Origin of the sequence: Photobacterium carnosum (assembly GCF_021236965.1) — a bacterium.
In the GTDB taxonomy this organism is placed as follows: Bacteria; Pseudomonadota; Gammaproteobacteria; order Enterobacterales; family Vibrionaceae; genus Photobacterium; species Photobacterium carnosum.
Genome location: NZ_WMDN01000002.1, coordinates 1 through 230,686, shown reverse-complemented (window position 1 = coordinate 230,686; position 230,686 = coordinate 1). Strand labels below are relative to the sequence as shown.

General features: G+C 39.7%; 226 protein-coding genes, 1 tRNA gene, 1 other RNA gene and 2 pseudogenes (1 of these 230 cut by a window edge). 75 read left to right on the top strand and 155 right to left on the bottom strand.

The window, feature by feature from the left end; genetic code table 11:
• Together znuC and znuB are read left to right on the top strand one after the other, a co-directional pair.
• Positions 1–668, top strand: the 3' portion of a protein-coding gene (gene znuC / locus GLP24_RS03020) for a zinc ABC transporter ATP-binding protein ZnuC (protein WP_232615501.1). 97 nt of this gene lie to the left of the window's left edge; the window shows 668 of its 765 coding nt (coding positions 98–765); the start codon falls outside the window, past its left edge; its stop codon occupies positions 666–668.
• Entirely contained in the window at positions 668–1,453 is a 786-nt protein-coding gene (znuB, locus tag GLP24_RS03015) for a zinc ABC transporter permease subunit ZnuB (protein WP_101767174.1), read from the top strand. The genes znuC and znuB overlap by 1 nt, the downstream gene beginning before the upstream one ends.
• A 108-nt stretch (positions 1,454–1,561) precedes the next feature.
• Here znuB and sucD read toward each other — a convergent pair whose 3' ends face one another.
• The 8 genes from sucD to sdhC all read right to left on the bottom strand — a co-directional run bounded on the left by sucD (position 1,562) and on the right by sdhC (position 11,169).
• Positions 1,562–2,434, bottom strand: coding sequence for a succinate--CoA ligase subunit alpha (sucD, locus tag GLP24_RS03010; RefSeq protein ID WP_101767175.1), 873 nt, complete (start codon positions 2,432–2,434; stop codon positions 1,562–1,564).
• The gene (gene sucC / locus GLP24_RS03005) at positions 2,434–3,600 is read right to left on the bottom strand and encodes an ADP-forming succinate--CoA ligase subunit beta (protein WP_232602368.1); all 1,167 of its coding nucleotides are present in this window, start codon (positions 3,598–3,600) and stop codon (positions 2,434–2,436) included. Before sucC ends, sucD begins: the two co-directional genes overlap by 1 nt.
• Positions 3,601–3,745: 145 nt before the next feature.
• A complete protein-coding gene (gene odhB, locus GLP24_RS03000; RefSeq protein ID WP_101767177.1) occupies positions 3,746–4,966 on the bottom strand; it encodes a 2-oxoglutarate dehydrogenase complex dihydrolipoyllysine-residue succinyltransferase in 1,221 nt (406 codons plus the stop codon).
• A 26-nt stretch (positions 4,967–4,992) separates the two neighbouring features.
• Positions 4,993–7,824 (bottom strand): 2-oxoglutarate dehydrogenase E1 component, encoded by a 2,832-nt coding sequence (gene sucA / locus GLP24_RS02995; protein ID WP_232615500.1) that lies wholly within the window; start codon positions 7,822–7,824, stop codon positions 4,993–4,995.
• Between the two features lie 107 nt (positions 7,825–7,931).
• On the bottom strand, positions 7,932–8,645 hold the full coding sequence (locus GLP24_RS02990) for a succinate dehydrogenase iron-sulfur subunit (RefSeq protein WP_101767179.1): 714 nt from the start codon (positions 8,643–8,645) through the stop codon (positions 7,932–7,934).
• A gap of 15 nt (positions 8,646–8,660) precedes the next feature.
• Positions 8,661–10,427 (bottom strand): succinate dehydrogenase flavoprotein subunit, encoded by a 1,767-nt coding sequence (sdhA, locus tag GLP24_RS02985; RefSeq protein WP_232615499.1) that lies wholly within the window; start codon positions 10,425–10,427, stop codon positions 8,661–8,663.
• On the bottom strand, positions 10,427–10,774 hold the full coding sequence (gene sdhD / locus GLP24_RS02980) for a succinate dehydrogenase, hydrophobic membrane anchor protein (protein ID WP_152652919.1): 348 nt from the start codon (positions 10,772–10,774) through the stop codon (positions 10,427–10,429). The genes sdhA and sdhD overlap by 1 nt, the downstream gene beginning before the upstream one ends.
• Complete coding sequence (sdhC, locus tag GLP24_RS02975; protein ID WP_227990255.1) at positions 10,768–11,169, bottom strand: succinate dehydrogenase cytochrome b556 subunit; 402 nt, start codon at positions 11,167–11,169, stop codon at positions 10,768–10,770. The genes sdhD and sdhC overlap by 7 nt, the downstream gene beginning before the upstream one ends.
• Positions 11,170–11,557: 388 nt before the next feature.
• Between sdhC and GLP24_RS02970 the strand changes: the two genes are divergently transcribed.
• Positions 11,558–12,847 (top strand): citrate synthase, encoded by a 1,290-nt coding sequence (locus tag GLP24_RS02970; protein ID WP_101767183.1) that lies wholly within the window; start codon positions 11,558–11,560, stop codon positions 12,845–12,847.
• 138 nt (positions 12,848–12,985) lie between these two features.
• Here the strand turns inward: GLP24_RS02970 and GLP24_RS02965 are convergent, their stop codons facing one another.
• Both GLP24_RS02965 and GLP24_RS02960 read right to left on the bottom strand, forming a co-directional pair.
• The gene (locus tag GLP24_RS02965) at positions 12,986–13,744 is read right to left on the bottom strand and encodes a Nif3-like dinuclear metal center hexameric protein (protein WP_232603506.1); all 759 of its coding nucleotides are present in this window, start codon (positions 13,742–13,744) and stop codon (positions 12,986–12,988) included.
• A gap of 185 nt (positions 13,745–13,929) precedes the next feature.
• The gene (locus GLP24_RS02960) at positions 13,930–14,133 is read right to left on the bottom strand and encodes a DUF2517 family protein (RefSeq protein ID WP_101767185.1); all 204 of its coding nucleotides are present in this window, start codon (positions 14,131–14,133) and stop codon (positions 13,930–13,932) included.
• Positions 14,134–14,259: 126 nt separating this feature from the next.
• Between GLP24_RS02960 and GLP24_RS02955 the strand changes: the two genes are divergently transcribed.
• Positions 14,260–15,045: a DUF1853 family protein gene (locus GLP24_RS02955; RefSeq protein ID WP_232578361.1), complete on the top strand. Its 786-nt coding sequence runs from the start codon at positions 14,260–14,262 to the stop codon at positions 15,043–15,045.
• An 84-nt stretch (positions 15,046–15,129) separates the two neighbouring features.
• On the opposite strand, the gene pgm is transcribed toward GLP24_RS02955, so the two are convergent.
• Positions 15,130–16,776 carry a phosphoglucomutase (alpha-D-glucose-1,6-bisphosphate-dependent) gene (gene pgm / locus GLP24_RS02950; protein ID WP_232598718.1) on the bottom strand — a complete coding sequence of 549 codons (1,647 nt, stop codon included), beginning with the start codon at positions 16,774–16,776 and terminating at the stop codon, positions 15,130–15,132.
• 30 nt (positions 16,777–16,806) lie between these two features.
• Complete coding sequence (gene seqA, locus GLP24_RS02945) at positions 16,807–17,349, bottom strand: replication initiation negative regulator SeqA (RefSeq protein ID WP_101767380.1); 543 nt, start codon at positions 17,347–17,349, stop codon at positions 16,807–16,809.
• A gap of 104 nt (positions 17,350–17,453) precedes the next feature.
• Here seqA and GLP24_RS02940 point away from each other — a divergent pair, with 104 nt between their 5' ends.
• The 3 genes from GLP24_RS02940 to fur all read left to right on the top strand — a co-directional run bounded on the left by GLP24_RS02940 (position 17,454) and on the right by fur (position 20,084).
• Positions 17,454–18,218, top strand: coding sequence for an alpha/beta fold hydrolase (locus GLP24_RS02940; RefSeq protein WP_232615498.1), 765 nt, complete (start codon positions 17,454–17,456; stop codon positions 18,216–18,218).
• A gap of 352 nt (positions 18,219–18,570) precedes the next feature.
• The gene (gene fldA / locus GLP24_RS02935; protein WP_232615497.1) at positions 18,571–19,098 is read left to right on the top strand and encodes a flavodoxin FldA; all 528 of its coding nucleotides are present in this window, start codon (positions 18,571–18,573) and stop codon (positions 19,096–19,098) included.
• Between the two features lie 539 nt (positions 19,099–19,637).
• Positions 19,638–20,084 carry a ferric iron uptake transcriptional regulator gene (gene fur / locus GLP24_RS02930; protein WP_101767189.1) on the top strand — a complete coding sequence of 149 codons (447 nt, stop codon included), beginning with the start codon at positions 19,638–19,640 and terminating at the stop codon, positions 20,082–20,084.
• A gap of 134 nt (positions 20,085–20,218) precedes the next feature.
• Here the strand turns inward: fur and glnS are convergent, their stop codons facing one another.
• The 3 genes from glnS to nagE all read right to left on the bottom strand — a co-directional run bounded on the left by glnS (position 20,219) and on the right by nagE (position 26,424).
• A complete protein-coding gene (gene glnS, locus GLP24_RS02925) occupies positions 20,219–21,883 on the bottom strand; it encodes a glutamine--tRNA ligase (protein WP_101767190.1) in 1,665 nt (554 codons plus the stop codon).
• A 232-nt stretch (positions 21,884–22,115) separates the two neighbouring features.
• Positions 22,116–24,779, bottom strand: coding sequence for a beta-N-acetylhexosaminidase (locus GLP24_RS02920; protein WP_232615496.1), 2,664 nt, complete (start codon positions 24,777–24,779; stop codon positions 22,116–22,118).
• A gap of 175 nt (positions 24,780–24,954) precedes the next feature.
• Positions 24,955–26,424 carry an N-acetylglucosamine-specific PTS transporter subunit IIBC gene (nagE, locus tag GLP24_RS02915; RefSeq protein ID WP_101767192.1) on the bottom strand — a complete coding sequence of 490 codons (1,470 nt, stop codon included), beginning with the start codon at positions 26,422–26,424 and terminating at the stop codon, positions 24,955–24,957.
• A gap of 259 nt (positions 26,425–26,683) precedes the next feature.
• On the opposite strand from nagE, the gene nagB reads away from it, so the two are divergent.
• The 4 genes from nagB to asnB all read left to right on the top strand — a co-directional run bounded on the left by nagB (position 26,684) and on the right by asnB (position 32,916).
• On the top strand, positions 26,684–27,484 hold the full coding sequence (nagB, locus tag GLP24_RS02910) for a glucosamine-6-phosphate deaminase (RefSeq protein ID WP_101767193.1): 801 nt from the start codon (positions 26,684–26,686) through the stop codon (positions 27,482–27,484).
• 467 nt (positions 27,485–27,951) lie between these two features.
• Positions 27,952–29,166, top strand: coding sequence for a DNA-binding transcriptional regulator NagC (gene nagC, locus GLP24_RS02905; protein WP_101767194.1), 1,215 nt, complete (start codon positions 27,952–27,954; stop codon positions 29,164–29,166).
• A 160-nt stretch (positions 29,167–29,326) separates the two neighbouring features.
• Positions 29,327–30,922 carry a cation:proton antiporter family protein gene (locus GLP24_RS02900; RefSeq protein WP_232576817.1) on the top strand — a complete coding sequence of 532 codons (1,596 nt, stop codon included), beginning with the start codon at positions 29,327–29,329 and terminating at the stop codon, positions 30,920–30,922.
• A 323-nt stretch (positions 30,923–31,245) separates the two neighbouring features.
• Positions 31,246–32,916, top strand: coding sequence for an asparagine synthase B (gene asnB, locus GLP24_RS02895; RefSeq protein WP_232576818.1), 1,671 nt, complete (start codon positions 31,246–31,248; stop codon positions 32,914–32,916).
• 70 nt (positions 32,917–32,986) lie between these two features.
• Here asnB and GLP24_RS02890 read toward each other — a convergent pair whose 3' ends face one another.
• The 4 genes from GLP24_RS02890 to htpG all read right to left on the bottom strand — a co-directional run bounded on the left by GLP24_RS02890 (position 32,987) and on the right by htpG (position 38,318).
• On the bottom strand, positions 32,987–34,291 hold the full coding sequence (locus GLP24_RS02890) for an inosine/guanosine kinase (protein ID WP_101767197.1): 1,305 nt from the start codon (positions 34,289–34,291) through the stop codon (positions 32,987–32,989).
• Between the two features lie 151 nt (positions 34,292–34,442).
• A complete protein-coding gene (gene hemH, locus GLP24_RS02885) occupies positions 34,443–35,414 on the bottom strand; it encodes a ferrochelatase (protein ID WP_232615495.1) in 972 nt (323 codons plus the stop codon).
• 215 nt (positions 35,415–35,629) lie between these two features.
• The gene (gene adk / locus GLP24_RS02880) at positions 35,630–36,274 is read right to left on the bottom strand and encodes an adenylate kinase (protein WP_101767199.1); all 645 of its coding nucleotides are present in this window, start codon (positions 36,272–36,274) and stop codon (positions 35,630–35,632) included.
• 142 nt (positions 36,275–36,416) lie between these two features.
• On the bottom strand, positions 36,417–38,318 hold the full coding sequence (htpG, locus tag GLP24_RS02875) for a molecular chaperone HtpG (protein ID WP_232612708.1): 1,902 nt from the start codon (positions 38,316–38,318) through the stop codon (positions 36,417–36,419).
• 192 nt (positions 38,319–38,510) lie between these two features.
• On the opposite strand from htpG, the gene GLP24_RS02870 reads away from it, so the two are divergent.
• Together GLP24_RS02870 and GLP24_RS02865 are read left to right on the top strand one after the other, a co-directional pair.
• Positions 38,511–39,389, top strand: coding sequence for a winged helix-turn-helix domain-containing protein (locus GLP24_RS02870; protein ID WP_152652928.1), 879 nt, complete (start codon positions 38,511–38,513; stop codon positions 39,387–39,389).
• Positions 39,380–39,928 carry a regulatory protein ToxS gene (locus GLP24_RS02865; protein WP_101767202.1) on the top strand — a complete coding sequence of 183 codons (549 nt, stop codon included), beginning with the start codon at positions 39,380–39,382 and terminating at the stop codon, positions 39,926–39,928. Before GLP24_RS02870 ends, GLP24_RS02865 begins: the two co-directional genes overlap by 10 nt.
• A 90-nt stretch (positions 39,929–40,018) precedes the next feature.
• Here the strand turns inward: GLP24_RS02865 and recR are convergent, their stop codons facing one another.
• The 5 genes from recR to GLP24_RS02840 all read right to left on the bottom strand — a co-directional run bounded on the left by recR (position 40,019) and on the right by GLP24_RS02840 (position 44,574).
• On the bottom strand, positions 40,019–40,618 hold the full coding sequence (gene recR / locus GLP24_RS02860; protein WP_101767203.1) for a recombination mediator RecR: 600 nt from the start codon (positions 40,616–40,618) through the stop codon (positions 40,019–40,021).
• A 3-nt stretch (positions 40,619–40,621) separates the two neighbouring features.
• Complete coding sequence (locus tag GLP24_RS02855) at positions 40,622–40,951, bottom strand: YbaB/EbfC family nucleoid-associated protein (protein WP_101767204.1); 330 nt, start codon at positions 40,949–40,951, stop codon at positions 40,622–40,624.
• Positions 40,952–40,989: 38 nt separating this feature from the next.
• The gene (gene dnaX / locus GLP24_RS02850; RefSeq protein WP_232615494.1) at positions 40,990–43,185 is read right to left on the bottom strand and encodes a DNA polymerase III subunit gamma/tau; all 2,196 of its coding nucleotides are present in this window, start codon (positions 43,183–43,185) and stop codon (positions 40,990–40,992) included.
• A 283-nt stretch (positions 43,186–43,468) separates the two neighbouring features.
• Entirely contained in the window at positions 43,469–44,014 is a 546-nt protein-coding gene (gene apt, locus GLP24_RS02845) for an adenine phosphoribosyltransferase (RefSeq protein WP_101767206.1), read from the bottom strand.
• A 125-nt stretch (positions 44,015–44,139) separates the two neighbouring features.
• Positions 44,140–44,574, bottom strand: a complete 435-nt coding sequence (locus GLP24_RS02840; protein ID WP_101767207.1) for a YbaN family protein — start codon at positions 44,572–44,574, stop codon at positions 44,140–44,142.
• Between the two features lie 336 nt (positions 44,575–44,910).
• Here GLP24_RS02840 and GLP24_RS02835 point away from each other — a divergent pair, with 336 nt between their 5' ends.
• Complete coding sequence (locus tag GLP24_RS02835) at positions 44,911–45,258, top strand: conjugal transfer protein TraR (protein ID WP_101767208.1); 348 nt, start codon at positions 44,911–44,913, stop codon at positions 45,256–45,258.
• A gap of 125 nt (positions 45,259–45,383) precedes the next feature.
• Here the strand turns inward: GLP24_RS02835 and GLP24_RS02830 are convergent, their stop codons facing one another.
• The 3 genes and pseudogenes from GLP24_RS02830 to GLP24_RS02820 all read right to left on the bottom strand — a co-directional run bounded on the left by GLP24_RS02830 (position 45,384) and on the right by GLP24_RS02820 (position 47,179).
• Positions 45,384–46,025, bottom strand: coding sequence for a YccT family protein (locus tag GLP24_RS02830; protein WP_232615493.1), 642 nt, complete (start codon positions 46,023–46,025; stop codon positions 45,384–45,386).
• A 158-nt stretch (positions 46,026–46,183) separates the two neighbouring features.
• Positions 46,184–46,897: pseudogene (locus GLP24_RS02825) on the bottom strand (porin); the annotation flags it as partial.
• An 18-nt stretch (positions 46,898–46,915) separates the two neighbouring features.
• The gene (locus tag GLP24_RS02820) at positions 46,916–47,179 is read right to left on the bottom strand and encodes a hypothetical protein (protein ID WP_232615492.1); all 264 of its coding nucleotides are present in this window, start codon (positions 47,177–47,179) and stop codon (positions 46,916–46,918) included.
• Positions 47,180–47,714: 535 nt separating this feature from the next.
• Here GLP24_RS02820 and dinG point away from each other — a divergent pair.
• The 4 genes from dinG to rsmS all read left to right on the top strand — a co-directional run bounded on the left by dinG (position 47,715) and on the right by rsmS (position 51,422).
• Positions 47,715–49,799 carry an ATP-dependent DNA helicase DinG gene (gene dinG / locus GLP24_RS02815; protein WP_152652968.1) on the top strand — a complete coding sequence of 695 codons (2,085 nt, stop codon included), beginning with the start codon at positions 47,715–47,717 and terminating at the stop codon, positions 49,797–49,799.
• Between the two features lie 29 nt (positions 49,800–49,828).
• The gene (locus GLP24_RS02810) at positions 49,829–50,602 is read left to right on the top strand and encodes a TSUP family transporter (protein WP_101767211.1); all 774 of its coding nucleotides are present in this window, start codon (positions 49,829–49,831) and stop codon (positions 50,600–50,602) included.
• A gap of 24 nt (positions 50,603–50,626) precedes the next feature.
• The gene (locus GLP24_RS02805) at positions 50,627–51,178 is read left to right on the top strand and encodes a primosomal replication protein (protein WP_101767212.1); all 552 of its coding nucleotides are present in this window, start codon (positions 50,627–50,629) and stop codon (positions 51,176–51,178) included.
• Between the two features lie 70 nt (positions 51,179–51,248).
• Positions 51,249–51,422 (top strand): pleiotropic regulatory protein RsmS, encoded by a 174-nt coding sequence (rsmS, locus tag GLP24_RS02800; protein WP_101767213.1) that lies wholly within the window; start codon positions 51,249–51,251, stop codon positions 51,420–51,422.
• A gap of 72 nt (positions 51,423–51,494) precedes the next feature.
• Here the strand turns inward: rsmS and GLP24_RS02795 are convergent, their stop codons facing one another.
• The 9 genes from GLP24_RS02795 to nfsA form a co-directional block, all read right to left on the bottom strand.
• On the bottom strand, positions 51,495–51,989 hold the full coding sequence (locus GLP24_RS02795) for a hypothetical protein (protein WP_101767214.1): 495 nt from the start codon (positions 51,987–51,989) through the stop codon (positions 51,495–51,497).
• A gap of 429 nt (positions 51,990–52,418) precedes the next feature.
• Positions 52,419–53,042, bottom strand: a complete 624-nt coding sequence (locus GLP24_RS02790) for a MarC family protein (protein WP_101767215.1) — start codon at positions 53,040–53,042, stop codon at positions 52,419–52,421.
• Positions 53,043–53,220: 178 nt separating this feature from the next.
• Positions 53,221–53,694, bottom strand: a complete 474-nt coding sequence (locus tag GLP24_RS02785; protein WP_232576826.1) for a hypothetical protein — start codon at positions 53,692–53,694, stop codon at positions 53,221–53,223.
• A gap of 129 nt (positions 53,695–53,823) precedes the next feature.
• Entirely contained in the window at positions 53,824–55,284 is a 1,461-nt protein-coding gene (locus tag GLP24_RS02780) for a glutathione synthase (protein ID WP_152652935.1), read from the bottom strand.
• A 46-nt stretch (positions 55,285–55,330) separates the two neighbouring features.
• Positions 55,331–57,148, bottom strand: coding sequence for an ABC transporter ATP-binding protein (locus tag GLP24_RS02775; RefSeq protein WP_232576828.1), 1,818 nt, complete (start codon positions 57,146–57,148; stop codon positions 55,331–55,333).
• Positions 57,141–58,928: an ABC transporter ATP-binding protein gene (locus tag GLP24_RS02770; protein WP_232615491.1), complete on the bottom strand. Its 1,788-nt coding sequence runs from the start codon at positions 58,926–58,928 to the stop codon at positions 57,141–57,143. The genes GLP24_RS02775 and GLP24_RS02770 overlap by 8 nt, the downstream gene beginning before the upstream one ends.
• Positions 58,929–58,990: 62 nt before the next feature.
• Complete coding sequence (locus GLP24_RS02765; RefSeq protein WP_164838134.1) at positions 58,991–59,167, bottom strand: glutamate--cysteine ligase; 177 nt, start codon at positions 59,165–59,167, stop codon at positions 58,991–58,993.
• Positions 59,155–59,289, bottom strand: a complete 135-nt coding sequence (locus GLP24_RS19815) for a hypothetical protein (protein ID WP_268833261.1) — start codon at positions 59,287–59,289, stop codon at positions 59,155–59,157. Before GLP24_RS19815 ends, GLP24_RS02765 begins: the two co-directional genes overlap by 13 nt.
• A gap of 520 nt (positions 59,290–59,809) precedes the next feature.
• Positions 59,810–60,532 carry an oxygen-insensitive NADPH nitroreductase gene (gene nfsA / locus GLP24_RS02760; protein ID WP_232615490.1) on the bottom strand — a complete coding sequence of 241 codons (723 nt, stop codon included), beginning with the start codon at positions 60,530–60,532 and terminating at the stop codon, positions 59,810–59,812.
• A 424-nt stretch (positions 60,533–60,956) separates the two neighbouring features.
• Here nfsA and GLP24_RS02755 point away from each other — a divergent pair, with 424 nt between their 5' ends.
• The 3 genes from GLP24_RS02755 (at position 60,957) to GLP24_RS02745 (ending at position 63,296) form a co-directional block, all read left to right on the top strand.
• Positions 60,957–62,438 carry a SulP family inorganic anion transporter gene (locus GLP24_RS02755; RefSeq protein ID WP_232615489.1) on the top strand — a complete coding sequence of 494 codons (1,482 nt, stop codon included), beginning with the start codon at positions 60,957–60,959 and terminating at the stop codon, positions 62,436–62,438.
• Between the two features lie 141 nt (positions 62,439–62,579).
• The gene (locus GLP24_RS02750; RefSeq protein WP_232614189.1) at positions 62,580–62,963 is read left to right on the top strand and encodes a VOC family protein; all 384 of its coding nucleotides are present in this window, start codon (positions 62,580–62,582) and stop codon (positions 62,961–62,963) included.
• 129 nt (positions 62,964–63,092) lie between these two features.
• Positions 63,093–63,296 (top strand): LysR substrate-binding domain-containing protein, encoded by a 204-nt coding sequence (locus GLP24_RS02745; protein ID WP_227990257.1) that lies wholly within the window; start codon positions 63,093–63,095, stop codon positions 63,294–63,296.
• Positions 63,297–63,423: 127 nt separating this feature from the next.
• Here GLP24_RS02745 and GLP24_RS02740 read toward each other — a convergent pair whose 3' ends face one another.
• Both GLP24_RS02740 and GLP24_RS02735 read right to left on the bottom strand, forming a co-directional pair.
• Positions 63,424–63,618 (bottom strand): hypothetical protein, encoded by a 195-nt coding sequence (locus tag GLP24_RS02740; RefSeq protein WP_101767224.1) that lies wholly within the window; start codon positions 63,616–63,618, stop codon positions 63,424–63,426.
• On the bottom strand, positions 63,608–63,769 hold the full coding sequence (locus tag GLP24_RS02735) for a hypothetical protein (protein WP_167388489.1): 162 nt from the start codon (positions 63,767–63,769) through the stop codon (positions 63,608–63,610). Before GLP24_RS02735 ends, GLP24_RS02740 begins: the two co-directional genes overlap by 11 nt.
• Positions 63,770–65,034: 1,265 nt before the next feature.
• On the opposite strand from GLP24_RS02735, the gene GLP24_RS02730 reads away from it, so the two are divergent.
• Positions 65,035–66,072: a hypothetical protein gene (locus GLP24_RS02730; RefSeq protein ID WP_232615488.1), complete on the top strand. Its 1,038-nt coding sequence runs from the start codon at positions 65,035–65,037 to the stop codon at positions 66,070–66,072.
• Positions 66,073–66,542: 470 nt separating this feature from the next.
• Here GLP24_RS02730 and ffs read toward each other — a convergent pair.
• Both ffs and GLP24_RS02720 read right to left on the bottom strand, forming a co-directional pair.
• An RNA gene (gene ffs / locus GLP24_RS02725) (signal recognition particle sRNA small type) lies at positions 66,543–66,639 on the bottom strand.
• 161 nt (positions 66,640–66,800) lie between these two features.
• Complete coding sequence (locus GLP24_RS02720; protein ID WP_152653916.1) at positions 66,801–67,538, bottom strand: VP0952 family biofilm-associated protein; 738 nt, start codon at positions 67,536–67,538, stop codon at positions 66,801–66,803.
• An 88-nt stretch (positions 67,539–67,626) separates the two neighbouring features.
• On the opposite strand from GLP24_RS02720, the gene GLP24_RS02715 reads away from it, so the two are divergent.
• Together GLP24_RS02715 and tesB are read left to right on the top strand one after the other, a co-directional pair.
• Positions 67,627–67,935, top strand: a complete 309-nt coding sequence (locus GLP24_RS02715) for an MGMT family protein (RefSeq protein WP_232575876.1) — start codon at positions 67,627–67,629, stop codon at positions 67,933–67,935.
• Between the two features lie 64 nt (positions 67,936–67,999).
• Positions 68,000–68,857 carry an acyl-CoA thioesterase II gene (gene tesB / locus GLP24_RS02710; protein WP_221942739.1) on the top strand — a complete coding sequence of 286 codons (858 nt, stop codon included), beginning with the start codon at positions 68,000–68,002 and terminating at the stop codon, positions 68,855–68,857.
• Between the two features lie 78 nt (positions 68,858–68,935).
• Here tesB and GLP24_RS02705 read toward each other — a convergent pair whose 3' ends face one another.
• Positions 68,936–69,397: an Lrp/AsnC family transcriptional regulator gene (locus GLP24_RS02705; RefSeq protein WP_101767230.1), complete on the bottom strand. Its 462-nt coding sequence runs from the start codon at positions 69,395–69,397 to the stop codon at positions 68,936–68,938.
• A gap of 397 nt (positions 69,398–69,794) precedes the next feature.
• Here GLP24_RS02705 and GLP24_RS02700 point away from each other — a divergent pair, with 397 nt between their 5' ends.
• The gene (locus tag GLP24_RS02700; RefSeq protein ID WP_232615529.1) at positions 69,795–70,880 is read left to right on the top strand and encodes a PLP-dependent cysteine synthase family protein; all 1,086 of its coding nucleotides are present in this window, start codon (positions 69,795–69,797) and stop codon (positions 70,878–70,880) included.
• A gap of 325 nt (positions 70,881–71,205) precedes the next feature.
• Positions 71,206–71,904 carry a 7-cyano-7-deazaguanine synthase QueC gene (gene queC / locus GLP24_RS02695; RefSeq protein WP_232575877.1) on the top strand — a complete coding sequence of 233 codons (699 nt, stop codon included), beginning with the start codon at positions 71,206–71,208 and terminating at the stop codon, positions 71,902–71,904.
• Positions 71,905–72,010: 106 nt separating this feature from the next.
• On the opposite strand, the gene prmB is transcribed toward queC, so the two are convergent.
• Positions 72,011–72,943 carry a 50S ribosomal protein L3 N(5)-glutamine methyltransferase gene (gene prmB, locus GLP24_RS02690; protein ID WP_101767232.1) on the bottom strand — a complete coding sequence of 311 codons (933 nt, stop codon included), beginning with the start codon at positions 72,941–72,943 and terminating at the stop codon, positions 72,011–72,013.
• 53 nt (positions 72,944–72,996) lie between these two features.
• Between prmB and smrB the strand changes: the two genes are divergently transcribed.
• Positions 72,997–73,527 (top strand): endonuclease SmrB, encoded by a 531-nt coding sequence (gene smrB / locus GLP24_RS02685; protein WP_101767233.1) that lies wholly within the window; start codon positions 72,997–72,999, stop codon positions 73,525–73,527.
• Here the strand turns inward: smrB and GLP24_RS02680 are convergent.
• Together GLP24_RS02680 and sixA are read right to left on the bottom strand one after the other, a co-directional pair.
• Positions 73,524–73,883 carry a hypothetical protein gene (locus GLP24_RS02680; RefSeq protein ID WP_101767383.1) on the bottom strand — a complete coding sequence of 120 codons (360 nt, stop codon included), beginning with the start codon at positions 73,881–73,883 and terminating at the stop codon, positions 73,524–73,526. The genes smrB and GLP24_RS02680 overlap by 4 nt on opposite strands.
• A gap of 16 nt (positions 73,884–73,899) precedes the next feature.
• A complete protein-coding gene (gene sixA, locus GLP24_RS02675) occupies positions 73,900–74,373 on the bottom strand; it encodes a phosphohistidine phosphatase SixA (protein WP_101767234.1) in 474 nt (157 codons plus the stop codon).
• Between the two features lie 276 nt (positions 74,374–74,649).
• On the opposite strand from sixA, the gene GLP24_RS02670 reads away from it, so the two are divergent.
• On the top strand, positions 74,650–77,415 hold the full coding sequence (locus GLP24_RS02670) for an insulinase family protein (protein ID WP_232615487.1): 2,766 nt from the start codon (positions 74,650–74,652) through the stop codon (positions 77,413–77,415).
• A gap of 52 nt (positions 77,416–77,467) precedes the next feature.
• On the opposite strand, the gene fadJ is transcribed toward GLP24_RS02670, so the two are convergent.
• Complete coding sequence (fadJ, locus tag GLP24_RS02665; protein WP_232584007.1) at positions 77,468–79,570, bottom strand: fatty acid oxidation complex subunit alpha FadJ; 2,103 nt, start codon at positions 79,568–79,570, stop codon at positions 77,468–77,470.
• Positions 79,570–80,880 carry an acetyl-CoA C-acyltransferase FadI gene (gene fadI, locus GLP24_RS02660; RefSeq protein ID WP_232615486.1) on the bottom strand — a complete coding sequence of 437 codons (1,311 nt, stop codon included), beginning with the start codon at positions 80,878–80,880 and terminating at the stop codon, positions 79,570–79,572. The genes fadJ and fadI overlap by 1 nt, the downstream gene beginning before the upstream one ends.
• A 607-nt stretch (positions 80,881–81,487) precedes the next feature.
• On the opposite strand from fadI, the gene GLP24_RS02655 reads away from it, so the two are divergent.
• The 4 genes from GLP24_RS02655 to GLP24_RS02640 all read left to right on the top strand — a co-directional run bounded on the left by GLP24_RS02655 (position 81,488) and on the right by GLP24_RS02640 (position 85,894).
• Positions 81,488–82,051, top strand: a complete 564-nt coding sequence (locus GLP24_RS02655) for a sigma-70 family RNA polymerase sigma factor (protein WP_101767238.1) — start codon at positions 81,488–81,490, stop codon at positions 82,049–82,051.
• Positions 82,044–82,778 (top strand): DUF3379 family protein, encoded by a 735-nt coding sequence (locus tag GLP24_RS02650; protein WP_101767239.1) that lies wholly within the window; start codon positions 82,044–82,046, stop codon positions 82,776–82,778. The genes GLP24_RS02655 and GLP24_RS02650 overlap by 8 nt, the downstream gene beginning before the upstream one ends.
• A 274-nt stretch (positions 82,779–83,052) precedes the next feature.
• Complete coding sequence (locus GLP24_RS02645; RefSeq protein WP_101767240.1) at positions 83,053–84,270, top strand: outer membrane protein transport protein; 1,218 nt, start codon at positions 83,053–83,055, stop codon at positions 84,268–84,270.
• A gap of 358 nt (positions 84,271–84,628) precedes the next feature.
• Entirely contained in the window at positions 84,629–85,894 is a 1,266-nt protein-coding gene (locus GLP24_RS02640) for an outer membrane protein transport protein (RefSeq protein WP_232615485.1), read from the top strand.
• A gap of 72 nt (positions 85,895–85,966) precedes the next feature.
• Here GLP24_RS02640 and GLP24_RS02635 read toward each other — a convergent pair whose 3' ends face one another.
• The 10 genes from GLP24_RS02635 to ccmA all read right to left on the bottom strand — a co-directional run bounded on the left by GLP24_RS02635 (position 85,967) and on the right by ccmA (position 94,085).
• Positions 85,967–86,770 carry an MlaA family lipoprotein gene (locus GLP24_RS02635; RefSeq protein ID WP_101767242.1) on the bottom strand — a complete coding sequence of 268 codons (804 nt, stop codon included), beginning with the start codon at positions 86,768–86,770 and terminating at the stop codon, positions 85,967–85,969.
• An 80-nt stretch (positions 86,771–86,850) separates the two neighbouring features.
• Positions 86,851–88,140 (bottom strand): c-type cytochrome biogenesis protein CcmI, encoded by a 1,290-nt coding sequence (gene ccmI, locus GLP24_RS02630; protein ID WP_101767243.1) that lies wholly within the window; start codon positions 88,138–88,140, stop codon positions 86,851–86,853.
• Entirely contained in the window at positions 88,137–88,652 is a 516-nt protein-coding gene (locus tag GLP24_RS02625; protein WP_101767244.1) for a cytochrome c-type biogenesis protein, read from the bottom strand. Before GLP24_RS02625 ends, ccmI begins: the two co-directional genes overlap by 4 nt.
• On the bottom strand, positions 88,649–89,233 hold the full coding sequence (locus GLP24_RS02620) for a DsbE family thiol:disulfide interchange protein (protein WP_101767245.1): 585 nt from the start codon (positions 89,231–89,233) through the stop codon (positions 88,649–88,651). Before GLP24_RS02620 ends, GLP24_RS02625 begins: the two co-directional genes overlap by 4 nt.
• Positions 89,226–91,217: a heme lyase CcmF/NrfE family subunit gene (locus tag GLP24_RS02615; protein WP_152653926.1), complete on the bottom strand. Its 1,992-nt coding sequence runs from the start codon at positions 91,215–91,217 to the stop codon at positions 89,226–89,228. The genes GLP24_RS02620 and GLP24_RS02615 overlap by 8 nt, the downstream gene beginning before the upstream one ends.
• 3 nt (positions 91,218–91,220) lie before the next feature.
• Positions 91,221–91,703: a cytochrome c maturation protein CcmE gene (gene ccmE, locus GLP24_RS02610; RefSeq protein ID WP_101767247.1), complete on the bottom strand. Its 483-nt coding sequence runs from the start codon at positions 91,701–91,703 to the stop codon at positions 91,221–91,223.
• On the bottom strand, positions 91,700–91,906 hold the full coding sequence (gene ccmD, locus GLP24_RS02605; protein ID WP_101767248.1) for a heme exporter protein CcmD: 207 nt from the start codon (positions 91,904–91,906) through the stop codon (positions 91,700–91,702). Before ccmD ends, ccmE begins: the two co-directional genes overlap by 4 nt.
• A gap of 7 nt (positions 91,907–91,913) precedes the next feature.
• A complete protein-coding gene (locus GLP24_RS02600; RefSeq protein WP_101767249.1) occupies positions 91,914–92,645 on the bottom strand; it encodes a heme ABC transporter permease in 732 nt (243 codons plus the stop codon).
• A gap of 118 nt (positions 92,646–92,763) precedes the next feature.
• Entirely contained in the window at positions 92,764–93,432 is a 669-nt protein-coding gene (gene ccmB / locus GLP24_RS02595) for a heme exporter protein CcmB (protein WP_101767250.1), read from the bottom strand.
• Positions 93,433–93,437: 5 nt separating this feature from the next.
• Positions 93,438–94,085 carry a cytochrome c biogenesis heme-transporting ATPase CcmA gene (ccmA, locus tag GLP24_RS02590; RefSeq protein ID WP_101767251.1) on the bottom strand — a complete coding sequence of 216 codons (648 nt, stop codon included), beginning with the start codon at positions 94,083–94,085 and terminating at the stop codon, positions 93,438–93,440.
• A gap of 114 nt (positions 94,086–94,199) precedes the next feature.
• Between ccmA and GLP24_RS02585 the strand changes: the two genes are divergently transcribed.
• Positions 94,200–95,054 (top strand): hypothetical protein, encoded by an 855-nt coding sequence (locus GLP24_RS02585; protein ID WP_232576842.1) that lies wholly within the window; start codon positions 94,200–94,202, stop codon positions 95,052–95,054.
• 16 nt (positions 95,055–95,070) lie between these two features.
• Positions 95,071–95,382, top strand: a complete 312-nt coding sequence (locus GLP24_RS02580) for an EscU/YscU/HrcU family type III secretion system export apparatus switch protein (protein WP_221942748.1) — start codon at positions 95,071–95,073, stop codon at positions 95,380–95,382.
• 22 nt (positions 95,383–95,404) lie between these two features.
• Here GLP24_RS02580 and GLP24_RS02575 read toward each other — a convergent pair whose 3' ends face one another.
• The 37 genes from GLP24_RS02575 to flgK all read right to left on the bottom strand — a co-directional run bounded on the left by GLP24_RS02575 (position 95,405) and on the right by flgK (position 132,959).
• Positions 95,405–95,839, bottom strand: coding sequence for a DUF2802 domain-containing protein (locus tag GLP24_RS02575; RefSeq protein WP_101767254.1), 435 nt, complete (start codon positions 95,837–95,839; stop codon positions 95,405–95,407).
• Entirely contained in the window at positions 95,839–96,333 is a 495-nt protein-coding gene (locus tag GLP24_RS02570; RefSeq protein WP_101767255.1) for a chemotaxis protein CheW, read from the bottom strand. The genes GLP24_RS02575 and GLP24_RS02570 overlap by 1 nt, the downstream gene beginning before the upstream one ends.
• 20 nt (positions 96,334–96,353) lie before the next feature.
• Positions 96,354–97,073 (bottom strand): chemotaxis protein CheW, encoded by a 720-nt coding sequence (locus GLP24_RS02565; protein ID WP_232615484.1) that lies wholly within the window; start codon positions 97,071–97,073, stop codon positions 96,354–96,356.
• Complete coding sequence (locus GLP24_RS02560) at positions 97,066–97,842, bottom strand: ParA family protein (RefSeq protein WP_101767257.1); 777 nt, start codon at positions 97,840–97,842, stop codon at positions 97,066–97,068. Before GLP24_RS02560 ends, GLP24_RS02565 begins: the two co-directional genes overlap by 8 nt.
• A gap of 10 nt (positions 97,843–97,852) precedes the next feature.
• Positions 97,853–99,037: a protein-glutamate methylesterase/protein-glutamine glutaminase gene (locus GLP24_RS02555; RefSeq protein ID WP_101767258.1), complete on the bottom strand. Its 1,185-nt coding sequence runs from the start codon at positions 99,035–99,037 to the stop codon at positions 97,853–97,855.
• Between the two features lie 74 nt (positions 99,038–99,111).
• Complete coding sequence (locus tag GLP24_RS02550; protein ID WP_232615483.1) at positions 99,112–101,304, bottom strand: chemotaxis protein CheA; 2,193 nt, start codon at positions 101,302–101,304, stop codon at positions 99,112–99,114.
• 8 nt (positions 101,305–101,312) lie between these two features.
• Positions 101,313–102,035, bottom strand: coding sequence for a protein phosphatase CheZ (locus GLP24_RS02545; protein WP_101767260.1), 723 nt, complete (start codon positions 102,033–102,035; stop codon positions 101,313–101,315).
• 27 nt (positions 102,036–102,062) lie between these two features.
• Positions 102,063–102,437 (bottom strand): chemotaxis response regulator CheY, encoded by a 375-nt coding sequence (locus GLP24_RS02540; protein ID WP_232578445.1) that lies wholly within the window; start codon positions 102,435–102,437, stop codon positions 102,063–102,065.
• Between the two features lie 81 nt (positions 102,438–102,518).
• Positions 102,519–103,241 (bottom strand): RNA polymerase sigma factor FliA, encoded by a 723-nt coding sequence (locus GLP24_RS02535; RefSeq protein ID WP_232614179.1) that lies wholly within the window; start codon positions 103,239–103,241, stop codon positions 102,519–102,521.
• Positions 103,234–104,124: a MinD/ParA family protein gene (locus tag GLP24_RS02530; protein WP_232615482.1), complete on the bottom strand. Its 891-nt coding sequence runs from the start codon at positions 104,122–104,124 to the stop codon at positions 103,234–103,236. Before GLP24_RS02530 ends, GLP24_RS02535 begins: the two co-directional genes overlap by 8 nt.
• Positions 104,117–105,715, bottom strand: coding sequence for a flagellar biosynthesis protein FlhF (gene flhF / locus GLP24_RS02525; protein ID WP_232615481.1), 1,599 nt, complete (start codon positions 105,713–105,715; stop codon positions 104,117–104,119). The genes GLP24_RS02530 and flhF overlap by 8 nt, the downstream gene beginning before the upstream one ends.
• A gap of 51 nt (positions 105,716–105,766) precedes the next feature.
• Positions 105,767–107,863 (bottom strand): flagellar biosynthesis protein FlhA, encoded by a 2,097-nt coding sequence (gene flhA, locus GLP24_RS02520; RefSeq protein ID WP_232615480.1) that lies wholly within the window; start codon positions 107,861–107,863, stop codon positions 105,767–105,769.
• A 165-nt stretch (positions 107,864–108,028) separates the two neighbouring features.
• Entirely contained in the window at positions 108,029–109,159 is a 1,131-nt protein-coding gene (flhB, locus tag GLP24_RS02515) for a flagellar biosynthesis protein FlhB (RefSeq protein ID WP_232600740.1), read from the bottom strand.
• Positions 109,160–109,231: 72 nt separating this feature from the next.
• The gene (fliR, locus tag GLP24_RS02510) at positions 109,232–110,014 is read right to left on the bottom strand and encodes a flagellar biosynthetic protein FliR (protein WP_101767267.1); all 783 of its coding nucleotides are present in this window, start codon (positions 110,012–110,014) and stop codon (positions 109,232–109,234) included.
• 52 nt (positions 110,015–110,066) lie between these two features.
• Positions 110,067–110,336 (bottom strand): flagellar biosynthesis protein FliQ, encoded by a 270-nt coding sequence (gene fliQ / locus GLP24_RS02505; protein ID WP_101767268.1) that lies wholly within the window; start codon positions 110,334–110,336, stop codon positions 110,067–110,069.
• Between the two features lie 40 nt (positions 110,337–110,376).
• Positions 110,377–111,207, bottom strand: coding sequence for a flagellar type III secretion system pore protein FliP (gene fliP, locus GLP24_RS02500; RefSeq protein ID WP_101767269.1), 831 nt, complete (start codon positions 111,205–111,207; stop codon positions 110,377–110,379).
• The gene (gene fliO / locus GLP24_RS02495; protein ID WP_101767270.1) at positions 111,194–111,550 is read right to left on the bottom strand and encodes a flagellar biosynthetic protein FliO; all 357 of its coding nucleotides are present in this window, start codon (positions 111,548–111,550) and stop codon (positions 111,194–111,196) included. Before fliO ends, fliP begins: the two co-directional genes overlap by 14 nt.
• Before the next feature lie 9 nt (positions 111,551–111,559).
• The gene (gene fliN / locus GLP24_RS02490) at positions 111,560–111,946 is read right to left on the bottom strand and encodes a flagellar motor switch protein FliN (RefSeq protein WP_101767271.1); all 387 of its coding nucleotides are present in this window, start codon (positions 111,944–111,946) and stop codon (positions 111,560–111,562) included.
• Between the two features lie 42 nt (positions 111,947–111,988).
• Entirely contained in the window at positions 111,989–113,008 is a 1,020-nt protein-coding gene (gene fliM / locus GLP24_RS02485; RefSeq protein WP_101767272.1) for a flagellar motor switch protein FliM, read from the bottom strand.
• 7 nt (positions 113,009–113,015) lie between these two features.
• On the bottom strand, positions 113,016–113,483 hold the full coding sequence (gene fliL, locus GLP24_RS02480) for a flagellar basal body-associated protein FliL (protein WP_232615528.1): 468 nt from the start codon (positions 113,481–113,483) through the stop codon (positions 113,016–113,018).
• A gap of 103 nt (positions 113,484–113,586) precedes the next feature.
• Positions 113,587–114,954: a flagellar hook-length control protein FliK gene (locus GLP24_RS02475; protein WP_232615479.1), complete on the bottom strand. Its 1,368-nt coding sequence runs from the start codon at positions 114,952–114,954 to the stop codon at positions 113,587–113,589.
• A 130-nt stretch (positions 114,955–115,084) separates the two neighbouring features.
• Positions 115,085–115,528 (bottom strand): flagellar export protein FliJ, encoded by a 444-nt coding sequence (gene fliJ / locus GLP24_RS02470; protein ID WP_232615478.1) that lies wholly within the window; start codon positions 115,526–115,528, stop codon positions 115,085–115,087.
• A gap of 43 nt (positions 115,529–115,571) precedes the next feature.
• On the bottom strand, positions 115,572–116,888 hold the full coding sequence (gene fliI / locus GLP24_RS02465) for a flagellar protein export ATPase FliI (protein WP_232576849.1): 1,317 nt from the start codon (positions 116,886–116,888) through the stop codon (positions 115,572–115,574).
• A complete protein-coding gene (gene fliH / locus GLP24_RS02460) occupies positions 116,885–117,700 on the bottom strand; it encodes a flagellar assembly protein FliH (protein ID WP_221942764.1) in 816 nt (271 codons plus the stop codon). The genes fliI and fliH overlap by 4 nt, the downstream gene beginning before the upstream one ends.
• Before the next feature lie 45 nt (positions 117,701–117,745).
• The gene (gene fliG / locus GLP24_RS02455) at positions 117,746–118,786 is read right to left on the bottom strand and encodes a flagellar motor switch protein FliG (protein WP_221942765.1); all 1,041 of its coding nucleotides are present in this window, start codon (positions 118,784–118,786) and stop codon (positions 117,746–117,748) included.
• Positions 118,779–120,524 (bottom strand): flagellar basal-body MS-ring/collar protein FliF, encoded by a 1,746-nt coding sequence (gene fliF, locus GLP24_RS02450; protein WP_407951488.1) that lies wholly within the window; start codon positions 120,522–120,524, stop codon positions 118,779–118,781. Before fliF ends, fliG begins: the two co-directional genes overlap by 8 nt.
• Before the next feature lie 60 nt (positions 120,525–120,584).
• Positions 120,585–120,896, bottom strand: a complete 312-nt coding sequence (gene fliE, locus GLP24_RS02445; protein ID WP_101767280.1) for a flagellar hook-basal body complex protein FliE — start codon at positions 120,894–120,896, stop codon at positions 120,585–120,587.
• 61 nt (positions 120,897–120,957) lie between these two features.
• Positions 120,958–122,340 (bottom strand): sigma-54-dependent transcriptional regulator, encoded by a 1,383-nt coding sequence (locus GLP24_RS02440; protein WP_232615477.1) that lies wholly within the window; start codon positions 122,338–122,340, stop codon positions 120,958–120,960.
• A 38-nt stretch (positions 122,341–122,378) separates the two neighbouring features.
• Complete coding sequence (locus GLP24_RS02435; RefSeq protein WP_101767282.1) at positions 122,379–123,392, bottom strand: sensor histidine kinase; 1,014 nt, start codon at positions 123,390–123,392, stop codon at positions 122,379–122,381.
• 314 nt (positions 123,393–123,706) lie between these two features.
• Positions 123,707–125,152 carry a sigma-54 dependent transcriptional regulator gene (locus GLP24_RS02430; protein WP_232615476.1) on the bottom strand — a complete coding sequence of 482 codons (1,446 nt, stop codon included), beginning with the start codon at positions 125,150–125,152 and terminating at the stop codon, positions 123,707–123,709.
• 250 nt (positions 125,153–125,402) lie between these two features.
• Complete coding sequence (fliS, locus tag GLP24_RS02425; protein WP_101767284.1) at positions 125,403–125,804, bottom strand: flagellar export chaperone FliS; 402 nt, start codon at positions 125,802–125,804, stop codon at positions 125,403–125,405.
• Between the two features lie 55 nt (positions 125,805–125,859).
• Positions 125,860–126,159: a flagellar biosynthesis protein FliS gene (locus GLP24_RS02420; protein WP_232615475.1), complete on the bottom strand. Its 300-nt coding sequence runs from the start codon at positions 126,157–126,159 to the stop codon at positions 125,860–125,862.
• Between the two features lie 12 nt (positions 126,160–126,171).
• On the bottom strand, positions 126,172–127,557 hold the full coding sequence (gene fliD / locus GLP24_RS02415; protein WP_232615474.1) for a flagellar filament capping protein FliD: 1,386 nt from the start codon (positions 127,555–127,557) through the stop codon (positions 126,172–126,174).
• A 15-nt stretch (positions 127,558–127,572) separates the two neighbouring features.
• Positions 127,573–127,971 (bottom strand): flagellar protein FlaG, encoded by a 399-nt coding sequence (locus tag GLP24_RS02410; protein WP_232612680.1) that lies wholly within the window; start codon positions 127,969–127,971, stop codon positions 127,573–127,575.
• A gap of 87 nt (positions 127,972–128,058) precedes the next feature.
• Positions 128,059–129,432, bottom strand: a complete 1,374-nt coding sequence (locus tag GLP24_RS02405; protein WP_232615473.1) for a flagellin — start codon at positions 129,430–129,432, stop codon at positions 128,059–128,061.
• A gap of 299 nt (positions 129,433–129,731) precedes the next feature.
• Positions 129,732–130,997 carry a flagellar hook-associated protein FlgL gene (flgL, locus tag GLP24_RS02400; RefSeq protein WP_232615472.1) on the bottom strand — a complete coding sequence of 422 codons (1,266 nt, stop codon included), beginning with the start codon at positions 130,995–130,997 and terminating at the stop codon, positions 129,732–129,734.
• Positions 130,998–131,009: 12 nt separating this feature from the next.
• The gene (gene flgK, locus GLP24_RS02395) at positions 131,010–132,959 is read right to left on the bottom strand and encodes a flagellar hook-associated protein FlgK (protein ID WP_232615471.1); all 1,950 of its coding nucleotides are present in this window, start codon (positions 132,957–132,959) and stop codon (positions 131,010–131,012) included.
• 235 nt (positions 132,960–133,194) lie between these two features.
• Between flgK and GLP24_RS02390 the strand changes: the two genes are divergently transcribed.
• Positions 133,195–133,380, top strand: a complete 186-nt coding sequence (locus tag GLP24_RS02390) for a flagellar hook protein (protein ID WP_101767290.1) — start codon at positions 133,195–133,197, stop codon at positions 133,378–133,380.
• Positions 133,381–133,433: 53 nt separating this feature from the next.
• Here GLP24_RS02390 and flgJ read toward each other — a convergent pair whose 3' ends face one another.
• The 11 genes from flgJ to GLP24_RS02335 form a co-directional block, all read right to left on the bottom strand.
• Positions 133,434–134,426 carry a flagellar assembly peptidoglycan hydrolase FlgJ gene (flgJ, locus tag GLP24_RS02385; RefSeq protein WP_232615470.1) on the bottom strand — a complete coding sequence of 331 codons (993 nt, stop codon included), beginning with the start codon at positions 134,424–134,426 and terminating at the stop codon, positions 133,434–133,436.
• Between the two features lie 17 nt (positions 134,427–134,443).
• The gene (locus GLP24_RS02380) at positions 134,444–135,529 is read right to left on the bottom strand and encodes a flagellar basal body P-ring protein FlgI (RefSeq protein WP_373322842.1); all 1,086 of its coding nucleotides are present in this window, start codon (positions 135,527–135,529) and stop codon (positions 134,444–134,446) included.
• A gap of 87 nt (positions 135,530–135,616) precedes the next feature.
• Complete coding sequence (locus GLP24_RS02375; protein ID WP_221942837.1) at positions 135,617–136,339, bottom strand: flagellar basal body L-ring protein FlgH; 723 nt, start codon at positions 136,337–136,339, stop codon at positions 135,617–135,619.
• 91 nt (positions 136,340–136,430) lie between these two features.
• Positions 136,431–137,219, bottom strand: coding sequence for a flagellar basal-body rod protein FlgG (flgG, locus tag GLP24_RS02370; RefSeq protein WP_101767293.1), 789 nt, complete (start codon positions 137,217–137,219; stop codon positions 136,431–136,433).
• Positions 137,220–137,238: 19 nt separating this feature from the next.
• Positions 137,239–137,988: a flagellar basal-body rod protein FlgF gene (gene flgF / locus GLP24_RS02365; RefSeq protein ID WP_232598662.1), complete on the bottom strand. Its 750-nt coding sequence runs from the start codon at positions 137,986–137,988 to the stop codon at positions 137,239–137,241.
• Positions 137,989–138,149: 161 nt separating this feature from the next.
• A complete protein-coding gene (gene flgE, locus GLP24_RS02360; protein WP_101767295.1) occupies positions 138,150–139,535 on the bottom strand; it encodes a flagellar hook protein FlgE in 1,386 nt (461 codons plus the stop codon).
• A gap of 8 nt (positions 139,536–139,543) precedes the next feature.
• Positions 139,544–140,290 carry a flagellar hook assembly protein FlgD gene (locus tag GLP24_RS02355; protein WP_101767296.1) on the bottom strand — a complete coding sequence of 249 codons (747 nt, stop codon included), beginning with the start codon at positions 140,288–140,290 and terminating at the stop codon, positions 139,544–139,546.
• A gap of 17 nt (positions 140,291–140,307) precedes the next feature.
• On the bottom strand, positions 140,308–140,721 hold the full coding sequence (gene flgC / locus GLP24_RS02350) for a flagellar basal body rod protein FlgC (protein ID WP_101767297.1): 414 nt from the start codon (positions 140,719–140,721) through the stop codon (positions 140,308–140,310).
• A gap of 3 nt (positions 140,722–140,724) precedes the next feature.
• Positions 140,725–141,120, bottom strand: coding sequence for a flagellar basal body rod protein FlgB (flgB, locus tag GLP24_RS02345; protein WP_101767298.1), 396 nt, complete (start codon positions 141,118–141,120; stop codon positions 140,725–140,727).
• A 200-nt stretch (positions 141,121–141,320) separates the two neighbouring features.
• The gene (locus tag GLP24_RS02340) at positions 141,321–142,148 is read right to left on the bottom strand and encodes a CheR family methyltransferase (RefSeq protein WP_221942787.1); all 828 of its coding nucleotides are present in this window, start codon (positions 142,146–142,148) and stop codon (positions 141,321–141,323) included.
• 52 nt (positions 142,149–142,200) lie between these two features.
• Entirely contained in the window at positions 142,201–143,142 is a 942-nt protein-coding gene (locus GLP24_RS02335; RefSeq protein WP_221942788.1) for a chemotaxis protein CheV, read from the bottom strand.
• An 89-nt stretch (positions 143,143–143,231) separates the two neighbouring features.
• Between GLP24_RS02335 and flgA the strand changes: the two genes are divergently transcribed.
• The 3 genes from flgA to GLP24_RS02320 all read left to right on the top strand — a co-directional run bounded on the left by flgA (position 143,232) and on the right by GLP24_RS02320 (position 144,935).
• Positions 143,232–143,969, top strand: a complete 738-nt coding sequence (flgA, locus tag GLP24_RS02330) for a flagellar basal body P-ring formation chaperone FlgA (protein WP_193435445.1) — start codon at positions 143,232–143,234, stop codon at positions 143,967–143,969.
• Between the two features lie 139 nt (positions 143,970–144,108).
• Positions 144,109–144,417 (top strand): flagellar biosynthesis anti-sigma factor FlgM, encoded by a 309-nt coding sequence (gene flgM / locus GLP24_RS02325; protein ID WP_232578312.1) that lies wholly within the window; start codon positions 144,109–144,111, stop codon positions 144,415–144,417.
• A gap of 89 nt (positions 144,418–144,506) precedes the next feature.
• Positions 144,507–144,935 carry a flagella synthesis protein FlgN gene (locus tag GLP24_RS02320; protein ID WP_232614159.1) on the top strand — a complete coding sequence of 143 codons (429 nt, stop codon included), beginning with the start codon at positions 144,507–144,509 and terminating at the stop codon, positions 144,933–144,935.
• A gap of 3 nt (positions 144,936–144,938) precedes the next feature.
• Here GLP24_RS02320 and GLP24_RS02315 read toward each other — a convergent pair whose 3' ends face one another.
• Positions 144,939–145,385 (bottom strand): LPP20 family lipoprotein, encoded by a 447-nt coding sequence (locus GLP24_RS02315; protein ID WP_232575891.1) that lies wholly within the window; start codon positions 145,383–145,385, stop codon positions 144,939–144,941.
• 11 nt (positions 145,386–145,396) lie between these two features.
• Positions 145,397–146,032, bottom strand: a complete 636-nt coding sequence (locus GLP24_RS02310; RefSeq protein WP_101767305.1) for a FlgO family outer membrane protein — start codon at positions 146,030–146,032, stop codon at positions 145,397–145,399.
• A gap of 147 nt (positions 146,033–146,179) precedes the next feature.
• Between GLP24_RS02310 and GLP24_RS02305 the strand changes: the two genes are divergently transcribed.
• From GLP24_RS02305 to GLP24_RS02290, 4 genes are all read left to right on the top strand, one after another.
• Positions 146,180–147,304 carry a flagella assembly protein FlgT gene (locus tag GLP24_RS02305; protein WP_232615469.1) on the top strand — a complete coding sequence of 375 codons (1,125 nt, stop codon included), beginning with the start codon at positions 146,180–146,182 and terminating at the stop codon, positions 147,302–147,304.
• Positions 147,305–147,350: 46 nt separating this feature from the next.
• Positions 147,351–147,427, top strand: a tRNA-Arg gene (locus GLP24_RS02300).
• Between the two features lie 92 nt (positions 147,428–147,519).
• Positions 147,520–149,049: a tyrosine-type recombinase/integrase gene (locus GLP24_RS02295; RefSeq protein ID WP_232603066.1), complete on the top strand. Its 1,530-nt coding sequence runs from the start codon at positions 147,520–147,522 to the stop codon at positions 149,047–149,049.
• 124 nt (positions 149,050–149,173) lie between these two features.
• A complete protein-coding gene (locus GLP24_RS02290; RefSeq protein ID WP_232603065.1) occupies positions 149,174–149,638 on the top strand; it encodes a hypothetical protein in 465 nt (154 codons plus the stop codon).
• 170 nt (positions 149,639–149,808) lie between these two features.
• Here the strand turns inward: GLP24_RS02290 and GLP24_RS02285 are convergent, their stop codons facing one another.
• A complete protein-coding gene (locus GLP24_RS02285; RefSeq protein ID WP_232603064.1) occupies positions 149,809–150,258 on the bottom strand; it encodes a hypothetical protein in 450 nt (149 codons plus the stop codon).
• 148 nt (positions 150,259–150,406) lie between these two features.
• Between GLP24_RS02285 and GLP24_RS02280 the strand changes: the two genes are divergently transcribed.
• The 3 genes from GLP24_RS02280 (at position 150,407) to GLP24_RS02270 (ending at position 152,431) form a co-directional block, all read left to right on the top strand.
• On the top strand, positions 150,407–150,847 hold the full coding sequence (locus GLP24_RS02280; protein WP_232603063.1) for a hypothetical protein: 441 nt from the start codon (positions 150,407–150,409) through the stop codon (positions 150,845–150,847).
• 605 nt (positions 150,848–151,452) lie between these two features.
• A complete protein-coding gene (locus tag GLP24_RS02275; protein WP_232603062.1) occupies positions 151,453–151,725 on the top strand; it encodes a hypothetical protein in 273 nt (90 codons plus the stop codon).
• Between the two features lie 13 nt (positions 151,726–151,738).
• The gene (locus GLP24_RS02270; protein WP_232603061.1) at positions 151,739–152,431 is read left to right on the top strand and encodes a hypothetical protein; all 693 of its coding nucleotides are present in this window, start codon (positions 151,739–151,741) and stop codon (positions 152,429–152,431) included.
• A gap of 130 nt (positions 152,432–152,561) precedes the next feature.
• On the opposite strand, the gene GLP24_RS02265 is transcribed toward GLP24_RS02270, so the two are convergent.
• Positions 152,562–153,107 (bottom strand): recombinase family protein, encoded by a 546-nt coding sequence (locus GLP24_RS02265; protein ID WP_232603060.1) that lies wholly within the window; start codon positions 153,105–153,107, stop codon positions 152,562–152,564.
• Between the two features lie 819 nt (positions 153,108–153,926).
• Here GLP24_RS02265 and GLP24_RS02260 point away from each other — a divergent pair.
• Positions 153,927–154,466 carry a hypothetical protein gene (locus tag GLP24_RS02260; RefSeq protein ID WP_152653937.1) on the top strand — a complete coding sequence of 180 codons (540 nt, stop codon included), beginning with the start codon at positions 153,927–153,929 and terminating at the stop codon, positions 154,464–154,466.
• Between the two features lie 265 nt (positions 154,467–154,731).
• On the opposite strand, the gene gltX is transcribed toward GLP24_RS02260, so the two are convergent.
• Positions 154,732–156,156, bottom strand: coding sequence for a glutamate--tRNA ligase (gltX, locus tag GLP24_RS02255; protein WP_232615468.1), 1,425 nt, complete (start codon positions 156,154–156,156; stop codon positions 154,732–154,734).
• 374 nt (positions 156,157–156,530) lie between these two features.
• On the opposite strand from gltX, the gene GLP24_RS02250 reads away from it, so the two are divergent.
• Positions 156,531–156,680 carry a hypothetical protein gene (locus tag GLP24_RS02250; protein WP_232615467.1) on the top strand — a complete coding sequence of 50 codons (150 nt, stop codon included), beginning with the start codon at positions 156,531–156,533 and terminating at the stop codon, positions 156,678–156,680.
• 59 nt (positions 156,681–156,739) lie between these two features.
• On the opposite strand, the gene GLP24_RS02245 is transcribed toward GLP24_RS02250, so the two are convergent.
• The 4 genes from GLP24_RS02245 to zipA all read right to left on the bottom strand — a co-directional run bounded on the left by GLP24_RS02245 (position 156,740) and on the right by zipA (position 162,621).
• Positions 156,740–157,387 (bottom strand): YccT family protein, encoded by a 648-nt coding sequence (locus GLP24_RS02245; protein ID WP_232615466.1) that lies wholly within the window; start codon positions 157,385–157,387, stop codon positions 156,740–156,742.
• An 81-nt stretch (positions 157,388–157,468) separates the two neighbouring features.
• Entirely contained in the window at positions 157,469–158,629 is a 1,161-nt protein-coding gene (locus GLP24_RS02240) for a porin (RefSeq protein ID WP_232615465.1), read from the bottom strand.
• A gap of 534 nt (positions 158,630–159,163) precedes the next feature.
• Positions 159,164–161,182, bottom strand: coding sequence for an NAD-dependent DNA ligase LigA (gene ligA / locus GLP24_RS02235; RefSeq protein ID WP_232600725.1), 2,019 nt, complete (start codon positions 161,180–161,182; stop codon positions 159,164–159,166).
• Between the two features lie 137 nt (positions 161,183–161,319).
• Positions 161,320–162,621 carry a cell division protein ZipA gene (zipA, locus tag GLP24_RS02230; RefSeq protein ID WP_232615464.1) on the bottom strand — a complete coding sequence of 434 codons (1,302 nt, stop codon included), beginning with the start codon at positions 162,619–162,621 and terminating at the stop codon, positions 161,320–161,322.
• Between the two features lie 352 nt (positions 162,622–162,973).
• Here zipA and cysZ point away from each other — a divergent pair, with 352 nt between their 5' ends.
• The 5 genes from cysZ (at position 162,974) to crr (ending at position 167,895) form a co-directional block, all read left to right on the top strand.
• Positions 162,974–163,735, top strand: a complete 762-nt coding sequence (gene cysZ, locus GLP24_RS02225; protein WP_101767312.1) for a sulfate transporter CysZ — start codon at positions 162,974–162,976, stop codon at positions 163,733–163,735.
• Positions 163,736–163,984: 249 nt separating this feature from the next.
• Positions 163,985–164,953, top strand: coding sequence for a cysteine synthase A (gene cysK / locus GLP24_RS02220; RefSeq protein WP_101767313.1), 969 nt, complete (start codon positions 163,985–163,987; stop codon positions 164,951–164,953).
• Between the two features lie 321 nt (positions 164,954–165,274).
• Positions 165,275–165,562 (top strand): HPr family phosphocarrier protein, encoded by a 288-nt coding sequence (locus GLP24_RS02215; RefSeq protein WP_101767314.1) that lies wholly within the window; start codon positions 165,275–165,277, stop codon positions 165,560–165,562.
• A gap of 55 nt (positions 165,563–165,617) precedes the next feature.
• Complete coding sequence (ptsI, locus tag GLP24_RS02210; protein ID WP_101767315.1) at positions 165,618–167,342, top strand: phosphoenolpyruvate-protein phosphotransferase PtsI; 1,725 nt, start codon at positions 165,618–165,620, stop codon at positions 167,340–167,342.
• A gap of 43 nt (positions 167,343–167,385) precedes the next feature.
• On the top strand, positions 167,386–167,895 hold the full coding sequence (gene crr, locus GLP24_RS02205) for a PTS glucose transporter subunit IIA (RefSeq protein WP_045037603.1): 510 nt from the start codon (positions 167,386–167,388) through the stop codon (positions 167,893–167,895).
• 267 nt (positions 167,896–168,162) lie between these two features.
• On the opposite strand, the gene GLP24_RS02200 is transcribed toward crr, so the two are convergent.
• On the bottom strand, positions 168,163–168,579 hold the full coding sequence (locus GLP24_RS02200) for a hypothetical protein (RefSeq protein WP_101767316.1): 417 nt from the start codon (positions 168,577–168,579) through the stop codon (positions 168,163–168,165).
• A gap of 20 nt (positions 168,580–168,599) precedes the next feature.
• Complete coding sequence (locus GLP24_RS02195; RefSeq protein WP_101767317.1) at positions 168,600–169,046, bottom strand: DUF2919 domain-containing protein; 447 nt, start codon at positions 169,044–169,046, stop codon at positions 168,600–168,602.
• A 442-nt stretch (positions 169,047–169,488) separates the two neighbouring features.
• On the opposite strand from GLP24_RS02195, the gene GLP24_RS02190 reads away from it, so the two are divergent.
• Both GLP24_RS02190 and GLP24_RS02185 read left to right on the top strand, forming a co-directional pair.
• The gene (locus tag GLP24_RS02190; RefSeq protein ID WP_152653943.1) at positions 169,489–169,839 is read left to right on the top strand and encodes a DUF2956 domain-containing protein; all 351 of its coding nucleotides are present in this window, start codon (positions 169,489–169,491) and stop codon (positions 169,837–169,839) included.
• Complete coding sequence (locus tag GLP24_RS02185) at positions 169,836–170,306, top strand: DUF1499 domain-containing protein (protein WP_232615463.1); 471 nt, start codon at positions 169,836–169,838, stop codon at positions 170,304–170,306. The genes GLP24_RS02190 and GLP24_RS02185 overlap by 4 nt, the downstream gene beginning before the upstream one ends.
• Before the next feature lie 92 nt (positions 170,307–170,398).
• Here the strand turns inward: GLP24_RS02185 and GLP24_RS02180 are convergent, their stop codons facing one another.
• The 6 genes from GLP24_RS02180 to napF form a co-directional block, all read right to left on the bottom strand.
• A complete protein-coding gene (locus GLP24_RS02180; RefSeq protein ID WP_065193058.1) occupies positions 170,399–170,536 on the bottom strand; it encodes a TIGR02808 family protein in 138 nt (45 codons plus the stop codon).
• Between the two features lie 14 nt (positions 170,537–170,550).
• Positions 170,551–171,126, bottom strand: a complete 576-nt coding sequence (locus GLP24_RS02175) for a NapC/NirT family cytochrome c (protein WP_101767319.1) — start codon at positions 171,124–171,126, stop codon at positions 170,551–170,553.
• A 29-nt stretch (positions 171,127–171,155) separates the two neighbouring features.
• Entirely contained in the window at positions 171,156–171,683 is a 528-nt protein-coding gene (locus GLP24_RS02170) for a nitrate reductase cytochrome c-type subunit (RefSeq protein ID WP_232598839.1), read from the bottom strand.
• A 68-nt stretch (positions 171,684–171,751) separates the two neighbouring features.
• Positions 171,752–174,238 (bottom strand): periplasmic nitrate reductase subunit alpha, encoded by a 2,487-nt coding sequence (gene napA / locus GLP24_RS02165; RefSeq protein WP_232615462.1) that lies wholly within the window; start codon positions 174,236–174,238, stop codon positions 171,752–171,754.
• Positions 174,235–174,507, bottom strand: a complete 273-nt coding sequence (locus tag GLP24_RS02160) for a chaperone NapD (RefSeq protein ID WP_101767322.1) — start codon at positions 174,505–174,507, stop codon at positions 174,235–174,237. The genes napA and GLP24_RS02160 overlap by 4 nt, the downstream gene beginning before the upstream one ends.
• 26 nt (positions 174,508–174,533) lie before the next feature.
• Entirely contained in the window at positions 174,534–175,016 is a 483-nt protein-coding gene (gene napF / locus GLP24_RS02155) for a ferredoxin-type protein NapF (protein ID WP_232603054.1), read from the bottom strand.
• Between the two features lie 304 nt (positions 175,017–175,320).
• On the opposite strand from napF, the gene narQ reads away from it, so the two are divergent.
• The gene (gene narQ, locus GLP24_RS02150; protein WP_232615461.1) at positions 175,321–177,009 is read left to right on the top strand and encodes a nitrate/nitrite two-component system sensor histidine kinase NarQ; all 1,689 of its coding nucleotides are present in this window, start codon (positions 175,321–175,323) and stop codon (positions 177,007–177,009) included.
• A gap of 10 nt (positions 177,010–177,019) precedes the next feature.
• Entirely contained in the window at positions 177,020–177,646 is a 627-nt protein-coding gene (locus GLP24_RS02145) for a response regulator (RefSeq protein WP_101767325.1), read from the top strand.
• A gap of 61 nt (positions 177,647–177,707) precedes the next feature.
• Here GLP24_RS02145 and GLP24_RS02140 read toward each other — a convergent pair whose 3' ends face one another.
• Complete coding sequence (locus GLP24_RS02140; protein WP_101767326.1) at positions 177,708–177,989, bottom strand: winged helix-turn-helix domain-containing protein; 282 nt, start codon at positions 177,987–177,989, stop codon at positions 177,708–177,710.
• Between the two features lie 248 nt (positions 177,990–178,237).
• On the opposite strand from GLP24_RS02140, the gene GLP24_RS02135 reads away from it, so the two are divergent.
• The 4 genes from GLP24_RS02135 (at position 178,238) to GLP24_RS02120 (ending at position 180,718) form a co-directional block, all read left to right on the top strand.
• On the top strand, positions 178,238–178,591 hold the full coding sequence (locus GLP24_RS02135; RefSeq protein ID WP_101767327.1) for an ArsC family reductase: 354 nt from the start codon (positions 178,238–178,240) through the stop codon (positions 178,589–178,591).
• A gap of 13 nt (positions 178,592–178,604) precedes the next feature.
• Complete coding sequence (gene dapE, locus GLP24_RS02130) at positions 178,605–179,735, top strand: succinyl-diaminopimelate desuccinylase (RefSeq protein WP_232615460.1); 1,131 nt, start codon at positions 178,605–178,607, stop codon at positions 179,733–179,735.
• A 217-nt stretch (positions 179,736–179,952) separates the two neighbouring features.
• On the top strand, positions 179,953–180,183 hold the full coding sequence (locus GLP24_RS02125) for a DUF2897 family protein (protein ID WP_232614149.1): 231 nt from the start codon (positions 179,953–179,955) through the stop codon (positions 180,181–180,183).
• A complete protein-coding gene (locus GLP24_RS02120) occupies positions 180,176–180,718 on the top strand; it encodes an NUDIX domain-containing protein (protein WP_232575906.1) in 543 nt (180 codons plus the stop codon). Before GLP24_RS02125 ends, GLP24_RS02120 begins: the two co-directional genes overlap by 8 nt.
• A gap of 115 nt (positions 180,719–180,833) precedes the next feature.
• On the opposite strand, the gene GLP24_RS02115 is transcribed toward GLP24_RS02120, so the two are convergent.
• From GLP24_RS02115 to GLP24_RS02090, 6 genes are all read right to left on the bottom strand, one after another.
• On the bottom strand, positions 180,834–182,090 hold the full coding sequence (locus GLP24_RS02115; RefSeq protein ID WP_152653949.1) for a glutamate-5-semialdehyde dehydrogenase: 1,257 nt from the start codon (positions 182,088–182,090) through the stop codon (positions 180,834–180,836).
• A gap of 65 nt (positions 182,091–182,155) precedes the next feature.
• A complete protein-coding gene (proB, locus tag GLP24_RS02110) occupies positions 182,156–183,310 on the bottom strand; it encodes a glutamate 5-kinase (protein ID WP_232615459.1) in 1,155 nt (384 codons plus the stop codon).
• Positions 183,311–183,555: 245 nt separating this feature from the next.
• Positions 183,556–183,966 (bottom strand): sigma factor-binding protein Crl, encoded by a 411-nt coding sequence (gene crl / locus GLP24_RS02105; RefSeq protein WP_101767332.1) that lies wholly within the window; start codon positions 183,964–183,966, stop codon positions 183,556–183,558.
• Between the two features lie 248 nt (positions 183,967–184,214).
• Positions 184,215–185,474, bottom strand: coding sequence for an esterase FrsA (gene frsA / locus GLP24_RS02100; RefSeq protein ID WP_101767333.1), 1,260 nt, complete (start codon positions 185,472–185,474; stop codon positions 184,215–184,217).
• A 185-nt stretch (positions 185,475–185,659) separates the two neighbouring features.
• Positions 185,660–186,118 carry a xanthine phosphoribosyltransferase gene (gpt, locus tag GLP24_RS02095; protein ID WP_101767334.1) on the bottom strand — a complete coding sequence of 153 codons (459 nt, stop codon included), beginning with the start codon at positions 186,116–186,118 and terminating at the stop codon, positions 185,660–185,662.
• Positions 186,119–186,186: 68 nt separating this feature from the next.
• Entirely contained in the window at positions 186,187–187,476 is a 1,290-nt protein-coding gene (locus GLP24_RS02090; protein ID WP_101767335.1) for an NCS2 family permease, read from the bottom strand.
• Positions 187,477–188,554: 1,078 nt separating this feature from the next.
• Between GLP24_RS02090 and GLP24_RS02085 the strand changes: the two genes are divergently transcribed.
• Entirely contained in the window at positions 188,555–190,015 is a 1,461-nt protein-coding gene (locus tag GLP24_RS02085) for an aminoacyl-histidine dipeptidase (RefSeq protein WP_232600718.1), read from the top strand.
• A gap of 80 nt (positions 190,016–190,095) precedes the next feature.
• Here GLP24_RS02085 and dinB read toward each other — a convergent pair whose 3' ends face one another.
• From dinB to bolA, 10 genes are all read right to left on the bottom strand, one after another.
• Positions 190,096–191,169 (bottom strand): DNA polymerase IV, encoded by a 1,074-nt coding sequence (dinB, locus tag GLP24_RS02080; RefSeq protein WP_152653952.1) that lies wholly within the window; start codon positions 191,167–191,169, stop codon positions 190,096–190,098.
• A 267-nt stretch (positions 191,170–191,436) separates the two neighbouring features.
• The gene (gene nqrM, locus GLP24_RS02075; protein WP_101767338.1) at positions 191,437–191,658 is read right to left on the bottom strand and encodes a (Na+)-NQR maturation NqrM; all 222 of its coding nucleotides are present in this window, start codon (positions 191,656–191,658) and stop codon (positions 191,437–191,439) included.
• An 11-nt stretch (positions 191,659–191,669) separates the two neighbouring features.
• Positions 191,670–192,695, bottom strand: coding sequence for an FAD:protein FMN transferase (locus GLP24_RS02070; RefSeq protein ID WP_101767339.1), 1,026 nt, complete (start codon positions 192,693–192,695; stop codon positions 191,670–191,672).
• A 161-nt stretch (positions 192,696–192,856) separates the two neighbouring features.
• Entirely contained in the window at positions 192,857–194,080 is a 1,224-nt protein-coding gene (nqrF, locus tag GLP24_RS02065; protein ID WP_152653953.1) for an NADH:ubiquinone reductase (Na(+)-transporting) subunit F, read from the bottom strand.
• Between the two features lie 23 nt (positions 194,081–194,103).
• A complete protein-coding gene (gene nqrE, locus GLP24_RS02060; protein WP_045037580.1) occupies positions 194,104–194,700 on the bottom strand; it encodes an NADH:ubiquinone reductase (Na(+)-transporting) subunit E in 597 nt (198 codons plus the stop codon).
• A gap of 7 nt (positions 194,701–194,707) precedes the next feature.
• A complete protein-coding gene (locus GLP24_RS02055; protein ID WP_036795778.1) occupies positions 194,708–195,340 on the bottom strand; it encodes an NADH:ubiquinone reductase (Na(+)-transporting) subunit D in 633 nt (210 codons plus the stop codon).
• Positions 195,333–196,124 carry a Na(+)-translocating NADH-quinone reductase subunit C gene (locus GLP24_RS02050; RefSeq protein ID WP_232575910.1) on the bottom strand — a complete coding sequence of 264 codons (792 nt, stop codon included), beginning with the start codon at positions 196,122–196,124 and terminating at the stop codon, positions 195,333–195,335. Before GLP24_RS02050 ends, GLP24_RS02055 begins: the two co-directional genes overlap by 8 nt.
• Entirely contained in the window at positions 196,114–197,358 is a 1,245-nt protein-coding gene (locus tag GLP24_RS02045) for an NADH:ubiquinone reductase (Na(+)-transporting) subunit B (RefSeq protein WP_193435446.1), read from the bottom strand. Before GLP24_RS02045 ends, GLP24_RS02050 begins: the two co-directional genes overlap by 11 nt.
• A 3-nt stretch (positions 197,359–197,361) precedes the next feature.
• On the bottom strand, positions 197,362–198,702 hold the full coding sequence (locus GLP24_RS02040; protein WP_232576877.1) for a Na(+)-translocating NADH-quinone reductase subunit A: 1,341 nt from the start codon (positions 198,700–198,702) through the stop codon (positions 197,362–197,364).
• Between the two features lie 546 nt (positions 198,703–199,248).
• The gene (gene bolA, locus GLP24_RS02035) at positions 199,249–199,563 is read right to left on the bottom strand and encodes a transcriptional regulator BolA (RefSeq protein WP_232576878.1); all 315 of its coding nucleotides are present in this window, start codon (positions 199,561–199,563) and stop codon (positions 199,249–199,251) included.
• A 150-nt stretch (positions 199,564–199,713) separates the two neighbouring features.
• Here bolA and GLP24_RS02030 point away from each other — a divergent pair, with 150 nt between their 5' ends.
• The 8 genes from GLP24_RS02030 (at position 199,714) to GLP24_RS01995 (ending at position 206,782) form a co-directional block, all read left to right on the top strand.
• Positions 199,714–200,838, top strand: a complete 1,125-nt coding sequence (locus GLP24_RS02030; protein ID WP_232615458.1) for a methyltransferase — start codon at positions 199,714–199,716, stop codon at positions 200,836–200,838.
• 80 nt (positions 200,839–200,918) lie between these two features.
• Positions 200,919–201,494 carry a YajG family lipoprotein gene (locus tag GLP24_RS02025; RefSeq protein ID WP_101767344.1) on the top strand — a complete coding sequence of 192 codons (576 nt, stop codon included), beginning with the start codon at positions 200,919–200,921 and terminating at the stop codon, positions 201,492–201,494.
• Positions 201,494–202,045, top strand: coding sequence for a peptidylprolyl isomerase (locus GLP24_RS02020; protein ID WP_232615457.1), 552 nt, complete (start codon positions 201,494–201,496; stop codon positions 202,043–202,045). The genes GLP24_RS02025 and GLP24_RS02020 overlap by 1 nt, the downstream gene beginning before the upstream one ends.
• Before the next feature lie 53 nt (positions 202,046–202,098).
• Complete coding sequence (locus GLP24_RS02015; RefSeq protein WP_232576882.1) at positions 202,099–202,467, top strand: hypothetical protein; 369 nt, start codon at positions 202,099–202,101, stop codon at positions 202,465–202,467.
• 179 nt (positions 202,468–202,646) lie between these two features.
• Positions 202,647–204,035 (top strand): AmpG family muropeptide MFS transporter, encoded by a 1,389-nt coding sequence (locus tag GLP24_RS02010; RefSeq protein ID WP_232575914.1) that lies wholly within the window; start codon positions 202,647–202,649, stop codon positions 204,033–204,035.
• Positions 204,036–204,342: 307 nt separating this feature from the next.
• On the top strand, positions 204,343–205,167 hold the full coding sequence (locus GLP24_RS02005; RefSeq protein ID WP_232598831.1) for a nucleoside-specific channel-forming Tsx family protein: 825 nt from the start codon (positions 204,343–204,345) through the stop codon (positions 205,165–205,167).
• 108 nt (positions 205,168–205,275) lie between these two features.
• Positions 205,276–206,181, top strand: a complete 906-nt coding sequence (panE, locus tag GLP24_RS02000) for a 2-dehydropantoate 2-reductase (RefSeq protein WP_232615456.1) — start codon at positions 205,276–205,278, stop codon at positions 206,179–206,181.
• On the top strand, positions 206,174–206,782 hold the full coding sequence (locus GLP24_RS01995; protein ID WP_101767350.1) for a DJ-1 family glyoxalase III: 609 nt from the start codon (positions 206,174–206,176) through the stop codon (positions 206,780–206,782). Before panE ends, GLP24_RS01995 begins: the two co-directional genes overlap by 8 nt.
• Positions 206,783–206,882: 100 nt before the next feature.
• Here the strand turns inward: GLP24_RS01995 and thiI are convergent, their stop codons facing one another.
• The 3 genes from thiI to pomA form a co-directional block, all read right to left on the bottom strand.
• The gene (thiI, locus tag GLP24_RS01990) at positions 206,883–208,334 is read right to left on the bottom strand and encodes a tRNA uracil 4-sulfurtransferase ThiI (protein WP_101767351.1); all 1,452 of its coding nucleotides are present in this window, start codon (positions 208,332–208,334) and stop codon (positions 206,883–206,885) included.
• A 219-nt stretch (positions 208,335–208,553) separates the two neighbouring features.
• Positions 208,554–209,468 carry a flagellar motor protein MotB gene (locus tag GLP24_RS01985; RefSeq protein WP_152653959.1) on the bottom strand — a complete coding sequence of 305 codons (915 nt, stop codon included), beginning with the start codon at positions 209,466–209,468 and terminating at the stop codon, positions 208,554–208,556.
• Positions 209,469–209,477: 9 nt separating this feature from the next.
• Positions 209,478–210,239 carry a flagellar motor protein PomA gene (gene pomA, locus GLP24_RS01980; protein ID WP_101767353.1) on the bottom strand — a complete coding sequence of 254 codons (762 nt, stop codon included), beginning with the start codon at positions 210,237–210,239 and terminating at the stop codon, positions 209,478–209,480.
• 357 nt (positions 210,240–210,596) lie between these two features.
• On the opposite strand from pomA, the gene xseB reads away from it, so the two are divergent.
• The 3 genes from xseB to dxs are packed head-to-tail and all read left to right on the top strand — an operon-like array spanning position 210,597 to position 213,624.
• Positions 210,597–210,842: an exodeoxyribonuclease VII small subunit gene (gene xseB / locus GLP24_RS01975; RefSeq protein ID WP_036795796.1), complete on the top strand. Its 246-nt coding sequence runs from the start codon at positions 210,597–210,599 to the stop codon at positions 210,840–210,842.
• A complete protein-coding gene (ispA, locus tag GLP24_RS01970) occupies positions 210,832–211,734 on the top strand; it encodes a (2E,6E)-farnesyl diphosphate synthase (protein ID WP_232600714.1) in 903 nt (300 codons plus the stop codon). The genes xseB and ispA overlap by 11 nt, the downstream gene beginning before the upstream one ends.
• A gap of 24 nt (positions 211,735–211,758) precedes the next feature.
• On the top strand, positions 211,759–213,624 hold the full coding sequence (gene dxs, locus GLP24_RS01965) for a 1-deoxy-D-xylulose-5-phosphate synthase (protein ID WP_232584028.1): 1,866 nt from the start codon (positions 211,759–211,761) through the stop codon (positions 213,622–213,624).
• A gap of 95 nt (positions 213,625–213,719) precedes the next feature.
• On the opposite strand, the gene pgpA is transcribed toward dxs, so the two are convergent.
• The 12 genes from pgpA to purL all read right to left on the bottom strand — a co-directional run bounded on the left by pgpA (position 213,720) and on the right by purL (position 226,554).
• Complete coding sequence (gene pgpA / locus GLP24_RS01960) at positions 213,720–214,208, bottom strand: phosphatidylglycerophosphatase A (protein ID WP_101767356.1); 489 nt, start codon at positions 214,206–214,208, stop codon at positions 213,720–213,722.
• 9 nt (positions 214,209–214,217) lie between these two features.
• Positions 214,218–215,201 (bottom strand): thiamine-phosphate kinase, encoded by a 984-nt coding sequence (gene thiL / locus GLP24_RS01955; RefSeq protein ID WP_232615455.1) that lies wholly within the window; start codon positions 215,199–215,201, stop codon positions 214,218–214,220.
• 76 nt (positions 215,202–215,277) lie between these two features.
• Positions 215,278–215,751 (bottom strand): transcription antitermination factor NusB, encoded by a 474-nt coding sequence (gene nusB, locus GLP24_RS01950; protein ID WP_101767358.1) that lies wholly within the window; start codon positions 215,749–215,751, stop codon positions 215,278–215,280.
• Positions 215,751–216,221 (bottom strand): 6,7-dimethyl-8-ribityllumazine synthase, encoded by a 471-nt coding sequence (ribH, locus tag GLP24_RS01945; RefSeq protein WP_101767359.1) that lies wholly within the window; start codon positions 216,219–216,221, stop codon positions 215,751–215,753. Before ribH ends, nusB begins: the two co-directional genes overlap by 1 nt.
• A gap of 202 nt (positions 216,222–216,423) precedes the next feature.
• A complete protein-coding gene (gene ribBA, locus GLP24_RS01940; protein WP_233462219.1) occupies positions 216,424–217,524 on the bottom strand; it encodes a bifunctional 3,4-dihydroxy-2-butanone-4-phosphate synthase/GTP cyclohydrolase II in 1,101 nt (366 codons plus the stop codon).
• Between the two features lie 47 nt (positions 217,525–217,571).
• The gene (locus GLP24_RS01935; protein ID WP_152653962.1) at positions 217,572–218,228 is read right to left on the bottom strand and encodes a riboflavin synthase; all 657 of its coding nucleotides are present in this window, start codon (positions 218,226–218,228) and stop codon (positions 217,572–217,574) included.
• A gap of 23 nt (positions 218,229–218,251) precedes the next feature.
• Entirely contained in the window at positions 218,252–219,376 is a 1,125-nt protein-coding gene (gene ribD / locus GLP24_RS01930; RefSeq protein ID WP_269154938.1) for a bifunctional diaminohydroxyphosphoribosylaminopyrimidine deaminase/5-amino-6-(5-phosphoribosylamino)uracil reductase RibD, read from the bottom strand.
• Between the two features lie 27 nt (positions 219,377–219,403).
• Entirely contained in the window at positions 219,404–219,853 is a 450-nt protein-coding gene (gene nrdR, locus GLP24_RS01925; RefSeq protein WP_101767363.1) for a transcriptional regulator NrdR, read from the bottom strand.
• Between the two features lie 218 nt (positions 219,854–220,071).
• On the bottom strand, positions 220,072–221,322 hold the full coding sequence (glyA, locus tag GLP24_RS01920; RefSeq protein WP_232578250.1) for a serine hydroxymethyltransferase: 1,251 nt from the start codon (positions 221,320–221,322) through the stop codon (positions 220,072–220,074).
• Positions 221,323–221,608: 286 nt separating this feature from the next.
• Complete coding sequence (glnB, locus tag GLP24_RS01915; RefSeq protein WP_101767365.1) at positions 221,609–221,947, bottom strand: nitrogen regulatory protein P-II; 339 nt, start codon at positions 221,945–221,947, stop codon at positions 221,609–221,611.
• 105 nt (positions 221,948–222,052) lie between these two features.
• Complete coding sequence (locus GLP24_RS01910) at positions 222,053–222,457, bottom strand: hypothetical protein (protein WP_232615454.1); 405 nt, start codon at positions 222,455–222,457, stop codon at positions 222,053–222,055.
• 179 nt (positions 222,458–222,636) lie between these two features.
• A complete protein-coding gene (purL, locus tag GLP24_RS01905; RefSeq protein WP_232615453.1) occupies positions 222,637–226,554 on the bottom strand; it encodes a phosphoribosylformylglycinamidine synthase in 3,918 nt (1,305 codons plus the stop codon).
• A gap of 395 nt (positions 226,555–226,949) precedes the next feature.
• Between purL and mltF the strand changes: the two genes are divergently transcribed.
• Both mltF and GLP24_RS01895 read left to right on the top strand, forming a co-directional pair.
• Positions 226,950–228,425, top strand: coding sequence for a membrane-bound lytic murein transglycosylase MltF (gene mltF / locus GLP24_RS01900; protein ID WP_331254157.1), 1,476 nt, complete (start codon positions 226,950–226,952; stop codon positions 228,423–228,425).
• Between the two features lie 254 nt (positions 228,426–228,679).
• A complete protein-coding gene (locus tag GLP24_RS01895) occupies positions 228,680–228,847 on the top strand; it encodes a hypothetical protein (protein WP_164838133.1) in 168 nt (55 codons plus the stop codon).
• Between the two features lie 66 nt (positions 228,848–228,913).
• On the opposite strand, the gene tadA is transcribed toward GLP24_RS01895, so the two are convergent.
• On the bottom strand, positions 228,914–229,444 hold the full coding sequence (tadA, locus tag GLP24_RS01890; protein WP_101767369.1) for a tRNA adenosine(34) deaminase TadA: 531 nt from the start codon (positions 229,442–229,444) through the stop codon (positions 228,914–228,916).
• A gap of 13 nt (positions 229,445–229,457) precedes the next feature.
• Positions 229,458–230,348 carry a LysR substrate-binding domain-containing protein gene (locus tag GLP24_RS01885; protein WP_101767370.1) on the bottom strand — a complete coding sequence of 297 codons (891 nt, stop codon included), beginning with the start codon at positions 230,346–230,348 and terminating at the stop codon, positions 229,458–229,460.
• Positions 230,349–230,572: 224 nt separating this feature from the next.
• Between GLP24_RS01885 and GLP24_RS01880 the strand changes: the two are divergent.
• A pseudogene (locus tag GLP24_RS01880) lies at positions 230,573–230,686 on the top strand (S-(hydroxymethyl)glutathione dehydrogenase); the annotation flags it as partial.

Here is a 230,686-nt window from a genome sequence, read left to right as displayed (position 1 = left end):
CAACTCTTATTGGTCCTAATGGCGCAGGTAAATCCACGCTAGTTAAAGTAATCACTGGATTACAAAAACCAACATTAGGAAAAGTCATTCGTCAGAAAGGAATTCGCATTGGTTACGTACCACAAAAACTACACCTTAATAGTACGTTGCCACTTTCCGTCGATCGATTTATGCGTTTAGCTGGTCGTTATTCATTGGAACAACGCCAAGAAGCATTGACCATGGTTAACGGTTCACGCTTAATTGATAGTGACATGCACCGTTTATCAGGTGGTGAAATGCAACGGGTATTATTAGCTCGTGCATTGTTACAAAAACCTGATTTATTAGTCTTAGATGAACCCGTTCAAGGGGTTGATGTGACGGGACAATTAGAGCTATATCGCTTAATTCAGCAATTACGTGATTTACTCAATTGTGCAATATTAATGGTTTCACATGATTTGCATCTGGTCATGGAAAAAACCGATAAAGTAATTTGTTTACAACATCATATATGTTGCTCTGGCAGCCCATTTAGTGTGACCAACCACCCTAAATATATTGCATTATTTGGCCGTCAAGCCAGTGAACAACTTGCGTTGTACCAACATCAGCATAACCACCAACACGGTGATTCAACAACACCATCAACGTGCTGTAATAATCATCAGGATAATAATAAATAATGATTGAGTTTCTACTTCCCGCATTAATTGCGGGTATTGGGATTGCCCTATTAGCAGGTCCTTTGGGATCATTTGTTGTATGGCGAAAAATGGCTTATTTTGGTGATACGCTGTCGCATGCGTCATTACTGGGCATAGCTTTAGGATTTTTGTTTAATATTAACTTAAACCTTGCGTTAGTTATTTGCTGCTTAGTCCTCGCGGTTATTTTGGTAACCTTACAAAAGCAACGTTATGTTGCAACAGATACCCTACTTGGTATTTTAGCCCATAGTGCATTATCACTTGGCTTAGTCGCGGTGAGCTTTTTAGACAATGTTCGTATTGATTTAATGGCGTATTTGTTTGGTGATTTACTGGCTGTTACGACCAACGACCTAATGTGGATTTATGGCGGTGGCACGATTGTGATCGCATTACTTATCTACTTATGGCGACCATTATTATCAATGACCATCAGCGAAGAAATGGCACAAGTTGAAGGCGTCAATGTTGATTTAATGCGATTATTATTAATGTTAATGGTCGGTATGGTGATCGCTGTCGCGATGAAATTTGTGGGGGCGTTAATCATCACCTCACTGTTAATCATTCCAGCAGCAACAGCGCGACGTTTCGCTCAGAGTCCTGAATCAATGGCCGTTATTGCCTCTATTATTGGTTCAATTTCAGTGGTACTTGGACTGGCAATGTCATGGCACTATGATACTCCTGCTGGCCCTTCCGTCGTGGTATCGGCCGCAGCACTATTTATGTTAAGTCAATTTAAGCCGACCCAACGCTAACCGTATTCATTACATAAAAATCACCAATAAAAAACCCGCAACACAATTGTGTAAGCGGGTTTTTATTTACTTAATTTTTATGCACTAAACGTTATACTCAATATTAACTTACCAATTGGTCACTTCGCGTAATGCCTTACCAATATCAGCCAAGCTTTGGACCGTTTTTACACCCGCAGCTTCAAGGGCTGCAAATTTTTCTTCTGCCGTCCCTTTCCCACCTGAAATAATTGCACCAGCATGGCCCATACGTTTACCTTCAGGCGCAGTAACACCTGCAATATATGACACTACAGGTTTAGTAACATTGGCTTTAATATATACAGCTGCTTCTTCTTCTGCAGTACCACCAATTTCACCAATCATTACAATAGCTTCTGTCGCCGGATCTTTTTCAAACATTTCAAGAATATCAATAAAATTAGAGCCAGGGATCGGATCACCACCGATACCAACACACGTTGATTGACCAAAGCCTTCATCGGTTGTTTGCTTTACAGCTTCATACGTTAAAGTTCCTGAACGTGAAACAATACCCACTTTACCGGCTTTATGAATATGACCGGGCATGATCCCAATCTTACACTCATCCGGTGTAATAATACCTGGGCAGTTAGGGCCGATCATACGTACGCCTTTAGCATCTAAACGTACTTTAACATCCAGCATATCTAAGGTCGGAATACCTTCAGTAATAGTAACAATCAGCTCAACACCTGCATCAATGGCTTCTAAAATCGCATCTTTACAAAAAGGAGCAGGTACATAAATGACGGTTGCCGTTGCGCCCGTTGCTTTAACCGCATCACGGACTGTATTAAATACAGGTAAGCCCAGATGCATCATGCCACCTTTCCCCGGAGACACACCGCCGACAAGTTGTGTACCGTAAGCAAGCGCTTGTTCTGAATGAAATGAGCCTTGGCTACCAGTAAAACCTTGGCAAATGACTTTAGTATCTTTATTAATAAGTATCGACATTATTTACCCTCCGCAGCAGCAACAACTTTCTCAGCGGCTTCTGTTAACGAAGTGGCAGCAATAATATTGAGACCACTATCAGCCAGTTTTGCAGTGCCAACTTCAGCATTATTACCTTCAAGACGTACCACAACCGGCACTTTTACACCGACTTCTGCAATAGCACCAATGATACCGTCAGCAATCAAATCACAACGTACAATACCGCCAAAAATATTCACTAAAACGGCTTTTACATTACTGTCTGAAAGAATAATTTTAAACGCTTCTGTGACGCGTTCTTTGGTTGCACCACCACCAACATCTAAAAAGTTTGCTGGATGACCACCATGGAGATTAACAATATCCATCGTTCCCATCGCTAAACCAGCACCATTGACCATACAGCCAATATTACCGTCAAGTGCAACGTAATTAAGCTCCCACTGTGCAGCATGGGCTTCTCTTTCATCTTCTTGTGAAGCATCATGCATTTGGCGTAATTTAGGCTGGCGATATAATGCATTAGCATCAACATTCACTTTGCCATCTAAACAGAGAAGTGTACCGTCCCCCGTAATAATAAGAGGATTCACTTCAAGCAATGCTAGATCACACTCAGCAAACATCTTACCCAGCCCTAAAAATATCGTGGTAAATTGTTTTACTTGATCGCCTTGTAGACCGAGTTTAAAAGCTAATTCGCGCCCTTGATAAGGTTGAGGTCCCACTAAAGGATCTATCGCTACTTTATGAATGAGATGAGGTGTTTCTTCAGCTACTTTTTCAATTTCCACACCACCTTCTGTCGATGCCATGAAAACAATACGCTGTGAACTACGATCAACAACTGCGCCAAGATATAATTCGGTCGCAATACTAGATGCAGCTTCTACCAATACTTTTGTTACGGGTTGACCCATAGCATCCGTCTGGTAAGTCACTAAGTTTTTACCTAACCAACGTTGAGCAAATTGCTTAATACCTTCTTTGTTATCATGTAGCTCAACACCACCAGCCTTTCCTCGACCACCAGCGTGAACTTGACATTTTACCACCCATTTTTCACCGCCAATTTTACCTGTTGCTTCTGCTGCTTCTTGTGGGGTATCACAAGCATAGCCTTCTGGCACAGGTAAACCATATTCAGCGAATAGTTGTTTTGCTTGATACTCGTGCAAATTCATAATGTTTTATCCCTTTGGGACTCATTAAATCCATTTGAGATATTCTTTGATACCTCTTCATCACTACGTCATGTTTACTGTTTTCATTAAACGGGAAGGAAGTTAACCGAATAATGAGCACTGATTCGGTTAACTATTTAGTCCTTTATACGTCGAGTAATAAACGGGTTGGATCTTCAAGTAATTCTTTAATTGTTACTAAATAACCCACAGATTCACGACCATCAACTAAACGATGATCATAAGAAAGTGCAAGGTACATCATTGGCAAAATTTCAACTTGACCATTAACTGCCATCGGACGATCTTGGATTTTATGCATACCTAAGATAGCCGCTTGAGGTAGGTTAATAATTGGCGTTGACATTAACGAACCAAATACCCCGCCGTTAGTAATGGTAAAATTACCACCAATAAGATCATCAACCGTTAATTTACCATCACGACCTTTAAGCGCTAAGTCACGAATACCTTTTTCAATCTCAGCCAAACTTAACTTATCACAATCTCGCAACACGGGGGTAACTAAACCACGAGGTGTTGAGACGGCAATGCTAATATCAAAGAAGTTATGATAAACAATGTCATCACCATCAATCGATGCATTCACTTCTGGGTAGCGCTTTAATGCTTCAACAACCGCCTTCACATAGAACGACATAAAGCCAAGACGAATACCATGGCGCTGCTCAAACACATCTTTATATTGCTTACGCAGATCCATAATTGGCTTCATATTAACTTCATTAAATGTTGTTAACATGGCGGTACTGTTTTTCGCTTCCAGCAAACGTTCAGCAACGCGCTTACGTAATCGTGTCATTGGTACACGCTTTTCACTGCGGTGCGCTAAAGGTAATTCATGCTCAATTTTAGCTTCCACTGTTTTTGGTGTCGCAGCGACTGCTACAATATTTTTCAAGTAAGTATCAACATCTTCACGAGTAATACGTCCACCAACACCGGTACCCTTTACTTTTTCAGCCGCAATACCATGTTCACCTAATAAACGGCGCACAGCAGGGCTTAATGCTTCGCTATTTTCTTCGTTTAATGACGCTGTATTACGTTTATTTGGCGATGATTCAGCATCAGCCAACACATCTAATGTTGGTTCGCCTGCAACAGCATTAACTCTGATTTTACCAATCAATTGCCGAGTTAATACCGTTGTCCCTTCTATCTCAAAAATAGCCTCTAACACACCATCTTCAGGAGCTGGAACTTCAAGTACAACTTTATCAGTTTCAATGTCAACCAAGACCTCATCACGAGTAACAGTGTCACCGGGTTGTTTGTGCCATGTGGCTACAGTTGCATCAGCAACAGATTCCGGAAGGTCAGGAACCAGAATTTCGATTGTCATATCGGTATTGTCCTTTTGTTCTCGTTCTAATTATTAGAATGGTCTTGAGATTCAATAGTTAATGCGTCTTCAACTAACGCTTTTTGTTGTTTCAAGTGTACAGACATATACCCTACAGCGGGTGATGCTGATGCTGGACGTCCGGCATAACGTAATAGTGATCCGGCAGGTAAAGCAGAATAGAAATTATGTTGACTAGAATACCATGCCCCTTGATTTTGAGGTTCTTCCTGACACCACACGAAATCTGTTACATGTTTATAATCTGCAATAGCCGCTTCAACATCTTCTTTCGGGAAAGGATACAATTGTTCAATCCTCACAATTGCAACATTCGTCTGTTCATTTTTACGGCGTTGCTCTAACAAATCGTAATACACTTTACCTGAACAGAATACCACCCGCTGTACGTTTTGAGCGGGTAATTCATCCACCTCACCAATGGCAGCGAAGAAAGTACCGTTCGCCAATTCATCCAATATCGATGTACACAATGGATGACGCAACAATGACTTAGGTGACATTACAATCAGAGGGCGGCGCATTGGACGTACAACTTGACGGCGAATCATATGATAAACTTGAGCCGGTGTTGATGGCACAACTACTTGCATATTCTGTTCAGCACATAATTGTAAATAGCGTTCAAGACGTGCCGATGAATGTTCAGGGCCTTGACCTTCATATCCATGAGGCAATAGCATGGTTAAACCACACATCCGACCCCACTTTTGTTCGCCAGAACTAATAAATTGATCAATCACCACTTGAGCACCATTAGCAAAATCACCAAACTGCGCTTCCCAGATAGTTAAACCACTGGGCTCAGCGGTTGCATAACCATATTCAAACGCAAGCACAGCTTCTTCAGATAATACTGAATCAATCACTTCAAATGGCCCTTGACCATTATGAATATGAGTTAATGGAATATAGGTACTGGCATCTTCTTGATTATGTAATACCGCATGACGGTGGAAAAATGTACCACGACCTGAATCTTGGCCCGTAATACGAATACGATGCCCTTCATCAACCAATGTTGCATACGCCAAGTTTTCAGCCATCCCCCAATCAAACGCTTTCTCACCCGCAAACATGGCTAAGCGATCGTTATAAATTTTTTGAACGCGGCTTTGTAATTGATGACTGGCTGGATATTGGCACAAACGACTACCAAGCTCTTGCAAACGCTGCTCATCAACTTTACTGTTCCAATCAATTGTCCAGTCATGACCTAAATAAGGAGCCCAATCGACAGAATGTAATTTCATTGGTCGCCATTCTTTAACAACACACTCTCCACGATCTAATGCATCACGATATTCATTCACTAAACCTGTTGCGATATCTAAACCAAACGTGCCAATTTCAGTTAAATAGTCAGCATATAATTTACGTGGCGTTGGGTGCTTTTTAATTTTTTGATACATCAATGGCTGGGTAGCATTGGGTTCATCAGCTTCGTTATGACCATGACGGCGATAACAGACCAAATCAATCACCACATCACGCTTAAACTCATGGCGATAATCAAACGCCAATCGAGTCACAAAAGCAACCGCTTCAGGATCATCCGCATTTACGTGGAAAATAGGCGCCTGTACCATTTTAGCAATATCAGTACAGTATTCAGTTGAGCGTGTGTCTTGTGGGTTTGACGTTGTAAAACCCACTTGGTTATTGATAACAATACGAACCGTACCGCCAACACTATAACCACGAGCTTGAGACATATTAAAGGTTTCAGCAACAACACCTTGACCTGCAATAGCTGAATCACCGTGAATAGTAATCGGCAACACTTTATCGCCAGTATCATCACCTAAACGATCTTGTCGTGCTCGCACTGAACCGACAACCACTGGATTTACAATCTCAAGATGTGATGGGTTAAATGCTAATGCTAGATGAACATCACCACCAGGGGTTGCAAAATCAGCAGAAAAACCTTGATGATATTTCACATCACCGGTTCCCCAACTTTCACCATGTTTACCTGCAAATTCATCAAATAAATCTTGCGGCTTTTTGCCTAATACGTTAACTAACATATTTAAGCGGCCACGGTGAGCCATGCCCACAACTACTTCACGCACACCTTGTGAGCCTGCATGACGAATTAACTCTTTCATCATTGGAATCATGGCATCGCCACCTTCTAATGAGAAACGTTTTGCTCCTGGGAATTTTGCACCTAAATAACGCTCAAGACCTTCAGCTGCCGTTAATTCATCAAGAAAACACAATTGTTCTTCAGCAGTAAAAGACCCTGTACCCATGACTGATTCAAGTCGCTGTTGGATCCAACGTTTTTCATCAGTATCAGTAATATGCATATATTCAGCACCAATTGACCCACAATAGGTCTTTTTAAGTGCGGCATATATTTCACTGAGTTTCATGGTTTCTTGGCCAATCGCAAACGAACCAACATTGAATGTTTCATTGAAGTCATCAGCGGTTAACGAGTGAAACTCAGGATCGAGATCAGCAACATGATCACGTTGCCATAATCCCAAGGGATCTAGATTGGCATTTTGATGACCACGAAAACGATAAGCATTGATTAATTGCAATACTTTAACTTGCTTAGCATCAACATCAGGATCGTTAACGACAGCACTTAAAAAATGGGTTTCTTTTGCTAGACGTCTAAAGTAATCACGTACACGAGAGTGAGGCTGTTCAATAATTACGTTATTAACAATAGGCAGATCAACAAATACTTTTTGCCATTGGATATCAACTAACTCTGGATCGCTAAGATACAACTCGTAAAGATCTTCTATATAAGTTGCGTTGGCGCCAGCTAAATGTGAAGACTCAAGCCATGCCTTCATAACGCTATTCTGCATTATTTTCCCTTAACTACTGATTTATCGCCATTGGCATCGGTCTAATACCGAGCATTCCGGTTAGTGAGTCTTGCAAACAACATTGACTCACTAACATATCGATATTTTTAAACTGCTCGCTTAAGCAGCATAGATTTTATGTGTCCAATCGCTTTGGTGGGATTTAATCCCTTAGGACAAACATTTACACAGTTCATTATGCCATGGCAACGAAAAACACTAAATGCATCATCGAGATCAGATAATCTTTCATCCGTTGCCGTATCACGGCTATCAATTAACCATCGATAGGCCGCCAATAAACCGGCGGGGCCAATAAACTTATCAGGATTCCACCAAAATGATGGGCATGCGGTTGAGCAACAGGCACACATAATACATTCATATAGACCATCTAACTGCGCACGATCTTCAGGTGATTGCAGATTTTCTCTTGCAGGCGGAAGAGTGGCATTATCAATTAGAAATGGTTTTACTTTTTCATAGTTACTGTAGAACTGGCCCATATCAATGATTAAATCACGAATCACGGGCAACCCTGGTAACGGACGAATAACAATCGCACTGGTATTAATTAAAGCTGATAATGGCGTAATACAAGCTAAACCATTCTTACCATTCATATTAATACCATCAGAACCACACACTCCCTCACGGCAAGAGCGACGGAAAGACAAGCTAGCATCTTGTTCTTTAAGTAAAATTAACGCGTCTAGTACCATCATATCTGAGCCATCAGGTACATCAAGCTGATAATCTTGCATATACGGAACATCATCAGCATCTGGGTTGTAACGGTAAATTGAAAAATTCAGTTTCATCGTGGTGATCTCCCGTTAATAAACACGCGCTTTCGGCGGAAACGCTTCACGATGAATCGGTGCCATATTGACATCACGTTTCGTCATCGCTTCTGTTTCTGGATTATAAATAGAATGGCATAACCAATTTGTATCATCACGATCGGGAAAATCAAATCGAGCATGAGCACCACGACTTTCAGTACGGTAATTAGCGGCAATCGCTGTTGCCATTGCGGTTTCCATGAGGTTATCTAATTCTAAACATTCAATACGCTGAGTATTAAACTCGGTTGAAGTATCATCTAATCGTGCATGCTGCAAACGTTTACGAATCACTTTAAGTTCTTCCAAGCCCGCAGCCATTGCCTCGCCCTCTCTAAATACCGAGAAGTTATTTTGCATACACGCTTGCAAATCTTTACGAATTTGAACTGGGTCTTCGCCTTCTTGGGTATTGTTCCAGCGATTAATACGAGCAAGAGACGCTTCAATATCAGCATCTGTCGCGGGTGTTGCATCGGCTTGCGCTAATAATGTTTGACCTAAATGCAGGCCTGTTGCGCGTCCAAAGACGACTAAATCAAGTAATGAATTGCCACCTAAACGATTAGCACCATGCACTGATACTGATGCTATTTCACCACAGGCAAACAAACCTCGAATTTCTTCATCAACACCTGCTGCATTTTGTTTCAATGCTTGGCCTGATACTTGAGTTGGCACACCACCCATCATGTAATGACAGGTTGGAATTACGGGAATAGGCTCTTTAACCGGATCAATATGGGCAAATGTACGTGATAACTCACAAATACCTGGTAAGCGCGATTCAAGTACGTCTTTACCTAAGTGATCAAGTTTTAACTTCAAGTGAGGACCCCACGGGCCATCGCATCCACGTCCTTCTCGAATTTCAACCATCATTGAACGAGCAACTACATCACGACCAGCTAAATCTTTGGCATTTGGCGCATAACGCTCCATAAAGCGTTCGCCGTCTTTGTTAAGTAAATAGCCCCCTTCGCCACGACAACCTTCAGTCACTAATACGCCAGCACCAGCAATACCCGTCGGATGGAATTGCCACATTTCCATATCTTGCATGGGTACACCAGCACGCAATGCCATACCAACACCATCACCCGTATTAATATGGGCATTAGTGGTTGAGGCATAAATACGCCCAGCACCACCGGTCGCTAAAATTGTCGCTTTGGCATTGAAGTAACACACTTCACCCGTTTCCATACACAAAGCAGTACAACCCAAAATAGCGCCATCTTCATTTTTAACTAAATCAAGGGCATACCACTCAGAAAATATTGTGGTTTTATGCTTAATGTTTTGCTGATAAAGCGTATGGAGCAATGCATGGCCAGTTCGATCAGCTGCGGCTGCAGTACGTGCCGCTTGCTCACCACCAAACTCTTTTGATTGACCACCAAATGGACGCTGATAAATACTTCCATCATCAAACCGAGAAAAAGGTAAGCCCATTTTTTCAAGTTCAATGACAGACTTAGGTCCATTTTTACACATATATTCAATCGCATTCTGATCACCAATATAATCAGAACCTTTAACGGTATCGTACATATGCCATTGCCAGTTATCAGGATGCGAATTACCTAATGCAACAGTGATCCCTCCTTGTGCCGACACTGTATGAGAACGGGTAGGAAATACTTTTGATAACAAGGCACATTTTAAGCCTTGTTCTGATATTTGTAGTGCGGCGCGCATACCTGCACCACCAGCACCGATAACAACCGCATCAAATTCACGAATAGCAATAACCACTACACACCCCACACAATGAAGAAACCTGAAAATAGATAAATAAATAGAATCGTGACAATAACAAACTGCAAACAAGCTCTTAATACTGCAGGTTTAATGTAATCAGTCAGTACTTGCCATAAACCAATCCACGCATGAATTAAAATGGATACCAAAGCGAGCAGAGTAAAAACTTTAGTGGTCAGTTGCCCAAAAAATGCTTGCCAAGAAACAAATGTTATTTCAGGGCCAAACGCAAAAAAACCTACTAAATAAAAAGTATATAACGTCAGAATAATGGCAGTTACACGGATTAAAATAAAATCATGCACACCATTACGTCCAACAGAAGATACATTGGCTACCATACTAATACTCCTGCAAATAAGGATAATATGGCCACAATAATAAAGCTCACTTTGGTACTCGTAATACCTATATCCATTTCTTCAAAATACCCCAGATCCATCAATAAGTGACGAATACCTAGAACAATATGATAAAACAGTGCAGTTAATATTCCCCATAATACAAACGTCACTATCCCACTGTCAGTAATACTGACAGCTGTAGAGAAACCGTCGGGAGAAGATAAAGACAAGTTCAGGAGCCATAATAAAATAGCGATAGCAACGAACGTAATCACGCCCGATACTCGATGTAGGATTGATGCGATCGCCGTTAAAGGAAAACACATAGTTTGTAAGTCGAGGTTAACTGGTCTAGGTTTCTTTACTTTCACATTTTGCTCACTCAGCTTTATTAAAGCATTTTATTTTTATTAAACGCATTGATTGTTTCTATAGTGAGCCATCAAGAAACAGTTAAAAAATGCTACGCTATCATTAAAAGCAAAGTGTTGAGCAATATAATCGCTTTGTCTTTCAACCGCATTCCTTACGCAGTCCATTAACAACATTTCATCTATACTACAACCAAATATCAACGTAACTATACCTAGCGTAACATTCAAAAACAAACCTAGTTACATGTTATTACACGTCAAGTTCACAAAAAACATACAAATATAGAAAAGTTATTAACAATCGCACATTAATGAATACAAAAATTGACAATTGGCTTACCTAGCGGTACAACAAATATACATCCGTTTCGGATTCAGGATTCTACAAATAACAAAGGAGATTGTTATGGCAGATAAGAAAGCTACTCTTCATATAGAAGGGAAAGCACCTATCGAACTGCCGATTATCGAGGGCTCAGAGGGCCAAGATGTAATCGATGTGCGAAAACTAGGCGCAAGCGGTTTTTTTACATTTGATCCAGGTTTTCTAGCGACAGCCTCATGTGAATCTCAAATCACGTATATTGATGGTGATAAAGGAATTTTGTTACATCGTGGCTTTCCTATCGATCAATTAGCGAATAATGCTGATTACTTAGAAGTTTGTTACGTTCTGCTTTATGGTGAAGTACCTACCCGTGCTGAATATGAACAATTCCGTACTACCGTTACACGTCACACCATGGTTCATGAACAAATTGCGAGTTTCTTCCATGGCTTCCGCCGTGATGCCCATCCAATGGCAATTATGTGTGGTGTTGTCGGTGCATTATCAGCGTTCTACCATGATTCATTAGATATTAATAATGATCTTCACCGTGAAATAACCGCTTTTAGACTACTATCAAAAATGCCTACTTTGGCGGCAATGTGTCATAAATACACCACTGGTCAGCCATTTATTTATCCGCGTAATGACCTTGATTATGCAGAGAACTTCCTACATATGATGTTTGCTACGCCATGTGAAGAGTACGAAGTTAGCCCTATTGTTTCTCGAGCAATGGATAAAATTTTCACCCTTCATGCTGACCACGAACAAAATGCATCAACCTCAACGGTTCGTTTAGCCGGATCGTCTGGCGCTAACCCATTTGCTTGTATTGCAGCGGGTATTGCATCACTTTGGGGGCCTGCACACGGCGGCGCTAATGAAGCTTGTCTAAAAATGCTTGAAGAGATTGGTTGCGTAGAAAATATTCCTGAGTTTATTGAGCGCGCTAAAGATAAAGATGATCCATTCCGCTTAATGGGCTTTGGACATCGGGTATATAAAAACTATGACCCACGTGCAACAGTCATGCGTGAAGCCTGTCACGAAGTGCTTGACGAACTAAAGATTGACAATCCATTACTTGATGTTGCAATGGAACTTGAACGTATTGCACTGTCGGATGAATACTTTGTCAGTAAAAAGCTATATCCGAATGTTGATTTCTACTCGGGTATTATCCTTAAAGCGATTGGTATTCCAGTATCAATGTTTACGGTTATTTTTGCGATGTCACGTGTTATTGGCTGGATTGCGCATTGGAACGAAATGCATAGTGATCCGACGAACCGTATTGGTCGTCCACGTCAGCTTTATACGGGTTATTCACAACGAGAGTTTAAACCTCTCCATGAACGTGAATAACTGAGGTTCGAGGTTCGAGGTTCGAGGTTCGAGGTTCGAGCAGAATAAAAAAGGTTGAGACTAAGGCTCAACCTTTTTTATTCTATTAATGATAGGTTATTACACCATTTTGGAAATAATACCAATCACTGCAATTTGTTATACTGGATTATTAATATCTATAAATTCAACATCAAAACCATGTTCTTTCGCTAGCCACTCACCTAACGCCTTAACCCCATAACGCTCTGTCGCATGATGCCCTGCTGCAAAATAATGAATGCCAAGTTCACGTGCAATATGGGTTGTTCGTTCAGAGACTTCGCCAGAAATAAACGCATCACAACCTTGATCTACCGCAAGTTCAATATAATCTTGACCACCACCAGTACACCAACCCACTTTTTTTATTAGTGCTGGTGCATTATCACCGATATGTAGTGGTTCACGTTGCAATGCCATCGCAATACGCGCTGCAAACTCTTCCCCTGTTAATGGCGTATCAAGTTCACCATAAATAGCAATTGAACGAGGGTTATTAATTTCTAATCCACCACTAATATCTAACCCAAGACGCTGCGCTAACTGAACGTTATTACCCACCTGTTGATGTACATCGAGGGGTAGATGATAGGCGTAAAGATTAATGCCATTTTCAATTAATGCTTTAATACGACGATATTTCATTCCTCGAATTTCAGCAGACTCTCCTTTCCAGAAAAAACCATGATGAACAAGAATAGCATCTGCATGTTCTGCAATGGCACGATCAATCAATGCCTGACAAGCAGTAACACCCGTAATTATTTTAGTTATCTCGGCGTTACCTTCTATCTGTAATCCATTCGGACAATAATCTTTCATCAAGTGTGGTGATAAAAAATCATTTAACAAAGCTTCTAATTTAAGATTATTCATTGCCCATCCTTTTTTAATAACGTTATGCTATTGACTCTACAACATCTTATTCAAAAAATATCAGCCTTTAGTGACAATCTCAATCAACAAAATCAATCCCCCACAGTGCTTATATTATTATAAATACAAAAAAAGCCGCCATCGGCAGCTTTTTCAACAACAAATTGTCATTCTCAATAGACTCATTAGCGACGCTGAGTACCATGATCAAGTCGTGACAACCATAATGGTTTAGTGCTTGTCTGTGACCAATATCGGTACATATAACTGGTTAATCGTGTACGTTTATTAACAGGAATCAAAAGCAGCACAGGTAAACACACTAATCCTAATAAAACTGTATAAATACGACGAGAGATAATATTCGTCATTGAAAACTGGGTGTACATTGCTAGCTCCTGACCTTATAAACCTATTGGTACTTTAATCCAATAAATGAAAGAATACTACAGAAACTCGGTCAATGATTAGTCAACAATGGTAAAGAAAACGTTTACTTCGAGGAATGTGTCAATATGTTACAGAATCATGATTCTAATTATCAAACGACCGCTGATTTTCATGCGCTGTTGACGATGCCTAATCTTGTTACTTATGGTGATTACAGCATCAGCAATCAATGGCTACACCAATTTTCAAAAAAAGCCATTATTCCGACTAATGTTAACTACCACGGTAACACCCGTTTAGGCTTTTATTATCAATGGCTATGGCAACAATTAATCATTCATCATCCAGATTACAGCCTGATTGGCGAAGAAATTCAATTACAGTGGCAGCAACAAACTGTCGGGGCCATTGATTTTTTAGTTCATAACCATTGCAGTGATGAAATTGAACATTGGGAAGTGGCTATCAAATTTTATTTATGCTTCCAGCATCAATGGCCAGGTCCAAATGCTAACGATAATTTAGATAAAAAGACAAATAGAATGCAGGATCATCAGCTGCAACTTACCGCACATCCCGCCTTTGAACACCTTGATTATTCAATACCCACCCAACGTCGGTTAATTATGCAAGGACGTTTATTTGATGCGTGGCCAGAGACTCAATCAGGCTCTTCTATGGTTATTAACCCCACCAGCTTGAAAGGTCATTGGTGCTATTGTTCACAAGCATCGGCACTGACGCTACGCACATTAGAAAAACGTCAATGGATAGCACCGCCCCTCTTTTCACAATTAACAGCAACACTTGATATTGCTAACGTTACTGTTCCCACTCAAGCTATTGATAGTAATAACAACGTGTGGTTTATTATGCCAAATCATTGGCCTCTGCATAATCGCGAGCTATAAAAAAACGCCCTAATACTCTTTCAATAAAAAAGAGAGTAATTAGGGCGTTTTTTCGAATGCATTATCCGTTATGGTGCTGAATTATTATAAACCAGCATCACTAAAAACTTTACTTACGATATCTTGTGCTTCTTTTTCGATAAGGGCTAGATGCTCTTTACCTTTAAAGCTTTCACAATAAATTTTGTAGATATCTTCTGTACCTGATGGGCGAGCTGCAAACCAACCGTTTTCAGTGGTTACTTTCAAACCACCAATCGCTGCACCATTACCTGGAGCATGTGTTAGTCGAGCCAGAATAGGTTCACCAGCCAAGGTTTTAGCCGCAACCATTTCTGGTGACAACTTACTTAACACTGCTTTTTGTTCTTTATTAGCAACAGCTTGTAGGCGAGCATACTCTGAACTACCAAACTTAACGGCAAGTTCATCATAATATTGTTGTGGATTCTTACCTGTTACTGCCGTAATTTCCGCAGCAAGTAGACATAAAAGAATACCGTCTTTATCTGTTGACCAAGGCGTACCATCTTTACGTAAGAAAGAAGCTCCCGCACTTTCTTCGCCGCCAAAGCCCAAAGTACCGTTATATAGGCCATCAACAAACCATTTAAAGCCCACTGGAACTTCAACTAATTCGCGACCTAATGCCGCAACGACACGATCAATAATTGCGCTTGATACTAACGTTTTACCAACCGCAACTTGCTCACTCCAACCACTACGGTGACGGAAGAGGTAATCAATACACACAGCCAAATAATGATTCGGATTCATCAAACCAGCGGGCGTTACAATACCGTGACGGTCATAGTCAGGATCATTACCAAACGCTAAATCATAATTATCTTTATACGCAAGTAAGCCTGCCATCGCGTAAGGCGATGAACAATCCATACGCACTACACCATCTTTGTCCAATGACATAAAACGGAATGATGGATCGATAGATTCATTAACTAAAGTTAAGTCTAGTGCATAGTACTGTGCAATCTGACGCCAATATTCAATACCCGAACCACCAAGAGGATCAACACCCAACTTTAAGTTCGCTTTCTGAATAGCATCAATATCAATAACATTAACTAAGTCAGCTACATAAGGTGCAACTAAATCTTTCTGAATAACAAATTTAGAAGCAAAGGCATCTGTGATTGATACACGCTTTACGTCAACCATGCCATTAGCAATAATCTCATTAGCGCGCTGTTCAATCGCGGTAGTTAACTCACTTTCAGCAGGACCACCATGAACAGGGTTATACTTAATACCACCATCTTGAGGTGGATTATGCGATGGAGTAATGACAATGCCATCAGCTTTATCAGCATGCTCTTTATTATGACAAAGAATTGCATAAGAAATGCCAGGGGTTGGTGTATAACCCAACCCTTCTTGAACCACAACCGTAACGTTATTCGCTACCAATACTTCTAATGTTGAAGTAAATGCAGGCTCAGATAAAGCATGGGTATCCTTACCTAAAAATAGCGGCCCAGTCAAACCATTAGCAAGACGAACCTCAGCGATTGCTTGAGCAATAGCCCAAATATGATGCTGGTTAAAGGTACCTTTATCTGCAGTACCACGATGTCCTGAAGTACCGAAGGCTACTTTTTGTAACGGATCAGTCGCATTAGGCTCAATCAGAAAATAATTAGCAACAAGCGCTGGAATATTATGCATATCTTCTTGCTGAGCGCGTTGACCCGCACGAGGATGGATTGCCATTGTTTTATCCTTGTAAATACTCAATCGTGATTATATCTCACCACAAACTTTATCAATAATATCAGAGCCAAAGCCCATTTTTGTCATTAATTGATCAATCATCTGACGCTTTCGGTCAGTATTAGTATTTGTGATCACCCAAAATGGGGTGGTTGAGATAGCTTTTGGCTTCGTCGTTTTACCACTTGCGAGCAATGTTTCTTCATCATGGGCAAAATAAACACGCGTACGCCCTTTAATTGCTGCCGCTTCAGCAAAACCATCAGCATCAATATGATAAAGAGAAGATAAGATCAGCATAAAACGGCCAATTGCTTTTTCTTGCGCCGCAAATTCATCTGAAATTAACACCGTCCGCATTTCTTTAACGCGATCCATGGTTGGCTCATTGCCTGCATCTCTGCTCACAACAATCCCTTTAGGACGAACAGGCATCACAACTTCAGGTTGCTGCAATTGTTCCTCTGGCACCATAAGCAAGCGACGTAAAATATCAGAAGCGCTTTCACCAATATGTTGCGTTTGGCTAGCGATATAACGATATAGCTCTTCGTCTACCTCAATAGTCTTCATGGTATTATTCATTATCATTCCGTTTAAAATTCTGGGTACGATTATAGCCTGATCCGAGGTTATACTCTATGGTAAATACCACACCTAACTAGAGAAAATAGCCTGTGAATCTTCATTTTCGTGCTGAAGGCAAGGGTAAAACGATCGTTTTGATCCATGGCTTGTTCGGCAGCGCAGATAATCTTGGTCTTTTAGCCCGAGAATTAAAACTCCATTACCAAGTGATCAGCGTCGATCTTCGTAACCATGGTTTATCTCCACATAGTGATCTATTCAGCTATCAAGATCTGGCTCAAGACATTATTGATACTCTTGATCATTTAACCATTGATCAATTTGATGTTGTTGGTCATTCGATGGGCGGTAAGGTTGCGATGACACTATCAGCATTAGCGCCTCAACGGGTTAACCACTTAATTATTCTCGACATGGCACCTATAGCATATAAAGGTCACCGTCACCAAAATGTATTTACCGGTTTACGCGAAGTTAATCACCACGCAATCACTAAACGCAATGAAGCTGAACAATATTTAGCGCGTTATATCAACGATGCAGGTGTTCGACAATTTTTATTAAAATCATTAGTAAAAACAGAAACGGGTTATCAATGGCGATTTAACGTCGAGGGATTAATGACTAACTACGCCACGATTATGGGTTGGCAGCCAGCATCTCAGCCCTTCATTGGTAAAACATTATTTATTAAAGGGCAGCTATCTGATTATATAGAGCCGCAATATCGTGATGCGATAATGACGCAATTCCCTAACGCTAAAGCACATGTGGTTGCCAATACGGGTCATTGGCTTCATGCTGAAAAGCCAGACACTGTAAATCGCATTATTAATCAATTTTTGAATCAATAAACATAAATAACTTACTATCAGAATCAGTGGTTAACTACATTAGACGACAAGACTAACTATTAAACCCCTGACTCTACTGTGATATAGTGCGCTATAGTTTGATAGCAACGAAAGTAGGCTTACTGCTATCTTCTGCTCTATAGTAATACAATTAAAGCAGCCTCTAGACCAGCTAACGTTATTGACTAAGAGCTATCATGTCCTTTTGATGTAGGGCAACAATCACCAATGATAATATTTGGGCGAAAAAACACCAAATCGCCAGCAAAAAGTAATTATCGTTGCGTCGTTTATACTGATTTCTGTAAACTGCCCAATAGCAGTTAACAATTTAATATAGGTAATATCTACTATGGCGAGCGTTGGACTCTTCTTTGGTAGCGACACAGGTAACACCGAAGCTGTCGCTAAAATGATTCAGAAGCAACTAGGTAGCAAGCTAGTTGAAGTAAAAGATATCGCAAAAAGCAGCAAAGAAGATATCGACAACTTTGATCTGATACTACTAGGTATTCCTACTTGGTATTACGGTGAACCACAGTGCGATTGGGATGACTTTTTCCCAGAGCTTGAGCAAGTTGATTTTTCAACTAAGCTTGTTGCTATCTTTGGTTGTGGTGACCAAGAAGATTACGCAGAATACTTCTGTGATGCGATGGGTACAGTACGTGACATCGTAGAAAGTAAAGGCGGCACAATTGTGGGTAATTTCTCAACTGCTAGCTATGAGTTTGAAGCATCAAAAGCACTCGTTGATGATGCAAACTTTGTCGGCTTATGTATTGATGAAGACCGTCAACCAGAGCTAACAGCACCGCGTGTTGAGCAATGGGTTAATCAAATCTTTGATGAGATGTGTCTTGCTGAACTTGCTGACTAAGCACTGTGCAGTTAAAAGCATCAATAAAAAACGCGCCTAAAGCGCGTTTTTTATTATCTCTATAATCATTACTCTAAACATGCAATTTTAATATCAGTAATACAATTTTTAGAAATATAGCACAGCAAAATAACCATCATCTTTTTAATGTCTGAAAATCAATCTGTGCATACTTATCCCATACAAAATATTACTCACCTGATATTTTTATCTTTTTGATTTAAAATATAAATTCATAAAATAATCATCACCGCTAAGCAACATTATATGATTACCGGCTCCAAAATAAAAACACCAAATGTAATGTTAGCTTAGCTAAACAAAACAGCGAGTAATCAAACAAAGCGGCGCACTATATAAACGGATATGATAAGTTATTTTATTACATAATATTTACAATATTGCAAACTCAAGAAAAGTGACACTTCTGCTAGATAACTGACCTTTTAAGGTTTATTGTTATCGTTGCGTCACTTATAATGAATCTATATGAGAAAGACTACTGCAACATTTTTGCAGCTAGCCAACAGGAAAATCGGATGTCAGATAATAATCACGCGCTAAAGCAAGCTGGTCTTAAAGTAACACTTCCTCGTCTTAAGATTTTAGAAGTGCTTCAACAACCTGATTGCCAACACATCAGTGCTGAAGACCTGTATAAAAAACTCATCGATATCGGTGAAGAAATTGGCCTTGCGACCGTTTACCGTGTCCTTAACCAATTTGATGATGCAGGCATTGTAACTCGTCACCACTTTGAAGGTGGTAAATCAGTATTCGAACTCGCCACGCAACATCATCATGACCACTTAGTTTGTCTTGATTGTGGCAAAGTAATTGAATTTTCAGACGAAATGATTGAACAACGCCAAAAAGACATCGCGGCACGCTTCAATGTTCGTTTAACAAATCACAGCTTATACCTTTACGGTCACTGCATAGACGGCAACTGTAATGCTGATGAAACGTTGCATGATGAAAAATAACAATGACTAGTTATTTTCACCCTAAGAACCAGTGATCAATATCACTGGTTTTTTATTACAAGAAATAAGCATTATAAAAAAAGCGCCTATTCCATCACTGAAATAGGCGCTTTTTAACAAATATTAATGACTAATTAGTCACCAATTTTTGCCCAAGTATCACGTAGACCAACAGTGCGGTTAAACACTAAATGGTCAGCACTTGAATCTTTGTTATCGGCACAGAAATAACCAATACGTTCAAACTGGTATGCTTTTTCAGCTTCAGCCGTCACCAATGATGGTTCAATAAAGCCGTGTAATACCGTTAGAGATTCAGGGTTAATCACTGATACGAAATCATCAGCAGCACCTGGATTTGGCACTGTAAATAAACGATCGTATAAACGAATTTCAGCAGCAATACCCGCCTCAGCAGATACCCAGTGAATAACACCTTTTACTTTACGACCGTCAGCTGGGTTTTTACCTAGCGTATCTTTATCGTAAGTACAGTAAATAGTAGTGATATTACCTTCAGCATCTTTTTCAATACGCTCAGCTTGAATCACATAAGCACCACGTAGACGTACTTCTTTACCTAATACTAAACGCTTGTACTTCTTGTTCGCTTCTTCGCGGAAGTCTTCACCTTCAATATAAAGTTCACGGCTAAATGGAACCTCACGCGTGCCCATTTCTGGCTTATTCGGATGATTAGCAACCATTAATGTTTCAGTCTCACCGTCAAAGTTTTCAATAACAACTTTAACAGGATCTAAAACAGCCATTGCACGAGATGCATTTTCATTAAGGTCATCACGAATACAAGATTCTAATGAACTAATCTCAATGGTGTTATCTTGCTTAGTCACGCCAATACGCTTACAGAATTCACGCATAGAACCAGGCGTAAAGCCACGACGACGTAAACCAGAAATAGTAGGCATACGTGGATCATCCCAACCGTTAACTAATTTATCAGTCACAAGTTGGTTTAGCTTACGCTTAGACATCACAGTGTATTCAAGATTCAGGCGACTGAATTCATACTGATGTGGTGTGCAATCAATAGTGATATTTTCAAGAACCCAATCGTATAAACGACGGTTGTCCATGAATTCTAGCGTACAGATAGAGTGCGTAATGCCTTCTAGCGCATCAGAAATACAATGCGTAAAGTCGTACATTGGATAAATGCACCACTTATCACCGGTTTGGTGGTGATTTGCAAAACGAACACGGTAAATAACCGGATCACGCATAACCATAAATGGTGATGCCATATCGATTTTTGCGCGCAGGCACATTTTGCCTTCTTCAACTTCGCCGTTCTTCATTTTTTCAAACAAGGCTAAGTTTTCTTCGACACTACGATCGCGGTAAGGACTGTGCTTACCCGCTTGCGTTAATGTACCGCGATATTCGCGCATTTGCTCAGGACTTAGCTCATCAACATACGCTAAGCCTTTATTAATTAATTCAATGGCAAACCCATGAAGCTGATCAAAGTAGTTTGATGAATAACAAATCTCACCACTCCACTCGAAGCCTAACCAGTTAACATCATTTTTAATAGACTCAACGTATTCAATGTCTTCTTTTTCAGGGTTAGTGTCATCGAAACGTAAGTTACATTGACCCTGATAGTCCTGAGCAATACCGAAGTTCAAACAAATAGATTTCGCATGACCGATATGCAGGTAACCATTCGGTTCTGGCGGGAATCGGGTATGTATGCTTGTATGTTTGCCACTTGCTAAATCCGTATCAATAATTTGACGGATAAAGTTAGTTGGACGAGCTTCAGATTCACTCATCTATTACACCTCGTGTACTTACAGGATTGAGAATTATGTACAGTTCATCAATATGAACTATGACTTTACACTATACCTCAATGCCGCTACGCAAAAAATCAAAAACGCAGTTATAACAAACAATAGTTGTGAATTTAATTAATAACGCGCAATAAAAAGCCGACGATGGTCATCCCATCGTCGGCAATCGCGCGATCATATAATGATCGGAGCTTATATTGTTGTTAGTCGATTACAGTGATGTAACACGACTGAAACGTTTACCATTACCACTTACAGCACGAATTTCAACTTTACCTGTCACACTTGGTTGTGCTTTCGCATCATAAGTGTTCCATGTTTTACCTTCATCCGTTGAGTACTGTAGTGTTAGACCTGGCATACTTACGTTCATCGCAAGTTTACCATTTTCGATCTTAGCACCAGGTACTGGTACACGGTATTGAATACCCGCAGCATCAAGTTTCGCAAGTTCACGTTGACCTAATACGTTAGCAAAACGCTGCCATTCATTATGAAGTGCTTTCTTGTTTACATGGTTAGAATCTTGAGAATATTCAACACCCACTTGATATTCATTTTCCCACTCACCTTTATGCCATGCACGCTCAGCGGCGGCTAATACGCGAGGGAACACCATGTATTCATACTGCTTATCATTACCTACTGTCTCACTCCAAAGCTGAGCAGATAGACCATAGAAACCTTTCGATTTCACTGTACCTTTACTTGTAAAGCCATTGCCATCACGATCAAGTGATGTTTCAGCATTTTGGGGTAAGTTCTCTGGCGCAAAACCAAACATCTTACGGGTATCTGTTGCACGTGTTGCCCAGTAATAACCACGCTCAATTGGATCTACTTCGTATGGCATATCCATGTAAACATAATCAGGGTTTGATACTACAACATCGTAGCCTTTATCAGCCCATTCGTAAGCTGATGCACCGCCGCCCCAGTATAGAACGTCCCAGAAGTTTACACGCACATTATCAGTACCAAACGCTTTGGAATCTGAAGAGTGCTTTAAGCCATCTTGCCATGCTTGGAAGTTTTTAATCCCTTTACTATTAACCACTTCACTGATTTGCTCTGCAAAATGACTTGGTAGGTGATCATAATCAGCCACAACACCTTCTGCGATCAATTTCTGACACATTGGTGACTTCTGATATGGCTTATTTTGCTTAGATTGGTCAATAGAACCTGTCCAAGCTGTTTTCTCTGCTGCGTTAAGATCTTGAAAACCAGCATTTAACTTAATATTTTTCGCTTCATCACCACCGAAGTGCCATGTATTTAGCGGCATACCCGCTTCTTTATGCATCGCTTGAATTTCAGTAATTACTTTATCAACAAACTTTGTAGAAGAATCCATACATGGGTTGATGAAACTACGCTTATCGTAAAACTGTACTGTGGTTACGTTTGACGTATCTTGTGGATCCATTAAACGGTATTCGTTTGCTTCATCCATCTTGCCTTCAGCAGCAAGACGTTTATAACGCGCTTCCATCGCAACTACAGCTGCACGTGCGTGCGCTGGCATATCGATTTCAGGAATGACTTCAATACCACGGGCTTTCGCGTATTTCAGAATATCTAAGTAATCTTGCTTGCTGTAGTAACCAGAGCCATCGGTGTCTGACGTTGGACCTGAACCTAGTTGAGGTAGCAGACATGTTGTTTCAGATAGATCATGACAACGCTTACTACCAATGTCTGTTAGCTCAGGTAAACCTGGAATCTCAACACGCCAACCTTCATCATCTGATAGGTGGAAGTGGAATTTGTTCATCTTGTATGCTGCCATTTGGTCTAGCGTACGAAGAATCACGGCTTTTGAGTGGAAGTTACGGCCAACATCAACCATTACACCACGGTAATCAAAACGCGGTGCATCGGTAACTTCTAACGTAGGAATGCTGTTTTTAGCACCTGTACTCATTAGTGAAATCAACGACTGCATACCATAGAATGCACCTTGGTCATCAAAACCAATAACCGTTGCACCTGTTGGTGTTACATCTAACGTGTAAGCCCCTGCAATTTGTTGATCTTTAGCAAATGAACCCGGTAGAAGGCTCACTTTTACTGGGTATTGACCTTTAGTGTTAACACCTAATACGCCAAGACGCTCATTCACAGCAGCCATCATGTCAGCTGGCAGTGTGAAGTTGCTAATTTTAATACCGTTTGCTAATGAAACAGTTTTACCGGTTAGCTTAGTACTTAGTGGTGTAGGAACAATAGTTGCTGCCACTTCTGTCGTTGCTAACACATTAATGTCTTGGTTCTTTTTAAAACGTGTTTCAGCGGTTGCAAGCACATTATTATCTGCTTTAACTCGCTTAAATTGATCACCTTTCAGAGGAACAAGGTAATCACCTGGATTCGTAGAGTCAGTGCTCTTGATTGTTTGTGCTGCGGCATCGCCAGAAGTCACGTATGCACGAGGCATGTAATCATTTTCAAACAACGTCCAGTATTCGCCAATGTAAGGAATAACAACCGTCTCCCCTTCAGCAAATCCATCAAATTTATCCGTTGGCTCTAGCGTATGAAGATCACCCGTTACGTGTGTAACTTTGAATTGGTCGTTTTGAACATCAAGAATTTGACGAATACTGCTGAAATAAATTTTCCAATCAGTGCCCGTCACCGCTGGACCATTATTTTTTAGCGTCAAATTAATTAGATCACAAGATGCCCATTCTGCGCCAAGCGTCTTACACTGCAGGCCTTCTTCTGCACCATGTTGAGTAACGATTTCATAAGTAACATCAAGGCTATTAGCTAAATTTTCAACAACCTTCTCATCATTATTGCCTTGTGTTGCACAACCCGTTATGGCTAGTGCAATGAAAGATGCTAACGCTGTAAGTTTAATAGTCATGAAATATTCCTTTCTCCCGATATCCATCTAAATGAAGGGATAATCTATATAGAGCCCAAAAGTTGGGTACTCAAAATGCCGGTCTTGATATCTTATAATTAAAATATCAGGACCGGTCTAATTGAAAGTGTTGCGGTATTTCGTGTGTCGCTTAATTACTTAAAAATTCAAATAACTATGGAAGCTTTACTGCTGATAGGTCTTCTGATGCTGGGATCTTTTTCATCTCGCCAGCAACGATTTCAGCAAGAGGGCCAAGAATAACTTGTAGGTTGTTTGCACCTAATTTAACCACACCCATTGCACCTAGTGCTTTTAATGTCTTTTCATTAGCAAGGCTGCTGTCTTTTAGAGTCAGACGTAGACGAGTAATACAAGCATCAATATTTTCTAGGTTACCGTGACCACCAAGCGCTTTTAAATATTGCTTAGCTAATTCACCCGTTTCAGTTGAACCACGTACTGATGATACTTCTTCTTCGTCATCTTCACGGCCAGGCGTCTTAAGGTTGAACTTAAGAATAACAGCGCGGAAAATAAAGTAGTACAGAGCGAAGAACACAATACCTTGAAGGATTAGCATGTACCAGTTAACCGCCAGTGGATTACGTGCTGACAACACCATGTCGACAAGACCAGCAGAAAAACCAAAACCTGAAATCCAGTGCATAGACGCTGCGATGTATACAGAGATACCTGTTAGCGCTGCGTGAATAACATAAAGAGGTGGGGCAAGGAACATAAATGCAAATTCTAGTGGCTCAGTAACACCTGTAAAGAATGATGCAAAACCAGCAGCAATGAATAATGAAGCTACACGCTCTTTATTTTTCACTTTAGCTGTTTGGTACATAGCAAGTGCAGCACCGGGTAGACCAAACATCATGATTGGGAAGAAACCAGCCTGGTACATACCAGTAATACCTGGGGTACCTTTACCACTCAAGAAATTAGGAATATCGTTAATGCCTGCAACATCAAACCAGAATACTGAGTTTAGTGCGTGGTGAAGACCCACAGGAATCAATAGACGGTTAAAGAATGCATAGATACCAGCACCAGCAGCGCCTAGACCTTGAATACTTTCACCGAAATGTACTAGTCCGTTGTAAATAACTGGCCATACAAACAGTAATACTGCAGCAATACCAATACCAGCAACAGAAGTTAAAATTGGGATTAAACGCTTACCGCTAAAGAATGCTAATGTCTTATGCAATTCAACGTTAGAGTAACGATTGTAAATTTCTGCTGATACGATACCAACTAAAATACCAACAAACTGGTTATTAATCTTAGCAAAAGCAACAGGTACAGCACTTGCGTCAATACCTTGAATCATTGCTACTGTACCAGGTGCAAGTAACGTGGTTACAACAGTGTAACCAACAAAACCTGCTAATGCTGCTGCGCCGTCTTTATCTTTTGACATACCGTATGCAACACCAATTGCAAACAATATAGACATGCTATCAATAATTGAAGAACCCGCTTTAATCAAGAACGCAGCAATTGCTGAGTTTGCGCCCCAACCTGACGGATCAACCCAATAGCCGATACCCATTAAAATTGCCGCTGCAGGAAGTACTGCAACTGGCACCATTAGTGCTTTACCTACTTTTTGAAAATATCCAAGAATATTCACCCTTAGTTCCCCCTATGGTTTTCTTAGATGCGATAGTGATAGCTTTTTTTTGCCATCTCTTTTTTTTGTCCTTTGCAGTTTATGAATTTTATTTCGCTCCGCAAATTAAAACATCGTCATTTGTGATCTTAATCACCGACCGGAGATAGAACTGAGTGATTTTGCTAGCTCGATCATAAAACTTATTTTATCATTCGAAACAAAGGCGATATGCCACTAAGATTTTTTCTGTTTTAACTATCTTCAACGAGGTGTCAACGTGAGACTAATCCCGCTTAATAACGCTAAAGATGTTGGTTTATGGTCTGCTCGCTACATTGCTGACCGCATTAATAAGTTCCAACCAACAGCTGAGCGTCCATTTGTGCTAGGTCTACCTACAGGTGGTACACCACTTCCGACATACCAGCGTTTGATTGAATTATACCAAGCTGGCGAAGTAAGCTTTAAGAACGTCGTGACTTTCAACATGGATGAATATGTTGGCATGGCGTCTGATCACCCTGAGTCATACCGTAACTTCATGTACAACAACTTCTTTAGCCATATTGATATACAAGAGCAAAATATCAACCTGCTTGATGGCAACACCACAGATCACGAAGTTGAATGTCAACGTTACGAAGACAAAATCAAAACCTATGGTCGCATTAACCTGTTCATGGGTGGCGTGGGTAATGATGGTCATATTGCCTTCAACGAACCTGCATCATCATTAGCATCTCGTACGCGTATCAAGACGTTAACGCACGAAACACGTATTGCTAATTCTCGTTTCTTTGAAGGTGATATTAACCAAGTACCTAAATACTCATTAACGATTGGTGTCGGTACACTATTAGATTCTGAAGAAGTAATGATTCTGATCACAGGTCACAACAAGGCACAAGCACTACAAGCGGCTGTTGAAGGTTGTGTAAACCACCTATGGACAATATCTGCATTGCAGCTGCACCCTAAATCAATGATCATTTGTGATGAACCTTCAACTCAAGAACTTAAAGTGAAAACTGTTAAGTATTTCCAAGAGTTAGAAGCAGAAAACATTACACACATCTAAATAATAACCACTGTCTTTTTACGGAAAACCGCATTTATTGACAGCCGTTCTAAGACATTAAATAAACGCCGCCTTGTTGACGGCGTTTTATTTTTCACTTTAAAATCAAATACAAAAAAGCATAATTATCACTATTGACAATACAGTCATGGTCTACAATTCGATCCTTAGCGATACTTCACTTCTCGATAGCTCTCATTACGTATTTTACGTGACCAATACCACAGCCCCAGCAAGCACCGACAACGATTACTTTATTTTTATTCATAAGAAAGTATATTACGGTGATAACAAATGTATTGAAAACTGCAATACATTAAATAATTCGGCACTAATACTCATCAAAATCAATTAAACTAGTGTCGAACATATAGGTAGCGCTTTGATAAATAAAGATAATGAAAGCAAATCATCATTATCATCTTCAGGCGATAATTATTAACGCTAATTACGAGCAGAATTAAACTATGACAGGCGGACAAATTGGTAATGTTGATCTGGTCAAGCAGCTAAATAGTGCTGCTGTATACAGACTTATCGACTTGCAAGGCCCTATCTCTCGCATCCAGGTTGCTGATATTAGTCACCTCGCTCCTGCAAGTGTCACTAAGATTACCCGCCAACTGCTAGAACGTGGCTTAATAAAAGAAGTCGCTCAGCAAGCATCAACGGGAGGAAGAAGAGCAATATCTCTAACGACAGAATCAGTCGGTTTTCATTCGATCGCAGTACGTATTGGCCGTAATAATATTGAAATAACCCTTTATGACCTCAGTGGTAAACATATTACCGGTGCGGCCTATCCGTTTTTATATTCTGACCAAAATGAACTAGCCGAAGGTCTAATCAAATATATTCAAGAATTTATTGATAATAATCAGAATGTAATGAAAGAACTGGTGGCATTTGGCATTATTCTTCCAGGACTTGTTAATCCAGAAAGTGGCACGGTTACTTACATGCCAAACACTGAAGTGCATGATTTTGAGCTTGCACATATTATTCAAGACATTTTTGGTATTATTACTTTTGTCGGCAATGATATTCGAGGCCTCGCGCTGGCAGAACACTTCTTCGGTGCTAGCCGAGACTGTAAAGATTCAATTTTAGTCAGTATGCATAATGGTACTGGCGCTGGCATTATTGTTAATGGTCAGGTCTTCCTTGGTCAAAATCGCAATGTCGGAGAGATTGGTCATATCCAAATCGATCCACTAGGGGATAAATGTCAGTGTGGTAATTTTGGCTGCTTAGAAACGGTAGCCTCTGATCCTGCAGTGATTATGCATGTTCAAAATCTACTCAACCAAGGTTATCCAAGTAGTTTGCAAGACTTGGAAGAAGTCACTATGCCAGCGATTTGTGATGCGGCCAATAATGGTGATGAACTGGCCATTCAAGCGTTACTGAAAGTCGGTCACCACCTTGGTAAAGCATTAGCGATGACGATTAATTTATTCAACCCTCAAAAGATTATTCTGGCAGGTAATATTACTCAGGCACAAGCCATTGTATTGCCAGCAATACGTCGTTGCGTTGAAAACCAATCATTATCTGCTTTTAATCACGATTTACCGATTGTCGCATCAGAGCTATATAATCAACCCACTATTGGCGCTTTTTCAATGATCAAGCGTGCAATGCTTAATGGTGTACTGCTACAGCGCCTGCTAGAAGACTAAGTATCCGCGATACCAATTTATAAGAACAAATAACCACCGTTCTTATAAAACAACCATCATAAAAAAGGGGGGATTAATCTCAAATGATTAATCCCCCTAATGCTATTATTGTTATCAATTATATTTCCGAACACTATCTTGCAAGGATGTAGTCTAAGCTATGGAGTTACTGTATATTAGCGCGGCCTTTCTGGCCGGTTTCATCGCCCTTCGTTGTAAATTACCCCCTCTGGTTGGCTTTTTAGTTGCTGGCTTTATGCTTAATAGTTTTGGTTTTCAGTCTACTCCAGCATTAACGACTTTAGCCGATCTTGGCGTAACCTTATTATTATTTACTATCGGCTTAAAACTTGACATAAAAACCTTACTTAACAAAGAAGTATGGGGCGGCGCAACCATACACAATCTGTTATCTACCGCCCTTTTTACGTTATTTCTTTTAGTTCTAAAACAATTAGGACTGACAATGTTTGCCGAAATGGCACTTAGTCAATTAATACTGATTGGCTTTGCATTGTCATTTTCTAGTACTGTTTTTGCCGTCAAACTGCTGCAAGACAAAGGAGAATTAAACGCTAAATATGGCACCGTTGCTATTGGCATTCTGGTTATGCAGGATATTTTCGCAGTACTATTCCTCGCCATATCCAGCGGTAAAATTCCTGATATAACAGCACTTGGTTTATTTGCTCTGCCCTTGCTACGCCCATTGTTATATCGCATCCTAGATAAAGCAGGTCACGGTGAAATATTAGTCTTATATGCTGTTATGCTCGCACTGGTTGCAGGAGCGGGTTTATTTGAAATTGTCGGCATGAAACCAGATCTAGGAGCGTTGATATTAGGTATGCTAATGGCGGGTCATCCTAAAGCATCAGAGATGGCTAAGTCATTGTTTAATTTTAAAGAACTGCTATTGGTGTGCTTCTTTTTAAACATTGGTCTCGCGGAATCCCCTACCATCAACGGCATGTTAATGGCCCTCGTATTAATGCTACTACTGCCTCTTAAAGGAATTCTTTATTACGCAGTGTTCCATTTATGCCGCTACCGTGTACGAACCTCAATGTTAGCAACCTTAACCCTATTTAATTATAGTGAATTTGGCCTTATTGTGGGTGGCGTCGCCTATAAAATGGGGTTGTTACCCGGCACATTCTTAGTCGCTATGGCTATCGCCGTGTCATTATCGTTTTTACTGGCAGCGCCACTGAACAGTATGAGTCATAAACTCTATACTGAAGCCGCTAAACGACTAAAAGAATTTGATCCTGATCGCTTAAATTGTCACGACAAACTGATTGATTTAGGTAATGTCAGTATTCTTATTCTCGGTATGGGTCGTATCGGCTCTGGTGCTTATGACGAATTAGAAAGTCGTTATGGTAAACAGATTATTGGCGTTGAAACTCGTCGTGAATCGGTAGAGTTACATCGCCAGCAACAACGTAATGTCATTCATGGTGATGCGACCGACCCTGACTTTTGGGAACGGGTTATCAAAAACCACCATATTGAGCTTATTTTATTAGCAATGCCAAATGGTCCAGCGAATATCTATGCTTTAGATCAGCTCAAAAGTCGTAATTTCCAAGGAAAAATAGCCGCTATAGCAAAATACAGTGATGAAGAGACACAATTACACCAACAAGGTATTGATGCAGCCTTTAATATTTATAGCGAAGCGGGTAGCGGTTTTGCTCGTGATGTCTGTGATCACCTCCAACCTCAAATAATCCCACGAAAACCACACTAAATTACACTTCAAAACTTAGATATTTCGCAGAGAAAAATAAACAGTAGCGATGCTGTTGTTTATTTTCTCAATTAAAAAACTCTGCAAAAATAGATAATATTCATAAAAATCCAATTTAAATAGATAATATTCAGCAGCAATGCTTTATTTAAATATAATCATAATAAATAGTTGTAATTTATTAACGAATGCGTAATTTTAACAATCAACGAAAAGCAAAATCAGTATAAACATCAATTACCATAATGATAACTTATTCGCTACATGATACATTTTCATCAATTATGGATAATAAAAAATAAAACGTTTGGAGTAGTATTATTATGTGTTCAATATTCGGCATCCTTGACATCAAGAGCGACGCTTCAGTACTTCGTACAACAGCCCTTGAATTATCAAAAAAAATGCGTCATCGCGGTCCTGATTGGTCAGGAATTTATGCGTCAGACAACGCTATTCTAGTTCATGAGCGTTTAGCGATTGTTGACTTAAATAGTGGTGAGCAACCGCTATATAACACGGATAAAAGCCATGTACTTGCGGTCAATGGTGAAATTTACAACCACAAAGAATTACGCGCTGAGTTTGCACCTAACTACCCATTCCAAACAGAGTCGGATTGTGAAATTATCTTAGCGCTTTATAAGGAAAAAGGACCGGAGTTATTAGATTACCTCAACGGTATCTTTGCCTTTATTCTGTATGATGAGCAAGAAGATGCTTACCTTATTGGTCGTGACCACATTGGTATTATCCCGCTTTATCAAGGCTATGATGAACATGGTAACTTCTATATTGCTTCTGAAATGAAAGCACTAGTGCCAGTATGTAAAACAATCAGTGAATTTCCTCCAGGCACTTACCTTTGGAGTAAAAAAGGCGAACCTGTTCGTTACTACAAACGTGACTGGATGGAATTTGATGCAGTTAAAGACGCAACAACCGATAAAATAGCATTAGCAGATGCCCTTGAAAGTGCTGTTAAACGCCAGCTAATGACAGATGTACCTTATGGTGTATTACTGTCTGGTGGTCTAGATTCTTCTGTAATCTCTGCGATCACAAAGAAATTCGCCGCTAAACGTATTGAAGATGATGAACAATCACAAGCTTGGTGGCCAACACTGCACTCGTTTGCGATTGGTCTTGAAGATGCACCCGATCTAAAAGCAGCGAAAATTGTAGCCGATGCCCTTGGTACGGTTCACCACGAGTTAACCTATACTGTCCAAGAAGGCCTAGATGCCATTCGTGATGTTATTTACCACATTGAAACCTATGATGTCACCACGATCCGCGCCTCAACACCGATGTATCTTATGTCACGTAAGATCCGTGCTATGGGGATTAAAATGGTGCTTTCAGGTGAAGGTGCTGATGAAATCTTTGGGGGTTATTTATACTTCCACAAAGCACCTAACGCTAAAGAATTCCATGAAGAAACAGTGCGTAAGTTATTAGCGCTTAACATGTTTGACTGCGCACGCGCTAACAAATCAATGGCAGCATGGGGCATAGAAGCTCGTGTACCCTTCTTGGATAAAGAATTCCTTGATGTTGCAATGCGCATTAACCCTCAAGATAAAATGTGTGGCAACGGTAAAATGGAAAAACACATTCTTCGAGAGTGTTTTGAGCATTATTTACCAGAAGCCGTTGCATGGCGTCAGAAAGAACAATTCTCTGATGGTGTAGGTTATAGCTGGATTGATAGCTTAAAAGAAGTTGCTGAAGAAAAAGTGACTGATAAGCAGTTAGCAACAGCTGCATTCCGTTTCCCATATAACACGCCAACAACAAAAGAAGGCTATGTTTACCGTGAAATTTTTGAAGAACATTTCCCGCTAGAAAGTGCCGCTAAATGTGTACCAGGTGGTCCATCGATTGCTTGTTCTAGTGCAAAAGCCATTGAGTGGGATGAGAGTTTTAAAAATGCCGCAGACCCATCAGGTCGAGCGATTGCAGCGGTTCATAACCAAGCTTACAAGAAATAGATAAATTAACGTTATAAAAAAACCGCCATCGAAAATGGCGGTTTTTTTTATGGTTAATAACAACGTGTTATTAACGTTCCCAGTAAGCTTCTTCTAGGCTATCTTCACGCTCAGGTAAGCCGCGAGAAAGACGAGGTGAATACTGAGCTAATACTTCATAACTTACCCGGTTTGCATACAAACAAACCTGAGAGAATGATGAGTACGTTAGGAACGAATATTGGTGCTTACTTGAATTTGGCACGTTTTCTTTATGATAACGGTTAGCAGACATATCATGCAGTAATGCAGATAATGCACCATCACCGGCACCATTAGTATTTTTGATTCGCTCTGGGCCACCCATGTATGGAGCAATATGTGAATAAACCTTAGTTGGATTCTCACATGTCGATTTAATCATAGGACGGCTAAATTCATAACGGTTAAATTCAGCAATATCACCAGGTAATAACGGTAATGCAGTCTCACGTTTTGCTGATTCTTCAGTATAACCCGCAGTGTATAAACCAACAGGGCCAGCAGTACACAAAACAAGATCAACCCATTCTAGCGTTTTATCTGCTGCAACTAATGGATCAGACTCACCCGTTAACGCTTCACCTTCGTCTTCATTCATTGCAACCACTGTTACATGGTCGCGTAAGAAATCACGCCACCATTGTGGATCGTCTTGAATAACGAATTTAGTACCCAACGTTAATACCACTGGTACGTCATATTTCTTAGCGTACTCAATGGCTTTCATTGTCGCTGCTGGCATAGGATCGCCAGGCTTACAACGTACAAGATAAGCCGTTATAACTAATGCTGATGCATTTTCAAATACACACTCAGGAATGCTATCAGGTCTAAGTTGGTTCATGTTACCTTCGTTTATCGCGAAGGTACGCTCACCATCTTTAGAGATCAGCGCAAAACAACGGCCAATTGGACCATTGACAGGCTGCAGATAATTCATATCCATACGGCTTGAAGTATTACAAAGATAACGGTAAGCATAGCTACCAATTTCAATGTCTTTACTCATTACACCTAATAATACGGACTTATCATCAGCTAATACTGAGTAATTATGTAACGTATTACCAATCGTGCCACCAGCAAATTCATGAGTCACAAGATTATTATCTTTTAACTCATTATAAAGTGCTTCTGCTTTTTCATCGGTAATCACCAATGAATGGCCTTTACTCAGCTCATAACGTTCCAGAAATTCATCATCAACGTAGGCTTCAATATCAACCAATGTTTGATCGATACCCACAACATGAGTACGTGTTAAACGCTTCTCTATCTTCGTTTGACTTAGAAGTGGATCGCGAGCATGTACAGGGAAATAATGCTTAGATTTTCGTTGGCCTGGAAATTTCATGTCAATGGGCTGTCAAGTTGTAAATTTTGCGAATTCTATCACAGAATTTGGTACATAAAAGCAAAAGCTATCATCGGTTTTACGAATAATAGCCACAAACAACAACGCAAACGTTATCGTACATATAATGATGTTTATCTCTATATCAAGATTACCATCCTTGTGTATGCTGTTTAATCAAGTTTTCCATCATCAATATATGAGCAGGACTGTCATTTAAGCATGGGATCAAATTAAACTCTTTACCACCAGCTTCAATAAATACCGCTTTACACTGCTCTGCAATTTCTTCTAGTGTTTCCAAACAATCAACCGAGAAAGCAGGACACATCACATCTAAACGTTTAATACCTTTTTCAGCTAATGATTTAATTGTCGCTTCCGTATACGGCTTCAACCATTCTTCCCGTCCAAAGATAGATTGATAACTCATGCTCATTTTCTCACGTGGCATATCCAGTAATTGAGCCAATAATACCGTGGTTTGATGACAATGGTCTGGGTAGGGATCGCCATTATCTGCATAACGCTGAGGAATACCGTGGTATGAACACAATAGATAATCAGGTTGCCCTTTCTCTGCCCAAAACACCTCAACAGACTGAGATAACGCCGCAATATAATCAGGGTGATCATAGTAATGATTCACAAAACGGAGTTCGGGTAATTCAGGCACTGTTTTTAACTCTTTAGCAATACGATCAAAAACTGCGGCGGTTGTCGTTGCCGAATATTGTGGATATAACGGTAGTACGATAACGTGCTTACATCCCTGCTGTTTTAGCTGTTGCAAGCCTGATTGAATACTGGGCTCACCATAGGTCATACCTAATGCAACGGGAACATTTAAAGATTGTTGTAAGGCTTGTTGCTGACGACGTGAATACACCATTAACGGTGAGCCATCATCCATCCACACGGATTGGTATAATTTAGCCACTTTAGGTGAACGTATTGGTAAAATAATGCCATGTAAAATAGGACACCATAACCAACGCATCATATCAACCACACGCTTATCATGCAAAAATTCCGCTAAAAACTGTTTCACGCCAGCGGTTGTTGGTGCATCAGGAGTACCAAGATTAACCAGTAATACCCCATAGTTATTATTAATTGTCATCGGTATTTATCCTTTATCTTTTACTCATCACTGAAAACAACTTACTTCCAGCTTCTTTTTAATACATTTAAATAACAAAAAATACGCAATTTCGCTATAACATTTTATACTACTGTTATATTAAAACCAAAAAAAACGAGCATTACCAATTGGTAAGCCCGTTTATTTACATCGTTATTAACTATTATAAATAATTAGCTAATTAACAATGCTATTTATGCTAATGCTTTCTCAAGCTGTGCACTTACTTCAACAACAGGTAACGTACCATCAAACTTAAGGTACTTAGTATTACCAGCAGCCGCTTCTTTACCGTAGTATTCGATAAGAGGTGCAGTTTGGTTATGGTATACCGTTAGACGTGCACGAACTGTTTCTTCTTTGTCATCTTCACGAATAACAAGCTCTTCACCTGTTACGTCATCTTTACCAGCAACCTTTGGTGGGTTGTAAACAGCATGGTAAGTACGACCAGAAGCAAGGTGAGCACGACGACCCGCCATACGTTCAACAATCACATCGTCAGCAACGTCAAATTCAATAACGTAGTCAACAACAACGCCATTTTCTTTAAGACCATCTGCTTGAGGAATTGTGCGAGGGAAACCATCAAGTAGGAAACCTTTTGCACAATCTTCTGCAGTGATACGCTCTTTAACAAGACCAAGAATGATATCGTCAGACACAAGTTGACCTGCATCGATCACTGATTTTGCTTGCTTACCTAGTTCAGTGCCCGCTTTGATTGCTGCACGTAACATGTCACCAGTGGAAATTTGTGGAATACCAAATTTTTCCATGATGAATTGAGCTTGAGTACCTTTACCTGCACCGGGTGCACCCAGAAGGATAATGCGCATTGTGTTCCCCTTTAAAATAGAGTGGAAATTTGCAAAAAACTGAAAATACACTGATTAGCGCTCAGTCGCAAGCTTGGCACTATGACCAAGCCGCGATTGAATGATTTATCAGAATAGTCTGTGATTTTGATTAATTAATTGATTATTTAACCAACAACTTGTTTACGGCAGCTAAGAACTGTGAAGGATCATCCATCGTACCGCGTTCAGCAAGCATTGCTTCACCAAACAATAATTCAACCCAGCGACCAAAGACTTCTTCGTCAGCTTCATCCGCCATTTGCTTCACTAAGCTATGCTCTGGATTTAACTCAAAGATGTACTGCACCTCTGGCGCTTCATGACCAGCAGCTGCAAGCAATTTCGCCATTTGTGTACCCATTTCGTTTTCGTCTGTCACCATAACGGCTGGAGTATCATGCAGTTTAAACGTTGGGCGTACTTCTTTAACGCGCTCACCAAGGTATGTTTTGGTGCGATCAGTAACAGAAGTGAATTCTTTTTCTGTTTCTTTCTGCTTTTCTTTTTCTTCTGCATTATCAAATGAAGACAGATCAAGATCAGATTTTGTGATCGCTTGGAATTTCTTACCTTCAAATTCAGGTAAGTGACCCATTAGGTATTCATCAATACGATCGTACATCAAAATAACTTCTAAGCCTTTAGCACGGAATTGCTCAAGGTGTGGACTATGCTTAGCCGCGTTAAAGTTATCTGCCGTTAAATAATAGATCTTCTCTTGACCTTCTTGCATACGGCTAATGTAATCGGTCAACGAAACAGTTTGCTCAGCAGTATCATTATCTGTTGATGAGAAACGTAGCAATGCTGCAATTTTATCACGGTTGCTAAAGTCTTCTGCCAAGCCTTCTTTTAGCACCTGACCAAACTCTTTCCAGAATGATTGATATTGCTCTGGCTCATTTTTTGCCATGCGCTCAAGCATTTGCAATACACGCTTCGTACATGCTTTACGTAGAGCTTGAGTCACTTTATTGTCTTGCAATATTTCACGTGAAACATTTAATGGTAGATCATTTGAATCAATTAAACCGCGCACAAAACGTAAGTACGTTGGCATGAACTGTTGTGCATCATCCATAACAAACACACGTTGCACATACAATTTAAGACCATGCTGGCCATCGCGGTTATTTAAATCCCACGGTGCTTTTGATGGAATGTATAACAAACTCGTATAATCTTGCTTACCTTCAACACGGTTATGACTCCATGTTAATGGCTCGGCATAATCATGGGCAACGTGATTATAAAATTCTTTATACTCATCATTGCTGATATCTGACTTATTACGCGTCCAAAGTGCTTGTGCTTTGTTAATTTGATCCCATTTTGTCCCTGTTACCTTGCCTTCTTCATCTTGTTCTTCTGTTTGAATAAAGACAGGGATACCAATGTGGTCAGAATATTTACTAACGATTTCACGTAAACGCTGTTCATCTAAGAACTCTTGCTCATCAGCACGTAAATGTAAAATAATCTCAGTACCACGGTTTGCTTTAGTGATGGTCTCGATGCTGTAATCGCCCTCACCTGCTGATATCCAGCAAACACCTTCATCAGCTGTAACTTCAGCACTACGTGTATTCACCGTTACACTGTCAGCCACAATAAATGCAGAATAGAAACCGACACCAAACTGACCAATCAGTTGTGAGTCTTTAGTTTCATTTTCATCTAATTGTGCAAAGAATTCTTTAGTACCTGATTTCGCAATCGTACCTAAATGTTCAATCGCTTGTTCACGTGTCATACCAATACCATTATCACTAACGGTTAAGGTGCCAGCTTGTGGATTAATTGCCAGCTTTACACATAAATCTGCATCGTTACCGTATAAATCAGTTTTTGATAATGCTTTAAAACGCAACTTATCCGCCGCGTCTGATGCATTAGAAATCAGTTCACGTAAAAAAATCTCTTTATTAGAGTAAAGAGAATGAATCATTAAATGCAGTAGTTGTTTTACTTCTGATTGGAAACCACGTGTTTCCTTTTTGTTATCAACTGTTTGCTCGCTCATTTCGACTCCAAAAAAATTTATGAGTAGTATATAAAGATAAATATGGTCAAACTGTATGATTTCAACCTAAAATAACATGTTTTTTATTTTTATATTTTTTGAGTAACGGTTTTATATTTTTAGATTCAGACAGTATTCAGATAAAACAGATAATAATATTGTTTATATAAAACCCTTGGCAAGGCTAAACCAATGACAACAAATGCAACTAAGTATTTGATTGGAAATCGTTTTATTTTCGATCCTAATGACAACAGCTTAATAGATAAATGTGATAATAATGAATTAACTCGGCTTGGTAGTAATGAAAGTCGAGCATTAAGTTTGCTCATTGAAGATCCTAGCCTAATTATAACTCGCCAACGTATTCATGATTATGTATGGCGAGAACAAGGTTTTGAGGTTGATGATTCTAGTCTAACACAAGCAATTTCAACCTTACGCAAGGCATTAAAAGACTCAACAAAATCACCTGAGTTTGTTAAAACCGTGCCTAAACGTGGCTATCAAATGATTGCCAGTGTAGAAGGTTACATCTGTCAAAAACAACGATTAGAGCCTAATTCTGGTATCGATAATCCAGCGATTTTGTCTTCGCCACCAGCATTTGAACCGATTCTGTCTTCGCCGCGTAAAGAGGCTTACCTCAATACCATGACCTCGGTATATTGCTCGCAAGATAAAGAATCAACCCAAAGTAAATCAACGTTAATTTCGTGGAAAGGCTGGTTGGCACTCACGATTGCTTTTATATTACCGATTATTGTTAACATCAGCATGCCGCCAAAATCAGCGGCATTTACGCCTTTATTTAATGTTGATGGCGTAACGATCTATGTTCCAAAGAATAATCCAAAGATAAAAGAATGGCATAATATGATTCAACTGTGTGTCAGTAATTACATCAAGTATCACAATAATTCAGATTTAAAACCGTCTGAAGTAATTGTTACTGGCGGTCAAAACAACCAATTGTATCTAAACTATTTACATGACAGCAAGGTGCCAACAGAAAACGTAACCGTACGTTTACTGACGAGTGATAAGGATAATATAAACTTATGTCGCTAACGGCCTCTAACCAATTGACACACTTATTACACCGATACTGGCCATTTTTGATTTTAATTAGCTCTATTGTATTGTGCTCATGGGTGTATTTTTCAACCGACTACAAACAACAACAATTATTGATGTCACGTGAATGGCAAAGTACCACCATTAGTCAAATAGAGTCGTTACCACAAGATTCACTGAAAATGTTACGTAAAGTAAAACAAAGCAGCAATATGGTATTTTTACCTAATCACACTTATTCACGGATCACGATCCTTGAATTACACAGTGATGAGCCACAACCATTAATGATTCATATTTCAGAATCAGGTCGTTGGAATGTTAGTGGTGGTTATTTGCTCACCGAACCATTAGAGTTTAAAGATATTACCTCGGGTTCAAATCATGATTTTGATAGTAAACAATTAAAAATCATTAGAGATATATTTAAAATGAATGCACAAGAAAGTTGTCGTATTGATACCATTAATGAGCAGACGTTATTACTGACTAGCCTCACTCATGATTCTAAAGTGCTATTTTCAACCAAGTAATATAACGAAAGCATCAGCTATTCTTAAATAACAACCAATAAAAAACCGCGCTCAAAGAACGCGGTTTTTTTATTGCAAAAATAACGAGTGTTATAATCGCTGCCGTCCAGCAATAGAATGCGATAACGTGGTGCCATCAACCAATTCTAACTCACCGCCGACAGGCACACCGTGAGCAATTCTACTCGCGGGCACATCATATTCATGACAAAGTTCTGCAATATAATGAGCTGTTGCTTCGCCTTCAACCGTAGGGTTAGTGGCTAATATCAATTCATTAATTACTTCTTTTTGCAAACGAAACTCTAGTGTATCAAGACCAATATCAGCAGGACCAATGCCATCAAGCGGCGACAAATGGCCCATTAATACGAAGTAACGTCCTGAAAATTGGCCGGTTGCTTCTACTGCTACAATATCTGCTGGGCTTTCGACCACACAAATAATACCGTTCTCTTTACGTCGAGGATTATCACAAATAGCGCAAATATCATCTTCAGTAAACGTACGGCAATCACGACAATGACCAATTTCAGTCATCGCTTGATTTAATGCCTCAGCTAGCTGCAAACCACCCTGACGATTTCGTTGTAGCAAATTAAAAGCCATACGCTGTGCTGACTTAGGACCAACCCCAGGCAAACAACGTAAAGCTTCCATCAAATGCTCCAGTAAATGACTGGTTCGCATTGATTAAAATGGAAGCTTAAAGCCAGCTGGTAAGTTCATACCGCCGGTAACACCTGCCATTTTCTCTTTTTGTGTTTCTTCGATACGACGCGCTGCATCATTAAATGCGGCTGCAATCAAATCTTCAAGCATATCTTTATCATCTTCCATTAGGCTTTCATCGATTTCAACACGACGTACGCTATGGCTACCCGTGATAGTCACTTTAACAAGGCCAGCACCAGATTCACCAGTAACTTCCATGCCTGCAACTTCTTCTTGCATCTTTTGCATGCGCTCTTGCATTTGCTGCGCTTGCTTCATCATGTTGCCCATACCGCCTTTACCAAACATAACTCTTCTCTCTCTATCTGGTCTCTGGTTAAAAATCTTTAAACAGGTCGAATACTGTCTTCATCCAGTTGTGCAGCAAACCGCTGACAAATGAAATTAACATTAGGATCGTTGGTTAAACTCTCTCGTGCTTGTAGCAATTTTTGTTGATACAAGCTTTCACGTAATTCTAGGGGTGTTTGACCTTGCTCACCCAACACAACCGATAATTGTACTGGTGTTTGCAATACATCATTCAAAGCACTATTTAATTGTGCCGTTGCGCGCTCAGCTTGTAAGTGTTTCTGAGCTGAACGTAAATACAATGTGATGTGATCATCTATTCGCTCAAAAGCAGAGTTCAATGCTAATTGCTGAATTAATTTTGGCACATCGAGCTGAGTCACTAACTGTGACCAACTATCCTGATTTGCAGCTTCATTGACAAGTAATTTCGCCATCTCAGGTGTTTTTTCATGCTCTAAAGCGCGCTTCAATACTCGCGGCGTTAACTCTGGCTTAACCACCGTTTCAACAACGGGTTTTACCATCGGTTTCCAGCGATATTCATCATCATCTGCAACATTACCAGAAGCTGTCGACGCCGGCATCGCATTGGTTTTCATTGATGGCATTGCCGTTTGCTTATTCGCAATCCGATCCATCACAGAAGTTGCGACTTTTTTAGCTGGCGCCGTTAGGGGCTTTTTTAGCGATGTTGCTGCTGTTTGCCCTTCTTGACCACGTTTGGTTTGGCTACGTAACTGATTACGCGCTGCTAATAACCCAGAAGCCGCAGATTGTCGTGGTGGCGCACTATTTGTTTGTGGTTGCGATGGCGGCGGTGTTAATGGCGCTGGCTGCAATGCGGGTTCAGGTTGTACTGATGACTGTATTGATGGTGTTGACTGTACTGCCGGGACGGATTGCGGCTCAGACATCGGCATCGAAACGGCAGATGGTGTTCGCTGCGGTTCTGAGGTTGGCATCGTTGCTGGCGGTATGTTATTCGTTACAGGTGTTTGCATTTGTGCTTTTAATGCTTGTACCCGTGATACACCACTTACTGGCGTATTCACCGGTGCCGCTAGCGTACTTGGCATCACTTGATGGTTAGCTACAGGTTGGCTACTCGGTACTACAATCGTCTGTGGTGTGATACTCCCACCACTAACCGGACGGAAAGCAAGCATACGTAATAACACCATTTCTAAACCTGTACGGCCATCAGGGGCAAACGAAAGATCTTGACGACCTTGTAAGCAAATCTGATAACACAATTGTACATCTTGTGGTGTCATTAATTGGCTGAGTAAATTAATTCGCTCGGCATCAGGCAAGCTATCATCAAGACTCGCAGGAAGTGCTTGGAACATTGCAACACGGTGTAGCTGTGCGGCTAATTCTCGCAGTAAACTATCCCACTCAATGCCAATAGAGGCTAACTGTTGTAAGCTCGCCATCGCTGTATTAGCATCAACGGTTGCAACAGCTTCAAGTAATGCCAACGCTTGATCGGTATCTAATGTACCAAGCATTGCCGCTACAATTTCAGCAGTAACATGACCATTACCTAATGCGATAGCTTGATCTGTTAAACTTAATGCATCACGCATACTGCCTTCAGCAGCACGCGCTAATAGCGCCAATGCACGCGCTTCATACACGACTTTCTCTTCCGTTAGGACTTTATCCAGTTGTGCATGAATTTGTTGATGATCAAGATGCTTTAAATGAAACTGCAAGCAACGCGATAAAATCGTTACGGGTAATTTTTGCGGATCAGTCGTCGCCAAAATAAATTTTACATATTCTGGTGGCTCTTCTAATGTTTTCAATAACGCATTAAAGCTATGACGTGAAAGCATGTGCACTTCGTCAATCAGATAAACTTTAAAGCGACCACGTGCTGGCTTATATTGCACGTTATCCAATAATTCACGTGTATCTTCAACTTTAGTACGTGATGCAGCATCAATTTCTAGCAGATCAACAAAACGTCCTTCGTCGATTTCACGGCAGGTTGTACATTTACCACAAGGCGTCGATGTGATGCCTTGCTCACAATTTAACCCTTTCGCAAAAATACGGGCAATCGTCGTCTTACCTACTCCACGTGTACCACTAAACAGATAAGCATGGTGAAGCCGATTTTGCTCTAGGGCATTACCTAACGCAGTTAATACATGCGATTGTCCAACCACATCTGCAAACTGGTAAGGACGCCATTTTCGGGCCAGAACCTGATAACTCATTTATAAATAACCTTAATCAATCTGGACTGCATCTGGTGTAACGAAACTCGCCACTCTTTCTTTTATTCTCGCTATCGTAGCTATAATGATAATAACCGATATTACGCATTATAAAACAAAGAAAACAAACGAAATAGTAATGAGATAGGTAACACATTGAATTTAACATCAATGCTAACATAGTGCAGTTTAGTGAGCGAGAGGGCGCTAGAGTAAGCGCCCAATGATTAGCCAACTATCACCGTCATTTAAAATATAATCAGATGATATTGCTAATTAAATATTAGTGACCAGGGAAATCACAAATAGAATAGACGTTAAGCCCCAAACCTTGTAAGCGTGCTTCTCCACCGATATCAGGTAAGTTGATAACGAATGCAGCATCGCGAACATCACCGCCTAAACGACGCACTAAGTTAGTGGTTGCTTCAATTGTGCCGCCAGTCGCCAATAAATCATCAACCAGTAACACTTTATCACCAGCAACAATCGCATCTTTATGAATTTCTAGCGTATCTTTACCGTACTCAAGTTCATAACTTTCAGCAATCACTTCACGTGGTAGTTTACCCGGCTTACGTACAGGAACAAATGCTACACCTAATGATAATGCTAATGGTGCACCAAATAAGAAACCACGCGCTTCAGTACCAATAACTTTAGTGATACCTTGATTTTGATACTTTTCAGTCAAAAGAGCGATCGTAGCACGGTATGCTTCAGGCACTTCCATCAGGCTCGTTACATCACGAAAAAGAATACCTGGCTTAGGATAATCTTGAATTGATTTAATGCTATTGGTAATTAAATTTAATGTTTCTTGATTCATCATTCTTTCCGTACTTACTCTAACTACAAATAGAGTAATCTTAAGTTAAAGCCTGCTAATTGCAGACCAAGCATAAAAATAGAGCCGTTAATAACAGCCATATTTTTATGTGATAATCGGACATTTTATGGGTTTTCGTCAGGTTCAGCAACTGACGCAGGATCAAGTTGAATATCAACAACGGGTAAGCGATTAAAACAATATAATAAAATCGTCAAACCCACCAACAACATCAGCTTATGCCACCACAATGGCACCATAACAATGGAAAAAGTAAAACTTAGCACGATCATGATCAACCCACGCCGTTTTACTACCGACGTTACTGCCCCATGTTGATGCCAATTAACTAAAATCGGCCCTAATTGTGGATGTTGATGTAACCATTTATTTAACTTAGGAGAGCCTCTCATAAAACAGGCACTCGCCAATAATAAAAAGGGCGTTGTTGGTAATAACGGCAAGAAAATTCCTAGTACACCTAAGACAACTGCAACCCAACCAATCGCAACTAAAACATAACGTATAATTCGACTCTTCACTGTCACTTCTTCATTCAAGGTTTGTCACCTCAATCAATATATTTAACAACCCACAAGCATTTTTTATTACACAACCTATACCTTGTAACAATAATTAGCGTTAATGATTAGTATTTATTACTAATCATTGATGAACGCTATATCACAACAAAAAATAACTCATATTTATTAAATTCGTTTAAAGAATTGATTCAAATCACAACAGTACATTAAATCTCGATTAGACTAATAACACTTAGAGGTACTGCATTAGATTTTTATTTAGCCGCAGTATAACAACACTCAATCAAAGCTCTGCTTATTATATTTTTTGCCGACTTTCCTATTGAATATCATCACTATGGCTATCACGATATGAATTATAAAAATTTTCAGTATCCGCTAGAAACTGAATACTTATCTCTAGCAGAACAATTAAAAAATGAAATGTTAATCAATCATTTAAAAAACAATACTACCGAAATAAATACTACCGATCTAAATGATCTTATCGTTATGGCTAAATCATCTTTTATTCCTAATCTTTTTGATATGGCAATACGACTAGAAAAAGTAGATGCCGCTGTATGCTCATTTAAATTAGGTATGTATGGCTTATGTGCTGATTGCGAAGAAGAAATAGAATATAGCGATCTTGAACAAGACCCGGCTCAACCTCGTTGCCAATCATGCCGTGAACATAGCCGCTATCATCACGTTTAGTTATCGCTATAAACCACACGTTCAATACTAACAAATTCAAAAAAATAAAAGGCACTTTCGGTGCCTTTTATTTTTTAGTTACAAACTGGCTACATTTACATTGTACTATTAGTCAAATTGATAGCCTAATTAAAATCTTTTTCTGCCATCCAAATTTTAAATGCTTTTTTATCGTTATTTGAAGCTTTGGTATACCACATTTTCAGTTGTGTTAAAGCATCACCTGTAATTTCGATTTTTCCCGTCTTATTATCAACATTAACCGCAACTTGTTGTAAATCTACTGCATTACCTTTCTCAATAACAATACCATTATCACTATTATAAGCAGCAACAAGCGCTTCAATATCGCTATAGGCTGCAAAGCCCTCTCCTTGTAACTCAACGGCCGTCAATGGTTTTACAGACCCATCTTCCATTGCTAACTGCCACGTCGCACCACGGTCAAAGAAAGCTTTTGCTTGAGATTCCGTTGTTAAGCGAGGCAAAATAATTTCAGCATTCGTATTAGCTAAATCAATATCAAACAAATAAGGACGAGTGGTATAAATTGTTGATTTTGAGCCACGCTTAACTTCACCATCAAAACGTACCACTACTTGGTGTTTACCCTCAGACAGTTCAACACTATCTACCGCACTCCAACCTTGAGCTATCACCTCTTTACCATCAACCGCCAATAACTGAATCTTATCCGCCACAGCTAATGTTGCTGCTTGTGAACTTACTGAAAATAATGCCACTAATAACCATAATGTGTTTTTCATATTTGATCCTTAATTTCTTGTTTTTTATTGGCTGATCATTGTTATCACTACGGCCATAAATTAGCGTGATAACAATAACCATCCACTATTAAGTAAAACGAAAATCAGCAAAAAGCCGCCCAGAAGGCGGCTTTTTCTATCATTACGTCACTGCCGAATTAGAATTTAACTTCTAGGCCTGCAACGTAACCGAAATCTTCTAGCTTATCTTTCTTATCGTCAGAGTAACCTAGTTCAAGGTATGCACGTACATTGCTGTGCAATTGCTGTGTTACGTTTGCATACACATTATTGATTACGTTAGCGTCCTTGTTATTAGCTTTATCTTCGCCACGAACATAACCAAGTGCCAATGTTGTTTTGTCGATAGTGTAAGAACCGTTGATTTCGTATAGATCAATGTTCTTTTCCGTTACTTTAGTATCAGCTGCTTGGTACTTAACTTGACCAAAAGATGCGGCTAGGTTAATAGCACCCATTGCGTATTCAGCTTCAAGGTTATAACCACGGATATCTACACCCGCTTTACCAGGAATGATGATTGGTTTACCGTCAATAAACGCGCCATCATCAACTAAGCCTTTAAAGCCAATACGCTTACCGTCGTAACCGTAAACACGAACATCTAGACCATCAGTACGGAAGCCAACACGACCATCGGTAATTGTAGTGTTGTGGTCAGAGTCCATTTCATGAGAAACCGCAGTGTAGAAAGTACCGTTGTCGTAAACATACTTAGCAACACGGTCACCTTCAGTTTGTACAAAGTCAACTTGACCCGCACCTAACTCGTAATCTTTACCAATACCTGAATCATCCGAAATTAAAAGTTGACGACCAATAGTTATTGTTCCGAATTCACCAGAGAAACCAGTCCATAGCTCATAGTTCTATAAATCACGATCTTCATATTTAAACGCAGTACCAGAAACAACATTCAGATTGTCAGAAACAGCAACTGTTGCATGAAGAACTAAATCACCATCATCAATACGAATAGTTGAATCAGCATGTTTTTCAAAGCCATCATAAAGTTGCACTTCAGCTGCACCAGAAAGATCAACTTTAACGCCATTTTCATCGTAAAGGTTGATGCCCGCATTTGCAGAACCAGCTGCAGTTAGAACTGCTAGCGCTAATAGAGTTTTTTTCATGATATGTCCACTGCCTTTCTTATTGGTTGTAAATCTCAATCCTGAGATTCCCTGTCCTTATATTCCCCTGCGCTGTGCGCATTTTAAAAAACAAAACGCTAAAACATGCACGGGAGTAATTTATGGCTCACATCCTGACAGAAGTTCAATATTTTTGTCAAATCTTACAAATAAAACATAAAAAAACATAAAACACATCGCAAAAACAAATACTTAAGTTAAAAATGAGAGATATTAATCACAAATAAATAAGCAAAAAACCGCAATCAACATTAAATTAACACCTATGAACAACTGTGTATTACATAACTTATCAACTTTAAAAAACAAAAAAAGCAGCATAAAAAACCATTAAATGCTTATATATCTAGTGTTTTAATTTGCAGGAAGATAACTCGCTTTAAGCCAATGTAACGGGGATAAAAAATCGTGAGCAACCCCTCACTTTAAAATATAAATAGCGAGAATTTTGTTACCGCTCACATTTAATGCTTCATGCTATAATGCATTTCCCGATTCTGATGAAGTTTTCACCATGCTACACAACACCATAAAAAGCGATATCAAACAGTGTTACACCAACCTTAGTCATCAACTCGATAACTTTATTCCTCGTCGCGCACAAAACTATTTAGTCGCAGAAATAGCCAAAACACTGGCAGGCGAATACCATAAAAAAAATCGAGTTCTTGTTGCAGAAGCTGGAACGGGTATCGGTAAATCTCTAGCCTATTTAATTGGTGGGATCCCTTTTGCCTTATTCAATAATAAAAAACTATTGATCTCTACCGCCACGGTTGCACTTCAAGAACAATTAATTACCAAAGATCTCCCATTATTTAACCAAATCTTCCCTCGTGAATTTAGCTTTATTCTTGCTAAAGGTCGTCAACGCTATTGTTGTAATCACAAATTAGAGGCCAGTTGTTCAACAGATAGCGAACTGCAACTAGGAATGTGGGAAGAAAAACCGAAAAAGTCCGATCTCGATTTGCTTAAGCGAATGCTCAAAGCTACTGAACAAAACAAATGGGATGGTGATCGTGATAGCTGGCCAACAACGATTCCAGACAAAGTATGGCAACAAATCATGGCAGATAAACATAGCTGTCATGCAGGTATGCCTAAACACCGTAGCTGTCCCTTTGCTAAGGCACGTGAACACCTCGATAAAGCAGATGTTATTGTTGCTAACCATGCGTTATTAATGGCTGACATTGAATTAGGGGGCGGTGTAATTTTACCAGAACCTGAACAAACTATTTATGTGATCGATGAAGCGCACCATTTACCGCGAGTAGCACGTGATTTCTCATCGGCGGCTTCAAGTTTAAAAGGGGCTGCAACATGGCTTGAGAAGCTTAATCAAATTGTATCTAAATTTGCAGAATTAGCTGACTATCAAAAAGCCAATCGGTTCCAAAATGCAATTCAAGATAACATTCAACACTTAGTCCCGACCTTAAACCAAATTGCTAATAATATTGACTCAAGCAAATTCAATAAAGATGGTGTCTATCGCTTTGAACATGGTGAATTACCCGCATGGCTCGAAGAAGAAGCCAAAGGTTGTAAAGAAGCCAGTAAGAAAACATTACAATCGTTAGGTAAAATTCAAGATCTTATCACTGAACGTACCAAGGAAAATGCCATTATTCCACGGTTAGGTGAGCAAGCACTTACTGAGATCGGATTTTATCTACAACGTCTTGAAAATTTAGAAAAAGTTTGGTCTTTAATGGCACAACCAAACCATAAAAAAGGCGCACCACTTGCGCGTTGGATAGAAAAAAGCCCTGAACGTGAAAATGATTACATCATTGAAGTGTCACCATTAGAAGTCGGTTATCGACTTGATCAACTACTATGGAGCCGTGCGGCAGGCGCGATTTTGGTGTCAGCAACATTACGTGCATTAAATCAATTTACCTTCTTTTGCCGTCAAGCGGGCATATCAGAATCTGAAACAGAAGGTACACGCTTTCTTGCTCTTGCATCACCGTTTGATTACCAAAACAATGCTCGTTTAGTGATCCCAGATTTAAAATTGGAGCCACAAGCAGAGAAATTTACCGATTTATTAATTGAAGTGTTACCCGAATACCTTGAAGGTGAAACGGCCAGCTTAGTGTTATTTTCATCTTATTGGCAGATGAACAAAGTCACAGAAGCGCTACGCCCATTAGCCAAGAAAAATAAATGGCAATTATTGGTTCAAGGTGAACTATCTCGTAACGAAACCCTAAAAAAACATAAAGAAAATTGTAAAAATGGCATTCCAAGTATTTTATTTGGTACGGGTAGCTTTTCTGAGGGTCTTGATTTACCTGGTGATTTACTGAAAAATCTGATTATTACTAAAATTCCATTTGCGGTACCTACGTCTCCTGTAGAAGAAGCTCATGCTGAATATATTGAAAGTAAAGGCGGTAACCCTTTCTTACAAATTTCCGTGCCAGAAGCCAGCAAAAAACTGATTCAATCTGTAGGTCGTTTACTGCGTAAAGAACGTGACTCTGGTAGAGTAGTTATTTTAGACCGTCGTATTATTAATCGTCGTTATGGCAAGGCACTGCTTGATTCTTTGCCTCCATTTAAACGTGTGATTGAATACAACTAATCATCTTAACTATAATAAAAAGCACTAAAATGATTGATATGATTGAACCAAGTACATTATTGATACTTGGGGTTGTTGCATTAGCAGCAGGTTTTATTGATGCAGTAGCTGGCGGTGGCGGCATGCTTACCGTTCCTGCGCTGCTCTCCCTTGGCCTTCCACCCCATATTGCACTTGGCACCAATAAACTCGCCGCCAGTTTTGCTTCATCAACCGCGGGATGGGCATATTATAAGAAACAATTATTTAGCCCTACATTTTGGCGAGCGTCATTTATTGCGACCTTTATTGGGGCCATTATTGGTACACTTGTTGTTAATCTCATCAGCGGCGCGTGGCTAGAAAAAGCCTTACCTTTAGTTATTTTTGCTGTCGCTATTTATAGTTTATGGCATCCGCACCCTAACCCAGATCAAACGCAATTACCGGAAGTAACCACAACGTTTAAACGCAAGCAGTGGCTACAAGGGTGTAGTTTAGGGTTTTATGATGGATTTGCAGGCCCTGGAACAGGCGCATTTTGGACAGTATCAAGTTTAGTTTTATATCGGTTAGATATGCTACGCGCTTGTGGTCTTGCGAAAGCGATGAACTTTACCAGTAATATTACGTCTTTAATTACTTTCATTATTTTAGGTCATGTCAATATTGCGCTAGGGTTAACAATGGGCGTGTGTTTAATGGTTGGCGCGTATTTAGGTGCACACTCTGCGATTCATTTCGGTGCTAAATTTATTCGACCTGTTTTTGTTACAGTGGTCTTTATTCTTGCGGCTAAATTAGCGTGGCAAGCTTGGTTTTAACCATGCCCATTTATAGGTATAACAATGATTGATCTTTCTCGATTAAAAACGCTTATTGAGCAACTACAACATCAAGCAGAAGAAGCGGATCGCTTACGCGGTGAAGCACAACGTCCTTTATTTGATCAACAATTATTTCGTCACCGCAGTAAATTACTGGCACCTTGTGTAACCGAAATAGCGCAAGAACTGGCAACACTGCAAAAAGAGCAACAAGCAGGTCGATTATTACCTGAACGTACTCAACATCTGTGTGAGAAACTCATCGCGCAAATCAATGCCATTCAACGAGAACTCGCAACTCAACACATTCGTAAAAATGAACCAAAACAAGCGGCCAAATGGCAACGTTCGATCAATGACGTATATCAAGATCTTAATAAACATAAAGATTGGGAACGTCGGTTGAAATTAATGCTGCGAGAGAAAGAGTCATTACTCAGTCGTTGTAGTTCTCAATTTGAACAACAACAATCTCAAAAAGAGATCCTTGCACTGGAAGGTCGAATCAGCCGTTGCCAAGCCGCATTGATAACACTTGAAAATGAGATTAATCGTCGCGAAAGAAAAGGTTAATCTTAGTAATAATACGGTCATGACAATGACACTAAAATAGCGACTGATACCTAACTAAAGAGATTCATTCATGAGTAATGTTCCAACAGCATCATCATTAGATAATGCCCCTGCTGAGATTAAACTCGCGGTTGATTTAATCTGTCTATTAGAAGACAACGATATCGCACCTCAAACAGTATTATCTGCATTAGATATTGTTCGACATGATTTTGAAAAGAAACTCCAATCACAACCGTTATAATCATAACTAACGGCCATAAAAAAAGGCTGAATAAATCAGCCCTTTATAATATTTATTTATCTTAAAAATAAATTAGTTAATACCAGCACGCTTTAACAAACCAGCCATCAATGCTGAGCTTGATTTCACTTGCTTTGATTTATTTTTAAGATCTTTAGCAAGTGCGGTATCTTTTACATCGTTAGCAATGTAAATCATTGATTGATACATATCACGTGGTGTTTTAATACGCTCTTTATCGTTCAATGGCTTAAGCAATGTTACTACATCAGAGCCTTTCTTTTTATTTTCAGTTGTGTAACGTAAAATAGAATCAAGTAAACGATCCATATCAACCATAAATTCAGAGTTTTCAGTACCCTGTTTTTTCATTTCTTTAAGGTTTTTCTTACGAACCTGACTAATAACAAATGCTGGTTGGTTTATTTTACGATAAGCGAAGATACCCGCAAGCACCAATAACGCTACACTACCCGCTGCGACATAACCCCAGATAGAACCTGAAGATTCAGCAACAGGCTGAGCTACAGCGGCAATGTTTGCAACAGACTCTGGTACATCAGACATATTTGTAACCTTTTACTTTAAGAATTCGGAATGCGATGAGACCTTACCACCTACTCGATAAACTGCTATATATTTTATCAAAAATTAGTTCAAATAGGAGACAGAGCTCAAATGTACGCTCATTCTGCCGTTTTCAACAACAAAAATAAAGCACTGCTAGATTGATTTTCAATCAACAGATTGTAACTATTTGTCTAGCAATATAAAAACGTTAATTTGCATCGAAGTTTATTTTATTACTGAGCATAAAACCGCTAGCTACACCACAAATTAAGATTTTATTTAGTATACGTTAATCAGCACTAACAAACTGACTAACAACATACATATTTATGCTTAAAGTTTAGTTGCTTTTTCACATAATGATAGTATTCATATTTACATCAGTAGCAATGATACAAACCTAGGTTGTGCGTTTTTATTACCAAGCTAAATATAAAAATCTTTAATCCCTTGTAATAAGTTATTCACCGCAACAGCCGCTAAAATTAATCCCATAACACGGCTAATAATGGCAGCACCAATATTACCAATCCATTTTTGAATAGTTGTTGCGCTCAACAATAAGAATAACGTGACCAATAATACGCCGACCATCACGCCCGCGGTTATTGCTTGATCAATCACAGAGTAACGATGATTATCAGTTAACATTACCACCGCCATCATTGCACCAGGAGAAGCAATAGATGGAATGGCTAAGGGATAAACAGCAAGATCGGCTAACTCAGAATGACTGACATCTTGCGTTAATTTTTGTTCTTGTTCCGGTTTACTTTCACCAAAGATCATCGTTAACGCGAACAATAATAACACTAAACCACCAGCTGCTTGAAACGCAGGTAAGGGGATTTGCATCGCTTCAAGTAGTAATTGGCCGGCAACCAAGAAAAAGACTAATACTCCAGTCGCAATAGTGACCGCTTTTAATGCGACTTTACGACGTTGTTTGAGTGTCAAATGTTGAGTCTGTGATAAATAAACAGGCACCGAACCAATAGGATCAATGACAGCCCAAAGCACAACAAATTGCGTAATTATAATACCAAGCAAAAATCACCTCTCCGATAATGAATACAAATTCCATTTACTAATAAGAGCATTATCTTATTCTATTAAAGATTTTAGTTTTGGTTATAAACATAGCCTGACAATATTAAAAATAAACGTTATAGCTTCAATTTATTGATATCTTTCTGAAAGATATCAATAAAAAGATAATAACTCGATTTTATAATGCATCGACAGCGGTGGTAAATCCATTTGCAGATAAATTAAAACCTGCAATATCAACATATTCTTTCTTTTGAAAAAACGTCAATACTTTATCCATATTGCCGCTATTATTACCCGAATAAGCATATGCCGTACAATTATGCGTTGTAGAATTGTAGCTAGTACTCACTCGTAATACTATTTCATCACCAACATTTAAATTACTAAAGACAGGTACATATAACCAATTTTTACATGCTGTTGCTTGTGTTTGCATATGATCAAGAAAATCAATACGGGATAAGCGTTGGCCGTTATTAGTGAAATGAAAAATATAAGCTTGATTACCAAAATCTGTTTTGGTCATGATTTCATTTTTCGCAGAAAGCACTTGGTAACTATTGTGCTGGGTCGTACCAGCAAAGGCACTAGGAGCCATAAAACATAATGAAAGCAAAAATGAAGAAATAACGGTGGTTCGGTTAAGCACTGCGTGCACTCCAATGGCTAAATGTCGCTAATAGTCATCTAATATGACTATTAGCGATAATAACACAATAGCTTTTACGGCAATTTTATTTTTAGCGCTGGTATTTATACAGATTTTTATACTGCAGAGTTAATCAATCAATACTAAAGAATCTAAAATACCTTTACCGCTATGGATCCCACCTTCATTTTCACTCGCTGGTTTACTACGAATTAAATACCCAGCGTAACCATCGAGATCGGTTACTGGTTGGCCTTTGAAATAAGCGGTGAATAAACCTATTTCGCTGACTAAATCATTCACAACAGTGGCTTTAGCGTCGCGTATAGCAACAGTAGGTACATCTCGTTCATGAGGATATAAGCGCTGCATTAACGCCCAAGCATCATATTCAGCAACCGTTAATTTCGCTAACGTTGCGCTAATATCATCGCCAAAGACACAGTGACCACCGCCCTCACCTTGGTTTTTAAGTACCCACTCACTTTTTATCGCTTGAGTATTAAACCAATGAATCGTATCAGTATTAATCGGCTTCATTTCCGCTAATACACTTTTAATTAGCTGTGCTTCCTCAAGTGTAACGCCCCAACGAACATACTCTTGGGCCGGCATCATGGTTAACAACATTTGCATGGTTTTACTGGTTGCTAACTGCTGACCAACCGTGGCATTAAGAGCAACATGGTGCTGCTCAATAAAGACGCGCATTTGGCTTAACGTATAACAACACACCGCTTCATGAAGATCTGGCGCACAATAATCTGAATATTGATAACCCGCACGTAAATACACCACATCTATCGCGCCAACCCCGTCTAAGATCAAGCGTTGATTTGGGCCGGTTATTAATTGAGCACTTAATTGTTCAAAGGTACGTCTGACAGTACGCACACCTTGTTGCTGCAACGCTATTTCTAACAAATGCTGATCGTAAACGTTATCTTCATTTTTCTGCACCACCATTAAAAATACGGGTGAGCCTTGCTCGTTAAAATCGGCTTTTATTTGGGTTGCAGCGGTCACAATGCCATTGGCTAATTGTGTTAATCCTTCATTTTCAGCAGGTATGGCAGCGGCATCTTCTAACCATGATTGATAGGTTTCAGGCCATTGACGTTGCATAAAGGCATGAAATTCAGTTGCACGTTGTCCAAACGGAGCCATACCCGCAGCAATACCATTAAATTCAATGACTTTAGCGCCATATTGACGATCATCCATAAAATCAGTTCGCATTAACAGTAATGGCTGACGAGCAGGATCGAGAGGATGAGTGGCTGTGCCATGGATTTGCTGATGAAGCGCCATTAAGCGACCAAAAAAAGGATCCGCTTTTGCCATATCACTCAATGAGGATTGTAAAAAATCAGAATCTTCAGCCACATTGGTGATCAATTTAGTAAGAAGCGGCACCACACGACGTAAATGCGCATAAACCTCACGCTCAATTGTCATCGGAGCAATACTCAATGGGCAATGCTTAGCAGTATTATCCGCTTGACGAAAAGCCACACCATGCATAATTGCCCACTCACACACATCTTCAATAATCTGTGGTGCAATCACTGTTTTTTTATTGATATTCATACTTTAATCACTCTTTAATCTAGCTTAATTTAACACTGATTTTTATCTATAATGTCGATGACAGGGTTGCCGATGTGAGTCCAAAGGTTGTGGTTAATTGTTCATTTTGCTGCTGCTCTTGCTGTGCTAAATAGAGATCTCGATAATCACCGTCTTGAGTAATTAAAGCATCATGTGTTCCACTTTGAACAATTTCACCGTGATTCATGACTAAGATTTGATCTGCATTTTGAACCGTCGACAGTCGATGAGCGACAATAATGACAGTTCTGCCATCTTGAATATTATCCAAGGCTATTTTGACCGCTTCTTCTGTTTCACTATCAATATTAGCGGTGGCCTCATCTAATAAAAACACCTGTGGATTGTGAGATAACGCTCTTGCCAACGCTAATAATTGGCGCTCTCCAACCGATAACGATCCACCACCAATGCTTGGCCGATGATGATAACCGCCTTTTAAACGCTGAATAAAATCATGCGCTCGCACCTGTTTGGCAGCATTAATCGCACGATCTTCATTCAATATCGTATGTGACAATTCAATGTTATCAAGCACCGAACCACTAAAAATAGTTGGATCTTGAGACACTAAACCAACCATCTTGCGTAACTGTGATTCAGGGATCGACACTAACGGCTGTCCACCAACCAATACTTGCCCTTGCTGATGTTGATAAAAGCGCATCAATACATTGATAATAGAGCTTTTTCCACTGCCAGTATGTCCAACAATCGCGGTGAACTTTCCACCTTTAGCGACAAAACTAACATCTTTTAAAACGGGCTGCCCCTCTTCATAACTCAAGTTAACATTGCGAAATTCGATATCACATTGTTGTGGTATCGCAACATTCGTTGTTAACGGTGATTGAGACTCAGATTTATCATCAAACAGTTCAAAAATACGCTTCGATGATACCGTTGCGATCTGCAACTTTCGTAACTCCATTGATAACTGTCTAAAGGGGTCAAAAAAGCGTTCAATATAGTTTAAGAAAGCATATAACGTACCCACATCAATAACCGTCGTTAACGATCCGGTTGCAAACCATGCCACAATGCCCGCAGCGGTTAATGTAGACACTAAACGGGTTAATGGAATCAACATTAAGCTATCAATGCCGATAGATTTAGATCGAAACGCAAACCATCGCTGATTTTCCTGCTCAAACTTGTTTCGAAAAGCAGCCTGTTGTCTAAATGCTTGAATTAACGCCATGCCTTGTAACGACTCATTTAATCGACCATTGATATAGCTGATCTGCTCTCGAACCCCATTAAAGACTGGCATCGAGATTTTCCGATATAAATGCATCGTAAATAACAAGGTTGGAATCAGCACTAAGCTCAGTAACATCAGCCGCCAATCCAGCATTGCAATCGCAATAAAAATCGCGCTAATTCGCAATCCACCTTGAATGATCGTTGGAATGGTCGACACAAACATTTCGCGCATTGATTCAGTGTCATTAGTAATATATGACACTAAAACACCCGCCGGTTGTTTATCAAAAACACGAATCGGATAATTCAATATATGGCTAAACAAATTTCGACGTATATCATTGATAACCAATAATGCACTGTGACGAAATGTTATCGCTTGCCAATACGAAAAGATCGCAGCAATCACATAAGATCCCATCACTGCCGCAATAAGCCAACCAAGGTACTGCCATTCAAAGTGTTGCGGCACAATCACATCATCAACAATAATCTTCGCTAACCAAGGAATCGTCATCTCTGCTGCTACAGAGACAGCTAACAGCATAAACGCTACCAAAAAGCGGGCTTTATGAGGCAATGAATATGCCCATAATCGCCAGAATAACGTTGTTTTTACCGCCGTCGTTTTAAGCATGAGTCACCTCTACTTGCGATGTAGATTGTGCTTCCGCTGTATCTGCTGAGCTTAAGTCAGTTTGGCGATGATAAACTTTTGCATACCACCCTTGATGATGCATTAATTCCGCATGTGTTCCACGTTCGACTATCTGTCCTTGATCCAAAACCAAAATATGATCCGCATTAATCAAATTAGCTAAACGCTGCGTCACTAATACCATCGTTTTATGTCCGTAATGCAACCTCAGATTTTTACGAATTATCGCTTCCGTTTTCATATCTAAGGCACTAAATGGGTCATCTAATAACAAGATATTGGCACCAGAAAGCAATGCGCGTGCGAGGGTTAATCGTTGTCGTTGCCCACCAGATAAGTTAGTTCCACCTTCACGAAGCATGCTATCAAACCCCTGTGGCATTGCTTCAATTTCAGATTTAATCGCTGCCATTTCAGCAACACGAATAATATCTTCACGTGTTGCATTAGGTTTAGCAAAAGCAATATTTTCAGCAATTGAGCCGGAAAATAACAACGGCTTTTGAGGTACCCAGGCTAAATGTTGACGTAAGCTATCAAACGTCAGTGCATCAATACCATAGCCACCAATATAAATTTCAGAGGGCTTTGCCAGTGGAAATTGGCGCATAATTAAATGCAGCAATGTACTTTTTCCACTCCCCGTTGGACCCGTGACGCCAACCAACCCAGCCGCTGGCACTTTAACTTGAATATCTTGCAACGCACATTGATTGGCATTCTGATAAACAAATTCGGCAATATTGATATCCAAATTCGGTTCAGCATCTGCGGGTAATATTTGTTGTCCTTCTTTTACATCCGGTTGCTCTGCAAATAGTGCTTCTAAGCGTGACCATGATGTATTGCCACGTTGAAACACATTAAATTGCCAGCCAAACTGCATAAAGGGCCCCATTAATTGCCCCAGATAAAGGGTAAAGGTCGTAAATAAACCAATGGTTATATTGCCCTGTGAAATCAACCATGCGCCATAAGCCAATGACAACACAAAAGATAAGCCATAGATAACTTGAACCGTTGGCGCAAACGCTGCATCCACCTTAGCGACAGCAAGATTTGTCGTAAGCGTATTATCTAACGATTGTTCAAATCGCTGTTCTTGGCGCGCACGAATGCCGTGTGAACGAACAGCTCGAACCCCAGCGACGGTTTCACGCGCTTCTTCATTTAAATCAGAAAAACTGGCTTGAGCTGCATCAAATGCTTGGTGTAAGCGCGAACCATATCGATGCGTACAATAAATTAATAACGGAAAAGGCAACAAAGCAACCGCGGTTAGCTGACCACTAACAACAAATATCATTCCGAAAATAACAGTGAAGCCCGCAATAAAAGAATCGACTAACGTCATAATGCCCATGCCCGTAGATTCTTCTACCGCATTAAGATCATTGGTTGCGTGTGCCATCAAATCGCCAGTACTACGACGAGCATAGAATGACGGTGGCAACAAAGACAATTGATGAAACAGATCCCGTCGTAGCACCTGTGTTATAGCAATAGCAGCCCCATATAATCGGCTTTGCCACACATAACGCAAGCCGTACATCGCCAATGCCGAGCCAATAATTCCAGCAACATCAATCAGTAACGTTCTCAGATTCAATGTACCGTGACTAATACCATCGACAATATGACCGATTAACCACGACGGTATTAAATTAAGTAAAGCAACCACTTGTAAAGCAACGATTGCGATTAAATATTGACGCGCAAACATTCTAATGTAGTGGCGTAATTTCCAAATAATAGCCATAAATTATTTCACCTTAACCTATCTCTATTATTATTCGTAAATTTTCAGCCTGAAGATAACCATTAAAAGCCATGCGTTATTGTTACTCCATAGGTTGTTATTTTATGTGTCATGCTCCAACGATGACGATGACGCATTGCTGACGAGACTAACACTAACGGAGCCTCACCAATATCAGAGTTAATAGATGAATGTGTAAATGTCGCCCCTAAAGCCATAGGATGCGTTAATGATGACAAGTTCGATACTTAACAACAGCCATTGGTTCTGGGGGTATTCTTGGTTGATAAGTCATTTGACCGCCCCATTGTTTTGCCACATAGCGTCGTAGCTGATCTTGATCTTTGACCTCAACATTCATTATTTATAATTCCATGTTACTGGAATAATGGTTAGGATAGCAAGGTTGCCCTTCTCGCTACTAATGATAAGTTGATATTACTGATTACAGTTGCTAATGCTGGTTCTAATCTTATGACTAAAACTATTCATTCTTTTTTAGGTTCAGTATCCACTCTGCTTTTAATTGCTAAATATTAAATGCAAAAAAATACAAAAAAAATCACATATAACGCTATTCTTTTACTTCAAATCTTTTACTTCAAAAGTGTATTTTTATATTTTTGGATGCGGGATTTTTGATGAACTACCCACCTTTTATACTATTACGGGTGGGCTATTTATTATTGCGGTGGGGTTACTTATTACTTATTCCAATTATTTTCCTACCAATAAAAACAAAACCTATTCGTTATTATTTTAAAGACAATTAGCAGAAAGGCATTTCATCATGATCAGAATGGCGTTTTTAATACGTCACCTGATCATAATAATGAAAACAATGGGCTTAAATTAAACATCGCAATCTTGTTAGTACAATATTACTTTGTCATTAACCCTTTGCTGTTTAAATAACTCGCGATAAATGGGCGTGATTCTTTTGATAACGTTGCCGTTACCGCGCTAGACCAATCCTGTTGTTTATTATGGCTAGAACGCTGCTGATAATAGTCAATCGTTTGTTGATCATATTCAGCTAATAACGGTTTATTTAATGGCTGATATTCATTTTCATGCAAAATCATATCCATCGGTAAGCGTGGTTTTGATTGTGGATCTTGCGCAGGCACACCTAAGCACATACCAAATAATACCGCGCTATACGGTGGTAAATTCAATAAAGCATCAACCTCATGGGGATTATTACGCAATCCTCCAATATAAACCCCACCTAACCCCATAGATTCAGCCGCTAATAAACAGTTTTGCGCCATGATGCCGCTATCAATCGCCCCAATTAAGGCTAACTCTGTGTATTCTAGTTTTATCTCAGCACTAATAGAATAATGGCGTTGATAATCAATACAGAACACTAAAAACTCAGCCGCTTGTTTTACATAAGCCTGATCACCGGCAAGATGTGCCAATGCAGTGCGTTTCTCAGGATCAGTAATGCGAATAATCGATGTTGCTTGGATCATGCTTGAACTAGAAGCAGCAATACCTGCTGCAATAATCGTCTTTAATTGCTCAGCAGAAATAGCATCATCCGTAAATTGACGAATAGAGCGATGACCAAGCATGGTTTGAATAGTGGTATTCATTGATAGAGATCCATCCGAGTAGACATAAACCAATAGCGAAGAGCAACAGTACTTTGCTAACCCATCACTACAATAATTGTTATTCGACAAAACTAATAACAACATACTAAATAAGCAAGCGAAAAAAACGAATACAATCATTTCGTTTAGACTACTAACTATTTTGTTATCTATTTATTTCTATGTTAGCATCACCCACATCTAAAACGCCGAGTATGATTTCATCATCATATTCCCAAATAAAAGTAGTTAAACTTGAAGATTACGCCGCCTTAACCTCCCTCTAATGAGCGCCGGCTCATTACTCTAAAAATGCAGCTCTCTTGCTGTCACTCTGCTATGCCTGCCATAGCTAAAACTTCCTGATCCTAAATGTTTGCGGACTTTATCCGTGGCTTTTACACGTCTAAAATATAGAGATTACATGTTAGATTACATAAAAAACAACTGGTTATATAATATAAAGAAAGATCTCCTTGCCGGAATTGTGGTTGCCCTAGCCCTAATACCAGAAGCTATCGCGTTTTCCATTATTGCGGGCGTTGATCCTAAAATTGGTTTATATGCTTCTTTTTCAATGACCGTTATTATTGCCATTGTCGGAGCACGATCAGGCATGATCTCAGCGGCAACTGGGGCAATGGCATTATTAATGATCACCCTTGTAAAAGAACACGGACTGCAATACTTAATGGCCGTCACTATTCTTACAGGTGTAATACAAATAATTGCCGGATATTTAAAGCTTGGTAATTTAATGCGCTTTGTGTCTAAACCTGTTATTACTGGATTTGTTAACGCGTTAGCAATACTTATTTTTATGGCTCAACTTCCAGAATTAACACATACAACTTGGTCTGTTTATCTATTAACAGCCAGTGGTTTAGCTATTATTTACCTATTTCCGCTTATACCCATTATCGGCAAACTGATCCCTTCGCCTCTTGTCTGTATTATCTATTTAACTATCGTTGCAGTATTATTTGGGTTAGATGTCCGCACTGTTGGTGATATGGGGCAATTACCCGATACGCTACCTATCTTTTTATTGCCCGATGTTCCCCTTACGTTCCATACCTTACAAATAATCTTTCCTTATTCTTTAGCGCTTGCTGCCGTTGGATTACTCGAATCGATGATGACAGCAACCATTATTGATGACTTAACCTCAACTACAAGTAACAAAAACCAAGAGTGTAAAGGGCAAGGCATCGCCAATATTGGTACGGGTTTACTGGGTGGAATGGCAGGCTGTGCCATGATAGGCCAATCGATGATCAATATTAAATCAGGAGGACGAAGCCGTTTATCCACGCTATTTTCAGGTATCGCCTTATTAATAATGATTTTATGTTTAAGTGATATTCTAAAACTCATTCCGATGGCCGCTTTAGTCGCTGTAATGATAATGGTATCCATTAGTACATTTTCATGGGATTCCATTAAAAACATTAAACATCATCCGCTATCAAGCAACATCGTGATGTTAGCGACGGTTATCGTCGTTGTGACAACACATAATCTGGCGATTGGTGTCTTCATTGGCGTATTACTATCATCAGTCTTCTTTGCACATCAAGTTAGCCAATGCGTTGTCGTGAAATCAACGCTGGAAAATGAACAAATTTACAATGTTTATGGGCAAATATTCTTTGCTTCTGCGGATCACTTTTCATCGTTCTTTGATGTTAATAACGTTGCTAAGCATGTCAAAATTGATTTATCGTTAGCACATTTTTGGGATATCACTGCCATAACAGCATTAGATAAAATCATTCTTAAATTAAGATCACAAGGCGCAACCACTGAACTTATAGGTATGAATGAAGCAACCGCCAAAATAATCAATCAATTTGCTGTTCATGATGATCCAAACTTAAATCAAAAATTGTTAACCAGCCACTAATAATAGTGATTAAAAGGTTAGCTTTTAATCTTCGCTTATTCTAATAATATCAGTATAAACAGATTGCCAACCACGATACCTTACTTATTGAAAGTATATAAAGGTTGGCTTTCTTATTACAATATGGATTGGAGTAACATCATGAATATTAGCCATCTTGACCATTTAGTTCTCACGGTGAAAAACATTAATATTAGTGCTGATTTCTACCAGACAGTTTTAGGCATGGAACTGATAACCTTTGCCAATAGTCGATTTGGATTACGTTTTGGTAACCAAAAAATCAACCTTCACCAATATGGCGCTGAATTTAAGCCCACAGCACGAGCCGTACACATAGGGAGTGCTGACTTATGTTTTATTACCAATACTGATTTGGCTCAAGCCCAACAACATATTGAACAATGTGGTATCACTATTATTGACGGCCCTGTTGAACGCACAGGCGCGATGAGTAAAATTATGTCGATCTATTTTCGTGATCCTGACGGTAATTTAATTGAGATCGCCAATTACCGAGCTTAGAGCTATATTTAATTAGAATCACCCTATTATTTAGTTATATCTTTGCGTTTTATGCAAAACTGTTACGCTTATATATCGATTACATCGTTTAAAAATAATTAATATACTCTTTCCAACAAATCATAAACGATAAAAAGAAAGGTATTATTATTATCTGATTGGATGGTGACACCTTATATTGATAGTAAAGAATTAGAGATCTTACTACCAAAATGGACAGTCACGCATAATGAAAATAGCAGTGGTGAAATTTATGCCGTATATAAAAGCGCTCAATATCTAAAACCACAGATTAGAGCTTTTTTGGACTATTTAGCCGAACAGTTACAATAAAAACTGACTCTTAGTCGTAAGGCATGGCAATAGTCATAGCCTAATCGCGCTCGTTCCTTACGACAAGGAACGACGGATTCGAATTTATGATTTTCGTTGATATTTACGACGAATACAGCATTAAATATTACTGTATATTCGTTATTTTTCGACGTAATAATATTTTTTCAAATAAATCTAATTGTTTATCAGATAATTCGCCATGATTGATAACCGTTTGATAAAGATTACTCAAATAGTCACGTTCCCAATGGCTTAAGGATTCAGAATGTAATAGTAATACCGTGTTAATTTTATTCATCAACTCAATATTATTCGTCATTCTCCCATTCCTTATCCCATGCTTGTTGCGCTTTAATGTTTTCAATACGCTCGCGAATACTAACCGTTCTCTGATTTACTGTTAATGGCTTTTTTCTTTTAGGCTTAGCGTTGATTGATAAATTAGAATCTTTAACTGTAGACTTTGTCATGGTTTACCTTATTGATTTTGAACATACAAATTTAGTTTATACAGACAGATAACTAAGTCGTTGAAATCAATGGCTAATATAACAAAAATCAATAGATATCAGACAACGAACGTTTACAGGAAGATATTATTCAAATTAGTACGTAACTTATTGAATGCTATGGATATACATAGCAGTAAACAACTTAAATCTATATTGCACTACGGTATAACTTAGAATTATACCAATGAAGAATATTCAGCTGTAGCTCTCTTTTATTCTCAGGCTGTAATAAAATTTCACGCATTATAACACATTTTTTATACAATTGGCGGAGTGATATTTTCACACCTAAAACTAAGTAAATATTCAAAACAAATTTAGCGAGTAATGCATAAGCCTTCTTGATGAGAATTATTCTAAACACCCTAAAAGTAAGTTTTTTGTTTGCATAAATGTCATTGCATTTTTAAGTGATAGGCGCATATTAGAGAAAAGCGACAAGAACTGAATGTCGCTCTTTAATCCGTCGTTGGCCAAGATGACCAACCTCAAAAAAACAAGAGGTTAGTGTTATGAGTAAGTCTTTAGATACCAAGAAAGGTAATAAAAAACCATCTTTAACGACAAAAGAGAAAAAAGCCAAAAAATTAGCAAAAATCTCTAGCAAAATAGTGTCTAATGTTTAACGAACATCGTTAAACTGTAGCAAAGCTTCTAATACATTTAATCTATTAGAAGCTTTGATAGTGCTATCTTGCCAACTGTTTTCAAACCTTCTATTCTATCTGCCCTTCACGCTAAAACGTCATATCCTTCCCTGTAATATATTTCAATTAAAATCTGTTAATTTCACTTCAACGTCAGAACCTGTTTATATAAGCTCTAATATAAAAGCATCACAATTTAATAATATACGGATAATTATCCATAACATTAATTACATCACTCAATTTATTGATCATCGTAAAATCAGAAGTGTAACGCAGGTTATTATCCGTCATCTCGAAAGAGAGGCACGAGCTATCCGTGATCTATTCATCATGCGCTTGAGCATTAAAGACGCCAATAAACATGGTTTTTGTGTGATATACAACTCGTTAATTTCTGATATTTTGTTACTAAAAATGTGGAAGTAAAGTCAATTTACATCTGAATCTAAGTGACCAATTTAATGTACCACTACAATAACACTCATATGCTAGTAATATTAATGATAAAATAACGCTTCCACTCTTAACTTCAGATAGTTCCTAAATTGCTATCCACCAACGAGCAATAAGTAAATGGTAAGTATTCTTAAGCGTCTTTGTGTTTTCTTTGATTCATCTAAATTAACTAGAGATTGGGTATTTGTTGGTGTTGGTGTATCGGGAGTCATCATTAGTGTATATTTTTCTATTAAAATTAGAGGCTCATTTAATGGTGAGCTTATAGAGTGTTACACGTATCAGTGTTTTGATAACCTGTTAAGTTGGTTTTCATTCCCACTAAAAATACTAACAGCGACAGCCGCTATCATGGGTATCGTTGCAATGGTACATCGAAGTAAACAGACTGCGACTCAAATAGAATTATCTACAAAGCAAATACAAACCACTATTAATCAAAACATGCACCTTAATTATTTTAGTCACTTAAAAGAATTTAAAGAACGTATTAATTTTTTAGATTTTGAACACTTAGAAATAGTTAATTTAAATACTCTTTACAAAGAAATATACCCATCAAACACACCTAACTATTTTAATCATATAGGTAACTCCCAGCCTTTACTTGGTAGAGTATTAAATGGTTTAAAAAATGCTTATCTAGAAATAATCAGCTTAAACAGCTACCTATATAACAATGAAAATATATTACGGTATAAACCAACCATAGCAGATAATGATGTTTATTATGTAGCAAATGCTTTATCGTCATATCAGCAGCAAATTACAACACTATTTAAGTCATTAGGGGTATTAGTTAATTGGAATAACTTAGAAAAACAAAATCCAGAGTTATTAAAAAATAAATCAATCAAGTCTAATGGTGAAATAGTCGGCTTTTATATTAATATTGATAATATCACCACCCCAAATCCTGCTGTTTTTGATGGTATTTCGCATGAAATAAATTCATTATTAGACTGCTGCTTAGACATTGCAATGTCAGAGACTGAATACCCAATAGAAAAGAAAATGCTTCTTAGTACACTAATGCCATCTGATATAAATCTTTATTATATAACAGAAGAATTAATTAAGTGTATTGATACACTAAATGGCAAAATACTTGAAAATATAAAACAAGATTCGCCAACACTGTCAAAGGAATATTAAAGGATGAGGTAATAACATCCTCAATAAAAACAATTAGCTCTACAACACGCTAATAGTAGATTCCCTATCTCGTTCGTAACCTCCCTGATGGTTCTGTGGTTAGGTAACGCTTGGATCACATGATACTTGAACACATGACACTTGAATCCACATAACGCTTAGATTAAATGACGCTTGTAATACGCCTACAGGTCTAAATATGTGAGTAGTTTGGTAGTTTGGTAGTTTGGTAGTTTGGTAGTTTGGTAGTTTGGTAGTTTGGTAGTTTGGTAGTTTGGTAGTTTGGTAGTTTGGTAGTTTGGTAGTTTGGTAGTTTGGTAGTTTGGTAGTTTGAAGATTATAACGAAGTATTTATTATTGATAGTAATAAAAAGAGCAAAATAATAATATTGAACTACACTGTAAAGAGTGAATTAGAATGTAACTATTTGATAAGAAAGGGATTTGCTAAACGCTAGATGGGTGGAAGCTCCCACCAGCCACATCCCGGCACACACGACGCCTGCTGCGGTTGCTTCCTTCCGGATCTGGCCGAGTTCACAAGTTAGTGTTGCGGGAGGACCAATAGGAGCCTCCATAGATTCTTTGTCTCTCTCGAGAACGGGAAGGATTATCTATTAACCTCGCCCATAATGCAAGCGGTTATCTTACCCTTTTGATTGACTGCTGATTATTCAATCAAAACAAAGCAAATAGTAACAATTTCAAACTATTATCTGTTGGCAATGCTATTCATCTTCCTCTTCAGGATCATCTAATAACGATTCACCTAATAATCCCCCGCCTAATATTAATAACCATGAAACTAAAATCGGGTTAGCAACACTAAACTGTGGCAGCACCACTAAGGTCGTAAACGCTATTGCAGGTAACACACAGGCTAAACGTGGGATCCAATCTTGATGTTTCATTTTGACAAGGCTTTGCAACGCGGCAATTAAGCCCGTAACACACAACCCAACTAATGCCGCGGCTTCCATACCACCAAGCCATAGTGGCAATACGGCTAATAATGGCCACCATGTATTACCCGCAATAGGACGCCAACAACGCGCAGAATACCAAATTACCCCAATAGCAATAATTTGGATCACCGTGGCGCTAATACTACCTTCAAGTTTACCCTCACCTTGCAATGCCATTAGCCCTACATTCATTGAGAGTACAATCGAAACCATTAATGCGCCAAGCTGCCAACAGCCTTTAGCAGATGTACAAATCATCAAGATCGGTAGCATCATAAATAAGCTAATGGATAATGCTAGAGGTTGTTCAGGTAACATCGCACCATAAGCGCCAAAGCCACAGAGTAATAGCCAACCTGCAACACCACTTTGCGGCAATAACCACAGCGCAGGAATAGCAAGCGCCAACACAGGCAGTTCTCCCGCTGTTGGACCGAGAGCACTAACACCTAACACCGTTAAAATTAAGGTAACGGTAACCAATGCAGCAGCATACAACATGGCAACACCTCCTTGCGTTATCCTGTTGTTTAAAAAATGAGAGCCGCTATTATTTACCAAGCATATTATTTAACGACTACTTATAAATATGGACGACTTTTGCAATCAAATCTATAGCCAAGTCTACCAAATTCCATTTGGGCAAGTTTCTACCTATGGCGACATTGCAAAATTTGCAGGTTATTCGGGCTATGCTCGTCATGTGGGGCGCTTAATGGCAACCTTACCTGATGGCTCAAAAATACCATGGCATCGCGTGATTAATAGCCAAGGGCGTATATCATTGAAAGATGATGCATTATTAAAACAAATAGCAGCATTAAGGGCAGAAAACGTTGCCGTATCTGATACTGGGCGAATATCACTGCGTTATTATCGATGGCAAGGGCACTCATAGGCATATTGGCAGCAGCGTTAAATCAGCATACCATTCCCCTAGTTTTTATTTTTCAGGATATACCATGAGCAAACAATTAGATGAACTACTAACTCTACTGCAATTAGAGCAAATTGAACGTGAACTCTTTCGCGGTCAAAGTGAGAACTTAGGTTTGCCACAGGTATATGGTGGTCAGGTTATTGGTCAGTCTTTATCGGCATCACAGCAAACGGTAGATCCCGATCGTCATTTACACTCTTTTCATAGCTACTTTCTTTTACCTGGTAATCCTGAAAAACCGATTATCTATGATGTTGAAACGCTGCGTGATGGTAGAAGTTTTAGTACTCGCCGTGTAAAAGCAATTCAAAATGGTCGCCCTATTTTTTACTTAACCGCGTCTTATCAAGCTGATGAACAAGGTTTTGAACATCAGGCGACAATGCCAAATGTGGTGGGTCCCGAAGGCTTAGCGTCTGAAAGTGACTTGGTTGAATCGGTCGCACAATATTTACCACCAAAGATTGTTGAAATGTTTGGTCACACTCGTCCCATTGAAGTTCGTCCTGTAACAGTCGTGAATCCGTTAAAACCAGCGATTGAAGAACCTAAGCAATATTTGTGGATCAAAACCAACGGTGAGATGCCAAATGAATTAAGTGTTCACCAATATATGTTGGCTTACGCGTCTGATTGGGGATTTTTAACTACCTCATTGCATCCTCACGGGGTGACATTATTCAGCCCTAATATGCAAGTCGCAACTATTGACCATTCAATGTGGTTTCATCGTCCCTTTAAAGTTGATGAGTGGTTACTGTATGTGATTGAAAGCCCATCGGCTAGCGGTTCGCGCGGTATTGTTCGTGGTGAGATTTATAATCAGCAAGGGCAATTAGTGGCAACAGCTGTTCAGGAAGGACTTATTCGTCAACGCTAATTTATAACTGGCAACCTAAAAATAACCCCGAACCACTATTGCTAATGACTCGGGGTTATTTTTAGTCTATCTATACGCTTAAACAGGCAACGCTGTAGTGTATTTTAGTGGTTCCATTGCAAAAGTAGACGTTACATTAGTAAGGTCAGCAACCGAAGCGACTAACTTCTTATATAGATTATCAAAAGCTTGCATATCAGCCACTTGCACTTTCATCATATAGTCATACTCTCCCGCCATACGATAAAATTCCATCACTTCAGGATACTCAGTTACCGTCGCAACAAAGTGATTAAACCAATCTTGAGAATGGTTGCTGGTTTTAATTTGTACAAAAGCAGTAAAAGCGATGCCTAATTTTATGGGATCGAGTAATGCTACCCGTTGGCGCAAAATACCATCTTCCTCAAGACGCTTTAATCGCTTCCAACATGGGGTGGTTGTTAAATTCACAGCGTCTGCAAGTTCTGCCAGTGGCATGGTTGCATCATCTTGCAATAAACGTAATAACGTTCTATCAACACTATCTAAAACTGCCATTCATTCCACCAAATTACGATAAAAGAGTAAATACTTACTAAAAAATACCTCTTATTCAATAAAGAGGCAAAAAAAATACTCATAATACTGATCCCTACCACTGTATTTATGCAACCTCACAATAGACAGCCTGTGATTTTACACTTAAAGTGGTAACAGTTATGAATACACAACTTATACAAATAAAAATAAATTCTATATTAAAATAATAATATAGAAAATAAATTCAAAAATAATAATAAAAATAGAAAAAAATACTATTAAATTCCGGTTAAACAAAAAATAAGGCAAAGATTTTTTCAATAATATTGTTTACTATATACCCAATTGCTTCAAGGAAGTTAATTACGTAAATACTCGATGGATTCGAATTAAGCAAAGAGGTAATACAATGAATATGACTGCAAATACTGCATCAGTGCAAAATGCTTGGATCAGTCAAGCCATAAAAGCCATTGAGGCAGACTATCAACGTTCTGCAGATACGCATCTGATTAAATTAGATATTCCCAGCCTTGCAGGTATCGATCTTTATCTAAAAGATGAAAGTACGCATCCAACGGGCAGTCTTAAACATCGCTTAGCGCGTTCATTGTTCTTATATGCTTTATGTAACGGTTGGATCAACCAAGATACGACGGTGATTGAGTCATCATCAGGAAGTACTGCGGTATCAGAAGCCTACTTTGCACGTTTACTCGGATTACCCTTTATTGCCGTTGTCCCACGAAAAACAGCCTCTAAAAAAATTGAACAAATTGAGTTTTATGGGGGTAAAGCCCATTTTGTTGATTCATCAGCAGCCATTTATGATGAATCGCGCCGTTTAGCCGAAGAGTTAAAGGGTCATTATATGGATCAATTTACCTACGCTGAGCGTGCAACAGACTGGCGTGGGAATAACAACATTGCGAACAGTATTTTTAACCAAATGGCATTTGAGCGTTTTCCCATTCCGACTTGGATTGTGATGAGCCCCGGTACGGGTGGCACATCAGCTACGATTGGTCGCTATATTCGTTATCAAATGCACCCAACTCAATTATGCGTGGTTGATCCAGAAAATTCAGTGTTCTATGACTATTTTATGCAACGAGATGCCAATATCACATTAGAAGTAGGCAGCCGAATTGAAGGTATTGGTCGACCACGGGTTGAACCAAGTTTCATTCCTAATGTTATCAGTGAAATGCGAAAAATTCCTGATGCAGCAAGTGTCGCAACTGTCCATTGGCTAGAAAAGATCATTGGGCGTAAAGCCGGTGCATCAACAGGTACTAACCTTTATGGCGTACTGCAATTAGCAACTGAAATGAAACAACGCGGTGAGACAGGTTCAATCGTAACGTTATTATGTGATAGCGGTGAACGCTACTTAGAAACCTATTATAACGATGAATGGGTCGCGGCTAATATTGGCGATATCAGTGCTTACCTTGCCCAATTACAACACTTACAACAAACGGGTGAATGGCTGGTATAACAGATAAAGAACAGCCCCTTGAGTTGGTTAGCTACAGCGCCAACCCCCTCTTTCTATTGACACCCTTTATTATTGTATTTTTAGGCAAATACAGATAAACCTAATTGTCCTCTGCACTTCTGGTAATTAGATTTATATGGATAACGTACCATGCTTATTTTATGCCGCAGACTTAGTGCGGCTTTTTTTATCTATGCTATTTGTGATAGCTACTTTTCTATCGTCTTCAGCTGAGTTAGCATACCCCTTCATGCTAATAACATTATTATTCGCATGTTGTTATACCGACTGTTTCTCGGTAATCACTCACAAAGGATAATTCATCATGGCAAAAGCCGTAGTTGTTTTCAGTGGCGGTCAAGATTCGACCACATGTCTCATTCAAGCATTAGCGCACTACGATGAAGTGCACTGTATTACGTTTGATTATGGTCAACGCCACAAACTAGAGGTTGAAATTGCTGAACATATTGCTAAAGATCTCGGGGTTGCCGCTCATAAAATCATGGATGTTAGCTTACTCGGTGAACTTGCAATTAGTTCATTAACTCGCGATAGCATTCCTGTCTCCCATGAATTACAAGCTAATGGTTTACCGAATTCATTTGTACCAGGGCGTAACATTTTATTTTTAACCTTAGCGGGTATTTATGCCTACCAAATTGGTGCAGAAGCCGTTATCACTGGCGTTTGTGAAACTGATTTCTCTGGCTACCCTGATTGCCGCGATGAATTTGTACGTTCGCTTAACCACTCATTAGTGTTAGGTATGGATCGTCAATTTACTATCGAAACCCCATTAATGTGGCTGAACAAAGCAGAAACATGGGCGCTTGCTGATCAATATGGAAAACTAGATTACATTCGCGAGCAAACACTAACCTGTTACAACGGTATTGTCGGTGACGGTTGTGGTGATTGCCCATCGTGTAATTTACGTCGTGCTGGTTTAGATGATTATCTGCAACATCAAGCCACTGTAATGGCGTCATTAAAACAAAAACAAGCACAGCATAAAGCGTGATTTTTTCGTTAATCTAAATAAAAACAGTATCAAAATTTCGATAAAAAAAGCCGACGTCAATTATATTGATGTCGGCTTTTTATTTAATCTGTTGTTTTAGTACTGATTAATCGCGGTAAAGTGCAAAATCTGCTGCACAATCAACTAGTTGTTCACGAGTTAACATGAATACACCGTGACCACCATTAGCAAACTCTAACCACATAAATGGAATGTGCGGATATTGCTCTTCCATGTGGATCATTGAGTTACCTACTTCACAAATCAGAATACCATCATCTTTAAGGTAATCTGGTGCGTTAGCAAGAATACGACGAACCAATTTCAGGCCATCACTACCAGCAGCTAAACCAAGCTCTGGCTCATGACGGAATTCTTCCGGTAGGTTGTCCATATCTTCTTGGTCAACATACGGTGGATTAGTAACGATCAGATCGTATTTATCTTTCGGTATATCACGTAAAAGGTCAGAACGAAGCGGAATCACTTGCTGCTCAAGGCCATGATCCGTTATATTCTGCTCAGCAACAGCGAGTGCATCTGTCGAAATATCAACGATATCCACTTCTGCTTCTGGGAACATATGCGCACAAGCAATACCAATACAGCCACTGCCCGTGCACAGATCCATGATGCGAGTTGGTTCTTGTTGTAAAAATGGTTCAAAACGGTTTTCAATGAGCTCACCAATCGGTGAACGTGGCACTAATACACGTTCATCAACGAAGAACTCCATACCGCAAAAGTAGGCAACATTCGTTAAGTATGAAACGGGTGTACGATCATTGATTCGACGCATAACACGTTCAACAATACGATGACGCTCACTGCTTGTTAAACGCGAATTACGCACTTCCGGTGGAACATCCAACGGTAAGTAAACTGTCGGTAGTACCAGTTGCACGGCTTCATCCCACGCATTGTCTGTACCATGACCATAAAATAGGCCAGCAGCGTTAAAACGGCTTACCGTCCAACGTAGCATGTCCTGCAATGTGTGAAGTTCGCTGACAGCTTCGTCGACAAAAATCTTATCCAAAATAGCCTCCGATAAACGCTACAATACCACTATATAATTGTTGGAATTTCATTATGAGTAATAAAAATTCACAGCTTGAAGATGATTTTGACCTCTTCAAGGCAGAGGTAAAAGGCGTAAAAAAGTTCGTGCATGATACCATAATCACGCCACGTCGACAGAACTCAAAAGCGGATAAAGCAAAAGTGATGGGTAAAGAGACCCAAAATCATGAGTTTTATTTCTCAGATGAGTTTGAACCACACCTTAGTGATACTGGCCCAACTCAATATGCGCGTGATGGTGTGTCTAAGTATGAAGTAAAAAAACTACGTCGTGGCGTGTATGTGCCTGATATTTATCTTGATATGCATGGTATGACACAACAAGAAGCAAAACGAGAATTAGCAGCAATGATTGCAGCGTGCATCAAAGAACATGTGTCATGTGCTTGCGTTATGCACGGCATTGGTAAATATATATTGAAACAAAAAACACCAATGTGGTTAGCACAACATCCGGATGTGATGGCTTTTCACCAAGCACCATTAGAATTTGGCGGTGCGGGCGCATTGCTAATGTTAATTGATATACCGGAGCGCTAATATCTTGATTTTACCATATGCCCAACTTTGACGACTTTACCACGGTTAAATAACGTCACTTCTCCTGTCTCACAGACTTTAAGACGTTTTTTAACTGCGGTTTCAACGTAAAAATATTCACAATTATCATTCTTTGCACTATCAATTCGCGCAAAAATAACTAATGCCGTAGCACCAACTTCATTGGAATAATTGGCAAAAGTTATACTACTGCCCGTTTGTGAAATATGCATACCTTCAGTATGCCCACCCGTCCATTTCACCATACCGTTAGCAGAAATACGAACCGGCTCACCCACACTGCATCCAGCGGTAAACAATAAACCTATCAGTGCCACAATTCCAAATTTAGCCATGATCATTTCTTGTCCATTATTTATGCGGTTGGTGCTGCCACAACAATTTATTTTGCCCTGATTGAGGATCGTAATCTACCGCTGCAATGGCTGAGGTTAGGAACATCGGCGGTTGTAAACCAGCCACCAACTCAGCGGTTAAATAGCCAACTAAAGGCAAATGTGAAATCAGCAATAACGATTGTGGCTGCTCAGTTTCAATGGTCGCTTTAATATAATCAGCAACCGTTTCAGCATCACCATAAGGGGTAATATCTTCAACACTACCCAGTTGTGTTGGTGTTGGTAAGATATCCGCCATTGCTTGCCATGTTTGTTGAGCACGTAGATAAGGGCTAACCCACACGTGATCTAACTCCCCCTTTAAATGCGAAGCTAGTAATGTTGCCATTTGCTGTGATTGCGCAATACCGCGTGCGGTTAATGGACGTTCGGCATCACTGGGTGCAAAATTTTCAGCTTCACCATGACGCATTATATAAATTTGCATAGATCTTTTATAACCTCAGTTAAACAATTGCTGTTCCGACTCTCATTTGGAGTTGGTCGATCATTATTACACGCTTTTATTATTGGCATAACTACATAGTTTCATTCTGTGGTTAAGCCTGCCATTAATCAATACTTCAATTGATTAAGTAATGACGACTTCATCAATTTATTAACAAAAATACGACGTATAATTCATCTAATCGCATCTTCAATTTGCCAGCCTTAATATTGAACGTCATACTTACGTTAATTCCCTCAAAAATAGGCTCTTCCTGTGCATACTAGTCCTAACGATTATAAGCAGTATCGCTACCTCACTTTAGCGAATGAACTTCGAGTATTACTCGTACATGATGCTGAAGCACCTCGTTCTGCTGCTGCCTTATCGGTAGAGATTGGTCATTTTGATGATCCTATGGATCGCCAAGGTATGGCACACTTCCTTGAGCATATGCTATTTCTTGGCACTGAAAAATACCCGCGTGTTGGTGAGTTCCAAACGTTTATCAACCGTAATGGCGGTAGTAATAATGCGTGGACAGGCACCGAAAATACGACCTTTTTCTTTGAAATCAGTCCCCATAATTTTGAGGAGGGACTCGATCGCTTTGGGCAATTTTTTACCGCCCCATTATTCAATGAAGATGCCGTTGATAAAGAACGACAAGCCGTTGATTCTGAATATAAACTAAAAATAAAAGACGATGTTCGTCGTTTATATCAAGTGCAAAAAGAAACCATCAATCAAGCGCATCCTTTTGCCAAGTTTTCTGTTGGCGATCTCACCACCCTTGATGATCGTAATGGTCAATCAGTACGTGATGATTTACTGGCTTTTTATCATCAACATTATTCTGCTGATGTCATGGGGCTGGTGCTACTGGGTCCACAGTCATTAGATCAACTAGAACAATATACACAAGACTTCTTTAGCAAAATCCCCAACGCTACCACTAAAAAGGTAGCAATAGACATGCCATTTATTACTGAAAATGAATGCCAGAAGTTCATTCAAATTGAACCTATAAAGGAATTGCGTAAGCTAACGTTATCGTTCGTAATGCCATCCGTTGATGCATATTATAAAATCAAACCATTATCCTATATTGCCCATTTATTAGGTAATGAAGGCTCTGGTAGTTTAATGGCGATTTTAAAACAACGGGGCTTAATCAATACTCTTACTGCGGGCGGTGGTGTCAGTGGTAATAATTTCCGCGAATTTACGATTAGTTTAAATTTAACACCTAAAGGTCAGCAACAAACCGATGAAATCGTTCAATGTGTATTTGCCTTTATTGCGCTAATAAAACAGCAAGGGTTAAATAATTGGCGTTATCAAGAAAAGAAATCAGTATTAGAAATGGCTTTCCGCTACCAAGAAAAAAGCCGTCCTCTTGATACTGTTAGTTATTTGGTGATGAACCTTCTTCATTACAACGCTGAAGATATTATCTACGGTGACTATATGATGGAAGGCTACGATCAAGACTTACTTGAACAATTATTGGCTTACTTTACTGTCAGTAATATGCGACTAACGTTAGTCGCACAAGGTGGGTATTACGATCGTGTAGCCGCTTGGTATGACACACCCTATTCAGTGACACCATTAACACCATTACAAATTGAACGCTGGACTAATGTTAGCCTTGATGATGAATTATTATTGCCTGATGCTAATATCTATTTGTGTGAACAATTTGAGCCATTACCGCTGGAGGCTGGATCAGAACTGCCTCCACAGTTAATTCAAGACCTGCCAGGCTTTCGATTATGGCATAAACAAGAACATGACTTCCGTGTACCAAAAGGCATTGTCTACGTTGCCATTGATAGCCCACACGCCGTCAGTTCAACGGCTAATATCGTTAAAACTCGCCTGTGTGTTGAGTTACTGTTAGAAGCGATTAATGAGTCAGCTTATCCGGCTGAAATAGCAGGAATGTCTTATAATCTTTATGCTCATCAAGGCGGCGTAACTCTACAACTTTCAGGCTTTAGTGAAAAACAACCCCAGTTGATGCAACTGATTTTAGCGCGTTTTAAAAATCGTCATTTTACCCAACAACGGTTTGATAATATCAAAGCCCAAATGTTACGTAATTGGCGTAATGTGGCTGAAGATAAACCCATTTCACAGCTATTTAATCAACTAACGGGGTTATTACAACCCAACAATCCACCGTATCCACACCTCATTAAAGCACTAGAAACCATTACTATTGATGAACTGCCGCCATTTGTTGAGGCTATGTTTGCAGAGATACACATTGATACGTTTGTCTATGGTAATTGGGTCAAAAAAGATGCGTTAGCCCTAGCTGAAACATTAAAAGATGCCTTTAGAGTAACCGATCAATTATACGGCGAGTCTCAACGCCCGTTAGTGCATTTAGAAAACAGCGGAACATTAACCTATGAGTTAGATTGTCACCATGAAGACTCTGCTATTTTAATGTATTACCAATCACGCCAAACGACACCTAAAAAAATCGCCATTTATACGCTGGCAAACCATTTAATGTCGACTACGTTTTTCCACGAATTACGTACTAAACAACAACTCGGTTATATGGTGGGTACGGGTAATTTACCGTTAAATCGCCACCCTGGATTGATCTTATATATTCAATCCCCCGTAGCGGAACCCAGTTACTTATCTGAGGCTATAGATGATTTTACCAATGCTTTTGCACTCGTATTATTAGAGCTAAATGAAGCACAATGGCAAGCCAGTAAAAAAGGACTCATTGCACAGATATCTGAACCCGATACTAACCTACGTTCACGTGCACAACGATTCTGGGTCAGTATTGGTAATAAAGATGAAGATTTTAATCAGCGTCAATTAGTGGTTGAACAACTAAAAAAACTAAGCCGTGCAGACATGATTAAATTTATTGTTGATACGGTAAAGCCTCGAACAGCTAACCGTTTAGTGATGTATTACACAGGTAAAACGCATCATGATGCCGAGCCATTAACGATCGGCAAAGCAATTGAATCAATAACGGATTTCCAGAAAAACGCATACTAAATAAAAAACCCCATTTATATTCAATAAATGGGGTTTTTATCATTATAAAGCATTAATAAAACCGCTGTTCCGCTTGCGCCATCTCGACTAAATAATCACATGGCGCAAACCGATCGCCATAAGAATCACTGTATTGCCGCATCATATCAACCACTAAATCGATACCTAAATGATCCATATACCTAAATGGCCCACCGAGAAAGGGTGGAAAACCAATACCGAAGATAGCCCCAATATCACCATCACGAGCAGATTTAATTACCCCTTCATGTAAACAGCGCGCGGCTTCATTCAACATCATTAGCGTACAACGAATTGCAATATCCACTTCCGTTAATTGTTGTTGAGGCTCAACACCGAGCACGGTATAAATAGATTTATCTACTTCTTTATTGTTAGTGTTATACAAATAGAACCCTTTGCCGCTTTTACGACCTTTTCGTCCATCTTGTTGTAACACATCAAACAGTGCAGGAGGGGCAAAACGCTCACCTAGCTCTGTGACCAAAATAGGACTGATCTTAGCGCCAATATCCACTCCAACCTCATCAAGTAATGTGATGGGTCCAACAGGAAAACCAAAATTAAGTAAGGCGGTATCTATATGCTCAATCGGCTCGCCAGCTAATAATATTTGAGCCGCTTCATTCACATAAGGCGCTAAAATACGATTAACATAAAAACCTGCTTTATCGGCAACCACTATTGGCGTTTTGCCCTGTTTTTTTGCCAATGCAACCACGGTCGCAATGGTTGTTGCAGAGGTTGTTGCATGTGGAATAACTTCTACTAATGGCATTTTTTCAACGGGGCTAAAATAGTGTAAGCCAACAATATTTTGTGGTCGCTGCGCGTTTACCGCAATTTGATGAATCGGAATCGACGAAGTGTTAGTGGCAAAAATCGTGTGCTCTGATGTATTAGCTTCGACTTCTTGAACCATCTGTTGTTTTAGGGCGATATCTTCAAACACAGCTTCGATCACCACATCAGCATGCGCCATACCACGGTAATCAGTACTACCAGTAATACGTAACATCTGCTGTTGAAGTTGTGATTTTCGAATAATATGCCGCTGACGTTGTTGATTCAAAATAGCGTAGTTATACGCAAGCGCATGTTGAATACCGTCATTAGTAATATCTTTAATTCGCACCGCATAGCCAGCTTTAATAGCAGAAACATAAGCAATACCCCCCCCCATTAAACCGCCACCAAGTACGGCAATTCGCGTAATGGGATTAGGTTTAGCATCTGCCCCTAATTCTTTTTTCATCGCTGTAGTAGCAAAGAAAATACTACGTAATGCACGTGATTCAGCGGTCATCACTAAATCACCAAACACTTTTGCTTCTTGCTCAAGCCCCGCTTCAACCCCTTTTTCTAAGCCATATTTTACAGTATCTAAAATCGCATCAATAGCAGGGTAACAACCGCGCGCCTTTTGTTGGGCTTTTTTGGCTGCTTGATCAAACACTACACTTCGACCAAATGCATTGCCTGTCATCGCCCAATCTTGAAATGAATGGGTACGGATCGGTTTAGCGGTTAAAGCTACTTGTTCCGCCGCCTGTAGTAAAATACTCTGCGGGACAACTTGATCGACTAACCCTTTTTGTAATGCTTGCTTTGCTCGTACTTGTTTACCCGTTAACATTAATTCTAAGCCATGTGCAACACCAATCAACCGTGGTAGACGTTGGGTTCCACCAGAGCCGGGTAATAAACCTAATTGCACTTCAGGTAAGCCTAAACGTGTAATATCATCATCCGTACAAATTCGACTATGACACGCCAAAGCAAGCTCTAATCCCCCGCCTAAACACGGTCCATGAATAGCCGCAACAACATGAACAGGCAAATCTTCAAGAGCAGTAAATAACTGTTGGCCTTTAATCGCTAATGCTTCGGCCTCGGCTGCCGTTTTACATTCAGCCAGCATGCGAATATCAGCACCTGCAATGAAATTATCAGATTTACCTGAATAGACCACTAATCCTTTGAGATCGGTATGGGTGCTCAATTCCATAAAAACAGCACTGACTTGATCAGCAAAAGCCGCTTGTAAAGTATTCATTTTGTCATTGGCAACATCGATTTTAAGCCAACCAATGCCATTATCACCATAAGATAAACTAAATGCAGATTGCGTCATTATTCTACCTCCAAAATCATTGCCACCCCAAGACCACCAGCGGCACAAGCCGTATTTAATGCAAAACCACCGCCACGACGTTGTAATTCATGTAAGGTTTGAATGATCATTCTTGCGCCAGTCGCAGCAAAAGGATGACCATAAGCAATCGAACCACCGAGAACATTAAACTTGTCCATATCTATATCGCCAATAGCGTTATCTCGACCCAGTTTTTGTTGTGCAAATCGCTTAGAACCGAACATCTTTACATTAGCTAATGTTTGAGCTGCAAACGCTTCATGCATGTCAATTAGGGTTAAATCACCAAGGGTCAATCCGGCACGTTCAAGAGCTAACGGGCTCGCATAGGCTGGCCCCATTAGCATATCTTCAGCAACATCAATCGCAGCAAAAGCATAAGAACGAATATACCCAAGTGGCGTTAGACCAAGTTCTTTTGCCCGTCCTTCACGCATTAATAATATTGCCGCAGCACCATCCGTTAATGGGGTCGAATTAGCCGCAGTAACACTGCCATATAGACGATCAAACGCAGGTGTTAACTTAGCGTATGCTGCCAATGTTGAATCTTGGCGAACATTATTGTCACAATCAATCCATTGTTGATAAGGCGCAAAAAATGCTGTCATAACCTCATTTTTGAGCAAACCATCTCGCCACGCCTGCGCAGCTAAACAGTGAGAACGGTGGGCAAAAGCATCTTGTTCTTCACGACTAATAGCATGATTTTTTGCCATTTGTTCCGCTGTTTGTCCCATGCTTAATCCGGTGGAATATTCAGCAACAGCGGGAGGAATAGGCATCAAATCTTTAACACCCAAGGTCGTGATTAATTTTAAACGTGCTGGCATTGTTTTAGCTTTACTGAGCGCTAATAATGTTGCTGCCATCTTTTTACTTACCCCAATAGGAAGCATTGAGGTTGAATCAGCGCCGCCAGCAATACCAATATCTATCGTACCTGCCATAATGCTTTCTGTAACATTAACGGCAGCCTGAAAACTGGTTGCACAGGCACGGGTGACACTATAAGCATCAGTATGGGCACTCATTCCCGTCCCTAATACGATTTCACGCGCAATATTGGGCGCTTCTGGCATTTGTACAACCTGTCCAAATACAAGTTGTTCAATTAACTGGGGATCAAAATCAGCGGTTTGCAACATTTCGTTAATAACTAATTTGCCCAAATCAAGGGCTGATAAACGATCAAATACGGTTGATTGACGTGCGAATGGCGTTCGTAAACCGCTAACAATAGCAATACGCTCACCGTTACGTGTGGTGATATGTTGAAGACCCGTCATCGCAACTCCTTGTCACAATTATAATTAACCTACATCGTGAGGTCAGACCACCTAATTGTAACCATAAAGTTATATAATTAAAAATATTTGTTTAAACTTTGCGATTAAATGACTTTAAAAGTAAAAAATACTCATGTTTAAATGGGTAAAAATATAGAAAAGATCAATACTATTTAAAAAAGGTATTGTTATGATGGAAGATCTATTTGCAAGGAATAATAATGCATATAATTAAGATAAAAAAAAACCACACCCTTAGGTATGGTTTGAATTGATGCAGAAATAAATCTACATAATAAAATAATCAATTAACATAAAGCCAATTGCAAATCAGGAAAACCCTGATAGGAGAAAGTAAAGTCAGCCTTCAAAAGGAAGTTGTCATCTTGCTCAACAGACGGTATTAACTATTATTAAGTTATTCAACTTAACCATAGCCGTACCATCAGATGACGCGACCACTATAACCTACCACTCAAAACAGAATTTGCACCAGATCAATTTTATTGCGGTTTATGCTATCTAAACTAGAAAAAACATAATACATCATCCAAAGGCTATTAGATGACATCATTAATTGATGCAATAACGCTAAACAGGCACATCAATGATAAAAAAATTTTTTAGTAACAAAAAGACTTCTACTACGGTCTGTTTAAATATGGATAAACAAAAACGTTATGAAGCCCTTGTTAGAGCTTGGCATCAAGACCTATATCGCTATGCGTATTGGCTCTGCCATGATCCCCATATTGCCGAAGACTTAGTGCAAGAAACATGTCTCCGCGCATGGAAATCATTAGATAATTTACAAGATGATAACGCAGCAAAAGCATGGTTAATCACTATTTTACGTCGTGAAAATGCACGTAGATTTGAACGAAAGCAATTTGATTTAGTCGATATTGATGATCACCATATAGCCGATACTAAAGCCAGTGTTGAAATGGATACCGAACAATATTTACTGCATCGATTAATTATGAAACTAGCCCCTGAATACCGAGAACCTCTGATACTACAAGTCATGGCTGGTTTTAATGGTGATGAAATAGCCGAAATCTTAAATCTTAATCGTAATACAGTAATGACTCGGCTTTTTCGTGCTCGTAACCAATTAAAAGAACAACTTGAAAAGAAAACAACTCAACGGGGGAATCATCGTGGATGATCTAGAGTTTCGTCGCCGCCTTTTCGCGGATCCTAATGATAATGACCCGGAGCTGATTAAGACTAAAAATCAGTCTACGACTAATCGTCATTTCTCTAATGAGTTGCAACAATTAGATCTTAAATTAAAACAAACGCTTAATGTTGATATTCCAGAAAACCTTGCCGATAGAATCTTGTTTCATCAGTCGAGTCAGGCACAACCTAAAAATCACTCGCCTTATAAACGTTATTTATCTTATGGATTAGCAGCATCAGTGATGTTTATTGTAGGAGTAATGGTCGGTCAGCAAGGTTTCTATCCTCAGCAGCCACAACAGCACGTTTTTGCGCCGGCATCAATGGCAACGATTGCTTTGCAACATGTTAGTGCTGAAGCACAATTTGTTGAACATACAGATGAAGCTGTCACGTTACAGCAAGTGAATGCCAAACTTAAACCTTTTGGTACTAGTATGAACCAATTACCCGGTCATATTTATTATCTTAATTATTGTGGCTTTGATGGTAACCGTGCATTACATATGGTTGTTGGTACGGATACAGGGAAAATGACGGTATTTATAGTGCCGCAAACAAGTTCAAAAATAATAACCGGCAGAGATAAAAGCAACCAAAGCTTATTATTGCCACTGCAAGAGGCAAGCTTAATTATTGTTGGTGATAAAGGCGATAAATTGATGCCCGTTGCAGAAAAACTAAAATCTGAACTTTATTGGCAAATCTAACTTAGCCCTCCTTTCAGATAACAGCTGAAAACGCGATATTAATAATTAAGTATCAAGTTTTCACTGTTATTTGTCATACGAATAGTAGCGAAAACTGCATAAATTCCGCGTAAAATGATACCAAATAAACCCAAATGTTCGCTAGAAAGTATTTTTAACCACCTAAAGTACTGGTCAGCTTTGATCGAGTCCTCTCCCCCCCTACAATCATCGCCAATCAGTCATACATAGACTGGACTTATAAATATAAATAGATGATCAGGAATCATAAAGCATGAACAAGAAGCAGATATTCACACGCTCAGTTATTACTGTAGCCATCGCCTTAGCATCGTCACAAACGATGGCTGCGGGTTTTCAATTAAATGCCCAATCGGCAACAGGTTTAGGTCGAGCATTCTCTGGTGATGGTGTTATTGCTGATAACGCATCAACCATGGCAAAAAACGCCGCTTCAATGGCTCTTTTTGACGCACCAGCATTATCATTAGGTGTTATTGCCATTGATACTGATGTTAATGTTAAAAATACGTTATATAATAACAAACCAATTAATGACGCATCAATTGGTGGTACTAGCTATGCACCTAACATCTACTATATTCAACCAATTAACGATAAATTTTCAGTAGGTGCTTCGCTGTATTCAAATTTTGGTACTAAAACAGAATTTAAAGAAGGTTATAAAGCTGACCTTTTTGGCGGCTTAACGGACGTTAAAAGTGTTAACTTAGGTTTAAGTGCTGCTTACCGTATAAATCAACACTTTAGCGTGGGTGGTGGTTTAGACATTATTCATGGTAGCGGTAAACTACAACGAGGCCGTAATAACCCTCTTTTAGGTGGAAAAAATACGGTTGATATTGATGCAGATGGTATTGCACTAGGATATAACCTTGGTGCTATTTATGAATACAATCAGAATAATCGTTTTGGTTTATCATACCGCTATAGCCCAACAATAAAAGCCAAAGGTGATATTCACGCCCCAGGTAATTACAGTAATGAAAAATTAAAAATACCATTACCATCAATACTTGAGTTCTCTGGCTTTAATAAACTTAACGATAAATTTGCCGTTCATTACAGCATTCAGTGGATTGAATGGAGTGCATTTGATCAATTAAGCACTACGGGTGGTAACTTTACTAAAGATTACCAATGGCAAAATAGCTGGCACTACTCAGTCGGTGGTACTTATTATCTAAACAACGATTGGACATTACGTGCAGGTTACATGCACGACACCAGTGCTCAAGGTAATATTACTTCTATTTCAGTACCAGATTCAGACCGTAACTGGCTATCTGGCGGCTTTAGTTACCACTTAGATAGCAAATCAACTATCGACTTTGGTCTGACTTACCTAATTGGTAAAGATGTTGATGTTAGTGAAAGTCAATATTTAGCTCCTGGAATAAAGCCTTCAGTTAGTGCAACGACTCGTGCTAACGCATGGCTATACGGCCTTCAATACAGCCGTTCATTCTAATTTGAGCGTACAGCAACAACTGATTCTAAAAAAGAAGCCATCATGGCTTCTTTTTTTATACGCGAAATAACATCTAATCTTTATTTTACCCATAATAACCAACCAAAAAACAAAGAATAACGGGCAATTAACTACAAATATAAACGACTGTATTAACATTTTTTTTAGTACAGGTGTACGCTCAAATATAACTTCATTATAATTATCGAATGAATACTACCCGATAAAAAACTATAAAACCAAACAACTCCAGCATAACACATTTAATGAGGCTATTTTATAAGATAGCTTTTAACGCAATTTATTGCTGCGAGTATCATTTACGTTATTATTTCCGTGAACAATAAATTTTTCTAATATGACTAAAAATAAAATCACTTTAGCCTTAGCGATTACTGCAGCTATTGGTATCAGCAATCAAGCTTCTGCTGCTGGTTTTCAATTAGCCGAATACTCTGCTACAGGTCTAGGACGCGCTTTTGCCGGTGAAGCCGCAATGGCAGATAACGCCAGTGCTCAATTCCGCAATCCAGCCATGCTAACGTATTTAAAAGGTATCCAAATTTCTACGGGTGCTATTTATGTTGATCCCAATATTGATATTTCTGGTACCCATACATTATTAGGCCCAACAGGTAGTTCTGATTTTGCTAATAATGCGATTATCCCTAATTTTTATTTTTCTCGCCCATTAACAGATAAAGCAACGATTGGTATTGCGTTTGGTACTCACTTTGGTATGCGCACCGATCTTGGTACCGATTTCAAAGCATCGATGTTTGGTAACCAAGCAGAAGTGCATACGGTTGAAATCAACCCTAACCTTGGTTACAAAATTAATGATCAGTTAAGTGTGGGTGCGGGTGTTCGTTATGTTATGGGTAAAGGCCATTTTGGCGCAGCACTGCCAACTAATGCATCATTAGGTATGATGCAACCTTTAGCTGGAAAAAAACTAAAATACATGGAAGGCGAAGATAACGCTTGGGGCTGGCAAGCAGGTACAGCATGGCAGATTAATGCTGATAACCGTATCGGTCTTAGCTACCAGTCAGCGGTTAAATTAAACCTTGAAGGTCATGCTTCCGGCATTGGTTTTGATGGTACAGGCAAGGGTTCATACGCAGGATCGTTACCTATAGAATTACCAGCGTCAGCTGAAATTGCAAGCTTCCATCAAATCGATGCTCAATGGGCAGTTCATGCAAGTGTTAACTGGACCGATTGGAGTACCTTTGAAAAGCTAGAAGCTAATATTCCACAACTTGGTGGCAATAAAAAAATTAAAGATGAAAATTGGAAAGATAACTACCGCTTTGCAATTGGTACCACTTACCAAGCCACCAATAAGTTAGTCCTTCGCTCTGGTGTTGCTTATGACACTTCAGCGGTTAATGAAGCAAACCGTACCCAAACAATCCCTGAAACTGACCGTACATGGTTAAGTGTTGGTGCAGGTTATGCTTGGTCAGAAAACCTAACCCTAGATGCTGGCTTTACCTACATTTTCGCTAAGAATGCAAAAATGAAAGAAACAGATAAAGGTTTAGGTAATCAACAATTCAATGGCCAAACATCCGGTCACATTTGGTTAGCGGGTGTACAAGCAAGTTACCGTTTCTAACACAGTATTATTGACAGAAAACAAAAAGACCGCCGAAATGGCGGTCTTCTTTTATAGCTCTAACAAATAAAATTAATCGTTATCAATTTCATCTAAATAACTATCATCAAACGTTGCAGCTGCTGGTTGATCGCTGACTTTACCATCACTCGCGGTAAAATTCTTATATTGAATATAAGCATCACGCGTAAATAAATATGGATCAGGTGAATTATTTAACATCGATTCTTGATTAACTAAGGCTGCGCGATCTTCCATACCTTCAAAGATCCACTTACCTAAACCTTCCCAGAAGTTTAATAAACTTAATGGCAGATAAAGATCATCAACTGAATCAGTAAAACCACGGAAAGTAATCGGTCCATAAACAGGTAACATTAAATAAGGACCATTACCAACACCGTAATAACCCAATGTATCGCCAAAATCACGATCTTGCACTTTGTTAATATCCGCCGCTGATGCGATATCAATCAGACCCGCTAACCCAAAAACAGTATTAATCCAAAAGCGGTTAAAATGCGTTAGAGCGTCTTTACCATGCAATGTCAATAAGCTATTTACCATACCTGCTGGCTCATCAAGATTTGATAAAAAGTTAGTGATCCCCGTACGCGCAAATGAAGGCGTATAGTTCACATAAGCAAGAGAGACAGGGCGAGCAACATACGGATCTAAATAATTAAAGTTAAAATCCCACATTGCGCGGTTAAAACCTTCAAACGGGTCATAAACTGTATTTACTGCTGTATTATCACCATCAATATGATCAGCAACATTGGTTGATACTGTTTGCTCGGTCGCTTTATCGGGTGATTGAGCACACCCCACCATGCCGAGGCTTAATATAATTATCAATAATAACTTTTTATTCAAAACATACACCTAATAAAAAACAGGCTGAACATCAATATTCAGCCTGCTTTATTCACTTTAGCAATAAATCAATTAATTAATTAATATTGCTTATTAATGACAAACGCTGTTTCTCCACCTAAGGGAGTTTGGCTGCTTTGGCCGTACCAATCACCCTGTTTAGTCATTACGTTACCATCGCTATCCACACGTGCTTTAATAATCATCTCTGATAATGATGATAGTTGTCGTTGTGGGATCATGCTGTCTTTATCTGTTAACGTCACCGTTAATGGAAATTTAGTTGATAATGGTAATTTCACTGCAGCAATGGGCATTGGTGAACCATCAGCATCATGTACCGAGATAATAATATCTCCCTGCTTTGGCAACACAACATTTTTACCTAGCGCTATAGTAGCAGTAACTTGCTTATCTGTATCGAGATTTTGCGTTTTAGGTTGTGTTGTTGTTTCATCAATTGCCGTTGGATCGGAGACAACTGCTGAGCCATCCGCACTGTTGATACGCATTTTTGCACGTTCAATACTACGGGTTAGCATTGGCGTACGTGAATCATTAGGACCGATAAGGGTTTTCATCATCGTCCAATAATCGACCGCTTGCTGATAATTTTTCTGCTCAAAGGCATCAAAGGCTAATAACGACAATGCTTGAACGTTAGTATGATCGCTCTTGATCACCTGACGTAAAAGTTGACGAGCTAACTCACTTTGACCCGGCTTACCACTTAACATTAATGTTTGCGCATAACCTAAACGAATAGCGAGATCAACAGGATTAAGATCATAAGCACGTTTCATTGCCATTTCAGCCGTTGCACCATCGCGATTAGCAATAGCAATTCGACCTAACAGTAACCATCCCATTGGATCATCACCGTCTTTGTGCAATTTAGTCCGCAATGCCAACGTAAGATCCGACATGTCTTGATCAGACAGTGGTTCATTCGCTGCATTATCACCCATTAGACGTTGTGTTAGCTCTGGTAAGCGATTTACAGCCTGATGCCATGCCTCAACTTTAGCACTGCTACCAACTGCGCCATAAACACCGTAACAAATACCCACAATCAAAATCAAACCCGGTACAAGCATTGCTGGGCTAACATGTATTGATTGTTTCTTTTCAGTAACAGGCAAGTCATCCAGTAATGTTTGTTGTAAGTCAGACACCATATCTTGCTGACTATCGACCAAACCTTCTTGGGATTCTTCTTCAAGCTCATGAATACGATCTTTAAAGAAGGCTTTATTAAGCTCATCTCGGCTTGCCGCATCGTCATGCTCTTTACCGATATACATCGGAATTACAAAGATGGCGATCGCAATTAAAACCAAGACCGCGGTTAAAATCCAAAACAGCGTCATTTATTTACCTTTGTCTGATTATTGGTAGCTTCAGTATCTTGCTGCGCCATTTCAGCCAACAACCCCTGCAAACGTTCCGACTCAACATCATCAAGTGGCTCATCTTTGGCTAGCTCACTTTTTTTGCGTGAACGATAAACCAAGATGGTAAAACCAATCACAATAAAGCCAATGGGACCAGCCCATAAGATTATTGTTGATGCTGTCACTGCAGGATCATACGTTACGAAATTACCGTAACGAGCAATCATATAATCAATGACTTGCTGTTTGGTTTTGCCTTCTTTTAACAGCTCGTAGCTTTTCAGACGCATATCTTCTGCTAAGGTCGCATTAGAATCAGCGATGCTGTTATTTTGACATTTAGGACAACGTAAAGTCTCTGTTAACTCTTGAAACTGCTTCTCTTGTGCTGGATTTTTAAAATCATACACATCAATTGCAGCCAATGCGGGTGCAACCATCGAAAAAGTCAGTCCAAGTGCAAACATTAAAGCAAAGAAGCGTTTCATTGTGCTTTTGCCTCCGTTTGCATAGCCTTATTTTTTGCTTCCGCTTGTAATTTCTTATAAAGCGGCTCAAGAGTCTTGTTCCAGTTTTCTGGATTCACATCACCTACATGGCGGTAACGAATAATACCATTCGCATCAACCAAGAAGGTTTCAGGTGCGCCATAAACGCCAAGATCCATGCCTAACATGCCATTGCCATCAAACAAAGAGATCATGTAAGGATTACCTAACTCTTTAAGCCATCTAATCGCTTTAGGTCGCTGATCTTTGTAGTTTAAACCAATGATCTTCACCCCTTGCTTCGCCAACACGTTTAAGTATTGATGCTCAGCTTGACATGTAGGACACCACGTCGCCCATACATTTAATAGCAGTGGTTGGCCTTTAAAAATCGTTTGCTGATATTCTTTACCTGGCTCAAACAAATCTTCCAGCTTAAAGGCAGGAACAGGTTTCCCCACTAACACCGATTCAAGCTTTGTCGGATCATCACCCGCGGCATTGCGGCTTAGCTGGACCATAAACATCACAACTAACCCTAAAAACAATACTAAAGGAATAAATAATAGCTTCTTATTCATTAGTTAGCTTTGCCTCCGATTTTTTGTCATTAGCAGCAATGTTAGCAGGCTTACGGAATCGGTAACGCTTATCGCTGATTGCAAAAGCACCACCTAGCGCCATTAAGAACGCACCCATCCACATCCAATTAACAAATGGCTTGTAGTACATACGCACAGCCCACGCACCGTCATTACCTAAACGCTCGCCCATAGCGACATAAAGATCACGCGTAAAGCCGCTATCAATTGCTGCTTCTGTCATCATTGAGCCAGCAACGGTGTAATAACGTTTTTCAGCATGTAGCGTTGTAATATCAATACCGTTACGGCTAATTTCAAAGTCAGCCACATAACCGTCATAGTTAGGACCATCAGCGTCACGTAAACCGGCAAAATGGAAATCATAGCCTTTCACATTAACAGATTGACCTGGTGACATCCGTAAATCACGTTCGATACCGTAATTTGATACTAATGTCATACCAATAATAGCAACCGCTAAACCAAGATGGCCTAACATCATTGCCCAATGACTACGTCCTAGCTTACCTAATCCATCAAGGAAAGAGTGACGGTGAGTCGCACGACGGTAGATTTCAACAAGGTGGAGAACAATAATCCACACTGCCATCATCACACCGACAACCGCTAATGGTTCCACAACGCTTGCTGTTAAATAAATAACTAAGAATGAGAATGGAACAGTAAATAAACCACACCACAACATTGGTTTCGCGATTGAAGCAAAGTTATCACGCTTCCAGCGAACCAGAGGACCGATACCCATTAAGAATGAGAATGGCACCATTAACCATGTAAATAGAGTATTAAAGAACGGTTCGCCAATAGAAACAGAACCTAAGCCTAATTGCTTATGAACTAACGGCAGTAATGTACCAATCAATACCACTAATAACGCAGCAACTAATAATAAATTATTGGCTAATAAGAAGTTTTCACGTGAGAACAGCGCATAGTTGCCACGAGAACGGATTTGACCACCACGTAAGGCGTAAAGCAGTAATGAACCGCCAATAACCACCACTAAGAAGCCAAGAATAAACATACCGCGTGAGGGATCAGATGCAAACGCGTGCACAGAAACCAACACACCAGAACGAACTAAGAACGTGCCTAATAGACTTAATGAGAAAGCAGAAATCGCCAGTAATACTGTCCACGCTTTAAATGTACCGCGTTTTTCAGTTACTGATAATGAGTGCATTAGTGCCGTACCTGCAAGCCATGGCATTAATGATGCGTTTTCGACTGGATCCCAGAACCACCAGCCGCCCCAGCCAAGTTCGTAATAAGCCCACCACGAGCCTAGTGCGATACCTAATGTCAAGAATGACCATGCAGCAATTGTCCAAGGACGCGACCAACGAGCCCAAGCCGTATCTAAACGGCCAGTCATTAGCGATGCAATAGCAAACGAGAATGCAACCGAGAAACCAACATAACCCATGTACAACATTGGTGGGTGAACAATTAAACCGGGATCTTGAAGCAATGGGTTTAAGTCACGACCTTGTACTGGGAAGTTTGGCAATGTGCGCAAAAATGGATTCGATGTTACGATGATAAACAGTAAGAAACCCACTGCCACCATACCCATAACGGAAAGTACACGCGCCACTGCATCTAGAGGCATACCACGGCTAAATCGAGCAACAGCTGCTGCCCAACCCGCTTGGATAAGTACCCATAGCATCAATGAACCTTCATGCCCGCCCCATACTGCGGTTAAACGGTAATACCATGGCAGTAAACTGGTTGAGTTACTGGCAACATACGCTACCGTAAAATCATTGCTATAGAACGACCAGCTCAAAATACCAAACGACAATGCAAGCATGCCGAATATTCCGTAGGACAGTGGTCGTGCCATACGCATCATTGCTTGGTTACCAACCGTGGCACCATACAATGGGTAAATGCTGGCCAGCACCGATAGCGCAAGTGCGGCTATAAGAGCGAATTGGCCTAATTCAGGGATCATTGATCACTTACCTTGTAGTTGTTCTTCAGTGTATTTAAGTTGTTTATGGTTTATCTTCATTGCATCTGCCACTTCAGGTGGCATATAGTTTTCATCATGCTTTGCAAGCACTTCACTTGCTTTAACTGTGGTTGGGTTAATCAATACACCCTGTGCCACAATACCTTGGCCTTCACGAAATAGATCCGGCAGAATACCATCATAAATAACGGTAACTGAAGGACCAATATCAGCAACTTTAAATGTAATGCGTAATGATTTAGGATCGCGTTTAACTGACCCTTTTACAACCATGCCACCAATACGTAATCGCTGCCCAATTTCAGGTCTAGCACCACCATCAGACTTACCGTTAATTAATTCTGAAGGTGTATAGAATAAATTCATATTTTGGTTAAGCGCGTATAACACGAGTCCAACCGTAGCACCGAGTCCAAGCACTAACGCCAGTACAATGACTAAACGTTTTTGACGTCTTGGGGTCATAGTGTGTTCTCCAATGTTTTTGCTTCTTGAATGCGTTGTTCACGCGCCATTTTATTTTTAATTTCGCGTAACAAACGGCGTTTCGTTGTTAAGCTTGAAAATAAAACCCATAACATCGATAGAAAAGAAATAGCGTAGGCACTCCAAACGTAGCCTGCATAACCGCCCATCGCAAAAAAATCATTTATAGAATCAAAATACATAACGATCTCACTTCACCAACTTCTGCACCCAAGGGCGGTGGCTCTCACGTGATAGAATTTCATTGCGTAACCGTATCAACGTGACAGCAGCAAAGAAACAACCAAAACCAAGTAACATCACCAACAATGGCCATAACATATCATTTGACATTGAAGGTTTGCCAAATTTAGAAATCGTTGCACCTTGATGAAGGGTATTCCACCATTCAACAGAATAGTGAATAATTGGAATGTTAATCACGCCGACAATTGACAATATACCCGCCGCTTTGGCTGCTGTTTTGTGATCATCAAACGCGTTATACAATGCAATAACACCAAGATATAAAAACAATAGAATCAATTCAGACGTTAAGCGAGCATCCCAAACCCACCAAGCACCCCACATAGGTTTACCCCAAATAGCCCCTGTAATTAGAGCAATAAAGGTAAATACGGCACCAATAGGAGCCATTGCAGCGGCAGCCATATCCGACATTCGAATCTGCCACACAAGGCCAACAAAAGAAGAAATAGCCATGGTGACATAAATACTCATCGACCAAATGGCTGCGGGTACGTGAATATAAATAATCCTAAAGCTATCGCCTTGTTGATAGTCAGCAGGAACAAATAAGAGTCCCCATACCGATCCCACTAAAATAGAAATCAAAGCGATAATAGAAAACCAAGGCAACAACTTACCGCATAATCGATAGGTGTTTTCTGCTTTAGCGTAGGGATGTAGCCACTTCCACATAATGCTCTCAACTTATAATAAATAATAAATACGTCACTGAGAGCAACATTATCACTCTCGCTTTCTTCACCACCTCACACTTGAATATCGTGTAAGTGCTAAAGAAAAAATTCATTGGTTAATTAACACTGATCCTGAGTGAGGCTGCCACAGCAAATGGCGCTAAGGTCAACGACCCAGCTAACATCGCCCCCATGATGGCTAATTGACCATCATAAGCCATGCCCAAACTTGCCGCCTCAATCGCAGAGGTTGCGAATATAAGCACAGGTATATACAAAGGCAGTATGAGCAAGCTCAATAAAACGCCACCTTTTCGTAATCCAACCGTTAATGCCATTCCAATTGCGCCTAAAAAGCTCAATGTTGGCGTACCAATCAGTAACGTTAATAACACTGCGATCCAAGTATGTAAATTGAGTGACAATAAAATCGCTAATAACGGACTAATTAAAATCAACGGTAATCCGGTAAGTAACCAGTGAGCAATCATTTTACCAAAGGCCGTAACCGACAGTGGTATTGGCATTAACAACATTTGTTCTAATGAACCATCAAGATAGTCATCTCGAAATAAACGCTCCATAGAGAGCAATGCCGCTAATAATGCTGCTACCCAAATAATACCAGGGGCAATACGGGCTAATAAATTAGGCTCAGGCCCTATGCCTAAAGGAAACAACGTGATAACAATAATAAAAAACCATAACGGATTAAAAATATCCGCTTGTCGACGATAAGCTATCAATAACTCACGACGAATAATTTGGATAAGGGTGTTAAGCATTATTATTATCCTAGCTTAATTTTTCTTAAACGATCACTGTCAACAAACATGTCTTGGTGGGTGGTTAATAATACCATTCCACCACGTTCTGCATGAGCTAAAAAAAGCGCTTCAAGCACCTTTATACCTTGCTTATCGATTGCAGTTAACGGTTCATCAAGCACCCACAATTTATGATTACTTAACCATAATCTCGCCAAAGCAACACGACGTTGTTGACCTGCGGATAACTGCCCAGCACTAATATCTTCACGCCCAGCTAAACCAACATGTGCTAAAGCTTGCCACAGAGCACCCTCACCATTTACTGCAGGTGTTCCTTTGAGATCTGAGCCTTGCTCACTCGTATGCATTGATTGAAAAAAAGCCAAGTTCTCAAAGGCCGTAAGCTCACGCTTTACGCCTGTTTGATGCCCTAAAAACAATAGTGCTTGATGATAATCTTCACGGGCAGTCGTAATATTTTCATTACACCACTGCACTTCACCACTGTCTGAATGACCTAGGCCAGCAATAATCCTTAATAAGGTTGTTTTGCCCGCCCCATTTGGACCTTCAATTTGAACTAATTCACCACTTGAAATCGTGAAATTTAATTCATCAAATAATACGCGTTCATCACGAACACAGCTCAAATTTGCTACTGACAACATAAAATAATGTATCCTAGGTGTCACAAAATAGCCGCATAATACCACAATGGCTAACAAATTGACTAAACTGCTCTGCTTCTTAATCGTTAACTAACGTAAGTAAATGTGAAACAAATGCAAACAAAAATATCACCAAATCAATCTATATTTATAGAAAAACCATCAAAAATTGAAATGGTTAACATAGCATCTAAGACTTCACATATAGAATTACCAACAATAATTACCAGCAGCAACTCAAAACTTATATCTCAACTGCCACAATTATTATTATTTATGAATAGCTTGCAACAATTAGTTACAAATTTATTGATTCCGTTAAACTTAGGTACAGTTAAGTCAACCCATGTGGCACCACAACCACTACAACAGTTATTTAACCAATTATTACTACCCAATAATCAACCCGCATTAATCAATTGGCTACAACACAATATTGGCAATAAAACCTTAGCGACGTTATTACTGCAACTATCGCAATCGTCAAGTCCTCTAAGTCAGTGGTTAAATCAGCTTAGCCCTGAACAACAGCAAGAATTCACTGCATTATTACGCCTTGCGGGTGAACAACGAGGACCAGAAAATCAACGTTCACCAGATAATAACAATATCCATCTACAATGGGTGCAAGCCAACGGCCAAACTATTTCACTACAAGTGAACAATCACCAACCAAAGAAAACAAATACTGTTAAGAATAACAATAACAAATGGACCGTCAAATTGAGTTTACCTATTGGTACAATAGATAAGATGAATGTTATTGCTTGTTGGCATCAACAACAGTTAAGCACTCGCTTTGAATGTGCCAATCAAACGTTATTACATCATATTGAACGGGTTACACCTTATTTAATTTCACGATTACAACAATTAGGTATAAATAGCACCCCGCCACACTATAAACTGATCATTCAGCAACCACAAAATATGCCACCAGCGTTATCGGGTTTATTAATAAAAGTATAATTATTAGAAGATAAATATGACAATCAAGTCAACATCCGACCCGCAACAAGCGATTGCGTTACGCTATGATGGTAAGCAAAGCCCCTATATAGCGGCTAAAGGCTACGATCAATTAGCACAGCACATTATTGAACAAGTAAAACAACAAGGTGGGCTAATTCATCAAGATCCAGTATTAGCGCAATACCTCAATAGTTTTGATCTCAATGATCATATTCCACAGGAGTTATATCTCATCATTGCAGAGTTAATTGCATTTTCATGGTACCTAAACGGAAAAACCCCTCCAGGGTGGGAAGGGTTTGAAAATATTGATCTTACAGCATAGTGTGATGGTTAAATCTAACGAGTTAACGCCGATAATGTTGGGACATACTTTTTTGTAAGCTCAGCATTAATTCCGCTTCCGCTTTTGGCAAGTCGCATTCAGTCATTAGCTCGTTAACATCCGCCCCAAGTTCGACCATCTTGCTGGCGCGACTGTATAACCGCCCACCAGAGTCATTCATGGCAATCTCATTTTGACGTTCTTCAACCTGTTCAAGCTGCTCAATCAAATCAACTAACTTATCACTCATACCAATGCTGCCAGTACGTAATTCATTAAATTGCTTAGTTAAACTTTCATACTGTAAACGTGAATTTTTTAATACTGTTTCAATAGCTGAAAATTTTATTTCTAATGCTTTTCGGGCTCGACGCTCACGGCTAATTAATACCGTTGCAGTTATCGCAATTAACACCGAAATAGCAACAGGTAGCCATTGTTGAAGTATTATATCCATTACAAATATGCGACCTCATCCCACTCGTCTTCAGACAACAGTTTATTTAAGTCAACTAATATCAATAATTGATCGTCATGGTTACTGACACCTTGAATAAACTTGGCACTTTCTTCTGTTCCGACACAAGGGGTACTATCAATTTCAGAATTACGCAAATAAACCACTTCAGCGACACTATCAACTAAAATACCGATCACTTGCGTTTCTGCTTCAATGATGACAATACGTGTGCTATCTGAAATCTCACCATGCTGTAAACCAAAACGAGCACGAGTATCAATAACGGTAACAACATTGCCACGTAAATTAATAATACCAATCACGTAATCAGGCGCACCTGGCACCGGTGCTATCTCTGAATAGCGTAAAACTTCCCGTACCTGCATAACATTAATGCCATAGGTTTCATTTTCTAATTGAAAAGTAACCCATTGCAATACCTGATCATTAACGCCGTCTTTTTGTTTTTCCGTTATATTTACTTGGGACATACTATTTCCTTTTTGACGCCTCAACTCGCGCCACTATTAACATCTAAGCCTTTATTCAACATTTGAATTAATGCATCAACATGGATCAGAGCACACATCTTTTGTTTTACCATTCCCGCTAACCACGGCCGCTTACCGGCTTGTTCTCGCCACCGAATATCTGTTGTCATTAACGTTTGAGTACCATGTAACTTATCGCAAGCTAGGCCCCACTGACTATTCCCTAGCATTACCATATAACGATAATTATCACGATAATGGTCATTAGTTAACTTATCAGCCATTACCCAATGCGCCGTATCAACCACATCAACATTGTATTGTGGTAACGGAGCTAATCCTAAATACCATGCTGGGCGACCCACTATATGGTTCAATTCACCAAGCTGATAAATCGCACCTAACTCGGTTAATGCCACCGCAAACATCATCCCATTCACTTCAAAAAACAAAGATTGAAATGGTTGTTGTTGCCCATGATGTTGCCATGCGACAAACTCTGGTTCTGGTTCTGGTTCTGGTTCTGGTTCTGGTTCTGCATCAATCACAGCCACAACCAGAGGTTCAACATCAAGTTGTGGTGGTATTTGCGCTAATAATTGTTGTAATTGTTGTGACGCTGATGGCTCACAAAATACCGTCGGTTTGATCTCTGCTATCGGTTGTGGATCAGTCTCTAACAGTAAATCACCGAAATAATCATCTAATGCTTGTTCACTTGTTAACGGTTTATTATTCATTGTGCACTAATCTTGTTAAGTGATTCAGTAACGTTTTATAAGCAAAAACCCCTCGACAATTAGGAGCATACAATGAGGGCGGCATATGTTTAATACTGGCATCACGAAACTTAGTATCAATGGGAATAGCAGACATCCACACTTGATCAGAATAACGGGTTTTTAAGTCTTGTAACGTTTGCAATGATGCACGAGTACGCTTGTCATACATAGTTGGTACAATAGTGACATCAAATTCAGTCGGTTTTGAACGTTGCATAATCTGTAAAGTACGCAACATCCGTTCTAAACCTTTCATGGCTAAGAACTCTGTTTGTACCGGAATTAAAATACGATCACTGGCCGCCAATGCATTGACCATCATCACCCCAAGAATGGGCGGGCAATCAATTAATACATAGTCATAATCAATGGCGACACTGTGTAAGGCTTTCTTTAAGACTAACCCCATTCCACTACGATTACCCATCGATCGATCTAAGGTCGCCAATGACATATGGGCAGGAATAATATCAATATTGTTAAATGTGGTACTTAAGATCAATGATCTTACGCCATCTCGATTAATCTCAGGCAATTGAAACAAATCAAATAAACTGGCAGGCACATAATCAGCATCAAAATTCAAATAGGTTGTTAATGAACCATGGGGATCAGTATCAACTACCAATACCCGTTGATTTTGCTCACTTAATAATCCTGCTAATGCTATGGTAGTGGTCGTTTTCCCTACTCCACCCTTTTGGTTTGCAATACTCCAAACAACCACCGGCAACTCCTCATGACAAACCTAATTCAATTAAAATACATTCAGCAATACGGTCGAGGGGAAGATCATGACTAGAAATGCCAGCTTTAGCAACTGCTTGTGGCATACCATATACAACACAGCTCTCTTCATCTTGAGCCCAAACGGTCGAACCATTGGCTTTTAGCATGCGAGCACCTTCACGCCCATCAGCACCCATGCCCGTCAGCACTATTGATAACACCCGATCATTAAACACTTTTGCAGCTGATCCAAACGTCACATCAACACAAGGTTTATAATTCATTCGATCGCCACCATCAATAATTCGTAGTCGTGCTCCGACGTTACGTCCATCGACCATCATCTGCTGTCCGCCTTGCGCTAAATAAGCAACGCCAGCACGTAGTATATCGCCATCTTGGGCTTCTTTTACTTCTATACGGCACAAGTTATTCAATCGAGCAGCAAAAGCGGCAGTAAATGTCACGGGCATATGCTGTATTAACACAATCGGATGAGGAAAATTAGCAGGTAATTGGGTCAATATTTTTTGCAAAGCAACTGGGCCACCCGTAGAAGTACCAATGGCGAGTAGCTGATATTTTTTTCCTGATGCGCGAAAATGAAATGGCATTGATGGGGTCATTGCCGAGCCTGCCATTGCAGACCCCGTTAGCGCACGTCCAGCGGTCGAAGTAACCGTGGTGTTCGGTGTTGCCATCACTTTAGCCGTTATGGCTGGAGTATGACGAACAAAGGGCGTTGATGCAGATTTAATTGACGAAGCTAGACTGCTATTTCTACGCAAATAAAAGCGCTTACCCGCTAACTCCGCTACGCGTTTTTGTAATAAATCGACGGCATCATCACGATTACGGGCAATATCTTCAAATTTTTTCGGCAAGAAATCTAATGCGCCAGCATCCAATGCATCTAAGGTTGATTTAGCGCCAGCTTGCGTTAAAGAAGAAAACATCAAAATAGGTGTTGGGGCAATTCTCATTATTTCACGAACAGCGGTAATCCCATCCATCACCGGCATTTCAATATCCATGGTAATAACATCAGGCTGTAAATGTTTAACCATTTCACATGCTTCTTTACCGTTAGTGGCATTACCAATAACCGTTAATCGTGGATCAGCATTAATGATTTCACTAACGCGACGACGAAAAAAACTTGAATCATCAACGACTAACACCTTTATTGCCATTTTCTTTTATTCCTTTACTTACACAACACTGTAAACATGAACACCATGGATAACATGACCATTATTTTTAATAATTAGCGTCTTACATAATGATTTAATAGATTTGGCACATCTAAAATAAGTGCAATATGACCATCACTGGTAATCGTTGCCCCAGCCATACCCGGCGTTCCTTTTAGCAATTTATCTAATGGTTTAATCACCACTTCTTCTTGGCCAATCAAACTATCAACAACAAATCCGATCCGTTGAGGCCCCGTTTGTACAATCACTACATGACCATAACTATTATGTTGTTTATTAGTCTTTGATTTTTTTGATAACCAATCTTGTAAATAAAATAACGGTATCGCTTTTTCACGCACAATAATCGTCAATTGACCATCAACTGTGTGCGTTTTAGTTAAATCCAAATGAAAAATTTCATTCACATTTGCCAATGGTAAGGCAAAGGGTTGTTGTGCGACCCCAACCATCAATGTTGGTAAGATTGCTAATGTTAATGGTACTTTAATATCAATCCGTGTCCCTTTCCCTAAGGTAGAATCAATCACGATTGAGCCATTAAGTTGGTTAATGCTGGTTTTCACCACATCCATGCCAACACCACGTCCTGAAATATCAGAAATCTCTTTTTTAGTTGAAAATCCTGGTGCAAAAATCAGGTTATAAGCATCATTATCACTCAAACGAGAAGCCGCATCGTGATCCATCATGCCACGATCAATCGCAATCTGACGCAATTTATTAGCATCCATACCCGCACCATCATCAGCAATGGTTAAACGAATATGATCCCCTTCTTGTGACGCGGATAACAATACTTTACCAGTCGATGATTTACCTGCTTGTTCTCGTACAGCTGGCATTTCAATACCATGATCAACTGAATTTCGAACCAAGTGAACTAACGGATCAGCCAAAGCTTCGACTAAGTTTTTATCAAGATCGGTATCTTCACCCACCATCTCAAGCACAATTTCTTTATTGAGGCTACGGGCTAAATCACGTACAACACGCGGAAAACGACCAAAAACTTTCTTAATCGGCTGCATACGGGTTTTCATGACCGCCCCTTGAAGATCAGCAGTAACAACATCCAGTGTTGATACCGCTTTTGACATTTCTTCATCGGTAGTATTTAAGCCTAAACTCACAAGTCGATTGCGCACTAAGACTAACTCACCCACCATATTCATAATGATATCAAGGGTTGAGGTATCGACACGTACCGTAGTATCAGCCTGTGGCTTAGGTTTATCTTTACTAGGTGGCAATGGCGAACGATTAGCAGGCTCACTTATTACCGTTGGCGGCGTAACTAACGCCGAATTTTTAACAGCAGCTACTTCGATAATTGGCGTACTGTGTACAACTTTATCCGTAGATGTAGATAGATCATGGTCAACCTGGGGTGCGCAACCAATACCATGTAATTCATCTAATAGATTTTCAAACTCGTCATCCGTCATTACATTTTCACTAACACCCATGCTATTTTCATTCGCAGTTATTGGCGTTACAGTGATCTCAGCCGACGTTGCTGTTGAAGCTATTGTTGCAGCGGTTACCACAGAATCGGCAGCGCCAGGGGCATTACCACTACCATGTAACTCATCTAATAAACGTTCAAACTCATCATCGGTAATATCATTACTTTCAACACTTGCAACAGTATTAGCGATAACAGCAGTTGGTGATGATGATGGTGAATGACCCACACCATGTAATTCATCTAATAAGCGTTCAAATTCATCTTGGGTAATATCATCAACAGAATTAGCCGCAATCGCACTTGCCGATAAAGAAACCGCGGGGGGTTTACTGCTTACTACCGGAGTTTCAACTACAGCGTCAAGCGTCACGTCAACAGTCACTGGCGGTAAACTATAATGATGTAATTGCCCCAATAATGCGTTATCTGCTTTGATCAATGGCTGGTGTTCTTGTACTTGAGCAAACATCACATTAATACAATCTAGCGCTTCTAAAATCACATCCATTAATTCGGAGGTCACTTTACGCTTACCTGTACGTAAGAGATCAAATACATTTTCAGCGCCATGACAAGCTTCAACCAACTCCGTCAATGATAAAAAACCAGCCCCACCTTTTACGGTATGAAAACCACGAAAGATGGCGTTTAATAATTCACTATTATCAGGACTACGTTCAAGCTCAACCAATTGCTCAGACAGTAATTCAAGGATCTCTCCGGCTTCAATCAGAAAGTCTTGTAGGATATCTTCATCTAAATTAAAACTCATAAAGTTCTCTAAAATCCAAGAGTTGAAAGTAAATCATCAACATCGTCTTGTGATGAAACCGTATCTTCACGCTGCTGAGGATTTATAATAGGTCCTTCAGCTATAACGCCTAACGGTAATCGCTGTTCTGCCGTCGAAATAGAGGCTTGCTCAAGACCAAATGCTTGTAAAACATCTAGCATTCGCTCTTCAACTTCATGCACTAACGTGATCACTCGTCGAATCACCTGTCCGGTAAGATCTTGAAAATCTTGAGCCATTAAGATATCGGTTAAATGCTCACGTAACAGTGAACTATCTTGATCAACTTGGAGCAATAACGCATTAATATCATGACAAAGCTGTTTAAAATCGGTCAACGCAATTTGGCCAATCATTAATCGCTGCCATTGCGGATGAAGACTCTGCAATGTTTGTTGTAATTGTTCAGCAATAGGCAAGGTTATTTCAACCGCGTCCATAGTGCGGTTAGCAGCAGCTTCAGTTTTATCAATAACATAAGATAAACTATCTCGTGCATCTGGAATATCCGTTTCCGCTAAATCCCGCCAACGTAGATCTTGTCGAAAACTGGCTAAACAATCATGCAATTGGCGAGTCATTTTCCCCACTTCCTCATACATAGGCGCATGATGACGTTCAACTAAAGTCTGCACTAACGTGTTAGCTTGTTGTTGTTGTCTTTGCTCAAGCAACACCACTAACTGCTGTGCTTGCTCTAATGAAATCATGGTTATCTTTCCCTATGCCAAACATAATTACTGCTGTAATCGTTCAAAAATCTTCGCCAATTTTTCTTTTAATGTCACTGCATTAAAAGGCTTAACGATATAGCCATTGACGCCAGCTTGAGCGGCTTCAATAATTTGATCGCGTTTAGCTTCAGCGGTAATCATTAATACAGGCAAATGTTTCAATTGCTCATCAGATCGGATTTGACGTAACAAATCAATACCTTGCATACCTGGCATGTTCCAATCAGTCACCACAAAATCAAAATCACCACGCTTTAGTAATGGTAATGCGGTTAAACCATCATCCGCTTCTACGGTATTATTAAACCCCAAATCCCGCAGTAAATTTTTCACAATTCGACGCATTGTTGAAAAATCATCAACAATAAGAATTTTCATATTAGTATTCAAAATCACCTCCACAGCGAAACCTGTGTTGTTCTTAGTTATAAAATAATTGTTTTGTTACTATTATCGAAATTATGCAGCCCAAACCTTTAACTTAGCCCGCAAACGTTGCATTGCTTGACTATGAATCTGACAAATACGCGATTCACTCACACCAATAACAGCACCAATTTCCTTTAAATTCATTTCTTCGTCGTAATACAGTGATAACACCAACGCTTCTCGCTCGGGTAATGTTTTAATCGCTGCCGCTAAACTGTGACGAAAACTATCATCAACAACATCTTGAAATGGCGTATTTTGATTGATGTCATCTGCATGCATCATCGTTTCTTCACCACCAGCAAGATCAGCGATCCCAACAATGCGACCACAATTAACATCATTTAATGCCTGATGATATTGATCTAACGGCATTTCAAGAAACTGTGATATTTCAATATCTGTTGGATCTCGTCCAAGGCTATGTTCAAGTTTTGAAATAGCATCACTAATTCGACGATTATTTTTATATACAGACCGCGGAACCCAATCGCCACGTCGAATATCGTCTAACATCGCGCCACGAATACGGATCCCAGCAAAGGTTTCAAAACTCGCACCTTTAGTCGGATCATAATTTTGGTGCGCTTCTAACAAACCGATCATGCCTGATTGAATCAAATCTTCGACCAAGACACTGGGTGGCAACCGTGCCATTAAATGATGAGCTATCCGTTTAACCAATGTCGAATAACGTTCAATAAACGCCTGTGGACTTGGTTGATAACGGCTATACGTTAACGTTTTATTCACGAATAAAAGCCTCCATGGCTCGTGGTTTATGCACTAACAATCGTTCAACAAAAAACTCCAAATGCCCACCAGGATGATGAGGTAGTGGCCATGTCATCGCTTTTGATGCGAGTGAATTTAATGCTAATGCCGCAGGGCTATGTGGAAATGCCTCAACCACGAGTTTTTGACGCTTAACCGCTTGGCGAACATTATCATCAAGTGGTATACATGCCGCTAGCTCAAGGTTGGCATCAAGAAAACGTTCGGTTACTCGGGTTAACTTAATGAATAAATCACGCCCTTCACGATAACTACGAACCATATTGGCAACAATCTTAAATCGTTGAATATCATACTCACGACTCAGAATTTTCATTAATGCATATGCATCTGTGATCGAGGTCGGTTCATCACAAACCACAATAACAACGTCTTGAGCAGCACGCGCAAAACTCAGCACCATGTCAGAAATACCGGCTGCGGTATCAACAATAAAAAAATCAAGTTCATGCTGTAAATTACTAAAAGCTCGAATCAAACCCACATGTTGAGCTGGGGTTAATTCCGCCATATTTTGCGTACCAGAAGCTGAAGGGATAATTTTTACGCCATAAGGACCTTCGATAATAATATCTTCAAGTTCACATATCCCAGCCAGTACGTGCGACAAATTTCGTCCCGCACGTAAACCAAGCATCACATCAACATTCGCCAGTCCAAGATCAGCATCAAGTACCATCACTCGCTTACCCTGACGAGCCATTGAAATAGCCATATTAAGAGTGATATTGGTTTTTCCCACGCCTCCTTTACCGCCAGTAACCGTAATGACTTTCGTCGATGTTAATTGGGTCATTCGACGCAAACCACTCGCTTGATCGTACATAATGTTCTCAGTCATAAAAATCGGCCTCATTATTATCGGGGCTATCACTAGACCAGACATGAGATTGCTGTGACAGTTCTAACTCTAACAACTCATTGGCGCGCGAAACGAGATAATTCCCGGTCGCTACTTTTAAGTCTTCAGGAACCCGTTGGCCATCAGCTAAATAAGCAATGGGTAACGCATTTTGAATAGCAACCCCAATGATTTCCCCTAAGCTTAACGATTCATCAAGCTTGGTTAATACACAACCTGATAATGGAATACGGCGAAAATGCTCAAGCGTTTCTTGAAGTACTCGCCGTTGTGATGTCGCTGGCATAACTAAATAACTGCGGATCTTAGCGCCGCTATTTTGCATTAATGTATCTAATTGTTCAGATAGACGAATATCCCGTTGACCCATGCCTGCGGTATCAAGCAGCACTAATCGACGATGACGTAACTGATGAAGTATATCGGCCAGTTCCTGTGCATCTTTAGCAACTCTTACTGGACATCCCATAATTCGACCATAAGTGGCCAGTTGTTCATGGGCACCAATACGATAATTATCGGTGGTAACTAACGCAATTTGATGTGGTCCAAATTCCATAGCAGCACGTGCAGCCAGTTTTGCTATCGTGGTGGTTTTTCCCACTCCGGTCGGTCCAAGTAGCGCCACAACACCACCCACTTCTAAAATACAGTCATCAGTGGTGATCAATTGATCGGCTAATAAATCTAGCAAGGCTGGCCATGCTTCATTAATCGGCAAATCTTCAGATATATAGCACGCAAATTGATCGGCCAATTGATCAGATAAACCCATCGTCTTAAGCCGTTTAATCATCATTGCTCGCATCGGTTCTTGGCGTTCAACTTCTTGCCACATTAGTCCCGATAATTGATGCTCTAATAAACGTCGAATAGAGATAATTTCGGCACGCATACCCTCTAATTCATCGTCTTTTCTCGTCCCTTTGGCTTCATAGCGACTCGGGTCTAAACGGGGCTTACGACCAACTGACGCTTCTCGTTCATAGTGTTTTGATGATGGGCGGGTATAGTCACCAATATTGAGATCTTGAGGGTGATCATCATAACGGCGTGCAGATTTCGACGGTGACGATAAGCTTTGACGCTCAGCGGTCAGTTGCTGACGCTGTTGGTCATGATTATCATTATGATAATCATGCTGACGCGCTTGCCCTCGATCACCATCATTCGTATGGTTAGGTTGTGATTGCTGTTGATTTTGATGCTTAGATTGGCGTTGCAACAATGCCGTTAATGAATCAACTGATGCCATCTCATCGGGTACATTTGTTGTCGCTGCATAATTTTGTAATACACTGGCAAACTGCTTCGATACTAAAGGGCTAACATTAACTTTATCATCGGCAAGTTTGCGTCGAGCTTGACCTAAACCTTGTTCTAATTCATCACGTGCTACATGGTTATTTTTAATATTTGATGGATGAGGTTCAGGATCGACCGCGGCAACAATCTCAACTCCACCAGACACTTTTTTATTTGACATAATCACCGCATCGGGGCCGAGCTCTTCTTTGACTTCGCTAAGTGCAGATCTCATATCCTTGGCAAAAAATCGTTTAATTTTCAAACTTAATTCCCTATCAGCAAGTGCTTAAATTAGTGTTCACTTTCAACATTATTAATGACCTACAGCATTAACAATTCGAATTTGCTTTTCATCGGGCACTTCTTGATAAGAAAGTACTCTCAAAGTCGGAATGGTATTTTTGACAAATTTTGCCAAGGTAGAACGTAATACACCGGAAGTTAATAACACCGCAGGTTCACCTTTTAATTCTTGTTGCTGAGTCGCTTCTGTCAGTGAATTCTGTAAACGTTCGGCTAGCCCAGGTTCAATACCTGACGACTCGCCCCCCGCAGACTGCATCGTTTGATGCAATATCTGTTCCAACTCAGGAACTAAAGTAATGACGGGTAATTCTACTTCTATTCCATTGATTTCTTGACAAATTAAACGTTTTAATCCGATACGAGCTGCTGCGGTTAAAATGTCAGGATCTTGACTCTTGGTTGAGTACTCAGACAAAGTTTGAACAATGGTTCGAATATCTCGTAATGGAATAGCTTCGTTAAGTAAGTTCTGCATCACTTTCACCACCGCCCCAAGAGGCAATTGTTCTGGTACAAAACCATCAACCAATTTAGGGGTTGATTGACCTAGCATTTCAAGTAGATTTTGAACTTCTTCATGACCCAACAATTGTGCCGCATGATTGGTAAGTAATTGACTTAAATGGGTAGCTAGCACAGTGGCAGAATCCACCACGGTGTAACCTAAAGCTTGTGCATGTTCACGTTGTGAGACTTGAATCCATACCGCTTCCAAACCAAACGCGGGATCAAGCGTGCGTTCACCATCAATATTGCCAAATACTTGACCAGGATTAATGGCTAAATCCATATTGGGGTGAATATTAGCTTCACCACAGGTGACACCCATAAGGCTGATACGGTAGCTATTAGGCGGGAGTTCTAAATTATCGCGAATATGTACCGGTGGAATGAGGAAACCAAAATCTTGAGACAGTTTTTTACGTACCCCTTTAACGCGCTCTAACAACTCACCGCCTTGGTCTTTATCAACCATCGAAATCAACCGATAACCGACTTCAAGTCCAATCGTATCGACAGGCTGAACATCATCCCATGACAACTCTTTCATCGGTTGAATCATCGCCATATCATGCGTGGGTGGTTCTTTTTCAACTAACGCTGCGATCTGATCTTTTTTGTAGCGCCAATACGCCGCGCCACCAATAATAGCGGCCAAAAATAGAAACGGCACATGGGGCATGCCAGGAACAATCCCCATGACAAATAAAATAACCCCAGTAATAATCAATGCTTGAGGATTATTAAACATTTGGAAATACATCTGCTGGCCCATGTCTTCGTCAGTATTTTGACGAGTTACCAGCATTGCCGCACCAATCGACAACAATAATGATGGGATCTGTGCGACCAAGCCATCGCCAATAGTAAGCAGGCTATATATTTCTATCGCTTCCATAAAGGCCAAGCCATGCTGGCTCATACCAATGATTAATCCACCTATAATATTAATAAATAAAATCAAAATACCCGCTATTGCATCCCCTTTAACAAACTTAGATGCACCGTCCATCGAGCCATAAAAATCCGCTTCTTTTGTCACCTCAAAACGACGTGTACGTGCTTGATCTTGATCAATCAAACCTGCATTTAAATCAGCATCAATTGCCATTTGTTTACCGGGTAAAGCATCAAGAGTAAAGCGAGCACTAACTTCTGAAATACGCCCCGCACCTTTAGTAACAACCATAAAGTTAATGATCATTAGAATAAGAAATACCACCAAACCGACGGCATAATTACCACCAATCACCACCGAACCAAAAGCATCAATAACCTGTCCTGCAGCATCAGATCCTTCATGACCATGTAATAACACCACACGAGTAGAAGCTACGTTGAGAGCTAAACGTAATAAGGTTGCGATAAGTAATACGGTCGGGAAAGCGGCAAAATCGAGGGGGCGACGGGTGTAAACAGTCACTAACAACACCACTAATGACAACGCAATATTAAAGGTAAATGTCATATCCAATAATAATGGCGGCATTGGCAGAATAATCATCGCCAAGGTGGCTAACACCATCACCGGAGCGCCCATTGCAGGCATATTCTGTAAACGCGCTAACGGTAAGCGTGCAGCAAAAGGAATTGAAAGCTTCATTCTATTTTTATTACATCACGATTATTGGCATGAACGTGAAAGTTACAGATTGACGTTAATCTATAACTCATCACAAAGACATTAGCTTAAGCAATTATCATGCCGCATAATTCTGCCATTATTTTGACAGTAAATTTAGACTGTTAGTGTTCAGCTCTATTTTTATTAATGACGTAATTCTTCGGGGATATCCGTGGCAGCAGCTGACAATATTGGCTTTTGTCCTTTACCACGTCGATAGGCTTTTAATTGAAAAACGTAAGCAAGCACTTGCGCTACTGCAACAAACAACCCATCAGGCACTTGCTGATCTAATTCGGTAGTGTAATAAATCGCACGTGCTAATGGTGCAGCTGGCACAATATCAATATTGTGTTTATTGGCAATTTCACGAATTTTGAGTGCTAAATGATCACCACCTTTTGCGATCACTATTGGTGCAGCATCTGATTTAGGATCATAACGCAATGCCACTGAAAAGTGTTCAGGGTTAGTGATCACAACATCTGCCTGAGGGACATCTGCCATCATCCGTCGTTGTGCCATTTCACGCTGTAGCATTCGAATACGACCTTTTACTTCAGGTTTACCTTCTGAGTCTTTATATTCATCTTTAATTTCTTGCTTGGTCATTTTTAATTGATCACTAAAATGCCAAATTTGATAAGGTACATCAATCGCCACTACCACCAGCAACGAACAACAAATTAATAAAATAAAATTCAGCAGAATATCCAAGGCATGGAAGTAATTAGACGGAAATATTTCTATACTGAGCTGAAAAAAATCATCTAAACTCGAATAAATTAAATAACCTGCCACACTGGCTACTAAGCCAACTTTAAGCACTGATTTAATTAATTCAACCCAACTTTGACTACCAAACATGCGTTTAAGGCCGCTCATTGGATTCATTTTTGATAATTTAGGCATCGCGGCTTCAGAAGAAAAACGTACTCCACCTAAACCAACTGCCCCGATCAAAGCGGCAGTAAATAAAAACACCAAAATAATCACTAATGGTAAAAACACCTGCCATACTGCATTAGAAATCACTGTTAACAATAAATGCACATCAAAGACTTCTTCACGGCTTAGAGTAAACATTCTACTCATAACCTTGCCTAATGCCGTCCCTAAACCTTCACCGAACCACATTAAACCCACAGCACCGGAAACCAATACTGCTACGGAGGCTAATTCTCTTGAGCGCGGTACTTGACCTTTTTCTCGCGCCTGCTCACGTTTTCGCGCGGTGGCGTCTTCGGTACGTTCTTGACCGTCAGCATCCGACATGATAGTTCGTCCATGGTAAATTTCAGAAGAAATAAACAGCGAAATAAACCGCTATAAAACAGAGGATTCTCTTTAACAATCAAGCCTAACTAAACGACACACTTGATCTAATCCTGTTTGCCAGATCGCTTCATATTGCGGCACGATCCCCAGCACAATAAACCAACTTATTGCTAATCCAAGTAACAACGCAAATGAAAAACCTAACGAGAAAATATTTAACTGTGGCGCAGCACGGGTCATCACGCCAAATGAAAGGTTAACGGTCAATAATGCAATAACGCCAGCCAGTGCCATATCAACCCCAGCTTTAAATATATGTCCAAACCAACCCGCTAATTGATAATAGTCTGCTGCAACCAACATACTGTTTCCGATGGGAAAAGTAGTAAAACTCATCACCACCACATTGAGCATGGCTAAATGACCATCGGTAGCCAAAAACAATAATATTGCCAGAAACATATAAAATTGCCCCAGTACTGGCGTATTTTGACCATTAGCAGGATCGACCATAGAGGCAAAGCCTAAACTCGACTGCATACCGAGAATTTGTCCTAATAACACAAAAGTTTGTGTAATAAACTGCGTTACCAACCCCATCGCTACCCCAATCATGATTTGTTGGGTAGTAATAATAAACCCAGCCAAAGAGAACAATTCAATATCGGTCGGTACCTTAGGTAACATTGGCATTACGGTAAAAGTAATCGCTAATGCAAGGTATAGACGAATTTTAGGTGACACAAAGCGCGCTCCAAAAAAGGTCATTGCCATCATCATTGAAGAGATACGAGTAAACGGCCAAAAATAATTGGCAATCCACTCTAATAACACGCTGGAGGTATAGTGCATAAACGGTTGTTACTCACGAAACAAACACGGTGACGTGCTGCTATCAATACAATTAGTACAATAGTTGTGGAATTTGATCGATGATACGAAAAAAATAATCCATCAACATCCGTGTCATCATATGACCAAAAAACATCAACGCTAATAACGTCACAATTAAGCGAGGTAAAAAACTCAAGGTCTGTTCGTTAATCGAGGTTGCCGCTTGGAATACTGCCACCACTAAACCGATTAATAAGCCGGGAATAACAATCACGCACACCATAATCAAGACCATGAACAATGCTTCTTGAAAAATACCGACAAAGGCTTCTGGAGTCATCTTCTGTTTATCCTTACCATTTCAGCTATCTTTATAAGACTCAAAAACTGGCCGCTAACGTAGAAAGAATCAAATTCCAGCCATCGACTAAAACAAACAACATTAACTTAAACGGTAACGATACAATCATAGGTGACAACATCATCATACCCATTGCCATTAATACCGATGCCACCACTAAATCAATAATTAAAAAGGGTAAAAACAACATAAAACCAATCTGAAATGCAGTCTTAAGTTCCGAGGTAATAAATGCTGGCACTAACACCGTAATAGGAACAGTTTGTGGATCTGTGGCGGTTGAACCTGAAATATTGACAAACGTTTCCAGATCTTTAACCCGCGTTTGTTTTAACATAAATTGTCGCATCGGGGCTTCAGCTTTAGTTAATGCTTGCTGGGCGCTGATCTGCTCATTAATATAAGGCTGGACTGCATCAGTATTAATTTTATCGATAACCGGTGACATCACAAAGAAAGTCAAAAACATCGCGATGCCAATAATGACCTGATTTGACGGTGTTTGTTGTAATCCCATCGCTTGACGCAAAATCGACATCACCACCACAATACGAGTAAATGACGTCATTAAAATCACCACCGCAGGCAAAAACCCCAATGCAGTCATTAACGCTAATATTTGCAATGTAATTGAGTAGTCTTCACTACCATCAGGATTCATGGTGACCGATAATGCGGGAATACCACCATGGCCTGTTCCCGTAATTAAATGGGCGGTACTACTTTCCGCTGCCATTGCAGCTTGAGTAACACTTTCTGTCGCCCAAACGGGTGTTGTTATGATCCAACTGCTGGTCAACAACAGTAATAATGCTATTTTTAAATACATTGAAGGGCTATTTTTTATCATTAGTGGTCATCAATCGGCTCAGCTGAGAAGCAAAATCCTTGGCTGGCACATCATCCATGATTAAAGGTTGTTCAAGCTTACTCAGCAACGAAATATTATGCTGGGTAATACCGACTAATAGTTGTTCATCACCCACCTGAATCAATGCAATTCGTTCCCGTTGTCCGAGAGTTAACTGCTTCACAATAGTGAGTCGATTATCATTACTATGCACACCCACTAAGCGCATTTTTTTTAGCACCCATGCCAAAAATAGTATAATGACAATGACCAATACCAGTGACGCTAAAGTAGTGGCTAAATTAAGATCGGGCGCTTGCCCTAATGCAACTGACTGATCCATTATTCACTCTTAACGTAATTTTTTAATGCGTTCGGTTTGGCTAATCACGTCGGTTAAACGAATACCAAATTTATCATTAACCACCACCACTTCACCGTGAGCAATTAAAGTACCATTAACCATCACATCCAATGACTCACCGGCAATACGATCAAGCTCTACCACTGAACCTTGATTAAGTTGTAGTAAGTTACGAATGCTAATTTGAGTACGACCCACCTCCATTGAAATAGTAACCGGAATATCCATGATGGTATCCAGTTTACGGCGTTCATCATCAGAGATAGGTGAAGTATCATCGGTTAACTCTTCCAGTGGTGCTGGTTGAACGTTATCTTGTTGCTCAGCAAGGGCGGTAGCCCAGTCATCAGCCATTTGTTGATCAGTTTGAGACATTATTATTCCTCCTAATGATTAGGTTTATGGGTATTCTTATCGCTATTCATCTCTAATAAGGTCGCGATCTAAAAAAGCCAAGTCGGTTTTTACTATTTCTGGACGTTTCAATTTATCGGTAATTTTAAGTGCAACATTATCGCCACTACGCCCCATTTTGGCGCGATAAGTCGGTAAATCTTCAACGAAAATAGTTGCAGTTTCAGGCATGGTAATTGGAATGACATCGCCCGTTTGCAACTCCATTAAATCGCGTAGTGAAATATCAATATCTAATAATTTTGCCCGTAGATTTACTGGCACATCCATGATCTCATCACGCAAAGCATGACTCCAACGAACATCAGTATCCATCTTGTCGCTTTGCACACCCGCATCGAGTAATTCACGAATTGGCTCAACCATTGAATACGGCATCACCACATGAAAATCGCCACCGCCGCCATCGATCTCAATGTGAAATGAACTCACTACAATGACTTCTGTTGGGCTAACAATATTAGCCATGGTCGGATTAACTTCAGAATCGATATATTCAAACTCAACCGACATCACTGGCGACCATGCTTCACGGTAATCTTCAAATACCAGTTTCAACAGCATCTGGACAATACGGCGCTCAGTCGGAGTAAATTCACGGCCTTCAATTTTGGCGTGAAAACGGCCATCACCACCAAAAAAGTTCTCGACCAAAATAAACACTAATCGTGCTTCCATGGTAATCAATGCCGTCCCTTTTAGCGGCCTAAAGCGCACCATATTTAAACTTGTCGGCACATAAAGCGTGTTTTGATACTCACCAAATTTGATCATTTGCACGCCATTGATCGATACTTCAGCCGTCTTACGTAGCATATTAAATAAACTGATCCGCATATGACGGGCAAAACGTTCATTGATCAATTCAAGGGTCGGCATTCGTCCACGAACAATCCGATCTTGCGAAGAGAAATCAAAAGCTGTTATACCTGAACCTTGATCGTCATCATTCGCATCATCTTCAGGTTCATCCACACCATGTAACAATGCATCAATTTCATCTTGGGTTAATAAATCACTCACAGGGCACCTATTGCATTACAAAGCCAGTAAATAACACCCGTTCAACCACAGGCATATTCGTCATCTTATTCATTGTTGCTTGTATTGCAGTCAATGCCTGCTGACGTAACTGTTCACGTCCTTGTGGTTGGCGTAATTGCTCAACCGTAGTTGCCGCAAAAATCTGCAACAACACACTTTCAACTAATGGCACGTGTTTTTTGGCTAATGCTTCATTTTTTTCACCTCGAACCATCAGTTGTACTTTTATTTGAACCACTCGATCTCGTTCTTTACCACTAACATTAAAAATAAAAGGCTCAGATAATACGATGTAATAAGCCGACATTTTTAATGGTGTTTGGGTTGAGGAAACCTCAGCAGCTTTAACCTCTGTCGACGCTAAAGAAAAAAGCCAAATTCCACCGCCAATCGCCGCAATAACTAATAGAATCACCATGCTAATAACGATCTTTTTTCTATTTCCAACCACCATCATTTATCCTGCTCACTATTTATTACGGTTTTTATTACCACATGACATTGCTGCATGTTTTTCCTTATTGATTAAACGTGTACTATTAATATGACCAAAAACGCTAAGCGTAATAATCAACTTGGTCTTTGTGTTTTGTTACGAGCATACTGATGGGTAAATCACTGGGATCACTCTCTGTTAGGGATGATCCATCCTCAGACATGACTCTCAAAGAAGGTGACTGTCCTGAGTGTGACTGGGAATGCGTTGAATTATTACTTTGATGGCCTGATGATTGCTGACTATTGTCTTGCTGTACTGAACTTTGAGCTAATTGCAGCCCTTGCTGTTGTAGCATTTCTCTTAACCGTGGCATCGCTTGTTCAATAATGTCGCGCGTTTGATGGTTATTCACCGTAAATTGCACCGAGGCTTGATCTTGGTTAATACTCAATTTAATGTGAAGTTTGCCAAGTTCAGGTGGATCTAACCGAATATCGACATATTTAAGATTCTTCGCCATCATCATATTAATTCGCTCATGAACCTCTTCGCCAGCTTGTTCACGCGTAAGGACTAAAGGTGATTGAAGAGATTGAGTAATGAGAGGCTGCTCAGGTTTCAGCATTGATGTTGTTGATGTTGGCGTTAATCCCGCCAGCTGTTGAGCCAACGAGTCACCCTGAGCATTACTATTAATACCTTGATGAGATGATCGATTGTCATCATTCAATAAAAGAGAACTATCAACCATAGATGGGTTAATTAACATCTCCGAATTGGATGTTGTCGCAGATAAAGGTCGTGCAGACGTTAATAGTGGCGAATTATTGACACTATCATTAGTAATGAGATTTACGTCACCATCTGCGTCAGATTTTTGTCCATCAGCATTATCAGTCACTTTTGTCGCCGATGACGTTAATATCGCAGTTGTTGTCGCTGATCCTGCCGTTGCAGGCATGATAAACGCAGCACTTCCATCTATAGTTTTGATTGTCGGTTGAGCTGATAATAATACATCCTCAGTCACCACAGCATCGATGGTGGGGATTGCAGAAGATGGCAAGCCATTGCCACTCGCATCATCGCTATTCGTTGCTGTTTTATATGAAGAATTAAGCTGCTGATTAGATTGCATTAGCTGCTGTAAAAACACATTACCAGCCGTAATTAACTCTACTGCATCATCAATCGCGATTACGCTGCCATCAGCACTCATCAACGATTTATCTATTGCTACATCATCTATTGTAGAATCATCAGCTAACGCTTCAGTATCTACATCAATAGTGTCAGGAACATTTGTTGCTGCAGGATTAGTTTTACTCTCAATAGTCTGTAAAGTAGGTGTTTCATCAATCGCTTGCTGATATTGTTCTGAAAACTCACCATTACTCAACGTTACCATTTCAGATGGTGTGCTAGAAACCGAGCCGACAGCGACGGGTTTTGCCGATGATGCAGATGACACATTAAATAGATTCATAGTAACTCTTTTAATACGTGTCGCAACAGACGACAAATAAATGAATAACTGTTTGATTAAAGCGTCAAAAAAACGTTTCATTCAAAGCTAATGTCTATCCTAATGCAAAAAGCAAACCAGTTTTTTAATTCTAGCGTTGTTGACGCCGCGCAAATTGTAATGTCACAAATTCATCCATCATTTTTTGTTCTTGTTTATCCAAAAAAAGCTGTCGTTCACGCTGTTTTTTTTCCAATAACCATTCAATCCCGCGTTTTTTTTGCTGCATGGCTTGCCAGTGCTGGCGGCATTGTTCAATTTGATTAGCAAAGTAGCCACCCGCCTGTTTTTGCTTCTCTAATGTGGTATCAAGTTGGGTTAAGCATTTTTGTAAATGGCTATATTGACTCGCAGTTAACCCTTGTTGTCCACGTTCTGAAAGTTGACGACAATAATCTAATCGGTACTGTTCGATTTTGGCTAATTGCTGTAAATAATTTTGTTGTTCAAGTTGTGCTTGATTAAGCGCAAGGCTGGCTTGATGTTCTTGTTGTTGTGCTTGCTCTATTAATAATTCAAATGTTCTCAATGGCATACTATAACGACCTTGTCTTCGATTACCTTATTGTCGAATCCCACTAACCGCTTAATGTGGATCGCAACATATTGACGCACATTTCATACGGTACGGCTTCTTTCATTTCTTGTTGTAAATAACTGTCTAACTTAGGTTTAAAGCTAAAAGCTTGATCAATGGTTGCATCAGTTCCCGGTTTATAGGCTCCAATCGCAACCAAATCTTGATTTTTACGACAAATAGATAAAATTTGACGGACGGCTTTAGACATCAGCATGTGTTCATCACTAACAATGGCAGGCATAACACGGCTAACGGAACGTTCAACATCAATCGCAGGATAATGCCCCGCATCCGCCATTTCGCGCGATAACACAATGTGACCATCAAGGATCGCACGTGAAGCATCCGCAATAGGATCTTGCAGATCATCACCTTCACTTAATACCGTGAAAAAAGCGGTGATCGAACCTTGATTTTCATTACCATTACCCGCCCGTTCCACCAGCGCAGGTAACTTAGCAAATACCGATGGTGGATAACCTTTGGTTGCTGGTGGCTCACCGACGGATAACGCAATTTCACGTTGCGCTTGAGCAAAGCGGGTTAATGAATCCATTAGCAATAACACATCAAACCCTTGATCGCGAAAATACTCGGCAATGGTGAGTGAGGTTTGACAGCCTTTTAAGCGCATCAACGGCGAAGCATCGGCAGGAGCCGCAATCACTACTGCCCGTTCACGCCCTTCTTTACCTAAGATTTCATCAATAAATTCTTTTACTTCTCGACCACGTTCGCCAATAAGCCCCACCACCACAATTTGCGCACTGGTACCACGAGTCATCATGCCTAACGTGACCGATTTACCCACACCAGAACCAGCAAAAAGACCAATTCGCTGTCCTTTTCCGACAGTCAATAAACCATTAATAGCCTTAATACCAACATCAAGTGGCTCTTTAATGGGCTTGCGTGATAAAGGATTTATAGGTGTCGAAGTAAATGCAGCCCGTTGTTCGGTAACAATAGGTCCTAATCCATCAAGAGGATTACCAATGCCATCAATAACACGCCCTAACAATTCAGGTCCGACTGGAATACCATTGTTATGCAAAATAGGGGTAACTTTAGCGCCCGGCATTACCCCTAACAATTGCTCACTTGGCATTAAAAAAAGCGTTTCTCCGGCAAAACCAACCACTTCAGCTTCTAACTCCCCGTTAAGGGTTTCCACTTTACACACACTACCAACGGGAGCGCGGCAGCCAATCGCTTCAAGGGTTAACCCTACAACACGATCCAAGCGTCCAGAGGCGACGGGTTTACAAGCGGTATTGGTCGTTTGATAGCGACCTAAACGTTCAGCAAGTGTCATAACGAAGGTTCTTTTAAGTTACTGTTCAACTCATTAAACATCGTGAGTGAATGTTGAATACGATCATCGATTAAATAATCAACACTAGAACTGCCGCACGCCAACTGTAAATCCCCTCGTTGTAAACTAGGCTCCGCAATCAATGACCATTTACGTTGTTGCAGATCAGCCTCATCAAAACTGGCATGAATTAACGCAACATCTTCTGGATGTAAATGCATTTTAATTTCTCGCTCAGCTATCGGTAGTGTTGCTACAACTTCGCGAACAGTATTGAGTAAGACTTGAGGATTAGTTTTAACTTCAACGCGAATCAATGCTTTGGTTAAGCCATTCACCAATAACAATAATTGTTGTTCTACTTCACTATCGACTTTGGCAATCGGATCAGTAAATTTATCCATCACCGCAACAAGTAACGCCACTTGTTGATCAATTTGTGCTTGTGCTTGTTCAAGCCCTTGCTGTAATCCTTGCGCAAGCCCTTCATCATGCCCTGCGGTAACACCTTCAGCATGACCTTGACTCAATCCCTCGCTATGCCCAGCTTGACGACCTTGTTCAACCCCTTCGTCATAAGCGGATTGCTGCATGGCTTCAAGTTCTGCAGCGGTTAATGGTGCAGGTACGGGTTCAAGCTCATGTTCTGGCTCGGGTTGTTGCTGTTCAAGATAATATTGATGATCATAATTAAGTGCATTTTCAAGCTCTCGATCACCATCTTGGCTGTAATCAGGATATGCCCAGCGTTCAAGCTCTTGCGCTTGATGTTCTGAGACTCGCATAAAACCACGACGACGTTCATTGCTCATGATAGACATTCACATCGAGTAGCGATGAAGAACATAACCACGCTATTATAAAAAGTCATCAGAGCCACCATTACCCGTTAGTACTAATTCGCCTGAATCAGATAAACGACGCGCAATAGATAAAATTTCTTTTTGTGCCGTTTCGACATCAGCCACACGAATCGGCCCCATGGTTTCTAAATCTTCTTGTAGCATTTCACCCGCACGTTTAGACATATTGCGATAGAACTTATCACGCAACATATCATCGGCCCCTTTAAGGGCTTTTTGTAATAGCTCTTGAGGGACATCTCGCAAAAGAATTTGAATACCGCGATCATCAACTTCAATTAAGTTATCAAATACAAACATGAGATCTTGAATTTGAATCGCTGTTTCTTCATCATTTTCACGAATTTGATCCATTAACAATCCTTCAACGTTATTATCGAGATAGTTCATGATTTCAGCTGCCGCTTTTAAACCACCAATTTTGGCTGCTTGTGCGCCCGCTTGACCCGCAAACTGTTTTTCCATAATGTCGTTTAATTCATGCAATGCTGCTGGCTGTACTTCTTCCAAATTAGCAATACGCATCATCAAATCTAATCGCACTCGTTCAGGAAATTGCGATAAAATTTCAGCCGATTGTTCTGGTTCTAAATAGGACAGTACAATAGTTTGAATCTGTGGGTGTTCATTAAGAATAATGTTGGCAACTTGACGTGGGTCCATCCATTTTAAAGAATCAAGTCCACGCGAACCACTCCCCATTAGAATTTGATCAACCAAGTTATTGGCTTTATCTTCACCTAATGCTGCCACTAATGCATTACGAACAAAATCTTCACTACCCATACCAATGCTGGTGTATTTTTGAATTTCTTCCAAAAATGATCGATGAACACTAGAAACTTTATCTTGATTTAAGCTCTTCATGCTTGCCATCGATCCCCCCACTCGTTGCACTTGTTTTGGCTCAAGATGGCGAATAATACTAGCCGCATCTTGCTCATTGAGACTTAATAATAAAATCGCGGCTTTTTCCGTACCATTAAGGCTTTTAATATCAAATTTATTATCAATTGTTGCTACGTCATTAGCCATCTTCATTCATCCAGCTTTTCACTACTTGTGCCGCAAGATCAGGTTCATTGGCAACCAATGCCCGCACCGCTTTAAGTAAATCTTCATCTTTATGTAAATTAGGTAAATCTAAGTTACTACTGCTTAATTCAAAACTTTCGTGAGAATCTAAATCACCACCAATTAAACTGGTGCCATCACTATGGCTATTATGAGTTAAAATCGGTACTCCATTTTCATCTAACAGCGTGCCATTGGCTGTTTGATTTGGATATAACAGTTTATTCATTGCTGGACGCACCAATACCACAATCACAACGATAATAACTAACGCTGCCGCTAACCATCGAACCCAGCTACTAAAATTAGGATTTTCCCAAATAGGTACATCCGTCAACAATAACTCTTCCGGCAAAGCAAATGGTACTGATAGCACTTCTAATAAATCACCACGCGCCTCTGAAAAACCAATCCCTCCCATTAATAAACGGCGGATTTTAACAATTTCAGCTTCAGATATTGGCACCCGTGTGATCTCGCCCGTTTTAGGATCAACAATCGATTTATAATCAATCGCAACCGAGACTGTTTGCCGATCAATAACACCAGTTTGAGCACGTTTATGGCTTATCGTGGTGTCTAACTCATAGTTACGGGTGGATTCACGGTGCATGCGACCATTGCCGCTGCTTGTACCAGCTTGCATGTCTTTTATATTTTCAGGAATAGCACTACTGACGGGAGGTTGGTTGCTTAATGCCCCTGGAATACCTGCCACCACTTGACCACTATTGCTATCTTCACGCGTAAACTCACTTCGAGTGGCAGCTGTTGCGGGATTATAACGTTTACGGGTTTCTTCTAGCGCAGAGAAATCCATCGCTATATCGACTTGGGATGTGTAATTACCTAAGCCTAAAACAGGCATTAAAATGGCGTCAATTTTTTCACGTAATGCTTGTTCTTGTTTATGCTCTAATTCGTATTCTTTACGTTTAGCCGTTGAGGAAGGATCTTCAGTACCAGAGCTTAATAAGCGCCCATGTTGATCAGTAACGGTGACACGGGTTGGCCGTAAACCGGGTACTGCGGTGGCTACCATATCAACAATAGAATCAACTTCTTGCTGACCAAGTGCAGCACCTGATGCTAAGGTCAGAAAAACAGTGGCGGTGGCATCTTGATTATGACGAACGAACACACTTTGTTTTGGCATCGCCAGCAGCACTTGTGCCTTGCGTACTTGACTGATTTGTTCAATTGCACGGGCTAATTGACGTTCACGACTTAATTTTAAACGCTCATTTTCGAGCCGCTGTGAAACACCAAACCCCATGTCTTTTAATAAAATATCATCGCCCTCAGCGGCACGACTATTTAGGCCACTGCGGGTTAAATCTAATTTAATACTGCTATATTTATCCGCAGGAACACGAATAGTATTACCATCAAGTTGATAATTGATTTTCTTTTGATCAAAGTGATCCAAAATAGGGATCAATTCTTCAGTTTCATAGCTACCCAATGGGCGCATTTCTGGTTCTTTTATCCACACTATCATCATCACGATTAATGCAACACAAATCGCAACCGATAGCACTAAAATAACCTGCCGTAACAGATCAAGATTGCCTAAAATACTGTCAGTACGCGATGCTTTCTTTTCTGTAAGATCGGGATCCTGACCAGCAGCGCGTAATATCGGCGAAGTATTACTATTTGCAATCGTAACTTGTTGATTAACAATTTGATCTGACACTTTTATTTCTCACACATATAACAAATTAGGCGCTATCACACCGACAGATAACGACGATACTTATACCGGCATATTCATTAATTCTTTGTAAGCTTGCACCATTTTATTTCGCACTTGTACAGTAGCTTCAAACGCAACACTGGATTTATTACGCGCAATCATGACATCAGATAACGACACACTACGATCACCTTGATCAAAGCGAGTGGCTAAATCACTCGATTGACCTTGAAGCGTATTCACCGACTTAATGGCATCATTTAATAAATTACCAAAATCAGCACTAACTTGTTGCCCCGTCGCAGGGCGAATACTATTTTGAGCATCTAAACGCATCGTCTGCATTTCGGCCGCTAATCCATTAACTTTCATACCAGAATCTCACTATTTTTATTGCTACTAAAAAGATATTCATTGTGTCTCACCAATCACTTTATGCTGGCAGTTCAATACCCGCATCGCGCATTTTGGCTAATTTATAACGTAGTGTTCTCGGACTAATACCCAACCTATCGGCCATGTTTTTACGGTTACCTTGGCAAGTCACTAGCGTGTCTAAAATAATGTTAAATTCTTGGCCGCGTAATTCATTACCTAAGCTATCTGTTGTACTTGATGCCACCACAGCCATCGTTGAAGTGTCGACAACCGCAGTTTTAGACGCTACAGCCATATTAGTCATCTGTAACCAATCAAGCCCTTCAATCAGAATATGTTGCTCAGTTATCATAAGGTTATCGTGAATGATTAACGCGCGTTGAATCACGTTATCAAGTTCACGCACATTTCCAGGCCATGTATATTGTAATAATTTATTGAGCGCACATTGCGCAATTACAGGGATAGCCATCCCTTGTTGACTTGCATGGCGTTGTAAAAATAACTGTGCTAATGGCATAATATCGCCTTTACGTTCGGTTAAGGCGGGCCATGTGATTGGAAAGACATTTAAGCGGTAATACAAATCTTCACGAAAAAGACCATCGGCAACATGATTTTTCAAATCACGGTTACTGGTCGCAATAATACGCACATCCAACTTAATGCTTTTACGTCCGCCTAAGCGTTCAACTTCACGCTCTTGTAATACTCGCAATAATTTAGCTTGTAAGTTAACATCCATTTCACTGATTTCATCGAGTAAAATCGTACCAGCTTGGGCTTGTTCAAACTTGCCAGGACACGCTTGTACCGCGCCTGTAAATGCCCCTTTTTCATAGCCGAATAACATCGCTTCTAGCATATTTTCAGGGATCGCCGCGCAGTTAATGGCAACAAAAGGACCATTACTGCGTGAAGAGTGTTCGTGAATATAACGTGACAGCACTTCTTTACCCGACCCACTGGGGCCTAAAACCATTACGCTAGCATCTGTTTTCGCAACTTTTTCAGCCATCGCTAACAAATGCAGACTTTTAGGATCAGCAGCCACAGTATTGGTAGGGTTAGGTCTGATCGGCGCATAACGGCCCACCATATTGAGTAATACTTGTGGGGCGAACGGCTTCGCCATGTAATCAATCGCACCGTCTTTCATCGCTGCAACAGCATCTTCAATATTGGCGTAGGCGGTCATTAATAACACTGGCATTTTCGGCCACTGTAATTTAATACTGCGCAGTAAGGCTAATCCGTCCATACCCGCCATTTGCACATCCGAAATAACGATATCAACTGACTCAGATTTCAGTAGTACTAACGCGTGTTCCGCACTTTCCGCTTCGATCCATTGATAGCCAGCTAATGCTAACGTATCGACTAATGCTTCACGCAAACCTTCGTCATCCTCTACGACTAATACTCGCGTTTGACTCATGCTTTACTCTCCATAGTTAAATCGATTCATTATGCAGTTTAAGCGGATAAAACTAAGGGTAACTGCAAGGTAAAAGTTGCCCCAGATCCAAGTTGTGAACTTAATCTCAAGCTACCGTTATGGGCTGATACCACCATCTGTACAACAGCTAACCCTAATCCTGTCCCTTGTTGGCGAGTGGTATAAAAAGGCTCTAACACCTTTTGATGATCTTCTTCCGCAATCCCGGGGCCATTATCAGTCACACTCAGTAGTAACATTTGATCTTGTTGCTGACAGTACACTGCAACTCGACAACCTTTCCCTGCCATTTGAATTGCATTAGTGATCAAATTACCCACCGCGCTCGCTAACGCATTTTCATTGCCCATTAAGCGTAATGTTTCATCATCACAATCAATACTAAAATCGACATCATGGCTCAGAACTTGTGCTTCTATCATTGCTTCTAAACTGTTGAGTAAACTTTCAATCGTAAATTCACTCACCACTTTATTATCGCCACCCTTGGCAAATAACAGCATATCGTTAACTTGTTTTTCAAGATCGTACAGTCTATCCACTAGCTTAGTTTGAAAACGATGTCGAGTAGCGGAGGTTAACCCTGATGACGCTAAGTTAGCCGCATACAATAATGCACTTGCTAACGGAGTACGCACTTGATGAGCTAAAGATGCCACCATCCGCCCTAGTGATGACAACCGTTGCATTTCACTTAACCGTGATTGTAATTGCCGAGTTTCGGTTAAGTCAGTGATCACAATTAACTGCCCAGCCGCTGACGCTGAAATGGCTAATTTTACTTTACGGCCACTACGCAGGGAAACTTCATGCCCATCATCATCTTGAGGTGCAAAACTGCGTTGAATAATATCGCCCCAACGCTGCCCGATTAATGGCTCGCCAAGTAAGCGTAAGGCTTCTTGGTTAGCTTCACTAATCACGCCTTTTTCATCCAATAAAATAACGGCAACAGGCATCACTTGTAATACTTGTTGATAACGCTCAACTTGTTGGTTTAACGCCAATAATGTTATGGATGGCTCATTCATGATTAACCTACAACAGACAGCAACAACAAGATTTAAAGCAATTTGCATGCCATTTTTAATCGTTGTTTATCATGTGGTTACAATTAAAAACAATAAAACATAGTGCCATTTTTATGACACTAGTGACATTTTTATGATTATGCGCAGTGTTTTTTATTTTTCAATGCTAATTTATTATCGTGTTAACCCATTAAATATAACTATCAACAATATTTCATCCGTACTTATATAAATATCTATGTTTAAAATGACATAAAAAAAGCCATCGTCAAATTAATGACGATGGCTTTTTTTATCAATATGGAATCTGTAAATTAACTGTCTTTTGATAACCCATATTTACGCATTTTTTCAACTAGCGTTGTACGACGCATACCTAACATATCTGCAGCACGCGCAACAACACCTGATTGCGCATCTAATGCTTGGCGGATCATTTCAACTTCCAACTCAGCCAGCATCTCTTTAAGGTTGAGACCTTCTGGTGGTAAATCACTACCCAATACGGTGGTATCCGCATCGACAGCTGCAAACATATCCGCTAACGCTTGCTGCTCTTGTTCTTCAATTGAAACAATACTATTTTCAGGTACAAAATCAGGTAGCTGACTATGACGGTATTTCATAGGTAGATGATTAACATCCACCATTTCACCAGGATAAAGAATCGTTAACCGTTCAATTAAATTGGCTAACTCACGAATATTACCCGGCCAATCATGCAGCATTAATGAGGCTATCGCACGAGGCGTAAAGTGGATCCGTTTCGCACCTTCAGCTTCCATTCGAGTTAACAACTCTTGCAATAATAACGGAATATCTTCAATACGATCCCGTAAAGCAGGCATCTCTATTGGGAATACATTTAAGCGGTAATATAAGTCTTCACGGAATAATCTATCCGCGATCATTTTATCAAGATCTCGGTGCGTTGCCGCTACAATACGCACGTTAGCTTTAATGGTGTGATTGCCACCCACGCGCTCAAAACTACGTTCTTGCAATACACGTAATAACTTCACTTGCATCGACATTGGCATATCACCAATCTCGTCTAAAAATAATGTACCGCCTTCTGCTAATTCAAATCGACCTTTACGGGTTGAAATAGCCCCAGTAAAAGCGCCTTTTTCATGATCAAATAATTCACTTTCAAGTAAATTAGCAGGAATAGCGCCACAGTTAACCGGCACAAACGGACCTTTGCCTCGTTCAGAATGATAATGCACATTACGCGCAACCACTTCTTTACCCGTACCCGATTCACCTAAAATCAACACACTCGCATCGCAAGCAGCCACTTGTTCAACCAAGCGACGAATATTACTAATATCTTTACTTCGCCCTACCATGCTTCTAAACAGCATGTTTTTACGACCTAACGACGGTACTTGATGGGTAAGCTTACCTAAATATTCTTGGCAATGACGAAAGGCATCAGCTAATTGATTATAATGTAACGGGAATTTAAGGTCGCCAATATAATTGGGTAATTCTACCAATAACTCATGGTGATTAGTTAATGCAACTACAGGGATCTGCGGATGCATTTTAAATTTTTCTATAATGCTATTGAGCTTTTTAGTATTGGTAATTGTTCCCAGCAGGCACACACCCCATGGCTGATCCCATAATGACATGGACAAATCTTGCGATGACAGCGCGCTATGATGCTCCCCCATAAAATTAAGAATGACACTTAAATCATGACATTGCTGTGGGTCGTCATCAATAACAAGCGTATTTACTAAACCGTCCATAGATGGATATTGCCTTTATAAGAGTACACCCTGACGGTATATTCAATGTAATGAATAGAACAACAATCAAGAAGAGAGTGGTTACATTGTAATTAATGCATATCATAAGGCAAGATTTGACATGTAAAAGCTGTGACACCAATACAAATAACAATGAAATTGATCATGTTTTATACCAATTTAAAGCTAAAAATACTAAAAAAAAGGGTTATCGATAACACTGATTATGGTTACCGACACCCAAAAACAGTTAATTTGTTTCAGTAAGATAGTGATATTCCGCTGGAATTTGATCCCAAGCTGACTTTATTTCACGTAGCATACCAATGACATCATCAATAGGCTGAGTGACATTTTCAGCATTAGCACGAGAAATTTCACTGCCCATAAAATCATAAAGCGCATCAAGATTTTTAGCGATATCGCCGCCATCTTCCATTGATAAACAATCACGCAGGCTTAATACAATATCTAACGCTTTCGTTAAACGTTCACACTTAACCGCAATATTACCTTGTTCCATTGCAGCCTTGCCCTGAATCAGGCGTTCTATCGCCCCAGCGTATAACATTTGAATGATACGGTGCGGAGAGGCGCTGGCGAGTTGTGCATTCACTGAAACTTGCTTATATGCCTGAAGAGAACCACGCATGTTGTTATCCTTTGTTTAGTTGCGAGACATTATCAATAAACATTGGGTTTAGAGGTTATTGTCCGTGTTGTTGAATATTGCTGTAGAGCGATAATGATTTTTGGCTTTTTTTCGAACGTACTAACTGCGCGCCAATACGATCTTTATGTTGTTGTAATAACGCTTTCATTGCTTGAGTACGTACCACCACATCATCAAACACTGCCCGTGATAGATCTGCTTGTTTAAGCACAATTTCCACTTGTTGATGACGCAAGGCGACTAAGTTTTCAAGCTGCTGCGGAAAATCATCAGGGTAATCTTCCGCGAGTAATAATTGTTCAATTTGGTGTTCTAATTGGGTTAGTTGCTGCATGTGTTATCCATTTTAAAAGACCATCAAGCTCATCATAGTATTGAGCTGATTATTCATTTTCCCTATCGCTGCATCCATCGCAGTAAATTGCTGATAAGTACGTTCTTCATAAGCTTTCATGCGCTCATTGAGTGACGTCATATCATCTTCAAGCCGAGTTTGTTGTTCTTTAATGGTTTTTTCTTTATTGGTTAACACACCATCCGTTGAACTGGTAAATGATTTAAAAATACCTTCTGCTTGATCAAGAAAACCATCATCTTCAGTATGAAAAAACGCATTAAAGGCTTTAAAATTATCTTTTAATGCTTCGTCGAACTTTTTATCATCAATTTCAACTTTGCCATAACGATCAGTGGTGATTCCAAGATCACTCAAGCTATAGCTTTGACCATCAACTTCAATGGTTTTATTCATCAAATTTCGCATTTGACTACTGATCGAACGGGTTAAACTGTCACCATTTAGCGGGCCACTGGTTTTCTTTTCAACATCGTATTTACTGAGATTATTGGCGGTATCAATCAAACCATTATAGGCTTCGATAAAACCTTCAAGTGACGATTTTGCATCTTTGGTATTATCGGAAATATCAATCGTAACGTGCTTAACATCATCGGTATCTGTTAGCTTTTTCAGATCAAGCGTTACACCTTCAATCGCATTTTCAATCTTATTACTACCACTACTAATGACAGTATGATTATCAATCCGTATTTGAGCATCTTCACCTGCCTGCATTTGTACCATTTCAGCATTAGCAGTTGGATTAGCAGGATCAAAACTTAATTTAGCTAACTCCCCAGTCATCTTAGAAGCATCAATCGATATTTGTTGATCTTTTCCTGTTTCTGAACTTGAGAAAACGATCTTCGCGCCCTTATCATCATTGATAACGGTTGCGGTCACACCGGGGTTATCTTTGGCATTATTAATCGCATTAACGATATCTTTAAGGCTGCTTTTTTCTTTATTGATATCCAGTGATAGCGTTTTTCCATCAATGGTAATATCTAATGTTCCCGATCCAAGTTCCGCTTTAGGATCAGAATCAAATGAATTATTTGACATCACTTTATGGGATTTAGCTAACGCAAGCACTTCAATGTTATAGCTACCATTTTGTGCATCAGCAGAGGCTTCAACACCAACAAAACCACTTTCAGATGAGGTTGCCGATTGACCAGCAAAGACTTTATCTTCGGCAAATTTTTTGACCATTTCCTCTAAACCAGAAACCGTAGATTTAATTTGCCCATAGCCACTCAGTTGAACTTCTAGCTTTTGCTGCTGTTCTTTGATCCGCTGTTCTTTCGGGGCACGTTCTGCTGCGACTAATTGTTGCGTCATTCCAGCAACATCTAATCCAGACGCTAAACCACCTGCACTTAATCCCATAATTTGCCTCTTTAACTACACAGTACGGCTTAAAGAACTCAAGCTATGCTTGGCTAAATTTTTGTTTAAATCTAGCAATTCTTGTGCCGGAACTTGGCGAATAATATCACCGGTTTCTTTATCAACAATAGTGGCTATTTGTTTGCCACTGTCATCATCAATATGAAACCGCAAGCTGCGATTAACCTGTTGTAATACTTGTTCAATCTGCTTAATTCGCTCTTGCTCTTCGTGATTATCAAGATTGAATGAATTAAGCGGATTGTCATCATTATTAGTCGTTTCGGTTTTATTGACAGTTTGCTGTAATGGCAAGTTATTACCGAGAGCCTCTGACAGTTGAATATTATCAACAGGAGATTGAACATCATGAGGATGATATAGAGATAAGGGCGGAAGAGGATTGATCGCCATAGCCAGTTCCTTGAGCATATTTGTTAGCGATTAAAATACAACAATGCCCTGCTTGATATACCAAGCAAGGCACGACACGATTACGAATTAACCTAGTAGGCTAAGCGCAGATTGTGGAATTTGTTTTGCTTGTGCAAGAATCGAAGTACTTGCCTGTTGCAAGATTTGATTCTTGGTCATGTTGGTAGTTTCTGATGCGAAATCGACATCTTTAATACGACTGTTTGATGCTGTTACGTTTTCAGTAATGTTCGCTAAGTTGCTCAACGTATGGTTAAAACGGTTTTGTACCGCACCTAAATCTGCGCGTTGTGAGTCGATACCGGCGATTGCTGCGTCAATAACTTCTAATGCATCTTGTGCACCACTGCCATCAACACCAGACGTTAAGTCAACTTCTGCAATAGAAACTAATTTTGAAGTTGCAGAACCAGCTATCACTGCCTTATCTGTACCACCTAAAGTAATATCATCGCCAGATGTTAACTTTAATGTAGAGTTTAGTGTTGCATTATCAGTAACAGCCGTTCCTCCTAGACTAACAGTGCCCGCAGTCTTACCCGTAATTTGTACACCATCGACCCCAGTTGCTGATAGTGACATTTCCTTTGTAGTACTATCAAACTTAGCTTTATGTCCTGCTTTATTAATATCTTCAGCCAACTTCTCAGTATCACCAGCATAAGTTGACAAATCAAAAGTATCAGTACCAATTTTTAAAATACCATCTGTAGTAGAATCAAAGTTAGAAATTTTTGTATCTACTTTGGCTTCAGCTTTTACACCTGTACCTGAACTATTTATCGCACCAGCAACACCAGTAACACCAGTACCAACAGCTACAGGTACAGCTTTACCATTAATAGTAAGATCATCAGTCGCAGTTTTAGCTAAATCTGCAGTCGCGGTTTGTGCACCAAATCCAGTTCCTGCGGAATCTATTTTATGATTTCCAATTGATGTTGACTTCATATCCATTAAAGAAACTTCAATAGTTTCATTTGCATTAGAACCAATTTGGAATGATTTAGTGCCAAATGATCCATCAAGTAAGTTTTGACCACCAAACGTTGTTGTCTCAGAGATACGTGTTAATTCTTCTTGCAGTGCACTGACTTCTGTTTGCATAGCTGCACGATCATCACCAGAATTTGAGCCGTTAGCTGCTTGTAATGATAAATCACGCATACGCTGCAAAATATTTGTTGACTCTGACATCGCACCTTCAGCAGTTTGAGCCATTGAGATACCATCATTGGCATTACGCATTGCTACGTTTAAGCCGTTAGTTTGGCTAGTTAAACGGTTTGAAATTTGCAGACCAGCAGCATCGTCTTTGGCAGAGTTAATGCGTAGACCTGATGATAGTTTTTCCATGCTACTTGCGACGCCATTGCTTGCACCATTTAGGTAACGCTGGGCGGTCATTGCAGAAACGTTAGTATTAACTGTAACAGCCATAGTTGTTGCTCCTTAATTTGATACCCAGCAATCCCGGGCGAAGACAGTTTTATCTGTTGTGCTAAAGTTAACGGCACCGTTTTAAGAAGCTTTAGGATTATTTTTAGAATTTTAAATGTGGGGTTAATACAGGAATCACTCCCGCGTCATTCCCCACAGTACGGTTACGAAGGAGATAAGGGATATACTGTTAGTACGTTGTAGAATTAATATTTTGAATACCTATTAAAAGGCTTCACTGGCTTCTTTAAGGCTCAAGCACGCGTGAATAGATCACGGATAGCCCTCGCCCCTAAACCTTAAATATAATTAAACAATGACAATTGCTTGGTTTGCCCAAACGCTTGTTGCGAGGCTTGCAGCGCCATCATTTGTTGATTCATATCCATGATTGCTTTGCTGTAATCAAGATCTTCTAACCCACTTTGGGCCTGCTTTAAGGTCAACTCAAAATCAAGATGCTGCTCTTGTTGGCGATCAACCTGCTGCATGATGGTACCGACTTCTGAACGCTGTTGGTTCATATGCACAAAACCACTGTCGAGATCATCAATCACTCGTTGTAAGTTTGCTTCTGCCGCAGGGGATGAAGTTGGACGCTCTGCGTTATCAATCGCACTCTGAATTGAATCAAAAATATTGATGGTTTGGGCTGGCTTTAAGCTAATATTATCGCCACTGCTGATATCACCAAATTTTAAATTAAGAGTGGTGCTATCGGCAGCTACAGGATCTTTATAAACGATGCCTTGTTCTGAATCATAAGCTTGATTTGCAGCGACGACTTTGCCCCCAACGGTTAAGTTATATTGCATCTCTTTGGTTGTTGTACCATCCGCCGCTGCGACATCAACTTCATTGAAACTCACTTCAATAGCTTCAGCTGAACTAAAATCACTGGTAGTGGCAGAGAGTAAATGCAGTTTAGAACCATCAGTTAAGCCACCAGCAGTAGCGGTTTTATCACTAAATACTGGTCGAAAATCACCGTAATTATTAGGAACATCGGTAAATAATTGATCGCCGGGTAAACTGGTTTTTACGTTAACTGATTTATCTATTTGGGCATAACGCGACTGGCTATCACCGTGATAATCCATGCTGCCATCAGTGGATTCCATAAACGGCTTTGTATCCGATTGATTACCGGCAAACACATAGTTACCCGCTTCATCACGGCTATTAGCTAGTTCAAGTAAACCATCACGTAAGCTAATTAATTCATCTTTAAATGCAGTACGGTCGCTACTCGCCATTGCACCATTGATCATGCCGAGCACTTTTTGCTTAGTCGCACCAAGGTTGTCTTCAACCCCCGCAATCGCAGTTTCTATAGTCTGAAGACGATTATTTGCGAGAGTTATCGCACCGTTATATTGATCGATTTGAGTAAGCTGTTGGCGGTAATTTTGAATCGTCACTGATGACACCGGATCATCCCCTGCGGTTTCAACCCGTTTACCACTGGATAGTTGACCATTAGTTTGATTAAGCTCGCCTTGCTTACGCATTAAGTTGGAGGTCAGATTTTGGTACTGACTGGCGGTTGAGACGCGATTGATCATAACAACTCCTCGTTATACTGCGCGCATTAAGGTATCAAAGGTTTCTTTCGCCACCGACATAATCCGTGATGACGCCATATACGATTGTTGGAACTTCATTAAATTGGCCGCTTCTTCATCAAGATTGACGCCTGATAAATTAGACACTCGCTCTGAGGCTGAATCAAAATCAAGCTGATTCACTTCACTTAATTTATCGGCATTTTTTTTAAGCATACCAACATCAGTGGCTAAGCCTTCAAATAAATCAATCACACTTGATTTACCATTGGCCATGGTTTTTTGATGCTGCACTTGCTGCATCGCTAAGAAATTGCCATTACCACCTTGAGCATTTTTAACGCCCAATTCAATTTCAAAACTATCGTTAGCTTTTGCACCAGCAGATAAGGTCATAACGGGAATTGACGAAGTAGTGCCCGTTTTAAAAGCAATGGTTGCACCTTTCTCCGCAGAGTATTGATTATCGGCTAATTCAACATTGGTGTTAGTTTTTAAATCGGTAACGGTAACTTGATCGCCAGTGGCGTTTAACTGTAGTTGATACCGACCTGCGGCATTATCAGACACAGCAGTCGCTTTGGTGATGGTTGCCGAACCAAGATTAGATTCAGCCGCTATTGCTGTTAATTGACGGTGACCCGCCAGCCCTCGAGGATCAGTTATCGCTAAACTAATATCTGCCGCACCTCGACGCAAAGGTTGAATAATAGTGGTTTCCGTTTCACCAACCATTAACGTCGGGGGTTTATTAACGGTAATGTCTAAACCATCAACCTTCGCTTCAAATTTGCCTTTTGCATTCACTGTTAAGGCTGTTTTATTGCCTTGTTGATCAATAAGCGTATGGCTGGTCGCATCACTGACTAATTGATAATCACCGATTTTAAGCTGATTAATATCATCAATTTTAACGCTAATATCACTAGCACTACCAAACGGTTTAAGCGCCCGTTGTTGCATCGCATTAGGGCTATTAATATCATTGAACAACGCTTGCCCTTGCTGACCGTTAAGATCAACACCTTGCTGTTGAAGATCATTCATTTGCGACGCAAAGCCAATCGCCATTTGTCCGAGTTTATCCAAACTTTTATCAATAACATCATCACGCACTGTCAGCATCGCGCCTAAGCTGCCACCAATGGTGTCGCTTTTTATCGGTTTACTGTTATTGCCATTGATTAACGCGATTTGTTTATTGGCAATATCAGGATCGCCATCAATGAGTTTTAACTGTGAAGCACTCACGCCAGAGACTAAAGTATCCCCGCTACCAATTATTACCGTATTGGCTAAACTGCCTTTATCTGCCAAAACTGTCACTTGAGTATATTGGGCTAATTCATTAATCAGAGTACGTTGTTGATCAAACAAATCATTATTGCCATCGCTGCTAGGTTGTTGCTGCAAACTAGTATTCACTGCGGCAAGTTCTTGCCCTAATGTATTCACCCGATCTAAAGACACACTCAATTGCTGATTAACATCAGTGCGAATATTAGTCAGGGTTTCATGAGCATTATTTAAGTTAACCGCCGCTTGATTGGCATGTTCTAACACCGTTTGACGACTACCAAGATCGCTAGGATTATCAGCCAATGAGCGCACTGAATGATAAAAATCATTCATACTGTTAACGCTATTAACGGCACTTTTAGAGGTAAAATCATCTAACATTGCTAAGTGCTGTTGTTTAACATTAGCTTCTTTTAATTGAGTGGTGGAAAGCGTCAGTTCACGGGCAGCGAATTGGTCATAAGCACGACTAACATTATCAATATAAGCACCTGTGCCATAGTAACTATTACCGTTCCATTGCGCATCATCGGCTTTTTGTTCAACAACTTGACGACTATAACCAGGAGTATTAACGTTGGTTATATTATGACTTGCCACATCTAATTGTTTTTGAGATGTGCGTAAGCCACTCACACCAATTTGCATCAAATCTAACGCCATCGCTTGTTGCTCCCCACTAAAATTAAACCCATTATCGGCAACAATCGTGCGATAACGCTGCTGCTAACAAGCAAGATCTGAACCACTTTTAAATAAATTCTATTTATAACGTCATTGTTTAAATAAATACTGTTAATTGGCATTTATTTACTTATACTTTTGCCGTTGCTGCCGATATAAATAAAACACCCACAAAAGCAATGACAAAAAAGCCCTATAACAAAGGATATCGTTAATGAATATTTTACTTTCTGGATTAATTGGCTACGCAATAAAAGAAATCGTGGTGCCATTAATCACTGACAGCGACGACGATAAACAAGATAAAAAACAAGTCTCTGATAAGGAAGTAGATGGGGCGTTATTTGAGAGTAATGATCTAATTAAAATGGTTTCAAATTTAATTGATATTGTAGTGTGATAACTATTACTTCTTCCTGCTTTATTCTCCCTGCTATTGTTACACCTTTTAGGTCACAATAAACTTTGCACTTTTTTCATTACCGCTAATACTTTATTGCTGTAATTGGGATCAGTGGCATAACCTGCTTGATGAATTTCACGAATAAATTGTTGTGGTTGATGACTGTGCGTTAATGCTTTTGAATAACGAGGGTTATGTTGTAAAAAGCTCACAAAATCATCAAAACTGTGCTGATAAGAATCATAAGAACGAAATGCCTCCTGCTCTTGTACGGCAATACCATTATGAAATTCCAATGTCTTAGTGGCAACCTTTTGCCCCTGCCAACGTGGATCTGCTTTAATATTAAATAAATTATTGCTGCAACCAAGGGCATTATTAATCACCTTCTTCCCCCAGCCTGTTTCTAATGCTGCTTGCGCAATCAATAATGCGGGATCAGTACCTAATGTACGTGCCGCCTTTTGAGCGTAGGGCTTCATATAACTAACGAAATCTTCTGCAGAAGAAAAACTTGTCGGCTTTTCTGACTTAGTAGGCAAGATTTCTTCTGTAGCCTCAGGGGCTATCTTTAGTGATAACTGCGATTGAGGCAATGGTGGCAGTATTAATGATCTATCTTCCGTACGGGTTAATAGCGGTAAAGCGATCATATCGGCATTTATAGGACGAATAGAGAACGGTTGCGACTGTTGTTGTGGGTACAAATCAGTTGTTGGTTGATGCTGACTAATATCTTGCTGCTCGCCCCCTAACTGCTTAACAATCATATCTGCCAATCCGAGACTACCGGTAGTACTTAACTGAGATGACATTTGTTCATCATGCATCTGTTGATAAAATTTGCCGTTATTGCTGCTCATTAAATCAGATTCAAATGCACTGTTTGCGTCACGCATCGATTTAAATAACATCTGCGTAAAAATAGATTCAAATTGAACCGCGGCTTCACGTAAAGAGCCTTTTTTATCCTTACTAATGCCTGCCCGTAGGCGATCAAGGCTACTTAAATCATGAATAAAACCAGGCTCTATCTGTTTCATTGCCGTTCTCTTAAATATTAGATAATAATAAGCTGGCCTTCAATGGCACCTGCTTGTTTTAATGCTTGTAAAATAGCCATTAAATCTGATGGGGCCGCGCCAACCTGATTAACCGCTCTCACCAATTCATCCAATGTCACTCCGGGTTCAAATTTAAACATGCGTGCATCTGATTCATTAACGGTGATCTGAGAGTTAGGTACCACCACCGTATCGCCACCAGCAAAGGCATTGGGTTGACTCACTTGCGGATTCTCTTTAATTGATACCGTCATGCCACCATGAGTGATTGCTGCTGGACGTAATTTGACATGTTGCCCAATAACAATCGTGCCAGTACGTGAATTAACTATAATTTTTGCCGAACCTTCAGCGGGATCAAATTCTAAATTTTCTACCGTAGATAAGAAGGCGACTCGTTGACTGACATCACGCGGTGCACGGACACGAATTGAGGTTGCATCAACTGCAGCTGCCATTTGTGGCCCTAAAAATTGATTAATTGAATCGGACATCCGTTGCGCGGTGGTGAAATCAGACTCATATAAATTAAAGGTTAAGTAATCACCACGACCAAAAGGATTTGAGACTTCTTGCTCAACCATTGCACCATTAGTAATACGACCAACAGTAGGCGTATTGCCAACGACTTTAGAACCATCAGCCCCATCAGCACTAAAACCGCCCACGACTAAACTACCTTGTGCAATCGCATACACTTTACCGTCAAGTCCTTTTAGAAACGTTTGTAGTAATGTGCCACCACGTAAACTTTTCGCTGAACCAATGGAAGACACTGTGATATCAATGGTCTGTCCTTGCTTAGTAAACGCAGGTAAGGTGGCATTCACCGCAACTGCTGCAACATTTTTAGTCTTAGGTTTAGTTCCAACGGGTAATTGAATCCCAAAATTTTGCAACATCGCATTAAAAGTTTGCTCAGTGAAAGGGGTGGTCTCACCTGTTCCGGGTAAACCGACCACTAAGCCATAACCGACTAATTGGTTACTTCGCACGCCTGCAACCGCTGCAACATCTTTAATGCGTGCCGCCTGTGCTGTCGAGGCAAATAAAATGACAGCCAGTAAACATATTGTCGAAATTTTCAAGCAACTCTCCGAGACAAATTAAAACGATAAAGCAACCAACCTTATGCAAAGGCGATATGAATAATAAGATTAAAAATTCCATTAAAAAGCGACATTAAAAAAACGGGATAACCAATTTTGCTGCTGAACATCTTGGCGATCACCTGTACCTGAATATTGAATGCGCGCATTAGAAATACGGGTTGAGGCAATACTATTATCTTGGTCAATATCATCGGGACGGATATTGCCACTCACGCGAATATATTCCTCACCAGTATTAAGCAGTAGCCATTTTTCACCTCGAATCACTAAATTACCATTACTCAGCACATCAACAACTTCAACTGAAATAGAACCTTTAATGCTATTACTTTGATCAGCCGATGTTGACCCTTCAAAGGTATTATTATTTGCCATTGCATAAGATAGGGTGTAATCGCTTAAAGTAACAGGCTTACCCCCTAGTTCTATCGGCTTCATGTGAAGATCGGTTTTCTTATCAAGATCTGAACTGGCATTTTTCTTAGCTGTCATTTTTTCTTCAAGTAAAATCGTCACAATATCACCGATACCTCGCGGCTTAGTATCATCATATAAATCTTGTGCTTGATCTTGATTAAATAGCGATCCTGTTGCGGTAGCATAATGCTCAGGCTTATCTTGAGGGCGAACCGGATTCCATGCTGGATCGTTCATTTGAGCGTCATCACGACCACGTAAACGATCGATTAAACTCTTCGATTCAGTCTGCTTTCCTTCAACAGCATCAATATTAGTGGTCGCTTTTTTAATATCACTGCCCACAGCATCAGGCGTTGACATACAACCGCTTAAGCCACAAATAAGCGCAATAACGCCCCAGCGACAATAATAATTTTGGTGTACTTTCACAGCCATTCCTTTGCCAATAAAGTTATAGTTGCTGGTTAACGTAACTTAGCATTTGGTCAACAGTTGAAATCACTTTTGAGTTCATTTCATAGACCCGTTGCGCTTCAATCATATTCACTAACTCTTCAGTCACATTCACGTTTGACGTTTCAAGCATTGATTGACGAATAGAGCCAAAACCTTCTAAACCCGGCGTGCCTTCTTGAGGATCACCACTGGCTCCCGTTGATAAGAATAAATTCTGCCCAATAGGCTCTAAACCTGCGGGATTAATAAAATCAGTGGTAGTTAATTGACCGAGCACTTCGTTCTCTTGTTGATCACGAATACGTGCCGATACTTCACCATCAGTACCCACGGTAATACCCACCGCATTATCAGGCACTACAATTTCAGGCTGAACAGGATAACCGCTACCACTGGTAACTAAAATACCTTGATCATTAATGGTAAATTGACCATTACGGGTATAACCCATATTGCCATCCGGCAGTAACACTTGAAAAAAACCATCGCCTTCAATCATCATATCCATGGCGTTATTGGTGGTTTGGGTATTACCTTGAGTAAACACTTTTTGGGTCGCGACTACTTTGGCGCCCGCACCAAGCATTAAGCCACTCGGTAAGGTCGTATCTTGAGTCGATTTCCCCCCTGGCTGATTAATATTTTGATAAAATAAATCTTCAAAAACCGCGCGACTCTTCTTAAAGCCGATAGTTGATGCGTTAGCTAAATTGTTAGAAATAGTTGAAATATTAGCTTGTTGGGCATCTAAACCCGTTTTACTAACCCATAATGCTGGATGCATGCTGTTCGTCCTTTAATAATTAACTGATACGCATCAGTGAAGATGAGGATTTATCCATTTCTTCGGCTGTTTTCATTAACTTCACTTGCATTTCAAAATGACGCTGTAAGTCAATCATGCTAGTCATTTCAGCTACTGCATTAACATTACTGCCTTCAAGCATACCTTTCTCTAAGCTAACACTGGCATCCGCATCTAATGGGTCACGATTGCCAATTACTTTAAATAAACCATCGGTATCTTTAAATAAACTGCGATTATCAGGCTTTACTAATTTAATCCGATCAACCGTTACCATCGTATCTGGCGGTGCGCCCTTAGGTAATACTGAAACAGTACCATCATGACTAATTTCAATTTTATTAACAGGCAGAGGAATAAAAATAGGATTATCGTTACGCCCTAAAACAAGCTGACCATTGCTATTTTGAAGCATACCCATTTGATCAACTTTGAGATGGCCTGCACGGGTATAACCTTCTTGACCACCAATATCTTGGACAGCTAACCAACCATTGCCTTGTATCGCAACATCAAGATCGCGCCCAGTACTGATCACTGAACCTTGAGCAAAATCGTTACCTGTTCGTTCCGCCATGGTAAATACACGACTCGGCACCCCTTCACCAAACACCGGCATACTACGTGCTTGCTGTAAATCAGCACGAAAGCCTGTCGTGCTAACATTAGCAAGGTTATTGGCATGAACTCGCATACCTTGCATATCTTGTTTTGCCCCGCTCATCGCGAGAAACAGCGCCCGATCCATTTTTTTGACACTCCTCTATGCATTAACCGATTTAAAGCAAAAATTACGCCAAGATGTGGATAAAGAATAACAACTGATGAGAAATGAGAACTGGAGAAACAAAAACGCCACCAATAGCGGTGGCGTTGTTCAACTCACAACAATAATTAACGAATCTGAAATTAACGAATCTGAAGAATGTTTTGTTGAAGTTGATTATTAACATCCAATGCGCGTGAGCTGGCTTGGAAGTTACGCTGAGCACTGATCAAATCCACCAGTTCTTGGGTCATATCAATATTTGATTGCTCTAAGGCACCACTTTTTATTGCACCAAATGAACCTTGAGATGCATCACCCCAAACCACTTCACCTGATTCTTGAGTGGCATTCCACAGCGAACCACCCAGTTGCGTTAGCCCTTGTTCATTGGCAACTCGCGCCATTGCAACACGACCCACAACCAAATCTTTACCATTTGAATAAGACGCCATAATATTGCCATCAGGATCGATATCTACTTTCGATAAATATCCTGTTGAAGCACCATCAACATCTTGAAATTTGCGTACTTCAAACGCAGAAGCATACTGGGTTGGATCTTCATAATTCATAGTGATGGCTTGAGTACCATCAGCACCACCAACATCAATAGCCGCCTCTGCAAAACTTTCCATTTGAATATTTAGAGGTGTTCCTGAAATAGCAGCTTCAGGTGGTACTGCCGGTGTTCCTTTTAGTGGTTGTCCATTAGCATCAAACTTCATCATATAACCTAGATGACCATTTGAACCTGTCACTGAATACCCCGCTGGTAATGATCCTGCTTTAGCGTCTAATGCTTTTTCTTTACCATTATTATCAGTAACAGTTTGATAAACTTCCCATGAATTGGCATTGGTAGGAGTAGGAGTAACGGCATTAGGATCGTATTTAGCCACATAATAAGTGGTCATTTTATACGGCTTACCGAGTGAGTCATAAATCGTTGAGGAGGTAGAACGACTAAATGATTCTGGCTTACTAAAATCAAATGGCTGCGTTTTAGGTACAGTTTCTTTATTGGGTAGATTAAGTGACACCTTAATATTTTTAGATGCCGTTGGCTGCCCAAAAACGTCATCAATTTTCAATGACTTAGCCTCATAAGAAGCAATGGTATTTGAATCTTTGTTGACAGGATAGCCAAGTAAAAACTTTCCTTCCGCATTGACTAATTCATTTTCATTATTTAATTGAAACGCACCATTACGGGTTAAATTACTGTTCGATGCTTCATTTTTATTATTTGCAACCGCAAAAAAACCTGCGCCAGATACCCGTAAATCTAAGGGGTTATTGGTATAAATGCTTGAACCTTCATGAAACTGTTGTGCCACGGTTGAAGTTTGTACACCGCCACCGGTGGTCGTTTTAGCATTAGAGAAAATAGAATTAGAGTACACATCACCAAACTCTGCGCGTGACTCTTTAAAACCAAAGGTATTGGCGTTGGCAATATTATTACTGGTGGTATTTAAGTCCTTTTGTGCAGCACCCAAGCCACTTAATGCGATATTCATACTCATGAGTTCAATTATCCTTGTTGTGTACTAAGTGGTGCCGCTGATTGTGTACTTTTACCAATTTGTAAGACTTCAGCTAAATTGACAGGTTTCGTAACACCCGCCAGATTTAGCATCACTTTACCGTCACTATTACCCAGTAAAACACTGTTAACATTGGCATGAGTTAATACTTCAAATTGTTGACTCTCACCGCCTACATTTCCAGATACCGAGAAATTATATTTGCCTTGGGGCATCACATTACCAGCATCGTCTTTACCGTCCCATGCAAACGGGTGTTCCCCTGCGGATTTTGCGCCAAGAGTAACAGTCTTCACTAATACTCCTTGCTCATTTTCAACCCGCAGAATAGCGTTATCAACCCCTTGTTGCATGCGTACCATACCCGCCATTTCACCATCATTAGTTTTCAATGCCGACGCACTTGGAATAAGCACATCTTGCCCAACCAACGATGAAGCTTGCAGCGCTTGGTTTGATGTCATAGCACTATTGAGTGAACCGAATTGTTCATTCATTTTATTGATACCATCAACGGTAGCAAAAGATGCCATCTGGGCGATCATTTGATCATTACCTACAGGCTTAAACGGATCTTGTTGCGCTAACTGTTTAGTTAACAAAGATAAAAAATCGTTTTGTTTTAATTGATTAGTACCCGTTGTAGGTTGTTCTTTTGCAATCTTTTTATCTTGCATACCCTTTAACTGGTCAAGATAAGAAAGAGATTGCCCTGCGCCATTAATGGTTGTCATAACACAAGCTCCTTAGCTTATTTGCCCATCTGCAAGGTTTTCATCAACATTTGCTTACTTGCATCTGCCACTTGAACATTATTTTGATAAGAGCGTGATGCCGAGATCATATTGGCCATTTCTTCCATTACATTAACATTAGGTTTATAAATATAACCGGCACTGTTAGCCAATGGATGCTCAGGGTTATATTCCGCACTTAATGGCTCATTACTTTCAACAATCCCTTGCAGTTGCACTGGCACGCTAGCATCGCCTTGATAAACACTATCAAGCGCTGCCGCAAAAATAGGATAACGCGCTTTATAGGTTTCTTCTGCTGAACTACTAATACTATTGGCATTGGCTAAGTTACTAGAGGTGGTATTAAGTCGTACTGATTCTGCACTCATAGCAGAACCTGTAACATTGAATATATTAAATAAACTCATCCATTATTCCCCTTTCAATGCTTTAGTTAAATTCTTAAATTTAGACCCTAAAAAATCTAACGATGCTTGGTATTCAATACTGTTTTGCATAAACAAGTTTTGTTCTAATTGCGCATCAACGGTATTGCCATCGCCAGTATCAGGTTGAGTTGGCACTCGATATAGTTGCTCACCACTGGCGGCAGGAGAGGCAGTAATATGCCGCCGATTGGTACGACTAAGGCCAACGTTTGCCCCTGCAGTTGCCGATTGCAGGACGCGGCTAAAGTCGATATCTTTTGCCTTAAAGCCGGGAGTATTGACGTTAGCAAGGTTGCTCGCCAACGTTTCAGCACGTGTTGCACGTACGCCAACGGTATATTGATGAATACCTAATGCTTTATCAAAAGAGATCGACATGCTTTGCCTCTGCGTGAAATTCATTGTCACTATGACAACAACAGTAAAGCAAAGACAATGCCAAGATGGGAACGAGAGAGAAAAAGGTAGGGAAAGCAGGGAAAGCAGGGAAAGCAGGGAAAGAATATAGATATTGGAACAGGGTATCAAAACTCAAAACCTCGTCCCTCTTTCCTCGCCCCTTAATTTTGTTAATGAAATTATTTTAATTTGTAAATAATACCAGGATTACAACGCACCATTTCAAACCGATCACAGAGTCCCGTTAATGATTCTGAAGCGCCAAGAAATAAATAACCACCCGGATTTAAACTGGCCGCTAATTGATTTAGCACTTTTACTTTGGTTTCTGGTGAAAAGTAAATTAAAACATTTCGGCAAAATATCACATCAAATTTACCCAATAGAACGTAGCTGTCTTTTAAATTTTGAGTGCGGAAATTAACCAGTTGTTTTACGCGTTGATTAACTTGCATACCGCCACTGATATGCGCTTCAAAAAACATTCTTCGACGCTCAACCGATAAGCCGCGACTTAACGCAAGATTGTCATAAACCCCGTTGCGACACATATCAAGCATCGTTTGTGAAATATCTGTCGCAGTGATCTGAATGCTAGGTAATAACCCAGGTCGTTTCAATTGCTGCTCTAAAATAGTCATCGCCATTGAATACGACTCTTGCCCTGATGAACTTGCCGCTGACCAGATCTTTAATGGTCTTCTATTAGCTGCAAGCTCAGGCAATATTTTATCAGCCAACACAGTAAACGGATAACTATCGCGAAACCATAATGTTTCATTCGTTGTCATTGCATCGATTACTGCAACTCGTAATTCACGGTTTCGGCCTTTCAAGGTGTCTTGTAATAAATCGGATAAAGAAAGTAATCCAAACCGTTTAACCAAAGGACTTAAACGGCTTCGCACTAAATATTGCTTACTGTCTCCCAAAACGATGCCACACTGTGCTTCAAGAAAATGACAAAAGTCATAATAATCTTGATCATTTACCGTTAATGTTGTCATTAATCACTCTTTCTTATTTTTGTCATGTATTGCACGTCGACTATATTTATTATTAAGAGCTAACACTAACTGCTGTCACTGTGGTCATAGCATTTTTCACTGCACGTCCTAGCTCATCAGGATTAAATTTAGGAATAAAAGCATTAGCACCCACACGTTCAACCATCGCCTGATTAAATACCCCACTCAATGAAGTATGTAAAATAACATGCAGATCTTTTAACGCTGGATCATTACGAATAGCGGCAGTTAAGGTATAGCCATCCATTTCAGGCATCTCAATATCTGATATCACTAAGGCTAATTGTTGATAAATACTGCCATTTCCAGCCATCGATTGTAGTGTTCTAAGTGCTTCTTTACCGTCTTTGACACAAATACAATCACACCCTATTGATTCAATCGCACGTTGTACTTGTTTACGCGCCACCATTGAATCATCAGCAACTAATACGGTTTTTACTGTGGGTATAATCAGGCTAATTTCATCCAGTAATTCAATCGACAAACGAGTATCTACTGGAGAAATTTGATCTAGAATCTTTTCAACATCAAGAATTTCTACTAATTCATTATCAATTTCAGTGACTGCGGTGAGATAATTACTACGTCCAGCACCTTGTGGCGGTGGTAAAATAGCTTCCCAATTTATATTCACAATCCGCTCAACCGCTGAAACTAAAAAACCCTGCACCGAACGGTTAAACTCAGAAATAATAATAAAACAATTACTGATATCGTCGACCGGCCGACCGCCCGTTGCAAGACTCATATCTATCACTGAAATTGTCTGACCGCGAATATAAGCGATTCCTTTAACAAACGGATGTAAATTCGGCATCGATGTTAACTTAGGGCACTGTAAAACTTCTTTAACTTTAAAGACATTAATCCCATATCGCTGACGCCGATTAAGTCGGAAAGTAAGTAATTCTAATCGATTTTGCCCAACCAACTGTGTACGTTGATTGACGGAATCTAAAATGCCTGACATGTGAAAGGGTTCCCTGTCTAAAAATATTAACAAGACCAATACAAGCAATTTTTCGAATAATTACTTATGATAAGCCGCTTAATGACCAAATGACTACCACTAACAAAGAGTATAACGCCGTGATCACTCATCGATATTTAAACTTAATTTGCATTATTATCGGCAGTTTATTGCTGAACTTTAGTATTAATGTTCATGCCACACAAATCTCACAACAAAGTATTATTCAGCAAACGGCAGCAGATCATATAAAACACTCATTCACTCCATCTGATTTTGGTAGTGTCAATATTACTGCGGCGACATTAGATTCTCGATTACGGTTTCCAACCTGCTCTAGCCCTCTCGTTGCAACCACGCCGGGTAAACAAACGTTATCAGGTAATGTTACAGTACTGGTGCGGTGTAATAGTGAAGATTGGCAACTCTATGTTCCTGTCAATGTGCAACAAACACTGCCACAAGTGATCGCCACAACACACCTAGGCCGCGGCGCTTTACTCAGTGCTGCCAATATAAAAATTGCTATGATAGAAAACCGTTTTCAACGAGGGGTTAGCTTTACTGATCCACAACAAATTATCGGCTCAAAAGTAAAGCATACCGTGAAAGCAGGTGATGTCATTCAAGCAAATGATATCTGCTTAGTGTGCCGTAATGACAGTGTGTTAATTCGAGCAAGCCAAACAGGATTAGCCATTGTAACCACAGGCAAAGCATTATCAGATGGAGCAATCGGTGATGAGATTCGAGTACAAAACAGTAAATCAAAACGGATCATTGACGGGGTAATTACCGCGGTTGGAGAAGTGTCGGTAAAATATTAATTGCCTTATAAAATCGGCTTACTAAACTCAAAATAATAAGCCATAATATTTTGGTGTTAGTAAACAAAAAAAGCTAAAGTTTATAGTCTATACGTCGATAATTGACTATAACTCTATTGGCATCGACAGGTACTAAATTATGACAAACATTAATCACCTTCGAGGTGGACAACCTCTGAATACAACCCGTACGATTAACCACACCAAAACGGCAACCACGAATACTCCACAAACAACAATCGCTGAACCACAGCATGATGCTGTATCGTTAAGCTCTCAAGGTAAAGCTGTCGGTCAAATTCATCAGCAATTAGCAGCAGAAACCAGTTTTGACTCAGCAAAAGTAGCTGAAATAAAACAAGCTATCACAAATGGTAGCTATACTATTGATGCCGACAAACTCGCAAGTAATATGATTAAATTTGAAGATGAACTTAATGGTCTTTAATGCTGTTGTTATTAAAAGCTGATGTCATTAACAGCTAATGGTTATTAAAAGACGAATGTTATTGTGCATTCACTATAAGGGTCTTGGTTATGAAACACACTATTGAGCAATTGCTTGAGCTTCAACATACAGCTTTGGTATCACTTGCTGAATTACTCAACCAAGAGAAAATAGCCATCGCTCATCGACGTGCATTAGAAATAGAACAATTTGCGAAAGAAAAACTTACACTGATCAATAGTATTCAACAACATGATTATTTGATTGCTAATCACCCGCAACGACAACAGTTGCAAGATGATGAATTACTTAGTCAACATGTTGATGCGATTCAGCAATTAGTGACATTATGTAAACAACGTAATGACATCAATGGCGAAGTATTACAACGGGCACAATTAAGTTTTCATAAACTCAATAACCTGTTCCAACAAAGCCGAGGTCGCTACCAAATGACCTATAATTGTGATGGTAAGGCACAAAATGTTCGCTCATTAGGCACCAACCTTAAAGCCTAAGGATTAGAACATTATTTGCTGATTATTAGGCACATGAAACACTTCACCATGTTGCTTCATACGCTCCATCAAACCTAAATTTAATTCCATTTCAGTTACATAGCTATCACCCACAGGATAGCTACGGATCACTTTTGCACCACGAATAATACCATCAACCGCACCATCAGTATTTTCCGGCCCTAATTGTTGATTTGATAACGATGTCGTCGCAGATATCCGTAAGCCATAAATCTGCTCTGAAAGCTCTCGATAAGCATCAAGCTTTGATGCCCGCATTGCCCGTAAACTTTTATCTTCTTGAGTACGACCATTTTGCTCACTAATAGATGCATAACCAACCGCAAACACCCTTTCATTACTACGCGTTAAATCGGGATTAGTCGCACTATTTGACGCTGAACACCCAGATATAACAATTAATAACATCACTGCTAGCCATTTACTCATGAAGCTTATCCTTAAGGTCGTAACACGATATTATTAGTGGTTTGCTGTTGTTGTTCAGTACGTATAATAACGCCATTACGTATTTGAATCTTATTCATAAAATCTAAATCACGCCCAATACGTTCAGCAGGTAAAAAGCCTTGCGCAGTGGCAATCACAACATGTGAACGCATTCCAATAATACGCGCATTCACTAACACCCCGCCGCTTTGACGCAACATCGTCCCCGTTAATACATAATCAACAGGTTGTTGTGCTGATAATTCTTGCCAATTACGACTAATACTAAAATCACCATTCTGAGTAACTTTAATCACGCCTGTTGACTTGTAATCAACCACCGTAAACCCGCGTTGTTGCATCTGAAACATAAAATTTTCACTGACTACATTTCCTAGCCAATTAGTCACACCCATATCTTGTAGATCAACAAACGATGTCACAGCTAACGGCGTACTAGCAGTTAAATATTGATTTGATTCAATCAGCTGATTAGTCAACCCTTCAACGAAATAATCAACCGTATGACGCGGCGTCGTTGTTAACGAGTACCCAGGTAAAGAAAATTGCTCTTTACCGTTATAAACTTGGGGTCCAACACAGGCAGTTAATAGCAGCGCACACACCACTAATATAATTTTGTTCATTTTTAGCCACTCTTACGACGGGTGATAAAAGATATATAACTCACGAATACAATTTCTTTAATGAGAAACACCAATTGGGAACACTCTTTGCATTCCGTTATGGTTATGTCTCGATTAAAGCAAAAAACATACCTAAACTGGCCTTTTATGAATAAAAAATTATTACTCTGTTTAAGCGTCTTATGCCTATTCGTTTCACACTCCATCAATGCACAGTGGGTACAAGTGACGGGTGAGGCGACTATTCTTGAAAGTAAAGCTACCGCGCGAGTTAATGCCTTAGAGAATGCGCTCTTCCAAGCAATGAGATTTACTGGCGGTGAGATTGCGAGCCTACCCATGCTTAAAACTTATCTACAAGAAAATCGGCAGCAATACCGTTTTAGCGGCAATGAAATTCGGCATATTAGTGTATTAGAACAGAAAGATATTGGCGGCAAGATGTATGTCACCGCCAGAATAGATATTTACCCATCGGCAAAAAGTTGCCACAAGATACAATATAAGAAAGGGTTATTGCTGGGTAAATTTTCACTGACAGAACCGCAACAAGCAGCAATGGGCAGTATTTATCAATTAGGTAATGATTTCTCAAAGGTTTTACAAAAAAACATTCAACAACGTTCACAAAGTTTTTTAGTGACGGGGGTCACTCAAGTACCGTTTAGTGTCAATCACGCTGATGCGATGATGATGCTAGCAGAAGATAATGACGCACAATATTTGGTTAGTGGTGAGATCACCGATATATCAACAACAATTGATAATCGCCAACACATTAATCGTCAATTTGCGATTACGTTAGATATTATGGATGGAAAAACGGGAGAGATAATCTATCAAAATAGCTACCGAGATATAGGCTTATGGCCTTTTTCTCGTACGAGTTATGTAGATACTAAAACGGCACGCTTTTGGGTATCCCCCTACGGACAAAGTATTCAACGTGTCACTCAAAATATGATGTTAGATATTGAAAGTGCTCTTTCATGCCGAGCAAGTTTACCTGAAATAGTTAATATCCATCAGGGAGTTGCTCAAATCAATGTTGGCCGTGTACATGGCGTTCACAATGGCGATCAACTTAAATTATGGCATAGTGCGGGATTTATCGATCAAAAAGGTATTCCACGCAACCGCATGGTCGAAACAGCAATTACACTAACCGTTGATAGAGTCTATGAAAAATCTGCAGAGCTTCGTGTTAATCAACCACAACTGGCTTCTAGCATTCAACCTGGCGATTTACTGACCAAGCAGTTGAATCAATAACACTATTTTCTTAAACTCTGATGATTTTCGCGTATACTGTGCAAATGCTCTCTTAGCTCAGATGGATAGAGCGTCCCCCTCCTAAGGGGAAGGCCGCTGGTTCGACTCCAGCAGGGAGCACCATATTAAAAATCAAGGGCTTAGAGTTATTAATGTTTCTCTGAGTCCTTTGATTTCAAGTTCTGCTGCAATCTTGCTACATAGGTTGCTACACGATGCAGTACATACAACAACGAAACCACCAATACTATCTCCGCTTTAAAACACCCCAAAGTCTAAAGTGTTACTCTGTATTACCTCTAGAAATCACAAAAACACTGCATACAGACTCATACACAGAAGCTTGTGTTAAAATCGCTTCCAAACTTCATATCATTAATCGTATTAAATCAATGAGCCATAACATTAGTACCATCTCATCGCCTGAACTATTAGCTCTCTACAAAGAATTAACTGACTTTAAAGAAATTGACAGTGCTTCTTCTGCTTATCGTTCTTCGTGTGCCGAATATGGTGGCTACGATGCTTATAGTCACTCTGAAACAGATGTAAGACATGATTTACAAGATGGTGGTGGTAGATTCGATTTCTCAGATGTGACGGTAGTGCAACCAAACAGAGATAACATCACTAACTATCGTACCTTTGAATCTCTCTTTCTAAAATTAGTAGATGTTAGAGATGAAAGATTCTTTCATGGTCATACAGAAACATTTGATAATCTTTTATCTCAAGCAACCAAACTAATTCCTGAACTTAATGAAAAAGCAATAAGTACTAATATTACTCCCTCAGAAAAACCATATTTATTATCAGAGGCATGGAGTGATTTTAAAAAGCATAAGAATTGGACACCAACAAGAAATGCTAATAATGAACGATTCTATGAATTCATGCTCTGCTTATGGGGTGATATTAATGTTAGAACTATAACCAAACAAAACCTAAGACAATCTTTATCTAGATATTGTCAGCTACCGAAGACAAACGCTAAACCATATTATCAATGGTCAATGACTAAACTTATGTCATTAAAACCAGAAGATATAAAAGAAACGCAACTCATCAAAGCATCAACAGCAGAAGGTTACTTGAAGATATTGCAAAGCTTCTTCAATGCCTTCCTCTATAAAGAAAATGATATTTATAGTACACCTCCTGCTGACGGTATATCTCTAGAAATAGATGAGTGTAGATACGGGTGTTATACAGATAACGAAATTCAGAAGATAGAAAAACTAGCCTTACAAATAGATGAGCCATGGAAAAAATGGTCACTATTGTTAGCTATATATACTGGTGCTCGTCTTTCAGAGATTATCAAGTTCTTAAATGATGGTTATAAAACAGATGATACAACAGGAATTAACTACTTCTATCTAGAGGCAGGAAAAACAAAACATGCGAAGCGTCCAATACCTATTCATAATAAATTAATAGAATACGGAATATTAGAACTTAACAGTATTAATTTAAAATCATCTAATATTTCAAGGTTTATGAAAGAAGTTAGAAATGAACTTAATATACCCAAACAGGATGATAACAACTACGATAAAGTGTTTCATAGCTTCCGTCATACGTTTATAACTAAATGCTTAGACCTAAATATACCAACACCATTAATTCAAACAATCGTGGGTCACAGTAAGAATTTAGGGATAACAGATACATATAATCATTCTGATTCATTAAAACAGCTTAAACAGCTAAACGAGGAAGTAATTCAGAAAATAACATTTTAGAAAACAACTCAGATAATTAAGCTAAGCATGCATATCAATAGAATGACAACACAATGATATTCTATTTTGAGATAATCTAAATTATTTAAGCTAAGACACATTTAAAAAGGGTTTAAAGATTATTATGAAAAAATCAATTATAGCTTTAGCTGCAATATTTACAGCAATAACATCTATGTCAGCGAATGCTACAACAACAGTAGATTCATTCACGATTGATGACGCAGGCCAAATAGCTTATTCATTTAACATTCAAGGTAATGCAGCTATACAAATTGTAGATGTAGGTTCAGATGTTGGTACCGAAATAATTGCGCCCGGTATCTTTTATCAGATTCAAGAAAAAGATGCAGCAAAAAACCTAACTTATAAAATTAATGGAAAGTACGTAAACTTAAAACAAGTATATTGTAATTCTATTGGTTGCAGCTTTACACCGACTTCATTAGCTGGTCGTAAATACTTTATGGATGCAATCCTAAATGGCAGCAATATTAACGTACAAGGTCAACACTTTTCATGTATGGGTGCAAAATCCGCAATTAAAATAATGAAAAGAAATTTTCACGAAAAATCTAATGCACTTTAATTAATTATTATTAGCTGTCTTTTATTTAACAAAGGCAGCTAATAACTAATCACACTTTTCACTTCCTAATGAACATTGCTACGCTATTCATATGGAATGTTCATAATTACAGAGTATTATAAATTTTTCACGTAAAAATTCATAAAAGGCACCCGTTAATACATATAAAATTATTGATACATAATAGAAAGCATATAATTATTAAATTTGGCGCTGCTTTTAAATGATGGGTACAGCACTCTTGAATGACATAAATCCATATAGTTTCCCGAATTTTTATTGGTGTTAAATTTCATATCTTTTAATGTCTTAAATAAACATTCTTCATTCTTTTTATTTCCAGTTAATTCAATTACTTCTTTTAATCCTTGTCTAAATATTTCTTTATTTTCAGAACTAACATTCTTAACTTTACCATAATAAGTTAATGTTATATCACTATCTCCAGTCTTTGAAATTTGAAAATTTCGATACTTACACTGCGTCATAAAATCATCCATATATTTAATTTCACCCTCATGACAGAATGTAGCACCAGTTAAAAACACTGTTGATTTTTCAGCAGCTTGAGAGCTATTTGCAAATAATAGCAAAGAGAAAACGACTATCATTTTTTTCATAAAAAAACCTTAATAATTAAATACACCAACAGTTTCATATTAATCACAAGCCTAAAATTTACCATATAACACTAATATACGAAACTGATAACACAGTAATTTTTCACTTCCAATAAAACAAACTTCTAATAAAACAGGACAATAAAACATGAACAATTTAAAAGAACTCCCAACACCATTTCAAACTAATCTAACAAATACCATTATTGGTAATTTATATGTGCGTGAAGCATACGAAGTGGATAACATCACATATCATGCTTGTCAGTGCTCCTGTGAGCGTTACTGTGTGATTCCTTATGATTATCTGAATGATGAGTTCACAACAATGTGCACATGCTGTATGGGGTCTTCACGGTATCATGCATCAGTTCTTCGTAACTATCGGAAGTATCATTTAGAGGATTTTGGGGTAACACCATTAAAAGTAAAAGATGTACTAACAAGAAGTACAATGATGGGTGGCTTTGCAAGTGTGTTAGATGAGGATATTCACGAAAGAATTGATGATGAGTTAAAGAAACTAAATCAGATAGAAAAACGTTACAATCCTTACAAAGGATGTGGGATAAATATATCTTTGCTATAAGCTAGTAAATAACTTCACATACCAACACAAGAAAGCCTATCACATACAACAAATGAAATCAATAAAATAAATAACCACCTAAAACAACAACTTAGCGTGGAAGTGATAATTAATATCATTTTAACTCTTGACTTTTTACTGGAAAAATGGTATTTTCAATACCTTGTGAAACACATTTAATAAACAAACAAATAAAAACGCAGTAAAACATAATAACTTATCTTCTTTTCTCTGTGTTTTCTTCTTTAGTTTAAAGGTACTTGAGGAATACTTCTGAAGAACTTATTAAATACCATCTGTAGTGATTCCCATAAAGTAGTTTAGTGATAGAGCTTATCTCTCCCCTCCCTTTATCTTAGATTTAAGCCATTTATAATTCTCATATAAAAATATACGTATACCAAAGCCTGAAATAGTTAATTATTTAAATTGACCTTTTACAGGCTTTTTCATTTATAAATAATAAAAGGTCAATTTAAACATGAATAAACCCAATCATACAAAGCTCGTTGAACTAGTACTCAAGGGTGTTAAGAAACAGCAACAAACTAGTAGTGATGCACATGCTGAAACTATCCGAAGGATTATTCAAGAGAGAAAAATCAATGACTGATAAATCTCCAACATTAAAAGATGTTCTAACCCTTCACGTATTACAAAAGCTGGTGGACTTATCAGCATCAGAGAGTGATACAGCAAGCGTTAGAGCCGCTGAAAAGCTTATAACACTGATAGAAAAGGATTTACTACCAAATGTAAAGGTAAGTGCTGTAAAAGGATTACAGGTTGATTTAAAAGCTTTTAAAGGGGTATCTAATGCCTCTAACCCAAAGGTACAAACACAAGCAGTATTCTCCGCAACACCAATTAAACAATAAGGACAATTTAATAATGCATAATTTTAATATCCCACCATCTCAACGTAAACAAACACCACAAGTAACAAAATTAGAATTAGAATCAAAACCAGCTAAATACCGCACAGATACAGATTATTCTAATAGTAATTCAAATTTAAACTTACTAGCTAAGAAACTTATATTAAAATCAGTTCCTGCATTTAATGAGGTAGTGACAGTTAATAATTTTGAATTTCTAAACGACCTATCAAATATCACATTAAATAAGCAAGTAAAAAAAGAACTGGTTTCTAGTTTAATTAACTTAGATTACTTAAATATTAATAAGTGTATTGCATTTGTTGATAGTGATTGGGCTACAGCCAGTGAATTAACCTCTAATGCTTTTATCTCTATTCTTCTTACTTATGGTGGTACAAGCCGTATTATCACCACTGCAAATGAGTTTTTAAATAAATACCCTTCATACACTTTAAATGAGAGCCTTACAGATAGCGCGTCCGTAAGTACATCATACACAAAACTTTATTTCAGTGATAATAGTGACAATTCTCTTAAAGCCGCCACAAAGCGATATGAGGCGTTAATTGATAAAGCCCTTCTAGTTATTAAGGATGATATTTCAAACGCTGTAGCATCGTTTAGAACTGCTAAATTAGCTGAAATTACAGCTATGGAGCAAGCGGAAGCTAAATGTACCAAGTTAAAAAAAATGCTAGGTTAATTTATTACTTACTAGATATTCCCTATTAATAATTCCCCAAAATCTCCCTCCCCCAGATTGGGTACGTAGGTATTTAGCATGCCTACCTGTGGCGTTAGTAATTCGCCATCTTCTTCAAATATGTAGAAAATTACTCTCCAAGTATTCGATACAGAGTAGCGCGACCGATGTTTAATTGTTTTGCAACAGTAGCCTTAGAATTACCTTTATCTAATAATGATAATATCTGTTCTTTGGTTACTGTAGCTTTAGGTCTACCGAATTTTTTACCTTTTGCTTGAGCTGCTGCAATACCTTCACTCTGACGCTCTCTAATCAACTCTCGCTCCATTTGAGCAACACTGGCTAAGATGCCTAATACACCTTTTTGAGCTGCTGACATCGAACCGTGGAAGATTAATCCTTCTTTTACGAATTCGATACCAACACCTTTAGTGTTGAGTTGTTCAACTATAGCTACCGCATCACCAGCCCCAGAACGACATACACGGTCTAAAGAGTGAATAACCAACGTATCACCCTCTCTCAGATAATCAACGCACTGAGTCCATACAGGACGTTTAATTGTTGATGCTGAACATTTCTCAGTGAAGATTTTATCTAGTTTTACTCCTACTAGTTGCCTGTCGGTGTTTTGTTCAACCGTTGAAACTCGGATATAGCCGATAATTGCCATAAGTTTTATTCCTTGTGATTCTTGATAGTAGTGACCTGTACTGTCTTAAAACATCTAAGAGATTTAGATAATAATGTCTCACAACTAAATAATCAATATTTTGAGACGCATTTTATCAGCGTATCAAAAGGTATACTTTTGGGACAATCAAGCCAATCAAGCCAATCAAGCCAATCAAGCCAATCAAGCCAATCAAGGATGATAATGATTTATATGAGGGTATTAAAAAATCCCCCAGAGTAGGGAGTGGGAAGATGTGACCAATAAATACAGCTCGGATAATACGATAAGGATTCTAAAACAAAATGGAACATATTTCAGATTTTCAGATAGGATATATTCTGGGGATGTTAACGCTTTTATTGTGGATAGTGATTATAAATTAACACATCAAATAGTAAGGCTTTAGCAACTACATATCTTGCTACACTGCACCACTAGAGCTATTATGTAACTTCTTAATTAACTGTTATTGCAGCAGTTCTTATTGCACTCCTAAGGGGAAGGCCGCTGGTTCGACTCCAGCAGGGAGCACCATATTAAAAAAAAGCCAACCACTAGGTTGGCTTTTTTACATTTCATACTTGCATCTCAATTTAATTAATGACACTAATAACTGTGCTTTTTATTACGATAAAATCACGTTCACTTAGGCAATTAAAAATTATCAGTTGCATCATTAAATCAATATAAAACTAATGTATTAACGTCATCTTGAAACATAACGTTACAATATTTGAACATTGTTTTTTATGCACATTTGTTTATACTGCCTAAAATTTATAAATTTCTTCTTATACATTTATTTTGGATATTTTTATGAAAATCAAATTAGCATCTTTTATTGTATCAACAATACTTCTTGCCCCTGCAACTGCAATGGCTAACACACCCGTTCAACTTTCTGTACCAGGCGTAAATCTACCAGCAGGTAATGTTTCTGGCGTTCGTTTAAACGTACTTTACGGACAAACAAGTCAAGTTGAAGGTGTTAACTTTTCATTGTTAGGTTTATCGTCTATTAATAACTTTACTGGTCTTAACTTTGGTTTGGCATTTGGTATTAACCACACCACATCAAGCATGACAGGTTTAGAATTTGGTTTAGCTAACTGGAACGAAGGCAATGCTACAGGTGCTGACTTTGGTTTAGTTAACTACACTGGCAACAATTTCACAGGTGCTCAATTTGGTACCTTTAACTATGCTGGTTCTCTTAATGGCCTTCAGTTTGGTTTTGTTAACGCAACAGATCACATTAATAAAGGTGTGCAGATTGGTTTAATTAACTACGATAAGTCAGGTACTTTTGTAAGTAAAAACCTGCCAATCTTCCCAATTATTAATGCGCGTTTTTAATCGTTACTAAACGCAAAAAACCTCGCCAGTTAACTGACGAGGTTTTAAATTTGGTGGAGCTAAACGGGATCGAACCGATGACCTCTTCGCTGCCAGCGAAGCGCTCTCCCAGCTGAGCTATAGCCCAATATACGGCTTATGATATTGATGTTTTTAAACAATGTCATTATCGTAAAACAAAAAATGTGATCAGCTTTACGTTCGTTATAAAAAAACGGAAGCATCAATGACGACACCTCCGTTCTTATTAACAATAAACTAATGTTTACACGTTAGCTTCACGAGCTGCAATATAATCTAGTGCCATCTTAATACGTGTAACCACACGCTCTTTACCAATCAATTGCATTACTGCATCAACTGATGGTGATTGACCTTGACCTGTAACCGCAACACGTAGTGGCATACCCACTTTACCCATGCCTAATTCAAGCTCTTCACAAACTTGAGCAATAACAGCATGTAGGTTTTCAGTTGTCCACTCTTCTAACGCTTCGACTTTCACAAGTGCTAATGCCAATGCATCTTTAGCGACTGGGCGTAAATGCTTCTTAGCCGCACCTGCTTCAAACTCACTAAAATCTTGGTAGAAGTAACGTGATTGCTCAGCTAATTCGATCAGAGTATGGCAACGCTCACCCACTAGAGTGATCACTTCAGTAATTGCAGGACCATTTTCAATTGAAATTTGTTTTTGATCTAAATGCCATTGTAGGTATTTAGCAACATATTCAGGTGCTGCTGTTTTAATGTAATGGTTGTTTAGCCATAACAATTTATCAGTATTGAATGCTGATGCTGACTTGCTCACTGACTCAAGCTTAAAGCAATCAATCATCTCTTGTAGTGAGAAAATTTCTTGGTCACCATGAGACCAACCTAAACGTACTAGGTAATTTAATAGAGCATGCGGTAGGAAACCGTCATCACGGTATTGCATTACACCAACAGCACCATGACGCTTAGATAGTTTAGCGCCATCATCACCAAGGATCATTGCACAGTGTGCAAACTCAGGTACTGGAGCACCAAGTGCTTTATAAATATTAATTTGACGAGGGGTATTGTTAATGTGATCTTCACCACGAACAACTTGAGTAATGCCCATATCCCAGTCATCAATAACAACACAGAAATTATATGTTGGGCTACCGTCAGTACGACGAATGATCAGATCATCTAATTCACTGTTTGAAATTTCGATGTGACCACGGATCTTATCCTCAAAGATCACTGTGCCTTCTTTTGGATTACGGAAACGAATACAGAATGGAGAATCTACTGTTGCTGCCGCATTTGCTGCAATAATTTTAGGATGATTAGCATCATAACGTGGCTTAACACCATCTGCCATTTGTTGCTCACGAATCTCATCAAGCAATTCTTTCGGGCAGTAACACTTATACGCTTTATCTTCTGCTAGTAGTTGATCAACCACTTCATTGTAACGATCAAAACGCTTAGTCTGGTAATAAGGACCTTCATCCCAATTTAACTCTAACCATTCCATGCCTTCCATAATCGCATCAATCGCTTCTTGGGTTGAGCGTTCGATATCTGTGTCTTCGATACGTAATACGAATTCGCCGCCCATATGCTTAGCAAATAGCCATGAATACAATGCTGTACGCGCACCACCAACGTGCAAAAAGCCAGTTGGGCTTGGTGCAAAGCGAGTTTTAACCGTCATTGAGATTACCTTATGAATGATGGATGACACAGTAAAAGCTACTGTGCTAAATCTATTGCAGAGTATTTTAGCACTGTAACCAAGATCTACAATCTTTGATCTGTTTCACAGGCAGATATTCAATATTGTTGCTATTACATTGACAGTAATAAATCAAATTTAGCTTTATTTTTTAAACAACAAAAAATAATCATAATCGTAAGAATAATGGCAGGCGAATAAAACACACTTATTTAACACTAAAAATTAATATTATTAACTTGCAGTATTACAAATGCTCAACCAAAATAAAAGTGTAAATTTGCTAGCAACCTCTCAAAAAAAGGAACTTAAAGATGAAAAAACTTTTAGGGCTTTGCGCTGGAGCACTTTTAATGATGCCATTTACTCTACAAGCAGAAGGTTACTCAAATAGTGGAAATAGTGCGACAGGACCAAATGTTGAATGCCACTTACCAGATGGGACTAAAGATTATATGCCCGTAGTATTCTGCCAGCATCATGATGGGAAATACCACCTTTAATATGATGAAGAAAAAGCGTCAACATTATAATATTTGACGCTTTTTTTCTTTAATATGGATTATAAATGTTTTAATCCCCACGACATGAATTGCTGCTTTTCTTCTGGGCTTAAAGATGTGAATGCATTTTTCAAAAACACCATTTTAGCTTCTGGTGAAGGTTTTACATCTGAAGGAATGAATACAGCTTTAGTCTGTAATTGAGGCTCTGGCGATACTTGAGTTACAGCAGCAATACCACCTAATTCATTATAATTAGCAACTTCTCTTTCATAATCACGGAAATTCTGTAATCCATTGTTATCTAGTTGTTTTAATTCAAAAGGTACGTTCTCACCATTGCTATTTTTTAGTTTTATCTGTGGTGATTTATCAAATGATTTAGCTTGATCTAATGTTCTAATATTTGGGTAACTTAATGTAAGAACTGAATCTTGACTTTCAAATTTTATTAATAATGGTATTGAGTTAAATTTTTTCTTAGCGGCATCTTCTAAAACAATTTTACCCATTTGGAATAAAATCTGATTTTCGCCGTTTGGTAAAATAATATTATTAGTACCTTGAATAAAAGACCAACCTTCCGCTTTTCCATTCACAACAACGGCATTCATTTCTTTAGCCGATTGTAATTTAACATCAGCATAAATATTGCTAGAAAACAGCGATACAAGCGGTAACAAGCAACAAATTATCTTTTTTCTCATACAAAGTACCCTGTTTATATTTAAATAAAAGAACGAGCATTTGCTCGTTCTTTAATAATACTAATAATTAATAGTTGATTATTAGAAGTAGTATTCAACACCTACAGAGTATTCCATAAACTCTGGGTTTTCGTTATCTACACGCTTAGTGTCGCCTTCACCACGTTCAACATGACGAACACGAGTATAAACAACTGCTGACGGATCAATGAAGTACATTACTTGACCAGAAATTACAGAGTCATCAGTATGTGCGACTTTCTTCCCGCCATCTTCTAACTTGTCATTCGCTGCATAGCCGATTTTGAATTGGTAATCAGATACATTGTACATAACACCAGCGGTGTATGAATTTTGACTTTGATCATCAACACCTGCAATTTGTGAATCAGCTTCCATCATCTTATATTGAGCAAAGAAACCAAGACCATTCTCAAAGTTACCTTGAACACCGATTAAATAAGTATCATTAATCCAATCTTGAGCAGCTACTGCTGCTGTTGGTTTTGAATTACCAGTAGCTGGATCAAACTCAAAACCAGCAGACTTACCTGATTTTGATGAATCATTTCGCTCATATGCAGCTTGTAGAATAATTCCACCAAATGCATAATGTACAGCAGCGCCAGCCCAGTTACTATCGGCATCAGCAACGTTATCACCACGACCAAATGCTAAATCAACACTGAATCCACCCCAGGTAGGAGAATCCCAACGAACTGTGTCAGATTGGCGATCTTGATATGGTGCACCAGCGATACCATAACCCCAGTCATAAACATCGCCTAGGCCAGGGTTTGATCCAGGCCAGTCAATGATTTCATAAATTGGTGTTAGAACACGACCCACACGGATTTTACCCCAAGATTCACCTTCAAAACCAACGAACGTATCACGAACACCTAGTTTACCATCGGCACCAGGAGCGGCACTGCTACCACCAACATAACCAGATTCAATTTGCCAAATAAACGTTGGGCCTTTAGCTAAATCTTTACTACCACGGAAACCAATGCGTGATTCATTATTTAATTTCCAGTTACTATCTTCAGCCCAAAGAGCCTTACCCGCTTCATTGTAATCACGAGTTAAAGCTTGCATCGCAATAACACCGTATACTTCATACGAAAATGATTCTTTTAATTTTTCGATAGATACAGCATCTGCATCTGCAGAAAAAACAGAGCCAGACATAACTAGTGATGATATTGCTAATGCAAGTAAAGATTTTTTAATTTCCATGGAATAACTCCTAAAAGATATTAGCTGTTTACTTGCCCCTGAAAGGTTGGCCGCCGAAGGTGGCAAGTAAATCTCCTATATGTCGGTCGAATCATTTCAACCAATGCATATTATTTCTTTTTAAATTGAACTTTAAGTAACTTCGGTACTAAGACTACTTTCGCAGCGCAAAACATCAATAAGAACTTACTTTTTAATAGTGAAAATATGATTGAGTGCAAACTTTTGGCGCTATCGTGATCAATGTCATATGTTTTTACCATCAAGATAAAAATAAAAAATAATCATTAATAAACAACGTGTTAAATAATATATCATTTGTTATTGTGAACAGTGTCGTGTTTTTAGAATAGCGCCATTAGCAAGCTCACAAATAATCGGCTATGGATGTCAACCGAAAATTTTTTTCATTGTGACCATTAAATAAATACTAAAAATTAAGTTTACTCTCGATAATCAGTACACATATAGGTTAAATAGCAGTCACAAAAAAGCCTCACAAAAGTGAGGCTTCAATATTAAATGGTCGTAATTTTATGCATTAGCCATTAAATCAACCAGCTGTTGTTCATCCCAAATTTCAATATTTAACTCTTGAGCTTTAGCTAATTTAGATCCTGCCGCTTCACCAGCAACCAATAAATCAGTTTTCTTAGAAACACTACCCGTTACTTTAGCACCTAAAGCTTGTAAGGCTGCTTTAGCGTCACCACGAGTCAACTGTGATAATGAACCTGTAAGTACTACCACCTTACCCTCTAATGGCAATTCAACCCCTGCTTGAGGCTTTTCAATAGTAGGCCAATGAATACCTTGCGCTAATAACTCTTCAATCACCGTCATATTATGTGGTTCACGGAAGAAATTAAACAAATGCGCGGCAACAACGTCACCCACATCAGGGACTTTAATCAGTTGTTCTTTAGATGCCTGACTGATCGCGTCTAAAGTTTCAAAATAATTAGCGACATTGGCAGCGGTTGCTTCACCCACTTCACGAATACCTAATGAATAAATAAACCGTGCTAACGTCGTTTTTTTCGACGCTGATAACGCATCAATTAATTTTTGAGCTGATTTAGGCCCCATACGCTCAAGTACCGTTACCTCTCCAGCACTGAACTTAAACAAATCAGCTGGCGTTGAAACCATTTCACGATCAACTAATTGCTCAATGACTTTTTCACCGCAACCATCAACGTCTAATGCCTTCCGTGAAACAAAATGTTTAAGTGCTTCTTTACGTTGTGCTTGACAGAATAAGCCGCCAGAACAACGCGCAACAGCCTCTCCTTCAACACGTTCAACTTTAGACTGGCACACTGGGCATTCTGTCGGAAACACTATCGCCACGGCATCAGCAGGACGACGAGACTCAACCACGGCAGCAATTTGAGGAATAACATCACCTGCACGACGAATAATCACCGTATCACCAATCATGACGCCTAAGCGTGACACTTCATCTGCATTGTGCAACGTCGCATTACTGACGGTAACTCCGCCAACAAATACCGGTTCAAGTTTTGCTACTGGTGTTATCGCCCCTGTGCGGCCAACCTGAAATTCAACATTATTTAAAATAGTCATTTCTTCTTGGGCTGGGAACTTATAAGCAATCGCCCAACGAGGTGCACGAGCAACAAAACCCAGTTGCTGTTGCAGATCTAATTGATCAACTTTGATCACCACCCCATCAATTTCATAACCTAAAGATTGGCGTTTTTCACCAATCATTTGATGATATTCAATCACCGCCTCAATGCTATCAACACAACGAATTTCTGGGCACATTGGCAATCCCCACGCTTTTAACTGACATAAACGTTGATATTGCGTATCAGCTAACTCTCGCCCTTCTACGACACCCACCGCATAGGCATAAAAACTTAATGGGCGGGTAGCTGTAATCTTAGGATCAAGCTGACGTAAACTACCTGCTGCCGCATTACGTGGATTAGCAAACGTTTTAAGGCCTTTTTTAAGTGCGTTAGCATTGAGTTTATCAAAGCCTTTTTTGGGCATAAATACTTCACCGCGCACTTCTAGCCGTTGCGGCCAATCATCACCCCGTAAACGTAATGGGATCGCACCAATAGTACGTACATTATGAGTAATATTTTCACCCGTAGCACCATCACCACGCGTTGCTGCTTGAATAAGCACCCCGTTCTCATACAGTAAACTAACGGCTAAGCCATCTAATTTAGGTTCACAACAATAACTAATACTGCTGCTATCACGTAATCGATCTTGAAGTCGCTTTTGAAAATCACGTAAATCATCATCATTAAACGCATTACCTAATGACAGCATCGCAATCTCATGGGTTACTTGAGTAAAACCATCAAGCGCACTACCACCCACTCGCTGGCTTGGTGAATCATTGGTTATCCACTGTGGATGCTCAGCTTCAATCGCCAATAACTGTTGCATCAAACGATCGTATTCAGCATCAGGTATCTCTGGGTTATCTTCAACGTAATAACGATGGCCATGATAATCTAGTTGTTGTTTTAAGCTGGCAAGTTGTTGCTGAAGATCGGTGCTCATTTCAATTCCTACCTGAAGAAAATGTTGATTAATGACTCTGATTACAAAACAGTAAATTTTTATCGTTATATCAGTAGATACAATAAAATTCAGGCCCCCGAAGGAGCCTGAATTTTCATCAATAATAATCTATCAACTTAGCATTGATTATATTTTACTGATTTTTCTCGATATGCTGCAATACGATTTGGTGTGATCATGACACGATCTTGATCCATTACATCAGCATTAAGTTGATCAGCAATTTGCTGTGCTGTTTGTAACATCATATTGAAGTTACTTGATGCTTTACCATGACATGGCAACATTAAGAAAAAGCCAATGCCTGGTGTTTCAAAATGCTGGTAGTTCGTTTCAGGAAACGTACCGGGATTAAGCAAGTTAGTCACTGAAAAAATAACTGGCTCAGTACCTGCTAAATCAGCATGTCGATGGAAAACTGAATTTTCACCGAAAATCAAACCATTACGCTCTAAACATGCAAATAATGATGGCCCACGAAGTACCTTACCCTTACGTGCATGTACACAAACAGATAAATAACTTGGTGGTAACGGTTCAGGCTCAGGTAGCACTTCCGGCTCTAAAATTACTTCTGGCTCAGGAATAATTTCCGGTTCAGGAGTTACAACGGTAACAACTTCAGCGTCAATGTCTTCTTTATCATCTACAGGCGTAAAAATAGGCGTTGGCGCGACAGTCATTTTTTCAGTAACTGTTGGTTGAGACACAACACTTGGTTGAGGTGCAACACTTGGTTGAGACGCAACACTTGGTTGAGACGCAACACTTGGCTGAGGCGCAACACTTGGCTGAGGCGCAACACTTGGCTGAGGCGCAACACTTGGCTGAGGCGCAACACTTGGCTGAGGCGCAACACTTGGTTGAGGCGCAACACTTGGCTGAGGCGCAACACTTGGCTGAGGCGCAACACTTGGTTGAGGCGCAACACTTGGTTGAGGCGCAACACTTGGTTGAGGCGCAACACTTGGCTGAGGCGCAACACTTGGTTGAGGCGCAACACTTGGTTGAGACGCAGAACCAATATGCATTTGAGGCTCAATACGTTCATGAGTCACAGTTTTAGATGTTGCATTGATATTTTGAGACACAGTCTCACCTAACAATGGATCTTGTTGAGGACGTTCACCAAAACTAAAACCAGGTTCTTTACGCTTTGGCGCTGATTTTGTTGCAATAACATCAGGTTGATTTGACTTAGCTTCTGTCACTTCCGGTGCGCTATTCACAACACGGACGTCACTAATACTCTCTTTGGCAATATCTTGACTTTCAAGATTCGCTTCATCTATTTTACTTAGTGGTTTCTCACCAAATTTAGCTGGTTTCTCTTTTCTACTTGTCCATAGACCATGAAAAAGAAGCGCTGCAATTGCTAACGCACCAACAATAATAAGAACTAGACGCAATTCCTGCATATGAATACTCTAAATTAACTCGTTATCCCTTTACGGGGTTAATAATAGAAAAAAATCTACTAGGAAACTTAGTATCTAGTTAGAATTTCTCACCGAATGACTTACTGTACCAAAATTCACTTGACAATGAGAAGATGAATATTGAGATTCCATCAAGGATAGTGTCAGCTTGCAGTTTTTTGTACAGATTTACATCATTTTTGTATTGTGACTCATCATTTTTATTTTGTTGTTAAAGTAATGACAACAATTTTGTTATTTGATTCCATCCTACCTCTACCGTTAACATTGATAAAGAAACCTAAACAAATGAGCAGTAAAACACTAAAAAATGCTTATTCCGGAGAAAGAAATGTCACAACAGCATAATATAAGATCAACGACCAGCGGTGCTGGTTATTTTTTTCAAGGCTTAAAACTCGCCTCTCAACCAGGTACGCGACGTTTTGTTCTCATTCCTCTGCTAATCAATATTGTATTACTTGGTACAGCTTTTGCTACATTATTAAATCATTTAGGCGGATGGATTAACCATTGGTTAAGCTATTTACCTAGCTGGCTGGACTGGCTTTCTTATCTTTTATGGCCATTACTTGCTATTGCCGCCCTCGTCTCATTCTCATACTTTTTCAGTACCATCGCTAACTGGATAGCAGCACCGTTTAACGGACTGTTAGCTGAATATCTTGAAGCAAAACTTACAGGGCAAACACCACCAGATGATAGTTTCAAAGCATTAATAAAAGATCTACCTCGAACGATGGGTCGAGAATGGACCAAACTTAAGTATTATCTACCCAAAGCCATTGGATTACTCATTTTAATGTGGGTTCCGGTTATTGGCCAAACAGTTGCACCAATATTATGGTTCTTATTCAATGCTTGGATGATGACCATTCAATATGTTGATTATCCATTTGATAACCATAAAGTGCCATTCCCTACGATGCGAGATGCACTCAAACAAAAACGAGGACAAGCATTAAGCTTTGGCGCTGTCGTGATGCTATTAACGATGGTTCCTATCATTAATTTATTTGTCATGCCTATTGCTGTATGTGGAGCAACTGCAATGTGGGTTGATCATTATCGTACCCAATTTAAACGTTACTAGTCATTATTAATATTTCAAATATAAGGTCAATAGCTTCTCGCTGTTGACCTTTTTTGTCTTTTAGCGTTACCAATAAATACGATTTCAATAGCAATAAAATGCAACAAATAATAAACAACAATATAAAAATAATAGCAACTATCACATAATAACAATAAGATATAACCATTAATTACTTTGCAAATATAAAGACAGGTATATGCTTAATCTATTCAACATTAAGTCTAATTTGTCACGAAGGAATGAAGTATGAGCAAAATATACGAAGACAACTCTCTCACTATTGGTAACACTCCGCTGGTACGTCTTAATCGTGTCAGTAATGGCAAAGTGCTTGCGAAAATTGAAGCTCGTAATCCTAGTTTCAGTGTCAAATGCCGTATTGGTGCCAATATGGTGTGGGAAGCAGAAAAAAATGGTCTCTTAAAAGAAGGCATTGAACTCGTAGAGCCAACCAGCGGTAATACAGGTATCGCACTTGCTTTTGTGGCTGCTGCCCGTGGTTATAAACTTACCCTGACCATGCCAGAAAGCATGAGTATTGAACGTCGTAAATTATTAAAAGCCCTTGGTGCGAAATTGATTCTCACAGAAGCTGCCAAAGGTATGAAAGGTGCTATTGATAAAGCAGAAGAGATTGTCAATTCAGACCCAAATAAGTATTTACTATTACAACAATTTAATAACCCTGCTAACCCTGCTATTCATGAAAAAACCACCGGCCCTGAAATCTGGGATGCTACCGATGGTGAAATCGATGTTTTTGTCTCAGGTGTTGGTACTGGCGGAACACTAACCGGTGTTAGCCGTTACATAAAACAACAACAAGGCAAAGCAATTACCGTTGTTGCCGTTGAGCCCACAGAATCGCCAGTAATCACTCAAACCGTAAATGGTGAAACGATTCAACCAGGGCCACATAAAATTCAAGGTATTGGTGCAGGCTTTATTCCTGGCAACCTTGACTTAACACTTATCGATGAAATTGAGCTAGTCAGTTCAGAAGATGCTATTGAGATGGCACGTCGTTTAATGAATGAAGAAGGCATATTAGCTGGAATTTCATCCGGTGCAGCCGTTGTTGCAGCAAATAATATTGCCGCTAGACCAGAATTTTCCGATAAAAATATTGTTGTTATTTTACCCAGTTCAGGTGAACGCTACTTATCAACAGCACTTTTTGCGGGTGTCTTTACAGAAAAAGAAACCCAACAGTGATCACACTTTGTGATGTTATATAGGTATATCTACACTCAAAAAGGCCCTTTGCGGGCTTTTTTGTTGCATTTTATTCTCAGCTTTACTATAAAGCTGATGCGCTTTATTTTTAGCATCAAAATAAAAGGACAATTATTAGTCAATTTTGATTAATACCAAAAAAAAAGTTTCTCATAAAACTTTGACTTGGATTAAAGCTAAGACAGCATGTTATTAGGTAGTTTATACTACTTGAACAATATGCTGAGACTATAATCACAGCGGTTATAGTGCATAGAGCAAACTATTAATATAACAATTATATCTAAATCGGGGTGACATATGTATCAGAAGCAAGTTGAAATCACTGCACCAAACGGCCTACACACTCGTCCAGCGGCACAGTTCGTTAAAGACGCAAAATCATTTGAAGCAGACATCACAGTAACTTCAAACGGTAAAAGTGCAAACGCTAAGAGCTTATTTAAGCTTCAAACACTTGGCCTAGTTAAAGGTGCTGTTATTACTATCGCGGCAGAAGGAGCACAAGCTCAAGAAGCAGTAGATAAGCTAGTAACTCTTACAGAGCTACACGACGGTGCTGAAATCGCAATGTTCCGCGAGATCTAAACTAAGTTTGTATACAAACGCGTTTCCAGTTTTTAGTTAATTTAAAGGTAAGGCTATGATTTCAGGTATCCTGGCGTCTCCTGGTATTGCTTTCGGTAAAGCATTGCTATTGCAAGAAGAAGAGATTGTTTTAAACAAAACTCCTATCGCTGCAGACCAGATCGATAACGAAATTCAACGTTTCTTCGACGCTCGAAAAAAATCTTCTGAGCAACTTGAAGTTATCAAAGAAAAAGCACGTGTCACCTTTGGTGAAGAGAAAGAAGCCATCTTTGAAGGTCACATCATGTTGCTTGAAGATGAGGAGCTAGAAGAAGAAATCATAGCCCTTATTAAAGATAAGCATTCAGCTGATTATGCCATCTATTCGATCATTGAAGAACAAGCACAAACCCTTGAATCTCTTGATGATGAATACTTAAAAGAACGTGCAAGTGATATTCGTGATATCGGTAATCGTTTTGTTAAGAACGCATTAGGCATTAATGTTATCAATTTAAGTGCTATTAATGAGCAGGTAATTCTAGTCGCTAACGACTTAACACCATCAGAAACAGCACAAATTAATCTAGAGTTCGTTCTTGGCTTCATTACTAATATTGGTGGTCGTACTTCACACACCTCTATCATGGCGCGTTCACTAGAAATTCCTGCTCTTGTAGGAACAAATAATATTACATCTTTAGTTAAGAATGGCGACATGCTTGTTCTTGATGCAATCAATAACCAGATTGTTATCAACCCAACTGATGATGAACTAAATAAATTTAAAGCTATCCGTGATGCTGATAAAGCAGAGCAAGAAGAATTAGCTAAGCTAAAAGATCTTCCTGCTATTACACTTGATGGTAAGCAAGTTGAAGTATGCGGCAACATTGGTACAGTTAAAGACTGTAAAGGTGTAAGCCGTAACGGTGGTGAAGGCGTTGGTCTATACCGTACTGAATTCTTGTTTATGGACCGTGATTCTCTGCCTACAGAAGAAGAACAGTACCAAGCATACAAAGAAGTTGCAGAAGCAATGCATGGCGAGCCAGTGATTATCCGTACTATGGATATCGGTGGTGACAAAGATCTTCCTTACTTAGATCTTCCTAAAGAAATGAACCCATTCTTGGGTTGGCGTGCAATTCGTATCAGCCTAGATCGTCCTGAAATTCTTCGTGACCAATTCCGTGCTATTTTACGTGCATCCGCTCACGGTAAAGTTCGTATCATGTTCCCGATGATCATTTCGGTTGAAGAAGTACGTACGTTAAAAGCAGCAATTGAAGCGTTTAAGGTTGAATTAACAGCAGAAGGCTTGGCATTTGACGCTGACATCGAGATCGGTGTTATGGTTGAAACACCAGCAGCTGCAGCGATTGCGCACCACTTAGCGAAAGAAGTTTCTTTCTTTAGTATTGGTACCAACGATTTAACCCAGTATACTCTAGCAGTTGACCGTGGTAATGAGCTTATTTCTCATCTCTACAATCCACTATCACCTGCAGTACTTACTGTGATCAAGCAAGTTATTGATGCTTCTCACGTTGAAGGTAAGTGGACAGGTATGTGTGGTGAGCTTGCTGGCGACGAACGTGCTACCCTACTGCTATTAGGTATGGGTCTTGACGAGTTCAGCATGAGTGCTATTTCGATTCCTCGCGTTAAGAAAGTTATCCGTAATGCTAACTTTGCTGACGTTAAAGCAATGGCAGAGTATGCATTAACTCTTCCTACTGCGGCTGAGATTGAAGAACACGTAGAAAAATTCATCGCAGAAAAAACCATCTGCTAATAATATAGTAGCAGATAAAATAACAACGCTTAGGAGCAATGATATGGGCCTGTTTGACAAATTAAAAAAAATGGTTTCTGACGATAGCAGTGAAGCTAGTGTAATTGAAATTATCGCACCACTTTCTGGCGAAATCGTTAACATCGAAGATGTGCCTGATGTAGTGTTTGCTGAAAAGATTGTTGGTGATGGTATTGCTATCAAACCAACTGGCAACAAAATGGTTGCACCAGTAAACGGTACTATCGGTAAGATTTTCGAAACTAACCACGCTTTCTCTATTGAGTCTGACGATGGCATCGAGCTTTTTGTTCACTTTGGTATTGATACTGTTGAACTTAAAGGCGAAGGTTTCACTCGCATCGCTGAAGAAGGCCAAACTGTTAAAGTTGGCGACACTATCATCGAATTCGATCTTGCACTTCTAGAAGAGAAAGCTAAGTCAACATTGACTCCAGTTGTTATCTCTAACATGGACGAGATCAAAGAGCTAATCAAGCTATCTGGTGCTGTAAACGTTGGTGAAACACCAGTATTACGCATCAAGAAATAAGATAACTAATATCTTAATAAAAAACGCAGCTTTCTAGCTGCGTTTTTTTATATCTGCTATAAAGCGACATAGCCTATAACAACCCACCAGATAGCCTCTGTAACACTTTGCTTATTTCACTTGAACAATGTATCTAATAGCAGTAGTTATACTAGCCAATAGGCATATAGGCTCTATTCGTTTTATTAATTAACAGTCATAAAAAAACGCCACTAAAAAATAGTCGCGTTTCTTAAGTATAATTGTCATACATTATCAATTAATGGCTTATGCAGTCATCACCTCAACTTGTAATTTAACATGTTCACAATTAGGTCCAGCCGATTCAAATAACATTGGCATATTTAATCCAGTCGATAATGTCTGTGCTAGGATAGTCCGCCAACCACCATCGTCTAAGCGTTCTTGTACCTGTAATGCAATACTAACACTTTCAGCTGACACATCTAACAGTTGCGCACTACCTACCACTTCACGATACAAATGATGATTATCTTGGCTTAAACCTTCAAAAAAGATAGTTTCTTCACCAGGTAACAATGACAATGATGTATTAACTGATTGACGTAATCGACAAGCACTCTGCATTTCAAAACTAACATCTAGTAGCCAATCAGCCATTGCTAATGGACTCAATAATGTACTTAAAAACAATTGCCCTTTACCTATTGCTAATGGTTCCATTACGACTACCTCTCTACAAGCTAATGTGCAAACACATCTTTTACTCGCGAGCTTCGAACTAGATATAATCCTAGCCAAACTGTTAATAACAAGCTTAATGCACCTATCCAAGAAAATGCACCCTGACTCAATACGAGATGATATATTTGCAAAACAAAATCGATGCTGTAAGCAGCTATTAATAATTTTTTTCCATGCTGCCACAGATAATGTATAACTTTATTATTGTTATTGCGCTGACCTGATAACCACATTAATAATAGGGATGGACTTCCCAACACCATGCCTACATAAAGAGTCTCTCGCAGTGGATAAATCAACTCAAGCAGTTGCCCGCCTTGCGTTCGACTCACCCCTGCCATGATAAAAATCACCAATGCTTTCGCATTAAAAATCAGCACCAACCATAGCATTTTATTTAATTTTAACTGCCCATGATCATCGTAGGCATTGATAGGATAAAGCAAACAACTTTCCTCATACGTGTTCAACTCAATACACATCAATCTAGATAACATCAATATACGATGGCTTATTTCGACTCTAATCGATCAATGCATATTTAGTACTATTTAAGCGTTGTTTTTGTGGAATACCGCACTTTTCATTTATGCATATTGCCATGTAAGTCACGTTTTTTGATCTAAAACCAACAAGATGTGGTCATTTATTAACCAATTAATCATGTAAAAATAGACAAGTAAATTCTTTCTAATCATAAAGTTACAATATGAACATAGCATTAATACTATATTCATCTAAAACTGGAATTTTCATACAAAAAACTATAAATATATAAATTCCAACATAAATAACAACAGCCACACAGACAGTAACACTGCTGCTAAAATGAAGTAATCAGATATAATCACTCTTATTTATCATTCATCAATAAGGTCACTAGTGCGTATGACGACCATAAAAAAAAATGCAACCCCTTCAGCAGAAACACAAATAGAAGCATTACGGGTTGCGAAGGCCACGCAAAAAGAAGGTCAAACTAAAGAGCAAACAAAACTGATCGCACAAGGAATTCAGAAAGGTATTGAGCTATATAAGAAACAACAAAAAGCCAAAGCCAGAGAGCGTGATAAATTAAAGAAAAAAAACACCCAAACTAAAAATAATCAATCAGAAACTATCGATATTTCGCTGCCAGCCCCACAACTTATCTACAAGCAACATTGGTTACCATGGGGTATTGTTATTATCTCTTGGATTGGTTTTGGTGCTTATTTAGCGTATGGCAGCCTACTATGATGAGAAAAAACATGAAGATTATTGGCTTTATAACCGCATTAAGTGGATTAATCAGTGGCTGTGCTGATCCACAATCAACGCCATCGCAGCGTCAAATAGACACACCATGCGATAATAAATCCCATTGTGTATCCACGCTTGAACAGCGTGAAAAGTTTAAGCTAGCCCCTTTTACCCTTACTGCTAAAGGTATACAAAAGTGGTCCGATATTGTTGCTATTGCTCAAACATTATCAGGGGCAAAACTGATCGAGCAGGATGACCATTATTTTCATATTGAAGTTCGCAGTGCGGTGTTTGGATTTATTGACGATTTTGAAGTGAAACAACAAGCTCAGCAGCTCCAAGTAAGATCTATATCTCGCAGCGGCTATTCTGATTTTGGGGTTAACCGTAAACGAGCACAACAATTTAGAACATTATTAATCGACCAACAATTAATACACGATACATCCACCAGCAACTGATTCACTAACCACAATAAGCATAACAAAAAGCCATGGCCGCCTTAGTGTTAACTATGGCAGCCATGGCTTGACGATCAGACTGTTATAACTATTTAATCCAATTTTTTATCTTTACCTAACGACAATAGCCACACACTTACCGCAGCTACAGCCACAAAACCAGACAAAATAATCATTGGCATCGCGATATAACCCAGCGTATGCCAAATTACTGATTCTAGCGTACTCATCGTTTCTCCTTAGCTTATTGCCATCCAGCTACATCTTTCATATCAGGTAACTTATGGGCAATCCCTTTATGGCAATCAACACAGGTTTTATCACCCGATGCTAATGCGGTTGAGTGCTGTTTTGCACTACGAGGGGCTTGCTCAGAAAAATCCATATAGTTGAACTGGTGACAATTACGACATTCTTGAGAGTCATTATTTTTCATACGTTGCCATTCTCGTTCCGCAAGATGACCACGACGAGCATTGAATTTTTCAGGCGTATCAATCGTACCCATCATATGTGCAAAGATTTCTTTTGATGCCTGTACTTTACGGACAATTTTATCGGTCCAATTATGAGGTACGTGACAATCTGAACAAATAGCTCTGACACCTGATCGATTTGAAAAGTGAATTGTTTCTTGAATTTCTTTAACGATTGGCGCATGACATCCAGCGCAAAATTCTTCTGAGTTGGTTTTTTCCATCACGGTATTAAACCCGCCCCAGAATAATAACCCACCCATAAATCCCATAAAAAGCACTAATCCGACCGCAACTTTACTGGGTGTTTTTAGCCGTAACCAAAATGTTTTTAACCACTTCATAGATAAACCCTTTTACTACTCAGTCACGATTAACGTAATGCGCTTACACGTTTAAAATCATTCTCAACTAATGGCTTAGCGTCGGCTTGAGGCACATGGCACTGCAAACAAAAATAACGGCTTGGCGATACATCAGACAATACTTGACCTTGTTGTGGTGACACGTAATGGGTCACACTGATCTTAGTTGCACCCATCTCTTTGGCATTTTTCCAACTATGACACGCAAGACATTTATTGGCGTTAAGTGACACTTCATAATGGCGAATGGTATGTGGAATTAATGGCGGTTGGTAAACATAATCACTATCAATTACCCCTTGATCTCGAGGGTAACGTTTCATCAGATCTGCTGGGCGAGTTGCTTCTATTTCAGCAAGACCACGTAATGACTCAAGCCCACCAATACCACCGGGATTGTCTAATTTAGCCGCAGCAGAAATATTCGCTGTTGTCGTGGCAGCTTCAATTGTTGCTGCTACATTGTTATCGTCACTATGTGCAATACCGCTAAGCATCAACCCTGCAACTAATGCTGCAAAAAATAATCGTTTCATGCTGTTCTCCGTCTCTAGGCATATTCTAGTCACAGTGAACGACCACTGTCATTCACTGAATTAATGGATTAGATCTTGGTGATCTTAATCGGACATTTTTTAAAATCTGTCTGTTTCGACAATGGATCCGTCGCATCCAAGATCAACTTATTAACTAAAATATTGGCATCGAAAAACGGTACGAAAACGAGTCCAACAGGAGGACGATTACGACCACGAGTTTCTACTCGACAACGTACTTCACCACGACGAGAAGCTAATAACACTTCATCACCACGACGAAGATTTCGTTTTTTTGCATCTTCTGGATTGATATAACACCACGCATCAGGTACGGCTTTATATAATTCAGGAACACGACGCGTCATAGTGCCTGTATGCCAATGTTCAAGCACGCGTCCGGTACATAACCACATATCATAATCTTTATCTGGCACTTCTGGTGGTGCTTCATAAGGTGCTGAGATAATGAATGCTTTACCGTCAGGTTTACCATAAAAGTCCCAACCAGATCCTTTTTTAGCATAGGGATCAGTGCCTTCTTTAAAACGCCACTGAGTCTCTTTGCCATCAACCACAGGCCAACGTAGACCACGTACTTTATGGTAAACCTCATAAGGGGCTAGATCGTGTCCATGACCACGGCCAAAACTGGCATATTCTTCAAATAGCCCTTTTTGAACGTAATAACCTTGTGCTTGTGCATCATCATTTAATGGCTGCGCTTCGGTTAATGGGTACTTATCAACGTGGCCGTTAAGGAACAAAATATCGTACATTGTTTTACCGCGGTACTGAGGCATCTTATTAAGTAATGCTTCATCCCACACTTCTTCAACTTTAAAGCGCTTAGAGAACTCCATGATCTGCCATAGATCAGATTTAGCCTCACCCGGCGCTTTAACTTGCTGATACCAAACTTGAGTACGACGTTCAGCATTACCGTAAGCACCTTCTTTTTCAACCCACATTGCAGTCGGTAGAATCAAATCAGACGCTTGAGCAGTAACCGTTGGGTAAGGGTCAGAACAGACGATAAAGTTATCGGGATGACGATAGCCAGGTAAACGCTCTTGATTAATATTAGGACCCGCTTGCATATTGTTATTACACATTACCCAATAAGCATTTAGTTTTCCGTCATTCAGCATTCGATCTTGCTGCACAGCGTGATAACCCGGTTTTGGTGGGATCGTACCTTCTGGTAGCTTCCAAATATTTTCAGCAATAGCACGGTGCTTAGGGTTAGTCACAACTAAATCAGCAGGTAAACGGTGAGCAAATGTACCCACTTCACGGGCAGTACCACACGCAGAAGGCTGACCTGTTAATGAAAACGGACTATTACCCGGTGTTGAAATTTTACCCGTTAATAAATGCAAGTTATAAACTAAACTTTGCATCCACACACCACGGGTATGTTGGTTCATTCCCATGGTCCACAGTGACGTTACTTTAAGGTTAGGATCAGCATAGTATTTAGCTAACTCAACTAATTTCTCAGGTTCGACCCCAGACATTTGTGACGCTTTTTCAAGGGTATATTCCGCTACTGATGCTTTGTATTCCTCAAATGTCATTGGGAATAATTCGCCAGAGTTAGGGTTTGCCGCTTGCTTTTGTAATGGATTATCATCACGTAAACCGTAACCAATATCCGTTTGAGCACGCTTAAAGTGGGTATGTTTATTAACAAAATCCCAATTAACCGCATCATTTTCAATAATGTAATGCGCAATATAATTCGCGATAGCTAAATCAGTTTGCGGGTGGAAAATCATGCCGTTATCAGCTAATTCAAACGAGCGGTGCTCATAGGTCGATAACACATTCACTTTGACATGAGGATGACTCAAACGACGATCAGTCAGTCGTGTCCACAATACAGGGTGCATTTCAGCCATGTTTGAGCCCCAAAGCACAAACACATCCGCATGTTCAAAATCATCGTAACATCCCATGGGTTCATCAATACCAAAGGTACGAATAAAACCAACCACCGCTGATGCCATACAGTGACGCGCATTAGGATCAATATTGTTTGAACGGAAACCTGCCTTCATCATTTTAGAAGCAGCATAGCCTTCCATAACAGTCCATTGACCAGAACCAAACATACCCACACCCGATGGACCTTGCTTCTTCAATGCCGCTTTCCACTTTTCAGCCATCACATCAAAGGCGTGATCCCATGACACTGGGGTAAATTCACCTTCTTTATGATACTCGCCATCTTTCATGCGTAATAATGGCGCTTGTAAACGATCTTTACCGTACATTATTTTCGATAAAAAATAGCCTTTAATACAATTGAGACCTTTGTTCACCGGTGATTGTGGATCACCTTGCGTTGCGACTACTCGTCCATTTTTAGTTCCGACTAAAACCGAACAACCCGTACCACAAAAACGACAAGGCGCTTTATCCCATTTAATTTCAGTTTCATCAGAACTCACAATTAAATTCGTCGCTGATGCTGGTAACGAAATACCCGCTACCGCAGCAGCGGATGCTGCAGCATTTGCTTTCACAAATGCTCTTCTTGTCATTTTCATAGCTTACCCTCAGCGTGTGTATCGTAATACTCAATATGGTGATAGACCAAAAAAGTGATTAACACATGGTCTAAATTATTAATTTTATCAATTGCATCCGTTACGTAGCCTTGGTTCTCAGTCTCAAGTACTACGATAATTTTACCTTCTTCACTTGTCGCAGGGATTTCTGTATTTGGTATCGCTAAAATTTGTTGGCTAATCGTTGCTAAATATTGTGGCTTAACGTGAACGATAAGGCTTGAGGTATGCACTTCATTTAATGTCATGTTTACTCTCTAATAATTTTTTAAATTTAAGGCGTTATCATTTCAATCGCAGCCACAGGACAACCATTTATACACGCACCACAGCCACTACAATTAGCCTGATTAATAACGGGCTGGGCAACTTTTGCCACTTGCAAAGAAAAGGTAATTGCTTGTGTTTCACATTGATCGCCGCAACTACGACATTCAATGTTTTTCAATGCGATACAAGATGAATTAATGGTAGCGACTTGTGTCCATGGCAGCTGGTGCTGTGGTTCAAATAAAGGTTCAGGGCATATATCTGCACATTGATAACAGAAACTGCACTCACCTTCCCCATGATTAAAATCCACCACCGGAAAGCCACCATCACCTTTTACAATCACCTTTGTTTGACAAGCATCAACACAAGCACTGCAACGCAAACAATGATCAGTAAACGTGTTTTCGTCCTTTATCCAAGGCAAACGTTGTTGTTGAGAGGGCTGCTTACGCGTCAAAAAACCTCGACGTGAACGATTAATCACTGCCAACTCCTTATGCTTACCTATTAATGACAACAAATCACTTTGTTGATAGCCATTCACTTTCTATTAATTTTCTTTTACGTTATTTTTAAATATAGTCATAACTACGAACATACCCATTAAGGGGTAATTAACCCTATTTCTTGTTCTAGATCAAAAAAACGCCACGGATAATCTCTGATTTTTTATAATTTGATCGCATAATCACTCACAACATCATAAATGACGCTCATCTCTATTTATGTATAGCGGTTAAATCTCATTTTTACTCATAACTTTTCATATATTAGGTGGTTTATCATTAATGCAGCACCAAAAAGTAAATTCTGTTACCACTACCATTGGCCGTTCGATGGTTACAATTCTATTTTTAGTTGCAACAACAACTAGCTTAGCGTTATGTATGCTAGTTTCGAGTCTTAACGATGCTGCGGCAATCAACACTGCTGGCTCATTAAGAATGCAAAGTTATCGATTAGCCTTTGATATAGAAACTCAATCTCCATTACTTAATCCTCATACTATTGAGTTTGATCAATCACTGACATCACCAACAATGCAGGAATTACATCGTTGGTATACCCCTCAAAAAATACAACACCATTACACTGAATTACTCTTAACATGGCAGGCGGTACGTTCAGAATTAGATCAAATAGATAAAGATGGCTATTTAATTCAAGTCGCCCCTTTTGTAGAACGTATCGATCAATTTGTGTTTGAATTACAACAATCATCCGAAAACAAATTACATCTTTTAGCGCTTATTAGTGCGGTAGGTTTATTACTTATTTTGATGGTGGTGTTATTTACGATTCACTTTACACAGCGCCAAATAGTGGTACCGCTCAATCAATTAATGGCAGGATGTAAACGAATTAAACAGCACCAATTTTCATTAACCATCAATAATAATAGTAATAATGAATTAGGTATTCTTGCGCGTACATTTACTCAAATGGCAGCAGATTTAAATAAGTTTTATGCGGATTTAGAACATAATGTTCGAGAAAAAACACACCGTTTACGTCATGCAAATGAATCACTTAAAGTATTATATAACTGCTCACAACAGCTATCAGTCAGTCGTTTAACTCACCACCATTTTCAACAAATGTTAGAAACATTAATTGCGATTGATGGCTTAACTGCAGCCAAACTAATTATTGAAGAGGCTAATGGCACCACGACTGAAATTACTGTTGGTGAGTACCAATCAACAACGTGGCATCAACAGTCATTATTAATTGATGATGAAATAATGGGACAGCTATGGTGGCAATACCAATTACCTTGTCCTGATCTGGCTTTAATAGAAAATATCGCCAATATTTTAAGTCGTGGTATTTATTACAACCGTGCACAGAAACAAACTGAACAATTATTATTAATGGAAGAACGCGCGACCATTGCTCGTGAATTACATGACTCTTTAGCACAATCATTATCATATCTAAAAATTCAATTAACATTATTGAAGCGCCAACTCGCCACCAATATTAATGATAACCAACAACAAACGGTACAAACCATTGATGAAGAGTTATCAAATGCTTATACCCAATTACGCGAATTATTAAGCACGTTTAGATTAACTATCAAAGAAGCTAATTTTAGTGAAGCTCTCAATCAATTACTCGCACCATTGCGAGAGCAAACCTCTGCGACATTTAGTATTAATAACCAGTTACCCTCAATGGCACTAATTGCACATAACCAAGTCCATCTATTACAAATTATTCGTGAAGCCGTACTCAACGCAATTAAGCATGCTGATGCCAACCAAATTCAAATTCATTGCCACCAGCAACACGGCATTATTAATGTTGAAATTACTGATGATGGGATCGGATTTGATCCTTCAAACTCAAAACTTAATCACTATGGCTTAAATATCATGCAAGAGCGTACCTCTCGCTTAAAAGGGGAATTAATCATCCATTCTCAAGTCGGTGTTGGCAGTCAAGTTAAATTACAATTCGCATTATTATAGGAAAATAAATATGACACCTTGGAAAGTAATGATCGTTGATGATCATCCATTAATGCGTAGAGGTATTGGACAATTATTGAGTTTTGATGCTGAGTTTGATGTCATTAGTGAAGCCAGTAATGGTAACGAAGCGATTGCACTTGCTCATAAAATGCCAGCAGATCTGATCTTGTTAGATCTCAACATGAAAGGCATTTCAGGTTTAGATACCCTGATTACATTGCGCAATGAAGGCATAGATGCCTGTATTGTGATCCTTACCGTTTCTGATAATCATGCTGATATTAAAATGCTTCTTGACGCAGGCGCTGATGGTTATTTACTTAAAGATACCGAGCCAGATGAACTGGTCGCATTATTAAAAACGGCCTTAACTGGCACGAAAGCATACAGTAGTGCAGTCGTTGAATTTCTCAACAACACCAGTACTGAAAATACAGTATTTTCGAGCTTAACCGAGCGGGAAAATCAAATACTACAAGAAGTTGCAAAAGGTCATAGTAATAAAGTTATTGCTGACTCACTGTTTATTTCAGAAGCAACAGTCAAAGTGCACATGAAAAGCTTATTACGCAAACTGCAAGTCAAATCACGTACAGCAGCTACGGTACTTTATTTACAAACCTTAGGTTATTAAGACAATAAAAAACCGCAGTAATAAACACACTGCGGTATTTAATCATTATGATAGTTCTAGCTTACAACGCTAAAGACGTAATCAAATCCTGCTCTCGCAATTCAACCCATTGCAGGTCAAACGGTCCCCAGTCACTTAATTTATAATAACCATCATTATGACGTCGCCCATCTTGAATAAAAGTCAATTCAATACCTAGCCCAGGTAAGGCTTTTAATACATCTTGAATTGTCCGTCGGGGCCAACCTGTTTGTTCGATCAAGCGAGGAACATTAGGACGTTCCGTATGCTCAACAAGTAATGCCAAGTAAAGTCTACGAGCAAAAACTGGATTCAGTTCCATTGGGGCCTCCATAATATACTATGCCTATTATTGCCCCTTCTCGTATTAGGGTGTTGCGTTTGATCAACGAGACATTCGGTTTCATCATTATAGATACAAATAAAAGTGAACTTGATCACGTTATTATTATAATTATCGTTCGAATACGTTACCGTAAGTAACACCCAATAAAAGTACAACGGTTGCGATAAGTTAATAATCTCGCTATAAAAGACACCTTACTTACTATAAAAAAAAGCAGTCATAATATGAATACAATTGCTTACGGTATAAAAAATTGCGATACCATTAAAAAAATGAAGCAATGGTTAGCAACCGAAAATATTGCTTACCAATTTCATGATTACCGTATCGATGGTATTGATCTTGCGTTATTAGAAACCTTTGAAGCCGCCTTAGGTTGGGAAGCGATGGTCAATAAACGTGGCACGACTTTCCGCCAATTAACCGCAGAACAAAAAGCCGACTTAAACCGTGAAACAGCGTTACAATTAATGCTAGAACAACCCGCAATGATTAAGCGCCCGTTATTACAGCATAATAATAATTACTACTTAGGTTTCAAACCTGACCAATATAACGCTATTTTTCTTACTAAATAACAAGGATACAAGGATGTCAGACAGTCCCGTTATTACACTAGCAAAAGACTTAATGTCTCGCCCTTCAGTGACACCTGAAGACGCGGGTTGCCAAACTGTAATGATCAAGCGATTACAGGCGCTAGGATTTATTATTGAAACGATGGTGTTTGAAGATACTACGAATTTATGGGCTCGTCGTGGCACCCAAGCGCCGTTATTTGTGTTTGCAGGTCATACTGATGTTGTGCCGTCAGGTCCAGTAAACCAATGGCATACCCCCCCTTTTGAACCGACGATTATTGATGGCTATTTGCACGGACGTGGTGCTGCTGATATGAAAGGTTCACTCGCCTGTATGATCATTGCGATTGAACGTTTCATCGCAGAAAATCCAAATCATAGTGGTTCGATTGCACTGCTCATCACCTCAGATGAAGAAGGTCCATTTATAAATGGCACCACCCGTGTTATTGATACACTTGAAGCCCGTAATGAAAAAATAGACATGTGTATTGTTGGTGAGCCATCAAGTACCCATGCCGTTGGTGACATTGTTAAAAATGGTCGTCGTGGATCAATCACGGGCGATCTGATTGTTAAGGGCATTCAAGGTCATGTTGCCTACCCGCATTTAGCCAATAACCCCATCCATAAAGCATTACCCGCATTGGCTGAATTAGCCACAACCCATTGGGATAACGGTAACGACTTCTTCCCGCCAACCAGCTTTCAAATTCCTAATGTCGCAGCAGGAACTGGCGCATCAAATGTCATACCCGGTCAATTTAACGTACAGTTTAATTTCCGTTTCAGCACAGAATTAACCGATGTTGATATTAAACGTCGCGTCCATTCAATTCTTGACGCGCATGATCTCGACTACGATTTAAAATGGACCTTAAGCGGTCACCCATTTTTAACCGACAGTGGTACATTAGTTGATGCAGTTGTAGAGGCCATTACTGAAATTAATCATATTCCACCACAATTACTGACCACCGGTGGCACATCAGATGGACGTTTTATCGCATGTACTGGTGCTCAAGTAGTTGAACTTGGACCAGTTAATGCAACTATTCATAAAGTGAACGAATGCGTTAAAGTCTCTGATCTTGAAAAGCTAACGACAATGTATCAGCGTATCCTAAGTAACATTTTATAATCACTGATCATCTTTCTCCATAAAAATAGCTGTTTAGCTAACATCATTGAACAGCTAATCATGCAATATTTGATAGATAATTATGCATTGTTGTGATGCGTTAATCATCGCAGCTAACCCTTATTATTGATATTCTATCTACGCAGTTTGTGGTTCACGATCAATTGCATAAATCGCATTTGGTAAGTTGAATAAATATTATCGCTAGGAGGTGAGTATGGAATGGTTTTTTAATCCTTGGGTTATCTGCGTGATTATTATTGCCGTTATTGCCAGTAATATTGCCGCATTAAAGTACACCGCTTATATGCGAGCAGGACTGAAAAAACGCCAACCGCCTCAACCACCACAAGATGATCCTCAACAATCAGAACACTCTGATAATAGTGACAATAGTGACAATAGTGACAATCACAACAGCAATAACGCGCAGGATAAAAATGACTGATATAAAAACATTAGACAGCCGCATTGTTTATCAAAATAAATGGATGACGGTACGAGAAGATAAAATCCAGCGTCAAAGTGGTGCCGAAGGTATTTATGGGGTGGTAGATAAGCCTGATTGTGCCGCTATTTTGGCGATTGATAACGGTCGTATTCACTTAGTTCAGCAGTTTCGTTATAGCATTCAGCAACGGTGTTGGGAAATTCCACAAGGAGCGTGGGAAGCAAATCCTGATGCGGATCACCTTGATCTTGCGAAAGGAGAACTGCAAGAAGAAACAGGATTAATTACAGATAATATGGTCTACCTAGGTAGCCAATTTATCGCTTATGGCTTTTTAAACCAAACTTGCCATATTTATTTAGCGACCCAATTACACCCAGCATCAGAGCAACATCGAGACATTGAAGAAGAAGATCTCATTAGCCAATCTTTTTCTATTACTGAATTTGAAGCAATGATCATTAACGGTGAATTAAAAGATAGCGTCACCATTGCCGCTTATGGGTTAGCCAAGCTTAAACAAGCAATTTAAACCCTTAACTCATTATTTCACACAATAAAAAAGCTGCCATTTTGTAGCAGCTTTTTTATGTTTATCATCGTCTGATATCCATAATTTTTGAGTATTACTCAACTCGCGTCTTTTATTATGGACGGCTTAGATAATCAGCAATACCAACCCATTTATAACTGGTCAGTTCTTCTAACCCCATCGGGCCGCGTGCATGCAATTTTTGCGTTGATACCGCAACTTCTGCACCTAAGCCAAATTGCGCACCATCAGTAAAACGGGTAGATGCATTAACATATACTGCTGCGGAACCTGCCGCATTAACAAATCGCTCAGCGGCTTGCAGATTATTAGTTAAGATGGCATCTGAATGACTGGCATTATGTTTACGCATATGAAAAATAGCTTCATCTACATCAGCAACCACTTTAACGCCTAAAGTATAACTTAACCATTCAGTATCAAAATCACCCGCTTCCGCTTTACGTAATAAACTTGCTTTACCTTCAAATAAATTAAATGCCGCATCATCAGCAACTAATGTTACTTGAGCTTTATTCATCCGCTCAACTAAACGTGATAAGAACGTTGCTGCAACGTGTTCATTAACCAATAATGTATCCAGTGAATTACATGCAGAAGGACGTTGTACTTTTGCATTTTCAACCACATCTAATGAACGCGACAGATCCGCACTTTCATCAACATACATGTGGCTAATACCAAAACCACCAATGATCACAGGAATAGTGCTATTTTCTTTGCACATTTTATGTAAACCAGCACCACCACGAGGAATGATCATATCAACATATTGATCAAGCTTTAGTAGCTGCGATACATATTCACGATCCGGCTGTTCGATATATTGCACAGACGCTGCGGGTAAACCAGCTTTGGCTAACGCAGATTGAATCACTTTAACTAACGCCATATTCGAATGGAAAGTCTCACGACCACCACGCAAAATACTCGCATTGCCTGTTTTAAGGCATAACGCAGCGATATCTATAGTCACATTAGGTCGTGCTTCATAAATCACACCAATAACACCTAGCGGTACTCGACGGCGGCTTAAACGCATACCATTTTCAAGTACACGGCTGTCAAGTTCAGCACCAACAGGATCATTTAAGTTGATAACATTACGAACATCATTGGCAATAGCGCTAATACGTTCATCATTAAGTAATAAACGATCGATTAACGCATCAGACATACCACTCGCAATCGCAGCATCAGTATCTTGTTTATTTGCCGCAAGAATCACTGCTTGGTTTGCTTCTAATTCATCTGCAATAATCGCCAATGCAGTATTTTTTACTGCCGTAGCTGTCGTCGCTAATTCAAACGCAGCTTGTTGCGCTGCTTGTCCCATTATTTCAAGATTCACAATAATTCCTTACTTAAATTCGAATTCACTGATTGATAAGTGCTTAATGTGAATAATCACTGCAATTAAATAACAACCATATCATCACGGTGAATGGCAGCATGGCCGTATTCATAACCTAAAACCTGATGAATGTCATGGCTATGCTTACCCGCAATTTTAACCATGTCATCACTTGAATAACGGCTAATACCCCGTGCTAGTAATACATTTTTTCTATCAAAAATTCGAACGACTTCACCACGCTCAAATGTACCTTTAACTTGGGTGATACCTTTAGCCAGTAAACTACTGCCTTTTTGCTGCACCGCGATTACAGCACCATCATCAATCACAATGTCGCCAGCTGGCGGTGGACCCGCAAGGATCCATTGTTTACGCCCTTCAAGAGGAGATTCTAAAGGAAGAAAACGCGTTCCCACCGCTTTACCTGCAGCAATATCAATAATCACATCAACCCGACGTCCCGCTGCGATAATTACTTCAATACCCGCCCGACAAGCTACTTCAGCTGCTTGTAACTTGGTCGCCATACCACCAGTACCTAATCCACCAACCGTACCACCCGCTAACTTACGTAACTTATCATCAATGGTATGCACTTCATGAATTAATTCAGCATCAGGATTACTACGAGGATCGGCGGTAAATAAACCCACTTGATCAGTCATTAATAATAGTTTGTCAGCACCACCCAAAATACCTACTAATGCAGAGAGATTATCGTTATCACCCACTTTAATTTCAGTGGTTGCTACCGCATCGTTTTCGTTAACAACGGGGACAATACCATTATCTAATAGTGCCACTAACATATCGCGGGCATTTAAATAACGTTCGCGATCGTTTAAATCAGCGCGAGTTAATAACATTTGACCAATGTTGATCCCATAAATGCCAAACAAAGTTTCCCACTCTTGAATTAAGCGGCCTTGTCCAACAGCGGCAAGTAGTTGCTTACTTGCCATGGTTTTGGGGAGTTCGGGATAACCTAAATGCTCACGACCAGCAGCAATTGCGCCAGACGTAACAATGATAATTTTATGGCCTTGACTACGTAACATTGCGCATTGGCGCACTAACTCAACCATGTGAGCACGGTCAAGTTTTAGTGTGCCACCAGTTAGCACGCTAGTACCTAGTTTGACGACAATTGTATGTGTTGCAGCACCAGCGGCAACGTCTTGTTGGTGAGCGTTAGATTTTTTTGAATCAGCCATGAGATCAAATAGATTGAAAAAATAAAAGTCCTTTGTTGTATCAATCCCTATCGAAAAGCACAAGAAAAAAACAATAACAAAACCAATATTAACGGGCTTTAGGAGGTTGTTTAAGCATAAACACACTCAATTAATAATCATTGCACCACATAGCGACAATATTCATACTTATTTATTATCTTTTCATAACAACACCATTCAATGTCGCCAGTGGTAATAATATTTACACTTAATAGTAATCAAATTTACTTAATAGATAATTCAGTCAGCGGTGTTTGAGTTAATGTTACAGTAGGCACCAACGTTAAGTCACAGCCGTCAATAATAAATGGTGTTAATTTAGCGTAGAAATCGACTAACGATTTTAAGACCGCCGCTTTATGTTTAGCGGGTAATTTACCCGTTGCCCACTCACCTGAAACATTAAAGCGACCAAAATCATACTTATATTCATAACCAGTATCGGTTGCTGTCATCACTAACCACCAGCCCCAAAACTCACGCAGCTCTGGCTCTTTATCCGCATTGATACAACTGGCTAAACAATCAAAAAAGAACCGTTGTGGTTGTGATTTTTTCTCTCGAAGATAAGGACCAATTGCGGTCAATTTAGACATTAAACGTCCATGTGGTGGAAAGCTTGTTGCTATAGTCATTATATTGTCCATCCATAGTCAGTGGTATTTGATACGCAAGTAATACTTACTACCTTTCATTATCCATAACGTATTTAAAAACACGCTTAGTACAATAACAATTGACTATAGTATGGATAATATTTAACAAAATAACAAACCAAACATACCAAATTTGATAACAATATCATGACAATATATTAGATAAAAAAACGGAACCGTATTAATACGATTCCGTTATTATTAACAATCCTATCTCGCTGCGACAGTTACTTCATTTTGTCATCAAGCCATTCAACCACTTCAGTCATCACTCGGTGATAGCCATCATAGATAGGTTTTTCTGGTAATGTCATCGCCTTACCACCATAACTTGATAATGCAATCAGTTGATTATCTATTTCAGGGCAAACAGGATCATTTTTTAAGCCAATACCTAACATTGGAATATCAACTCGACGACGACCTAAAATACCCTGATTTTTTAATGACCACGCAGGTAAATGTGATTTAATACTTGCTTCTGCTTGACCGTTTTTACCCATGCGAGATGCCAATACATCCAAATACATTCGAGGGATTTTATCTAATAACTTTGGCTGAGTAAGAAAGCTATTGATCGCACCACCAATACTGACACAGGTTTTTAAGCGTGTAGGCTCCATAAAACCAAGTCGAATCGCGGCATTGCCACCCATACGTAACCCAAGCATCGCAACATTACGATTATCGACCCATGGCACATCACGAATTTGTTGTAATAGTGCTTGGTGTAAACGGCTAGTATCTTCCGTTAAATTCCAACGATCACTGTGACCTACCGATGGCATATCAAGTGTGACCATCGCATATCCAGCAGGACCTAAATAATCGGCATATAAACGCCACAAATCACTTTGTAATGTTGCTAAACCACCACTGACAATTACCGTTGGTAAAAGCTTATCAGTGCGCGGTAAATGAATGAATGCCTCAAAGGTCTTATTTTCATATTTAACATCAATTTTACGCATATCATGTGGGCGTAATTCAATCGCTTCACGATAACTTTGATTAGCTTGTAATTCCGCTTGATCAGCCAACTGATCACCTTTTATATAAGGATATGCGGCAATACTGTAGTGAGTGCTAGCTTTAAATAATAACTCTGATGCGGCTAATTTATCGCCATTATTAACTGCCGTACGGGCTAATTGCTGATAATTTGAAGCAAGCTGTGACCATTCATAAGTCCAGTTGCCAGGGCGATAACCAATAACAGTATCTAATAAGTGATCACTTGTACGTGGTGACGTTGAGCCTGCAATCCGCGCTAAAATAGCTTCTTGTTCAATCGGATCAACACCTTGCCAAATCCATTGTGGTCGACGTAATACACGATACCATCCAAGCTGACTTTCACCATCAAGTGCATTGTTTACATCACCACGACGGACATGTGCAATTTTAACAATATTCGATGTCTCTTTACTGGTTTGACGTGGAGCAAATAGCTTCTCTGATAAATTTTGTTTTAATGGTTCCGACATGGCATCCTCCAACGTATATATCACTTTTATTAATAGACTTAGATAATATACCTAAACCGTAGTCAATAACTAAAAACCATAAAAAAAGACGCCAACAACGTGGCGTCTTCAATAAAACTTAGTTTCCAACTGCGATTATCATTACAATACTATTGTATTAATTGATCTGCATTTAGATAAGTTAATTACTTTTTAGCAATAGGATCAACGAAAGTAACCGCCATATCCCAAGGTTGTTCAATCCATGTATCTTGCGGAATGCTAACAACAAAATCATCAACTAAATGCTGGCCTGCAGGTTTAGCACATACCGTTACAAATTTAGCACGAGGGTACATTTCACGAATCTTTTCAGCTGTACCGCCAGTATCAACAAGATCATCAACAACGATAAAACCTTCACCATCACCGTCTGCTTTCTTGATCACTTTCATATCACGTTGATGATCATGATCATAGCTTGCGATACATACCGTATCAACATGACGAAGACCTAATTCGCGCGCCAAAATAGCAGCTGGCACTAAACCGCCACGGCTAACTGCAATAATACCTGTCCACTGCTCAGCCGGTAGCAATTTTTCTGCTAACTGGCGCGTGTACATTTGCATGTTATCCCAAGTGATGACGAATTTATTACTCATAGTAAAACAACCTCTGAAACAGCGATTTAAAACCGCATAAATTTATGTAAGCATGAAAAATTTCACGCTTATAAGAAAATGATCTTCGCAAGAAACAACGCTGAAATAGCCCAAACACTGATATTAACGTCACGTCCCTTGCCACTCAATGCTTTCACGACCGCAAACGTAATGAAACCAAGACCAATACCTTCTGCAATTGAGTAGGTTAAAGGCATTAATAAACACACAACAACTACAGGAGCCGCTTCCGTTAAATCTCGCCAATCAATCGATACCAAGCCTGACATCATCAAAATAGCGACATAAAATAACGCTCCCGCCGTTGCATACGCAGGTACCATTCCAGCCAACGGTGCAAAAAATAACGCTAATAAGAATAACACGCCAACAGTAACCGCTGTTAGGCCTGTACGACCACCAACTGCGACACCCGACACACTCTCAACAAAAGATGTCGTATTTGACGTACCCAGTAATGCGCCAATAGAAGTGGCTGTACTGTCAGCTAATAAAGCACGATTTAAACGCGGTAATTTACCGTCTTCACCAATCAAATTAGCTTTCGTCGCGACACCGACTAATGTCCCTGCCGTATCAAACAAATCAACAAACAAAAAAGCAAATACAATTGAAATTAAACCCACTTCCATAGCACCTGAAAAATCAAGCTGCATAAAGGTAGGAGCAATACTGGGTGGCATTGACATAATACCGTTGTAATCAACTTCACCGACAATAATACTGATTGTTGTTACAACTAAAATCGCAATTAATACTGCCGCTTTAAAACCACGCTGTACTAAAGAAATCGTTAAGAAAAAACCTAAAGCCGCCATTATTGCAGGAAAACTGGTTAAATCACCCGCGGTGACTAACGTCGCAGGACTTGCAACCACAATGCCTGATGTTTGTAGTGCAATAAACGCTAAAAACAAACCAATACCAGCAGAAATACCAATACGTAATGAATGGGGGATCGCATTAATAATCCATTCACGTACTCGCATAACACTCAGAGCAATAAAGCAGAGGCCAGATAAAAATACCGCCGCTAACGCTACTTGCCAAGTATGTCCCATACCTAATACTACGGTATAAGTAAAAAATGCATTAAGCCCCATACCTGGCGCTTGTGCTACTGGATAGTTAGCATAAAAACCCATCACAAAACAACCAATCATTGCCGCTAAACAAGTTGCAACAAACACTGCACCTTGATCCATTCCTGTACTGGCTAACATAGTGGGGTTTACAAAGATAATATAAGCCATTGTCAGGAAGGTAGTTACACCTGCCATAATTTCAGTGCGTACGGTCGTTCCATGTTCAGTGAGTTTAAATAACTTTTCTAGCATGCTTCTCGGTTCCTTAGAGAGATACAATAAAGTAACAAACAACGCCAACAAATAGAAAACGATTGCGCAATCCATTTCGGAGCTGATTATAATCATGCGATCACGCAATTTCCAGATTTTATCGCCGAAAAGCGTAAAACAATAACTCACACGATAAACACTACCGAATAAATAATCATATTAAGCTTATTTATCATGATATTAACAACATAACAGGTCTGGTCAATTTTTGAACATTTACTTTTTGTAAGTATTAAATACGTGTTAATAAATACCGATAATTAAAGCAAAGAAATGAAGACAATATAAAAGCAGCTAAAAAAAACGCCACTTCAAATAGAAGTGGCGGCAGAATGTTATAGATAACTGGATAGCATTATCGAGATATTCTTAATATAAGGGGACGAACAAACTTGCATTTGTCTTGTTAAAAGCAACAAAACAATAAAATCTAATTAATAACGGTAAGGCGCTGGGTAATGGAAATTACTTGTATAAATAGCGCGGTTATTCCAAAAATGTGTCATCGAAGAAAATATTTTCATTTAAATCACCTTTATCATAAGCTCACCAACGTAATAGATGGTGGGTTGCCGTTATGGCTCACTTATTCTCGGTTCCTTGGAGGCGATATCTCGGGTTCATCCTGAACGTATCGTGTTAATTATTATGCCACTAAAATGGCCTGATCAAACTATAGCCAAAATGATATAAATTTACAACGTTTTTTTTAACCAGATCACACTTTTCACCTTTAATGCTTGAGAAATGGCTTTTACTGTAAATTTATTACATTATTTTTTGATTATTTTTCAATCTATCCGCTTTACATGTTTTTAGCATATTTAATTACATACAATGCATGACCATAGTAATAGCCGCGTATGGCATTAGCAGTAACGTAATAATCGCAGAAATCAGTGCTATAAGATTTTATTATTTGCGCTATCCCCCCTAAAGACAGAATGATATGCTAAAACCAAAGCGATAAAAATATTCGTTATCTATTTGTCATTTTACGGCTAACACCCTACAAAATGACACTAGCCCAATCTCGTATATAAAAAGGAAGGCTACCGTGTCTGAAATTACTCAACTATCACCAAAAGCTGTTTGGCATTTCTTTGATCAGATTTGTTCAATCCCTCACCCTTCTAAATATGAAGAGCAACTAGCACAATACATTGTGTCGTTCGCACAAGCTGAAGGGTTAGATGTTCGTCGCGATAATACAGGTAACGTTATTATTAAAAAACCAGCGACTGCTGGCATGGAAAACCGTAAAGGTGTCGTACTTCAAGCACACATTGATATGGTGCCACAAAAAAATGAAGACACCGTACATGACTTTACTCAAGATCCAATTCTGCCCTTTATTGATGGTGAATGGGTAACGGCGACAGGTACAACACTAGGTGCAGATAATGGCATGGGCATGGCAACCTGTCTTGCAATTCTAGCGGCTAAAGACATCGAACATGGTCCATTAGAAATATTATTAACCATCGATGAAGAAACTGGCATGACAGGTGCTTTTGGCTTGGAAGCTGGCTGGCTTGAAGGCGATATTCTATTGAATACTGACTCTGAGCAAGAAGGCGAAATTTACATGGGTTGCGCAGGCGGTGTTGATGTCGCGTTAACCATTGATATTCAACGTGAAGCTATTCCTGCTGAACATCAAGCAATCAAATTAGTCGTTAAAGGCTTAAAAGGCGGTCACTCAGGCTGTGATATTCACACCGGTCGTGGCAACGCTAATAAAATAATGGCGCGTTTCTTAGTCGGTCATGCTAATGAGCTTGATCTACGTATCAATAACTTCACTGGCGGTAGCCTACGAAATGCCCTACCTCGTGAAGCAACGGTAATTGCGACCTTACCAACAGCAAACATCGATAAACTTAATGCATTATTTGCTGAATACCAACAAATCGTTAGTGTTGAGTTAGGCCATGTTGAAACTGACATTACACTATTTACCGAAGTATGTGCACAGCCTAACGATGTTATGGTATTCGCTGATCAAACACGTTTAATCCATACGCTAAATGTTTGTCCTAACGGTGTTATTCGCATGAGCGATGATATTGAAGGAGTAGTAGAAACATCATTAAATATGGGTGTGATCACTACCGAAGCAAATAATGTAACGATCTTATGTCTGATCCGTTCATTGATCGACTCAGGTCGTAGCTACGTTGAAGGAATGTTGCAATCATTAGCAGCACTTACTGGCGCACAGTGTGACGTATCTGGTGCATACCCAGGTTGGAAGCCTGATGCTGATTCTGAAATCATGCAAGTGTTCCGTGATACCTACCAGCAAATGTATGGTAATAAACCAAATATTATGGTGATCCACGCGGGTCTTGAGTGTGGTTTATTTAAAGAACCTTACCCAGAAATGGACATGTTGTCATTTGGTCCAACAATCAAATTCCCTCACTCTCCTGATGAGAAAGTGAAAATTGATACCGTACAAATGTTCTGGGATCAAATGCTAGCGATTCTAAAAAATATTCCTGTTAAAAAATAACACGAATAGCTAATTTGACAACCAGTTCAAAAACGGGCCCTGCGCCCGTTTTTTATTATTCAATATAATCGTCCAGACAATCAAAAACCAAACGATAATTGTTGAGCCTTTAATCCTTGCTCTAAACCAACACTTAATCCAATTAAACGAATTTCTCGTCCTTGTTGACGAGTCAGTGCTTCTGTTAATAATGTCACAAATTGCTGTTTATCGAGTTTAGGACAACTATGCTCTACCGTTGTTTGCTGAAAATCTGCAAATTTTAGTTTTATCCCTTGTTTTGCAATATTCAGTTGTGGTCGTACTTTTCGTAACCGCTGTTCAAGCTCTACATGTAGAAGCTCAATTACCTGCCAACATTCATCAAAACTACTAATATTTTTATTAAACGTACGTTCAACTCCAACCGATTTACGCTGGCGCTCCACAATCACTTCTCGTTCATCAATACCATGAGCGCGTAACCATAATGATTGCCCAAACTTACCGAACTGTTGCAATAACTGCTGTTGAGCATAATTTTGCACGTCACGACCAACATATAACCCTTGCTGATGCAGTTTCTGAATAGTGACTTTCCCTACCCCTGGAATTTTCTCCAGTTTAAGCTCGGCGACAAAATCATCCACTTGATCAGGAGTAACGACATATTGACCATTAGGCTTATTAAGATCAGAGGCGACTTTTGCTATAAATTTAACCGGAGCAATCCCAGCAGATGCGGTTAATCGCAGTTCTTGCTCAATCGTTTGGCGAATATGTAGTGCAATCAAGGTTGCAGAACCATGAAGCATATCGCAATCACTGACATCTAAATAAGCTTCATCTAATGACAATGGCTCAATTTTATCGGTGTAACGAGCAAAGATAGCCCGTATTTGTTGAGAAACCTGACGATACACTTCCATTCGCCCATGCACTAACGTTAAATGTGGACACAGTTTCATCGCTTGTGCGGTTGGCATTGCAGAATGAATACCATATTTACGCGCTAAATAATTACAAGTACTCACTACGCCACGTTGTTCAGAGCGACCACCGATAGCGATAGGAATATCACGTAAGGCAGGGTTATCGCGCATTTCAACAGCCGCATAAAAACAATCCATATCAACATGGATAATTTTACGTTGGATTGGCAATGGATTAGTCACAGTAAATACTCATCAATGAACACAGCAAATAACTGTTTTTATATACAGTTGTTATACGCTAATTTACTTAATCACTGTCAATATAGCAATGATCTATTTGGATTGAAGGTAGCCACTAATGACGCGAGTTAGAGTATCTCAACTTAAATATCCATCACTTTAATCTTAGCTTAAATAACACATATAAAAAAACCTAGATATGACAAAGTCTTTGTCTAACCTAGGCTTTAACGTAAGTAATGACTTACATATTAATATTTAAATCAGTTAAATAATCTGATTTTTCTTCCATTCAGCTTGACGTTCTGCGCGGGCTTCACGCTTTTTACGCGCATCGCACGGTTCTGGGCAATCACATTCTTTCGCGATCCCAATCCCGTCTAAGCCACCACAACTGCCACTAACAGATTTACGTTGAAAAATATAGCCTACTGCCATTGCAATAATAACCAGTAAAAAAGCAGCAAATGTTACTAAATAAATTGCCATGGACGCCTCTATTATTTTTTATCTACGTATTGCTCAAAAGTCTTTGATTTGTATTCAATAAAGCCATCTTTGGTCTTTACAATCAACATGACTGGAATATTTTCTTGGTTTGCAAGCGCAATTGATTCATCCTCTCCCATTACCGAGAAGGTTGTCGCATAAGCATCCGCCGTCATGCATGATGACGCAATAACGGTTACAGACACGACATGATTATCAATCGGACGACCCGTTTTAGGGTTAATCAAGTGTGAGTAGCGTACACCATTCTCATCAAAGTAATTACGGTAATCACCTGATGTTGCAATCGCCATATTGCCCACTTGCAGAATTTCTTGCACTGCACGCTCATTCTCTACTGGTTTTTCAACTGCAATCCGCCATAAAACATTGGCTTGATTTTTACCTTGCAAGCGTAATTCACCACCAACATCGACCATGAAATTTTTAACGTGTAAGTCATCTTTTAGATAATCAGCAACAACGTCAACCCCATAGCCTTTCGCAATTGAAGATAAATCAACATAAAGCTTAGCTTCGTCTTTTACTAATTGATTACCCGCTAACACTTGCAGATGCTGATAACCCACTTCAGAAAGACGAGTAGTCACATCTTTATCAGTTGGAATTGATTCTGGACGCGCTTCAGGACCAAAGCTCCATAAATTAACCACAGGCCCAACAGTGACATCATAAGCACCATGACTAACGTTAGAGATACGTAATGCTTCAGTGATTACTTTTGCTGTCGCTGCTGAGACTGGAAAAGGTTTATTCGCTGGTGATTGATTAAATAGGCTTAATTCAGATTGTGGACGATAGGTCGACATTTGATCATTAACCAACTCTAAACGACGATCAATCTCTTGTTGGATCACTTTCGTTGTTGGTAAACCATCTTGATTAATTATTTTAATTGAATAATAGGTTCCCATTGTCGAGCCATTAATAGTGATTTGCTGACGCTGATCACCACAGCCGGCAAGCGCTAACAATGCTGTAACCACAACTACAGCCCGAATAAGGAACATTTTCATTCAACTACTCCAATGAAATAAAAGGTAATTTTTACTCTAGCGACCATAGTTAGTCATCACTAACTGATAATAACCACAATAAAAATAACATTACTATTCATTAATAATGAAAAAGGCTGACCTTAATAGGCCAGCCTTTTTTCAAGGCGAAGGGCTAGTAATTAGCCACCGAAATCATCCAATAGAATGTTTTCATCTTCAACACCAAGATCTTTCAGCATGCTGATAACAGCAGCATTCATCATTGGTGGACCACACATGTAGTACTCACAATCTTCAGGTGCTTCATGATCACGTAAATAGTTTTCATAAAGAACGTTGTGAATAAAGCCAGTGTAGCCATCCCAGTTATCTTCAGGCTGTGGATCAGACAACGCACAATGCCATACAAAGTTAGGATTTTCAGCTGCTAATGAGTCAAAATCTTCTTCATAGAACATTTCACGCTTAGAACGTGCACCATACCAGTAAGACATCTTACGCTTAGAGTGTAGACGCTTAAGTTGGTCGAAGATATGAGAACGCATTGGCGCCATACCTGCACCACCACCGATGAATACCATTTCATTTTCAGTATCTTTAGCGAAGAACTCACCAAAAGGACCAGAAATAGTACACTTGTCACCTTCTTTAAGTGACCAGATGAATGATGACATTTGACCAGGAGCGACATTAGGGTTATTTGGCGGCGGCGTAGCAATACGCACGTTTAGCAAAATAATACCAAACTCTTCTGGGTAGTTAGCCATTGAGTAAGCACGGATGATATCTTCATCAACCTTAGACTCGTAGCGGAACAAGTTAAACTTATCCCAATCGCCACGATACTCTTCTGGTACATCAAAGTCTGAGTATTTAATGTGGTGAGCAGGCGCTTCAATCTGAATGTAACCACCAGCACGGAAAGGTACTGTTTCGCCATCTGGAATTTGAAGCTTAAGCTCTTTAATGAAAGTTGCTTTGTTATCGTTAGAGATAACTGAACATTCCCACTTCTTCACACCAAAAATTTCTTCTGGAAGCACGATTTCCATGTCAGATTTAACGTTAACCTGACACGCTAGACGTTCGCCTTCACGTGCTTCACCTTTAGAAATATGATCAAGTTCTGTTGGTAGAATATCACCACCGCCAGATTTGATTTTTACACGACACTGACCACAAGAGCCACCGCCACCACATGCTGATGATACAAAAATACCGTTAGCAGAAAGTGCTGTCAGTAATTTACCGCCCGCACTTGTGGTGATCGCTTTTTCTGGATCGCCGTTTACTGAGATAGTAATGTCACCTGATGGTACTAGCTTAGATTTAGCGAATAAAATCACTAAAACTAGAGCCAGGATAATCAAGGTAAACATGCCTACGCCAAGAATAATATCCATTGACTATTCCTTCCTTATCCTGATTACAGCTGTACGCCAGAGAAAGACATAAAGCCTAACGCCATAAGACCAACAGTGATAAAAGTAATACCTAAACCACGAAGACCAGCTGGTACATCTGAGTATTTCATCTTCTCACGGATACCCGCAAGCGCAACAATTGCCAACATCCAACCAACACCAGAGCCGAAGCCATAGACAATTGATTCTGTGAAGTTGTAATCACGCTGCACCATGAAAGATACACCACCGAAGATTGCACAGTTAACTGTAATCAACGGTAAGAAAATACCTAGTGCGTTGTATAGCGGCGGGAAAAAACGGTCAAGAACCATTTCAAGGATCTGAACCAATGCCGCGATAACACCGATGAACGTAATAAAGTTCAAGAAGGTAAGGTCAACACCTGGGAAAATCGCACCATCTTTAAGTACATAGTTGTACACAAGATTGTTTAACGGTACAGATAATGTAAGTACTACGATTACCGCAACACCTAGACCAAAAGAGGTCTTAACTTTCTTTGAAACAGCTAAGAAAGTACACATACCCAAGAAGAAAGATAATGCCATGTTCTCGATAAAGATCGAGCGAACCAATAGGCTTAAATAATGTTCCATATTCCTCTTACTCCTTCGCTTCTATTTGTTCTGGACGGAAAGTACGAATAATCCAGATCATGAAACCAATTAGGAAGAACGCAGAAGGAGCCAATAGCATTAGACCGTTCGGGTGATACCAACCGCCATCAGAAGCCAGTGGCAATACCTGCATACCAAATAACTTACCAGAGCCTAAAAGCTCACGGAAGAAAGCAACAGTAATCAATACGAAACCGTAGCCTAAACCGTTACCGATACCATCAATAAATGCAGGTACTGGTGCAGATTTCATTGCATATGCTTCCGCACGACCCATTACGATACAGTTAGTAATGATCAAGCCAACGAATACAGATAGTTGCTTTGATACATCGTAAAGGTAAGCACGTAATACTTCGTCAACCACGATTACCAATGATGCAATAATCGCCATTTGCGCAATAATACGAACGCTATTTGGAATTTGATTACGAACTAATGATACAAAAAAGTTCGAAAATGCAGTTACTAATGTCACTGCAATTGTCATTACAAACGCAGTTTCCAGCTTAGTAGTTACTGCTAATGCTGAACAAACACCAAGAATTTGTAATGCAATTGGGTTATTGCTGATAAAAGGTCCAAATAGGATCTTTTTCATTTCTTTAGTATCAGCCATTATTCAGATCTCCTGCACGTAACTTAGCAAGGTAAGGACCAAAGCCCTGTGCACCGAACCAGAAATCGAAGGTATGCTGTACGCCATTACTTGTTAGCGTTGCACCAGAAAGACCATCAACACCGTGCTCGCCACCTGCAGGCGCGCCACCTTTAAGAATCTTAATTGCAGGTTTGAAGTTCATATCGTACAACTTCTTACCAACAAACTGCTCACGCCATGTTGGGTTTTCAACTTCACCACCCAATCCAGGAGTTTCCGCCTGATCGTAGTAAGTGATGCCGTCAATAGTATTACCATCAGTTGCAACAGCAACGAATGCATACATCATTGACCATAAACCGTTACCGTGAATAGGTAGGATTACTTTAGTTAACGTACCAGCTGCATCTTTAACAAGATAAACAGTCGCCACATTTGCACGACGAATGATCTTTGCTAAATCTTCGTTAGCTGGAAGTTTGATAGATTCTTTATCATTCTTCGCTGCGTCACGTTGATTATATTTAGCTGCATTTTCACCAGCAACTTCAGCCACATAATTACCAGTCTCAATGTTAACCAATTTAGGTTCAATGAAATCCGTATATGTTTGCTGAATGTTAGTGTCTTTATTTAATAAACCTGCAACAGCAAGAATATTGCGTTGTACGTCAAGTACGGCATTCTCTTGTTGTTTTGGGCGTAGAACCACTGCTGCTGTAGATACGATGATTGAACACACAAGGCTCAATACTACAACAAAAATCAGCGTTCTTGAGAAGCTATCCTTATTACTTGCCATGACGAGCCAGTCTCCGTTTGATGTTGCCTTGAACAACTAGGTTGTCAAATAGAGGTGCAAATAGGTTAGCAAATAGAATCGCTAGCATCATGCCTTCTGGGTATGCAGGGTTAACTACACGTACCATTACAGCCATTGCACCTATCAGTGCGCCGTACCACCATTTTGCTTTATTGGTGAACGCAGCCGACACTGGATCTGTCGCCATAAACATCATACCAAACGCAAAACCACCTAGAACTAGGTGCCATTGCCAAGGCATATTAAACATTGGGTTAGTATCAGAACCAATGATGTTAAATAGCGTTGCAACAACGATCATACCGATCAATGTACCAGCGATAATACGCCATGAAGCAATGCCCATAACAACAATGAATATGCCACCAATAAGGATAGCGAGAGTTGATACTTCACCAATTGAACCTGGAAGATGACCAACGAATGCGTCCATCCAAGAGATTGATTGACCAGTAATAGTGTTAACTACGTCTGCTTGACCACCTTGAGACCACTGACTTAGCGGTGTCGCGCCAGAAAAACCATCCGCCGCATTCCATACTAGGTCGCCAGAAATCTGACCTGGGTATGCGAAGAATAGAAAAGCACGACCAGCAAGTGCTGGGTTAAGGAAGTTACGACCGGTACCACCAAAAATTTCTTTTGCGACAACGACACCAAAAGTAATACCTAAAGCGGCTTGCCAAAGTGGTAGTGTTGGCGGAACGATCAAAGCAAATAAGATCGAAGTAACAAAGAAACCTTCGTTAACTTCATGCTTACGTACCATACAGAACATTACTTCCCAGAAACCACCTACCGCAAATACAACTGCGTAGATAGGTAAGAAGTAAGTCGCACCCAGTAGCATTTTGCTACCCCAACCAGCAGTCGCTGATAGAGTACCGCCTAACATCTGGGTAAACCAGTAATGCCAGTCAGCAGCAATTACTGCTGTTAGTTTGTCTGCTGTGTATAAATGGTTAAGACCAGCAATAGCTTGATCACCCACGTTATACATACCCCAGAACATCGCAGGGAATACCGCAAACCATACCATGATCATGATACGTTTAAGGTCAATACTGTCACGAACGTGCGCAGATGAACGCGTCACTTGTCCTGGCGTATACATAAGAGTGGCAAACGCTTCATACAACGCAAACCAACGCTCATGCTTACCACCTGGTTCAAAGTGGTGCTCGATGCCTTCGAGGAAATTCTTGAAACCCATGAATTACCCTTCCTTCTCAATTTTGTCCAAACACTCACGCATCATTGGACCAAACTCATATTTACCAGGACACACGAACGTACATAGTGCTAGATCTTCTTCATCTAGTTCTAGTAGGCCCAATTGTTGTGCACTGTCAATATCACCTGCACAAATGTCGCGCAGTAATAGTGTTGGTTCAATATCAAGTGGCATTACTTTTTCGTAACTACCAATTGGCACCATGGCACGTTCACTACCGTTAGTCGTTGTTGTCATGTTGAACAACTGACCTGGGAAGAACTGGCTCATGAAAGCACGAGTAACAGAAAACTTGTTTTTACCAGGAACAATCCAGCCTAAGAATTCTTTCTCATAGCCTTCACGTAATGCAGAAACTTGTAAGTGGTAACGACCAAGGTATCCATGAACACCTTCAGCTTTAACACCATTAAGTACTGAACCTGATAGCACACGCAGTTGACCAGGCATCATTTCTGAATCAGTTAAGTCAGAAATAGAAGCACCGATTTGCGTACGTACTAAACGTGGATTAGTAACCACAGGGCCCGCAAGTGCAACTACACGACCAGTGAAAATTTCACCAGTAAGGAATAACTTACCAAACGCAATCACGTCTTGGTAATTAATGTTCCATGCAATGTTCTTAGCGTCTGCACCGAACAACATATGAATATGTGTGCCGGCTAAACCTGCTGGGTGTGGACCATTAAATACGTGCTCTTCAACATTAGCTGCAGTTGAACGAGGCAGGCTTGCACCTGATTTACACACGTAAACTTTGCCACTAGTCAAACGAGAAAGCACAGTTAAACCAGCAATGAACGCTTCACCTTGTTCATTAATGATAACTTCTGGGTTAGCCGCTAATGGATTGGTATCCATTGCAGTAACAAAAATCGCTTTCGATTCAGAACCAACAGCAGGTACTTTACTGAACGGGCGCGTACGAAGCGCTGTCCACATACCTGATTCAACTAATTGATCAACCACAACCGCACGGCTTAACTGTGCTAATTGTGTTGCTTCATACTTGTTAAACGTAATTTGCTCATCACCTTCTACATCAATAACCACTGATTGTAGAACGCGTTTAGCGCCACGGTTAACTTCTATTACCTTACCACTAGCTGGTGCAGTGAATTTAACACCAGGATTCTTCTTATCTTCAAAAAGAATCTGACCTTTTTTCACTACATCCCCTACGCGAGTATGCATTGTAGGACGCATACCAACATATTCTTCGCCAAGCAAAGCGACTTTAGAAATGGCATTACCATCGTGTATCGTCTGGGCAGGAGTCCCGGAAATTGGGATATCCAAACCCCTTTTTATTGTAATCATACGCACTTGCACTACATTAAAGGGAAAAAAGAATTTTCATATTGCGTAATTAAGATACTACGTTCCTTGGCCTGATATCGATGAACAGGCAGTGACAACAATCACTGAACGACTCCGTATCGCAACATCCAGTTAACTACTTCGCTATAAACACTGCTGCGCGAGTAATTTTTCAGCCCGCGATTCTACCATTAATTAACTCATTTTTTCTATGGCAATCCTTCTAATTACGTGTAAAAACCACATAACAAATAAGACGCAATAGGTTTGTTAACTAATAAATATGATCAACTGCACATTTACGGGATCTTTTTACATAAATATGAAATATGAAATATGACAGTATATTTAACAATATTGCAAAAAATACCACTCGACAACACAGGATATCAACATAAATACAAACTTATCATCAAGCCTGTGATGGTCAGTACTATTTTTACTATTCCATTAACATTTTCACAACAACCATAATCAACACTGTAACTTATTAAAAACGTCATAAAAATTCATTTTGTTAATGACTTTATAATACTAACATCTTTATCATTTATCTAATGTTGAACCACCATGACATTTTGGAGATACTGGCGCATTAAGTTGTTGCTGCCATTCTAATTCTGTATAAGTATGGATAGCAAGTGCATGAATATGATTTGCTAACTCATCGGCTAAACACTGATTCACCGCACGATGACGGGTAATAAGGCGTTGACCTTCAAATTGAGCACTCACTACCACTACTTTGAAATGGCTTTCTGAACCTTCAGGAACGTTGTGCATATAACTTTCATTAAGAACGTCAAGATGCACAGGTGCAAAGCTATGATTTAACTTTGCTTCGATTTGGGACTGAATCATAATATCCTCAACTAAAAAAGCAGTTTTTCACCACTAATAATAACAATTCCTTATTATTATGGTGTTAACTTGATAGATTTCCTTTCAAGCGTTTCTCTGTTCTGCGAAAATGCTCTACTATTTCGCCAACATACTCGAAAGTTATTCTTAATGAAACCAGAGCTAACCTTGCACCAACGTACGTTAACGCTAACCCGTTTCCCTGTACGCAAAAATGAAACCCTGCAAGCATGGGATGCCGCAGATGAATACTTGATCAATCATTGTCATACAATAGATATTGATCCTCTACGGCCAATATTAATCCTCAATGATAATTTTGGTGCATTAAGTTGCTGGTTTGCAAACCAAGCACCCGTTACTACAGTGACGGATTCTTTTATCACCCAGCAAGCCATTATTAATAACTTAAATGCCAATAATTTACCGGCAGCCACTATTATTGATTGTCTCGCTGAATTACCCGAAAATCCACAACTAGTATTGATTAAGCAACCTAAAAACAATCGTCTACTTAGCTGGCAATTACAACAACTTTGTCACCTATTACCACAAGATTGTGTAGTGATTACAACGGGTAAAGCGAAAGAAATTCACTCATCAACCTTAAAATTGTTTGAGAAATATTTAGGTACGACCAAAACTTCTCTCGCGGTTAAAAAAGCACGATTGATATTCACTACCGTCAATAAATCACTAGCGATGCCAATGCCACGGCCTACGAGCTGGACAGTACCTGAGCATGATTTAACGATGACTAATTATGCCAATGTATTTTCAAGTGATAGTTTAGATATCGGTGGTCGATTTTTATTAGATTTCATTCCATCAAAACCGCAATATAAAGACATTATTGATCTTGGATGTGGTAATGGTGTGATTGGTATTAAAGCAGCACGCTTAAATCCTCATGCGAATGTGACTGGTGTAGATGAAAGCTTTATGGCCGTTGCTTCTTGCCGTGAAAATGCACAACTAAATCTTGCAAGTACAAAAAACTTCAATGTTATGGTTGCCAACTGCTTAGATGACTTTAATAATCAAAGTGCTGACCTAGTGCTATGTAACCCACCGTTCCATCAAAATAATACTATTACCGATCATATTGCTTGGCAAATGTTCTGTGATGCCCAGCGAGTATTACGTCAAAATGGTGAATTAATTATCATTGGTAATCGTCAATTGCAATATCATGAGAAATTAAACCGCATTTTTACCAAAGTTGATACTATTGGTCATAATGATAAATTTGTTGTATTACGTGCAATAAAATAAACCAACATTTATTGTCGTCTAAATTGATATTTAAACGGCAGTAATTATCTACTTTTACTGATAAGCCAAGGGAATGCTTTATGATCAAAAAATACTTTGTCCTGGTATCAACATTGGTATTAAGTGCATGCGCTGCTACACCACCAGCTCCCCTTGCATTAATGCCTACCGCTGTATTGACTTCACAACCGTGGGCACATAACAAAACACTCAATCTAACCTGCGTTGATCAAGCGCCGAATAGTTATATTGCCGTCATTGATAATGGCAGTACTGAAAATGTAGAAGTGGTCCAGCCACAACAACCACTGTCATTAACATTACGCCACGTATTAGCACAACAACTTACTGGTCAAGGCTTTAGCATTAATAACAATGCAACCTCAACCATGGCAGTTACCGTAGAAAAAGCACTAGTCACAATAAAACAGGGACTGGTGGAATATAACATGCGCAGTGAGCTACAATTGCAATTAACGGTAAATACGCCGAATGGACAGTTTATTAAACACTATTCAGGCAACTCAAGTCGTGAAGATGCACTAACTGCGTCGAATAAAGATATCGCAATAAGCATGAATAAACTCATCAATTCTGTACTCACTGAAGTCGCTAATGACAGTGAACTAAATAAATACCTTACGGAGAACATATAATGTCGCGTTTTTTATTAGCTTTATGCTTATTGGTAGCATTACCCGTTAGTGCTGCGACAAAAGTACTTGTTACAACTAACTTAGGTAACTTTACCGTTGAGTTAAATGAAGCAAAAGCACCGATTACCACTAAAAACTTTTTACGTTACGTTGATGATGGTAGTTATGTCGGTACTATCTTCCATCGTGTCATTCCTGGTTTTATGGCACAAGGTGGCGGTTTTAATCAAGCGTTAAAACAGCGTCCTAGCTACCCGCCAATCAAGAATGAAGCGGATAATGGTTTACCCAATAATATGGCAACCATTGCAATGGCTCGTACTCAAAATCCAAACTCAGCCACCCGTCAGTTTTATATCAATCTTGCAAATAATAATTTCTTAAATACCCAAGGCAACCGAACAGGCTATGCTGTATTTGGTAAGGTAATTAAAGGCTTCCCTGTTGTTGAAAAAATGGCAACGATACCGACAACATCTAACCCACAAACAGGTATGAGTGATATACCCCAGCAACCGATTATTATTGAAGCTATAAAAGTCATTAAATAATGTGATTACGTCATCTGTTATGTGCGTAATCACTCACATAACAGGTGATGTCTATGTTGACACTTGCTTATAATCATCCCGCAATCCCCGCACAAGAACGGCGTTTACAACAGTTTATTGTCGATAACGCACCCATTCTTGCATTCAATGCGATTGCCACCAGCTACGGTGATATTACTTACATTCAACTACAAAATGTATTTAACCATCAATTAGCACAATGGTGGATACTCCCTCATGATAATCCACAACCCGCCAATCAATATGAAGCCAGTTATTGGACTTTAATTCAGACATTAAATGGCATTAGTGATTACCAATTAATGGGAGATAGCTTTATCCAACACAAGGTCGTAACCCTCAGCTGTTATTTACTCAATATTGGCCCCTGCCCCCAAATCGCTACAATAAATCGCCCTTAATATTATTAATTTATCTAAATAACCAATAAGACAGAATTAAACAGTAAAATATTTGTCTGAAAATCATCAAGTCAATGCGTAAAAAACTGAGAGCTGATAAGCTTTCATTTTACGATCAGCATTTTAAGAATTCAGCACACTCGCGACGAGTATTGTTACCTTGATTTCCAGAGGAATATATGGATAAAGCGGCACCTCAACAAAACACTCAGGGCTGGCGCGTTTACGCTAACCCTAAGTCCTTAATCATGTTAGCACTCGGATTTTCATCAGGATTACCGATCTTATTGGTGTTTGGTACTCTGTCTTTTTGGCTCCGTGAAGCCGATGTGAGTAAAACAAGTATTGGTTTCTTTAGCTGGGTCGCTTTAGCTTACGGTTTTAAATGGGCATGGTCACCGTTAGTGGATCGTTTTCCATTACCGATATTTTCACGCTTATTTGGCCGTCGTCGCGGCTGGATGCTATTTTCACAACTTATTATTATTTTATCATTATGCGGCATGGCGTTAAGTAACCCGCAAACTGATTTATTTCAATTCGCTATTTTTGCCATCATGGTCGCTTTTGCCTCTGCCACGCAAGATATTGTTATTGATGCTTTCCGTATTGAACTTGCAACCGAGCGTATGCAAGCAGCATTATCAGCAACCTATTTAGCCGGTTATCGCTTAGCGATGATCATGGCAGGTGCTGGCACATTAGCTTTTGCTGCTTGGTTTGGTTCAGATACTGACTATGATCCTAGTGGTTGGAAAAGTGCTTACTTTATGATGGCGGCAATGATGCTCATAGGCGTTGTCACCACGTTTATTATCAAAGAACCTATCATTGATAATAGTGCCATCAATAAAATAGAAACCGACTACAAACTACAACTTATTGATAAAGGCTATAATAAACACCATGCTAATTTAAGTGCTTGGTTTTATACCGCCGTTATTATGCCATTTCGAGATTTCTTTCAGCGTTATGGTAAAAATGCCCTCTTGATATTACTTTTAATTAGTTGTTACCGCATTTCAGATATTGTCATGGGGGTGATGGCCAATGTGTTCTATGTTGATATGGGCTTTACTAAAAATGAAGTCGCTTCCGTCTCAAAAATCTTTGGGGTAGCAATGACGATTGCGGGTGCTGGACTGGGTGGTATTTTAGTCAGTAAATTTGGTACGCTTAAAATATTAGCGCTAGGTGCACTATTATCAGCGATTACTAACTTATTATTTATTGTCTTTAGCTATGTCGGTAATAACCTTGAAATGCTAACACTGGTTATTTCAGCGGATAACCTTGGTGCAGGTATTGCGACAGCAGCATTTATTACCTTTATGTCAAGTTTAACCAATGTCGCATTCTCAGCAACCCAATATGCGTTGTTTAGTTCGATAATGGTATTATTTCCTAAATTTCTTGCGGGTTTTTCTGGCATCTATATCGACCACTTTGGTTACAATGCTTTTTTCTTAACCACCGCTTTAATGGGTGTTCCGGTATTAATATTAATTCGAATCTTAGCTAATAATTCGGCGCTAAATATTGTTACCAAACCAACCGAATCATCTTAAAGATAATCATATCGCCACGGAAGTTAGCCATAACTCGCTAACTTCCGTCACCGACTTGCTAAAACTCACTACTCTAATTGAGCGTTGTTAGTCTATTAAGACAATTTTAAGTTCATTCTAATCTTTCCTCAGTGGATCAATGTCACATTTTTAGTTAATGTAATCGATTACATTAGATCATGATCACAAATGGTAAAGGATTGCGCAATCGTTTCATTCCCAAACGAGTAATAAAGCACTAGAATCAGCGCCAACAAACGGGGCGGCCAGAATCCACCATCTAGATCAACATGAGCGAGATAACAAGATGCGCAAATCACTAGTAGCATTAAGCGTTTTAGCAGCAACTGCATTACCTTCGTTAGCTAATGCAGCAGATTACTCTGACAACATCCACAAAAATGATTTCAAATGGATGCAGTTCAACTTAATGTACGCATCAAAAGAGCTTCCTCGTCCTGAAAATGCACATTCTGGTCACAATTATCTTGAAATGGAATTTGGCGGTCGCTCAGGAATTTTTGACCTTTATGGTTATGTTGATGTATTTAATCTAGCTAACTCTGATAGCAGCGATAAATATAAAAAAGAAAAAATGTTCATGAAATTTGCACCACGCATATCTCTTGATGCATTAACCGGTAAAGACTTATCTTTCGGCCCTGTAAAAGAACTTTATATTGCAACGTTATTTAACTGGGGTGGTGGCTATACAGCACCAGAAGAAGGTGGTTTTGAACCTGTTAACAACTATTTTGTTGGTCTAGGTTCTGATATTGAAGTGCCATGGTTAGGCAAAATGGGCTTTAACGTTTACTCATTGTATGACATGAACAAAAAAGACTGGAACGGTTACCAAGTATCAACTAACTGGTTCAAGCCTGTTTACACCTTTGAAAACGGTACTTTCATTTCTTACCAAGGTTACATTGATTACCAATTTGGTATGAAGAAAGAATACACATCAGCAAGTAATGGTGGCGTAATGTACAACGGTATCGTATGGCACTCAGATCACTACGCAGTTGGTTACGGTCTAAAAGCTTACCATAATGTATACGGTATTAAAGACTCTGCAGGTCTTAAATCAACAGGTGTTTCACAATACTTCAGCCTATCTTACAAGTTCTAAGCTGACGATATAACACCATAAAAAAAGGCGCTGATGGCGCCTTTTTTGATCGCTGTAATTAGCCACAATGTTATCATGCAATAAATTAGGCTAATAACGGATTCGACTGTGAACATAACCCTGTTAGGTGCTGGCGCTATTGGTGCGCTATGGGCGGTAAAATTAACCCAACAGCAGCATACTGTACAATTGTGGACTCGATATTCTGCGACTGAAACAACACTGCATTTTAGTGAATTAACCTCACCAATCACAACCGATAGCTATCACTTCAACTGTAACGACCCTCATGCTCTCGCAGCCAGTAAACTACTTATTGTTACTGTTAAAGCGTTTCAAGTTGTTACCGCACTGACGCCGCTATTGCCTTATTTGAATACTGATTGCGTGGTAATTATTATGCATAATGGCATCGGTACTCAGTCGCAGGTTCAACAATTATTGCCTCATAATCCCATTATCTATGCCACTACCTCTCAGGCAGCCTTTAAACCTACCCAGACAACGATCCAGCACACTGGCTTAGGGCAAACCTCACTGGGGACTATCAATGACCCTGCACAATCTCTGTCCCATATCGCCACTCTGTTTGATGCTGCTTTAGCGCCTACGCAATGGCAAGCTAATATCTATCAGCCGCTATGGCAAAAATTGGCCATCAATTGCGCCATTAACCCGCTCACTGCGCTTCATCAATGTTGTAATGGTGATTTAGCACAAGCCTGTTATCAATCACAGCTCGATGCTATTTGCTTAGAAGTTGCACAAGTCATGACCGCTGAAGGTTTTACTACCACTCAACAACAGCTACGCCACCAAGTCGATAATGTTATTACCGCGACAGCTAATAATTATTCCTCGATGAACCGTGATATTTTTCATCATCGACGCACTGAAATCGATTATATTAATGGATATTTAGTTCAACAAGCCCAACGCCACAAGATTGATACGCCAATAAATAATCAATTATGGCAGGCAATTAAACATATGGAGTCACTAAACCATGCCTGAATTATGTCCTCGCGTCGTCGTTTGTATTGCCCCCGGCACTGAAGAAATGGAAGCGATTAATGCTATCGCTATTTTAAAACGGGCTCAATTTGAGGTTATTGTGGCCAGTGCAGCCGAAGATGGCGCATTAATTGTTGATGGGTCACGTGGCATTAAACTGGTCGCTGATACCGCATTAATCGCCATTGCAGATGAACAATTTGATGCAGTGGTATTACCCGGAGGCGTTGCAGGAGCAGAGCATTTTCGTGATAGCCCGTTGGTGGTCGAGTTTGTTAAACAACACCATTATGATGGTAAATTGATTGCCGCTATTTGTGCCACACCTGCCATTATGTTTGCCGCTAATGACATGTTTACTAAAGCAATAATGACCTGTCATCCCGCTTTTCATGATCAAATTCCAGCGCCACAATTACGCCCTAAGCGCGTGGTGTATGATAAACATGCTCGACTACTGACGAGTCAAGGCCCGGGTACAGCACAAGAATTTGCGCTTGATATTGTTACTCAGTTAACCAATAAGGCCAGAACAGCCACGATTGCTGAATCGATGGTGGTGTGGCCAAACATGCATTACGATATTATGCCTGAGCGTTAATGTCGCACCGTCAGCATTAAAAAAAGCCCTCAATGATCAGATCATTGAGGGCTTTTTTGATGTCACAAGCGCGGTATTAGATCCGCGCACATGGCATTAATTATAGCGGACGATATACTTTTACGTTTTCGAAGCCATGCTCTTTCAAGTATAAAGCTTGTAAACGACTCATCACACCATGAGCACAGTAAAGTAAGTAAGTCTTCTCTTTGGGTAAGTCACCAAACTGAGTCGCTAACTTGTAGAATGGAATATGTTTCACTTCCACACCGTCAAGTTCTAGCGGGCTTTCATCTTCTTCATCTGGGCTACGAATATCAAGCACAATAGCATCTTCAGCGATGTGCTCGACTAATTCAATTTCAGGGACTTGTTCTTGGCTCTGTTTTTCGATTTCACGAATATCCATCACTCGTGCCTCATCTATAACGCGATCAAGAATAGTAAAATCAAACTTCTCTTCTTCAATCTCAAGCTTTGATTTTACAGCTTTAATTGTTGGACTCTTTGAAATTACACCACAGAACTCAGGCATAGTTGCCGAAAAATCTTCAGTACCAATCTGGCGTGATACATCGATAATATCTTCTTTATCCCAGTTAATTAGTGGACGAAGAATTAACGTATCAGTCACGTTATCAATCATGCGAAGGTTAGTCAGTGTTTGGCTTGAAACCTGACCTAACGCTTCACCAGTCACTAATGCTTGAATACCGAACTTCTCAGCAATACGACCCGCAGCACGCATAAACATACGCTTTAGGACTACACCCATTTGACCGTTATCGACTTTTTCTAAAATCTCGCCAACAACAGGATCAAAATCAACGGCAATAAATTTAACTTTGGCAGATGAACCGTATTTTTTCCACAAGAAGTGAGCAACTTGCTTCACACCAATCTCATGAACAGGACCACCAAGATTAAAGAAACAGTAATGTACTTTACTGCCGCGTTTAATATGAAGATAACTTGAAACACCAGAGTCAAAGCCACCAGAAATAAGGCTTAATACATCTTCTTGTGTACCAAGAGGAAAACCACCTAAACCTTTGTGACGGAATAACACTTGGTTAAGTAAATTATTCTCAATCTCAATATTAACGGTAATATCAGGTTTTTTAAGTTTTACTTTTGCAGACTCAACCGCTTGATTAAGACCACCACCAACATAACGTTCTGCTTCAATCGAAGTAAAATCATGTTTACCTACACGTTTAGCACGCACACAGAATGTTTTACCTTCAAGACTGTCACCAACAAGTTCCAGTGTTTTCTCAAAGATATTATGAAGATCAGTAAATTCCGTCTGTTGAACTTCAAGTGAGTGGTGAATACCTGGTGTTTGCATTAAGGCTGTAAGCACCATGTCACGTTTAGTTACGTCAGGTTCGTTCACTTCTAACGAAAAACGACGGTTATAAACACTAACAGATTCAGACTGACGCTTTAAAATAATACGCAGGTTAGACTCAAGAATTTTGATAAAACGCTTACGTACTGAGTCACTTTTAACAAAAATCTCTGGATGTGGTTTAACTATAAATTTCATAACACACTTCGCTTCACTGGGTCTAAAGTACCAAACAGAATAAAGTACCAAACGGAATTAAAGGCGCAAATTATACAGCAAGGTGTCGGCCACTGAAACAAGGATATGCTAACAGCACAACTTATCTTACTCCGTCACGCAATTATTATTAGTATTTGTGCTGTGTTTACCTTAGTCGCAATCTCTCCAACCAGCAAATATACCCATAAAAATTATTAGTTACGGTTGATGGGAACTAATTTCTTTAGAGTAATATGGTTTGCCTTGCACTATTGAGATTTCAACTCGCCGATTACGACGTCTTCCCTGCGGGGTTTTATTATCGGCAATTGGAGCAGTATCAGCCATACCCACCACTCGCATTCGTTTTCGATCAAAACCTTTCACTTGTTCCATTACTTGTGCTACCGACACCGCGCGTTGGGAAGATATATCCCACTTTGAACGGTAAAGTTCAGAATCTAACACTTGATTATCTGTATGACCACTAATACGGATAATCCCTGGTACATCTTTAACTAACTCAGTGACTTGCTTAATAAGCGGTATAAATTTAGGTTGTAAAAATGCAGAGCCTTCAGGAAACGCGCCTTTTTCTTTGATACGAATCACTAATTGCTGTCCAAACGATTCAATCTCCACCGTGTTGTCAGTGATCTCTCGCGCCAATGCTTGAGTTAAAATCTGAGCAGTCAGAGCTTGTGATTTTATTTGTGCTTGTTGTTGGCTCTGTTTCTTCTGCGTAGAACTATCACGGTTACCACTATCCGATGTAGCAGCGTTTTTACGGCTACCTCCATCACGTTCCGCCAGACCGTCATGAAAATCTAATGAGCGTTTAGTGATATCAATCGTCTGTTGCATAATCACCTCAATCGGGGTCGGCTCTGGTCGTCCTGGTCGAAATTCTTGAGCAATAACACTGGTACCTTTAGGGATATCATTAACATTTAATACATTTTGAACCCCAAATGCATTTTTCATTGATCCAGCAATTTGTTGAAATTTAAGGACATCCATTTCAGAAAATGACAGTAGCAATACGAAAAAACACATCAATAGCGTAGCTAAATCAGCAAAAGTTGCCATCCATGCGGGTGCGCCTTTTTTTTGTTGTGGTGGTAAATAATCCATCATCCACCCTTATTCATCAAAATTTAAACGTCGTTTTTTCTCATGCAAATAATTTTTCAAATAACTATCTATCACGCGTGGATTTTGACCTTCTTGAATCGCTAATACACCATCAAGAATCAGTAATCGATTTAAACGCTCTTCATTTTTACGTAACATCAGTTTATCAGCGATAGGTAATGCCACCATATTTGCCAAAATAGAACCATAAAGTGTGGTTAACAATGCCACCGCCATCGCAGGCCCGATAGATTTAGGATCATCCATATTAGATAACATCGCCACCAAACCAATAAGTGTCCCTATCATTCCCATGGCAGGGGCAACATCCCCTAGCGCAGAAAAAATACTTGCGCCTTGCTCATGACGTTCATTGGTTAATGAAATATCTTTTCTTAAAATCATTCGCACCGTATCTGCATCATGGCCATCAACAAGTAAATCAATACCTTTGCGTAAAAAAAGATTTTCTACTTCCATTTCTTCAAGCGCTAAAAAACCACCTTTTCGTGCAGCATCAGCCATCGTGACAATTTGAGCGATAAGATCATCAGGTTTATCGGTTTTAAATATAAATGCCTTAGCCGCAATTTTTGTTGCTCCAAAAAACTGACTGCCATTGTATTTCATCAGCACAATAAACAAACTGCCGCCAAAAACAATCAAGACTGATGAGGTATCAGCAAACATCGCTAAATCCCCCCCCACTAACATTGCCATTACAATAAAAGCAAATGAACCAACCAAACCAATAAGTGTTGCCAAATCCACGCGGCATCTCCTTAACTGTCATTTTTAATTATTAATTTAACGCTCTGACAGCCAATTAACATAAAACAAAAATTTATAAGGATAATGCCTACTGTTCATCAAATAACAGTGCCATATCAGCCCATAAAATAAAATATTGCGGCCATAGGATAAAACGTCAATAGCACTATCTACCGCAAACTAACTCTTTATCGACCATAATCACGTTTCATTTAGGGTTTTATTTCTATCATTAAGTGATATTTATCGATCTCTACTATGAAAATTACTGTCTGTGGCACAGATTACTGTGACATAATTTGACCTTAGATAGTCACTACGTTATTTTTCTTGCACTTAGATAAGAGTGAAAATGATATGGCAGCAAAAAAACCAGAAAATATGGCATTCGAAGCCGCACTTGATGAGCTAGACGCCATTGTCAATGAACTAGAATCGGGTGATATCCCACTGGAAGATGCGCTGAAGAAATTTGAGCGTGGTATTTCATTGGCTCGCAATAGTCAGTTAAAGTTAACTCAAGCAGAACAGCGAGTAGAAATTTTATTACGCGCTGACGACAATGCACCATTAACAGACTTTGAGCCAAGCCATGACGAATAGCGTACCGTTATCACAGACACTTAAAACGCTGCAACAACGCAATAACCAATGCTTAATAACTTGGTTAACGAAACAACCTTTTGCAGATCAAACGCTACTAGAAGCCATGAAGCATGGTACTCTGCTTGGCGGAAAACGGGCTCGTCCTTATTTGACATACGTGACAGGCAATATGCTAGGTGTCGATTATGATGATCTCGATACCGCAGCGGCTGCCGTTGAATGTATCCATGCGTATTCATTAATTCATGATGATTTACCCGCAATGGATAACGATGCTTTACGTCGTGGTCAACCGACTTGCCATATTGCTTTTAATGAAGCGATCGCCATTTTAGCGGGTGATGCATTACAAACATTAGCCTTTGAAATTATTGCCCAAGGCCGCTTGAGTCCAGAAGGACATCAACAACGTATTGCTATGGTTAGCGAATTAGCACAAGCCTCTGGTGCTGCGGGTATGTGTCAAGGACAAGCGCTCGATTTAGAAGCAGAAGGTCAACATGTTGGGCTTGAGCAACTAGAATTAATTCATAAACACAAAACAGGTGCATTAATCCGTTGTGCGGTTCGATTAGGTGCACTCGCTGCGGGTGAAAAAGGACGAGAAATTCTGCCACAGCTCGACAACTATGCTGATGCTATCGGCCTCGCTTTTCAAGTTCAAGATGACATTTTAGATGTAATCAGCGACACTGAAACGCTAGGTAAGCCTCAAGGTTCAGATATAGAACTCGATAAAAGTACCTACCCAGCATTGCTTGGATTAGAAGGCGCACAACAAAAATCGCAACAACTTTATCAAGAAGCGCTACAAGCATTAGCAGCAATACCTTACAATACCTATCAATTGGAAGTTTTTGCCCGATATATTATCGAGCGCAACAACTAGAATCAGTAAAAGCGCCGAACTGTTATGACTTTGGATATATCAAAATACCCGCATCTCGCATTAGCTAACACGCCAGATGAATTACGATTATTGCCCGCTGAAAGTCTACCTCAAGTCTGTGATGAGTTACGTACTTATTTACTCAAGACGGTTAGCCAAACCAGCGGCCACTTTGCCTCAGGACTCGGTACAGTTGAACTGACCGTTGCGCTTCACTATGTCTATAATACCCCATTTGATCATGTGATCTGGGATGTTGGCCATCAAGCTTACCCACACAAAATTTTAACTGGCCGTCGTGACAAGATGTCAACTATTCGCCAAAAAGGTGGATTACATCCTTTTCCTTGGCGTGACGAAAGTGAATATGATGTATTGTCAGTAGGCCATTCTTCTACTTCAATTAGTGCTGGTTTAGGCATGGCGATTGCTGCAGAAAAAGAAGGTCAAGGCCGTAAAGTTGTCAGCATTATTGGCGATGGTGCTATCACTGCGGGCATGGCATTTGAAGCCATGAACCATGCCGGTGATATACACAGTGATATGCTCGTCATTCTTAATGACAATGAAATGTCAATTTCGGAAAATGTGGGAGGCTTAAGCAATCACCTCGCCCATTTATTATCAGGTAATTTTTACGCTTCCATTCGTGAAAGCGGCAAAAAAGTACTGTCTAATGCGCCACCGATTAAAGAAATCGTTAAACGCGCAGAAGAACACATTAAAGGCATGGTCGTACCTAGCACCATGTTTGAAGAGCTTGGATTTAATTATATCGGCCCCATTGATGGCCATGATATTGATGAGTTAGTGAAAACACTCAAGAATATGCGCCAGCTTAAAGGGCCGCAATTTCTGCATATCATGACTAAAAAAGGCAAAGGCTATGCACCAGCAGAAGCCGATCCGATCAATTACCATGCAGTTCCAAAATTTGATTTAAGTGAAAAGCCACTACCTAAAGCCAAAAATACCAGCCCAACGTTTTCTAAAATATTTGGTGACTGGCTGTGTGATATGGCCGCCGTTGACGACAAACTGATGGCAATAACCCCTGCCATGCGTGAAGGCTCTGGCATGGTACGCTTTTCAAAAGAATACCCAGACCAATATTTTGATGTTGCGATTGCAGAACAACACGCAGTTACACTAGCCAGTGGGATGGCAATTGGTGGTTATCATCCGATTGTAGCTATTTACTCAACCTTCTTACAACGCGGTTATGACCAATTAATTCATGATGTTGCCATTATGAATTTACCGGTAATGTTTGCTATTGATCGTGCAGGTTTAGTTGGCGCAGATGGTCAAACCCATCAAGGTGCATTTGATATTAGCTTTATGCGCTGTATCCCTAACATGGTGATCATGGCGCCGAGCGATGAAAATGAATGTCGCCAAATGCTTTATACCGGCCATCAACATCAAGGACCAACAGCAGTACGTTATCCACGTGGTTGTGGCTTAGGTACGGCAGTTGAAACAACCATGACTGCGCTTGAAATGGGTAAAGGTATTATTCGACGTCAAGGTGAAAAAGTAGCCATTTTAAACTTTGGAGCCATGTTAGGTTATAGCCTAGATGCCGCTGAAAAATTAAATGCTACTGTTGCTGATATGCGGTTTGTAAAACCACTTGATGAAGCCTTAATTCTTGAATTAGCCGCTAATCATGATGTATTGGTCACTGTTGAAGAAAACGCTATTGCTGGCGGTGCTGGCAGTGGTGTCATCGAATTCTTAATGCAACAAAAATGCATTATGCCCGTACTGACTATCGGCTTACCTGATCGTTTTATCGAACAAGGTACTCAAGCTGAGTTACATCAAATGCTGGAAATAGATGGTGCAGGCATCGAAAAACAAATTCTTGCTTATATGGCTAAATAAATTGCTATTAATAGCATAGCAACCAGTACCAACAAAAAAGCCATGAAAATAATCTTTCATGGCTTTTTTATTAACTACTTTGTTCAATCTGAGACTTAAAAACCAAACCAGTAGCCAATAAACCATAATGAAATCATTGCCATAAAGCCAGCAAGAACATCATCAATCATAATTCCAAAACCACCTTCAACATGTTTATCTAGCCAACTGATCGGCCATGGTTTTAGCATGTCAAAAAAGCGGAATAGAATAAAACCAGCCAATATCCATTTCCAGGATACGGTGGGTGCAACTGCCATTGTGATCCAAAAACCAACGAATTCATCCCATACAATACTGCCATGATCATGCACTTTCATGTCAGTAGAGGTGATATGACAAATACGGATTCCGATAAGAGCAGCAACCAAAACGGCGACTAAATACCAACCAAAAGGCAATTGAGCAAGAATAAGGTATAACGGAATGGCGGCTAGCGTTCCCATGGTACCAGGAATATATTTAGCTAAACCACTGCCAAATCCTGTGGCTAATAAGTGCCAAGGATTATTCATTTTTAATAAATCTTTTGGATTTGTGCTCACGTTAATACCTTACTTATTTGTGACGACAAAATGATCCCAGCCGGATAATTTCCAACTTACTGGTTTACCTAACTGTAATAACGATAAACCACGCCCCGCGATCACTTGACCAATACAACTATATTTAACATTAGTATGCGCTAAAGCCATCTTCAATGCATCTCGATTAGCTTTTGAAGCGGTAAAGCAAAGTTCATATTCTTCGCCACTGGTTAATGCTAACTGTTGCGCTTGTTGGCAATCACCATCACAAAATGCGAGCAGCTCAGCCGATAAGGGTAATTTTTCAACATCAATCTCAATCGCAACTTGAGAACGCTCACCAATATGTTTTACATCCGCAATCACGCCATCAGAGATATCCAATGCAGCAGAAGCGATACCACGTAAAGCCTCACCAACATTAACCCGAGGTTGGGCTTTAAAATGCCGTTCAACCAGTACCGTCGTTAGACGTTGATCACATTGGGACTGATTTAATATCAGTGCAAGTCCTGCGGCACTATCACCAAGGTTACCCGTAACATAAATATCATCTCCCACTTGTGCGCCACTGCGGGTTAAAGCCTGACCGCGAGGCACTAATCCTTGCACAGTTAAGGTAATACTCAACGGGCCGTTAGTGGTATCACCACCAATCAATTGAATATTATATCGATTAGCAAGTTCAAAAAAACTATGGCAAAAAGGCGCTAACCACGCTTCATCAATAGTGGGCAATGTTAACGCTAATGACACCCACGCTGGGGTTGCCCCCATTGCCGCTAAATCACTTATATTAGATGCTAATGCTTTATAAGCGACAAAAGCAGGATCGGCATCGACTAAAAAATGTGTGCCCGCAACTAATGAATCAGTACTTATTGCAACATGATAATTAGCAGGTACATCAACTAAGGCGCAATCATCACCAATCGCTAAAACGACATCATCACGTTGCTGTTGTTGGTGCGCAAAATAATGATTAATGATATCAAATTCATTTTTTGCCATAATTTTCTATTCCTTAAGTAAAAAAAAAGCCAGCTAATAAGCTGACTTCTTTCATCGTACTCAACGTAACAAAAATTTATTTATCTTTTTTACGTAAAGTTGGTGCAGCTTTATCTAACACACCATTGACGAATTTGTGGCTATCTTCAGCACCGAAAAGTTTTGCTAATTCGATGGCTTCGTTGATCACAACTTTAAATGGTACGTCTTCACGTTTAACCATTTCGTACATTGCAAGACGAAGTAGCGCAAGTTCCATCTGGTCTAGATCCTGAAGCGGACGAGACAAGTATGGACGCATTTTGCTATCAAGTTCTTGATGGCTTAATACGACACCTGCGAATAAATCACGGAAATAAACAACATCAGTTTCTGGCGCTGTACATGCAGGCGCCTCCGCTTGATGTTCTTCTTCTTCAAACTTATCGCCTGAAAGGAAATATTGCTCAATATCAGCAACATTACCTTTAGTAAGTTGCCAAGAATAAATTGCTTGTACAGCAAATTGACGTGCATTACGACGCGCGGCTGGTTTCACAGTAACCCCCATTAGGATTCGATTTGGGACAGGACATTTACCATTTCGAGCGCGCTTAGTGCAGCCTCTGCCCCTTTATTACCAGCCTTGGTACCGGCACGCTCAATGGCTTGTTCTATAGAATCAACAGTCAAGACACCAAAAGCAACTGGAGTATTATACTCTAGTGCTACTTGTGCTAGACCTTTATTACACTCACCGGCAACATAGTCAAAATGAGGTGTTCCACCACGAATAACTGAGCCTAATGCTACGATAGCATCATAGCGATCACTCTTCGCGACTTGCTGGGCAACAAGCGGTAGTTCATAAGCACCAGGGCAACGAACAACAGTGATATTATCTTCACTAACCTGGCCTTGACGTTTCAGCGCATCTAATGCACCTGAAAGTAAACTTTCGTTAATAAAGCTATTAAAGCGAGAAATTACGATAGCAATTTTTGCGTTTGGTGCCGCAATGGCGCCTTCAATTACCTTCATGGGCCTTCCTGTGACTATGTTTTTCCAGTTTTAGAAACCGCGGGAGTCTAACACACTTTACGATATGTCTGCTATGAACAACCGTCGGTTTCAGAGGATTTGTTAATATTTATTGCTTATTCGTTGTAGAACCAACCAATAAGCAAGCATTATCAATAAAAATAATGCTCCGTTAATTTATAGTGTCCGCTAAAATTCACGACTATTCGCAAATATATTCAACCACTTCAAGACCAAACCCTGATAGTGAATGATAACGTTGTGTGCTTGATGACAACAAACGCATTTTAGTAACACCTAAATCAGATAAAATTTGCGAACCAATACCCACTTGACGAGATGGGTTATAAGGACTCACTTTTACTTGCGGACGACCTTCATTTTCAGCTGCAATATTTTTTACTTTATTGATAATATTATTGGCTGACTCTTGTTTACTCAACACCACCAGCACGCCATTTTCAGCACTGATACGTTGCATCGCCGCAGGTAATGTCCACTGCGTGGCACCTGATTGTAAAATATCTTTAAAGGTATCTTGTAAATGCACCCGTACTAATGTGGCTGCATTTGCTTCAACGTCACCTTTACGCAACGCATAATGAATTTGATCGTCGATTTTATCGCGATACGTGATCATATCAAACTCACCGAATTCGGTATTGAGCTTACATTCACCAACACGCTCAATCGTCGTTTCATGGAGATTACGATATTCAATAAGATCGGCAATTGTACCTAATTTTAGGTTATGTTTTTCAGCAAAAATTTCTAATTGAGGACGACGTGCCATGGTACCGTCTTCATTTAAAATTTCCACAATAACACTTGATGGTTCAAGGCCTGCAAGACGTGCAACATCACAACCAGCTTCAGTATGTCCAGCTCGTGTCAGTACACCACCTTCTTGCGCCATTAGCGGGAAGATATGACCAGGCATAACAATATTAGCCGCGGTAGCATCAGCAGCAACAGCAGCTTGTACTGTACGAGAACGATCAGCCGCTGAAATACCGGTAGTGACACCCGTTGCAGCTTCAATAGAAATAGTAAAAGGCGTCCCAAATTGTTCAGTATTATCTTGAACCATCAACGGTAAACCTAATTTCTGACAACGTGTTTTGCTTAATGTTAAGCAAATTAATCCACGGCCATTCGTCGCCATAAAGTTAATCGCTTCAGGCGTGATATGTTGTGATGCAATAATCAGATCGCCTTCATTTTCACGATCTTCATCATCCATCAGAATAACCATTTTTCCTTGGCGAATATCATCAATGATTTCTTTTGCACTACTTATCATAATACTACCCTTATTCTTATGTCGCTTTATTGAGCATAAAGCAATGCTTAACCGAGAAACCCAGTTCTCGCCAATAAATCCATCGTTACTTTAGATTTTTTCTCTGCCGCTTTATCGCCAAGCATTAAGCGTTCAAGGTAACGCGCGATAACATCAACCTCAAGGTTAATTTTTCGACCAACTTTAAAATCAGCCATGGTCGTTTCGGATGCAGTATGTGGCACAATCGTTAACTTAAACTCATCACCACGAACAGCATTCACAGTCAAGCTAATGCCATCAACAGCCACAGAACCTTTCTCTGAAATATACTTAGCAAGCTGTGGCGGTACTTTAATCCAAAATTCAATCGCACGACCAATATGCTGGCGCTCAATCACTTCAGCAACAGCATCAATATGGCCAGAAACCATATGACCGCCAAAACGTGTCGTTGCCAACATCGCTTTTTCTAAATTAACTACTTGGCCTGCTTTGTAATTTGCAAAAGCCGTACGGTGTAATGTTTCTAAAGAAAGATCCGCAACATAACCTTTACCGGTTAGTTTTACGACAGTAAGACAAACGCCATTGGTTGCAATACTATCGCCTAATTTAACATCTGCTAAATCTAACGATCCTGAATCAACAGTAACAGAAACATCCACACCTTTAGGTGTCAGGGCTGATATTTTACCGACAGCTTCTATAATTCCAGTGAACATGATAAACCCTTAATTTCACTATTTTATTTATTCTTATTTACCGTTGCCATAATACGAATATCATCACCAATCAACCCTACATCAGTGATTGTTAACAGTGGTGTTTGTGCCATTGATGTCAGCCCAGTAATATCAATTAAGCCACGACTATCACGGCCCATCAATTTAGGTGCTTGATATAAAATCAAACTATCAACCAATTGTTGTTGTAGCAATGCACCAGCCAAACCCGCCCCAGCTTCAACCCAAATATGATTAATACCGTAAGTTGCTAACCGTGACATCAACGCCACAAGATCAAGCTGGTTACTGTTAGTTTGAGTAGGCATTTTCCACTGCTGCACAGAATCAGGCCACACTTCAGTACCGAGTGTTGTTCGAGCGAGGATAGTCTTGCCCGGTAAGTTGAAGAGTTGATATTCAGGCGTCAATCGATTCTGACTATCAATAATGACCCGTATAGGTTGGCGCAACGCTGACTGAGGATATTGCTGCTGGACAGATGCATCAAGCTCACTCCAACGTACATTAAGTGATGGATTATCGGCAATCACCGTGGCACTGGTCGATAAAATAGCCCCAGCTTGCGCACGAAAATGTTGTACATCCGATCGCGCTTTAGGGCCTGTTATCCACTTGCTGAGACCATTTGCTAATGCTGTTCGACCATCTAAACTCGCAGCAAGTTTAAGCTCAACATAAGGCATTTGATGTGTCATTTGCTTAATAAAGCCAGGGTTAAGTGCTTGTGCTTCTGATGCTAATACGCCGACATCCACACGAATGCCCGCAGCTTGTAACAAAGCAATACCACGACCAGCAACGGCAGGATTTGGATCAACCATACCACACACAACCCGTGCAACTTTGGCATTAATTAATGCTTCAGCACAAGGCGGCGTTCTTCCATGATGAGAGCATGGTTCTAACGTCACATAGACGGTCGCCCCTTGAGCACGTTGTTGTGCTTGCCGCAATGCAAACACCTCGGCATGGGGTTGTCCTGCTTGATAATGATAACCTTCACCAACAATGTCACCATCATTAACAATCACGCACCCAACATTAGGATTAGGTGCAGTAGTATAACGACCGTATTGGGCAAGCGTTATCGCTCGCGACATCATCTGTTGATCTGTGTGTGTCATTATTGTTGATCTTAACAATGGTAAATCTTAACGTTCCAGCTTGGCAATTTCTTCACCAAACTCACGAATATCTTCAAAACTGCGATAAACAGAAGCAAAGCGGATATAAGCCACTTTATCTAATTCTTTTAATGCTTCCATCACTAAATTACCAATCATCTCCGAAGGAATTTCACGTTCACCTGTTGCTCGAAGACAAGATTTAATACTATTAATCGCACGTTCAATGTCATCAGTACTCACTGGGCGTTTTTCTAACGCACGTTGAATACCACCGCGTAATTTTTCTTCATTAAACGGGTCACGGTTACCATTAGTTTTAACTACGCGAGGCATCACAAGTTCTGCCGTTTCAAACGTAGTATAGCGTTCATTGCACGCTAAACATTGACGGCGTCGGCGCACTTGGTGGCCATCCGCAACCAATCGCGAATCGATTACTTTGGTGTCATTTGCACCGCAAAAAGGACAATGCATTTAGCCTCCTACATTTAATCGGTTCAGTGTAACTCATTTCATCACTTTAATGAGACTATCACCTTCTTTATTTCTAATAAATAGCCTTAAAAGTAATAATTATCATTAATAATGGCGCATTTTATGTTATTTACAAAACAAAAAAAGCTTACCGATAAATGGGTAAGCCTTATTATTAATGCGTCTCGATGCGTATAAACTACCGCATTACTATCAAATTATGCGTAAACGGGAAGACGCTTACAAATTTCAAGCACTTTGACTTTTGTTGCTTCAATAACAGCATGATCATTGATGTTATCAAGCACATCACACATCCAACCTGCAAGTTGACGCGCATCATCAGCATCAAAACCACGACGAGTAATTGAAGGCGAACCAACACGAATACCAGACGTCACAAATGGGCTACGTGGGTCATTCGGCACACTGTTTTTATTCACGGTAATATTAGCCGCACCAAGCGCTGCATCTGCTTCTTTACCCGTGATTCCTTTATCAATCAGATCAACAAGGAACAAGTGGTTTTCAGTACTACCAGATACAATCTTGTAACCGCGCTTAATAAATTCAGCCACCATTGCTTTTGCGTTTACAACCACATTGGCTTGATAAACTTTAAACTCTGGTTCCATCGCTTCTTTAAATGCTACCGCTTTTGCTGCGATAACATGCATTAACGGACCGCCTTGACCACCAGGGAAAACAGCAGAATTAAGTTTTTTGTAAAGATCTTCGCCTTCATTTGACAGAATCAAACCACCACGAGGGCCAGCTAATGTTTTATGGGTTGTTGTGGTAACAACATGTGCATGAGGCACAGGGTTCGGGTAAACGTCAGCAGCAACTAAACCTGCTACGTGTGCCATATCAACAAACAAGTAAGCGCCAATTTTATCAGCGATTTCACGCATTCTAGCCCAATCAACCACTTGAGAATAAGCAGAGAAGCCACCAATAATCATTTTTGGTTTATGTTCTAATGCCAATGCTTCCATTTCTTGGTAGTCAATTTGACCATTTTCATCAATACCATAAGGAATGATGTTATATAACTTACCAGAGAAATTAACAGGTGAACCATGAGTTAAGTGACCACCATGTGCCAAGCTCATACCTAAAACCGTATCACCCGTATTTAATAATGCCATATAAACAGCATTATTCGCTTGAGAGCCAGAGTGCGGCTGAACGTTTGCATATTCAGCACCAAATAGCTGACACGCACGATCAATCGCAAGCTGTTCTGCTTTATCAACAAACTCACAACCGCCGTAATAACGCTTACCAGGATAACCTTCAGCATATTTATTTGTCAGCTGAGAACCTTGTGCTTCCATTACACGTGGACTAGTGTAGTTTTCAGAAGCAATCAATTCGATGTGTTCTTCCTGACGGGTAGTTTCTTCCTGAATAGCTGCAAATAGTTCTGCATCATAATCAGCAATATTCATATCACGCTTTAGCATCTGTATCTCCTGACTCAGCTAAGTTTTATACTATTTTTAGTAATAAACGAAAAATCACAAACCTAGACGCCACGTGGACGCAAACGTTTTCGTTTTAATTTTTATCTGCTAACTATATTACATAAATTGATCTAAATCAGAAAGTCTTAAATGTGGTTTATTTGTTATAACAGTAATCTGTCACTAATATCTAATTCATTCATTACGCTCAAGTTAGTATATATAAAAAAGGGGGTGCATATATGCACCCCCTATGACTATTTTAATCATGACTAACCATCACAAATTAAATCGCATCTTCATCTTCTTCGCCAGTACGAATACGTACTACACGATCAATATCAAACATGAAGATTTTACCATCGCCAATCTTACCTGTTTGTGCGGTTTCGACAATTGTTTCAATACATTGCTCAGCAACTTCATCAGTCACTACAATTTCAATTTTCACTTTAGGTAAAAAATCGACCATGTATTCGGCACCACGATAAAGTTCAGTATGGCCTTTTTGACGACCAAATCCTTTTACTTCTGACACGGTCATGCCAGTGATACCTACTTCCGCTAACGCTTCACGGACATCATCAAGTTTAAATGGCTTAATAATGGCTTCAATTTTTTTCATTATCATCATCCTTTGCTGAGCAGAAGATCGGCACCGTAACTACAAACACCGACTTGATTAAATTAAGGCTATTATCACAGATCCAAGGCAGTAATTTAATACCATTTAATATTCTTTAATGTAATTAGTCTCCATTCGTCGCAAAAGTAGCAACACGGAATACAGTAATACCAAGCCATTGATCACCATCATAACAATATCATGATGTTGAGTAGGGAAAATATTAGGTATGAAAGGAATTAAACTAACGTGTAGAAATAAAGTGGTAGCTGGAATATAAAAATAAAGTGGAATAAATCCCCATTTTTCTCCCAGAAAGAGTCCAATACAAGCCAGTATTCCTGAGATCAATACCACTATAGTGACACCCACGGGCACCATACTAAGTACATCAAATCTTAATGCGTTAATTATTATCTCAATATGCTGAATAAGACTAATAATAACTAATACTGCGAGTAATTTAGTTGCACCGATAAGACGGTAACTTTTGGGAAGATCCAATCCCATTATTTCATCCTTGTAACGACACAAATGCCATTTTATTTATTAGGTTAATTATCCCAATGTTCTTTCAAGGTTAACGTGATCAATATCAACTTCATATTTAATTTTATAATCCACACAGTTACGACATAAAAAAAGCTGCCAATAAATGACAGCTCCTATATGTTTAATGCCTGTAAATATTAACCAAGGTTAACCCGTGCATTACGGAACATACGCATCCATGGGCTATTTTCACTCCAGTCATCTGGATGCCAAGAGTTAGCCACAGTGCGGAATACACGCTCAGGGTGTGGCATCATAATAGTGACACGACCATCTTGGGTAGTTAACCCTGTAATTCCGTTTGGCGAGCCATTCGGGTTAACCGGATAATTTTGAGTCACATTGCCGTAGTTATCAAGGTAACGTAGCGCGATCGTACCGGATTGTTCAATCGCAGCAAGGTGATCAGCATTACGAACTTCCACGCGTCCTTCACCGTGAGAAACCGCAATTGGCATTCTCGAACCGACCATATCATTGAAGAATAACGAATCACTTTTTTGTACTTCAACTAGACTAAAGCGCGCTTCAAAACGCTCTGATTCATTGCGCACAAAACGTGGCCACAAATCAGCACCGGGGATCAACTCATGCAAGTTTGACATCATTTGACAACCATTACATACCCCTAGCGTCAAGGTATCAGGACGATTAAAGAATGCAGCAAACTGATCACGCGCAATATTATTAAACAACACGGACTTCGCCCAGCCTTCACCAGCACCTAATACGTCACCGTAAGAGAAACCACCACATGCGACTAAACCATTAAACCCTTCTAACTGTATCTTACCGCTAAGAATATCGCTCATATGAACATCTTTAGCGTCAAAGCCAGCACGATCAAACGCCGCTGCCATTTCAACATGCGAGTTAACACCTTGCTCACGTAAAATTGCCATTTGCGGTTTCGCACCAAAATTAATCGCTGGCGCAATAAAAGGCGCGGCTACATCATGGTTAATATCAAACGTTAACTTGGTATGTAAACCCGGATCTTGATTGTCTTTCTTGGCTTCAAATTCTTGCAATGCACCCGCTGGGTTATCACGCATCGCTTGCATTTGATAAGTTGTTTCTGCCCAAATCGCACGTAATTCAGTGCGGTTTTGCTCAAGCACTACATCGTTACCATTCCAAATACGGACGGTATCTTCATCAATCACAGTACCAATAATATGGCTACAAGCAGCTAAACCATTCGCCGCTAATACCGCTTGTACTGCTTCAACATCGTCACTACGTACTTGAATCACAGCACCGAGTTCTTCACTAAAGAGCGCTGCTAATACGTCATCACATCCATCAGTTGCGGCAGTATTAATATCAACTTCGACCCCAGTGTGACCTGCAAATGCCATTTCAGCTAAAGTGACATATAAACCACCATCACCACGGTCATGATAAGCCAATAGCTTCTCATCACGCACCAAAGTTTGCATCGCATAGAAGAAGCCTTTCAATAATTCAGGGCTATCAACATCTGCCGCTTTATCACCCAATTGTTTATAAACCTGAGCCAACGCAGTTGCACCAAGGCGGTTTTGACCACAACCAAGATCCACCAGCAATAAACTTGATTCGCCTTTATCTGTACGTAATTGTGGGGTCACTGTTTTACGAACATCTTCAACACGACCAAACGCGGTGATCACTAATGACAATGGTGATGTCACTTGTTTCTCTTCACCATCCTGTTGCCACTTGGTCTTCATCGACATGGAATCTTTACCGACAGGGATCGTTAACCCTAATGCGGGGCATAACTCTTCACCAATGGCTTTTACTGCTTCATATAAACCTGCATCTTCACCTGGGTGACCTGCTGGTGACATCCAATTAGCCGATAAATTAATCCGCTTCATATCACCAATATCCGTACCGGCAATATTAGTAATCGCTTCACCAACAGCTAAACGTGCAGAGGCTCCAAAGTTAAGTAATGCCACAGGGGTACGCTCACCCATCGACATCGCTTCACCGTGATAAGTATCATAACTTGCTGCGGTAACGGCACAGTTAGCCACGGGCACCTGCCAAGGACCAACCATCTGATCGCGTGCAACCAATCCGGTCACACTGCGATCACCGATGGTGATCAAAAAGGTTTTTTCAGCCACGGCCGGTAAACGTAAGATGCGCTGAGTGGCATCTTCAACGGTTATTTCACTGCGATCAAGAGGTTCACCAATCACTGTTAATGTTGTGGCATCACGGTGCATTTTAGGTGCTTTACCCAATAGAATATCCATTGGTATATCAATGGGAGTGTTATCGAAATGGCTATCTTCAAGGCTTAAATGGCGCTCAGCGGTTGCTTCACCTACCACCGCATAAGGGGCACGTTCACGCTGACAAATCGCATCAAAGGTTGCCATATTTTCAGGGGCGATTGCGAGGACATAACGCTCTTGTGATTCATTACACCAAATCTCAAGTGGGCTCATTCCTAGTTCATCATTTGGTACGTCACGTAATTGGAACTTACCACCACGCTCACCGTCATTGACTAATTCAGGTAACGCATTAGAAATACCACCTGCGCCAACATCGTGAATAAATGCAATCGGGTTGTCATCACCCATCTGCCAACAACCATCAATCACTTCCTGACAACGACGTTCCATTTCTGGGTTTTCACGCTGTACTGAAGCAAAATCTAAATCTTCGGCAGATTGCCCGGATGCCATTGATGACGCCGCACCACCACCAAGACCAATATTCATTGCCGGACCGCCAAGAACAATTAACTTAGCGCCAACAGGAATCTCTTTTTTCTGCACATGATCAGCACGAATATTACCCATGCCACCCGCAATCATAATTGGCTTATGGTAACCACGGACTTCTTCACCCGCATGAGAGGTCACTTTTTCTTCGTAAGTACGGAAATAACCCAGAAGATTAGGACGACCAAATTCGTTATTAAATGCCGCACCACCAAGAGGACCTTCGAGCATGATATCAAGTGCAGTCACGATACGATCTGGCTTACCAAAATCGGTTTCCCATGGCTGTTCAAAACCCGGCACGCGTAAGTTCGATACTGAAAATCCGACTAAGCCTGCTTTAGGTTTGCCACCAATACCGGTTGCGCCTTCATCACGAATTTCACCGCCAGAACCTGTTGCTGCGCCAGGCCATGGTGAAATTGCCGTTGGGTGGTTATGGGTTTCAACTTTCATCAAGATATGAGTATCTTCTTGATGATAGGTATATTGACGTGAGAGTGGATCAGGGAAGAAACGCCCAACATGAGAACCTTCCATAACCGCGGCATTGTCTTTATAGGCTGACAATACGTGCTCGTGATTATGTTCGTAGGTGTTTTTGATCATTTTAAATAATGATTTTGGTTGATCGACACCATCAATCGTCCAATCAGCATTAAAAATCTTATGGCGGCAATGTTCTGAGTTCGCTTGAGCAAACATCATTAATTCAATGTCATTTGGATTACGCTCAAGCTTAGTGAAATTTTCAACCAAGTAATCAATTTCATCGTCTGCTAACGCTAGGCCCAAGGTGATGTTCGCTTGCTCTAATGCTTGGCGACCACCCGTTAAAATATCAACACTTTTAACCGCTGCGGGTTGTGCTTGACTAAATAACACCGTCGCAGATTCCACATTATCTAACACCACTTCCATCATCCGATCATGAAGTAATGCTTTGAAGCCATGCAATTGTAATGTGGTTAGCGTCGATGATGATTCAACATAATATGCCGTGCCACGCTCAAGACGTTTAATGGTCGTTAAGCCACAATTACGCGCAATATCGGTCGACTTTGAAGACCAAGGAGAAATCGTGCCAGCACGAGGAGTAACAACTAGCAATAAACCTTTAGGCTCATGCTCTGCAATCGTAGGACCATATGTGAGTAGACTTGTTAGTTTAGCTTGTTCATCAGCTGTTAACGTTGCTGCCACATCAGCAAAATGCATAAACTCAGCATAAATACTGGTAATTGGCAGATTTAACTCATGACAACGCTCAAGTAACTTATTAACGCGAAACTCAGACAAAGCGGGTGAACCACGCAAAATTTCCATGTGCAAAGGTCTCTCGATTAGCAGATTAAAAAAAGTGATATTGAGGTAAGTTTCAAGTCATAGAAACTTACCTCAATAGCACTTAGAACAAGACTATTCACTGCTTAACTATCACAACGTTATTCACGAACACCTAGTATAATGGAATTTTTTTTGTGATGTAACACTTGACGCAACCGTTTGCGTCTTTTTTTTCAATCCTCATCAAAATATCAAAAAAATACCACCCGTTGTTATTTTTGGGTTACTTTTTAACCAAAAAATAGTCCAAAGTCGCTTTATTTATTCCAATATCTAAATTATGACTACCAATCAAACAGTTCAACTTTGCGCAATTAACAGGGTTTGATATAAAGAACGTTCATTATTACTATAGGTTCGCTTAGTTGATAAATATTCAGTTCTTCACTCTACTACGTCGTTTTATAAGTCTGCTGTTACTCATGATGTTGACCAATGGCTGTCAATGGCAAGAAAACACGCCCACCAGCCTTGAGAAAATTCGAGAAAGTGGTGTATTACGAGTAGGAACTTTAAATAACCAACTGTCTTATTATATTGGCGCAGATGGTCCAACAGGGTTGGATTATGAACTAGCACAAGCCTTTGCTAAAAAACTCGATGTTAAACTTGAAATAACCTCCATGTTTACCCTCTCTGAATTATTTCCTGCATTAGAACGTGGCGATATTGATATTATTGCTGCGGGACTCACAGTGACGCCAGATCGTCTTCAAGGCTATCATCCTGCACCAGCTTATTATTACGCGAGCCAAATCCTGGTTTATAAAAAAGGCCAACGTCGACCGCGCAATCTCGCTGAATTAGCGAAAAATAATAAACACTTAGCTGTAGTAAAAGGCTCAAGTCATGAGCAAAAATTAAAGCTTATTCGTAATACCCATCCAACCTTGAAATGGCAGTCAATTCCAGAATCAGATATTAATGATCTGTTAATAAAAGTCGCAGCAGGTGAACTTGATTATACCGTTGCCGATTCTGTCGACGTGGCATTATTGCAACGCATTCATCCTGATATTGCTATCGCTATTGAACTGACGCAAGACGAGCCGGTAAGCTGGTTTGTAAAGCAAAGTAGCAACGATAGTTTGTATGCGTTAATGATTGAGTTTTTTGGTCAAATGAAACAAAACGGCACCATGACGCGACTAGAAGAGAAATATTTAGGCCATATTGATCAATTTGATTATGTCGATACTCGCGCCTTTTTACGCGCAATCAACAATACCTTGCCGCAATGGGAAGCGTTATTTAAACAATATGCTAACGGTTTTGATTGGCGTTTATTAGCCGCTCTCTCTTATCAAGAATCGCATTGGGATCCACAAGCAGTATCTCCAACCGGTGTACGAGGTATGATGATGCTCACGTTACCAACAGCAGAATCAGTGGGTGTTACTAATCGTTTAGATCCAGAACAAAGTATTCGTGGAGGCAGTGAGTATCTACGGAAGATGATTGCACGTGTACCAGATAGTATTGAAGAACATGAGAAAGTCTGGTTTGCACTCGCTTCTTATAACGTCGGTTTTGGCCATTTAATGGATGCACGTCGATTAACTAAAGCGCAAGGAGGAAACCCTGATACTTGGGTTGATGTGAAACAGCGCTTACCATTACTAGGACAACGTAAATATTACATTCAATCACGCTATGGTTATGCACGTGGCAATGAAGCACTTAATTATGTAGAAGGGATCCGTCGTTATTACCAAAGTATCATTGGTTATGAAACTACCCATAGCCGTCAATTTACCAGTGATAATTTAAAAATTGTTGATGGACTACAAACAATTACCGCACCACCGACAACGCCAGCTGCCGTTGCACCATTAGACGATAAACAGTAAATAATCACTACAATGTGTATCACCGTAGTGTAATAACAGTATTCAGTGCTCTAGGTTTAGAATAATAGGCTAATTTTTTACACAATGAGAGTTTGATCAACGTTTGACTATTATCCTATAAAGAACACTATCAAAAGATGCACTGCTATGCATAATAAATGGCTTGTATTCAATAATGGTATTGTGAACGGTGATAGCGATATTTATCCGCTAGTTTATTCTTTCACCGTGATCTCGATTCAATGGATGGACCCATGAAATTCACTAAATTAAAATCAAAAACGCAATATATCGCGAAACATATGACTTCCGCAGCAACACGTAGAAAACGTCTCAGTAGTAATCTGCGTAAGAAAATCCTATGGCGTCAGCGTAGCTGTATTCTAACCACAACATCGGAACATGCTTGTCCAAGTATGTAAGTAATAAGCTCGGAATAATTTATATCATCATAAATAGCAACCGAGCTGATTAGAACGGATAATTACTCAAACATCAGGTTGTTGTCTTGCGGCTATCTTGGCCGCTTTTTTCTCTGCTCGACGACGCTTAAAAAAAGCTTGTAACTGCGCTCGACATTCAGTCGCTAACACATCACCTTGAACCAATACATGATGATTAACGCCTTCATAACTAAGTAAGTTCATGGTACTACCCGCCGCGCCTGTTTTCGCATCATGTGCACCAAACACGACCTTACCTACTCGGCTATGTACCATTGCGCCTGCACACATTGGGCAAGGCTCTAAGGTGACATATAACGTCGTATCGATCAGACGGTAGTTTTTTAGCGTTTGTCCAGCTTGACGTAACGCCATCATTTCAGCATGTGCAGTCGCATCATGATGGCCAATAGAGCGATTCCAGCCTTCGCCAATAATCACCCCATCATGCACAATAACGGCCCCAACAGGCACCTCACCCTCAGCTTCTGCTTGAGCGGCTAATTCCATTGCGCGACGCATAAAAGCATCATCTGTTGCCGCTAAAAGTTCAATTTCTTGTATTTTATCTGTCATTCTTTATAGCTACTTACAAATCATAACGACTAACATGGGGTAATTGCTCTGCCAGATAATCAACCAACATTCTGACTTTAGGTGATAAATGGCGGTTATGTGGGTAAAGCGCCCAAATACCTTCATCAGGCTCTTGGTAATTCGTCAGAATCGGAACAATAGCCCCTGATTCCAAATCCTTATCTATATAATAGTCAGGTAATTGCGCTAAACCGATACCTTTAATAACCGCATCTCGTAAACCATAACCACTGTTGCAATTAAGCGTACCGCTAACACGAATACTTTTCTCTTTACCTGACTCTTGAAAACGCCAATGATCATAATTACCAATCAAGCAATTATGTTGACGTAATTCAGATAACGAATGTGGAATACCATATTTCTGTAAATATTCAGGTGAAGCACAAACATACATCGTACGACTGGTTAAGCGTTTAGCCATCATTGATGAACTGGTTAAACGCCCCAAACGGATCGCGAGATCAAAACTACCTTCCACCAAGTCAACCTGGCGGTTAGTCATATCAATCGTTACTTCTACTTCAGGGTATTGCAACATAAAGTCATTAACTAACGGCATAATGTATTTTTCACCGTAAGTCACGGGTGCAGTTAGCTTGATCAACCCTTGTGGCGTACCACGTAAGTTACTGATCGCACGCTCTGCATCTTCAAGCCCATCTAACACTTGACGACAATGTTGATAATAAACATTGCCCTCTTCAGTTAATGAAACCTTACGGGTAGTACGATAGAATAATTTAGTATTAAGTCTATTTTCTAACGCACTTACTTGACGACTCACTTGTGCGGTAGAAATACCGAGTCGCTTTGAAGCAGCAGTAAAACTTTCTGTTTCAGCTACAGCAACAAACTCTGTTACCCCTTCCCATAAAAACATTCTAAATACCTATTGATAACATGATCGAACGCCAAAATGACGATTGCACCGCTGATTATTACACATATGTAAAAGTAATTTGCACTTTTAGGTAATTATCATTATTCAAGAAACAAATACAATAACAACCATCGAAACGGGGCAATAAAATAATTATTTTCCCTTTCTCCCAATTTTCATCTACTTTTGACGAAGTAGAAATAAATAAAACTAGAGTGAAGATTATGACTGATAAATTTATCAAATCAAAAGCTGCTATCGCATGGGGTCCTAAACAACCTCTTTCTGTTGAAGAAATTGATGTAATGTTACCTCGTGCTGGTGAAGTATTAGTTCGC

What these genes read in the sequence shown, in the direction of transcription:
- znuB (WP_101767174.1), top strand. Translation starts at nt 668, where the DNA reads ATGATTGAGTTTCTACTTCCCGCATTAATTGCGGGTATTGGGATTGCC.
- sucD (WP_101767175.1), bottom strand. Translation starts at nt 2,434, where the DNA reads ATGTCGATACTTATTAATAAAGATACTAAAGTCATTTGCCAAGGTTTT.
- sucC (WP_232602368.1), bottom strand. Translation starts at nt 3,600, where the DNA reads ATGAATTTGCACGAGTATCAAGCAAAACAACTATTCGCTGAATATGGT.
- odhB (WP_101767177.1), bottom strand. Translation starts at nt 4,966, where the DNA reads ATGACAATCGAAATTCTGGTTCCTGACCTTCCGGAATCTGTTGCTGAT.
- sucA (WP_232615500.1), bottom strand. Translation starts at nt 7,824, where the DNA reads ATGCAGAATAGCGTTATGAAGGCATGGCTTGAGTCTTCACATTTAGCT.
- GLP24_RS02990 (WP_101767179.1), bottom strand. Translation starts at nt 8,645, where the DNA reads ATGAAACTGAATTTTTCAATTTACCGTTACAACCCAGATGCTGATGAT.
- sdhD (WP_152652919.1), bottom strand. Translation starts at nt 10,774, where the DNA reads ATGGTAGCCAATGTATCTTCTGTTGGACGTAATGGTGTGCATGATTTT.
- GLP24_RS02970 (WP_101767183.1), top strand. Translation starts at nt 11,558, where the DNA reads ATGGCAGATAAGAAAGCTACTCTTCATATAGAAGGGAAAGCACCTATC.
- GLP24_RS02965 (WP_232603506.1), bottom strand. Translation starts at nt 13,744, where the DNA reads ATGAATAATCTTAAATTAGAAGCTTTGTTAAATGATTTTTTATCACCA.
- GLP24_RS02960 (WP_101767185.1), bottom strand. Translation starts at nt 14,133, where the DNA reads ATGTACACCCAGTTTTCAATGACGAATATTATCTCTCGTCGTATTTAT.
- GLP24_RS02955 (WP_232578361.1), top strand. Translation starts at nt 14,260, where the DNA reads ATGTTACAGAATCATGATTCTAATTATCAAACGACCGCTGATTTTCAT.
- pgm (WP_232598718.1), bottom strand. Translation starts at nt 16,776, where the DNA reads ATGGCAATCCATCCTCGTGCGGGTCAACGCGCTCAGCAAGAAGATATG.
- seqA (WP_101767380.1), bottom strand. Translation starts at nt 17,349, where the DNA reads ATGAAGACTATTGAGGTAGACGAAGAGCTATATCGTTATATCGCTAGC.
- fldA (WP_232615497.1), top strand. Translation starts at nt 18,571, where the DNA reads ATGGCGAGCGTTGGACTCTTCTTTGGTAGCGACACAGGTAACACCGAA.
- fur (WP_101767189.1), top strand. Translation starts at nt 19,638, where the DNA reads ATGTCAGATAATAATCACGCGCTAAAGCAAGCTGGTCTTAAAGTAACA.
- glnS (WP_101767190.1), bottom strand. Translation starts at nt 21,883, where the DNA reads ATGAGTGAATCTGAAGCTCGTCCAACTAACTTTATCCGTCAAATTATT.
- GLP24_RS02920 (WP_232615496.1), bottom strand. Translation starts at nt 24,779, where the DNA reads ATGACTATTAAACTTACAGCGTTAGCATCTTTCATTGCACTAGCCATA.
- nagC (WP_101767194.1), top strand. Translation starts at nt 27,952, where the DNA reads ATGACAGGCGGACAAATTGGTAATGTTGATCTGGTCAAGCAGCTAAAT.
- GLP24_RS02900 (WP_232576817.1), top strand. Translation starts at nt 29,327, where the DNA reads ATGGAGTTACTGTATATTAGCGCGGCCTTTCTGGCCGGTTTCATCGCC.
- asnB (WP_232576818.1), top strand. Translation starts at nt 31,246, where the DNA reads ATGTGTTCAATATTCGGCATCCTTGACATCAAGAGCGACGCTTCAGTA.
- GLP24_RS02890 (WP_101767197.1), bottom strand. Translation starts at nt 34,291, where the DNA reads ATGAAATTTCCAGGCCAACGAAAATCTAAGCATTATTTCCCTGTACAT.
- hemH (WP_232615495.1), bottom strand. Translation starts at nt 35,414, where the DNA reads ATGACAATTAATAATAACTATGGGGTATTACTGGTTAATCTTGGTACT.
- adk (WP_101767199.1), bottom strand. Translation starts at nt 36,274, where the DNA reads ATGCGCATTATCCTTCTGGGTGCACCCGGTGCAGGTAAAGGTACTCAA.
- htpG (WP_232612708.1), bottom strand. Translation starts at nt 38,318, where the DNA reads ATGAGCGAGCAAACAGTTGATAACAAAAAGGAAACACGTGGTTTCCAA.
- GLP24_RS02870 (WP_152652928.1), top strand. Translation starts at nt 38,511, where the DNA reads ATGACAACAAATGCAACTAAGTATTTGATTGGAAATCGTTTTATTTTC.
- GLP24_RS02865 (WP_101767202.1), top strand. Translation starts at nt 39,380, where the DNA reads ATGTCGCTAACGGCCTCTAACCAATTGACACACTTATTACACCGATAC.
- recR (WP_101767203.1), bottom strand. Translation starts at nt 40,618, where the DNA reads ATGCGAACCAGTCATTTACTGGAGCATTTGATGGAAGCTTTACGTTGT.
- GLP24_RS02855 (WP_101767204.1), bottom strand. Translation starts at nt 40,951, where the DNA reads ATGTTTGGTAAAGGCGGTATGGGCAACATGATGAAGCAAGCGCAGCAA.
- dnaX (WP_232615494.1), bottom strand. Translation starts at nt 43,185, where the DNA reads ATGAGTTATCAGGTTCTGGCCCGAAAATGGCGTCCTTACCAGTTTGCA.
- apt (WP_101767206.1), bottom strand. Translation starts at nt 44,014, where the DNA reads ATGAATCAAGAAACATTAAATTTAATTACCAATAGCATTAAATCAATT.
- GLP24_RS02835 (WP_101767208.1), top strand. Translation starts at nt 44,911, where the DNA reads ATGAATTATAAAAATTTTCAGTATCCGCTAGAAACTGAATACTTATCT.
- GLP24_RS02830 (WP_232615493.1), bottom strand. Translation starts at nt 46,025, where the DNA reads ATGAAAAACACATTATGGTTATTAGTGGCATTATTTTCAGTAAGTTCA.
- GLP24_RS02820 (WP_232615492.1), bottom strand. Translation starts at nt 47,179, where the DNA reads ATGAAAAAAACTCTATTAGCGCTAGCAGTTCTAACTGCAGCTGGTTCT.
- dinG (WP_152652968.1), top strand. Translation starts at nt 47,715, where the DNA reads ATGCTACACAACACCATAAAAAGCGATATCAAACAGTGTTACACCAAC.
- GLP24_RS02810 (WP_101767211.1), top strand. Translation starts at nt 49,829, where the DNA reads ATGATTGATATGATTGAACCAAGTACATTATTGATACTTGGGGTTGTT.
- GLP24_RS02805 (WP_101767212.1), top strand. Translation starts at nt 50,627, where the DNA reads ATGATTGATCTTTCTCGATTAAAAACGCTTATTGAGCAACTACAACAT.
- rsmS (WP_101767213.1), top strand. Translation starts at nt 51,249, where the DNA reads ATGAGTAATGTTCCAACAGCATCATCATTAGATAATGCCCCTGCTGAG.
- GLP24_RS02795 (WP_101767214.1), bottom strand. Translation starts at nt 51,989, where the DNA reads ATGTCTGATGTACCAGAGTCTGTTGCAAACATTGCCGCTGTAGCTCAG.
- GLP24_RS02780 (WP_152652935.1), bottom strand. Translation starts at nt 55,284, where the DNA reads ATGAATATCAATAAAAAAACAGTGATTGCACCACAGATTATTGAAGAT.
- GLP24_RS02775 (WP_232576828.1), bottom strand. Translation starts at nt 57,148, where the DNA reads ATGCTTAAAACGACGGCGGTAAAAACAACGTTATTCTGGCGATTATGG.
- GLP24_RS02770 (WP_232615491.1), bottom strand. Translation starts at nt 58,928, where the DNA reads ATGGCTATTATTTGGAAATTACGCCACTACATTAGAATGTTTGCGCGT.
- GLP24_RS19815 (WP_268833261.1), bottom strand. Translation starts at nt 59,289, where the DNA reads ATGAATGTTGAGGTCAAAGATCAAGATCAGCTACGACGCTATGTGGCA.
- nfsA (WP_232615490.1), bottom strand. Translation starts at nt 60,532, where the DNA reads ATGAATACCACTATTCAAACCATGCTTGGTCATCGCTCTATTCGTCAA.
- GLP24_RS02755 (WP_232615489.1), top strand. Translation starts at nt 60,957, where the DNA reads ATGTTAGATTACATAAAAAACAACTGGTTATATAATATAAAGAAAGAT.
- GLP24_RS02750 (WP_232614189.1), top strand. Translation starts at nt 62,580, where the DNA reads ATGAATATTAGCCATCTTGACCATTTAGTTCTCACGGTGAAAAACATT.
- GLP24_RS02740 (WP_101767224.1), bottom strand. Translation starts at nt 63,618, where the DNA reads ATGACGAATAATATTGAGTTGATGAATAAAATTAACACGGTATTACTA.
- GLP24_RS02735 (WP_167388489.1), bottom strand. Translation starts at nt 63,769, where the DNA reads ATGACAAAGTCTACAGTTAAAGATTCTAATTTATCAATCAACGCTAAG.
- GLP24_RS02730 (WP_232615488.1), top strand. Translation starts at nt 65,035, where the DNA reads ATGGTAAGTATTCTTAAGCGTCTTTGTGTTTTCTTTGATTCATCTAAA.
- GLP24_RS02720 (WP_152653916.1), bottom strand. Translation starts at nt 67,538, where the DNA reads ATGTTGTATGCTGCTGCATTGGTTACCGTTACCTTAATTTTAACGGTG.
- GLP24_RS02715 (WP_232575876.1), top strand. Translation starts at nt 67,627, where the DNA reads ATGGACGACTTTTGCAATCAAATCTATAGCCAAGTCTACCAAATTCCA.
- tesB (WP_221942739.1), top strand. Translation starts at nt 68,000, where the DNA reads ATGAGCAAACAATTAGATGAACTACTAACTCTACTGCAATTAGAGCAA.
- GLP24_RS02705 (WP_101767230.1), bottom strand. Translation starts at nt 69,397, where the DNA reads ATGGCAGTTTTAGATAGTGTTGATAGAACGTTATTACGTTTATTGCAA.
- GLP24_RS02700 (WP_232615529.1), top strand. Translation starts at nt 69,795, where the DNA reads ATGACTGCAAATACTGCATCAGTGCAAAATGCTTGGATCAGTCAAGCC.
- queC (WP_232575877.1), top strand. Translation starts at nt 71,206, where the DNA reads ATGGCAAAAGCCGTAGTTGTTTTCAGTGGCGGTCAAGATTCGACCACA.
- smrB (WP_101767233.1), top strand. Translation starts at nt 72,997, where the DNA reads ATGAGTAATAAAAATTCACAGCTTGAAGATGATTTTGACCTCTTCAAG.
- GLP24_RS02680 (WP_101767383.1), bottom strand. Translation starts at nt 73,883, where the DNA reads ATGGCTAAATTTGGAATTGTGGCACTGATAGGTTTATTGTTTACCGCT.
- sixA (WP_101767234.1), bottom strand. Translation starts at nt 74,373, where the DNA reads ATGCAAATTTATATAATGCGTCATGGTGAAGCTGAAAATTTTGCACCC.
- fadJ (WP_232584007.1), bottom strand. Translation starts at nt 79,570, where the DNA reads ATGACGCAATCTGCATTTAGTTTATCTTATGGTGATAATGGCATTGGT.
- fadI (WP_232615486.1), bottom strand. Translation starts at nt 80,880, where the DNA reads ATGACGGGTCTTCAACATATCACCACACGTAACGGTGAGCGTATTGCT.
- GLP24_RS02655 (WP_101767238.1), top strand. Translation starts at nt 81,488, where the DNA reads ATGATAAAAAAATTTTTTAGTAACAAAAAGACTTCTACTACGGTCTGT.
- GLP24_RS02645 (WP_101767240.1), top strand. Translation starts at nt 83,053, where the DNA reads ATGAACAAGAAGCAGATATTCACACGCTCAGTTATTACTGTAGCCATC.
- GLP24_RS02640 (WP_232615485.1), top strand. Translation starts at nt 84,629, where the DNA reads ATGACTAAAAATAAAATCACTTTAGCCTTAGCGATTACTGCAGCTATT.
- ccmI (WP_101767243.1), bottom strand. Translation starts at nt 88,140, where the DNA reads ATGACGCTGTTTTGGATTTTAACCGCGGTCTTGGTTTTAATTGCGATC.
- GLP24_RS02625 (WP_101767244.1), bottom strand. Translation starts at nt 88,652, where the DNA reads ATGAAACGCTTCTTTGCTTTAATGTTTGCACTTGGACTGACTTTTTCG.
- GLP24_RS02620 (WP_101767245.1), bottom strand. Translation starts at nt 89,233, where the DNA reads ATGAATAAGAAGCTATTATTTATTCCTTTAGTATTGTTTTTAGGGTTA.
- GLP24_RS02615 (WP_152653926.1), bottom strand. Translation starts at nt 91,217, where the DNA reads ATGATCCCTGAATTAGGCCAATTCGCTCTTATAGCCGCACTTGCGCTA.
- ccmE (WP_101767247.1), bottom strand. Translation starts at nt 91,703, where the DNA reads ATGACCCCAAGACGTCAAAAACGTTTAGTCATTGTACTGGCGTTAGTG.
- ccmD (WP_101767248.1), bottom strand. Translation starts at nt 91,906, where the DNA reads ATGTATTTTGATTCTATAAATGATTTTTTTGCGATGGGCGGTTATGCA.
- GLP24_RS02600 (WP_101767249.1), bottom strand. Translation starts at nt 92,645, where the DNA reads ATGTGGAAGTGGCTACATCCCTACGCTAAAGCAGAAAACACCTATCGA.
- ccmB (WP_101767250.1), bottom strand. Translation starts at nt 93,432, where the DNA reads ATGCTTAACACCCTTATCCAAATTATTCGTCGTGAGTTATTGATAGCT.
- ccmA (WP_101767251.1), bottom strand. Translation starts at nt 94,085, where the DNA reads ATGTTGTCAGTAGCAAATTTGAGCTGTGTTCGTGATGAACGCGTATTA.
- GLP24_RS02585 (WP_232576842.1), top strand. Translation starts at nt 94,200, where the DNA reads ATGCAAACAAAAATATCACCAAATCAATCTATATTTATAGAAAAACCA.
- GLP24_RS02580 (WP_221942748.1), top strand. Translation starts at nt 95,071, where the DNA reads ATGACAATCAAGTCAACATCCGACCCGCAACAAGCGATTGCGTTACGC.
- GLP24_RS02575 (WP_101767254.1), bottom strand. Translation starts at nt 95,839, where the DNA reads ATGGATATAATACTTCAACAATGGCTACCTGTTGCTATTTCGGTGTTA.
- GLP24_RS02570 (WP_101767255.1), bottom strand. Translation starts at nt 96,333, where the DNA reads ATGTCCCAAGTAAATATAACGGAAAAACAAAAAGACGGCGTTAATGAT.
- GLP24_RS02565 (WP_232615484.1), bottom strand. Translation starts at nt 97,073, where the DNA reads ATGAATAATAAACCGTTAACAAGTGAACAAGCATTAGATGATTATTTC.
- GLP24_RS02555 (WP_101767258.1), bottom strand. Translation starts at nt 99,037, where the DNA reads ATGGCAATAAAGGTGTTAGTCGTTGATGATTCAAGTTTTTTTCGTCGT.
- GLP24_RS02550 (WP_232615483.1), bottom strand. Translation starts at nt 101,304, where the DNA reads ATGAGTTTTAATTTAGATGAAGATATCCTACAAGACTTTCTGATTGAA.
- GLP24_RS02545 (WP_101767260.1), bottom strand. Translation starts at nt 102,035, where the DNA reads ATGATTTCATTAGAGCAAGCACAGCAGTTAGTGGTGTTGCTTGAGCAA.
- GLP24_RS02540 (WP_232578445.1), bottom strand. Translation starts at nt 102,437, where the DNA reads ATGAAAATTCTTATTGTTGATGATTTTTCAACAATGCGTCGAATTGTG.
- GLP24_RS02530 (WP_232615482.1), bottom strand. Translation starts at nt 104,124, where the DNA reads ATGACTGAGAACATTATGTACGATCAAGCGAGTGGTTTGCGTCGAATG.
- flhA (WP_232615480.1), bottom strand. Translation starts at nt 107,863, where the DNA reads ATGAAGCTTTCAATTCCTTTTGCTGCACGCTTACCGTTAGCGCGTTTA.
- flhB (WP_232600740.1), bottom strand. Translation starts at nt 109,159, where the DNA reads ATGTCGGATGCTGACGGTCAAGAACGTACCGAAGACGCCACCGCGCGA.
- fliR (WP_101767267.1), bottom strand. Translation starts at nt 110,014, where the DNA reads ATGCACTATACCTCCAGCGTGTTATTAGAGTGGATTGCCAATTATTTT.
- fliQ (WP_101767268.1), bottom strand. Translation starts at nt 110,336, where the DNA reads ATGACTCCAGAAGCCTTTGTCGGTATTTTTCAAGAAGCATTGTTCATG.
- fliP (WP_101767269.1), bottom strand. Translation starts at nt 111,207, where the DNA reads ATGATAAAAAATAGCCCTTCAATGTATTTAAAAATAGCATTATTACTG.
- fliO (WP_101767270.1), bottom strand. Translation starts at nt 111,550, where the DNA reads ATGGATCAGTCAGTTGCATTAGGGCAAGCGCCCGATCTTAATTTAGCC.
- fliN (WP_101767271.1), bottom strand. Translation starts at nt 111,946, where the DNA reads ATGTCTCAAACTGATCAACAAATGGCTGATGACTGGGCTACCGCCCTT.
- fliL (WP_232615528.1), bottom strand. Translation starts at nt 113,483, where the DNA reads ATGGTGGTTGGAAATAGAAAAAAGATCGTTATTAGCATGGTGATTCTA.
- GLP24_RS02475 (WP_232615479.1), bottom strand. Translation starts at nt 114,954, where the DNA reads ATGAATCTATTTAATGTGTCATCTGCATCATCGGCAAAACCCGTCGCT.
- fliJ (WP_232615478.1), bottom strand. Translation starts at nt 115,528, where the DNA reads ATGCCATTGAGAACATTTGAATTATTAATAGAGCAAGCACAACAACAA.
- fliI (WP_232576849.1), bottom strand. Translation starts at nt 116,888, where the DNA reads ATGACACTTGCTGAACGTTTAGGTCGCTATCAAACGACCAATACCGCT.
- fliH (WP_221942764.1), bottom strand. Translation starts at nt 117,700, where the DNA reads ATGAGCAATGAACGTCGTCGTGGTTTTATGCGAGTCTCAGAACATCAA.
- fliG (WP_221942765.1), bottom strand. Translation starts at nt 118,786, where the DNA reads ATGGCTAATGACGTAGCAACAATTGATAATAAATTTGATATTAAAAGC.
- fliE (WP_101767280.1), bottom strand. Translation starts at nt 120,896, where the DNA reads ATGAAAGTTAATGGATTAGCGGCCGAAATGCAGACGATGCGTTTAGAT.
- GLP24_RS02440 (WP_232615477.1), bottom strand. Translation starts at nt 122,340, where the DNA reads ATGAGTCAAACGCGAGTATTAGTCGTAGAGGATGACGAAGGTTTGCGT.
- GLP24_RS02435 (WP_101767282.1), bottom strand. Translation starts at nt 123,392, where the DNA reads ATGAATGAGCCATCCATAACATTATTGGCGTTAAACCAACAAGTTGAG.
- GLP24_RS02430 (WP_232615476.1), bottom strand. Translation starts at nt 125,152, where the DNA reads ATGGACGGTTTAGTAAATACGCTTGTTATTGATGACGACCCACAGCAA.
- fliS (WP_101767284.1), bottom strand. Translation starts at nt 125,804, where the DNA reads ATGCGTGGTTCTCTTCAGGCATATAAGCAAGTTTCAGTGAATGCACAA.
- GLP24_RS02420 (WP_232615475.1), bottom strand. Translation starts at nt 126,159, where the DNA reads ATGCAGCAACTAACCCAATTAGAACACCAAATTGAACAATTATTACTC.
- fliD (WP_232615474.1), bottom strand. Translation starts at nt 127,557, where the DNA reads ATGGGATTAAGTGCAGGTGGTTTAGCGTCTGGATTAGATGTTGCTGGA.
- GLP24_RS02410 (WP_232612680.1), bottom strand. Translation starts at nt 127,971, where the DNA reads ATGGCGATCAATCCTCTTCCGCCCTTATCTCTATATCATCCTCATGAT.
- GLP24_RS02405 (WP_232615473.1), bottom strand. Translation starts at nt 129,432, where the DNA reads ATGGCTGTTACAGTTAATACTAACGTTTCTGCAATGACCGCCCAGCGT.
- flgL (WP_232615472.1), bottom strand. Translation starts at nt 130,997, where the DNA reads ATGATCAATCGCGTCTCAACCGCCAGTCAGTACCAAAATCTGACCTCC.
- flgK (WP_232615471.1), bottom strand. Translation starts at nt 132,959, where the DNA reads ATGGCGTTAGATTTGATGCAAATTGGTGTGAGTGGCTTACGCACATCT.
- GLP24_RS02390 (WP_101767290.1), top strand. Translation starts at nt 133,195, where the DNA reads ATGAATATTTTACTTTCTGGATTAATTGGCTACGCAATAAAAGAAATC.
- flgJ (WP_232615470.1), bottom strand. Translation starts at nt 134,426, where the DNA reads ATGAAACAGATAGAGCCTGGTTTTATTCATGATTTAAGTAGCCTTGAT.
- GLP24_RS02375 (WP_221942837.1), bottom strand. Translation starts at nt 136,339, where the DNA reads ATGTCAACGCCTGATGCTGTGGGCAGTGATATTAAAAAAGCGACCACT.
- flgG (WP_101767293.1), bottom strand. Translation starts at nt 137,219, where the DNA reads ATGCATCCAGCATTATGGGTTAGTAAAACGGGTTTAGATGCCCAACAA.
- flgF (WP_232598662.1), bottom strand. Translation starts at nt 137,988, where the DNA reads ATGGATCGGGCGCTGTTTCTCGCGATGAGCGGGGCAAAACAAGATATG.
- flgE (WP_101767295.1), bottom strand. Translation starts at nt 139,535, where the DNA reads ATGAGTATGAATATCGCATTAAGTGGCTTGGGTGCTGCACAAAAGGAC.
- GLP24_RS02355 (WP_101767296.1), bottom strand. Translation starts at nt 140,290, where the DNA reads ATGACAACCATTAATGGCGCAGGGCAATCTCTTTCTTATCTTGACCAG.
- flgC (WP_101767297.1), bottom strand. Translation starts at nt 140,721, where the DNA reads ATGAGTTTATTTAATATATTCAATGTTACAGGTTCTGCTATGAGTGCA.
- flgB (WP_101767298.1), bottom strand. Translation starts at nt 141,120, where the DNA reads ATGTCGATCTCTTTTGATAAAGCATTAGGTATTCATCAATATACCGTT.
- GLP24_RS02340 (WP_221942787.1), bottom strand. Translation starts at nt 142,148, where the DNA reads ATGACAACATTAACGGTAAATGATCAAGATTATTATGACTTTTGTCAT.
- GLP24_RS02335 (WP_221942788.1), bottom strand. Translation starts at nt 143,142, where the DNA reads ATGTCAGGCATTTTAGATTCCGTCAATCAACGTACACAGTTGGTTGGG.
- flgA (WP_193435445.1), top strand. Translation starts at nt 143,232, where the DNA reads ATGACTACCACTAACAAAGAGTATAACGCCGTGATCACTCATCGATAT.
- flgM (WP_232578312.1), top strand. Translation starts at nt 144,109, where the DNA reads ATGACAAACATTAATCACCTTCGAGGTGGACAACCTCTGAATACAACC.
- GLP24_RS02320 (WP_232614159.1), top strand. Translation starts at nt 144,507, where the DNA reads ATGAAACACACTATTGAGCAATTGCTTGAGCTTCAACATACAGCTTTG.
- GLP24_RS02315 (WP_232575891.1), bottom strand. Translation starts at nt 145,385, where the DNA reads ATGAGTAAATGGCTAGCAGTGATGTTATTAATTGTTATATCTGGGTGT.
- GLP24_RS02310 (WP_101767305.1), bottom strand. Translation starts at nt 146,032, where the DNA reads ATGAACAAAATTATATTAGTGGTGTGTGCGCTGCTATTAACTGCCTGT.
- GLP24_RS02305 (WP_232615469.1), top strand. Translation starts at nt 146,180, where the DNA reads ATGAATAAAAAATTATTACTCTGTTTAAGCGTCTTATGCCTATTCGTT.
- GLP24_RS02295 (WP_232603066.1), top strand. Translation starts at nt 147,520, where the DNA reads ATGCAGTACATACAACAACGAAACCACCAATACTATCTCCGCTTTAAA.
- GLP24_RS02290 (WP_232603065.1), top strand. Translation starts at nt 149,174, where the DNA reads ATGAAAAAATCAATTATAGCTTTAGCTGCAATATTTACAGCAATAACA.
- GLP24_RS02285 (WP_232603064.1), bottom strand. Translation starts at nt 150,258, where the DNA reads ATGAAAAAAATGATAGTCGTTTTCTCTTTGCTATTATTTGCAAATAGC.
- GLP24_RS02280 (WP_232603063.1), top strand. Translation starts at nt 150,407, where the DNA reads ATGAACAATTTAAAAGAACTCCCAACACCATTTCAAACTAATCTAACA.
- GLP24_RS02275 (WP_232603062.1), top strand. Translation starts at nt 151,453, where the DNA reads ATGACTGATAAATCTCCAACATTAAAAGATGTTCTAACCCTTCACGTA.
- GLP24_RS02270 (WP_232603061.1), top strand. Translation starts at nt 151,739, where the DNA reads ATGCATAATTTTAATATCCCACCATCTCAACGTAAACAAACACCACAA.
- GLP24_RS02265 (WP_232603060.1), bottom strand. Translation starts at nt 153,107, where the DNA reads ATGGCAATTATCGGCTATATCCGAGTTTCAACGGTTGAACAAAACACC.
- GLP24_RS02260 (WP_152653937.1), top strand. Translation starts at nt 153,927, where the DNA reads ATGAAAATCAAATTAGCATCTTTTATTGTATCAACAATACTTCTTGCC.
- gltX (WP_232615468.1), bottom strand. Translation starts at nt 156,156, where the DNA reads ATGACGGTTAAAACTCGCTTTGCACCAAGCCCAACTGGCTTTTTGCAC.
- GLP24_RS02250 (WP_232615467.1), top strand. Translation starts at nt 156,531, where the DNA reads ATGATGCCATTTACTCTACAAGCAGAAGGTTACTCAAATAGTGGAAAT.
- GLP24_RS02245 (WP_232615466.1), bottom strand. Translation starts at nt 157,387, where the DNA reads ATGAGAAAAAAGATAATTTGTTGCTTGTTACCGCTTGTATCGCTGTTT.
- GLP24_RS02240 (WP_232615465.1), bottom strand. Translation starts at nt 158,629, where the DNA reads ATGGAAATTAAAAAATCTTTACTTGCATTAGCAATATCATCACTAGTT.
- ligA (WP_232600725.1), bottom strand. Translation starts at nt 161,182, where the DNA reads ATGAGCACCGATCTTCAGCAACAACTTGCCAGCTTAAAACAACAACTA.
- zipA (WP_232615464.1), bottom strand. Translation starts at nt 162,621, where the DNA reads ATGCAGGAATTGCGTCTAGTTCTTATTATTGTTGGTGCGTTAGCAATT.
- cysZ (WP_101767312.1), top strand. Translation starts at nt 162,974, where the DNA reads ATGTCACAACAGCATAATATAAGATCAACGACCAGCGGTGCTGGTTAT.
- cysK (WP_101767313.1), top strand. Translation starts at nt 163,985, where the DNA reads ATGAGCAAAATATACGAAGACAACTCTCTCACTATTGGTAACACTCCG.
- GLP24_RS02215 (WP_101767314.1), top strand. Translation starts at nt 165,275, where the DNA reads ATGTATCAGAAGCAAGTTGAAATCACTGCACCAAACGGCCTACACACT.
- ptsI (WP_101767315.1), top strand. Translation starts at nt 165,618, where the DNA reads ATGATTTCAGGTATCCTGGCGTCTCCTGGTATTGCTTTCGGTAAAGCA.
- crr (WP_045037603.1), top strand. Translation starts at nt 167,386, where the DNA reads ATGGGCCTGTTTGACAAATTAAAAAAAATGGTTTCTGACGATAGCAGT.
- GLP24_RS02200 (WP_101767316.1), bottom strand. Translation starts at nt 168,579, where the DNA reads ATGGAACCATTAGCAATAGGTAAAGGGCAATTGTTTTTAAGTACATTA.
- GLP24_RS02190 (WP_152653943.1), top strand. Translation starts at nt 169,489, where the DNA reads ATGACGACCATAAAAAAAAATGCAACCCCTTCAGCAGAAACACAAATA.
- GLP24_RS02185 (WP_232615463.1), top strand. Translation starts at nt 169,836, where the DNA reads ATGATGAGAAAAAACATGAAGATTATTGGCTTTATAACCGCATTAAGT.
- GLP24_RS02180 (WP_065193058.1), bottom strand. Translation starts at nt 170,536, where the DNA reads ATGAGTACGCTAGAATCAGTAATTTGGCATACGCTGGGTTATATCGCG.
- GLP24_RS02175 (WP_101767319.1), bottom strand. Translation starts at nt 171,126, where the DNA reads ATGAAGTGGTTAAAAACATTTTGGTTACGGCTAAAAACACCCAGTAAA.
- GLP24_RS02170 (WP_232598839.1), bottom strand. Translation starts at nt 171,683, where the DNA reads ATGAAACGATTATTTTTTGCAGCATTAGTTGCAGGGTTGATGCTTAGC.
- napA (WP_232615462.1), bottom strand. Translation starts at nt 174,238, where the DNA reads ATGAAAATGACAAGAAGAGCATTTGTGAAAGCAAATGCTGCAGCATCC.
- GLP24_RS02160 (WP_101767322.1), bottom strand. Translation starts at nt 174,507, where the DNA reads ATGACATTAAATGAAGTGCATACCTCAAGCCTTATCGTTCACGTTAAG.
- narQ (WP_232615461.1), top strand. Translation starts at nt 175,321, where the DNA reads ATGCAGCACCAAAAAGTAAATTCTGTTACCACTACCATTGGCCGTTCG.
- GLP24_RS02145 (WP_101767325.1), top strand. Translation starts at nt 177,020, where the DNA reads ATGACACCTTGGAAAGTAATGATCGTTGATGATCATCCATTAATGCGT.
- GLP24_RS02140 (WP_101767326.1), bottom strand. Translation starts at nt 177,989, where the DNA reads ATGGAACTGAATCCAGTTTTTGCTCGTAGACTTTACTTGGCATTACTT.
- GLP24_RS02135 (WP_101767327.1), top strand. Translation starts at nt 178,238, where the DNA reads ATGAATACAATTGCTTACGGTATAAAAAATTGCGATACCATTAAAAAA.
- dapE (WP_232615460.1), top strand. Translation starts at nt 178,605, where the DNA reads ATGTCAGACAGTCCCGTTATTACACTAGCAAAAGACTTAATGTCTCGC.
- GLP24_RS02125 (WP_232614149.1), top strand. Translation starts at nt 179,953, where the DNA reads ATGGAATGGTTTTTTAATCCTTGGGTTATCTGCGTGATTATTATTGCC.
- GLP24_RS02120 (WP_232575906.1), top strand. Translation starts at nt 180,176, where the DNA reads ATGACTGATATAAAAACATTAGACAGCCGCATTGTTTATCAAAATAAA.
- proB (WP_232615459.1), bottom strand. Translation starts at nt 183,310, where the DNA reads ATGGCTGATTCAAAAAAATCTAACGCTCACCAACAAGACGTTGCCGCT.
- crl (WP_101767332.1), bottom strand. Translation starts at nt 183,966, where the DNA reads ATGACTATAGCAACAAGCTTTCCACCACATGGACGTTTAATGTCTAAA.
- frsA (WP_101767333.1), bottom strand. Translation starts at nt 185,474, where the DNA reads ATGTCGGAACCATTAAAACAAAATTTATCAGAGAAGCTATTTGCTCCA.
- gpt (WP_101767334.1), bottom strand. Translation starts at nt 186,118, where the DNA reads ATGAGTAATAAATTCGTCATCACTTGGGATAACATGCAAATGTACACG.
- GLP24_RS02090 (WP_101767335.1), bottom strand. Translation starts at nt 187,476, where the DNA reads ATGCTAGAAAAGTTATTTAAACTCACTGAACATGGAACGACCGTACGC.
- nqrM (WP_101767338.1), bottom strand. Translation starts at nt 191,658, where the DNA reads ATGGCAATTTATTTAGTAACATTTGCTGCTTTTTTACTGGTTATTATT.
- GLP24_RS02070 (WP_101767339.1), bottom strand. Translation starts at nt 192,695, where the DNA reads ATGAAAATGTTCCTTATTCGGGCTGTAGTTGTGGTTACAGCATTGTTA.
- nqrF (WP_152653953.1), bottom strand. Translation starts at nt 194,080, where the DNA reads ATGGATATTATTCTTGGCGTAGGCATGTTTACCTTGATTATCCTGGCT.
- nqrE (WP_045037580.1), bottom strand. Translation starts at nt 194,700, where the DNA reads ATGGAACATTATTTAAGCCTATTGGTTCGCTCGATCTTTATCGAGAAC.
- GLP24_RS02055 (WP_036795778.1), bottom strand. Translation starts at nt 195,340, where the DNA reads ATGGCTGATACTAAAGAAATGAAAAAGATCCTATTTGGACCTTTTATC.
- GLP24_RS02050 (WP_232575910.1), bottom strand. Translation starts at nt 196,124, where the DNA reads ATGGCAAGTAATAAGGATAGCTTCTCAAGAACGCTGATTTTTGTTGTA.
- GLP24_RS02045 (WP_193435446.1), bottom strand. Translation starts at nt 197,358, where the DNA reads ATGGGTTTCAAGAATTTCCTCGAAGGCATCGAGCACCACTTTGAACCA.
- GLP24_RS02040 (WP_232576877.1), bottom strand. Translation starts at nt 198,702, where the DNA reads ATGATTACAATAAAAAGGGGTTTGGATATCCCAATTTCCGGGACTCCT.
- bolA (WP_232576878.1), bottom strand. Translation starts at nt 199,563, where the DNA reads ATGATTCAGTCCCAAATCGAAGCAAAGTTAAATCATAGCTTTGCACCT.
- GLP24_RS02030 (WP_232615458.1), top strand. Translation starts at nt 199,714, where the DNA reads ATGAAACCAGAGCTAACCTTGCACCAACGTACGTTAACGCTAACCCGT.
- GLP24_RS02025 (WP_101767344.1), top strand. Translation starts at nt 200,919, where the DNA reads ATGATCAAAAAATACTTTGTCCTGGTATCAACATTGGTATTAAGTGCA.
- GLP24_RS02020 (WP_232615457.1), top strand. Translation starts at nt 201,494, where the DNA reads ATGTCGCGTTTTTTATTAGCTTTATGCTTATTGGTAGCATTACCCGTT.
- GLP24_RS02015 (WP_232576882.1), top strand. Translation starts at nt 202,099, where the DNA reads ATGTTGACACTTGCTTATAATCATCCCGCAATCCCCGCACAAGAACGG.
- GLP24_RS02010 (WP_232575914.1), top strand. Translation starts at nt 202,647, where the DNA reads ATGGATAAAGCGGCACCTCAACAAAACACTCAGGGCTGGCGCGTTTAC.
- GLP24_RS02005 (WP_232598831.1), top strand. Translation starts at nt 204,343, where the DNA reads ATGCGCAAATCACTAGTAGCATTAAGCGTTTTAGCAGCAACTGCATTA.
- GLP24_RS01995 (WP_101767350.1), top strand. Translation starts at nt 206,174, where the DNA reads ATGCCTGAATTATGTCCTCGCGTCGTCGTTTGTATTGCCCCCGGCACT.
- thiI (WP_101767351.1), bottom strand. Translation starts at nt 208,334, where the DNA reads ATGAAATTTATAGTTAAACCACATCCAGAGATTTTTGTTAAAAGTGAC.
- GLP24_RS01985 (WP_152653959.1), bottom strand. Translation starts at nt 209,468, where the DNA reads ATGGATTATTTACCACCACAACAAAAAAAAGGCGCACCCGCATGGATG.
- xseB (WP_036795796.1), top strand. Translation starts at nt 210,597, where the DNA reads ATGGCAGCAAAAAAACCAGAAAATATGGCATTCGAAGCCGCACTTGAT.
- ispA (WP_232600714.1), top strand. Translation starts at nt 210,832, where the DNA reads ATGACGAATAGCGTACCGTTATCACAGACACTTAAAACGCTGCAACAA.
- dxs (WP_232584028.1), top strand. Translation starts at nt 211,759, where the DNA reads ATGACTTTGGATATATCAAAATACCCGCATCTCGCATTAGCTAACACG.
- thiL (WP_232615455.1), bottom strand. Translation starts at nt 215,201, where the DNA reads ATGGCAAAAAATGAATTTGATATCATTAATCATTATTTTGCGCACCAA.
- nusB (WP_101767358.1), bottom strand. Translation starts at nt 215,751, where the DNA reads ATGGGGGTTACTGTGAAACCAGCCGCGCGTCGTAATGCACGTCAATTT.
- ribH (WP_101767359.1), bottom strand. Translation starts at nt 216,221, where the DNA reads ATGAAGGTAATTGAAGGCGCCATTGCGGCACCAAACGCAAAAATTGCT.
- ribBA (WP_233462219.1), bottom strand. Translation starts at nt 217,524, where the DNA reads ATGATAAGTAGTGCAAAAGAAATCATTGATGATATTCGCCAAGGAAAA.
- GLP24_RS01935 (WP_152653962.1), bottom strand. Translation starts at nt 218,228, where the DNA reads ATGTTCACTGGAATTATAGAAGCTGTCGGTAAAATATCAGCCCTGACA.
- ribD (WP_269154938.1), bottom strand. Translation starts at nt 219,376, where the DNA reads ATGACACACACAGATCAACAGATGATGTCGCGAGCGATAACGCTTGCC.
- nrdR (WP_101767363.1), bottom strand. Translation starts at nt 219,853, where the DNA reads ATGCATTGTCCTTTTTGCGGTGCAAATGACACCAAAGTAATCGATTCG.
- glyA (WP_232578250.1), bottom strand. Translation starts at nt 221,322, where the DNA reads ATGCTAAAGCGTGATATGAATATTGCTGATTATGATGCAGAACTATTT.
- glnB (WP_101767365.1), bottom strand. Translation starts at nt 221,947, where the DNA reads ATGAAAAAAATTGAAGCCATTATTAAGCCATTTAAACTTGATGATGTC.
- GLP24_RS01910 (WP_232615454.1), bottom strand. Translation starts at nt 222,457, where the DNA reads ATGGGATTGGATCTTCCCAAAAGTTACCGTCTTATCGGTGCAACTAAA.
- purL (WP_232615453.1), bottom strand. Translation starts at nt 226,554, where the DNA reads ATGGAAATTTTGCGTGGTTCACCCGCTTTGTCTGAGTTTCGCGTTAAT.
- GLP24_RS01895 (WP_164838133.1), top strand. Translation starts at nt 228,680, where the DNA reads ATGAAATTCACTAAATTAAAATCAAAAACGCAATATATCGCGAAACAT.
- tadA (WP_101767369.1), bottom strand. Translation starts at nt 229,444, where the DNA reads ATGACAGATAAAATACAAGAAATTGAACTTTTAGCGGCAACAGATGAT.
- GLP24_RS01885 (WP_101767370.1), bottom strand. Translation starts at nt 230,348, where the DNA reads ATGTTTTTATGGGAAGGGGTAACAGAGTTTGTTGCTGTAGCTGAAACA.